This window comes from Kordia antarctica (assembly GCF_009901525.1).
Lineage (GTDB): Bacteria > Bacteroidota > Bacteroidia > Flavobacteriales > Flavobacteriaceae > Kordia > Kordia antarctica.
Genome location: NZ_CP019288.1, coordinates 1038085 through 1268770 on the forward strand (window position 1 = coordinate 1038085; position 230686 = coordinate 1268770).

Annotated in this window: 206 protein-coding genes and 1 tRNA gene (2 of these 207 running past the window's edge); 92 read left to right on the forward strand and 115 right to left on the reverse strand. The window is 33.3% G+C overall.

Annotated elements, in window-relative coordinates; translation table 11 throughout:
• The 20 genes from IMCC3317_RS04020 to IMCC3317_RS04115 form a co-directional block, all read right to left on the reverse strand.
• Positions 1-284 carry the 5' end (the start) of a phage tail protein gene (locus IMCC3317_RS04020; protein ID WP_160128222.1) on the reverse strand. 3616 nt of this gene lie to the left of the window's left edge, so only the first 284 of its 3900 coding nucleotides appear in the window; it begins with the start codon at positions 282-284; its stop codon lies beyond the left edge, outside the window.
• A 30-nt stretch (positions 285-314) separates the two neighbouring features.
• On the reverse strand, positions 315-2009 hold the full coding sequence (locus IMCC3317_RS04025) for a contractile injection system tape measure protein (RefSeq protein ID WP_160128223.1): 1695 nt from the start codon (positions 2007-2009) through the stop codon (positions 315-317).
• 7 nt (positions 2010-2016) lie between these two features.
• On the reverse strand, positions 2017-7797 hold the full coding sequence (locus IMCC3317_RS04030; RefSeq protein ID WP_160128224.1) for a hypothetical protein: 5781 nt from the start codon (positions 7795-7797) through the stop codon (positions 2017-2019).
• A gap of 417 nt (positions 7798-8214) precedes the next feature.
• A complete protein-coding gene (locus tag IMCC3317_RS04035) occupies positions 8215-11049 on the reverse strand; it encodes a hypothetical protein (protein WP_160128225.1) in 2835 nt (944 codons plus the stop codon).
• Complete coding sequence (locus IMCC3317_RS04040; RefSeq protein ID WP_160128226.1) at positions 11037-14129, reverse strand: baseplate J/gp47 family protein; 3093 nt, start codon at positions 14127-14129, stop codon at positions 11037-11039. Before IMCC3317_RS04040 ends, IMCC3317_RS04035 begins: the two co-directional genes overlap by 13 nt.
• Positions 14130-14131: 2 nt before the next feature.
• The gene (locus tag IMCC3317_RS04045; RefSeq protein WP_160128227.1) at positions 14132-14545 is read right to left on the reverse strand and encodes a GPW/gp25 family protein; all 414 of its coding nucleotides are present in this window, start codon (positions 14543-14545) and stop codon (positions 14132-14134) included.
• 3 nt (positions 14546-14548) lie between these two features.
• A complete protein-coding gene (locus IMCC3317_RS04050) occupies positions 14549-14839 on the reverse strand; it encodes a PAAR domain-containing protein (protein ID WP_160128228.1) in 291 nt (96 codons plus the stop codon).
• Positions 14840-14860: 21 nt separating this feature from the next.
• Positions 14861-16603: a type VI secretion system tip protein VgrG gene (gene vgrG, locus IMCC3317_RS04055; protein ID WP_160128229.1), complete on the reverse strand. Its 1743-nt coding sequence runs from the start codon at positions 16601-16603 to the stop codon at positions 14861-14863.
• Positions 16600-17361, reverse strand: a complete 762-nt coding sequence (locus IMCC3317_RS04060; RefSeq protein WP_160128230.1) for a CIS tube protein — start codon at positions 17359-17361, stop codon at positions 16600-16602. The genes vgrG and IMCC3317_RS04060 overlap by 4 nt, the downstream gene beginning before the upstream one ends.
• A gap of 2 nt (positions 17362-17363) precedes the next feature.
• A complete protein-coding gene (locus IMCC3317_RS04065) occupies positions 17364-17519 on the reverse strand; it encodes a hypothetical protein (protein ID WP_160128231.1) in 156 nt (51 codons plus the stop codon).
• Positions 17519-17992, reverse strand: coding sequence for a phage tail protein (locus IMCC3317_RS04070; protein ID WP_160128232.1), 474 nt, complete (start codon positions 17990-17992; stop codon positions 17519-17521). The genes IMCC3317_RS04065 and IMCC3317_RS04070 overlap by 1 nt, the downstream gene beginning before the upstream one ends.
• A 5-nt stretch (positions 17993-17997) precedes the next feature.
• Positions 17998-18435: a phage tail protein gene (locus tag IMCC3317_RS04075; protein ID WP_160128233.1), complete on the reverse strand. Its 438-nt coding sequence runs from the start codon at positions 18433-18435 to the stop codon at positions 17998-18000.
• Between the two features lie 85 nt (positions 18436-18520).
• The gene (locus IMCC3317_RS04080) at positions 18521-20443 is read right to left on the reverse strand and encodes a phage tail sheath C-terminal domain-containing protein (RefSeq protein WP_160128234.1); all 1923 of its coding nucleotides are present in this window, start codon (positions 20441-20443) and stop codon (positions 18521-18523) included.
• 32 nt (positions 20444-20475) lie between these two features.
• Positions 20476-21021, reverse strand: a complete 546-nt coding sequence (locus IMCC3317_RS04085) for a hypothetical protein (RefSeq protein ID WP_160128235.1) — start codon at positions 21019-21021, stop codon at positions 20476-20478.
• The gene (locus IMCC3317_RS04090) at positions 21014-21580 is read right to left on the reverse strand and encodes a DUF4255 domain-containing protein (protein ID WP_160128236.1); all 567 of its coding nucleotides are present in this window, start codon (positions 21578-21580) and stop codon (positions 21014-21016) included. Before IMCC3317_RS04090 ends, IMCC3317_RS04085 begins: the two co-directional genes overlap by 8 nt.
• A gap of 271 nt (positions 21581-21851) precedes the next feature.
• A complete protein-coding gene (tmk, locus tag IMCC3317_RS04095) occupies positions 21852-22481 on the reverse strand; it encodes a dTMP kinase (protein WP_160128237.1) in 630 nt (209 codons plus the stop codon).
• Between the two features lie 743 nt (positions 22482-23224).
• Positions 23225-23905 (reverse strand): response regulator transcription factor, encoded by a 681-nt coding sequence (locus tag IMCC3317_RS04100; RefSeq protein WP_160128238.1) that lies wholly within the window; start codon positions 23903-23905, stop codon positions 23225-23227.
• Between the two features lie 12 nt (positions 23906-23917).
• Positions 23918-24712, reverse strand: coding sequence for a sensor histidine kinase (locus IMCC3317_RS04105; RefSeq protein WP_160128239.1), 795 nt, complete (start codon positions 24710-24712; stop codon positions 23918-23920).
• The gene (locus IMCC3317_RS04110; protein ID WP_160128240.1) at positions 24712-25377 is read right to left on the reverse strand and encodes a hypothetical protein; all 666 of its coding nucleotides are present in this window, start codon (positions 25375-25377) and stop codon (positions 24712-24714) included. Before IMCC3317_RS04110 ends, IMCC3317_RS04105 begins: the two co-directional genes overlap by 1 nt.
• Positions 25378-25394: 17 nt before the next feature.
• Positions 25395-25769, reverse strand: a complete 375-nt coding sequence (locus IMCC3317_RS04115) for a hypothetical protein (RefSeq protein ID WP_160128241.1) — start codon at positions 25767-25769, stop codon at positions 25395-25397.
• 234 nt (positions 25770-26003) lie between these two features.
• Here IMCC3317_RS04115 and IMCC3317_RS04120 point away from each other — a divergent pair, with 234 nt between their 5' ends.
• The 3 genes from IMCC3317_RS04120 to IMCC3317_RS04130 all read left to right on the forward strand — a co-directional run bounded on the left by IMCC3317_RS04120 (position 26004) and on the right by IMCC3317_RS04130 (position 28178).
• Positions 26004-26525 (forward strand): phage tail protein, encoded by a 522-nt coding sequence (locus tag IMCC3317_RS04120; RefSeq protein ID WP_160128242.1) that lies wholly within the window; start codon positions 26004-26006, stop codon positions 26523-26525.
• A 52-nt stretch (positions 26526-26577) separates the two neighbouring features.
• Entirely contained in the window at positions 26578-27099 is a 522-nt protein-coding gene (locus IMCC3317_RS04125) for a phage tail protein (protein ID WP_160128243.1), read from the forward strand.
• Between the two features lie 140 nt (positions 27100-27239).
• A complete protein-coding gene (locus tag IMCC3317_RS04130) occupies positions 27240-28178 on the forward strand; it encodes a T9SS type A sorting domain-containing protein (protein WP_160128244.1) in 939 nt (312 codons plus the stop codon).
• Positions 28179-28868: 690 nt separating this feature from the next.
• On the opposite strand, the gene IMCC3317_RS04135 is transcribed toward IMCC3317_RS04130, so the two are convergent.
• The 3 genes from IMCC3317_RS04135 to tilS are packed head-to-tail and all read right to left on the reverse strand — an operon-like array spanning position 28869 to position 34449.
• Positions 28869-30701, reverse strand: coding sequence for a DUF885 domain-containing protein (locus tag IMCC3317_RS04135; RefSeq protein WP_160128245.1), 1833 nt, complete (start codon positions 30699-30701; stop codon positions 28869-28871).
• 14 nt (positions 30702-30715) lie between these two features.
• Positions 30716-33139 carry a protein-disulfide reductase DsbD family protein gene (locus tag IMCC3317_RS04140; protein WP_160128246.1) on the reverse strand — a complete coding sequence of 808 codons (2424 nt, stop codon included), beginning with the start codon at positions 33137-33139 and terminating at the stop codon, positions 30716-30718.
• On the reverse strand, positions 33136-34449 hold the full coding sequence (tilS, locus tag IMCC3317_RS04145; RefSeq protein ID WP_160128247.1) for a tRNA lysidine(34) synthetase TilS: 1314 nt from the start codon (positions 34447-34449) through the stop codon (positions 33136-33138). Before tilS ends, IMCC3317_RS04140 begins: the two co-directional genes overlap by 4 nt.
• Positions 34450-34826: 377 nt before the next feature.
• Here tilS and IMCC3317_RS04150 point away from each other — a divergent pair, with 377 nt between their 5' ends.
• From IMCC3317_RS04150 to IMCC3317_RS04180, 7 genes are all read left to right on the forward strand, one after another.
• Positions 34827-35894, forward strand: a complete 1068-nt coding sequence (locus tag IMCC3317_RS04150) for a hypothetical protein (protein WP_160128248.1) — start codon at positions 34827-34829, stop codon at positions 35892-35894.
• Between the two features lie 157 nt (positions 35895-36051).
• On the forward strand, positions 36052-36597 hold the full coding sequence (locus tag IMCC3317_RS04155) for a DUF1697 domain-containing protein (protein ID WP_160128249.1): 546 nt from the start codon (positions 36052-36054) through the stop codon (positions 36595-36597).
• A gap of 1 nt (position 36598) precedes the next feature.
• Positions 36599-37021, forward strand: a complete 423-nt coding sequence (locus IMCC3317_RS04160) for an SRPBCC family protein (protein ID WP_160128250.1) — start codon at positions 36599-36601, stop codon at positions 37019-37021.
• Between the two features lie 170 nt (positions 37022-37191).
• Complete coding sequence (locus IMCC3317_RS04165) at positions 37192-37716, forward strand: DUF6584 family protein (RefSeq protein ID WP_160128251.1); 525 nt, start codon at positions 37192-37194, stop codon at positions 37714-37716.
• 190 nt (positions 37717-37906) lie between these two features.
• Positions 37907-38386: a hypothetical protein gene (locus IMCC3317_RS04170; protein WP_160128252.1), complete on the forward strand. Its 480-nt coding sequence runs from the start codon at positions 37907-37909 to the stop codon at positions 38384-38386.
• Positions 38387-38455: 69 nt separating this feature from the next.
• Positions 38456-40018, forward strand: a complete 1563-nt coding sequence (locus IMCC3317_RS04175) for an IS1182 family transposase (RefSeq protein WP_160128253.1) — start codon at positions 38456-38458, stop codon at positions 40016-40018.
• A gap of 100 nt (positions 40019-40118) precedes the next feature.
• Positions 40119-40775, forward strand: a complete 657-nt coding sequence (locus tag IMCC3317_RS04180) for a hypothetical protein (RefSeq protein WP_160128254.1) — start codon at positions 40119-40121, stop codon at positions 40773-40775.
• 43 nt (positions 40776-40818) lie between these two features.
• On the opposite strand, the gene IMCC3317_RS04185 is transcribed toward IMCC3317_RS04180, so the two are convergent.
• Positions 40819-42384 (reverse strand): IS1182 family transposase, encoded by a 1566-nt coding sequence (locus tag IMCC3317_RS04185; protein ID WP_160128255.1) that lies wholly within the window; start codon positions 42382-42384, stop codon positions 40819-40821.
• 202 nt (positions 42385-42586) lie between these two features.
• On the opposite strand from IMCC3317_RS04185, the gene IMCC3317_RS04195 reads away from it, so the two are divergent.
• The 5 genes from IMCC3317_RS04195 (at position 42587) to IMCC3317_RS04215 (ending at position 46822) form a co-directional block, all read left to right on the forward strand.
• Positions 42587-43144: a tetratricopeptide repeat protein gene (locus tag IMCC3317_RS04195; RefSeq protein ID WP_160128257.1), complete on the forward strand. Its 558-nt coding sequence runs from the start codon at positions 42587-42589 to the stop codon at positions 43142-43144.
• A 330-nt stretch (positions 43145-43474) separates the two neighbouring features.
• On the forward strand, positions 43475-44257 hold the full coding sequence (locus IMCC3317_RS04200) for a hypothetical protein (protein ID WP_160128258.1): 783 nt from the start codon (positions 43475-43477) through the stop codon (positions 44255-44257).
• A gap of 158 nt (positions 44258-44415) precedes the next feature.
• The gene (locus IMCC3317_RS04205) at positions 44416-45069 is read left to right on the forward strand and encodes a hypothetical protein (protein WP_160128259.1); all 654 of its coding nucleotides are present in this window, start codon (positions 44416-44418) and stop codon (positions 45067-45069) included.
• A 71-nt stretch (positions 45070-45140) separates the two neighbouring features.
• Positions 45141-46277 (forward strand): sterol desaturase family protein, encoded by a 1137-nt coding sequence (locus tag IMCC3317_RS04210; protein ID WP_160128260.1) that lies wholly within the window; start codon positions 45141-45143, stop codon positions 46275-46277.
• Between the two features lie 317 nt (positions 46278-46594).
• The gene (locus IMCC3317_RS04215) at positions 46595-46822 is read left to right on the forward strand and encodes a hypothetical protein (protein WP_160128261.1); all 228 of its coding nucleotides are present in this window, start codon (positions 46595-46597) and stop codon (positions 46820-46822) included.
• Positions 46823-46870: 48 nt separating this feature from the next.
• Here IMCC3317_RS04215 and IMCC3317_RS04220 read toward each other — a convergent pair whose 3' ends face one another.
• Positions 46871-47230: a dihydroorotase gene (locus IMCC3317_RS04220; RefSeq protein WP_160128262.1), complete on the reverse strand. Its 360-nt coding sequence runs from the start codon at positions 47228-47230 to the stop codon at positions 46871-46873.
• Positions 47231-47301: 71 nt separating this feature from the next.
• A complete protein-coding gene (gene pabB / locus IMCC3317_RS04225) occupies positions 47302-48609 on the reverse strand; it encodes an aminodeoxychorismate synthase component I (RefSeq protein WP_160128263.1) in 1308 nt (435 codons plus the stop codon).
• A 522-nt stretch (positions 48610-49131) separates the two neighbouring features.
• Between pabB and IMCC3317_RS04230 the strand changes: the two genes are divergently transcribed.
• Entirely contained in the window at positions 49132-49680 is a 549-nt protein-coding gene (locus IMCC3317_RS04230) for a hypothetical protein (RefSeq protein WP_160128264.1), read from the forward strand.
• 125 nt (positions 49681-49805) lie between these two features.
• On the opposite strand, the gene IMCC3317_RS04235 is transcribed toward IMCC3317_RS04230, so the two are convergent.
• The 5 genes from IMCC3317_RS04235 to IMCC3317_RS04255 all read right to left on the reverse strand — a co-directional run bounded on the left by IMCC3317_RS04235 (position 49806) and on the right by IMCC3317_RS04255 (position 57561).
• Positions 49806-52079: an aconitate hydratase gene (locus IMCC3317_RS04235; protein ID WP_160128265.1), complete on the reverse strand. Its 2274-nt coding sequence runs from the start codon at positions 52077-52079 to the stop codon at positions 49806-49808.
• A gap of 275 nt (positions 52080-52354) precedes the next feature.
• Positions 52355-53308, reverse strand: a complete 954-nt coding sequence (locus IMCC3317_RS04240; RefSeq protein ID WP_160128266.1) for an AAA family ATPase — start codon at positions 53306-53308, stop codon at positions 52355-52357.
• A gap of 7 nt (positions 53309-53315) precedes the next feature.
• Positions 53316-54737, reverse strand: coding sequence for a peptidylprolyl isomerase (locus IMCC3317_RS04245; protein WP_228054949.1), 1422 nt, complete (start codon positions 54735-54737; stop codon positions 53316-53318).
• Between the two features lie 4 nt (positions 54738-54741).
• Positions 54742-55590, reverse strand: coding sequence for a peptidyl-prolyl cis-trans isomerase (locus tag IMCC3317_RS04250; protein ID WP_160128268.1), 849 nt, complete (start codon positions 55588-55590; stop codon positions 54742-54744).
• Between the two features lie 6 nt (positions 55591-55596).
• The gene (locus IMCC3317_RS04255) at positions 55597-57561 is read right to left on the reverse strand and encodes a peptidylprolyl isomerase (protein WP_160128269.1); all 1965 of its coding nucleotides are present in this window, start codon (positions 57559-57561) and stop codon (positions 55597-55599) included.
• Positions 57562-57746: 185 nt separating this feature from the next.
• Here IMCC3317_RS04255 and IMCC3317_RS04260 point away from each other — a divergent pair, with 185 nt between their 5' ends.
• The 4 genes from IMCC3317_RS04260 (at position 57747) to IMCC3317_RS04275 (ending at position 59797) form a co-directional block, all read left to right on the forward strand.
• On the forward strand, positions 57747-58487 hold the full coding sequence (locus tag IMCC3317_RS04260) for a T9SS type A sorting domain-containing protein (protein WP_160128270.1): 741 nt from the start codon (positions 57747-57749) through the stop codon (positions 58485-58487).
• Positions 58488-58597: 110 nt separating this feature from the next.
• Positions 58598-58831 (forward strand): hypothetical protein, encoded by a 234-nt coding sequence (locus IMCC3317_RS04265; RefSeq protein ID WP_228054951.1) that lies wholly within the window; start codon positions 58598-58600, stop codon positions 58829-58831.
• A 93-nt stretch (positions 58832-58924) separates the two neighbouring features.
• A complete protein-coding gene (locus IMCC3317_RS04270; protein WP_160128271.1) occupies positions 58925-59437 on the forward strand; it encodes an OmpH family outer membrane protein in 513 nt (170 codons plus the stop codon).
• Positions 59438-59620: 183 nt separating this feature from the next.
• Positions 59621-59797 carry a class I lanthipeptide gene (locus IMCC3317_RS04275; RefSeq protein WP_160128272.1) on the forward strand — a complete coding sequence of 59 codons (177 nt, stop codon included), beginning with the start codon at positions 59621-59623 and terminating at the stop codon, positions 59795-59797.
• 81 nt (positions 59798-59878) lie between these two features.
• Here the strand turns inward: IMCC3317_RS04275 and guaB are convergent, their stop codons facing one another.
• The 3 genes from guaB to IMCC3317_RS04290 all read right to left on the reverse strand — a co-directional run bounded on the left by guaB (position 59879) and on the right by IMCC3317_RS04290 (position 63707).
• Positions 59879-61354, reverse strand: a complete 1476-nt coding sequence (gene guaB, locus IMCC3317_RS04280; protein WP_160131862.1) for an IMP dehydrogenase — start codon at positions 61352-61354, stop codon at positions 59879-59881.
• Positions 61355-61692: 338 nt separating this feature from the next.
• Positions 61693-62556 (reverse strand): hydroxymethylglutaryl-CoA lyase, encoded by an 864-nt coding sequence (locus IMCC3317_RS04285; RefSeq protein ID WP_160128273.1) that lies wholly within the window; start codon positions 62554-62556, stop codon positions 61693-61695.
• A 530-nt stretch (positions 62557-63086) separates the two neighbouring features.
• Positions 63087-63707 carry a LysE family translocator gene (locus IMCC3317_RS04290; RefSeq protein ID WP_160128274.1) on the reverse strand — a complete coding sequence of 207 codons (621 nt, stop codon included), beginning with the start codon at positions 63705-63707 and terminating at the stop codon, positions 63087-63089.
• 76 nt (positions 63708-63783) lie between these two features.
• On the opposite strand from IMCC3317_RS04290, the gene IMCC3317_RS04295 reads away from it, so the two are divergent.
• On the forward strand, positions 63784-63990 hold the full coding sequence (locus IMCC3317_RS04295; RefSeq protein WP_160128275.1) for a hypothetical protein: 207 nt from the start codon (positions 63784-63786) through the stop codon (positions 63988-63990).
• A 47-nt stretch (positions 63991-64037) separates the two neighbouring features.
• Here the strand turns inward: IMCC3317_RS04295 and IMCC3317_RS04300 are convergent, their stop codons facing one another.
• From IMCC3317_RS04300 to IMCC3317_RS04315, 4 genes are all read right to left on the reverse strand, one after another.
• Positions 64038-64484 carry a hypothetical protein gene (locus IMCC3317_RS04300; protein WP_160128276.1) on the reverse strand — a complete coding sequence of 149 codons (447 nt, stop codon included), beginning with the start codon at positions 64482-64484 and terminating at the stop codon, positions 64038-64040.
• Between the two features lie 119 nt (positions 64485-64603).
• Complete coding sequence (locus IMCC3317_RS04305; protein ID WP_160128277.1) at positions 64604-65086, reverse strand: hypothetical protein; 483 nt, start codon at positions 65084-65086, stop codon at positions 64604-64606.
• Between the two features lie 24 nt (positions 65087-65110).
• Positions 65111-66130, reverse strand: coding sequence for a quinone-dependent dihydroorotate dehydrogenase (locus IMCC3317_RS04310; protein ID WP_160128278.1), 1020 nt, complete (start codon positions 66128-66130; stop codon positions 65111-65113).
• Positions 66131-66616: 486 nt separating this feature from the next.
• Positions 66617-69466 carry a TonB-dependent receptor gene (locus IMCC3317_RS04315; protein ID WP_160128279.1) on the reverse strand — a complete coding sequence of 950 codons (2850 nt, stop codon included), beginning with the start codon at positions 69464-69466 and terminating at the stop codon, positions 66617-66619.
• Positions 69467-69654: 188 nt separating this feature from the next.
• On the opposite strand from IMCC3317_RS04315, the gene pepT reads away from it, so the two are divergent.
• Together pepT and IMCC3317_RS04325 are read left to right on the forward strand one after the other, a co-directional pair.
• Complete coding sequence (gene pepT / locus IMCC3317_RS04320) at positions 69655-70890, forward strand: peptidase T (RefSeq protein ID WP_160128280.1); 1236 nt, start codon at positions 69655-69657, stop codon at positions 70888-70890.
• A gap of 5 nt (positions 70891-70895) precedes the next feature.
• Positions 70896-71489, forward strand: a complete 594-nt coding sequence (locus tag IMCC3317_RS04325) for a YdeI/OmpD-associated family protein (protein ID WP_160128281.1) — start codon at positions 70896-70898, stop codon at positions 71487-71489.
• Between the two features lie 74 nt (positions 71490-71563).
• On the opposite strand, the gene yajC is transcribed toward IMCC3317_RS04325, so the two are convergent.
• The 4 genes from yajC to IMCC3317_RS04345 all read right to left on the reverse strand — a co-directional run bounded on the left by yajC (position 71564) and on the right by IMCC3317_RS04345 (position 74644).
• A complete protein-coding gene (gene yajC, locus IMCC3317_RS04330; protein ID WP_160128282.1) occupies positions 71564-71854 on the reverse strand; it encodes a preprotein translocase subunit YajC in 291 nt (96 codons plus the stop codon).
• Positions 71855-71860: 6 nt separating this feature from the next.
• On the reverse strand, positions 71861-72466 hold the full coding sequence (locus IMCC3317_RS04335) for a DUF1573 domain-containing protein (protein WP_160128283.1): 606 nt from the start codon (positions 72464-72466) through the stop codon (positions 71861-71863).
• A 42-nt stretch (positions 72467-72508) separates the two neighbouring features.
• Positions 72509-73450, reverse strand: a complete 942-nt coding sequence (nusB, locus tag IMCC3317_RS04340; protein ID WP_228054952.1) for a transcription antitermination factor NusB — start codon at positions 73448-73450, stop codon at positions 72509-72511.
• A gap of 90 nt (positions 73451-73540) precedes the next feature.
• Positions 73541-74644 carry a Glu/Leu/Phe/Val family dehydrogenase gene (locus tag IMCC3317_RS04345; RefSeq protein ID WP_160128284.1) on the reverse strand — a complete coding sequence of 368 codons (1104 nt, stop codon included), beginning with the start codon at positions 74642-74644 and terminating at the stop codon, positions 73541-73543.
• 139 nt (positions 74645-74783) lie between these two features.
• On the opposite strand from IMCC3317_RS04345, the gene IMCC3317_RS04350 reads away from it, so the two are divergent.
• On the forward strand, positions 74784-76538 hold the full coding sequence (locus tag IMCC3317_RS04350; RefSeq protein ID WP_160128285.1) for an ABC transporter ATP-binding protein: 1755 nt from the start codon (positions 74784-74786) through the stop codon (positions 76536-76538).
• 79 nt (positions 76539-76617) lie between these two features.
• On the forward strand, positions 76618-77007 hold the full coding sequence (locus IMCC3317_RS04355) for a PUR family DNA/RNA-binding protein (protein WP_160128286.1): 390 nt from the start codon (positions 76618-76620) through the stop codon (positions 77005-77007).
• A 947-nt stretch (positions 77008-77954) separates the two neighbouring features.
• Here the strand turns inward: IMCC3317_RS04355 and IMCC3317_RS04360 are convergent.
• Complete coding sequence (locus IMCC3317_RS04360; protein ID WP_160128287.1) at positions 77955-78308, reverse strand: 4Fe-4S dicluster domain-containing protein; 354 nt, start codon at positions 78306-78308, stop codon at positions 77955-77957.
• 139 nt (positions 78309-78447) lie between these two features.
• Here IMCC3317_RS04360 and IMCC3317_RS04365 point away from each other — a divergent pair, with 139 nt between their 5' ends.
• From IMCC3317_RS04365 to IMCC3317_RS04390, 7 genes are all read left to right on the forward strand, one after another.
• Positions 78448-79512 (forward strand): acyl-CoA reductase, encoded by a 1065-nt coding sequence (locus IMCC3317_RS04365; RefSeq protein ID WP_160128288.1) that lies wholly within the window; start codon positions 78448-78450, stop codon positions 79510-79512.
• A gap of 75 nt (positions 79513-79587) precedes the next feature.
• On the forward strand, positions 79588-80238 hold the full coding sequence (locus IMCC3317_RS04370) for a DUF1801 domain-containing protein (RefSeq protein ID WP_160128289.1): 651 nt from the start codon (positions 79588-79590) through the stop codon (positions 80236-80238).
• A gap of 103 nt (positions 80239-80341) precedes the next feature.
• Complete coding sequence (gene serC, locus IMCC3317_RS04375; protein WP_160128290.1) at positions 80342-81409, forward strand: 3-phosphoserine/phosphohydroxythreonine transaminase; 1068 nt, start codon at positions 80342-80344, stop codon at positions 81407-81409.
• Positions 81410-81446: 37 nt separating this feature from the next.
• On the forward strand, positions 81447-82406 hold the full coding sequence (locus IMCC3317_RS04380; RefSeq protein WP_160128291.1) for a D-2-hydroxyacid dehydrogenase: 960 nt from the start codon (positions 81447-81449) through the stop codon (positions 82404-82406).
• A gap of 331 nt (positions 82407-82737) precedes the next feature.
• On the forward strand, positions 82738-83412 hold the full coding sequence (locus IMCC3317_RS04385; protein WP_160128292.1) for a DUF937 domain-containing protein: 675 nt from the start codon (positions 82738-82740) through the stop codon (positions 83410-83412).
• 99 nt (positions 83413-83511) lie between these two features.
• The gene (locus IMCC3317_RS23770; protein ID WP_262887079.1) at positions 83512-83643 is read left to right on the forward strand and encodes a hypothetical protein; all 132 of its coding nucleotides are present in this window, start codon (positions 83512-83514) and stop codon (positions 83641-83643) included.
• A 102-nt stretch (positions 83644-83745) separates the two neighbouring features.
• Positions 83746-83925, forward strand: a complete 180-nt coding sequence (locus tag IMCC3317_RS04390) for a class I lanthipeptide (protein ID WP_160128293.1) — start codon at positions 83746-83748, stop codon at positions 83923-83925.
• 78 nt (positions 83926-84003) lie between these two features.
• Here IMCC3317_RS04390 and IMCC3317_RS04395 read toward each other — a convergent pair whose 3' ends face one another.
• On the reverse strand, positions 84004-84249 hold the full coding sequence (locus tag IMCC3317_RS04395; protein ID WP_160128294.1) for a hypothetical protein: 246 nt from the start codon (positions 84247-84249) through the stop codon (positions 84004-84006).
• A gap of 214 nt (positions 84250-84463) precedes the next feature.
• Between IMCC3317_RS04395 and IMCC3317_RS04400 the strand changes: the two genes are divergently transcribed.
• The 4 genes from IMCC3317_RS04400 to IMCC3317_RS04415 all read left to right on the forward strand — a co-directional run bounded on the left by IMCC3317_RS04400 (position 84464) and on the right by IMCC3317_RS04415 (position 88127).
• A complete protein-coding gene (locus IMCC3317_RS04400) occupies positions 84464-84898 on the forward strand; it encodes a DUF6146 family protein (protein WP_228054954.1) in 435 nt (144 codons plus the stop codon).
• Between the two features lie 39 nt (positions 84899-84937).
• Positions 84938-85465, forward strand: a complete 528-nt coding sequence (locus IMCC3317_RS04405) for a DUF6787 family protein (RefSeq protein ID WP_160128295.1) — start codon at positions 84938-84940, stop codon at positions 85463-85465.
• A 2-nt stretch (positions 85466-85467) separates the two neighbouring features.
• Complete coding sequence (locus IMCC3317_RS04410; RefSeq protein ID WP_160128296.1) at positions 85468-85797, forward strand: hypothetical protein; 330 nt, start codon at positions 85468-85470, stop codon at positions 85795-85797.
• An 89-nt stretch (positions 85798-85886) separates the two neighbouring features.
• Entirely contained in the window at positions 85887-88127 is a 2241-nt protein-coding gene (locus IMCC3317_RS04415; RefSeq protein ID WP_160128297.1) for a TonB-dependent receptor, read from the forward strand.
• Between the two features lie 352 nt (positions 88128-88479).
• On the opposite strand, the gene IMCC3317_RS04420 is transcribed toward IMCC3317_RS04415, so the two are convergent.
• On the reverse strand, positions 88480-88800 hold the full coding sequence (locus IMCC3317_RS04420; protein ID WP_160128298.1) for a hypothetical protein: 321 nt from the start codon (positions 88798-88800) through the stop codon (positions 88480-88482).
• Between the two features lie 106 nt (positions 88801-88906).
• Between IMCC3317_RS04420 and IMCC3317_RS04425 the strand changes: the two genes are divergently transcribed.
• Positions 88907-90043 carry a DUF6438 domain-containing protein gene (locus IMCC3317_RS04425; protein WP_160128299.1) on the forward strand — a complete coding sequence of 379 codons (1137 nt, stop codon included), beginning with the start codon at positions 88907-88909 and terminating at the stop codon, positions 90041-90043.
• 178 nt (positions 90044-90221) lie between these two features.
• Here the strand turns inward: IMCC3317_RS04425 and IMCC3317_RS04430 are convergent, their stop codons facing one another.
• Positions 90222-92306 (reverse strand): BNR-4 repeat-containing protein, encoded by a 2085-nt coding sequence (locus tag IMCC3317_RS04430; RefSeq protein WP_160128300.1) that lies wholly within the window; start codon positions 92304-92306, stop codon positions 90222-90224.
• A 192-nt stretch (positions 92307-92498) separates the two neighbouring features.
• Here IMCC3317_RS04430 and IMCC3317_RS04435 point away from each other — a divergent pair, with 192 nt between their 5' ends.
• On the forward strand, positions 92499-92843 hold the full coding sequence (locus IMCC3317_RS04435) for a hypothetical protein (protein ID WP_160128301.1): 345 nt from the start codon (positions 92499-92501) through the stop codon (positions 92841-92843).
• A 169-nt stretch (positions 92844-93012) separates the two neighbouring features.
• Here IMCC3317_RS04435 and IMCC3317_RS04440 read toward each other — a convergent pair whose 3' ends face one another.
• Together IMCC3317_RS04440 and folE are read right to left on the reverse strand one after the other, a co-directional pair.
• Positions 93013-94326: a DUF885 family protein gene (locus tag IMCC3317_RS04440; protein WP_160128302.1), complete on the reverse strand. Its 1314-nt coding sequence runs from the start codon at positions 94324-94326 to the stop codon at positions 93013-93015.
• Between the two features lie 15 nt (positions 94327-94341).
• Complete coding sequence (gene folE, locus IMCC3317_RS04445) at positions 94342-94938, reverse strand: GTP cyclohydrolase I FolE (RefSeq protein ID WP_160128303.1); 597 nt, start codon at positions 94936-94938, stop codon at positions 94342-94344.
• Between the two features lie 211 nt (positions 94939-95149).
• On the opposite strand from folE, the gene IMCC3317_RS04450 reads away from it, so the two are divergent.
• The 3 genes from IMCC3317_RS04450 to IMCC3317_RS04460 all read left to right on the forward strand — a co-directional run bounded on the left by IMCC3317_RS04450 (position 95150) and on the right by IMCC3317_RS04460 (position 99295).
• Positions 95150-97597: a DUF5916 domain-containing protein gene (locus tag IMCC3317_RS04450; RefSeq protein ID WP_160128304.1), complete on the forward strand. Its 2448-nt coding sequence runs from the start codon at positions 95150-95152 to the stop codon at positions 97595-97597.
• 49 nt (positions 97598-97646) lie between these two features.
• Positions 97647-98309 carry an ABC transporter ATP-binding protein gene (locus IMCC3317_RS04455; RefSeq protein ID WP_160128305.1) on the forward strand — a complete coding sequence of 221 codons (663 nt, stop codon included), beginning with the start codon at positions 97647-97649 and terminating at the stop codon, positions 98307-98309.
• A gap of 224 nt (positions 98310-98533) precedes the next feature.
• Complete coding sequence (locus IMCC3317_RS04460; RefSeq protein WP_160128306.1) at positions 98534-99295, forward strand: TIGR02757 family protein; 762 nt, start codon at positions 98534-98536, stop codon at positions 99293-99295.
• Positions 99296-99487: 192 nt separating this feature from the next.
• On the opposite strand, the gene IMCC3317_RS04465 is transcribed toward IMCC3317_RS04460, so the two are convergent.
• Together IMCC3317_RS04465 and IMCC3317_RS04470 are read right to left on the reverse strand one after the other, a co-directional pair.
• Positions 99488-99913: a hypothetical protein gene (locus tag IMCC3317_RS04465; RefSeq protein ID WP_160128307.1), complete on the reverse strand. Its 426-nt coding sequence runs from the start codon at positions 99911-99913 to the stop codon at positions 99488-99490.
• Between the two features lie 141 nt (positions 99914-100054).
• Positions 100055-101611 (reverse strand): NAD(P)/FAD-dependent oxidoreductase, encoded by a 1557-nt coding sequence (locus IMCC3317_RS04470; protein ID WP_160128308.1) that lies wholly within the window; start codon positions 101609-101611, stop codon positions 100055-100057.
• Positions 101612-101836: 225 nt separating this feature from the next.
• Between IMCC3317_RS04470 and IMCC3317_RS04475 the strand changes: the two genes are divergently transcribed.
• The gene (locus tag IMCC3317_RS04475; RefSeq protein ID WP_160128309.1) at positions 101837-102301 is read left to right on the forward strand and encodes a hypothetical protein; all 465 of its coding nucleotides are present in this window, start codon (positions 101837-101839) and stop codon (positions 102299-102301) included.
• A gap of 163 nt (positions 102302-102464) precedes the next feature.
• Here IMCC3317_RS04475 and IMCC3317_RS04480 read toward each other — a convergent pair whose 3' ends face one another.
• The 3 genes from IMCC3317_RS04480 to IMCC3317_RS04495 form a co-directional block, all read right to left on the reverse strand.
• Positions 102465-103541 (reverse strand): NAD(P)/FAD-dependent oxidoreductase, encoded by a 1077-nt coding sequence (locus IMCC3317_RS04480; protein ID WP_160128310.1) that lies wholly within the window; start codon positions 103539-103541, stop codon positions 102465-102467.
• Between the two features lie 181 nt (positions 103542-103722).
• The gene (locus IMCC3317_RS04485) at positions 103723-105828 is read right to left on the reverse strand and encodes a LodA/GoxA family CTQ-dependent oxidase (protein ID WP_160128311.1); all 2106 of its coding nucleotides are present in this window, start codon (positions 105826-105828) and stop codon (positions 103723-103725) included.
• Between the two features lie 552 nt (positions 105829-106380).
• The gene (locus IMCC3317_RS04495) at positions 106381-107448 is read right to left on the reverse strand and encodes a methyltransferase (protein WP_160128313.1); all 1068 of its coding nucleotides are present in this window, start codon (positions 107446-107448) and stop codon (positions 106381-106383) included.
• A 174-nt stretch (positions 107449-107622) separates the two neighbouring features.
• On the opposite strand from IMCC3317_RS04495, the gene IMCC3317_RS04500 reads away from it, so the two are divergent.
• The 7 genes from IMCC3317_RS04500 (at position 107623) to IMCC3317_RS04530 (ending at position 113613) form a co-directional block, all read left to right on the forward strand.
• Positions 107623-108195 carry an NUDIX domain-containing protein gene (locus IMCC3317_RS04500; RefSeq protein WP_160128314.1) on the forward strand — a complete coding sequence of 191 codons (573 nt, stop codon included), beginning with the start codon at positions 107623-107625 and terminating at the stop codon, positions 108193-108195.
• Positions 108196-108610: 415 nt separating this feature from the next.
• Positions 108611-108844, forward strand: a complete 234-nt coding sequence (locus IMCC3317_RS04505; protein ID WP_160128315.1) for a hypothetical protein — start codon at positions 108611-108613, stop codon at positions 108842-108844.
• A 10-nt stretch (positions 108845-108854) separates the two neighbouring features.
• The gene (locus tag IMCC3317_RS04510; RefSeq protein ID WP_160128316.1) at positions 108855-109175 is read left to right on the forward strand and encodes a hypothetical protein; all 321 of its coding nucleotides are present in this window, start codon (positions 108855-108857) and stop codon (positions 109173-109175) included.
• A 261-nt stretch (positions 109176-109436) separates the two neighbouring features.
• Positions 109437-111362, forward strand: a complete 1926-nt coding sequence (locus tag IMCC3317_RS04515) for a vWA domain-containing protein (RefSeq protein ID WP_160128317.1) — start codon at positions 109437-109439, stop codon at positions 111360-111362.
• Entirely contained in the window at positions 111359-112609 is a 1251-nt protein-coding gene (locus tag IMCC3317_RS04520) for a dihydroorotase (RefSeq protein WP_160128318.1), read from the forward strand. Before IMCC3317_RS04515 ends, IMCC3317_RS04520 begins: the two co-directional genes overlap by 4 nt.
• 2 nt (positions 112610-112611) lie before the next feature.
• The gene (locus IMCC3317_RS04525; RefSeq protein ID WP_160128319.1) at positions 112612-112938 is read left to right on the forward strand and encodes a DUF4870 domain-containing protein; all 327 of its coding nucleotides are present in this window, start codon (positions 112612-112614) and stop codon (positions 112936-112938) included.
• Between the two features lie 21 nt (positions 112939-112959).
• Positions 112960-113613 carry an alpha/beta hydrolase gene (locus tag IMCC3317_RS04530; RefSeq protein ID WP_160128320.1) on the forward strand — a complete coding sequence of 218 codons (654 nt, stop codon included), beginning with the start codon at positions 112960-112962 and terminating at the stop codon, positions 113611-113613.
• 103 nt (positions 113614-113716) lie between these two features.
• On the opposite strand, the gene IMCC3317_RS04535 is transcribed toward IMCC3317_RS04530, so the two are convergent.
• From IMCC3317_RS04535 to IMCC3317_RS04545, 3 genes are all read right to left on the reverse strand, one after another.
• The gene (locus IMCC3317_RS04535; protein ID WP_160128321.1) at positions 113717-114340 is read right to left on the reverse strand and encodes a hypothetical protein; all 624 of its coding nucleotides are present in this window, start codon (positions 114338-114340) and stop codon (positions 113717-113719) included.
• Positions 114341-114486: 146 nt separating this feature from the next.
• A complete protein-coding gene (locus IMCC3317_RS04540) occupies positions 114487-115011 on the reverse strand; it encodes a hydrolase (RefSeq protein ID WP_160128322.1) in 525 nt (174 codons plus the stop codon).
• A gap of 223 nt (positions 115012-115234) precedes the next feature.
• The gene (locus IMCC3317_RS04545; protein ID WP_160128323.1) at positions 115235-115999 is read right to left on the reverse strand and encodes an MBL fold metallo-hydrolase; all 765 of its coding nucleotides are present in this window, start codon (positions 115997-115999) and stop codon (positions 115235-115237) included.
• 166 nt (positions 116000-116165) lie between these two features.
• Between IMCC3317_RS04545 and IMCC3317_RS04550 the strand changes: the two genes are divergently transcribed.
• Positions 116166-117623: a TonB-dependent receptor gene (locus IMCC3317_RS04550; protein WP_160128324.1), complete on the forward strand. Its 1458-nt coding sequence runs from the start codon at positions 116166-116168 to the stop codon at positions 117621-117623.
• 129 nt (positions 117624-117752) lie between these two features.
• On the opposite strand, the gene IMCC3317_RS04555 is transcribed toward IMCC3317_RS04550, so the two are convergent.
• Positions 117753-119258, reverse strand: a complete 1506-nt coding sequence (locus tag IMCC3317_RS04555) for a T9SS type A sorting domain-containing protein (protein ID WP_160128325.1) — start codon at positions 119256-119258, stop codon at positions 117753-117755.
• Between the two features lie 283 nt (positions 119259-119541).
• Between IMCC3317_RS04555 and IMCC3317_RS04560 the strand changes: the two genes are divergently transcribed.
• Positions 119542-120030: a CIA30 family protein gene (locus tag IMCC3317_RS04560; protein WP_170293838.1), complete on the forward strand. Its 489-nt coding sequence runs from the start codon at positions 119542-119544 to the stop codon at positions 120028-120030.
• Between the two features lie 188 nt (positions 120031-120218).
• On the opposite strand, the gene bcp is transcribed toward IMCC3317_RS04560, so the two are convergent.
• On the reverse strand, positions 120219-120680 hold the full coding sequence (gene bcp, locus IMCC3317_RS04565) for a thioredoxin-dependent thiol peroxidase (protein ID WP_160128326.1): 462 nt from the start codon (positions 120678-120680) through the stop codon (positions 120219-120221).
• Between the two features lie 55 nt (positions 120681-120735).
• On the opposite strand from bcp, the gene nth reads away from it, so the two are divergent.
• Positions 120736-121401, forward strand: a complete 666-nt coding sequence (gene nth, locus IMCC3317_RS04570) for an endonuclease III (protein ID WP_160128327.1) — start codon at positions 120736-120738, stop codon at positions 121399-121401.
• Between the two features lie 212 nt (positions 121402-121613).
• Here the strand turns inward: nth and IMCC3317_RS04575 are convergent, their stop codons facing one another.
• The gene (locus tag IMCC3317_RS04575; RefSeq protein WP_160128328.1) at positions 121614-122195 is read right to left on the reverse strand and encodes an RNA polymerase sigma factor; all 582 of its coding nucleotides are present in this window, start codon (positions 122193-122195) and stop codon (positions 121614-121616) included.
• Positions 122196-122503: 308 nt separating this feature from the next.
• Between IMCC3317_RS04575 and uvrA the strand changes: the two genes are divergently transcribed.
• Complete coding sequence (gene uvrA, locus IMCC3317_RS04580; protein ID WP_160128329.1) at positions 122504-125284, forward strand: excinuclease ABC subunit UvrA; 2781 nt, start codon at positions 122504-122506, stop codon at positions 125282-125284.
• 97 nt (positions 125285-125381) lie between these two features.
• On the opposite strand, the gene IMCC3317_RS04585 is transcribed toward uvrA, so the two are convergent.
• Together IMCC3317_RS04585 and IMCC3317_RS04590 are read right to left on the reverse strand one after the other, a co-directional pair.
• Positions 125382-126104, reverse strand: coding sequence for a hypothetical protein (locus IMCC3317_RS04585; RefSeq protein WP_160128330.1), 723 nt, complete (start codon positions 126102-126104; stop codon positions 125382-125384).
• 230 nt (positions 126105-126334) lie between these two features.
• The gene (locus IMCC3317_RS04590; RefSeq protein ID WP_160128331.1) at positions 126335-127432 is read right to left on the reverse strand and encodes a DUF3667 domain-containing protein; all 1098 of its coding nucleotides are present in this window, start codon (positions 127430-127432) and stop codon (positions 126335-126337) included.
• A gap of 295 nt (positions 127433-127727) precedes the next feature.
• On the opposite strand from IMCC3317_RS04590, the gene IMCC3317_RS04595 reads away from it, so the two are divergent.
• Both IMCC3317_RS04595 and IMCC3317_RS04600 read left to right on the forward strand, forming a co-directional pair.
• Entirely contained in the window at positions 127728-128408 is a 681-nt protein-coding gene (locus tag IMCC3317_RS04595; RefSeq protein ID WP_160128332.1) for a hypothetical protein, read from the forward strand.
• A 381-nt stretch (positions 128409-128789) separates the two neighbouring features.
• Entirely contained in the window at positions 128790-130061 is a 1272-nt protein-coding gene (locus tag IMCC3317_RS04600) for a hypothetical protein (RefSeq protein WP_160128333.1), read from the forward strand.
• Between the two features lie 192 nt (positions 130062-130253).
• On the opposite strand, the gene IMCC3317_RS04605 is transcribed toward IMCC3317_RS04600, so the two are convergent.
• The 5 genes from IMCC3317_RS04605 to IMCC3317_RS04625 form a co-directional block, all read right to left on the reverse strand.
• Positions 130254-130445, reverse strand: coding sequence for a hypothetical protein (locus tag IMCC3317_RS04605; RefSeq protein ID WP_160128334.1), 192 nt, complete (start codon positions 130443-130445; stop codon positions 130254-130256).
• Positions 130423-130566 carry a hypothetical protein gene (locus tag IMCC3317_RS04610; RefSeq protein WP_160128335.1) on the reverse strand — a complete coding sequence of 48 codons (144 nt, stop codon included), beginning with the start codon at positions 130564-130566 and terminating at the stop codon, positions 130423-130425. Before IMCC3317_RS04610 ends, IMCC3317_RS04605 begins: the two co-directional genes overlap by 23 nt.
• A gap of 106 nt (positions 130567-130672) precedes the next feature.
• The gene (locus IMCC3317_RS04615) at positions 130673-131959 is read right to left on the reverse strand and encodes a glycosyltransferase family 4 protein (protein ID WP_160128336.1); all 1287 of its coding nucleotides are present in this window, start codon (positions 131957-131959) and stop codon (positions 130673-130675) included.
• A 175-nt stretch (positions 131960-132134) separates the two neighbouring features.
• Positions 132135-134624 (reverse strand): YfhO family protein, encoded by a 2490-nt coding sequence (locus tag IMCC3317_RS04620; RefSeq protein WP_160128337.1) that lies wholly within the window; start codon positions 134622-134624, stop codon positions 132135-132137.
• A 78-nt stretch (positions 134625-134702) separates the two neighbouring features.
• Positions 134703-134954 carry a DUF4834 family protein gene (locus IMCC3317_RS04625; protein WP_160128338.1) on the reverse strand — a complete coding sequence of 84 codons (252 nt, stop codon included), beginning with the start codon at positions 134952-134954 and terminating at the stop codon, positions 134703-134705.
• A 205-nt stretch (positions 134955-135159) separates the two neighbouring features.
• Between IMCC3317_RS04625 and IMCC3317_RS04630 the strand changes: the two genes are divergently transcribed.
• Complete coding sequence (locus tag IMCC3317_RS04630; RefSeq protein WP_160128339.1) at positions 135160-136140, forward strand: transporter; 981 nt, start codon at positions 135160-135162, stop codon at positions 136138-136140.
• A 30-nt stretch (positions 136141-136170) separates the two neighbouring features.
• Positions 136171-137289 (forward strand): GTP cyclohydrolase, encoded by a 1119-nt coding sequence (locus IMCC3317_RS04635; protein WP_160128340.1) that lies wholly within the window; start codon positions 136171-136173, stop codon positions 137287-137289.
• A 309-nt stretch (positions 137290-137598) separates the two neighbouring features.
• Here IMCC3317_RS04635 and hisS read toward each other — a convergent pair whose 3' ends face one another.
• Positions 137599-138966, reverse strand: coding sequence for a histidine--tRNA ligase (hisS, locus tag IMCC3317_RS04640; protein WP_160128341.1), 1368 nt, complete (start codon positions 138964-138966; stop codon positions 137599-137601).
• Positions 138967-139205: 239 nt separating this feature from the next.
• Between hisS and IMCC3317_RS04645 the strand changes: the two genes are divergently transcribed.
• A complete protein-coding gene (locus IMCC3317_RS04645; RefSeq protein WP_160128342.1) occupies positions 139206-141518 on the forward strand; it encodes a DUF2853 family protein in 2313 nt (770 codons plus the stop codon).
• 51 nt (positions 141519-141569) lie between these two features.
• Here the strand turns inward: IMCC3317_RS04645 and IMCC3317_RS04650 are convergent, their stop codons facing one another.
• The 8 genes from IMCC3317_RS04650 to rpsF form a co-directional block, all read right to left on the reverse strand.
• Entirely contained in the window at positions 141570-142583 is a 1014-nt protein-coding gene (locus IMCC3317_RS04650; protein WP_160128343.1) for an alginate O-acetyltransferase AlgX-related protein, read from the reverse strand.
• A gap of 10 nt (positions 142584-142593) precedes the next feature.
• Positions 142594-144210, reverse strand: coding sequence for an alginate O-acetyltransferase AlgX-related protein (locus IMCC3317_RS04655; protein WP_160128344.1), 1617 nt, complete (start codon positions 144208-144210; stop codon positions 142594-142596).
• Positions 144211-144221: 11 nt separating this feature from the next.
• The gene (locus tag IMCC3317_RS04660; RefSeq protein WP_160128345.1) at positions 144222-145679 is read right to left on the reverse strand and encodes an MBOAT family O-acyltransferase; all 1458 of its coding nucleotides are present in this window, start codon (positions 145677-145679) and stop codon (positions 144222-144224) included.
• Between the two features lie 8 nt (positions 145680-145687).
• On the reverse strand, positions 145688-147598 hold the full coding sequence (locus tag IMCC3317_RS04665) for a hypothetical protein (protein ID WP_160128346.1): 1911 nt from the start codon (positions 147596-147598) through the stop codon (positions 145688-145690).
• Positions 147599-147779: 181 nt separating this feature from the next.
• Positions 147780-148250, reverse strand: a complete 471-nt coding sequence (locus tag IMCC3317_RS04670; RefSeq protein ID WP_160128347.1) for a DUF6495 family protein — start codon at positions 148248-148250, stop codon at positions 147780-147782.
• 126 nt (positions 148251-148376) lie between these two features.
• Positions 148377-148832 carry a 50S ribosomal protein L9 gene (rplI, locus tag IMCC3317_RS04675; protein ID WP_160128348.1) on the reverse strand — a complete coding sequence of 152 codons (456 nt, stop codon included), beginning with the start codon at positions 148830-148832 and terminating at the stop codon, positions 148377-148379.
• A gap of 15 nt (positions 148833-148847) precedes the next feature.
• Positions 148848-149147 carry a 30S ribosomal protein S18 gene (gene rpsR / locus IMCC3317_RS04680; protein WP_174805963.1) on the reverse strand — a complete coding sequence of 100 codons (300 nt, stop codon included), beginning with the start codon at positions 149145-149147 and terminating at the stop codon, positions 148848-148850.
• Between the two features lie 2 nt (positions 149148-149149).
• Positions 149150-149488, reverse strand: coding sequence for a 30S ribosomal protein S6 (rpsF, locus tag IMCC3317_RS04685; RefSeq protein ID WP_160128350.1), 339 nt, complete (start codon positions 149486-149488; stop codon positions 149150-149152).
• A gap of 209 nt (positions 149489-149697) precedes the next feature.
• On the opposite strand from rpsF, the gene IMCC3317_RS04690 reads away from it, so the two are divergent.
• The gene (locus tag IMCC3317_RS04690; protein WP_160128351.1) at positions 149698-150390 is read left to right on the forward strand and encodes a LytR/AlgR family response regulator transcription factor; all 693 of its coding nucleotides are present in this window, start codon (positions 149698-149700) and stop codon (positions 150388-150390) included.
• A gap of 313 nt (positions 150391-150703) precedes the next feature.
• Here the strand turns inward: IMCC3317_RS04690 and priA are convergent, their stop codons facing one another.
• From priA to IMCC3317_RS04790, 20 genes are all read right to left on the reverse strand, one after another.
• Positions 150704-153157: a replication restart helicase PriA gene (priA, locus tag IMCC3317_RS04695; RefSeq protein WP_160128352.1), complete on the reverse strand. Its 2454-nt coding sequence runs from the start codon at positions 153155-153157 to the stop codon at positions 150704-150706.
• A gap of 72 nt (positions 153158-153229) precedes the next feature.
• A complete protein-coding gene (locus IMCC3317_RS04700) occupies positions 153230-153667 on the reverse strand; it encodes a DUF2147 domain-containing protein (RefSeq protein WP_160128353.1) in 438 nt (145 codons plus the stop codon).
• Positions 153668-153677: 10 nt separating this feature from the next.
• Positions 153678-154244, reverse strand: a complete 567-nt coding sequence (locus IMCC3317_RS04705) for a chalcone isomerase family protein (protein WP_160128354.1) — start codon at positions 154242-154244, stop codon at positions 153678-153680.
• Between the two features lie 67 nt (positions 154245-154311).
• Positions 154312-155259 carry a YihY/virulence factor BrkB family protein gene (locus IMCC3317_RS04710; RefSeq protein WP_160128355.1) on the reverse strand — a complete coding sequence of 316 codons (948 nt, stop codon included), beginning with the start codon at positions 155257-155259 and terminating at the stop codon, positions 154312-154314.
• The gene (gene nadC, locus IMCC3317_RS04715) at positions 155259-156119 is read right to left on the reverse strand and encodes a carboxylating nicotinate-nucleotide diphosphorylase (protein ID WP_160128356.1); all 861 of its coding nucleotides are present in this window, start codon (positions 156117-156119) and stop codon (positions 155259-155261) included. Before nadC ends, IMCC3317_RS04710 begins: the two co-directional genes overlap by 1 nt.
• A gap of 205 nt (positions 156120-156324) precedes the next feature.
• Positions 156325-156765, reverse strand: a complete 441-nt coding sequence (locus tag IMCC3317_RS04720; protein WP_160128357.1) for a nucleoside deaminase — start codon at positions 156763-156765, stop codon at positions 156325-156327.
• Positions 156766-156800: 35 nt separating this feature from the next.
• Entirely contained in the window at positions 156801-158579 is a 1779-nt protein-coding gene (locus IMCC3317_RS04725; RefSeq protein WP_160128358.1) for an efflux RND transporter periplasmic adaptor subunit, read from the reverse strand.
• Entirely contained in the window at positions 158569-159051 is a 483-nt protein-coding gene (locus IMCC3317_RS04730; RefSeq protein WP_160128359.1) for a DUF305 domain-containing protein, read from the reverse strand. The genes IMCC3317_RS04725 and IMCC3317_RS04730 overlap by 11 nt, the downstream gene beginning before the upstream one ends.
• 4 nt (positions 159052-159055) lie before the next feature.
• Complete coding sequence (locus tag IMCC3317_RS04735; protein ID WP_160128360.1) at positions 159056-159766, reverse strand: PepSY domain-containing protein; 711 nt, start codon at positions 159764-159766, stop codon at positions 159056-159058.
• A 1-nt stretch (position 159767) separates the two neighbouring features.
• Positions 159768-160352, reverse strand: a complete 585-nt coding sequence (locus IMCC3317_RS04740; RefSeq protein WP_160128361.1) for a DUF2911 domain-containing protein — start codon at positions 160350-160352, stop codon at positions 159768-159770.
• A gap of 13 nt (positions 160353-160365) precedes the next feature.
• Positions 160366-162870 carry a heavy metal translocating P-type ATPase gene (locus IMCC3317_RS04745; RefSeq protein ID WP_160128362.1) on the reverse strand — a complete coding sequence of 835 codons (2505 nt, stop codon included), beginning with the start codon at positions 162868-162870 and terminating at the stop codon, positions 160366-160368.
• A gap of 25 nt (positions 162871-162895) precedes the next feature.
• A complete protein-coding gene (locus tag IMCC3317_RS04750; protein ID WP_160128363.1) occupies positions 162896-163453 on the reverse strand; it encodes a DUF3347 domain-containing protein in 558 nt (185 codons plus the stop codon).
• A 125-nt stretch (positions 163454-163578) separates the two neighbouring features.
• Positions 163579-164304: an acetolactate decarboxylase gene (locus tag IMCC3317_RS04755; RefSeq protein WP_160128364.1), complete on the reverse strand. Its 726-nt coding sequence runs from the start codon at positions 164302-164304 to the stop codon at positions 163579-163581.
• A 3-nt stretch (positions 164305-164307) separates the two neighbouring features.
• Entirely contained in the window at positions 164308-165495 is a 1188-nt protein-coding gene (locus IMCC3317_RS04760) for a TolC family protein (RefSeq protein WP_160128365.1), read from the reverse strand.
• Between the two features lie 169 nt (positions 165496-165664).
• A complete protein-coding gene (locus IMCC3317_RS04765; RefSeq protein WP_160128366.1) occupies positions 165665-166015 on the reverse strand; it encodes a four helix bundle protein in 351 nt (116 codons plus the stop codon).
• Positions 166016-166122: 107 nt separating this feature from the next.
• Positions 166123-169932, reverse strand: a complete 3810-nt coding sequence (locus IMCC3317_RS04770; protein ID WP_160128367.1) for an efflux RND transporter permease subunit — start codon at positions 169930-169932, stop codon at positions 166123-166125.
• Between the two features lie 110 nt (positions 169933-170042).
• Positions 170043-170456: an HYC_CC_PP family protein gene (locus IMCC3317_RS04775; protein ID WP_160128368.1), complete on the reverse strand. Its 414-nt coding sequence runs from the start codon at positions 170454-170456 to the stop codon at positions 170043-170045.
• A gap of 59 nt (positions 170457-170515) precedes the next feature.
• On the reverse strand, positions 170516-170971 hold the full coding sequence (locus IMCC3317_RS04780; protein ID WP_160128369.1) for a pyridoxamine 5'-phosphate oxidase family protein: 456 nt from the start codon (positions 170969-170971) through the stop codon (positions 170516-170518).
• A gap of 238 nt (positions 170972-171209) precedes the next feature.
• Complete coding sequence (locus IMCC3317_RS04785) at positions 171210-173177, reverse strand: heavy metal translocating P-type ATPase (protein WP_160128370.1); 1968 nt, start codon at positions 173175-173177, stop codon at positions 171210-171212.
• Positions 173178-173197: 20 nt separating this feature from the next.
• Complete coding sequence (locus tag IMCC3317_RS04790) at positions 173198-173602, reverse strand: hypothetical protein (RefSeq protein WP_160128371.1); 405 nt, start codon at positions 173600-173602, stop codon at positions 173198-173200.
• A 137-nt stretch (positions 173603-173739) separates the two neighbouring features.
• Between IMCC3317_RS04790 and IMCC3317_RS04795 the strand changes: the two genes are divergently transcribed.
• The 13 genes from IMCC3317_RS04795 (at position 173740) to IMCC3317_RS04855 (ending at position 185657) form a co-directional block, all read left to right on the forward strand.
• Complete coding sequence (locus IMCC3317_RS04795; protein WP_160128372.1) at positions 173740-174963, forward strand: PAS domain-containing sensor histidine kinase; 1224 nt, start codon at positions 173740-173742, stop codon at positions 174961-174963.
• The gene (locus tag IMCC3317_RS04800) at positions 174960-176015 is read left to right on the forward strand and encodes a response regulator (RefSeq protein WP_160128373.1); all 1056 of its coding nucleotides are present in this window, start codon (positions 174960-174962) and stop codon (positions 176013-176015) included. The genes IMCC3317_RS04795 and IMCC3317_RS04800 overlap by 4 nt, the downstream gene beginning before the upstream one ends.
• Positions 176016-176073: 58 nt before the next feature.
• Positions 176074-176556 carry a hypothetical protein gene (locus tag IMCC3317_RS04805; RefSeq protein ID WP_160128374.1) on the forward strand — a complete coding sequence of 161 codons (483 nt, stop codon included), beginning with the start codon at positions 176074-176076 and terminating at the stop codon, positions 176554-176556.
• 181 nt (positions 176557-176737) lie between these two features.
• The gene (locus IMCC3317_RS04810) at positions 176738-177580 is read left to right on the forward strand and encodes a universal stress protein (protein ID WP_160128375.1); all 843 of its coding nucleotides are present in this window, start codon (positions 176738-176740) and stop codon (positions 177578-177580) included.
• Positions 177581-178187: 607 nt separating this feature from the next.
• On the forward strand, positions 178188-179036 hold the full coding sequence (locus IMCC3317_RS04815) for a universal stress protein (protein WP_160128376.1): 849 nt from the start codon (positions 178188-178190) through the stop codon (positions 179034-179036).
• Positions 179037-179060: 24 nt separating this feature from the next.
• Positions 179061-179903: a universal stress protein gene (locus tag IMCC3317_RS04820; RefSeq protein WP_160128377.1), complete on the forward strand. Its 843-nt coding sequence runs from the start codon at positions 179061-179063 to the stop codon at positions 179901-179903.
• Between the two features lie 67 nt (positions 179904-179970).
• Positions 179971-180798 (forward strand): universal stress protein, encoded by an 828-nt coding sequence (locus tag IMCC3317_RS04825; RefSeq protein WP_160128378.1) that lies wholly within the window; start codon positions 179971-179973, stop codon positions 180796-180798.
• Between the two features lie 73 nt (positions 180799-180871).
• Complete coding sequence (locus tag IMCC3317_RS04830) at positions 180872-181720, forward strand: universal stress protein (RefSeq protein ID WP_160128379.1); 849 nt, start codon at positions 180872-180874, stop codon at positions 181718-181720.
• Between the two features lie 12 nt (positions 181721-181732).
• A complete protein-coding gene (locus IMCC3317_RS04835) occupies positions 181733-182140 on the forward strand; it encodes a hypothetical protein (RefSeq protein WP_160128380.1) in 408 nt (135 codons plus the stop codon).
• A 38-nt stretch (positions 182141-182178) separates the two neighbouring features.
• On the forward strand, positions 182179-183027 hold the full coding sequence (locus tag IMCC3317_RS04840) for an ATP cone domain-containing protein (protein ID WP_160128381.1): 849 nt from the start codon (positions 182179-182181) through the stop codon (positions 183025-183027).
• Between the two features lies 1 nt (position 183028).
• Positions 183029-184402: an MBL fold metallo-hydrolase RNA specificity domain-containing protein gene (locus IMCC3317_RS04845; protein ID WP_160128382.1), complete on the forward strand. Its 1374-nt coding sequence runs from the start codon at positions 183029-183031 to the stop codon at positions 184400-184402.
• A gap of 113 nt (positions 184403-184515) precedes the next feature.
• The gene (locus tag IMCC3317_RS04850) at positions 184516-184968 is read left to right on the forward strand and encodes a hypothetical protein (protein WP_160128383.1); all 453 of its coding nucleotides are present in this window, start codon (positions 184516-184518) and stop codon (positions 184966-184968) included.
• 11 nt (positions 184969-184979) lie between these two features.
• The gene (locus tag IMCC3317_RS04855) at positions 184980-185657 is read left to right on the forward strand and encodes a hypothetical protein (RefSeq protein ID WP_160128384.1); all 678 of its coding nucleotides are present in this window, start codon (positions 184980-184982) and stop codon (positions 185655-185657) included.
• Positions 185658-186244: 587 nt separating this feature from the next.
• Here the strand turns inward: IMCC3317_RS04855 and IMCC3317_RS04860 are convergent.
• The 10 genes from IMCC3317_RS04860 to IMCC3317_RS04905 all read right to left on the reverse strand — a co-directional run bounded on the left by IMCC3317_RS04860 (position 186245) and on the right by IMCC3317_RS04905 (position 199546).
• Entirely contained in the window at positions 186245-187006 is a 762-nt protein-coding gene (locus IMCC3317_RS04860; RefSeq protein ID WP_160128385.1) for an SDR family NAD(P)-dependent oxidoreductase, read from the reverse strand.
• Between the two features lie 40 nt (positions 187007-187046).
• The gene (locus tag IMCC3317_RS04865) at positions 187047-188348 is read right to left on the reverse strand and encodes an MFS transporter (protein WP_160128386.1); all 1302 of its coding nucleotides are present in this window, start codon (positions 188346-188348) and stop codon (positions 187047-187049) included.
• 208 nt (positions 188349-188556) lie between these two features.
• Positions 188557-189258 carry a FadR/GntR family transcriptional regulator gene (locus IMCC3317_RS04870; RefSeq protein ID WP_160128387.1) on the reverse strand — a complete coding sequence of 234 codons (702 nt, stop codon included), beginning with the start codon at positions 189256-189258 and terminating at the stop codon, positions 188557-188559.
• 168 nt (positions 189259-189426) lie between these two features.
• Entirely contained in the window at positions 189427-190323 is an 897-nt protein-coding gene (locus IMCC3317_RS04875; RefSeq protein ID WP_160128388.1) for a polysaccharide lyase family 7 protein, read from the reverse strand.
• A gap of 5 nt (positions 190324-190328) precedes the next feature.
• Positions 190329-191330, reverse strand: a complete 1002-nt coding sequence (locus IMCC3317_RS04880; RefSeq protein ID WP_160128389.1) for a PKD domain-containing protein — start codon at positions 191328-191330, stop codon at positions 190329-190331.
• 13 nt (positions 191331-191343) lie between these two features.
• Positions 191344-192768, reverse strand: coding sequence for a RagB/SusD family nutrient uptake outer membrane protein (locus tag IMCC3317_RS04885; RefSeq protein WP_170293839.1), 1425 nt, complete (start codon positions 192766-192768; stop codon positions 191344-191346).
• Positions 192769-192797: 29 nt separating this feature from the next.
• Positions 192798-195875, reverse strand: coding sequence for a SusC/RagA family TonB-linked outer membrane protein (locus IMCC3317_RS04890; protein WP_160128391.1), 3078 nt, complete (start codon positions 195873-195875; stop codon positions 192798-192800).
• Positions 195876-196484: 609 nt separating this feature from the next.
• Positions 196485-198053, reverse strand: coding sequence for a T9SS type A sorting domain-containing protein (locus IMCC3317_RS04895; RefSeq protein WP_160128392.1), 1569 nt, complete (start codon positions 198051-198053; stop codon positions 196485-196487).
• A gap of 252 nt (positions 198054-198305) precedes the next feature.
• Complete coding sequence (locus IMCC3317_RS04900) at positions 198306-199025, reverse strand: tetratricopeptide repeat protein (RefSeq protein ID WP_160128393.1); 720 nt, start codon at positions 199023-199025, stop codon at positions 198306-198308.
• The gene (locus IMCC3317_RS04905; RefSeq protein WP_160128394.1) at positions 199025-199546 is read right to left on the reverse strand and encodes an RNA polymerase sigma factor; all 522 of its coding nucleotides are present in this window, start codon (positions 199544-199546) and stop codon (positions 199025-199027) included. Before IMCC3317_RS04905 ends, IMCC3317_RS04900 begins: the two co-directional genes overlap by 1 nt.
• A 131-nt stretch (positions 199547-199677) precedes the next feature.
• Between IMCC3317_RS04905 and IMCC3317_RS04910 the strand changes: the two genes are divergently transcribed.
• The 6 genes from IMCC3317_RS04910 to IMCC3317_RS04935 all read left to right on the forward strand — a co-directional run bounded on the left by IMCC3317_RS04910 (position 199678) and on the right by IMCC3317_RS04935 (position 206230).
• Positions 199678-200565 carry a DUF4412 domain-containing protein gene (locus tag IMCC3317_RS04910; RefSeq protein ID WP_160128395.1) on the forward strand — a complete coding sequence of 296 codons (888 nt, stop codon included), beginning with the start codon at positions 199678-199680 and terminating at the stop codon, positions 200563-200565.
• 1 nt (position 200566) lies between these two features.
• Positions 200567-201145 (forward strand): hypothetical protein, encoded by a 579-nt coding sequence (locus IMCC3317_RS04915; RefSeq protein WP_160128396.1) that lies wholly within the window; start codon positions 200567-200569, stop codon positions 201143-201145.
• Positions 201146-201147: 2 nt separating this feature from the next.
• Positions 201148-202257, forward strand: a complete 1110-nt coding sequence (locus IMCC3317_RS04920) for a T9SS type A sorting domain-containing protein (RefSeq protein WP_160128397.1) — start codon at positions 201148-201150, stop codon at positions 202255-202257.
• Positions 202257-202715: a hypothetical protein gene (locus IMCC3317_RS04925; protein ID WP_160128398.1), complete on the forward strand. Its 459-nt coding sequence runs from the start codon at positions 202257-202259 to the stop codon at positions 202713-202715. Before IMCC3317_RS04920 ends, IMCC3317_RS04925 begins: the two co-directional genes overlap by 1 nt.
• A 12-nt stretch (positions 202716-202727) precedes the next feature.
• The gene (locus tag IMCC3317_RS04930; RefSeq protein WP_160128399.1) at positions 202728-203372 is read left to right on the forward strand and encodes a hypothetical protein; all 645 of its coding nucleotides are present in this window, start codon (positions 202728-202730) and stop codon (positions 203370-203372) included.
• 71 nt (positions 203373-203443) lie between these two features.
• Complete coding sequence (locus tag IMCC3317_RS04935) at positions 203444-206230, forward strand: CHAT domain-containing protein (protein WP_160128400.1); 2787 nt, start codon at positions 203444-203446, stop codon at positions 206228-206230.
• Positions 206231-206532: 302 nt separating this feature from the next.
• On the opposite strand, the gene IMCC3317_RS04940 is transcribed toward IMCC3317_RS04935, so the two are convergent.
• From IMCC3317_RS04940 to IMCC3317_RS04965, 6 genes are all read right to left on the reverse strand, one after another.
• A tRNA-His gene (locus IMCC3317_RS04940) sits at positions 206533-206608 on the reverse strand.
• Positions 206609-206987: 379 nt separating this feature from the next.
• Positions 206988-207251 (reverse strand): hypothetical protein, encoded by a 264-nt coding sequence (locus tag IMCC3317_RS04945; RefSeq protein WP_160128401.1) that lies wholly within the window; start codon positions 207249-207251, stop codon positions 206988-206990.
• Between the two features lie 5 nt (positions 207252-207256).
• Positions 207257-207973: a bacillithiol biosynthesis deacetylase BshB1 gene (gene bshB1, locus IMCC3317_RS04950; RefSeq protein WP_160128402.1), complete on the reverse strand. Its 717-nt coding sequence runs from the start codon at positions 207971-207973 to the stop codon at positions 207257-207259.
• Positions 207974-208063: 90 nt separating this feature from the next.
• Complete coding sequence (locus IMCC3317_RS04955; RefSeq protein WP_160128403.1) at positions 208064-210292, reverse strand: S41 family peptidase; 2229 nt, start codon at positions 210290-210292, stop codon at positions 208064-208066.
• Positions 210293-210459: 167 nt separating this feature from the next.
• Positions 210460-211617 carry a trans-sulfuration enzyme family protein gene (locus IMCC3317_RS04960; protein ID WP_160128404.1) on the reverse strand — a complete coding sequence of 386 codons (1158 nt, stop codon included), beginning with the start codon at positions 211615-211617 and terminating at the stop codon, positions 210460-210462.
• Positions 211618-211635: 18 nt separating this feature from the next.
• Entirely contained in the window at positions 211636-212250 is a 615-nt protein-coding gene (locus IMCC3317_RS04965) for a glutathione peroxidase (protein WP_160128405.1), read from the reverse strand.
• 123 nt (positions 212251-212373) lie between these two features.
• Here IMCC3317_RS04965 and IMCC3317_RS04970 point away from each other — a divergent pair, with 123 nt between their 5' ends.
• The 4 genes from IMCC3317_RS04970 (at position 212374) to IMCC3317_RS04985 (ending at position 214605) form a co-directional block, all read left to right on the forward strand.
• Positions 212374-212961 carry a CHAP domain-containing protein gene (locus IMCC3317_RS04970; protein ID WP_160128406.1) on the forward strand — a complete coding sequence of 196 codons (588 nt, stop codon included), beginning with the start codon at positions 212374-212376 and terminating at the stop codon, positions 212959-212961.
• 40 nt (positions 212962-213001) lie between these two features.
• Positions 213002-213385, forward strand: coding sequence for a hypothetical protein (locus tag IMCC3317_RS04975; protein ID WP_160128407.1), 384 nt, complete (start codon positions 213002-213004; stop codon positions 213383-213385).
• A gap of 201 nt (positions 213386-213586) precedes the next feature.
• On the forward strand, positions 213587-214177 hold the full coding sequence (locus IMCC3317_RS04980; protein WP_160128408.1) for a phospholipid scramblase-related protein: 591 nt from the start codon (positions 213587-213589) through the stop codon (positions 214175-214177).
• Between the two features lie 26 nt (positions 214178-214203).
• Complete coding sequence (locus IMCC3317_RS04985; protein WP_160128409.1) at positions 214204-214605, forward strand: biotin/lipoyl-containing protein; 402 nt, start codon at positions 214204-214206, stop codon at positions 214603-214605.
• 7 nt (positions 214606-214612) lie between these two features.
• Here IMCC3317_RS04985 and IMCC3317_RS04990 read toward each other — a convergent pair whose 3' ends face one another.
• A complete protein-coding gene (locus IMCC3317_RS04990; protein ID WP_160128410.1) occupies positions 214613-215449 on the reverse strand; it encodes a hypothetical protein in 837 nt (278 codons plus the stop codon).
• Between the two features lie 119 nt (positions 215450-215568).
• On the opposite strand from IMCC3317_RS04990, the gene IMCC3317_RS04995 reads away from it, so the two are divergent.
• From IMCC3317_RS04995 to IMCC3317_RS05005, 3 genes are all read left to right on the forward strand, one after another.
• Positions 215569-217938, forward strand: a complete 2370-nt coding sequence (locus tag IMCC3317_RS04995) for an outer membrane beta-barrel protein (protein ID WP_160128411.1) — start codon at positions 215569-215571, stop codon at positions 217936-217938.
• Between the two features lie 284 nt (positions 217939-218222).
• The gene (locus IMCC3317_RS05000; RefSeq protein WP_160128412.1) at positions 218223-219236 is read left to right on the forward strand and encodes a sensor histidine kinase; all 1014 of its coding nucleotides are present in this window, start codon (positions 218223-218225) and stop codon (positions 219234-219236) included.
• An 11-nt stretch (positions 219237-219247) separates the two neighbouring features.
• Positions 219248-220009 carry a LytR/AlgR family response regulator transcription factor gene (locus tag IMCC3317_RS05005; RefSeq protein ID WP_160128413.1) on the forward strand — a complete coding sequence of 254 codons (762 nt, stop codon included), beginning with the start codon at positions 219248-219250 and terminating at the stop codon, positions 220007-220009.
• Positions 220010-220677: 668 nt separating this feature from the next.
• Here the strand turns inward: IMCC3317_RS05005 and ccsA are convergent.
• From ccsA to IMCC3317_RS05020, 3 genes are all read right to left on the reverse strand, one after another.
• Positions 220678-223992: a cytochrome c biogenesis protein gene (gene ccsA / locus IMCC3317_RS05010; RefSeq protein WP_170293840.1), complete on the reverse strand. Its 3315-nt coding sequence runs from the start codon at positions 223990-223992 to the stop codon at positions 220678-220680.
• A 117-nt stretch (positions 223993-224109) separates the two neighbouring features.
• Positions 224110-224499, reverse strand: a complete 390-nt coding sequence (locus tag IMCC3317_RS05015) for a group III truncated hemoglobin (RefSeq protein ID WP_160128414.1) — start codon at positions 224497-224499, stop codon at positions 224110-224112.
• 846 nt (positions 224500-225345) lie between these two features.
• The gene (locus IMCC3317_RS05020; RefSeq protein ID WP_160128415.1) at positions 225346-225630 is read right to left on the reverse strand and encodes a hypothetical protein; all 285 of its coding nucleotides are present in this window, start codon (positions 225628-225630) and stop codon (positions 225346-225348) included.
• Between the two features lie 76 nt (positions 225631-225706).
• Here IMCC3317_RS05020 and IMCC3317_RS05025 point away from each other — a divergent pair, with 76 nt between their 5' ends.
• The 7 genes from IMCC3317_RS05025 to IMCC3317_RS05055 form a co-directional block, all read left to right on the forward strand.
• A complete protein-coding gene (locus IMCC3317_RS05025; RefSeq protein WP_160128416.1) occupies positions 225707-226294 on the forward strand; it encodes a Crp/Fnr family transcriptional regulator in 588 nt (195 codons plus the stop codon).
• Positions 226295-226331: 37 nt separating this feature from the next.
• On the forward strand, positions 226332-227096 hold the full coding sequence (locus IMCC3317_RS05030) for a Rossmann-like and DUF2520 domain-containing protein (protein WP_160128417.1): 765 nt from the start codon (positions 226332-226334) through the stop codon (positions 227094-227096).
• Positions 227077-227607 (forward strand): KdsC family phosphatase, encoded by a 531-nt coding sequence (locus IMCC3317_RS05035; RefSeq protein WP_160128418.1) that lies wholly within the window; start codon positions 227077-227079, stop codon positions 227605-227607. Before IMCC3317_RS05030 ends, IMCC3317_RS05035 begins: the two co-directional genes overlap by 20 nt.
• An 11-nt stretch (positions 227608-227618) precedes the next feature.
• Positions 227619-228557, forward strand: coding sequence for a geranylgeranylglycerol-phosphate geranylgeranyltransferase (locus IMCC3317_RS05040; RefSeq protein WP_160128419.1), 939 nt, complete (start codon positions 227619-227621; stop codon positions 228555-228557).
• A gap of 3 nt (positions 228558-228560) precedes the next feature.
• Entirely contained in the window at positions 228561-229154 is a 594-nt protein-coding gene (locus tag IMCC3317_RS05045) for a Maf family nucleotide pyrophosphatase (RefSeq protein WP_160128420.1), read from the forward strand.
• Between the two features lie 393 nt (positions 229155-229547).
• Positions 229548-229991: a hypothetical protein gene (locus tag IMCC3317_RS05050; RefSeq protein WP_160128421.1), complete on the forward strand. Its 444-nt coding sequence runs from the start codon at positions 229548-229550 to the stop codon at positions 229989-229991.
• A gap of 89 nt (positions 229992-230080) precedes the next feature.
• Positions 230081-230686, forward strand: the 5' portion of a protein-coding gene (locus tag IMCC3317_RS05055) for a septum formation inhibitor Maf (protein ID WP_160128422.1). The gene runs 336 nt beyond the window's last position; the window shows 606 of its 942 coding nt (coding positions 1-606); it begins with the start codon at positions 230081-230083; the stop codon falls past the right edge of the window.

Consider the following 230686-nt stretch of genomic DNA (forward strand, 5'->3'; position numbering starts at 1 on the left):
GCATTTGTATTTTTTGGTGTTGCAACGGCACTATTTGTTGCTGGTTTTTTCACTTGAATAGCTGCACCTGAAGATTTTTTTCCTTTAGAATTTTTAACTTCTTTGGTTTTGCTAGGTGCCGCATTGCTTTCCGTTTTTGGAACTACAAATAACTCCGCTTTTTTATCGTCGGTAGCTTTTTTACCCTTTTTTTTAGCTTTTTTTGGCGCAATAAATAGATTTGACCGAGAGGAATTTCCTTTCGATGCATCTGTTCTTTTTTTTTGAGCGCGCGCTGTATTCATGCAATATCTATGTTAATCTAATTTTTTAATTTACCATTCGATGTGTACCATTTTCTCCATCCATTTTAAACGGAATAAGCTAATATTCCACGGAACTTTCTCTAGCAAAATGTCTTGCGCCATGTGTTCTATTTTTAGCTTTATGCTTTCTTCTGTAATCGTAATATATCCGTCACGCTTTATAAACATATCGCGCAAGGTGTTTATGGTGCTTTTTTTCAATACAACCCAATGCGTTAAAACGGCGTTCAACAATTCGTCACAAAGTGCTTTGTCTTCGGTTGTCAAAGGCGTTTGATAGTCAATAATTGTTTCCAACGGAATTCCGAGCATTATTTTTTCTAAGGTCAATTCTACATCTGTAACTTCTTCATTTTCTGTTGCCAAATAGTGCAATAACATACACGCTTTGTCAATGTCTTTGATTTCATTATTTTCTGTGACTAAATCAGCGCCTTTTAAAAAGGTTGTTAAGAAAGGATGTAACAGAATTAAGCCTGATTTCTCCGTGGTTAACGCAACGTCTTTTAGTGTTTTTGGTGTTTTCGCTTTCGCGAGAAATGACTCTGTATCATTCGCCGTTGTATTTTCTAAATCAGCAGCAGTTTTTTCGTGTACATTTCTATTTTCAGTAATTGCTTTTTCACTTTCTTTTTTAATAGTATCAGAAACTTTTTCGTTGGTTTGATGCTTCTCTGTTTTATCTTTTTCTGTTTGAAGGTTTTCAATTTCAGCTTCATCCTCAATTTCATCAACTAATTGATTGTCAGACGTTGCATCTATTAAATCTTTCGTTGATTGTTGTGAATCTTTTTTCTGAGTCAACACATCTTTTGTGGTGTCTCGCTGATTTTTAGAAGTTTCGTTTACGACAGTTCCAATTTTTGAGACACTAATAGTTATATTTTTTCCTGCTTCATGTTGTACAATTGCCTGTAAAAGTGCAATTGAAATGTAGCGTTCATTACTTTTTGTAATCCGTTTTCCTTCCGATTGTACTTTTGGTTGTAATAGTTGCAGAAACGTTTTTGAAAATTGTGTTATGGAACTACTTACGCCAAGTGTTTTGTGCCAAATACTCGCTACGGAATTATCATAGTACAGCTGAAAACCTTCGAATATTGCTTTGATAAATTGTTTAAAGAAAGTAGTTTCTAGCGTTATGTGTTGCGTTGTAAATTGCTGTTTGGTTTCTATAAGTGCTGAAAACGCTGTATGATCATTCCGCAGCAGCGATAACATACGTTCAATAGCATCCGATGATTGTATAAATAACGTTTTGAGCTTTGTTTTTTCAGTACTTGTAAATTCAGACGTATTCAACCATTCTTTGAATGATTTTACAGGAATGTACGCTTCTAATATTCCATCAGAAAGATATCTTAATAGCGCATCAAACGGAGACGCTTCTGGTGTAATTCTTGCGATAATTTTTCCATCACTAGAAGTTCCATCCGACTGAATGTTAATTAATTGCTGACTTATTTGATGAATGATTTCTTTCTGTAAGGTTTCTAAATTCAAATCATCAACCTCAACATTTATATCAATGGAATCAATTGCACATTTTGTGTTTGGGTATTTTTTGTCCCAATTATCGCAAATACTTTCCACACGTGGCAACAATCTATTTTGAAAAAAATCAACATAATATTGTTCCCACGAAACAAGTCCGTCATTATGATTTACATCAACTTCAAACGCTATGTTATGAATTGTATGCATCAATTAGTTATCTAGTTCTCGTTGAAAAAGTGGTACTTAATTCGTTTACAAGCACTTGATCTTTACCATTGAAAGTGGCTAAATATTCATCTGTTATTTTTATTCTTGATCCTCCATCTCCATAATCAATAGTACGATCATCTGATGTCGTTTTAATACTTGTCATCAGTGAAGCTGCAGTATCGTTCTCAACACAACGTAACAGTTCTAAAGACATTAATTCTAGTACTTCATCTACATTTAGAAATAATTTTTTATCTTCATTATTAATGTTGGTATTGTTCAAGAAATTATTTTGTAGTTCAGTTCTAGTTGAATTGATCTGACCGATTAATTCCAAGCCATCAGTGTTAAGATTTTTTGATCTACTTATTGCAAGTACAGTATCTCGTAAAGGAGTCAACACATTCGTTTTTATATTGCCTTCATACGGTTTTCCTCCAAATTTCTCATTTAGTCTATTTAATTCATCATTTACTCCTAAAATTTCGAGTCTGTCAGTATATGAAGTTGTACACACCAAACGTCCTAGAGGACTTGTTGGATCTGTTGGGTTCGCTGGTCCGGATGGGTTATCACGAGTTGATGAAATTGTAACTTGATTTTCACTTGTACAACTAACACCATTTACAGCAAGTGTAACAAGTGTTCTTTGTCCAACAGTTGTACTTGCATCTAGCATATATCTGTGTGGATTTGTAGAGCTTGGGTCTAATTGTGCTCCGTCTGGTAATAGTAGTACACCGTAGTCAAAATAATTTTTATCACTATATGTATGCTTATATCTAAATATATATCCGGCGGCGCCAGGAATCCAGTTAGAATTATCCACATCATGCGTAATATCATCATCAGCAGGAAATTTGTATACACGTGTTGTTCCAACAATATCATTGCCTATTTGAAATTGAATTTCATTCCCAACTTCTCCAAATGGCACTAAAGATGGATTGAACACATAATTTTCGCCTTCTACTTCAATAAATGCAGTTCCTTGCGGAGATGTAAGAACAGCATCTGCTGTTCTAATTGGTAGTAAAACTTTTAAAGGTTCTGTATCTTCTTTCCAGCAATAGCTTTCGTTCAAATTGAGTTGTGCTGGTTCTGGACTATTTTCACGTATGGTAATATCTACAGGAGTTGTTTCACAAGGAGTAGTATCCATCAATTCAGGCTTTACAGAAACTGTTGCTGAATATGTTCTATCTACACTTCCATCGATTGATTGAATAATATGTCCTGTGAGCTCATTAATTAAAGCTCCGCTTTCGTCCAACCATTTTACTTCTAAATAATTTTCTGGATTGTTTACACCTATTATGTTATAATTTGCTACTAAATCTACAATTAAATTATCTCCTTCCCAACGCTCATTTTGGTATGTAGCTTCTACACTTTCTGGAGTTTGGTATACAAATGTATGTGCTACTTCTATGTTACCAATCTCGAAGCCTATTCGTTGTCCTATTAAATTAAATTGGAATTGTGATAGTTGAAATATATATTCATCTCCATTTGGTTGAATGAATCCACCACCTTGTGGTGATGTAAGGACAACTTCTGCTGGCGAAACTGGTATTATAATATCAGCTGCCATTATTGAACCGCCATAACAATACCCTCTTTCTAGTATAAAAGTTGGACGTGTTCTATTTATGGACACTTCAATAGCGACTGTTTCACAAGGATCAACATCTATTAGACTAGCTCTGACAGCTATAATAACACTGTATGTTATTGCTACTGTTCCTCCATCCGAAGGAATTCTATGTTGTGTAATATCTCCTTCAATCAAAACATTGTTGTTATCAAACCATTTTACTTCTAAATAATTTTGTGGATTGCTTACACCAGGTACTGTATAATTAGCTATTAAATTAACAATGACATCTTCACCGTCCCAACCTACAAGTTCATCATTAGCATTTATGTTATCAATACCTGGAACTTTGTACACTGTTGTTGATGCAACAGGTGAACCATCTATATGAATATTAATTTGTTGTCCTACAAGGTTATTTGGAACAAGTCCTGATTCAAATTTTGTAATACCCGAAATAGTTTCTATAAAGTTACCTTGCGGAGAAGTAATATTTGCTTCAGGATCAACATCAAGGACTATGGAGTCTCCAAAACAAATTCCTGTCGGTATGTCTAACATAGGTCTTGGTATTGTAAAACCTATTTCAAAAAATATTGAACAAGAATCTTCCAAACCAATGACACGCATTTCTACCATAAAGTTTCCGGAAGCTTCTCCTGTTCCTTGTACAGCTATGTTTGAAACATTCCTTGTGTCTCCAATTGAAATACCAGTGCTTCTTTCAGTCCATCTGTATTCAATGTACGTTTGTGATTGGTACGCATGTGTCGCTCTTAAGTTTACTATGACACCATTTTCATTCCATTCAACAACATCATACGCTTGCAATTGATTACCTTGACCGTCCATGTTTATAACTGAAGGCAATCTACCAATACGTGTAAATTTGTCTGGTACAGGATTTCCATTAACTTCGAATGTGATGTCCGTACCAAGTAATGCATCTGGCACGTTTACTGGATTTATAAAATAATCTCCTGCTCCATCTTGTTCTATAAAGTTTGGCGCATCAATTGGTGTTTGTGGTGATGTTAGTATTGCTCCATCTGGTGTTACTATAATTGGAGTCAATGCCACTGTTGTCATTTGTACGTTGTGACATATGATTTCAGGAACTACGACGCTGATTTCTACTTCTCGTGTTTCATCAACAGGAACTTCATAACTTTCAGTACATCCATTTTGGTATCCTTCTACTCCAATGATTAATTTGAATGTTTCTACAAACGACTCTTCTGGGTTAGCGAAGAATTCTGCTAATACATCTTTTTCAGTTCCTATTTCTGATCCGTCTTCACGAGTCCATGAATAGGTAAAGTATGAAAGTGTATCTAATTCATGACTTACGTTTAAATCTAAATTTATTCCTGCTTCATTCCATGATAAGAAATTGTACGTAGGCGTAACATCCAGAGGAAATTTGAAAACACATATTTCAACAGGAACCGTTGGTGTATTTCCATCTACTAAGAACGTTAAAGTTTGTCCTAGTAATTCATCAGTTACTCCAGATGGATCAAATGCATAGCCTGCATCCGTTTGTACAATGAATGCCGTTCCTTCCGGAGAAGTTACCACGCCATCACCTGATGATTGAATTACAAAATCTACTAAACCATCATCTGAAGGCAAGCAGTATTTTGTTTTTGCTATAGATAAGGTAGTTTCTATTTCTACAGTGTTGTATACAATTGTTTCTGGCGGACAGTCTGAACAACACATGTATGGCAATGCAAAGTCAAATTGTATGAGTCCGTTAAATTGGCGTTCTACGATATTGGAATCATCTAGTATTGATTCGGTTCCTCCAATGTAAACCATTAGAAACGTTCCACCTTTTGGCACACCAGCCATGTGTTCTGCTCCTGGATGTTCAACTATGAGTTTTGATAAGATGAGTTCTCTATATAAGTTGTTTCTGATGTCATCTACTTGATCTTTTAGCCAATTAAATTTTTCTGTTAAACAACATAATTTTGAGAGTTCATAGATAAAATATTCATACATTTTATCATGTGTTTTACTTCCAAAAACGGTGTCCGCGCTTAAGTTAGATAACGCAAATAGTGCTTGTTTTACGTCTGTACATAATTGTTCAATTGCCGCTTTAAATGCAGTCCATTTTTCGGTGTTGAATAATTCGTTTAGTGACTGTAAGAAGAGTCTTTTAATCTCCGCCAAATTGGTAATTATTTTTACAGGAATTTCTGTGTAAAAGAAATAATCATCATTTTTAACAACTGTTCCTAAAATTTGAGCTATAATGTCTAAAGTTATTGTAGAAACATATCCTGCTGCAACGTTTTGATTTCCTATATGAATATAGGCTTGGTCAATTGCATATTGGAGAGAATCTTCGTATATGGCAGCATTTACAGTTACTCCATCTACACTTACTGCATCTGTATTTGTGTTGATGGTGCTTTCAGCATTTGTATTGATGGTACTTTCGGCAATTTTTCCAAGCTCAGCACTTGCTGCTTTTTTCTTTTTCAATAATTGTAATTGTTGTGCTGATTGTACAGATGCAACCGAATATACAGTAGTTACTGTGTCATTATCTCCTGGCGATGTGTATTGATATTTGTTGAAGAATTCTGTTGCGCTTTCTGCGGTACAGCAAAATTCTTTTTCCCAAGTTTTTAGAAGAATTGCATAATCTTTTGTATCACATTTATCATCGTCAAGCGTAATTTTCTTTACGGGAAATCCGATACTAATCGTTTTTACATCAAATGCTAAGTTGTATTTAGCTTTTAAGGTATTTACTCTTTTGAGCGCCAAGCGGAAATCTTTTCCAACGTGTCCTTCTATTCGATAGAAATCTTTGTCTAAATGACTGAATTTTAACGGTTCTTGAATGCAAGGAATATTTTTCAGGTTGGAAACATGATATCCTAATTGATTTTTTGGCTTTCGCTGTTGAATCGAGATCGGGTTCCAATTGGTAACCAACGAATTTTTCGTTTCATAGTAATATGGAATGGAACGTTCGCTGAGTTTGAATTCGTATCCTTTAGATGGTGTAATTTTAATTGCTGTCGTGGGTACGTTTGGTATTCTATATTCTTTTAGTTGATTGAAAAATTTAATACACAATGCTCTGATAGAAAGTAAGTTTTCATCATTTTCAGAAACCGTTGGTGACGGATAGAAACTGTGACGTGTTTGTAAACGCGTTTGTTCTTCTAAGGTTCCTAAAAGCAAATGTTTTGGAAATGCATTTATATTTGCAACACACTCAAAACGTGTATATAAAATGAGTTCGCGAATTTCACGATAGGTATCTATTAAATCTTTTAATAAATCATATTTGTATTGAATAAATTGCTCTTCTTGTACAGTAAAAATAGCGTCAAAATAAGCCGTAATTTGTGGAACATTCACGCCATATCTCGCAAAGTTAATGCGGTGACTAAAACGATTTATAATAGTTGTAATTCCAGTATGTAATTCCGTTTTTAAGAAGAGGCTATTTTTGAATTGATCGTGAATAGAAATTCCAGAAGTTGTATTATTTTTTGTCAATAATAAACGTGGCATACACAATTCTGGCAGCGTATCATAATACTTAAGTACATCATGACTTTTGTAAATGGTATCTCCAGAAATTAGTGCTGCATAATTGTTTTTGTGTATAAGTAAGAATTTAAGATTGCTGTATACTTTGTTTCCAGTTTCATCACAACCAGAACCGCCGCACAATCCTTCATCTTCTGTATAATTTTCTACATACGCTATAAGAATATAATCTTTGAGCGCACCAGGTTCGTTAGTGTTAAAAGAGGTGAGCGGGTGCTCGTCCAAAAGACGTCCCGCCCCCTCTTGTTCGTAAATCTCATATACCTGTCTCCCATTAAATAAAGCGTAATCCGCTCTATCTGTCAGTTCACCATAATATTGAAATTCACGTGTTATTGTATTTATAATGTCGCCATCGGTGGTAATTCCTGCACCTTGAGCTATAATAATTTTACCTCCTGAATATGAAACAATATTCATTCCGCATCCAATTCCAACACCAATTAAGTATATGCGACTTAACCGATCTTGATCTTCGAAGTAATTTACAACTTTATTTAGGTTTTTGTGTGTTAAAACCTGATCTGGCAAAAATTCTTCATAAATATTGCCTTGTGTGTTTAAAATATGTAAATACGGTTCTTTCTTTTCTATTGTTTCCATCGGTATTTATTTTTTAGCTGATTTTAGATCGCTTCGCTTTTAGGCTTTTATGTAAGTTATTCACTTACTTTATTTGCTCGGTTCTCTCTAATCTTTCATTTTCGCATTTAATTTTCAAAGTACTTTTCGATACTAATTTGTTATTCGTTGATTCCTTATTCGTTGATTTCTTATTGTTAATTTTCAACTTCAATTTTTCACTTTCAACTTTTCACTTTTCACTTTTCACTTTCAACTTTCAACTTTTCACTTTCAACTTTCAACTTTTCACTTTCAACTTTCAACTTTCAACTTTCAACTTTTCACTTTTCACTTTTCACTTTCAACTTTCAACTTTTCACTTTTCACTTTCAACTTTTCACTTTCAACTTTTCACTTTCAACTTTTAACTTTCAACTTTTAACTTTTAACTTTTAATTAGAGCGAACCAAGCGCACTTCGGTTTAGTATGATTCTATTTTTATTTTCTCCTTCGTCATCATCACAATCGTGTAATGTTCCTGTTGCATAAATTGTATTCATTCTATTAATAGCACATACTAATTTTTTGGTTGCATTGTGTGTTGCCATATAACCGCCAGCTTTTCTACTTTTTGATTTTAGAAATGCTTTCCAGTTTTTTTGAATGTGTTTCATATCGTAATCTTCATCGTATTCATTGATTGTATACGTAAAATTGTCATCGTATACATCTTCACCTACTCTAAATACCGACGTTGCTTTGCTAGCTTTCCGTTTCTTTTCCGAAACTACTGGTTTCGAAATTACCATATTGGATATGCCACTATTAGGATTTACTATAATTGGCGTTTTTTCTACGCGTGTCAATGCGCCATCAATATGTCCAACCCAACAAATTCGTGGTTGAATGTGCGCCGGTAATTCTCTTCGGATTAAATCTTCCATAAATATTCGGAAGTCAATATTTGAGAATCGTGACGTATATCCTGGAAATATAATCGTGACTTGATACGAAAACGGATCAATTTCTGCACACGTTCCGCATTCATTAATACATAATGGCAAACATTCATTTAATTCTCCAATATCTCCAGTATGATACGGTAATGTGAGTATGTTTTCTATCAAATAAAAACCTTCATCAAAGAGTAAATCATCTATGAATTTTATGGTTGCAATTCTTTTTTCTTCTGCTTTTTCTTTGGTTGCATAGTAATGATTGTATTGGCGTCCAATGACTTTTCCTTTTTCATTTACCAACGCAATGTAATACCGTTTGGAAGCCGTTTTTGTTCGGCGCAACACATAGTTATTTTGATTGGTTGCCAACTTCAATACTTCTAGTAATTCAGTGATTGCCAATTGTTTTGATTTGAAATCTTTTCGTGATGATAAATATACTTTGTCGTCACTTTTTATTTGCCAACGATATTCAATGTGAACACCATCAGCTATGGTAAACCGTTTTAGTGTTTGTATAGTAATGTTATCGTTGAATAAGTCACGTCGCGAATAATCGTCTAAACCAGATAATAGTGCAATTCGTTTTTGAAAACCTGATACATTGTTTGTGTTCCATTGTGAAGGTCTTCTGTAATTGAAAGCCAATCCGCGTTCAGAACTGATAATGTCATATTCTTTGATGAACTTGTTTTTGGTATTGATGATATTTCTTTCCACACTATCTTTTGACGTTCCAAAGAGTTTGTGCATGGTATTGGTATAATCTTCAAATACTTCTGCAAAACGTGCTATTAAGTGATCTAAAAGTTCATTTCTTCGTTCATTAAAATCTTCTAGTTTGTCAATGATATTTTCTACATTTTCTTGGTAGCTTGGAAAGTCTGCTAATAAGTTTTCTATTCCGTTAATACCTTCTACCGCTTTGAAAAAGTACGTTTGTTGCAAAGTTTCGTCTGCTGATAGTAATGTTTTTGTATGTTCTAAATGTGAGAAATACGTTCCTAATACTTGATCGAAGAATAGTAAATACGCCTGTAATTGCTTTGCTTTTACTTTTCGTTCGTCAGAAACAGTATTGGATAATCCATATTTGGAAATTCCGTAGTTTTCTGGCAAGTGATGTTGTACGGTATTGTACTTTATTTTGCTATACGTTCCTAAAGGCATTGGCAAATCGTCAAAAGATTTTTCTTGACTTGCTTTATCTTCAGCTTCTAGTTCTTCTGTGTATTCATCTACCTTTTCTTGGTTTAAACCAACTGGCAAAAAGCCTTTTTTGTATTTGAATGTACTTTGGTCACATAGTATTGGTAAGTGATTTTCTTCGATACAAATAATCCAAGCATCACTGTTTGCGGTTATGTTTTGATTGCAATCAGAATCTCCATCATTTTTTGGCGGACAGTTATCAATACTAATATCTTCTATGAGTTTTACACCATCAATTTGCATGATGATATTCATAATGTCTGACAAACGTACTTCTTTTCGCAACTCTGATTTTTCTAATGCTTCTGGTGTTAAGAAACCGTTTTCTAAAATTGGTCCTTCAAATATTTTATCTGACGAAAGTTCTTTATCCAACATTTCCGTAAGTGAATTTGCGCGTAAACTTGGCGATAAGTACTGTCCAACTTCAAACTGAATAGTTGCATGCACTTTTTCTTCATCAGCGGCATTTTCCAATTGCACTTGCGTACAAACACGAATGCATTGTTTTGGCACTTTTAGTACCTCAACTAAGTCTTCACAAAGGTTTCTATTTTGATGATATTTGGTGAATATCGCCGCAATGATATCAGCTTCTATGTATACTTCATCTTCATCAAAATCGACTAATATTGTATATAATCCTTTTACATTGAACGATTCCGTACTGTATTCTGAACCTGTAAATGGTTGAAAACTTACTTTCGGATCTGCTATGTTACATTCTGTATGTAATGGTAATTGATGAATTGCCAACCAACAGTTTTTGACACCTTTGATGTCTATGAATAGTTTTCTGTAATCTATTGCGGTTACAGGTTTGCATGTCAATATATTTTTTGCCGATTTGAACTGTTCGTGCATTCTCTCAAAGTTGTTTTCAGGAGAAGACACTAAGTTTTCAATTGGCTGATCTATGCGCAATCCTAAATCTGTAATGGCATAGCACAACAATTCCATAATCGTAATACCTGGATCATGAATATTGTAATCTGTCCAGATTTTTCGACTGAGTTCTTCAATGTATTGCTGTCCTGCGTCTCTTAGATATTCAAAATCCAGATCGTCCTTGAAGCTTACATTGCTCGGTATGGTGATATGTTCATCTAAGATTGGCATAGTGTGTTTATTATTGCGGTTACAGCATGCGTTTCTGGCAATACTGAGGTTAAAATACTTTTTTGGTCTGTTGGAATGATTTCATCCTTTTCATCTCCATCGTGCAACATTTTGAAATCTTTTATATAATCTACATAGTCTAATTTTTCGATGTAAAAGATAACTTCACTCGCGTACATTGCATTTCCAAAAGGTATCGGTTGATTTTTGTCAAATGCCCAAGGCGATAAATATTGTGCAATGTCTTGTTGCAATTGTTTTTCGTAATAGTTTGCGTCTAATCCTTCGTAAAATTTAGCGCCTAACGTAATTAATACTGGTTCGTACACTGGCGAAACTACTTCTGCATTTACATGTAATGTGTTGAGTTTGTTGATGTATGTTTTAATAGCACCCAATTTTGTTTGACTCAATTTTGGCTTGTAAATGTCAAATACATTCTGATCAATGATATTTGGAATCGCAACTAATAATACTTCCCCTGGAGCCTTGAAACTTGTGCTAGTGCTGTGATTTAAACATTTGATTTTGTGCAAATAATTAAATTCTTGCAACACCAAATGTTCATAATCCCATAGTGTAATGGCTCTATTTTTATGACGCAATCGTTCGCTAACTCTTCTGTAAAAATCCAAATCACTTTCTTTCGGAGAACCATCAAAAGAAGCATATGGTTGTGTTACTGTTTTTACGGTTGCCAAACGATCTTCTAACTTCGAAATGGTTTCTGCTGGCATTCCTTTTTCAAGATGTTCTAAAGTGTTTTCGTCATTTATAAATATTGCTTCAGCAGCTTGCGCATGAATGTTGGCAAATTTTGAAACCGTATCATATGTTTTCGAAATTGTTGCTCTAATCCATAAATAATCTTCTGTAAAAATTGTATTGTCTCCAAAATCACGTGGAACCGTAAAGGCAACCAATCCTGCTTTTAAAAAGTCGTCGGTTTGGTCTTTTAGTAAATATGTTGGTTTTAGATTATTCCATGTATTGTTATGTAAATATTGCCACGTTACAGTTGCCAATCCAAAATCTTCAATTGCATCAGGATTTTCAGAACCTTCTTCTATTTGACATAGTAATTGAATGTTTTGATCTGCAATAGCGTCTTCGATTCCAATGTATAATTGTCCGCCATCTTCAGGAGTTGGCATCAGCGATAAATTGGAACGTTGCACCTTTTTTATTCCAAAAGGTAATTCGTGATACAATTTAATTTGATTGCCATCTGCTCCAATAGTTTCTTGACTTGTAACAGTAACTTTTAAATTTTCTGCAAATGGTGCGTACGGATTGTTTGGTAGCGATACTTCTTCTAACGCATGATACGTATAAATTTTTGCGAAAGCGTCATGCAAGAAATTATTTTGTAGCGACAATTGAATAAAGTATTCGTCCGTTACTTTAGGAACATAGCTTATTTGCGGTGGTAAGAAATTTTTGAATATAACACCTGCTTTCCCCAAAAACATTTCTTGAATCTTTGAAGTACTTTCATCTGTTGTGCTTTCTTGTGGTGCGCTTTCTGTAGTTGCTGCATCAGTAGTGTCTTCATTATATTCTTCATACATTGCATCAGACTCTTCTTCTGTAGTCACATTGTTTTGAGCTGTACTTTTTTTAGATCGATTTTTGAAATCTACTATATAACTTGAAATTACTTTGAAACGATTTGTACCGTTTGCATCAGTGACTAACTGTGTATTGTTTGTTCTGTCATATACTGTTTTGAACTTGACTGATGGCGCAATGTTTAGATATTGAACCAAGTAATGTTGATAATGTGTTTGAAAATTATCTGGATAATCTTTCCAATCTAAGGAAACTTCCACATTACTAATATTTTTACCAATCCATTCTTCTGATGAAATTTTTAATTTTGCTCGTTTTTTGGCTAATGGTCCAAATGGATAAAAAGGATTGTCAGTTTTTATTTTCCCAAGATCATTCTTTACTGTCAAACCAGTAGTATATTCTCCTATTGTGGTAATGTCAATTTTTTTTAATTCCGCATTCGCGATGAGTAAATATGTATTGTATGAACTTGCTTCTCTGTCTTCAGGCGTAAAAAGCACACGCACTATTGGATGTTCAGTATCGTATTTCCCTTCATGAATTTCAGCATCGTAGTTGACAACTTTGTCATCGTCTTCGCTAAGTTCAATTTTGAGCGTAAGTAAATCTTCTGCTACAGCAACTTTTTTAATTGACGTATTTTCAAGAGTCACCCAACCTTTTTCGCCTGTATGTTCTATAGTGATGAGTGATTTTAAATCTCCATCAATGGTTAATGATGTGTACAAAGCCGCTATTGTGATCGTACGTCCGCCTTCTGTTAAGAGTAATGATGGCGCACTTACCGAGAATCCTTTTTTGGCAAGATTGCGTTCCATATCGCCGAAAGGCAACCAAGAAGTTCCGCCGTTTTCAGCTTCTGCTCCTTCTCCATCACCAGAGTTTGCAATGCTTGAAGCATGCCAGTTAGAAACAGCAGGATATGAATACGTGTTTCGCAATGCTGCAACTTTTGCTTTGTTGATTACGATTTCTTCTTCAAGTTGATAATGAATGGTATTTCCTTCGCTATCTTTTCCTGCTTTTACAAGCGTTTCATCACTTAAAAATTGTTGATTCGCGTTTTTAGCTAATTCAAATATAATATACGCGTGATCTGCTTTTTCGTCATTTTTATCAAGTTGTAATACTTCTTTGTAATAGAAATCAAGATGACGTTTAGTAATGTTGTTGAATCGTTCTTTACTTTTGTTTAATAGTTTTAAGAACGCTATAAATAGTGCCAATTGTGGCGTAACATCTCCTTCTGTATAGGTTTCAATAACTTCTTTTATTTCTTTTGAAGCATTATGAAATGGTTCCCATGTGCCACTTGGATTGTTGTGGTCTTTGTTACTGAATAATTGTACGTGCTTCGAAAATTCTTCTGCAAAGTTCATCCAATCCTTTACTTCAAATCCCATGAGTTCTACATTCTCAGGATCGAGCAAAGCATGATAACGCGCTTGCTGTGTAGTGCCTTCGCGTAACTTTATTAGTGAATTTTCTGTACAATCGTTTTGCATTGTTATATGTCTGTTGCTTCTGTTATGTAATAAGGAAATACGATGTTTCTTCTTGTATTTGTTGCCCTTATCATGTATTCTACTTTGATTAGAAATTTACCTTCTAAAAAATTTTGTGTGTCTAATGCTATTTTAATGATTTCAATTCGCGGTTCATATAAAACAATGGCTTCCTTGATTCGGTTTTTCATTATGGTGGTTTGCGTAGCTGTCAGATTTTCAAATATTTGATCTGTAAGATCGCACCCAAATTTTGGACGCATTAAACGTTCTCCGCGTCTGGTAGTAATAATTGTGTGCAAACTTTTTTCAATATCTTCTATATCAGATATGATTTTTACTTCGCCTTGCTTTTCTAGAAATGTTGGCGGAAAATCCCAGCCTTTTCCTAAGTATGTTGCTATTGATGATTCCATATATTATCCTCCTATCATTACAGTTGGTTCTCCTAATACTATACTTCCACCATGCGCTGTGGAATCGCCCATGCGCGCGGCTGGCATTCCTTCAATCATGACAGTTCCTGAACCTGCTACAATGCTATCTGGCGGACCAGTACATACACACATGTCTCCAACTTTCGCTGCTGGCAATCCACCAATAAGTACTGTTGGTGCGCCTGGCGGCAATATTGGTCCGCCTACATGTGGTACAGGACCTGTAGACATTGGGCAAACATGCATGTCAGTAATTCTAGCTGCTAATGGCATTGTATTGTTATTTTTTAGTGTTTAATTGATTTGTACTATTCCTCCTTTGATTGTTGTCGTTGCCGAACCTTCTACTGTAGCCGTTGCGCCTTCTGCTTTTAATTCTGCGGAAGCGACAACTTCAACGTTAATTCCTTCCATTTTTATATCTCCAGTAGCTTTCATAATGATATCCTTTCCTGATTCTATCGTAATGCCATCTGGATCCATCGTAATAAAATTGTTATTTTCGTCTTTGAGTGTAATGACACCTTCGTCATCGTCAATAGTGATTATTTTTTCACCTGGTGTTTCTAGTGTGATACTCTTCAATTCATCATTCATTGTGATTTTGATTTCACTTTTTGTCATGATTACTTTTTCGAAGTTATCATCTGAGTATTCCACAGGAGAAACATTTGTGTTGCTAAATAAGGAACCTAATACAATTGCTTGATTCGGATCGTCATTTAAGAAACCTACCAATACTTCATTTCCTATTTCTGGCAGAAAGTGTACGCCGTATTCTTCTCCTGCATGCAGGCTTAGTACGCGCGCCCAAACTCCGTCTTCTTCGGCACTTATGATGGGCAATTTTACTTGTATTCTGTGTTCTTCTTTTGGATCGCCTTCTAAGGCAGAAACAACTCCTATTTGCAATCCGCCAATGGCTGGCAACATACCCGAAGCTGGCAATTGACTTACTTCATAGGTTTCTGCAAACCATTCAGGATTTAATCCAAATTGTATTGTTGTAATCCAGTTTCCGTTGGTAATGGTATGATGTACTGCGCTAACAAATACATCGCCGTTAAAGCGATCGCTCATACCTGCTAGCGTAATCATTGTGCCTGGCAAAACCAATTCGTTTCCTTGAATTTTGACGTTTCCACATATTTTTGCTAGTTGCTGATACATGCTTTTGGATTCAGCCCAAGTTGTCAATATTTCGTCAGGAATGTCTCCTGTGTGTGTAAGCGTAATGCTATTTTTTCCTGCGGCTTCCGCTAATGCTGAAGCGTCAAGGTTTCCTGCGGTGTTTAGATTTTTGTTTTCCGCTGTTTTTGTAACAACTTCTTGATTTGAATAGTTCCACGCAGACGCTTCAAAAGCATCATATTGACTACGTGCATCTATTTCTGCATCAAATGTGAATATATTGTCTCCAAATGTTGCTGTGAGTACGCTTGCGCCAAATTCTGGTGCTTTGATACTTATTTCGCCATTTTCTATAAAACACAGCATGTTGTTTATTTGTGCTCGGCATTGTATGAAATCCCAATCGGTTGCTTGGTATTGTACGAGTTCATGATGCGTATGTGATGTTTCTGTCATGGAACCACTAAGTCCGTTTTCTTTGAGAATGTCTCCTACGGCATCACTTTCCGTTACTTCATAGAAAATTTTATTTTTTCGTGCTTGTGTTAGCTTGAAAGCTTCGTCTTTGCATTCAATGAGTAAATAGTTCGTTTTGTTTGATGATCTGATGGCGTGTTTTGTAATAATTCCTTTGAAGAGTGTTTTGTCATCAAAGTCATAACCACCTTTTATATGAATTTTTTCGCCTGGCGCAAATGATGCCGCATTGCTCGCTTCAAATTCTTGCGTAACGCTGTCACCGTCTACAATAACTAAGGTTGCTGTTGAGATTCGGTTGCACGTACGTTCTACAGTAATTGTTTTTACTCCGTAGATTGCACTTACTTCTTCCTCAGCATCACCAATTAGCACTGAAAAGGTTACTAAGTTTTGTTGTTGTGTCGATATGTCTCCAACTAAACTCATGCGCTTTGCGTTTTATTTAATGGAGGAAATAATAATTCCGTTCCAGGTTCAAGATTTCTAAAGTTGAGTAGATTGTTTACTCTGGCAACTTCCAAATAGTATTTGGAATCGCCATATATTCTGTATGACATTAATGGTAATGTATCGCCTTCTTTTACGCGTCTTATGTGTGTTAAATCAGGTGATTGCTTGTTAACTTCTGCCTCACGTACTTCATCCGCTTTGCTATCTTTACACGTAAGTGTCGCTACTGCTCGAATAGGATATCCTTTGGAATTGAATAGTTTGTAATCAATATCGAGTTTGGTTAAGTAACATTTTAGATTTAGTGATCCCCATGCAACTTCTAATTCATACGGCTTGTGCATATCACCTTTGTAAGTGACAAACTCTTTGATTTTATCAATTTCGGCAACTACATTACTTTCATCAGCTTCATCATCTTTGAAAGGATTGAATCCTGCAATATCAGCTGCAATACTGGCAAGCGTATCCGTAAGATTGAGATCGACAATATCAAAGATTCCTGTTGCATCAAATAGTAGTTTAAAGGTAAAATCGCCTGGTTTTACTTTTACAAATTTTGGCGTTTTTCCACTAGAGTTTGCTTCTTGATCTGTGTTATATTCTACAGAAAATGTTTCTTTGTATCCTTCTGGATTGACTGCTACTTCTAGTGTTGGATCTGTACCTTCTCTTTCACCTTCGGCATTGAGTTTAAAGATTTGCATCTTTTCTAGTTTTCCCAGTATAGACATAATTAGCGTTCTTTGTTGTTAGTGATCATTTTTGAGACAGCCGTCATTATTTCATGAGAAGTCCAATTGGTTCGCTCTTCATTAACTAAAGACACTTCTTCTTTTTTTTGAGCATTTACGTTTACTTTGATACGCAAGTTTTTTATTTCTATTCCCATTATATAAGATCTCCTATTGATAAAAGTTTAAAATAATCATACTTGAGCTCCAACGTTTCAATGAGTATACTTTGTGTTTCTGCATTGAATTCACCTAATTCGTATTTGATAGGATATGCGCCTACTATATTCCATGTTTTGATAGGAATATGATTTTCGCTAAGTAGCACAACAATTAGATTTAATCGCTTGAAAGTGAAATTTTCATACGCATCTTCAGCCCATTTTGCAACAGATGAAGGCGCACTTTTTAGTCCTCTTTTTAGCGTAAGCGTACTGAATTTTAACCCTTTTGGTATATCATGAACAAATCTATTTTCTCCACCTTCAGCGTAGGGTTCTGTTTCTACGGTAACACTTAACCCAGATACGGATTGAAAACTCATATCTACTGGGTTTGGTAGTAGTCCATTGAAGTACACTACAAAGTGAAAGCCTGAAACTGGATATTTAAAATTGTCAAAAAGCGCCATGTTGATTATCCTTCATTTACAACGGTTAAACCTTCGTGTGCTAGCGTGATAGACTCCACAGCTACTTCACTTGCTTCCGCTTTTAAATCCGTTGATTGAATTTTTAAAGCCCAAGCATTTAAGACTTTCCATACGATTACTGGTGCATGGTTTTCGTCCAATAGACTGATAGTGATATCACGACGTTCTGCTTTATTGAGTTGATTTGTTTTCATCCAATCGAAGAATTCGTTGTCTCCTTTGAATACACCTCTTTTTAGTACAATGTCTGTGTACTTTACCATTCCTGGCATGTTAATTTTGCTGTATTGTGGACTCGATCCTTCTCGATATTCCAACTTTTCGAATTCCATATCTAATCCTGTAACTTCTTGAAAACCTATTTTAGTTCCTCCCCATTCTACTTGGAAGTGAAACTTTGGTAATGGATATACTGCTGCCATAATTTTATGTTTTAAATGTTTTGTTTATGCGTTTTTTTTATGAAAGCCCATAATGGGCAATTGGCAAGCCTTAGCTAAAACCTATTTATGATTCTTGCATTTTATGAGAGAACTTCAACACAATAAATTCTGCCGGACGTACTACTGCCATCCCAATTTCTATGTTCATGATTCCGTTCAGAATATCATCTGCGGTCATTGTTTGGTTGAGTCCTACTTTTACATAGTATGCATCATCCGTAGTAGCTCCTGCTAACGCACCTGCTTTCCATTGATTGGTTAGAAAGTTTTCGATCATTGATCGGATACGAACCCATGTGTTAGCGTCATTTGCTTCAAATACAAACTGGTCACTTGCTTTTTTCACAGATTCTTCCACCATGTTAAAGAAGCGTCGTACAGATACATAACGCCATTCGTTATCATTTCCTGCAAGCGTTCTTGCTCCCCAAACCATAACACCTTTTCCAGTGAATGAACGGATTGCATTGATCGATTTTCCTGCATTTACATCTACGTTTAACCCATCTTGAATATCGTTTGTTACTCGCACAGTTGGTTTTACTACATAGTTTAGTGATACATTTGCTGGAGCTTTCCATACGCCTCGCGTACTATCTACTCTAGCGTAAATTCCAGCAATGGCGCTACTTGGCGGCAATTCCATTGGTAAGTTATTAATTTCTGTTTTTATTTTGTTGTATGTAGCATTGTCTGAAGTTTCAAGAGATGCTAATGATACTGTTGAAGAAGATGATCCTGCTACAGCAGGAAGTGCATCAATCATAAGTTTTAATTCTCCACTAGCAATAAGTGTATCAATTTTAGCTTTTAAAGCATCAAGAGGCCCATTGTCTGTGTGAATTCCTAAAACATCATGTACTCCTGGTTTATTGACTTGGATTTCATTAGAAACTTGAGCTTTTGTAGTATCATCATTCAATCTATCTAAACTTTTATTTAAATCTAGTATTGCTTGTTCTAAATTATCGGTAATCCATGTGTCTAGATCGTTCGCTTCCGTTGTAACGCTTCCTTCATCATGTGCAATTTGTAATGCATTGTTTAGACTACTTTGCAATGAATTGATATATGCAATAATATCATTTATATTTTCTTTTAAATTAGGGATAAACGCTACTGCTGCTGCATCACCTGCGGCTCCATCAACATCTGATGTAATATCGGCTAAATCTGTAGCGATTAATGTATTTAATTCTGATGTATCTATTAAATCAGAGATATTTTGTACTTTTAGTTGAGGATCATCTGGTGCTAAATCTTCTAAAGTTACATCGAGACTATCTTCGTCAATTTTATAATTCAGAATCGTTTCTAAGTTTGGATAGTATACAGCTCCATATTTTGCAAAGTCTTTATCTGAGCTGATTTTATCTCTAAGTTCTGCAATATTAGGATCCGTTGGTAAAGATGTATCGTTTGCTAACATGTCAATGATTGTAAATCGATCTTGTAATTTGTTACATTGTGTTAACGCTTCGTTATATATAGCATAAAATGCAGTTGCTTGAATTCCATCAGCTCTCGTTGCATCTGGAAAAAGAAGTAATGTTGGTTCATCAACTTTACCGACTTCAATTAAACCCTCTAGTAGAACTGTATCTACGACTAATCCGCTGTAATCTCCAACAGAAGTAATATAGCATGGTCCGCCACCATTTGCAAAATATAATTGTAATGAATAATACATTATAAATGGCTCTTTACTTGTTGGTTTCGTTACAACAATTGTACGGTTACTTGCAGAATCGTCCGTTACCGTTACTTCAATGGTTGTTTCTGCTTTTGCTCCTCCAAAGAATCTTTCATATTCTAATAATGAAGTAATTCGTGTAGGAGTCATACTCAGATCTCCGTCAATTTTGTTCGTAGCTTTCTCTGTATATCCGATAAATGCAGGAATAGCCGTTTCAACTTGGGCTACGGAAGGCGGAAATTTTACAATTTCCTCTATGTAAACTCCAGGTGTTTTTAATGTACTAGCCATAATGTTTATGATTTAAAAGTTTTGTTAGTATTTTATTTTATTTGAAAAGTTAAAGTGGTTGGTGTTGTTATGTTTGCTTCTACAATGTTGAGTTGCAGAATTGCATCTGGTTTTATCCGCTCGTTTATGTTGTTGTTAGTTGTTTTTGTTCCTTTTACATCAGCAGCGCTGTATATGATAAAGTCATTGAGTGCTAAATTGTCCCAATTGGTTCCATTTCTGTATTCTTGATCTGCTATTGCATAGAATTCTAATTCAATTTCAACAACTTCGGGAAGCCAATTGGAAAATGTACGATTGGGCGTTGTTGATGCATATCCTACAATTCGTTTGTCTATGACTTCTTCTCCATCTATAATTAAAACCTCATCAACTGTTTCTGCTACAAATTTTTCTTGCTTTTTGTAGATTACTACTAATCCTTCCGGAATTATTTTTATTACAAGTTTGTATTTTGCTATGAGCGCCGCAGTTTCCTTACTTGGATATATTTTTACATGTTTTAGGGTTTCCAACTCAATTTTGCGCTGTAATTTTATGGTTGCCAAAGGCGCGTATATGTAATTGTACCTACTCATTGTGCTTTCCTTCTGCTCCGATTGATGTGATTACTGATGTTAATTTTTCTATGTCTCTTTCTATTGCCGAAACTCTGGCTTTGTATATGACATTTGGAATTTGTTTTCCTCCAAGCATTCCCCAAATGTTATTGAGTTGTTCAAAACTTGGTGAACAGAGTTCCATGTTTAGTTCGATATCGTCTTCATCTGCTGTAAATGCAAATTTTCTTTGATGTTGAAAGAATTTTATCGTTTTGTATATGACCGCCACAGCTTTGTCATATTGTAATGTACAAGAGAATAGTAAGTAATAGTTAAGGTGTATTTTCGGAAAACGCTTGTCTAGTTTGTATGCGCCTCCAGTTTCTACTAAACGTTGATTCGGAAAGTTTTTTAGTGTGCTTTCTTCTTCTATACGTACAATAGTCACTAACAGATTGTCTCCGTCGAAATTATTATCGTCGGATTGAGTTTCTGCAACATTCTGCGCTCCTAATTTTACACTTATTCCTTGTAATGTATTGATATAGGTAGCGAGTCCGTCAGTGTTAAGTTTTTCTACGAATTTGTTGATCATTTTTGCTTACTTGACTGCTATGCATTGATTGGAAACAAAGCTATCACTAGTAATGTCCATTTTATAGAGTCTATTAGCTAATTCAATACAGGAAAAACACTATTTTATTTAGGGAGAAAAAACATATTCTTTTAGGGAAAACACGCTTTGTTTGTATTTTTTAGAGGTTTAAATAATAATAGATTATTGATTTTTAGCTATTTGAAACTGTATTTAAACAAAAAAATCTCTTCAGTTGAAGAGATTTTTTTAAACGATATAAGTGTTTTACTTAGTTATTTTGTATTTCTTTCTGCAAGATTTCCCAAAGTGCTTCTGAAACTTTCTCGGGTGTTTCATCGCCATTTACAGCAACGATATGTTCGCTTTCTTTGAGTTTTTCAAAAGCTAGTACGTATTGCGCTTGAACCGCTTTTAGGTTGTCTAATGTTTCGTAGATTTCAATTGTTTCACGATTCGCATTGATGCGTTTCATAGCAACTTCAGGAGAAACATCAACAAATATGTTTATATCTGGTTTTAGAATATCGGCCGCCATTTTGTTAGATTGAATTACCCAATCCATGTCCATATGCGCGCCGTGATATGCATATGATGAAAAGTAATATCGATCCGTAATTACTGTAAATCCATCTGCTAGTTTTTTGAGAATTCCGTTTGTTTCATGCAAAATATGATCCAATCTGTCAGCAACAAATAATGCAGCAATTACTTTTTCATCCGCTTTTTCTTTCCCGCCAAGAATGGTACGTATCATTTTACCAATCCGCATGTCCGTTGGTTCAAATGTGAGATATACTTTGTGACCTTCGGCTTCTAATCGTTTTGCTATATTTTTTGCTTGCGTACTTTTTCCACTTCCATCAATTCCTTCAATTGCAATGAATTTGTTTTTCTTCATGAACTTTTTCTTCTATCCGCCAAAAATAAACATTAAATCGTATGAAAGTATCATCTTAAATAAATTTACTTTTAAGATGATTTTGATTCGTATATGATAAAAAATAATTTTTGATTAAAAACCTTGTAAATCATTTATTGTTATTACCTCATAACGTGAGTTCGACATAAGTTTACTCAAATAAAATTTTGAACAGATTCTTAAAAGAAGTGCTAAGTATTTAATTTTCATTTTATTATTTTCGTTTTCTTTGCTCGCACAAAGAATACTGAATCAAGTTCAGCACAGGCGTCAACAAAAGAAAGTGCGCTTTTAGTTCGTATGATTTCTATTTTATATTTTGGAACTCATGAATCTTTGATTTCCAGAGGTATTTTTAGTTTTTCTTTTATTGAAAAACTAAAACCGCATGAATTTTTCTAAATCTTTTAGTTCACGGCTTTCTATTTTAAATCAAGGAGTTCATGAATCTTCGATTTCCAAGGATTCGAAAATTCTTAACGAAAAATCCCTGCTATACTGCGGAAAAGACAAAAAACACTCTGAAATTTTATATCGAACTCAGGTTCATAGGTTTTGGGAATGTTATAGGGTTTTGCGTTAGGGATTGAAACGGCATCCTTTTTGCTTTTTGGCAAAAAGATATAGTGGAAAGCCCGTTAAAACGCCCAAATGATAATTTTACTTTTTTGTCATGTGTTTAGATTATATGTTGAAGAGTTGTTGCCTGAAATACTTTATGATTAAAAATCTGGAGAAAGTTCTATGAGCTTTTTTTGAATTCCATAAATGACTAAACCTGCTACATTTTTTGATTCCGTTTTGAGTAGTAGATTGTTTCTGTGTCCTTCAACCGTGCGCGGACTTATGAATAGTTTGTCTGCAATTTCGTTGGTTGTGTATTGATTACAGATTAATTCTAAGATTTCTTTTTCACGTTTTGTGAGCAGATTGTTATCTAAATCACTTTTGATACGCTTACTTTTCGCAGATAGTAAGTTTTCGTGAATTATTTTTAGGACGCGTTCGTCATAGTAAAATCCTTTGACAAATACTTCATTAATGGTATGTACCACAACTTTTGGTGATGTATTTTTGAGTAAGTATGAAGAAGCTCCAACGTCAATCATGTTGGTAATAAACGATTTACCATCATAACTTGTGACAGCGATTACTTTGATTTCAGGATATTCTTTTTGCAGAATTTTGGTGCTTTCAACGCCATTAAGAAGCGGCATTTTTAAGTCCATTAATACAACATCTGGTAGCGAGGAAGCAGTTTTCAATTTCTCAAGTAAATCAGCACCATTTTCAGCTTCAAAAACAATTTCAAAGTTTTTTATTCTGGTTAGTATAAATGATATTCCTGCTCTGAATAAAGCTTCGTCATCGGCAATGGCGATTTTTATAATTGGTGTATCCATGATGTTGTGTGTTTATATGGTAATTTTGACTTCAACTCCTTTTAATTTTTCACTTTTAAAAGTAATTTTTCCATTTAGTAATGAAACTCTACTTTCTATATTTCGCAATCCTAGTCCTTTTTGTAGATCAATGGTAGTTGTATTAAACCCTAATCCATCATCTTTGTAATATAGGAATATCTTTTCTATTTCAGATTTAAAATTTAATTCGATTTCTTTCGATTTCCCATGTCGCATGGAATTATTCATGAGTTCTTGTACAATTCTAAACACGTGCAATTCGTCATCTGCGGGTAATCTGCCTATTTTATACTTTATTTTAGAAGTCACATTTACTTTTTTGCTGTTGCTAAATTCGTCACATAATTCTTCTAACGCAGCTCCTAAACCAAATTTTTCAAGTATTGGTGGTAATAAGTTGTGTGCAATTTTCCGAGAACTTTCAATCGTTTTATTGGTGACTCGAAGAATGTGATTGATAATTTCTTCAGTTTCTTGAGGTGTGACATTGTCTTCTTCTAATAAAAAATTAGCACTGAGTGAAACTACATTTAATTTAGCACTAATGGCATCATGTAAGTCTTGTGCAATTCGATAACGTTCTGCTTCTTGCGCAACAATTGTAGCCTTTAGGATTCCTTTTTGATGATCTAATTCTAAGGTTTTCTTTTCGAGTTCTTTTTGAATAATTTTTCTTCGTGAAAAATAGAAAAACAATATTAATGTCAGCGCCATGACTAACATTAATATTGCTCCTAAAATAACAAATGCTATGATTTTATTGTCTCCTGAAAAAAGTTCGTTCATTATTTTATAGATGTATCAATTTTTGGAATTTTTTTCTTTCTAAAATTAAAATACCATTCCATAGTAATCAATAATTGATATACAAGATATAAAATAGCATTCATGAACCAAAGTAGCGTCCTAAATTCTGTAGTAATTTCATTAACTATATTACCAGAACAAAAAATTAACGTACTTGTCAATAAGTATATGAATATTCCTGAATTGATATATGTGAAATTTTTTGTTCCACTTAATGAATTATAAAATTGAATCACACTAAAAAATACTAATGGTAATAAGGTTACTAAAATTTCAACTAAGTTGAATTTGTATAGCAATTCAGGCATTATATAGGATTGTACTATCAATATTATTATTACAAGTACTAAAATAGTAATAACTAATCGTTTTTGAGTTTTATTTTTAAAAAGAGAATGATAAAATAAACTTAATAAGATAAATTGTGTAGTTAGGTAATAATGCGATACATGCAAATTATTAGCTCCTTTTGTCCATAGATAATAAGTAAAAGCTTGAATTATAGTTATTGAAACTAAGTATATTGTAAAAAATTTGTAGGCTTTTTTATTTCTAAAAAAACCTACAAGCAATAAAAGTGTATTAATTCCTAATACAATTTTTCCAATATTTGAAATTACGATCTGATAATCTACAATGTTCATCTATTTTTTTAGATAAATTAACCTTTCTGTGGTCCATATAAGGGACTTGTAGTATCACATGTATTTGGGCATGGATCTGAAAAATCATATAATCCAGTATTTACTGTCCCATCTTCATCATCACAACCTTCTCCTGCTGCTGCATATATAATATCTTCTCCAGCTTCATTTATACCAACAATAATTAAATGTGGTGCATTATCGTTCGCTACGTCAATACCTATGTATGCTCTTACATTAACAACATTTGGTTCTGCTAAAACCTCTTGAAGGTCTTCATGCGGAATCATAAATGCTTTTAAGTCTTTGTGATCTTTAAAAGAACCGTCTTGTGCTCTCCATGCCGTTGTCCAAGCAACTGCTGTATCTAAACAAATAGTGTTTACTGCCATAATAATTTAAAATTTTGTAGTTAGTTTGGTTAAAAATAGTAAATTATATGATGCTATTTTCTACATTTCTTACTTAAAAAAATAATTTCTATTTATAATTACGTACTTCTACCTGTTTTTCATTTAGCGTGATTTAACCAATAGAACTTTCAATAGATAGCTATACTTTTGGTTACTAGTATTTGACATAAAAATGCTATCTTTATTCTTTTAACCTTATAAACTATATTATTTATGGATCCATTTATCGGAGAAATCGTTATGTTCGGAGGAAACTTTGCACCAAGATCTTGGTCATTCTGCAACGGACAATTATTAGCTATCTCGCAAAACACTGCGTTATTTTCTATTTTAGGAACAACGTATGGCGGAGACGGAAGAACTACGTTTGCTTTACCTGACTTACGAGGAAGAGCTGCTATTCACCCAGGAACAGGACCAGGACTTTCAACTATTAAATTAGGACAAAGAGGTGGTTCTGAATATCATACATTAAATGTTTTAGAAATGCCAAGTCACACACACAGTGGAGCTATAAAAGTTTCTAGTGTAGCTGCGGATGATGACGTACCTGGAACAGGTGCATCTATTGGTGCATCAGAAATCTTTGTAGAAGGTGCTCCTAATACAGCACTAGCTAATGGAAGTGTTACTGCATTACCAACAGGTGGACAGCAACAATTTTATATGAGAAACCCATTTGAAGGAATCAACTATATCATTTGCTTATTTGGAGTTTTTCCATCAAGAAACTAATCGTTTTAGTTTTTTTATAAATCGAAATTAATTAATTTAAAAAATATATATTATGAATCCATTTTTAGCGGAAATTGTAATGTTTGGAGGAAATTTTGCACCAAGAGGTTGGGCATTTTGCGACGGACAATTGCTATCCATAAATGCATATCAAGCATTGTTTTCTCTTTTAGGAACTACCTACGGTGGTGACGGAAGAACTTCGTTTGCTTTACCTGATTTAAGAGGTAGAACTCCACTTAGTCAAGGACGTGGCCCAGGACTTTCTGATATTAAATTAGGTCAAAGAGGCGGTTTAGAAACTATAACTCTAAATGTTACAAACTTACCAAACCATACGCACTCTGGATCAATTAGTGTTTCTAATGTAGCTGCAGATGATGATGTTCCTGGAACTGGTGCTTCGATTGGAAAATCAGAAATTTTTGTAGAAGGTGCTCCCAATACAAATTTAGCTGCAGGAAGTGTAACGCTCAGTAATACAGGAGGTCAACAACCTTTTAACAGTAGAAATCCTTTCTTAGGAATTAATTATATTATTGCTTTACAAGGTACTTTCCCTTCTAGAAACTAATATAAATTCATATATTTTCCGAGTTAAAGTCTATATTACTTATACTTAACTCGGAAAATAATTTCTAAATACATTTTTTGAGAATTTCCCAAAAATAAAAAAATATACTTACCTTAGTGGTAAAATTAAACTACAAAACTATGAAAAAAAATTACGTTACTAAAGTACTCCTATTATCATTTATGATGATTTCAAGTGCTTTTGTTCATTCTCAAGTAGTATTATATACTCAAGACTTTGAAGGTCCTGATTTTGATACTTATCAATTGTACAATTCAGGTAATACTGCTGTTGGCTTTGCAGTTAATGGTAGTGACTATATCACAAGAGCAACTATTGCAAGCTTAAGTGCAGGTTTAGGAAACACGGTTACAGGATTTACGGGCAATGTTATTGCTTTTGAAGATCATGATGGTGCAGGTTTTTTTGGTCAACACCATATTGATACTGATGCAATAAACATTACTGGTGCAAGTGGCATCACTCTCAAAATACGTCTTTCTGCAGCTAGAGGTAGTGATGGAGTTAGATATGAAAGCGGTGATTTTTTACAAGTACAAGTATCTATTGACGGTTCTGGCTATACAACGGTTATAAATACTGGAGGTTCGTCAGCTACTAATAATTACTATGAAGATGTAGGAATGGATGGTATCAATGTAGATGCAAATGATGTTATACTTGATCAGACTTCAAGAGAGATAACTAGGACTATAGCTGGTAGTGGTTCTTCTATGATTGTACGTGTACTTTTTGACTCTCAAGGTCCACAAGAAGAAATGTTGTTTGACGATATTGTTGTAGAAGCTGCAATGGTTTTAAGTGTTGAAGAAACTAACTTAGAAAACAGTGTAGAACTTTATCCAAACCCAACAAGCGGAAATGTGACTATCAAAAATTCTGGTATTGCGTTACAACAAGCTATTATTACAGACATTAATGGTCGTACAGTAGGAACTCATTCACTAAGTGGAGTTTCTCAAGATAAAGAACTTAGTTTGAATCTTAGAGCTGGAGTTTATTTCGTAAAATTAATTTCTGATACAGCTTCAACTACAAAGAAACTAGTTGTTAGATAATTTTTTTATTTAACTTTTATAATATATCAAAAGCGGATACACTTGTTATCCGCTTTTTTTATGTCTTTTTTTGAGATTATATAGTGTGTTTTCTACTGAATAAAGCTTCTCTCCTTCCTCTATTAGTCTTTTTTGCTGAGTAGCTTCAAACCGTATTCTATTGGAAAGAATTGTGATTGAAAATCTATAAGTTTGTATTGTATCACAAACTGTAAATCGCAACGAGAACCTTCTCACGGAAGTGGGAAAAGAGGTTTTGGGATTAGGGATTAGGGATTAGGGATTAGGGATTAGGGATTAGGGAAAATTAAACATAAAAAAAACGAGCACTTTTCAATACTCGTTTTTTCTATTTTTACCTGAGTTCGATATAAAATTCAGAGTGGTTTTTTGTCTTTTCCGCAGTATAGCAGGAATTTTTCGTTAAGAATTTTCGAATTCTTGGAGAAAATTTAGAAAAATTCATGCGGTTTTAGTTTTTCCTTAAAAGAAAAACTAAAAATACCTCTGGAAAAGCGCACTTTCTTTTGTTGACGCCTGTGCTGAACTTGATTCAGTATTCTTTGTGCGAACAAAGAAAACGAAAATAACAAAATGAAAATCAAATACTTAGCACTTCTTTTAAGAATATGTTCAAAATTTTACTTACGCAAACTTTTGTCAAACTCACGTTATTTTATAAAATATAACTTACTTTTTACTAGCAATCCATTCGTCAACTAAATCGCTTAAAACGTTTAGCGGAACTGCTCCGTTGCTTAATACAACTTCATGAAATTCACGAATGTCAAACTTTTCCCCTAATTTTTCTTTGGCGTTTTTTCTGAGTTCAATGATTTTGTTCATTCCAACTTTATACGCCGTTGCCTGACTTGGCATTACAATGTGACGTTCTACCATTTTTACAGCGTCCGATTTTGCATTTGGCGTATTTGCCACGTAATAATCAATTCCTTCTTGTCGTGTCCATTTGCGTGTGTGAATTCCCGTGTCAACGACCAAACGACATGCGCGCCAAAGTTCCATTGCCAAACGTCCGAAGTCTGAATATGGATCGCTGTAAAAGCCCATTTCTTTCGGAATGAACTCAGAATACAATCCCCAACCTTCAATATACGCTGTGTAACCACCTAATTTTCTGAACATTGGTACATTTTCTAATTCTTGCGCAATGGCAATTTGCATGTGATGTCCCGGAATTCCTTCGTGATACGCCAACGCTTCCATTTGATAACTTGGCATTGCTTCCATTGTGTACATGTTTGCGTAGTACGTTCCTGGGCGCGAACCATCTAACGAAGGTCGTTGGTAGAATGCTTTTCCAGCAGATTTTTCACGGAAAGCTTCCACGGCTTTTACCTGAATATCTGCTTTTGGCTTTGTGATAAATAATTCGTCCAAGCGTGATTTCATCGTGCTAATGAGTTCCGTAGCTTTGTCCATGTATGCTATTTTTCCTTCCGCTGTAGCTGGATAATAGAATTGTTTGTCATTTTTCATGAACACGAAAAATTCCTGTAATGAACCTTTGAAACCAACTTTATTTTTGATGACTTTCATTTCATCGTGAATCCGAGCAACTTCTGCCAAACCAAGTTCGTGAATTTCATCAGACGTCATGTCAGTTGTTGTAGTTCGCGCCAAAGCAATGTTGTAAAATTCCGTTCCGTTCGGAAATTTCCATGCGCCATCTTCATCTGTGGCACTTTGTTTTTGTTCTTTTAGTAATACAATTAAAGAACTATATGCAGGTTTTACAGAGTTTAACAATGCTTTTTTTGCTGATTCTTCTAACTCTTTTCGATCTTTATCTTCTAAGTCTAAATCCGCAATTTTAGTTTTAAAATCATCCCAAAGCGTACTGTTTTTTTTACTATTGTCAAATGGTTTTCCTTTGATGATGTTTTTCGAATCGCTAATAACATGGTCAAACACGAATTTGGGCGGCATAATGCCTGCATTTTGAAGTTCTTTCAAGTTTCCTTCCAACTGTGTGAATAATTTGTTTAAACCGTTTAAACGTGAGATGTACGCTTCTGCGTCACTTTTATCTTTGATTTGATGCATGTTGACCAAAAACGCAGGAATTTCAGCTTGCATTCCGTGCATTTGATTCAACGGATAATTGTGCAAACGGTATTTGTAATCACTGATTTGATTGTCTACTTGTTGTTTGTAGAGTTTGAAACTCAACGCTGTAGATTCGTCCAACATTGCTTCTTCAACATTTTCATTGAGCCATTTTGATCGATCTTTTGCTTTTTGAAGTGCTGTTTCGTCCGCGGTAGCCGAAATATCGTCCCATTTTCCATAATCGGTTTTATCGCCGATACGTGTTTGCATTTGCGGAGAATCTTTTAAGTCAAGCTTAAATTGTTCCTGAAACCAATCATTCAGTTGTTTAGAATGTTCTGTGACTTCCGCTTCTGTGTGTGTTTTTTCAGTTGCTGTTTTTTCTTCTTCACAAGCTGTAAAGCTTACAAAAAGTGCAATTATAGTTACATATTTTAGCATGTTTTTCATAAATATTGGTTGGTTTATTTACTTTTATTTTTAAAATTCTCAATTCCAATTTGCAACCAATCTGCATATTCTTCCGCATCTGGTGTGTACCCAACTGGTTTTTGTAACATTTCCATATTTGGAGATATTAATACGTAATATGGCTGTGAATTGTTATTGAAATTCAACGTTTGTAATGTTGCCATTTTATCTCCGTAGGTTTTGATTTTTTTAATGTTTCCATTTCCTTTATCAAATCGGAACTTTTTATCTTCAGGCAATGGTTTACGATCATCTACATAGAGAGAAATTAAGATATATTCTTCTTGTAAAATATTGAATACTTCTGGCTGACTCCATACTTGCTCTTCCATTTTTCTGCAATTCACACAAGCCCAACCTGTAAAGTCTAACATAATTGGTTTATTTTCTGCTTTGGCGACAGCAATTCCTTCTTCTAAGTCTTTGTAACATGGTAATCCAAGCGGACAATCGCCATGTTCTTGATCGTAAAGACTATAGAATAATGGTGGCGGAAAACCACTTAGTAGTTTCAAATTAGCATATTTTGTATTTGTCAATCCAGGAATCAGATAAATTACAAATGCAAAGATTAAGATTCCTAAAGAAATTCTACTAAAGCTTAGTTTTTTGATTGGACTATCATGCGGAAATTTTAGCTTTCCAAATAAATATAATGTCAAACCAATTCCTAAAAGTACCCAAATTCCAATAAAAACTTCTCTTTTTAACAATCCCCAATGTGAAACTAAATCTGCGTTTGACAAGAATTTTAACGCCAATCCAAGTTCTAAAAATCCTAAAACAACTTTTACTGAGTTTAACCAACCGCCTGATTTTGGCAATGAGTTTAACCATTTTGGAAACATTGCAAATAGTGTAAATGGTAAGGCTAATGCCAAACCAAATCCACTCATTCCCATTGTTAATTTCATTGCGGGATCGCCTGCGGCAAGTGTTGTACTTCCTAATAAAGCTCCTAAAATTGGGCCTGTACACGAGAAAGAAACAATTACTAATACCATTGCCATTAAAAATATTCCGACAATTCCTCCAATATTGTTTGCTTTTGAATCTAATGAGTTACTCCAAGAAGCTGGAAGTGTGAGTTCAAAATATCCAAAGAATGAAAATGCAAATACTACAAATACGATAAAGAATATGACGTTCAATGTGGCATTTGTAGAGACATTATTTAGTATTTCTGGATCAAGTGAATCCAATACGTGGAATGGTAAACTTAATAAGAAATATACTAAGAATATAAAGAAACCGTACAACATAGAGTTGAACAATCCTTTTTGTGAGTTTGCACCACTTTTTGTAAAGAATGAAACCGTTAGTGGAATCATTGGAAATACACAAGGTGTTAACAATGCGATTAATCCTCCTAAAAATCCTAAAAAGAAAATAGCGAAATTACTTTTTTCTGAAATTTCTGTATCATCTTTAAACTCTTCTTTTCCAGTGATTCCTAAATCTAATTCTTTCGATAATAATATATCTTTTTCGGTTAATTCAGCACTTTTTGTCGGAACAATTGTTGAATTATCTAATGCAATTACAAAATCAACACCAGTTGGCGGCAAACACTTTTCGTCATCGCAAACCATGTATACGACTTCTGCATTGATGATTTTTGTTTTTTTATCTTTAAGCTTTATTTTTTGTGTAAATGTGGCTTCTTTTTCATAGAAAGAAATGTCCATTTGAAAGACTTTATCAAACACATCTTTCGTAGGTGATTCTTTTACTTTACCAACTAAATCATACGTTTTTCCAGCATTTGGAAAGGTAAATTCTGTTGGATATGGTCCTAAATCTCCATAACTACGTTGCGAATATAGATGCCATGTATCTTCAATACTGGCTTTCATAACAATTTCATATTCGTCGTCTGAAAGTTTATTTACAGAAGCTTTCCACTTTACTGGCTCTAATATTTGTGATTGTCCACCAAAAGGGCTTTCAGTAGTAGCGTTTCCAGGAATCTCAAACGTAAATTCTTCTTCACCCAAAACACATTTTTCATCATCACAACTTTGATAAATAACGTCGGAAGTGATAGAAGTTACATCAGTATTTGTAATTTCAATTTTTTGTGTAAATGTGGCTGTTCCTTCAAAATACGTAAGTTCGGCTTGAAATACTTTGTCAAACTTCGTAATTCCTTCACTTTCTGTATTTTTTCCAACCAATTTGAAATCATTAATTTGCTGAATGGAATCGTACATAAATTCCGTTGGAAATCCACTATTCTCCGTTAAATACTGAGAATACAAATGCCATTTGTCGGCAATTTCTGCTTTGTAAATTAGATTGAATTCTGTGTCTGAAACTTTTTCAATTTCCGAAGTCCATGTAACAGGCTCGTCCATTTGTGCATGTACAGCAAAACTGGACACACATAAGAGTAATAGCGTAATTAGTTTTTTCATTGCAATGTAAACTTAATAATTGTGTTCGTTTGTTGGGTTAATTTGTATCGATTATCAGAACGTTTTCCAATAATCCATATGATATTTTCTTCGCTGCAAAGCAACCATTGATTTTCTTTATCTAGCAACGAATACTTTTCATCTTTGAAGTATTTGCTTAGTTTTTTCTTCCCTTTCATTCCAACGGGATAAAAATAGTCACCATTTTGCCATTTTCGTACGATTAAAGGAAACTTTAACAACTCTTTATCAACATAAAGAACATTCTTCTCTCTATCAGTTACGTGTGTTACTTCTTCAATGTGCAACCGAATTGGTGTTTGTATGCTTGCTTCCGAATCGTTTATTTGTATAACTTCGCCATTTTTTTTGGTATTATTGCGATTTTGCAATAATAAATGATCTCTATCTTTAATCAATCTGTAGGTTGTTGAAAACAATTGCTTTCCACTTTGTCCAGCTAACAAAGATACAATATCATTCCACTCGGTAAAGCCGTATTTTCGAAACAATTCGTATACATATGCTTTTGAATTTGCATGTTTTTGTAGCTTCTTGATTTCAATCTTATAACTTCCGTCAGCAACTTTCTCAACAACCTTTTTACGCAGTTTTTTTATACTTTTATTGATGATGATTTTGCTTTCGCGTAAATGTTCTTGCGTTAATTGAAAGTTCTCGGTAAAAGTTGGATGCAATTCTCGTAACAACGGCATAATATCGTGTCGAATCTTATTTCGTAAATATTTAGTAGAAGCGTTACTGCTATCTTCTCGCCAGAGTAAATTATTCGTTTCTGCGTGTTGTTTAATTTCACTTCGCGTGAAAGGCAACAGCGGACGAACTATGTTTCCGTTTCGCTCAGGAATTCCTGTTAAACCATCAATTCCTGTGCCTCGTGACAGATTTATTAAGAACGTTTCCAATGCATCATCGGTATGATGTGCTGTTAGAATATAATCATATACATTTGCTTTTGCAATGGTTTGAAACCACTCGTATCGCAACGAACGCGCTGCCATTTGAATAGATTTTTTTTGTGCGTTTGCGTAGGTTTCTGTGTTGAATTTCTTTGTGTAAATTTCAACGTTGAGTTTCTTCGCGAAAGCTTTTACAAAAACTTCATCTTCCTCACTTTCTTCGCCGCGCAATTGAAAATTACAATGTGCAAACGCTATGGAGAAATCAAGTTTGTGAAACAAATTTGCCAACACAACGCTGTCCAATCCGCCACTAATAGCGATTAGTAGTTTCGTGTCTTTTAGAAACGGTAGATTCTCAGCAATATGTTTTTCTATATTTCCTAGCAAACGAATAGATTAAACAGAGTAAAACCCTTATAATTTATAGTGTTCCCAAAGATACTTAAATACGTGAATTATCAATATAAACTGCTTAGAAATATTGAAGTTTACACAGTGCATCAATGTCCTAAAGTACTGATGTTTGAATAATAAGTTTAAAAAACTATTATTGATTTTCACTTTACGTAGGATTTTTATAGTTTTAGCAGTAGCTTAATTTTTAAGACTAATTGTACGATTACAAAAATAAAAGAATCGGGAAATAGTAACTCAAAAGTTCTGTTATCCCGTAATAGTAACTGAAAAACAAGTATATTTGTTTTGATATAACTAGTTGTGGTGCATTAGAGAAAAACCACTTCAAATTGAAAATTTAAGAATTTATGAATAAAGGTTTGATAAAAATAATTGCATTAATATTTGGACTTTTTTCGACCTTTTGTTTTTCACAAGATTATTTAGTGACAAACGAAAACGATACTATATATGGAAAAGTTGAATGGAAAACCAACATAACAGTTTATGTTAAGACCAAAGACGGAAAAAAGAAATTTAAAGCAAATCAAGCTAAGTTCTTTAAGCGAGGTGATTTTAAGTTCTCTTCAATCAAAACAAGTATTCCAGAATTTCTTTTAGAAGTAAAAAAAGGCAAAGTATCATATTATAAAGAATCTCATTTAAAATCGAGATTTACTTTGAATTATGTAAGACAAGTTTTTCTAGAATACAATGACAAAATTTATCCTATTAATGTTGATACGAACATTAAAGGAAGTGGATTCATAAGCAATATATTTGGAAACATACAAGGTGCTGGTCAATTGGGATTTTATTCTTCAAATTTCAAATGGAGTTTTTATCAGATCTTGGGAAAAGAAAACACTCTGTATCAACTCATTAAAAATAACAATTATACATTTGAGGACATAGAGTTACTTGTTGATTTAGCGAATATCTCAATCGAAAATAAATCTGACTTTGAAAAACGTATAGATACAACATTAAAAAGCGGATATGCTAAAGGTTATGTAATTAAGAAAGAAAAAGATACAATTTTTGGTTCAATAAAAATGAACAGAAGATTTGTTTTGAGTGACAAAGTCAATTTCATTTCAAAAAGTGGAACAGAATCAAGTTATGAACCTAAAGAATTAATTGAGTTTAAAATTAATGATAGAACATATAAAAATGTTCAAATTAAAAACAAGATAAAACACCTTGTTCAAATAATTGAGGGGGAAATTTCAATGTATCGTGATTTAAAAAAAAGACAGAGTTACTTAACTAAAGACTTCAAGGAATTTATAGCAGTTGACAAAAAAGAAAAATATCTGAAATTATTTAAAGACAAGCCTAAAATTTATAAAAGAATTATCGATAACGAATACAAATATTTCGAATTTAGAAGTGTTGTAAAATTATATAATAACGCACCACAACACCGTATATAATTTATTGCTTGGTCATTGCCTACTTACGAAAATCCTCGCGGATTTTCTATTCGGTTTTTATTTGCTAAATTACGTGCTAAACCACGCAACAAACCATATACAAACACGTTAGCCGTCATTGCAAAACGACACTCTACAAATAATTGACAGACGAAAAATGAAGACATACATTTCAATATTAAGGGGAATAAATGTGAGCGGACACCGAAGGATAAAAATGGACGCTTTACGACAATTGTATTCAGACCTTGGCTTTGAAAATGTAAAGACTTATATCCAAAGTGGAAACGTAGTATTTCAATTTAAGCAAGTAGACAACAAAAAACTTGCTGACAGAATTGAAATGGAAATTACCAAAAGATTTGAATTCCAAGTTCCTGTTTTAGTGAAAGAAATAAACGAATTGAAAGAAATCGTAAATCAAAACCCATTTCTCAAAGACACTTCAAAAGATATTTCATTTTTACACGTTACTTTCTTATCGGACATACCAACAAAAGAAAATTTAGATAAAATAATAAGTGGTCAATATCAACAAGACGAATTTCAAATTTTTGAAAAATCAGTTTATCTTTATTGCCCAAACAGTTACAGTAATTCAAAACTGACAAATAGTTTTTTTGAAAGTAAATTAAAAGTTACTGCAACAACAAGAAATTGGAAAACAACTAACGAATTAATCAACATTTCAGACAAACTATAATATGGCAACTAATATTTCAAAAATCACAATTAACGCAACAGTCCAAAAAGTTTGGGACGTTCTGACAAAACCTGAATTCGTAAAACTTTGGCAATTTGGTAGCGAATTACAAACAACTTGGAAAGTTAATAGTGACATAAAATTTATTACCGAATGGGAAGGACAAACATTTAAGCAATGGGGAAAGGTTTTAGAAATGCGACAAAACGAATTGATAAAATATAGTTTGTTCGCACCAAGACCAGACCTTGAAGACAAACCCGAAAATTATTTTGTGATGAACTATGTTTTGACCAACAACAATGGAAAAACTAAACTTGAAATTATTCAAGAAGACAATAGACCAAATGCAATACAAGAAGAAGAACAAGGCGAAGAAAATCCAATTTTGAAATCACTAAAAGAAATTGCGGAAACGAACTGACAAAAAACAACGAACGGCTAACAATGTATATAAAAAATAGGCGAAACAGTAATAATATCAAGGCTTGTGGCTCGTATCAAGTTTTGTGCTTTACCGAAAGTTTCGTGCTTCGAAATCGCCTACTTTTCATATACTAACCGTTGTGGTACATTTAAAACAGAGTTCTTGATTTGAAAGAAAAATTAGTAAAAATACAATCAGATATTGACAAAGGGTTAAAATTTAAATCTTCTGATAGACTACGAAATCTTATTAATGAAAACCCAAATGAAACTGAATTGTGGAATCAACTCGCTGAATTGTATTATGAAAGTGGATTTTTAGATGCTGCAGGAAAATATTGGATTTTGACTGAACCTACTAATGACCGAATTAAAAAAAGTGTGGAAATCTATGAAAAATCTGTAAATTATTCGGGTTGTCAAATTTTACAAGAAATCAAATTTCGCGGAGATAAAACTAAACTCTCTGAATTTGCCAAAAAAAAGTTATCTGAATTAGAATCTGACAGTAAAAAGAAAACGAATCGTATTCCTAATTTCTTACCAAGAACTAACAATTTCAAAAGCAAGGATAAGGACTACAAGAAGACTTTTAATGAAAAATTATTTGGTTTTCTGTTTTTTGGAATTTTAGCTGGAATCGGAATTTTAATAATAATCGGAATAGCAACTGTATTCGATTGGATATTCTAAAAAAACGATACCACAACAACGTGTATAAAAAATTGCTACATTAGTACTTAATTAATGGTCGTTGCACTTTTGTTACGTCTGATTTTCCTTCGGAAAATCCTCGCGCACAAAAACGCAACTTTCCATACACAAACCCGTTGTGCGTAATGCGAGAAGCATTGTGCAAATTGAAAAATTAAAAGATAAAATTATGAGCATAGAAAAATTTTTAAGTGACTTTGACGAAAACAATAAAAGAAAGTCAGATGCAAAAACGCGAGAAGCATTAGCGAAAGAAAAACAAAAAGCAGATGATGAAAATTATCTTGCTGAATTCAAAGAGTATTATGAAAATGTTGTAATTCCGGAATTAAAAGCAATTGACAAAAAACTCGGAGATAGGTTTCATCTGAATTACTCTGATTCACCTGAAATGTTGCAAGCAAATAGTTATTTTTCAAAAATTCAAATAGTTCCAAATTTTGAACATTTCATAACTGAAATAAACGTACAAATTAGTGCTGAAGGAGGAAGAAGACTTATTACACTTTCTGGAACACCGAGTTCGAAAAATGGACGAAGTTCAACTGACGGAACTTTAAGTTTCCAAGATGTAATGGAAGCATTTAAGAGAATTAATCTTGAAGAGGAAATATCTAAAATTTTAGAAAAATCTTTCGTGAAAGGATAAAAGCACTACGCACAACACCGGTGCCTGTTGCACAAGCCTAAGGTATTGATAAATTTCGTATCTTGATATATGCAAGGCAAAAAAATCTATCAAGAAAAACTATTCAACAATTTTCAACTAAGTGATCGGATTCCAAAAGAAAATTTTTATCGTCGTTTATCTTCTGAGTTAGATTTAACGTATTTGTATGAACTAACAAAAATCTATTACGGAAGTAGCGGACAAAAAAGCATTGATCCTGTTGTGTTCTTCAAACTATGTTTGGTTGGTTATTTAGAAAATATTATTAGTGATCGTAAGTTGATTCAGCATTGTAGTTTACGCTTGGATATTTTGTATTTTCTGGGGTATGATATTGATGAAGAACTTCCATGGCATAGTACGATAAGTAGAACGCGACAATTATTCCCTGAATCAATATTTGAAGAAGTTTTTACACGAGTTTTCATGCTTTGTGTAGACAAAGGAATGGTAAGCGGTCACACACAAGCAATCGATTCTGCACCAATAAAAGCGAATGCTTCGATGGATAGCTTGGAGTTAAAAGTTCCTGAAGAAGAATTGGACGCACATTTATCCAAAGTTCGGGTTCAGAGTTACCGAGATCGTCAAGTTCAAAACAAGGCAAGTAAAGAACAACAGGTTATTACTGCTAACGATCAGGAACTCAAAGCTATCACATCAAGGAACAAGAAATGGGCAAAGGATCAAGATAGGCGACCAGGCGCAGGCAATAAAGGAAGTCGGTATACCAGTAACAAAACGCATTACAGTCCCACAGATCCTGATGCTCGCATTAGTGTAAAACCTGGCAAAGCAAGAAAGCTCAATTACATGAGTCAACTCAGTGTAGACACCGCACATCATGTGATTAGCGATATTAAGGCATATCATGCTGATAAGAGAGACAATCAGTATTTGCAAGATATAACTATTAGAACTCAAAGACGTTTGCGAAAAGGAGGATTATTATGGGAAAATCTAGTGGCAGATACTGGGTATAGTAGCGGCGAGAACTATGCCTTTTTAGAATCTCAAGGTTTAAAAAGTTACATTCCACCGCATGGTACTTACAAAGGTGGTCCAGATGATTTTATATATGACAAAGAATCGGATCATTATGTGTGTCCACAAGGAAAGATTATTCCTTTTAAAAAGGTATTTTATGAAGGAGTAAATAACAATAAAAAGAAAGAATATCGTGCCTCAAAAAAAGTATGCATCGGTTGTCCACTAAGAAGCACTTGTTTAAAGAAGAGTCAAGAAAAGCGTATTACGATAACCTATTATGTGGAAGAATATGAACGAAACATTGCTAGAGTCCATAGCAATCAAGGACGTTATATGAAGAGGAAACGTCAAAGCACAGTAGAACCAGTATTTGGTACACTAAAGGAATATATGGGACTCAGAAAGATCAATACTTTAGGAATAAAGCAAGCAAATAAAGTAATGCATATGGCTGCTATTGCTTATAATCTGAAGAAATACCTAAAGTTCGTTACAAAAATGGCAAAAAGTGCAGCCAAAATAGGCAATGCTATTTTTTCAGAACTAAAAGCAACTCAAAACTTCATAGCAACTATTTTAAGCCATGTAAATTATTCAAATGTACACTTACTAAAAACCTAAAAAAGCCCTTAAAAGGGCTTTTTTTATATTAATTTTGTTGTTTTTATAGGCTTGTGCAACGGTTACACCGTATAAAAATAATGCGCTACGATGTTAGGTTATGAAAAGTGACTTCTTTTTCTTGGCGCACTATTCTTATACCAAGTCGTTGGCAACAATAATGAAAAATCCGAACTTCGAAAATATAAATCTGTTTGAATTTCTAAAATCGGAATTCAAAACACGTAGAAAAAGGAAAGGAATTTTCGGAACAATCTCCTCATTTTTTCAACTGTTCGTTTTTGGAACATTTAATTATCAAACAAAAAAATCGTGGAATGAAATTCACAAATCGATAGAGAATAAACTATTGAATTTCTATCCTGAACTGAATTGCAAGTTCAATGGAAAAAGACCAACTTTTATCGAATTATTAAAAAATTACGGAACTGAACGAATTGAATTCAAATTTAATAAAGCGCACGTAGCTGTTACGAACGATTCTCTTTACGTTTTCCCATTCGATTCGGCTGAATTGAAAGACCAAGGAGCTTATTATGATATGCTTGAGGAACCATTTCGGATAGTTTATAATACAACAGAGAAAAATGATAAATATTCCGTAATAAGTACTATTTCGGAATTTATATCAATGAAATCTGAAAACGGAAAAACGAATATTGAATTTAAAACAACAGAATTGAATGCTAGAACGGAATTAATATTTGACCGAGAAATTACAGTTGCCAACACCGGTAACCGTTGCACAAGCCTATAAAAACAACAAAATTAATATAAAAAAAGCCCTTTTAAGGGCTTTTTTAGGTTTTTAGTAAGTATACATTTGAATAATTTACATGGCTTAAAATAGTTGCTATGAAGTTTTGAGTTGCTTTTAGTTCTGAAAAAATAGCATTGCCTATTTTGGCTGCACTTTTTGCCATTTTTGTAACGAACTTTAGGTATTTCTTCAGATTATAAGCAATCGCTGACATATGCATCACTTTATTTGCTTGCTTTATTCCTAAAGTATTGATCTTTCTGAGTCCCATATATTCCTTTAGTGTACCAAATACTGGTTCTACTGTGCTTTGACGTTTTCTCTTCATATAACGTCCTTGATTGCTGTTCACTCTTTCTATATTTCGTTCATATTCGTCTCTGTAATACGTAACCGAAAATTTCTTTTCTTTAGCTGTTTTACCTAAACATTGCGAAGCTATTGGACAACCTTTACATATTTTGGAGGAACCACGATATTCTTTTTTTTTGGTCTTTGTTCGATAATCTAAAAATACCTTTTTAAAAGGAATAATCTTTCCTTGTGGACACACATAGTGATCCGATTCTTTGTCATATATAAAATCATCTGGACCACCTTTGTAAGTACCATGCGGTGGAATGTAACTTTTTAAACCTTGAGATTCTAAAAAGGCATAGTTCTCGCCACTACTATACCCAGTATCTGCCACTAGGTTTTCCCATAATAACCCTGTTTTTCGCAAACGTCTTTGAGTTCTAATAGTTATATCTTGTAAATACTGATTGTCTCTCTTATCAGCATGATATGCCTTAATATCGCTAATCACATGATGTGCGGTGTCTACACTGAGTTGACTCATATAATTGAGTTTTCTTGCTTTGCCAGGTTTTACACTAATGCGAGCATCAGGATCTGTGGGACTGTAATGCGTTTTGTTACTGGTATACCGACTTCCTTTATTGCCAGCACCTGGTCGCCTATCTTGATCCTTTGCCCATTTCTTGTTCCTTGATGTGATAGCTTTAAGTTCCTGATCATTTGCAGTAATAACCTGTTGTTCTTTACTTGCCTTGTTTTGAACTTGACGATCTCGGTAACTCTGAACCCGAACTTTGGATAAATGTGAGTCCAATTCTTCTTCAGGAACTTTTAACTCCAAGCTATCCATCGAAGCATTCGCTTTTATTGGTGCAGAATCGATTGCCTGTGTGTGACCGCTTACCATTCCTTTGTCTACACAAAGCATGAAAACTCGTGTAAAAACTTCTTCAAATATTGATTCAGGGAATAACTGTCGGGTTCTACTTATCGTACTATGCCATGGAAGTTCTTCATCAATATCATACCCCAGAAAATACAAAATATCCAAGCGTAGACTACAATGCTGAATCAACTTACGATCACTAATAATATTTTCTAAATAACCAACCAAACATAGTTTGAAGAACACAACAGGATCAATGCTTTTTTGTCCGCTACTTCCGTAATAGACTTTGGTAAGTTCATACAAATAATCTAAATCTAACTCAGAAGATAAACGACGATAAAAATTTTCTTTTGGAATCCGATCACTTAGTTGAAAATTGTTGAATAGTTTTTCTTGATAGATTTTTTTGCCTTGCATATATCAAGATACGAAATTTATCAATACCTTAGGCTTGTGCAACAGGCACACCGTGTATAATTTATTGCTGGTTCTCGCCTACTTACGAAAATCCTCGCGGATTTTCTTGGTTTGTGTTTTATTTAGTAACTTTATTGCTTGGAAACACGCAACTTTCCTTACACAACAACGTTAGCAAATATTTGAACTCACTCACTAAAATATGAATAGACTTTTGACAATTTTATTTTTAACTTCTTTCTTATCCAGTTGTAATGAAAGTAAAGAATTATTCGATAATTTCAAACTTATTAAAGGGAGCGAACTATATGGAGAGGGAAAATATGAGGAAGCCAAAAGAATATACTTGAACGTAATAAATTCTAATGCAAAAATTGATAGTACAACTTTGAGTAATATATATACACTTATTGGAAATGTATATGAAAAACAAGATAGTCTTAAAATGGCTGAAAAGTATTATTTAAAATCAAAAAAAATGGATGATACTTATTGGGAAATATGGTTTCATTTAGCAGTATATTATGACAAAACTAATGATTTAGAACGGGCGAAAACAAATTATAATCAAGCGGTTAAACTTAATCCCAAAAACAATTCTCTTTTAAATAACAGTGCTCTTTTTTATTTTGAAAGAGGCAATAATAGTCAAGCATTGGATTTGATTAATCAAAGTTTTGAAATTGACAGTTTGAATGAAACAAGCATTTGGCTAAAATCCAAAATTTTGAATAAAATAAAAACTGAAACTAAAAACTAAAAACGTTGGGTAATATTGGTGACAGTTGCACAGCTATCTTTTTTAATAATATTTCAAAATTTTGAACAAAACACAAAATAATTAATACTGATAATCAGTTAACTGCATTATATTGAAAAACAAAAATATAAGATTTAAAGAATTTTTTGACTTGTGCAACAATCACAACGCGTATAATTAATTGCTTGTTTATAGTCTACTTACGAAAATCCCATTTCCATAAACTCAGTAACATCTAAATTTTCTATTCCGTTTTTATTTGCTAAATTAGGTGCTTAACCACGCAACTAATCATACATAAAAACGTTGGCAACAATATAAACAAACATAATGCGAAGAAAAATAATCATACTTTTATTAATAGCAATATTCACAACTTTTGGATATGCTCAATCGGAAAAAATTAATATTAAAACAGACCAGTTGAAAGAAGTAAATTACCTGAAAATGGATGATTTTTATTTGACCCATTATTTATATATCGATCTGTTTTTAAGAGAAAACCTGTTTCCTGAAGCCAATCCAGAAGATGTTTCGTCAATTATCAACGCTCTTAAAAAATATGTTTCTGTAGAGAACAAATTAGAAATTGAAATTGAAAAACCTGGAAAAAGAAATTACTTAATCCGATTCGCAATTTTAAAGAAAGACGACGGAACTGAACTTTTAATTGCTTTCACAAATTGGACTGTAAAGAAAAAGGAATTTGAAAAAGAAATTAAGCTAGAAAATGATTCCTACACTAGATGGTATTTTCTTAATGGAAACAAAATGACTTATAGAAAAGATATGTCCAATGAAAATGATTATTCAAGTATGAATAAATCTGACTTGGCTAATGCTTATCTATTTGATGAATTAACAGATAATGATTCAGAGATTAAAAAAACAATAGAGGAATATTTAAAGCAAAGCGATTTAAGTATTTCAGATGAAATAATGGCGAATTTAATTCTTTTAAAATATCAAATTTTTAAAAAAGAGAATAACAATGTGGCGAAGCAAACTGAATATTTAGATGAATTATTTGAAATAAATAAGTCTGAATCTAATTTGAGAGGTTTACAAATGGCTTTTAATGCTACAAAATTTCAAATAGAATTAGCGAAATAAATACTGTGTACAACAAACATCGTATATAATTAATTACTAGCACTCACCTACTTACGAAAATTCTTGCGGACTTTCTATTCGGTATTTATTTGCTAAATTAGTTGCTTAACTATATAACTAATCATACAAAACACGTTTAATACAATAAAAAATTCCGAATGATCTCAAAAAATCTTATTGCAATTTTATTTTTAATCACACTATTTTCTTGCGGAACAACAAAAAATAGTACGAATACAACTGATGAATATTTTAACATCAAAATCTCTCAAGATGGAAAAATAGTAAAAGAAAAAAATGGCATCGTTGAACTCAGTAAGAAACCATTTAAAATTCATGTAGACCTCGTAAAAACTGATCACGTTTATGTGTCATCATCTTGGGGGAAATATTATTACGATTACCCAATTGAACAGAATATTTTTGAATGTAACGATAAAAGCTTTTTTAAAGACTGTCGATTTGTCGCAATAAAAACTGGAAATGAAGACAAATTCAATGTAAACAAAGATATTTATGTTGGAGATGGAAGTTATCAAAATGTTTGGTTTTATGAAGAAGATACAGAATGGCATCGATTTGACAAAGACATAAAAGTCGAAAACGGAATCACATATGCAACTGTGACTGTTGAAAATATCTACGATATGGACAAACGAGATGAAAGAAAATATCCTGAAAGTGAATACAATTATCCGATTGAAAAGATTAACTCTGATATTTATTTCGTGTTTGCAACAGATCATTATGAAAAAGGAATGGAACATCCTAAAGAACTACAACGAAAGAAAATACTACTGAAATTCAAATAGTTATGCTAAATAGTATGTGTAATTTTGAAAATAACGCGTAAACCATTACAAATCAAAACCAACGAAACAATATGACCCAAAACAAACGACTTAAAATTGGAGAAGGCACAATTAGCGGTTACATTTCCATCTTTTTGGCAATTGTATGCTTAGGAACAACTATTTGCGCTTATTTTCCAGAGTATTTAACGACTGCCGATTTTCGAGAACTTTACAAACCTGGTTATATAAAGTGGGCGTTTTTAATTGTGCTGATGGTATCTTTCGGGTTTGCCTTAGTGAGTTTCATTCTAAGCAAAAAAACAAAACTAGGGTTCTATGCAATACTAATTATCGCGGCTTCCATTTTCTTGGCTTCAGGATTGCCTGAATATCAAGAAATAGACTCAAAACCGTTCACATTAGGAATGGATTGGCTCCTACTCGATATTCTAATTTCTGCCGTTATATTTATTCCGATGGAATTGTTTTTACCAAAAAGGTTGGAACAAACAAAATTTCATGCGGAATGGAGAACCGATTTAGTGTATTTTATCATCAGTCACTTACTAATTCAAATTATTGGAATCCTTGTGCAATTGCCCGCAGTAACGATATTTGCTAACTTTGGATTAAGCGGATTTCAAGAATGGGTTCAAGGTATTTGGTTTATTCCACAACTATTTCTTGCATTGTTTGTGTCTGACTTATTTCAGTGGACAGCACATTATTTTTTTCACAAAACTCCGTATTTATGGCGTTTTCATTCCGTTCATCACTCCACAAAAGACATTGATTGGTTGGCAGGTTCAAGAACGCATTTTGTTGATTTAGTCGCTGTACGCGCCATCTCTTTTTTGCCTTTATATGTATTCGGATTTAGCACAGCAGTTTTTACTACATATGTAATTATAGTTTCATTTCAGGCAGTATTAGCGCATGCAAACACACGTATTAATTTTGGGTTTCTTCGCTATGTATTTGTAACTCCGCAATATCATCATTGGCATCATTCTGACGATCCAAAAGCGTATGATAAAAATTTTGCCATTCACTTTCCATTCATTGACATGCTATTTGGCACATATTATCCAATGGGAAAAACGTGGCCTGAAAATACAGGTCTTGGAGAAGTAAAATTTCCTAAAGGATTTTTGAGGCAGTTTGTCTTTCCATTCAGAAAAAACCCTGCAAATGATAATGAAATTGAGAATCCTAGTGAACGTTGATAATATTTAAATAACGTGAGTTCGATACAAAATTTCAGAATGCTTTTTTTGTCTTTTCCGCAGTATAGCAGGGATTTTTCGTTAAGAATTTTCGAATCCTTGGAGAAAATTTAGAAAAATTCATGCGGTTTTAGTTTTTTTCAAAAAGAAAAACTAAAAATGCCTCTGGAAAAGCGCACTTTCTTTTGTTTCTTTTCTTTGTGCGAGCAAAGAAAACGAAAATAATAAAATGAAAATCAAACACTTAGCACTTATTTCGAAAATATGTTCGAAATTTTATTTGAGTAAACTTATATCGAACTCACGTTAAATACAATATGAGCAGATCCAAAAATAAAACAAAGATTTACGGAAATACAACTGCATCATCTGAAAAGGAAAATAAACGAGATGCAAATAGAAAATTTCGGAGAGTTGTAAAGCAAAAAGTTAAATCAGAAGAAATGGAGTTGCCCGAATTACGTGAAGTTTCAAATGTTTGGTGTTTTAACAAAGACGGAAAACGATATAATCCTGAAATGACTGAAAAAGAGTTACGGAAATAAAAACTGTTCGAAACTATCGAAAATAGCTGAAATACAAACAACTAAAAATCAAATCTTCATCAATTCTTTATTGCGAATTGCTTCATTTATAACTACAGTCACGTATTTATGACTATTAAAAAATTGTCTTTTAGAAGTTAATTGTATTGTTGCCACCAAACTTCCATCTTTCTTTTCTTCAATTGATGTCACTTCCACTTTTTCGCCTTTGATATTGCTGTAACTCGCAATTCCACCTTTTTTAATAATAAAGTTCGCATTCGGAAAATTAATATGCTTGTAATTATCATTATAAGCTTCCCCAATTGTAAAAGTATCTCCAACTTGAATAGTTGAATTAGAATTTTGAGAATAGATACTACTTGAAAAGAAGATCAATAAAATAGTCGCTAAAACTGTATTTTTCATGGTAAAAAATTTAGAGTTATCATATCATAAAAATACTCATAAAAAAAGAAAATATCAATAGTAACAATAATTTACTCCAAAACCTCACGCATCGCTTTTGCCTTTATCAAACACTCTTCGTATTCTTTCTCAGGAATGGACTTTGCAGTAATTGCGCCACCAACGGAATAAGAAACGTACTTTTTTGTGCTGTTGTATAAAATAGAGCGAATAACGACATTGAAATCGAAATCATTTTCTGGTGTAAAATAACCAATGGCGCCCGAATAAATGCCGCGTTTGGTTTCTTCTAAATCTTCAATAATTTGCATTGCCGAAATTTTTGGCGCGCCAGTCATACTTCCCATTGGGAAAGTTGTTCGTAGAATTTCCACAGGATTTTGCGTTTCCGATACTTCCGAAGTTACCGTAGAAATTAATTGATGTACTTGATTGAAGGTGTAAATTTTGCACAACTCTTCCACTTGTACGCTTCCTTTTGTAGCAGTTTTTGCCAGATCATTTCTGACTAAATCGACAATCATAATGTTTTCTGCACGCTCTTTTTCGTCTTTCTGCAACGCAATTGCGATTGCTGCATCTTCCGTTGGATCTTCCAAACGTTTGGCAGTTCCTTTGATTGGTTGCGAAGTAATTTTAATGCCTTTTTTCTTGATATAACGTTCTGGCGAAGCCGAAAGAATGTATTTGTCACTCAATCTCATATAGGTCGCAAAAGGTGGCTTTGAGATTGAATTTAGATGTGTATAGGTTGATAACGGATCAATTTCTGCATTTTCTGCATAAAATTCTTGACAGAAGTTTGCTTCGTAAATGTCGCCACGATGAATATGTGAAAGCAATTTGGTTACCTTTTCGTGGTATTCATCTTTGTGAATGCGGAGTTTTATTTTAGGGCGATGTTCCTTATTAGAATCTTCATGTGTGAAAATTTCTTGATCGATTTTTGTGTTTAGAATTGCTTGAATATCTTCTTCCAATTCATCATCAACCATTTTCAAATACTGAACTTCTAGCGTATTTCCTTTCAATAGAAATATTTTTTTAGGTTGAAAGAAATACAACTCTGGAAAGTCCAAACCGTCATGGTTTTGGGAAACTAAATTTTCTACAGCATTCTTTAAATCGTATGAAAGATAGCCAAAAATCCAATCGTTGGTTGTTTTTTGATATTCGTCTAATTTCTGAAAAGCATTTACATGATCGGTTTGCAAAAGTGTCAACGCTTCAACCGCCAAAATAGCGTCAAAATCTCTGCTATGCGACTGATAATCATTTGAATCGAGCCAACTAACTTCATGATATTGTTGACTCCATACTAACAATTGTTGCTTTATGATAGCAGGATTTTCTAAGGCAATTTTTAACGTGACTCTCAAGAATTCAAGTTTAAGTTGCTAATTTCCTAATTAAAGATCGTTCTGCCAAATGTTTACTCAGGTTTTGGGGTTTTGGGTATTAGGTTTTGGGTTTTTGTCGCTTTGCTCATTGTTGGTTTATTTGTGTATTCGTTACTCACTTTTAACTTTTCCCTTTTCCCTTTTAACTTTTAACTTTTCACTTTTCTCTATATTCCATGTTCAAAGTTCAACATTCAGTATTCCTTATTCGATATTCGATATTCAAAGTTCTATTCTCTATATTCTTTGCTCAAGTTCAAGTTCAACTTCAAGTTCAAGTTCAACTTCAACTTCAAGTTCAAGTTCAAGTTCACAAAAAATATTCTGAACACCTGTATTTTACGACATACAAAATGATATATTAGTTAACTCTTAGTATGACTCGTATGAAAATAATTGCTCATAATTATAAATTACATATCTTTACTATGCACCCAAATCTGAATTTGAAGAATTTTATTCATTAATTTAATAGATAACATAAACTTTAAAATGAAAATTATGAAAGTACAAAATTGGATGAGTTGGGAAGGTGGCGTAGATTTAGTTGCCTTATCAAACGACAAAACGGAAATGCCAAATGTAATAGTCCATTTAGCAAGAATGGTGCATACACCAGTTGGATCTGCACCTTCCGGAATGTTATTATTGCCAAACGAAGATGGAACACCAAAAGTTATGGGCTTCATTTCTACCAATAAAATAGTAGGCGATTATTTTGCGAACAATGTGTTTGCAGGAACTCCTTTTGAACAAGCTCCAACCATTGTCGGTGCAATAACTGTACATACCGATATGCCAAATTTTGCAGAAGTAACGGTTAAAATTGATGGTTTTGATGTGCATTTAAAACTCTCAAATTTTGGAGATTTGACAAGAGTAAATAGACAATCACCTAATTTACCTTTTCATGATGACTCTTTAGAAGCCGAAGCAAAAACAGTAGCACTCACTATAAATGGTGTTTTAACGCCCGTAATTGTTCCACCAATGGGAATGAGTGGCGGACCAGCAGCAGTGTATTCTGCAACAGGATTTTATTCTAGGTAATTATTTTTATCAAATAATCTGAAAACTTTTAAATTTTACAATTTTCCTGTACAAAGCTGTATAAAAACGAAAAAAGCCCCAAACTTTCGTTTAAGGCTTTGTATATAATCAGAAGTTGCTTTTAATTAAACAGCTCCGTTTTCTTTTTTAATCAAGTTTAAGGCAGAACCTTCATTGTACCATTCTATCTGACTTTGGTTGTACGTATGGTTTGCAACAATGATATCCTTGCTTCCATCTGCATGAACTGCTTCAATAGTTAATGGTTTTCCTGGTGCAAATTCGTTTAAGTCTAAGAAGTTGAAAGTATCATCTTCTAGAATTAAATTGTAATCCGTTTCAGTTGCAAATGTTAATCCTAACATTCCTTGTTTTTTAAGGTTTGTTTCGTGAATCCGTGCAAACGATTTTACAAGTACCGCCGCAACACCTAGATGTCTTGGTTCCATTGCTGCGTGTTCTCTAGAAGAACCTTCTCCGTAGTTATGATCTCCAACTACAATTGTATAAATTCCTGCTGCTTTGTATGCACGTGCTGTTTTTGGAACTGCATCGTACTCACCATCTAACTGACTTTTTACAAAGTTCGTTTTCATGTTGTATGCATTTACGGCACCAATTAAACAGTTATTAGAAATATTATCTAAATGTCCACGGAAACGTAACCAAGGTCCAGCCATAGAAATATGATCCGTTGTACACTTACCAAATGCTTTTATTAATAGTTTTGCGCCATTAATTTCATTTCCTATTGGCGTAAATGGAGTTAATAATTCCAAACGCTCAGAATCAGGATTTACAGTAATTTGAACATGAGAACCATCTTCTTCAGGTGCTAAAAATCCATTATCTTTTACTTCAAAACCTTTTGGTGGTAATTCCCATCCTGTTGGCTCGTCGAACATTACTTCTTCTCCATTTTCATTGATAAGTTTATCAGTGATTGGATTGAAGTCTAAACGACCTGAAATCGCAATGGCTGCAGTAATTTCTGGTGAAGCAACAAAAGCATGTGTATTTGGATTTCCATCTGCTCGCTTCGCAAAGTTTCTATTGAACGAATGTACAATACTGTTTTTTGGAGCGTTTTTAGGATCTGAATATCGTGCCCATTGTCCAATACATGGTCCACAAGCATTTGTAAATATTTTAGCGTCTAGTTTTTCGAAAACTTGCAAGATTCCATCACGTTCAGCTGTATAGCGTACTTGTTCTGATCCTGGATTGATTCCTAATTCAGACTTCATTTTCAGCCCTTTGTCCAATGCTTGTTGTGCAATAGAAGAAGCTCTTGATAAATCTTCGTAAGATGAATTCGTACAAGAACCAATTAATCCCCATTCTACTTGCATTGGCCAATCATTCTCCTGTGCTTTTTTGGTCATTGCTGAACCAACAGTTGTCGATAAATCTGGCGTAAATGGTCCGTTTAATAATGGAGTAAGTTCTGACAAGTTAATTTCAATAACTTGATCAAAATATTGTTCAGGGTTTGCATATACTGCTGCATCTCCCGTAAGGTATTCTTTTACTTCGTTAGCTGCATCTGCAACATCGCTTCTATCCGTTGCACGTAAATAACGTTCCATAGATTCATCGTAACCAAATGTAGAAGTTGTGGCACCTATTTCTGCTCCCATGTTACAGATAGTTCCTTTACCTGTACAAGATAATCCGATTGCGCCTGGTCCAAAATATTCAACAATTGCGCCAGTTCCTCCTTTTGCAGAAACAATGCCAGCTACTTTAAGAATGACATCTTTTGGTGCTGTCCAACCAGAAATTTTCCCAGTTAATTTAACACCTATAAGTTTTGGAAATTTTAATTCCCAAGGCATTCCAGCCATTACATCTACTGCATCAGCTCCACCAACTCCAATGGCAACCATTCCTAATCCACCAGCATTTACGGTGTGTGAATCGGTTCCGATCATCATTCCACCAGGAAAAGCATAATTTTCTAATACTACTTGGTGAATAATTCCTGCGCCTGGTTTCCAAAACCCAATTCCGTATTTGTTTGATACTGATTCTAAGAAATTGAACACTTCGCTACTATTATTCATGGCAGCTTGTAAATCACTCGTTGCACCAACTTTTGCTTGGATAAGGTGATCACAATGAACTGTTGTAGGAACTGCTACTTTAGTTTTTCCAGCTTGCATAAATTGCAGTAAAGCCATTTGTGCAGTTGCATCTTGACACGCAATACGATCTGGAGCAAAATCTACATAGTCTTTACCTCTAACGAAAGCTTTCGTTGCCGTTCCATCCCATAAATGTGAGTATAGTATTTTTTCTGAAAGTGTTAATGGTTTACCCGTAATTTCACGCGCTTTATCTACACGTTCCACTATTGTTGCGTAAACCTTTTTTATCATATCAATATCAAAGGCCATATATTTCGTTTTTTAGTGTTTTTAGAAAGTCATGCGAAATTACGAAATTATCTTGATTTTTAAAAATCGACAGTATAACTTTCTTTTTGATTCATTATTTTTATTAAATCTTCTTTTTTGTTGAATTTAATTTAAAATTAACCAAAAAAAACATCTCCAATTACGAATTTCATAATTTGAGATGCTTTTTTTGATGATACTATTTTTTTTGTTTTGCTTGAAGGGTTAAAGAAGCTATTATTGAATCCTTTAATCATTAAATCTTTCAATTCAGTTTAAAACAAACTCTTAATAATTTTTTCAATCGTAATTCCTTCCGCTTCCGCTTTGTAGTTTCGGATGACTCTGTGTGATAGAATTCCAATTGTAACTGCTTGCACGTCTTCAATGTCAGGAGAAAATTTCCCTTGAATTGCCGCATGTGCTTTTGCTGCTAAGATTAAGTTTTGAGACGCTCTTGGTCCTGCTCCCCAATCTACATATTGTTTTACCAAATCGGTAGCAGTTGCTTCTTTCGGACGTGTTTTAGAAACTAAACGAACTGCATATTCTACTACGTTATCTGCTACAGGAATTTTACGAACTAATTGTTGAATCGCAATGATTTCTTGTGCGTTAAATAATGGTTTTACGGTGTTTTCAACATTTGTAGTGGTCGATTTTACCACTTGTACTTCTTCCTCAAACGTTGGATATGTTAAGTGAATGGCAAACATAAAACGATCCAATTGCGCTTCTGGTAACGGATATGTTCCTTCTTGCTCAATTGGGTTTTGTGTTGCTAATACGAAGTAAGGTAAATCTAACTTGTAATGATGTCCTGCAACTGTAACGGCGCGTTCTTGCATTGCTTCTAGTAAAGCTGCTTGCGTTTTTGGCGGCGTTCGGTTGATTTCATCTGCCAAGATAATATTGGCAAAAATTGGTCCTTTTATGAATTTAAAGTTGCGAGATTCGTCTAAGATTTCACTTCCTAGAATATCACTCGGCATTAAATCTGGTGTAAACTGAATACGTTTAAAGTTAAGTCCTAATGTAGTGGCAATTGTGTTTACCATTAGTGTTTTTGCCAATCCTGGAACACCTATTAATAAGGCATGTCCGCCAGAAAATATAGAGAGTAGTATTTGATCTATTACACTTTCTTGACCAACAATTATGTTAGCGATTTCGTTCTTGAGTTCCTTGTGTTTTTTTACAAGGTTTTCAATAGCAGCAACATCTGACATAGGGAAATTATTTTTTTAACCAGTTATTTTGAAATTCACAATCGCGATTACCTTGATTTACATTGATATATGTATCCTCAATTTTTTGTTTAATCCACTTTTCTACTTCTTTTAACTGCTTTTCTTTGAGCGCTAAACTTTTAATTTTGATGTAATCTTTAGAATAATCAGCTACGTGCTCATTGTAACGATTGGTTACTTTTAGTAGTTTGAATCGTTTTTGACCTGTTCTAGTTTCGTCAATTAATGGAATTGATATTTCGTTTCCTTTTAATGGTTCTATTTGCGAATATTGCTCAGGATCCATTTTTGTCAATTCAAAATGTGTATCATAAGTTGCAGGATTGATTAATTTCCCACCATTATTTCGTGTTTCTTTATCATCAGAGAATGAACGTGCAGCTTCATCAAACGTAAGTTCTTCTGCCATAATTCGTTGACGTAAAGTATCAATTTCTTTACGCGCTTCTTCAAGCTTTTCGTTTGTAATTTCTGGAATTAATAAAATGTGACGTACATCTCTTTCTTGTCCACGAACTTTATCAATCATCACAATATGCCATCCAAAATCTGTTTCAAACGGATCAGAGATTTCTCCTTGTTGTAAAGAAAAGGCAATATCTTTAAATTCTTTTGCTAAAGACATTCTTTTACTAATAGCCATTAATCCACCTTGACGACCTGATGCTCTATCTTTAGAATATAGAATTGCTTTGGTTCCAAAACTTGAACCTGCTTCTACTTCTGCTTTTATTCCTTTAAGTTTGTTAATTACTTTATCAACCGCTTCTTGTGATGCTTCTGGTGCAATAAGAATTTGAGAAACTTCCAACTCAACTCCAATTACAGGACGTTGATCTACTGGAATTTTCTCAAAAAACTGACGTACTTCTTCTGGCGTAATTTCTACATCACGCACCACTTTGCTTTGCATACGTTGTGTTAAGAATTGTATTTTAACAATCTCCATTAAACGCTGACGCAACGAAGCTTCATCTTCCATCGCATAGAATTTTAATAATTCTGCCATTCCGCCTGTTTGCTTACTAAAGTATTCAATGTTTTGATTAACACGATCTCTAATTTCACCTGGAGCAACGGTAATACTATCTTGTACCGCTTGGTGTGCATACAATTTGTCTTCCATCAGTTTTCCTAACAATTTACATCTTGTCAATCCTTCTAATGAAATTCCTTGTTGTTTAAAGTCTAAAAGTGTTTTATCAACATCAGATTCTAAAATAATATAGTCACCAACAACTGCCGAAACTCCATCAATTTTGATACGATTTGGCGTTGGTTTTGTGGAGTCTATTGTTTGTATTTTTGCTTCCTTCACGGTTTCAGAAACCATTGTTGCATCTTCCTTTTCTTGCGCTTGCATTCCTAATGCTACAAGCAGCACAAGTACATATATACTTTGCTTCATTGTGTTAATTGTAAGTTTCAAACTGTTTTTGCTTAACTGCATCTTTTGTGATGTCTTTTTCTAATTTTCTGATAAATTCAAGCTTGCGCTTATTAAGGATGATTTGTCGTACTGTAGGACGCACATACGCAAGTGGCGCAATGTCGTTTCTGCCGAGCTTATCCTCAATTCGCACCAAATATACTTCTAATGAATCTTCTATTTGATAAAATTGTGATTTTTTTAAGTATTTCTCTTTATTTTCAGCAGTGATTACAGGAATTTTATTGAACACCTGCGTTTCTTTTACCCATATAGAATCGTTGAGCGAATAATTGTTAAATTGAATTGCTAATGAATCTAATATTGTTTTATCTTCCGCTTCAAAACGCTTAAAACGTTCCGTGATTTCTTCAATATTAGAATTGTCTTTCCCAATATTTATGTAGCGCAGTTTTAGCAACTCTACATTCAATTTAAAGTTTTCTTTGTTTGAATCGTAATATGCAGCTTCATCAAAAGCCGTTACGGTTGTATCAATCGTTTTCTTTACAATGGCTTCTTTGTACGCTTCTATGTATAAATCGCGTCGATATTCAGCAATTAATGCTTCAAACGCATCTTGCTTTTCTTGCGACAAATTGATTTTTGAACGCAGAATGAATAATTCTTGTGTTGCCCATCTATTTATATAATTATTGACAATAATTGTGCTGTCATCCGAAGTCATGTTTTCAGAAAGTAATGGCGCTAAGTCACTTTTATATAAATAGTTTTCACCAACTCTGGCAACAGGTTCGCCTTCATACGACGATTGAAAGTATTCGCACGAAACACATAAAAAGACAGGAATTAAAAAGATTAATTTTCTCAATAGGTTTTATTTAACGAATTTTTCTAGTTTGCGATATACTTTTCTGTTGATCTTAACTTTGTAGTTTTTCTTTAAGCTTTTAACCCAATTTTTTTCAAGATATACTTGATAATCGCTGATTGCTTTTCCTTTGATTTCAGATAATTCCTTGTAACTCTCAGGAACAATTTCGTTTACCTTTACAATAGTGAAATCTGTTTTTCCATCTTCAAATATTTCAGAAACACCTTTTTCAAATTTGAATCCTTTCGGAAGATTTCTGTGTCCTTCTTCATAAACACCCGGCGAAAAAATCACATTTACTTTGCTGTCCTTATTAATAGCTGCCTTGATTTCATCTAACGATTTTCCTTCTTTTAGCAAATGTTGCACCTGTTTTGCCGCATTTTCTTGCGTACAAGAAGCAACAACAGCTTCTACACGTTTTTCCCATTTGTAGTTTTCTTTGTTCTCATTGAAGAATTTTTCCAAGCCCAACGTATCAATTTTTGCTTTTTCCCAAATTTCAGTTTCCATTAAATCAAATAGCAACAATCCATCGCGATATTCTGCGTGAATAGCAGCAAAATCTTCGTTTACATTTTCTAAATCACTTTCGTAGAATGCCAACAATTGCGCATCCATAAATTGTGTATATTGATGATTGATGAAACTTTCTGGAGTAGGTTTTTTGTTTGCAAACCGCGTACTTACTTTCAATAAATACGTAGCAAACTCATCATACGTTATTTTTGTATCTTTTACTTGAAATAGTGTTTTATTTAAGAAGATACTATCTGTTGGTTTCTTCCAGTTTCGACTGAAAAAAGTAGCATCTGCCAACGCATAGAAATCTTTTCTTCCGTTTTCACTTTCCGTAATTGTGTATCGCTTTTTTATTTTTTTAATAACAGACGTATTAATGACACTTGCTCTTTTGTCGTTTTTTATTTTACGCTCCAACACCGATTTTTCATCTTCAAAGCTTTTCATTTCATGCGATAAGATCAATTTTACAATGTGCCAACCAAACTCAGATTTGAATGGTTTTGAAAATTGATTTGCTTCTTTTAAACCGAATGCAGCATCTTCAAATATCTTTGAGCGCAAACGTCCGCGTCCAAATTTCGGCAATTTACCGTCATTTACAGCGGAACTTCTATCTTCAGAAAAACGTTTTGCCAACGCTCCAAAATCACTGCCAGCTTGTAGTTGCGTGTAGATATCATTTATTTTTTCTTCAGGATTCTCTTTATTTTCGTCCTCTTTTTTATCAGACAATAAAATATGTGCAACTGTAATTTCTCCAACATTTTCACGAACGTCTTCTACTTTAATAATATGATATCCAAATTGTGTACGAACTGGCATTGACGTTTCTCCGATTTTAGTAGTAAAAGCAGCTGACTCAAAAGGATATACCATTCTAAATGCAGAGAAATAACCAAGATTACCTTTATTAGATTTTGCCGAAGGATCTCCAGAATTTTGCATGGCAACTTCTCCAAAATCTGCTCCATCAACTATAGATTGACGCAAATTCATGATTTTCTCATACGCAACCAATGTATCTTTTGGTGCAGCATCTAAAGAAACATTTATTAATATATGACTTGCTTTTACTTCTTTTTGTAAACGCTCATAGGCTTCTCTAACCAATTTTTCTGTTGCGTTCGTATCTGTCATATAACTTCTAGCTAATTGCTTACGATATCCTGCCAATTCCTTTATATATGCATCTTTTTCGTTAAGATTAAGGTTTCTGGCTTCCTTCAGCTTCAACTTATATTCAAGAAAAAGCTGAAAATATTCCTCAATTTCTTTTTGATCCTTTTCATCAATAATATCAAGGTTCTTTTTATAAACTCTTACAAATTCAGAAACGTATGTTGGTTCACCTTCAATAGAAAATAAAACTTTATCTTTTTTGGACTGTGCAAAACTTGTTAGCGATACCAAAAGAATAAGAAGTAATTGAATGCTCTTTTTCATTATATTTTTTTTTGAGAAAGACAAAAATAACAATTCATCAATAGTACACAACATATTAGCATGTGTATTATTGTGCTATTTTTTACTTTTTGGCTTAATTTTTGGTATTTTATTATAAAAAGATAGGTTTTCTATTTTGAAATCAATCTTTTTTAAACTATACTTGTAATGATTAAAATTGCTTTATGAAAAAAATCTACTTTTTTACTTTTTTTATGCTAGTTTCTACATTAGCATTTTCACAGGAACTGTTCAACTTTACTGGCTATAATGGCGCGGGAAGTACGGAAACAGCATCTGTTGCAACTATCAACGATCAAATCACGGTTCGATTTGAAGATGCTGATATTATCAATAATTTTTACACAGAAAATCAAACGTTTATCCACATGTATTTAGGATTGCGTACAAATAATGGTAGCTTTCAAGCAGTTCCTGCAGATTTTAATGATTTAAGTTGGCAACCTGTTTTAAATTTAACAGATGGCGACGCAAGTGTTGCATCAAATACTTATGAAATTACATTTACGCCCGGACGCTTGTTTCCTTCTTTAGTGAATGAAACTATTTTAGGAATCGACTTTTTATTCCAAAATCAATTTGGCGGCGGCGGAAACAATCAATCAGCTAATATGTATATCGATTTGGTGGATGCGACTTTAAATAGCTCTACACTAAATAGTAATGATCGTGATCGTACGAAAGTGAACACGAGCTACAGCGGTGGAAAATTGAGCATTTCAGGAATTAATACAACTGCTACTATTGCAATCTATAATTTATTAGGTCGTAAAGTAGTTGATTTAAAAAATATTGCGATCAACGGAAGTTTTAGTAAGTATTTAGATTTACCGAAAAATAATATTTATATCGTAAAAATTTCTTCTGCAGAATTTTCAAAGACATTCAAAATTGTAGCTAAATAACGTAGCTTCTCAAAATATATAGTAAAAGGCGAATGGTTTTCATTCGCTTTTTTTATGCTTTTAAAGTTTATTTGGTATGATAAGTTTAATTTTGTAGAAATTATTAAAACATGGACAAAGTAAAACTGATTTGGGACTTTAGAGGTCCAACAGCAAAGCGCACTGCGGAACATCATTGCATTCACTTAAATGATTTCATTCGTATGGAAAATATTGAAAGTGAATCAGTTACAGTAGAAGAATTTTCAGAAATGCACGTTTGCGCTACTATGATTATCAATCAGAATGATGTTCCCTTTATGCGTGAAAAATTGAAGCCGCACAGAGGTCAATTAGTAAATTAATCCCATAAAAAAACGTTAATTTTATGAGTTATCGTTTTTTTGGTATGATGTTTTCATTACATTAGCCAACTTTGAAAAACAAAATTTAATTAGATGAGAATTAAACATTTACTTTGCACAGTAGCAATCGTATTTTTTTCGTTTGCAGCTTCTGCTCAAACAAAAGTAGGAACAGTTAATATTAATATTATTGTTTCTAAACTACCTGAAATTGCTCAGGTGAAAGCTGGAATTCAAGCGTATGAAAAGCAATTACAAAGCGATTTGAAAATAAAGCTTGATGCATACGGAAAAGAAGTTGAGGAAGCTAACAAAGCATTCGCAACCATGACAGAAGAAGCCAAAAAGAAAAAGCAACAAGAGATTTTTGAGCTTGAATCTGACATTCAAAAGTTTAGACAAAACGCTGCACAGTTAGCGCAATTGAAGCAAGAAGAGTTAATGCGTCCGTTGTACAAAAAAGTAGGTAATGCTGTTGCAACTATTGCTAAAGAAGAAAAGTTTACGCAAGTTTTTACACTTGATGGGAACGAATTAGCATACGTTGATCCGTTGTTTGACATCACACTGAAAACAGCCAAGAAACTTGGATTGAAAGTTGACTAAAAAATAACGTATTTTTTAATATAATATAAAAAGCCTTGTATTTCATTGAAATACAAGGCTTTTTATATGTTTTAAATTGAACTCAAATTCGTTAATTTGAGGCAATGTCTGAATTTTCTTTACTATATTTTTTCTTTAAAAGAGATGATTTTATATCTTAGTATCAAATCAAAAACCATAATTATGAAAAAAAGAACATTAAACAAAGAGTTATTTTTAAAAAAGGTAACTGTTTCTTCGCTTACTGAAGAAGAAATTAAAGGAGGAACTTTCGGAACATATTTTGTAGATTTATGCTACGGAGCACAAACAAGTTTTTTTGGTATTTGCGCTGCTAAATGTGCACCTCCTGGACACTAAAAAAAATACAGTTTAATAAATAAAGGCTATCACTTTTTAAGTTGATAGCCTTTATTATATTTATTTTCTAGTAGTAAAAAACTATCTTCTTGAATAGTTTGGTGATTCTTTGGTAATTACTACATCATGCGGATGACTTTCATTGATTCCACTTGCCGTAATTCGTACAAATTGTCCAGTTTCTTTCAAAGTTTCTATGTCTTTAGCACCACAATATCCCATTCCTGCGCGCAATCCGCCAATAAATTGATGAATGCTTTCGTCTAAGTTTCCTTTATATGGAACACGTCCAACAATTCCTTCTGGAACTAATTTTTTGATATCAGCTTCTACATCTTGAAAATACCGATCTTTTGAACCTTCTTTCATTGCTTCTACGGAACCCATTCCACGATATGATTTGAATTTTCTTCCTTCGTAAATAATAGTTTCTCCTGGAGATTCCATTGTTCCAGCTAATAATGAACCTAACATAACAGAATCTGCGCCAGCCGCTATTGCTTTTGGAATGTCTCCAGTATATCTAATTCCTCCATCTGCAATAACTGGAACGCCACTACCTTTAATTGCCGCAGCAACTTCCAATACTGCTGAAAATTGAGGAAAACCAACTCCTGCAACAATTCTCGTTGTACAGATTGATCCTGGACCAATTCCAACTTTTACTGCATCTGCGCCAGCTTTTACTAAATACCGAGCGGCATCACCTGTGGCAATATTTCCAACAATGACATCTAAGTCCGGAAACTTCGCTTTTACGGCTTTTAAAACGTCTACAACGCCTTTAGTGTGTCCGTGCGCGGTATCAATCACAACGGCATCAACTCCAGCTTTTACTAACGCTGCTGCTCTTTCCACAGCATCTGAAGTAACACCTAAAGCTGCCGCAACTCGCAAACGTCCAAAAGTATCTTTGTTTGCAATTGGCTTTTGCGTTACTTTGGTAATATCTCTGAATGTGATTAATCCTTTTAGTTTGTATGTATCATCTACAATTAAAAGTTTTTCTATTTTATGTTTTTGAAGAATTGCTTCTGCATCTTTTAATGAAGTTCCTTCGGAAGAAGTGATCAAGTTTTTACTTGTCATTACCTCAACAATTGGACGCTCATTGTCGTGCTCAAAACGTAAATCTCTGTTCGTTACTATTCCTTTTAGGATTCCGTTTTCGTCCACAATTGGAATTCCGCCAATGCTGTGTTCTTTCATGTTTGCATTTGCATCCGCAACAGTTGCTGTTAGTGGTAACGTTACTGGATCGATAATCATTCCGCTTTCGGCACGTTTTACCTTTCTAACTTTTTGTGCTTGCCGTTCAATGGACATGTTTTTGTGTAACACACCAATTCCACCTTCACGCGCCATTGCAATTGCCATTGCCGATTCGGTAACTGTATCCATCGCTGCCGAAATGATAGGAACGTTGATCGTTATGTTTCTTGTAAATTTTGTTTGAATGTTGACTTCTCTTGGAAGTACTTCGGAGAAAGCGGGAACTAATAAAACATCGTCATATGTGAGTCCTTCGCCTAAAATTTTGTCGTTGTGTGCTGTCATGTCGCAATTATGATATAATTGCATGCGAATATACTACATTTTATATAATATATACTATTGTTATAATAGATAACAATTTGTTAATGTGGTTTTAGTAGTTAGGTATTAGTAGTGAGTATGGAGTTTAGGAGTTTAGGAGTTTAGGAGTTTAGGAGTTTAGGAGTTTAGGAGTAAAATTAATTTTTTAATCGATCATAGAAACTTTTTAATTTAAAATTCAGCATTTAACATTTATAATTATTATTTGTTTTTTTGTAGTTATTCTTATGAGAAGTTGTTAGTTACTTGTGACTGAGAACTAATAACCGATAACTGAATACTGACAACTGATAAATTTCCTAATGATATTGATTGAAAATCTTAGAAGCTTCATTGTAAGATGATTCAAAACTCATGGCATGCACACCTGAGTTTGCTTTTGCTGCCGTGAAATACGAAACCATTTTCTCGGTTGGCATGTTTCCTGTAAGTTCATCTTTTGCCATCGGGCAACCGCCGAAACCTTGAATTGCGCCATCAAAACGTCTACAGCCTGCTTTGTAAGCCGCATCAATTTTTTCGTGCCACGAAGTTGGTGTGGTGTGTAAATGCGCGCCAAATTCGATTTCTGGATAGTTAGGAATCAAGTTTGCATATAAATACTCAATCACTTCTGGTGTGGAAGAACCAATTGTATCTGATAATGACAAGATTTTTACGCCCATATTGGAAAGTTTTTCTGTCCACTCGCCTACTATTTCCACATTCCAAGGATCGCCGTACGGATTTCCAAATCCCATCGAAAGATATGCAACAACTTCTTTGTCTGTTTTGTCAGCTATGTTTAAAATTTCTTGTAATGTTTCTATCGATTCTGCAATGGTTTTGTGAGTATTCCGCATTTGAAAATTCTCAGAAATGGAAAACGGATAGCCTAAGTATTGAATTTCTGGATGTGTACTTGCGTCAGATGCGCCACGAATATTGGCAACAATTGCTAAGAGCTTGCTTTTGGTTGTAGATAAGTCTAATTTGGATAAAACCTCAGCAGTATCAACCATTTGTGGAATGGCTTTCGGAGAAACAAAGCTTCCAAAATCGATCGTATCAAAACCAACACGAAGCAATGATTGAATGTATTGTACTTTTTTTTCCGTAGGAATAAACATTTTGATGCCTTGCATAGCATCTCGTGGGCATTCTATTATTTTAATGTTTTCCATAGATTGTCAAAGATAGGCAACGAAAACGTTTTAGGAAATATTTTTTTAGCCTGAGCGTATTTTTTTAACAAAAAGATGATTCTTTTGAAATCATCAGACTATGATCAATTATCTTAATTAACGTGAGTTCGACATAAGTTTACTCAAATAAAATTTTGATCATATTTTAAAATAAGTGCTAAGTATTTTATTTTTATTTTTATTTTCGTTTTCTTTGCTCGCACAAAGAATACTGAATCAAGTTCAGCACAGGCTTCACAAAAGAAAGTGCGCTTTTAGTTCGTGTGATTTCTATTTTATATTTTGGAACTCATGAATCTTCGATTTCCAGAGGTATTTTTAGTTTTTCTTTTTGAAAAAAACTAAAACCGCATGAATTTTTCTAAATTTTAGTTCACTGGTTTCTATTTTCAACAATGGAGTTCATGAATCTTCGATTTCTCCAAGGATTCGAAAATTCTTAACGAAAAATCCCTGCTATACTGCGGAAAAGACAAAAACACACTCTGAAATTTTATATCGAACTCACGTTAATTAATCATAATAAATACTGCAATTCCAATAAACACAATTATTTGCGTCCATTTTAGATAGATTCCGATGTTTTTATGCTTTTTAATCGTGTCCGAAATGATTCCCGCTAAGACGGCAATTCCACTAAAGATAATAAACGATACTAACATAAAAAGCAATCCTAATATGTAAAACTGAATTACTTCGTTCATCGTTTCACTAAATAGAAACCCTGGAAATAACGCCAGAAAAAATAGTGTAACTTTCGGATTTAATACATTCATAATAAATCCTTGTTTGAATAATTGCCAAACGCTTTTTTTAGGAATTGCGTCGCTTCCCAATTCAATATTGCCCGAACTTGCATAAACTTTATACGCAAGATATACCAAATATAATGCCCCAAATAGTTTGATAATAAAGAACAACCTAGGATTTTGTTTGAGAATGGTTGAAGCGCCAAATGCAACCACCGAAGTGTGAATGATACAACCTGTCATGAGTCCTAAAACGGTTGCTATTCCATATTTTCGTCCGTTTACAATACTTTGCATTAATACATAGATATTGTCTGGTCCTGGCGTAATGGCAAGTAACGAAGTGGCAATACAAAAAGATATGAGAATTTCAAACTGCATAAGAAAGCAATATTAAGGAAAACTCAAATTATTACAATCTTTTTTATATATTTATTTCCTAACTAACAATTAACATATGAAAACCATTGGTATGTACTTAGCCATTTTTGGGATTGGCTCCATTATTTTATCTTTTATGAATATGCAATTTACACTTTTGATGTGGATTGATAATTGGGGAGAAACCACAGGATGGGCAATTAGAATTGGTATGACCTTTGTAGGCGCAATTTTGTTTTTTATCGGTTTGAGTCAACAAGAAGCAGATCATCATGAACGATAAGTATTTATTAAAAAGTCCAATGAACTTCGTTGTTTATTGGGCTTTTTTTATGTGTTATAGCAGTTATTCTTCACCTTTTCCAATGCTTTCGGAAATGTAGTTGTCATAAAGTTAAGATGTTCATCAAGGACATCTATTTCAACAGTAAGTGTGTTGCTTTCTGTTCCTTCAGTAAGTGTATAAGTTTCCGTGGCTCCGGACCATTTTTTTGTTTCATCATCAATAGGTTGTTCCTTTCCATTTAACACATTTCCGATATGCTTAAACATCATAATTTTATTTGGAATATGTGTTTCGATGCTACTGTAAATACCACTTTGATCTGGAGCAAGGAATACTACTTTACTGCCTTCTTCCCAATTTTCGGTAATTGCATAAGAGCCTTCAAAGAATACGCTGACCCAGTCGCGATAGGAACGCTCGTTCCAGAGTGCTTTCCATATCTTGGTTTTCTCTGCCTTAATATCTATTGAAAATTGTAATCTATTAATCATTGAAATGTGTTTGTTGTTTATTTCACCAGCAATTTATATGCGATTTATAAATTAAAGCCAACGATGTGTATGGAAAGTTACGAGTTTAATATTTGGCAGTAGCGCAAAAGTGATACGTTTTATAAATGATTATGAGTATATTTTAATGTTCTGTTGGTAGTGTTTATATAAGCGTCACAAAAATCTGACCAAGTAAAAAAGTCTATGTATTTGTAATTAACTTTATCTTTTATCCAAGTTCCACTTCTTGCTTCGGCAGTTAAGGAATCAAGTATTATTTTGTGTTCTTTGCTGATTTTATCATTGGGAAACGGTTTAGATTTACCATCAAATCTCCTTAACTCATTGAAAAATGGTGAACTTTCAATTTGATCAATAAGTTCTTCAAATTCTTCTTTTTCAAATTTTAATGTAACAATTTGGGTATAATCACTTTCAAACCCATTATGCGAAATATCATCATCTTGGATTACTTCAATATTTACAGGTAGCTTAATAAACAATTCTTTTTCAATTGATTTCAATCTAGCTTCTTGATTACTGCAACCAAACAGAAAGAATCCTATAATCATGAATGTTGATATATGTAGTACTCTAATCATTGTTTATAATGCATATATCTTAAACTACAATTCTTGTAAAATTCGCTTGTTAATCTCTTTAATCAATTTTGGACCTTCATAAATAAATCCTGTGTAGAGTTGAACTAAATCTGCACCAGCTTCTAGTTTTTCTAATGCATCTTCTGCTGAGTGAATTCCTCCAACGCCAATGATTGGAAACGCTTTGTTGCTTTTTTCTGCTAGAAATCGAATCACTTCCGTAGAACGATTTGTGAGTGGTTTTCCACTTAATCCGCCCATTTCACCTTTGGCTTCCGATTGCAAACCTTCACGCGAAATTGTTGTGTTTGTAGCAATTACGCCAGCAATTTTAGTTTCCGCAATAATTTCTATGATATCTTCCAGTTGTTCGTTGGTTAAATCGGGTGCAATTTTTAGTAGAATTGGCTTCGGAGCATCTTTCGCATTGTTCATCGTTTGCAAGGTTGTCAGTAACTTTGTCAACGGTTCTTTGTCTTGCAACGCACGTAAATTTGGAGTATTGGGCGAACTTACATTTACTACAAAGTAATCTACATGCGGAAATAACGCTTCAAAACAAATTTTGTAATCTTCAACAGCACTTTCGTTTGGCGTGGTTTTATTCTTCCCGATGTTTCCACCAATTAATACACCTTTGTTTTTCTTTAAACGTGTCACAGCTTCATGAACGCCACCATTGTTGAATCCCATTCGGTTTATAATTGCTTCATCTTGCTTTAAGCGAAACAACCGTTTTTTAGGGTTTCCAATTTGTGGTTTTGGCGTCAACGTTCCTATTTCAATAAAACCAAAACCAAAGTTTGAGAGCTCATTGTAGAGTTTGGCATCTTTATCAAATCCGGCAGCTAAACCCACAGGATTTTTAAAGGTTAATCCAAAAACAGTTCGTTCTAAACGTTTGTCATTCACAACATACATTCCTCTGAAAAGACTTCTCATGAAAGGAATTTTAGAAAGTGTTCTAATTAATGAAAAGGTAAAGTGATGTACTTTTTCAGGATCAAAAAGAAACAGTATAGGTTTTACGAGGAATTGGTACATGTTGTATTGTTTGTGCAAAAATAATGTAATTTATAGAAGTGAAATCTTTTCAAGTATTATTTTATTTTAGTTTTGTCCGATAAAAGATATAAGACCGCTACGCTTCTAGAGTCTAGAACAAAGACTTTGTGCTAACTATTTGATTTTTATTTTCGTTTTCTTTGCTCGCACAAAGAAAAGAAACAAAAGAAAGTGCGCTTTTCCAGAGGTATTTTTAGTTTTTCTTTTTGAAAAAAACTAAAACCGCATGAATTTTTCTAAATTTTCTCCAAGGATTCGAAAATTCTTAACGAAAAATCCCTGCTATACTGCGGAAAAGACAAAAAAACACTCTGAAACTTTATATCAAACTCAGGTTAAATAATTTTATTTAAAACATGTTCTTTTTCAAATCGCCAACAAATTCTTGATATTTCTATTTTAAAAAAAACAAAAAAAGACTCCAAATTATGGAGCCTTTTTAATAATTTTAAAGTGTATTGTATTTTATAAAGATAAACTTAATCTTGCAAAAACGTGTCTTCCGTTTGTTCCAAATTGTGTAGAACGTCTAGAATACAAGAATCTTCCGCTTGATTGAAAAGCTGGATCAGATTGATCTGGATATACATCTAATAAGTTGTTTGCTCCCAACGTTAGTTTTAGGCTTTCGCTTACGCTGTATCCAAAACTTAAGTCTGTAACAATTTTACCAGCATAGATTCTTTCTACAGTAGGATCCGTATTGTTTGTAGCTTCTTCTACTTCACCGAAGTAACTGTTTCTTAAAAAGATGTTCCACTTATCTCCTATTTTAAGGTTGTGCGATAAGTTTCCTTTCGTTCTTGGAACTGCTGCTTCTAAATACAATCTGCTTGTGTTATCAAAATATGTATCCGATAATCCTGCATTTGATATTGCAGTCGGAACTTTTACTTCTTCAACAGTCGTTTTTGATAATGTAAATGATAATGTGTTTGTCAGTTTTAAATTGTCTGACAACGTTGCTTTATGATCTACAACAATATCAATACCTTTTGTTTGTGTATCCACAGAGTTTGCAAAGAATGCCGCTTGACTTGCATTTGCTTGCGCGAATAAACTTGCTAGTTCTGCATTTCCATTCGCGTCAAACTGACCTGTTAAGATAGCTCTGTCATCAATGTTTATTAGATAACCATCTATTGTTAACTTTAAATTTGCGTTTGGAATTTTAGCAGTAAATCCTAACGTAAATCCAGTAGAAGTTTCTTCTTTTAATTCCTCAATTCCTAATAATCGTGCAACACGAGATGTGTTTGAGAAAATTCCAACTTCATTAGGAACTCCGTTTACGAATAATGTAGACGTTGAGTTGTAATGAATTTGGTGTAATGAAGGTGCTCTAAATCCTGTTTGAAATCCTGCTCTAATATTTATATTGTCAGTTGCTTTCAATCTAGTAGCTAATTTGAAATTTACTGTACTTCCAAAATCTGAAAAGTCTTCAAAACGAATTGCTGCTGCAACCATAAAAGATTCCGTAAAATCTGCTTCTACATCAATGTATCCAGCAATAGAGTTTCTGAATGCATTTACTTCATTTTCTGGCTTGAATCCAGGAAATACTTGAATTCCTCCTGGTCTACTACTACCAAAGAAATCTGTTGGCACTACTGAGTTTGGATCTGTAGGATCATGAATGTTTCCTAATGTATTGTATTGTGCATATGAGTTTTCTTCTCCAGCGACAATTGCGTAGTTTTCTACTCTGTATTCTGCTCCAAAAGCGACGTTGAATCCAGCGAAAATGTCTTCATAATATTTATTAAGATCCACATTACTTGTGTTTTCACTGTAATTGAATCCTCCTGCATCTGCTTCAAATGGTGTTGAGTTTGCTAAAGATGCATTGTTAGAGTTACTAATTCTGTATAAGAATGAATTCTTTCCAAAGTTATTGCTAAAATCTACATTCCAGTCTCCTAATTTTCCTCTAATTCCAACTGCAATTGCTTTGTCAGTTATGTTTGAATTAATTTCTGGTAAGAAACCATTTATATAAGCTGGCGTGTACGCTCTACTTTGATATGGCAATCTGTAGAATCCTGCCGCATTTCCATTTTTGTATCCAATACCTCCAAAAGCATAGAAGTCTAAATCTTCTCCTAAAGGAATTTCCATGTTTCCAAAAAACTGTGCGCCTCTAAGTTCAGATTGTCCAACTCTCATATTATAATCACTACGTTGTTGTCCTCTAGCAGCTAATTCACTGTCTGTTACATCAGCACCTAATATGGTTCTAAGTTCTGCTTGTGTTTCCGATCCTGTTAAGGTAATTCCGGCAGCACCCGCAAAGTTAAAAATATCAGTAAAGTCATTATCTAATAATAAAGAAGTATCATAACCTGCAGCATCAGCAACTCTTTCAATAGAGTTATACGCATTGAATATTTGTCCTTGCCATTCTTGCATTCTATTCGTTGCACCTCTAAAATTGAAGTTTCCAGTAAAGTTAATAAATCCACCTTCGTCTCCAATTGGAAGCCCATAGTTTACACCAACATTCACTTTTTCTCCATCAATATTCTCATCTGGTCCGCTTTCGCTTGTAAAATTAGCTCCAGCAGTTAAACTTAATTGAAGTTTGTTAGTGTCTTTCTTTAAAACGATATTGATCACTCCTGCAATGGCATCAGAACCATATTGTGCAGCAGCTCCATCTCTTAAAATTTCAATTCTATCAATTGCATTAGATGGTATTGAGGATAAATCGGTACCAACACTACCTCTACCAAATGTACCATTTACATTTACTAAAGCCGTTTTGTGTCTTCTTTTTCCATTGATTAAAACCAATACTTGGTCTGGTCCTAAACCTCTTAATGATGCAGGCGCAATGTGGTCTGTTCCATCAGAAATAGATTGTGGATTCGATGAAAAAGAAGGTGCCGCATAGTTTAGAATTTCTGTAACAGTAATTTGTGGCGATCTTTCTTTTAATTCATTAACATCCAATATATCTACTGGTACAGCTGTGTCAGTCGCTGTTCTGTTAGCATTACGAGATCCAATAAGTACAACTTCATCAAGACCAAGTCCTGATACCATTGTTACATTAACTGTGTTTCCGTTTACGGTTACTTCCTGAGTTTCATAACCAACATAGGAGAATACTAAAATAGCTCCTTGTTTAGCGTCAATTTTGTAATTTCCATCAAAATCAGAAATTGCACCTTTGGTAGTTCCTTTGACTACAATAGAAACTCCTAGCAACGGAGTTGAAGTGTCATCTGTCACTGTTCCAGCGACTTGAGCATAAGAAAATGTTGAAAACAAGAGTGTTGTCAACATCAAAATGAAGTAATTTTTTATCATATTATTGGTTTTTATAGTTCTGGGAATTTAACTTATTTTTTCTTAACAAAGACAAAAAATGAAATTTTATCTTAAACTATTGTTAAATTGATATCAATTTCGCCTATTTCGTTCATTATAATAAAAATAATAGCCCAACACTTTATGAATATTGAGAAATCAATTACTTTTGAAGAAAAAGAGCACATATGCAACATATTATAGATAGATTTATTAGTTATGTAACGATTGACACAGAATCTGATGAAACTTCAGAAACGACACCAAGTACAGCAAAACAATGGGATTTAGCGAATTTATTAGTAGATGAATTAAATAAAATTGGACTCTCCGAAGTAACTATTGACGATAACGCTTACATTATGGCAACCTTGCCTAGTAATGTAGCGCATGAAGTTCCTACGATTGGTTTTGTGTCACATATTGATACTTCTCCAGATTTTACTGGCGCAAATGTAAAACCGCAAATTGTGCATAATTATGACGGAAAAGATATCGTTTTAAATGCTGAACAGAATATTGTGCTTTCGCCTGATTATTTTGAAGATTTATTATTATATAAAGGACAAACCTTAATTACTACTGACGGAACAACGTTGCTTGGCGCAGATGATAAAGCTGGAGTTTGCGAAATTGTTTCTGCAATGGAATACCTCATCAATCATCCAGAAATAAAACATGGAAAAATTCGTATTGGCTTTACGCCAGATGAAGAAATTGGTCGTGGCGCACACAAGTTTGATGTAGCAAAGTTTGGTGCAGATTGGGCGTATACAATGGACGGAAGCGAAATTGGCGAGTTGGAATATGAAAATTTTAATGCAGCAAGCGCAAAAATTGCTATTAAAGGTAAAATCGTTCATCCAGGATATGCCAAAGGAAAAATGATCAATTCTATTTTAATTGCGAATGAAATTATGAATGCATTGCCGCCACATGATGTTCCGCAAGAAACTTCGGGTCGTGAAGGATTTTATCATTTGCATACTATAAAAGGTAGTGTGGAAGAAGCTTCGTTGGAATATATTGTGAGAGATCATGACAAAGATAAGTTTGAAGCACGAAAAGAGTTAATTGGCAAGATTGCCGAAGATATTAACAGTCGGTATACATACGATCCTGTAACATTGGTTATGAAAGATCAATATTACAATATGAAAGAAAAGGTTGAACCTGTTTTTCACATTGTAGATATTGCTGAAGAAGCTATGAAAGCAGTAGGAATTACACCAATTATCAAACCAATTCGTGGAGGAACTGACGGTTCGCAGTTATCATTTATGGGTTTACCGTGTCCAAATATTTTTGCTGGCGGACATAATTTTCACGGACGTTATGAATATGTTCCGGTAGAAAGTATATTAAGTGCTATTGAAGTGATTGTGAAAATTACGGAATTGACTGCTGAGAAGTATAAAAAGTAATTTTCATGAAAAAATACGCTTCCGCAGAAGAATACATTGCTAGTTTCCCTGAATGGGCAGCTAAACTGCATGTATTGCGAAATATTGTGCTGAAAAATTCTGCTGTTAAAGAAACGATCAAATGGAATATTCCTGTGTTTACAGTTGATGGAAAGAATATTTTAGGTTTGAGTGCTTTTAAATCGCATGTTGGATTATGGTTTTACCAAGGTGCTTTATTGAAAGATGAAGCAAACCTTTTGGTAAATGCGCAAGAAGGAAAAACACAAGCCATGCGACATTGGAAATTTACAGTAGCTGATATAATTCCAGAAGATTTAGTGAAAGTTTATATTGACGAAGCTGTACAATATCAAATAGATGGAAAAACAGTTGTCATGAAAAAAGATACTTCGATTGTGATTTCTAACGAATTGAAAGTTGCTTTTGAAGCGGACAAAAAGTTAGAAACTGCTTTTGAAAAATTATCAAATTACAAACAAAAAGAATACGCTGAATATATAAGTACTGCAAAAAGAGTTGCGACTAAAGAAAGTAGACTCAAAAAAATAATTCCTATGATTTTGGAGGGTAAAGGTTTGAATGATTCATATCGATAATTGACTTTTAAAATTTTATAAAAACAAAAAAGCATCGTTTTCACGATGCTTTTTTTATGCTATAAAAGCTTGTATTATTTTTTTGCAGGAAGCGTATTGATTTTTACGGATGCTTCCGCAGAAAGTGCAGCGCGTTCAAATTTAATTTTCCCTGCTAAAGTTTCAATAATGCAAGTGTTGTCTTTATCATTAAGCTCAACAATTTTTCCATGTATTCCACTTTTGGTAATCACACGATCACCTTTTTTGATGGATACCATGAAATTCTTTTCTTTTTTTTGTCGTTTAATGCTTGGTGCTAGTATAAAAAAGTATACTACAACAACCATTAATAATAACGGTATAAATTGACTTAACTCTCCCATTAATATTTATTGATGATTGTGTCCTTCGTGCCCTGCTTGAGTTGAACCCGTTTTTACTTCAGTTCCATTTTTTGCACCAGCAGCTTTTTGAGCTTCTTGTTGTGCTTTCATTCTAGCATCTCTTTCTACTTTTGCTTTTGCTCTTTTAGCTTCTAACTCTGGGCTAGGCGTTGCAAATGCTTTGATATTAACACGTGCTGAACCTGTTTCAGTGTTAGCCGTTACCGTAACAGTATTTGTTTTAAGGTTTGGCTTGTTTGTAGAGTTGTACTTTACTGTAAACTGTCCTTCAGCTCCTGGTGCGATAGGTTGTTTTGGCCAATCGTTAGGAACAGTACATCCACAACTTCCTTTAATTCCTGAAATTAATAAAGGTGCAGTTCCAGTGTTTGTAAACTTAAAAGTAGTTTCCACTTGGTCACCTTCATTGATAGTTCCAAAGTCATGCTCTGTTTTTTCAAATGTCATTGCTGCAAAGTTTTTTGCTACTGCATCTCTTTGTGCTGCTTGTGCAACATTTTCGCTATTTACTTTTTTTGTTGCATCGTCTTTACATGATGTGAATAAGACAAGCGACATAGCTCCTAATAATAAAAATCCTTTTCTGATCATAGTACTTAAAATTTTGAATGGTAAATTTAATAATTGTTTTCGTTACATCAAACCGCGACCGATTTTATTTAACTTATTTTCTTTTTTATACTCTTTAATTAATTTGTCTAAAATTCCGTTTACAAACATACTACTTTTCGACGTAGAATATTCTTTTGCGAGCTCAATATATTCATTTATCGTGACTTTTGCAGGGATTGAAGGAAATTTTAAGAATTCGCAAATCGCCATTTTAAGCAAAATTAAATCTAAATTGGCAATTCTATCTTTATCCCAATTAGGTGTTTTTCCTTGAATTTCAGTCGTTAACATATCATCATTTAAGACTGTTTTCGTAAATAAATCCTTCACAAACTCCCTATCTTCATCATCTTTATACAATTCAGGAAGAAAAATTCGCTCTTTTCCGGGCTTGCATTGTTTGATCGATTTCAAAATCAAAGTGTTGACAACTGGCAAATCATCAAGCCATGTTAATTTTTGATCTTCAAAATATTCGTATAATTTTTCATTTGGCGCAATTACCTCTGAGAACAATTTAGCTAAAAACGCACGATCATCGGCATATGTAGTTTCTTCAGAAGCCATATATTCTTTATATACGTCGCTCGCTAACATTGCATCAAATATTACACGGATATATTCGCCGTTCAATTCCCAATCGTTTAATTTACGATTCTGAATAGCAGTTTTTAAATTTACATTGTGAACTAAATGTTGAATAATAGCGTTTTGAATAAACTTCTTATTTGGATTTTTTTCCGCAGAAGTTGCTAAATATTTCTTTTGAGAAAGCGCCAATTGTTTTTGTGCCAACTCATTTAGTTTAACAAATAAGTCTAGTGTCAGCATATGTAAATCATGCATATTCGCTATACTCATATTGATAAACTTCAATTCTTTATCAACTTGGTCACTCTGTGACTGTGATAATGCATAAATGGATTGCATTACTTTAACTCGAATATGTCTTCTTGTTAGCATCTAAATAAGAACTTTAATTTTTGAAAATGAAAGGCAAAAAGATCAACTCCTTTCGCCCCGCAAAAATATAATTATTTTAAAAGAATGCTACTATTTATTCGCTTCTTTTTTTCTAGTTTCAATTCTATCCAATGCAATGCTCAAAGCAGCGTTGTGTGTGGTGGAATTATTTTCTTCTGAATGTTTAAATATTTCCAAAGTAGTATTGTAAATATTTTCTGTTTTACGCATGATTTCCGCCTTGCCATATCCTTCCAATTCAGCGTAAACATTGATAATTCCGCCAGCGTTGATTAAGAAATCTGGTGCGTATGCAATTCCTCTATCTTTTAATAGTGCTCCGTGTTTTACTTCGTCTTGCAACTGATTGTTTGCAGCTCCGGCAATTACGTGTGCTTTCAATTTATAAATACTACTATCATTTATAGTAGCTCCTAAAGCACATGGTGCATACACATCCATTTCTTCCGCATAAATATCTTTACCTCTGTAAATTTTTGCTCCGTAGGTTTTGCTTACGGCTTGCAAACGTTCTTCATTAATGTCAGCGATAATTACTTTTGCGCCTTCATTTGATAAATGGGCAACCAATGCTTCTCCAACATGTCCAATTCCTTGTACATATACTACTTTATCTTCTAAAACATCGGAACCAAATTTATATTTCGCAGCAGCTTTCATTCCCATAAAAACGCCGTATGCTGTAATTGGTGATGGATTTCCTGCGCCACCTTTAGATTCTGAAATTCCAGTTACGTATGGTGTTACTTCTCTTACGATGTCCATATCAGCGGTTTCCATTCCAACATCTTCAGCTGTGATATAGCGTCCGCTTAATGAATTTACAAACTCACCAAACTTTCGCATTAATGCGGGTGTTTTTTGTGTTTTTGCATTTCCAATAATTACGGCTTTTCCTCCACCAAGATTCAATCCAGTAATGGCGGCTTTAAAAGTCATTCCGCGTGATAAGCGAAGCGCATCATTTAAAGCTTCCCATTCATTATTATATTGCCACATTCTAGTTCCGCCTAAAGCAGGTCCTAAAACTGTGTTGTGGATTCCTATAATTGCTTTTAATCCTGTATCTTTGTCGTTACAAAAAACAACTTGTTCGTGGTTATCAAAAGACAGTTGCCCAAAGACTGGATCTACCTTATGTAATTCGTTAGTATTTATGATGTCTGAAACCATATGTGTTGTGTTAATTTTTATAGTATATACAAAATAGTAACTGTAAAAATAGTAATAATTCAAAATTATGCAACAAACTTGTTGTTAAAATGAAGATTATTCAATAAAAATTTTAAAAAACGTTTGCGAATTTTAGCTGATGAAAGAATTAAAGTATTTAAATAAATATTTCCAAAAATACAAAGGAAAACTACTTTTAGGAATATTAATTACCGTGATAGCGCAGGTTTTTTCTTTGTTTGCGCCAAAACTTATCGGAAATTCGTTAACGACTGTTCAACAATACATTGATAGTGAAATTACGGATTTAACTATCGTGAAAGATGCACTTTTTACAAACATCTTAATTATAGTTGGAGCTTCTATCCTAGCCGCTTTTTTCACATTTTTAATGCGTCAGACGATTATCAATATTTCTAGATATGTGGAATATGACTTAAAAAATGAAGTCTATCAGCAATATCAAAATCTATCTACAAATTTCTATAAAAAGAATCGTACGGGCGATTTAATGAATCGTATTAGTGAAGATGTTGGAAAAGTACGAATGTATGCTGGACCTGCAATTATGTACAGTATTCGTACGATTACGTTATTTGCATGTTTGATTCCTTTAATGTTTATCACAGCGCCAAAAGTGGCAATTTATACGCTAGTTCCATTACCAATTTTAGCATTTTTAATTTACAAACTAAGTCGCGCCATTCAAAAACGAAGTGCCGTTGTACAACAGTTTTTATCAAAATTATCAACCTTTACACAAGAATCATTTTCTGGCGTTTCAGTCATTAAAGCATACGGAATTGAGCCACAAATAAAACATACATTTGATGCAATGGTTATTGAAGGAAAACAAAAAAATATGGCGTTGGTTAAAGTGCAAGCTTGGTTTTTTCCGATGATGATTTTATTAATTGGTGCCAGTAATATTCTGGTAATTTATATTGGTGGACAACAATATATTAATGGAGAAATAAAATTTGGTGTCTTGGCTGAATTTATTATGTATGTAAATATGCTAACGTGGCCAGTTGCAACGATTGGTTGGGTAACTTCTATTGTACAACAAGCGGAAGTTTCGCAAGGACGTATTAATGAATTCTTGAAAGTGGCTCCAGAAATTCAGAATCAAATCGCGAAAGCGACACCAATTAAAGGAAATATTGAATTTAAAGATGTTTCATTTACGTATGATGATACAAATATTACTGCATTAAAAAATGTTTCATTCACGCTAAATTCTGGCGAAACGTTGGCAATTGTTGGAAAAACAGGTTCTGGGAAAACAACAATTCTAGATTTAATCAGTAGAATGTACGATATAGAAAAAGGTGTCATCGAAATTGATAAAATCCCTATTAAAGAACTCAACCTCAACAGTTTGCGAAACGCTACCAGTATTGTTCCGCAAGATGCGTTCTTGTTTTCAGAAACCATTAAAGACAACATTAAATTTGGAAAAGAAGATGCAACTGAAGCAGAAGTGATTGAAGCGGCAAAATTTGCGTCAGTTCATGAAAATATTATTGGTTTCAAAAAAGGATATGATACTATTCTTGGCGAACGCGGAATTACGCTAAGTGGCGGACAGAAGCAACGTGTTTCCATTGCGCGTGCTATTATTAAAGATCCAAATATTCTATTATTGGACGATTGTTTGTCAGCCGTAGATACAGAAACCGAAGAGGAAATCCTCAATAATATTCAACGAATTACCAAAAATAAGACGACAATTATTGTAAGTCACCGTATTTCTTCTGCCAAAAATGCTGATAAAATTATTGTTTTAGATGACGGACGCATTATTCAAAATGGCAGTTATGACGATCTTATTGAGCAAGATGGTTACTTCAAGCAGCTCTATTTAAAACAACTTTCCGAAAAAGATTTATAGTATTTAGTTGTTCAGTTAAATTATTTTTTACATTTTTGAGGGAGATTAACAAACAACTAAACTTTAGAAAAAGGGGATTATGAGTGAAAAAGAATTATTAGAGAAGGAAGAAATTTTCTCTAAAGTATTGAGAGCAGGAAGGAGAACTTATTTCTTTGACGTCAGAGCAACCAAGGCTGGCGACTATTACCTAACCGTTACTGAGAGCAAAAAGTTTACCAACGACGATGGAACTTTCCATTACAAAAAGCACAAAATTTATTTATACAAAGAAGATTTCACTGCATTTTCAGAAATTTTAGGCGAAATGACTTCTTATATTGTAGATGAAAAAGGCGAAGAAGTAATATCGGAACGTCACCAAAAAGATTTCAAAAGAGAATATCCTACGGATGAAACGGAATCGCAAAGTGCAGATGAAACTACGGATACTGGAAGTTTTACAGATGTAAACTTTGAAGATATATAACTAATATCAACCAACTCAAAAGCCACTATGTATTATCATATGTGGCTTTTTTTAGTTTTCAATGTTCAATGTTCAATGTTCAATGTTCAATGTTCAATGTTCAATGTTCAATGTTCAATAAGTAAAATTAAAAATTTATAATTCAATACTTTTCCAGTTTCGAATAAAAAACTTCTACATTAAATATTCTCTATTTGCTATTTTTAAGATTCAAAATCTTAAACCAAAAAGCCACTCATGATACTTCATAAGTGACTTTCCCCCTATTTTAAGTGTTTAGTATTCAGTCTGACTTTTCACTTTCAACTTTTCACTTTCAACATTTTATATTCAATTACTTTTCCATCCAAAAGCAACGACCTGTTATACTACAAGAACCTCCACACGTTCGTAAACATTCTAAATAACTATTACCACCAAGAATAGATTGTTGTTTCTTCTTAGAAATTGTTTGTACTCCTTTTAAAGTTTTTAAGTTTTTTAACATAATTATAAAGTTCTTTATAGATTAATAATGATGCCAATTTAAGCCCCAAATAAGCACATATACAACTAGAGTAACCTTAAATCATCTAATTTAAGTAAGCGAAAATCAATAAAGTCATAAACCAAAAAAGCCACTGTGATAAATCACAGTGGCTTTTTTCAGTTTTCAGTTTTCATTTCGACTTCGCTCAATGCGGCGCAGTTTTCAGTTTTCAGTTTTCAGTTTTCAGTTTTCAGTTTTCAGTTTTCAGTTTTCAGTTTTCAGTTTTCAAAATTAAAAAAATCATACACAAAAAAAGCCACTCATGAGATATCATAAATGGCTTCTTTTTATTTTTTAGTCTCAGTCTCGGTTTTCAGTTTTTCACTTTTCACTTTTCACTTTTCACTTTCAACTTTTCACTTTTCACTTTTCACTTTCAACTTTTCACTTTCAACTTTTCACTTTCAACTTTTAACTTTTAACTTTTCGGATGCATAAAACGTTGCTTTCCAAGTAATTCTTCTTCCGTTTCTACGATATCTTCATCGGGCACACAACAATCAACAGGACAAACTGCCGCACATTGTGGCTCTTCATGAAATCCTTTACATTCGGTACACTTATCTGGAGATATATAATAAAGTTCGTCTGAAATTGGTTCTTGCGTTTCATCAGCATTCACTTCTTTTCCTCCTGGAAGAACAACAGTTCCTTTCAAAGAAGTTCCATCTGAATAACGCCAATCATCAGCTCCTTCGTAAATTGCTGTATTTGGGCACTCTGGCTCGCAAGCACCACAGTTAATACATTCGTCAGTTATAATTATTGCCATTATTTTTCGTATTCGTTTACAATCTTTTTATGAACTACCGCTAATGCGGTAAAAGTTTTATAAATTCGCCAAAAATAAATAGTGGCGACCTTATTCAGATTGCAAAAATAACGCCAAAACTATTCATAAACAAATTCAGATGGATTTAGCAGAAAGAATTAACGCTTTTGTAAAACTCGGCGCTTTTTTAGAACAATTCGCAAAAGAAGACGCTACACCTACTAATTCTATTCCTTTTAATGATATTTTCTTTGATGGAATGAAGCATCAATTGAAATTATCAGAAGAAAATAATCGCTGGTTTACTAAAGAACAGCTACGTTTTGCCTTGAAAAATTGGGCAGAAGCATTACAGAAAGAATCGCTAGAAGGTTGGACTTCAACATACAATTTTAACAATAGTTCGTCGAAAAAAGTGGCGATCATTATGGCGGGAAACATTCCATTGGTAGGTTTTCACGATTTCTTATCGGTTTTAATTTCTGGACATGAAGTACGCGTAAAGCAATCTTCTAATGATAAACATTTGTTGCCATATTTAGCAAAATACTTAGAATATGTGGAACCAAATTTTAAAGGTAAAATTATCTTTACAGAAGAAAAACTAACTGATTTTGAAGCTGTTATTGCCACAGGAAGTAATAATACAGCGCGCTATTTTGAATATTATTTTAAAAACAAGCCAAATATTATTCGTAAAAACAGAAATTCGGTTGCCATTTTGACAGGAAACGAATCCGAAGAGCAATTAATCGCGCTAAGCGACGATATTTTTACTTATTTCGGATTAGGTTGCAGAAGTGTTTCTAAATTATTTGTTCCGAAAGGATATGATTTTCAAGCTTTTTTCAAAGGAATGTACTCAAAAAGCGATGTCATGAACAGCGCAAAATACGCCAATAACTATGATTATAACAAAGCTGTGTATTTGATGAGTTTGTTTGATATCTTAGAAAATGGTTTCCTAATGATTAAAGAAGACCAACAATATGCTTCTCCAATTGCGACGATTTTTTATGAATATTATGATGATTTGGCTTCACTGAAAGAAAAATTAAGCGAAGACGCAGAAAAAATACAATGTATTGTCACAACTATGAACTTTGAAAATCAAGTAGATTTTGGACAAACACAATATCCGAAATTACACGATTATGCTGATGGAATTGATACATTAGCGTTTCTAACAAATTTAAAAAATTAGATAAAAAGAGGTTGCTACTACCCTATTTTCCTCAGCTGAGAAGTTGTATATTATTAAAAGAAAAATTATCAAATCATGCAAAAAGAAGTTGATATTTACTTGGAAAATCTTAAAAAATGGCAAGAAGAATTAACGGAACTTCGCAATATACTTCTCAACTGTGAATTGACTGAAGATTTTAAATGGAAGCATCCTTGTTATACATATAATGGAAAAAATGTTGTGTTGCTTCATGAGTTCAAAAACTATTGTGCAATCCTATTTCACAAAGGTGTTTTGCTAAAAGATGAAGCTACTATTTTAATTCAACAAACAGAAAATGTACAATCTGCAAGACAAATTCGATTTACGAAATTATCAGAAATTGAAGAACTCAAACCAATCTTAAAAAAGTACATTAAAGAAGCAATTGAGGTAGAAAAATCGGGATTAGAAGTCAAATTAAAAAAAACTACGGAAGTTGAAACGCCACAGGAATTAACCCAGATATTTAAAGAGCGTTCTAAATTTAAAAAAGCATTTCAAAACTTAACTCCTGGAAGGCAAAAAGGATATCTTTATCACTTTAGTAAACCAAAACAATCCAAAACTAAAATAGCAAGAATTGAGAAAAATATAGAACGAATTTTAGACGGATATGGTTTAAATGATTGCACTTGCGGATTATCTAAACGAAAACCAACTTGTGATGGTTCTCATAAACAGTTAGAAAATCAGGATTCGTAAAATGGAAACGCTTTCAAAATTATTTAGCATTTTCATAACAACAATTCGTTCATAATTTAAGAACTTTGCATTTATAATAACAACACACAACAAACACAAACTAATGAAAAAACACAACTTTAGCGCTGGACCATGTATTTTACCGCAAGAAGTATTGCAAAAAGCTTCGGAAGCGGTTCTAAATTTTAACAATGACAATCTTTCATTACTTGAAATTTCACACAGAAGCAAACCATTTGTGAATGTGATGGAAAACGCACGCAGTTTAGCCATTGAATTATTAGGATTGGAAGGAAAAGGATACAAAGCTCTCTTTTTACAAGGTGGCGCAAGTATGCAATTCCTAATGTGTGCTTATAACTTATTAGACAAAAAAGCGGCGTACTTAAATACAGGAACTTGGAGCGATAAAGCAATCAAGGAAGCCAAACTTTTAGGTGAAGTTGTGGAAGTTGGTTCGTCTAAAGACCAAGGTTTTACATACATTCCTAAAGGTTATGAAATTCCTTCGGATGTAAATTATTTTCATTGCACAAGTAACAATACGATCTTTGGTACACAAATGAAAAGTTTTCCAGAAACTGATGTTCCAATGATTTGCGATATGAGTTCTGATATCTTTTCGCGTCAATTAGACTTTTCTAAGTTTGACTTGATTTATGCTGGAGCGCAGAAAAATATGGGACCTGCCGGAACGACCTTAATTGTTATAAAAGAAGATGTATTAGGAAAAGTAAACAGAGCAATTCCTTCTATGTTAGATTATAAAGTTCATCTTTCAAAAGATAGTATGTTCAATACGCCAGCCGTTTTTCCTATCTATGTTTCGATGTTAACGCTAGAATGGTTGAAAAATTTAGGCGGCATTCCTGCGATTGAAAAAATCAATGAACAAAAAGCTGCTTTATTATATACTGAAATTGACAGAAATCCATTGTTTAAAGGTTTTGTTGCCACAGAAGATAGAAGCAATATGAATGCTACATTTGCATTGACAAACGAAAGTTTGAAAGAAACTTTTGAATCAATGTTAACGGAAGCTGGAATTAACGGACTTAACGGTCACAGAAGTGTTGGCGGTTACCGAGCTTCTATGTACAATGCATTGCCATTGGAAAGTGTGCAAGTGCTTGTAAATGTTATGCAATCACTAGAAAAGAAAGCATACTAATTTAATCATTAAATTTTCAATCATTTAATCAAATAAAATGAAAATATTAGCAAACGACGGAATCTCTCAAAGCGGAATTGATGCTTTGGTAAACGACGGATTCGAAGTTATTACAACGACAGTTGCACAAGAACAATTGATTAATTATATCAATGAAAATAAAGTAAATGCATTATTGGTAAGAAGTGCAACCAAAGTTCGTAAAGATATTATTGACGCATGCAAAAGCTTAAAAATCATTGGTCGCGGCGGTGTTGGAATGGACAATATTGATGTTGAATATGCGCGATCTAAAGGAATTCATGTCATCAATACGCCTGCAGCTTCTTCAAGTTCGGTAGCGGAATTGGTATTTGCACATTTATTCAATGGAGTTCGATTCTTGCATGATTCCAACAGAAACATGCCGCTAGATGGCGATTCTCGCTTTAAAGATTTAAAAAAATCCTATTCAAACGGAACTGAATTACGTGGAAAAACTTTAGGAATTATTGGTTTTGGTCGAATTGGTCGTGAAGTCGCAAAAATTGCACTTGGTTTAGGAATGAAAGTCATTGCTTCTGATAAGCTTGTTGGAAAAGCAATGATCAAAGTAGACTTTTACAACGGACAATTTATCAATGTAGAAATTGAAACAGAACCAACGGAAGACATTTTGCAACATTCTGACTTTATCTCGTTGCATGTTCCTGCTCAAAAAGGATATATTATTGGCAAAAAGGAATTTGATTTAATGAAAGATGGCGCAGGAATCATAAATGCGGCACGTGGTGGAATTATTGACGAAGTTGCTTTAATTGATGCTTTAGATTCTAAAAAATTAAGCTTTGCAGGTTTAGATGTATTTGAAAACGAACCAACGCCAGCAATCAAAGTATTAATGAATCCGTATATATCATTAACACCACATATTGGAGCAGCAACTAATGAAGCTCAAGATAGAATTGGTCTAGAATTGGCTTCTCAGATTAGTTCTATTATGAAAACTGAAAAATAAAATAAGTTTTATATAATCATCAAAAAGCACTCAAATTGAGTGCTTTTCGTGTTTTTAAGCGTCATTCTGAACTTGATTCAGAATCTCATTATCTTGATTTTCAATGATTATGGGAAACCGAATCAAGCCTGTCTTGAGCGACAGACTAAAGGTTCGGTTTGACGTAAATTATACTTTTCAGACAGCTTCTTCGTGTTTTTGAGCGATATTAAAAACCATTCATCCAATATTTCTGCATTTCATACCAATCAACTAAAAAAAGCAAGTGCATATAAAAACTCTTACAGAATATCCCTATCTTGTTTTCATATTAACAATAAATATTTTTTAAATGTCTGGAATTTTAGATTTATTAAATAGTGATTTGGGAAAACAAATCATTGGTGGAGTGAGTAATGAAGTTGGAGAAGATCAAGGAAAAACAGCTGGTGTTTTGAGCATGGCTTTACCTGTATTAATGAGTGCAATGAAAAGGAACGCAAGTACTCCTCAAGGCGCAGAAGGGTTGAATAAAGCATTAGAAAACAAACACGATGGAAGTATTCTAGACAACCTAGGAAGTCTATTTGGCGGCGGTGTAAACCAAGAAGTTAAAAATGATGGAGACGGGATTTTACGTCACGTTTTGGGAGACAAAAGACAAAATGTAGAAAAAGCTATTGGAAGACAGTCTGGAATGGATGCTTCCTCTATTGCAAATATTTTAAAAGTTGCGGCACCAATATTAATGGGTGTTTTAGGAAAACAAAAACGTCAACAAAATGTACAAAGTTCTGGAGGAATTGGAGATTTATTGGGCGGATTGTTAGGTGGCGGATCATCAAACCAACCGCAACCAGCCGCAGAACAAAGTTTTCTTGAATCAATCTTAGATGCTGACAATGACGGAAGTGTTATGGATGATATAGCTGGAATGCTTTTCAACAGTGGAAACAACGATAAAAAAGAAGGAAATAGCGGTGGCGGACTTGGCGGATTGCTAGGTGGACTTTTCGGAGGAAAATAGTAATATCGCTCACAAAACATACTAGTAAAAGCATTGACGAAAGTTGATGCTTTTTTTTAGATAGTAGACCACATCTATAAAGAACAAAACGATTGGTGTATGCTGCAAGGAATGAGTTTTACACCAGTTTTATTAGTTAACAATCATACACTTCCAGAAATGTATGAAGCATATAATCTAGAATTTTTTATAAATGACTTAAAAGAAGATCCCTTTTTCAAAGAAGTATAATTCTTTTTATTTATAAAATTTAAAACACTTATTTGTTCTATGGAAAAACCGTAATAAACTCCTATTAATAAGCTTTAAATTAGTAATCTAAAATCACATATCATGAAAAAAAAGAATCTAAACAGTTTACAATTATCAAAAGCAACGGTATCTAACCTGCATAAAAATGAAATTTCAGGTGGGCTTCGTCGTACAGACTATCGTGTATGCAATGATACTTACAACTCAAGAGAGCGTTGTAAAACCAATGAAGTGGATTTCCAAACACGTCCAATTTGCTAAAAAATTAATTTACGAATTGAAAGAGCGAACTGTACTAGTTCGCTTTTTTTATGTCAAGACTTTGCTAGACACTCTAATTTACTCTTTATCAGATTTCGCTCTGTGAATTTCAATCCAAACGATAGACAAAAGACTAGCTATACAAATTAAGCTAAACCCAATTATTACAGCCTTATGTTTTTCCAGTATTGCAGTAGATGAAATACCATTATTGTAAGAACTAGGAAGTTGTGTTGAAAAATGATAAAAACTACTAAAAGTTATCACTACTGTAACAACCAATAAAATCTCCAAAATATCTAATCGTGAAAGTTTTTTAAGCATGTCAAAAAATGTTTTTAATTAAAAAATAAAAATTTACTTAAGTGTTTCTTTAAAGATAACTTTTAAAGTTTAACTAAAATTTTAGCACAGCAAAAAAACCACGAAAATATTTGAATCACTGAAAAGTATCAATCACTAATTCATATACACAGTTCACTCCTTACGACTACAAAAAACCTAAAAAAATCGTATCTTTAATCAAACTGAATTTTTTATGAAAAAAGTATTATTATTAATTGCTTGCGCAGGAATCATCGTCTATTCGTGCGCCGGACAAGAAAAAGCAATGACAAAGAAAACAGACGATACTACAAAAGTGTCCGACACAATTCGGATTTCTAGCGACGACGAAGAATATGACATTGTCATTTTTGAGGCAGGTTTTAGCGCATGGATGACAAGTACTGCGCGTCCGCGTAATTACTATTCGCAACAATTTTTAGAAGCGAGAAATCAAGTCTATGTAACGCAATGGAATATCCGTGTGCAACAACCTTCACGCTACAACAGTATGTGGTACGAGCAGGAAATTAATTATCGCTCCACTGTTGATTATGGCTACGAAGTCAATTACCAATTGTACTATTACTTTGTGTATTTTCAACAAAAGTACAATCAGAAGTTAGCTGCGTTTCCAGTTCGGATATAATGCAGAAGTTGTGTATATTTGCAATCGCAAAAATCACACATGAACGCATTTAAAGAACGTTGGGAAATTCAAAACAACTGGCAACTATTCTTTCCCTTTTTAGGAATCGTAGGATTAGTATATTCAGCGTATGCAATTGCTAGAAAAATTCTCAGTGCTTTCATAAACAATTCAGACAACAACCTTTTATATTACATACTCCTTGCCGTTGGTATAGGAGTATTCTTTTTTATAATGCTTCGTTTTTTTCTTTGGTGTTTTAAGAAACTAGAAAACAAATGGGTGACAAATTATCGTTGGGAAATTATTACAATCTTTATTGTGTTTGCCTTAACGGGAACAAGCTCATTGAGAATTGCTAGACCTTTTTTGGAATGGTTTGGCTTTACTAGAACACTTTTCGCAGATGGTTTTTTTGGTGGTTTTTTCTATTGGATTGTTAGAATTATCATCATATTACCGCTCTATCAAATTCTATTAATTATCTTTGGAACACTCTTGGGGCAATTCAAATTTTTCTGGGAATTTGAAAAGAAAATGCTCAAACGCATGAAAATTATCAAGTAAGAATGAAAACAACGTTGAAAAATAGTTTTGTTGCAATCGCTATCTTAAGTTTAGCGATGTTACTGCTATTGCCGACAGCAACGAAATTTTTACACTTATTTGCCAATCATGAACACAAAGTATGTACTGACAATAGCACACATATTCATGAGCAAATTATAGATTGTGAGTATCTTTCATATCATTTGACGCCACAAATAGAATTTACACCACATCAACATACACTTATCGTAATCAAAAAGATTCGTACGCAAAACTTCAATTACTACGCGTATTTAAGTGAATATCAAGAACTCAGTTTTGCACTTCGTGGTCCGCCACAAAATTCATAATTCTCGTTTACATATCAATTTTAACCGAACTATACATTTTCATGTGTAGCTTCTGTTTATTACAATCAAATTTATTTAATACGACTTTTATGAATAAATACTTATTTTTAGTATTCGCATTTATATGTGGAAATTACGCAACATATGCACAAAACACACTTTCTGGAATCATTACAGATGCAGAAAACAATACGCCCATATTTGGCGCAAACGTATACTTTCCGAAGCTTGAAAAAGGAACAATTACTGACTTAGAGGGAAATTACACCTTAAAAAATCTTCCGAAAGGAACCTATAAAATCATTATATCAACTTTAGGATATAGTACATTTTCAAAAGAAATCAAAATAGAAACTGGCGATCAAACGTTATCATTTACACTTTCGCCTTCTGCTATTGAAATGGAGGAAATTATCATTTCTACACCTTTTCACAAATTGCAACGTGAAAATGTAATGAAAGTAGAACGTGCCAATGTGGGCGATTTAAAAGCGCGCGGCGCAACAACACTTTCGGAGGGAATTACAAATATTGCTGGTGTAGAAAGTGTGACTACTGGACTCGGAATTGGAAAACCTGTCATTCGCGGACTTAGCAGCAACAGAGTTTTAGTCTACACACAAGGAATCCGATTGGAAAATCAGCAATTTGGTGGCGAACACGGACTTGGCGTAAGCGACGCAGGAATTGAAAGTATCGAAGTTATAAAAGGTCCTGCTTCTCTACTCTACGGTTCGGACGCAATTGGTGGCGTTTTATACTTGAATCCGGAGCGTTTTACCGCTTCAAATACGTCTGAAGGAAACTTTAACCTCAACTATTTTAGCAATACGCAAGGAATTAATGGAAATGCTGGATTTAAAATGTCTGGCGAAAAATTCAAGTTCTTAATTCGTGGTGGTTATGCAACACATTCTGATTATAATACGCCAGATTTTAGAGTAACCAACACACGATTTAACGAAAAAGATTTAAAAACGGGCGTTGGTTTCCAAAGTGAACGCGTAAAAACAGAAATTCGCTACAATTACAATTCGGCTGAATTAGGAATTCCTGAAGAATTAGGCGTGCAAAATACGTCAAAAACTCCGTTGGAACCTTTTCAAGAAATTGATACACATGTTTTGAGTTCTAAAACGAATATCTTTTTGGAAAATTCAAGTTTGTCAATTACGCTTGGTTATACGCACAACAGTCGTAAAGAGTTTGAAGAACACGAAGATGAAGACGAACATGAAGAAGCAGAAGGCGCGTCTTTGGACATGAAATTAGAAACTATCAATTATGATGTAAAATACAATTTACCTCGAATTGGGCGTTTTGAAACGATTGTTGGCGTACAAGGAATGCATCAAACGAATGACAATTTTGGCGAAGAATTATTAATTCCTGATGCAACTACGAATGATATTGGCGTGTTGGCAACTTCGCACATTCACTTTGAAAAGAGTGATATTCAATTAGGAATTCGCTATGATCGCAGACAAATTGAAACGGAAGCGTTTGGAATGTTTGGTGATGAAATTTTCTTTACAGCGATTGATCGTAATTTTAATAGTTTCAATGGTGCGTTAGGTTTAAGAACTGATTTGTCGAAGAATTTAATTGCGCGAATCAACCTTGCAACAGGTTTTAGAGCACCAAATTTGGCTGAATTGAGTTCGAATGGAGTGCATCATGGAAGCAATAGATATGAAGTTGGAAACAGCAATTTAGATAACGAACAAAATTTTCAAGTAGATTTGGCATTGGAATACAATTCAGAACATTTAGAAATTTTTGCAAATGGTTTTTATAACAATATCAACAATTATATATTTTTATCGCCAAATGGAACTTCAATTGAAGAAAACCCTGTGTTTAACTATATTCAAGATGATGCGCGTTTGTATGGTGGCGAATTTGGATTGCACTTACATCCGCATCCGCTAGATTGGTTGCACATTGAAAGTAGCTACGAAACGGTTCGCGGAAAACGCGAAGATGGAAACAATTTACCTTTAATTCCTGCAAATACATTGACAAATACGGTTCGGCTGGAATTACTAAATAACACCAATTGGTTTCATGAAACTAACGCTTTTGTAACCTTACGAACTGTTTTAGATCAAGACAATACAAGTCAGTTTGAAACTCGCACTGGCGGTTATAGTTTACTAAACTTGGGAATTGGCGGAAAAACGAAATTATTCAAACAAGAAGTGAATTTCAATGTTGCTATCAATAATGCATTAAACAAGAAATACATTGCACACTTGTCACGATTAAAAGTAGATAATTTACCAAACATTGGAAGAAATATTAGTGTTGGAATATCTGTTACTTTGTAAATGTTGAATGTTGAATGTTGAATTATATATTTTAAATTTTTTGAAGCGTCATTACGAAGCTGTTGAATGAAAATTGAAAGATTGAAAAGATTAAATAATTCAAAATTATACTTTTGAAACGTCATTACGAGGAGTTTGCGACGAAGTAATCTGTTGAATTGGAATTAAAAGATTGAAAGATTAAATAATTCAAAATTACACTAAGCGTCGTTTCGAGTAAAATCTTGAAAAGATTTTGTATCGAGAAACCTTTGATTTCAATACCATTAATACCTCGATTGGTACATTCAAAATTATACTTTTGAAAAAATGAAAAATCCCTTAGCGAAAATTTGTTAAGGGATTTTTTTAATTATTGCATATCAGTAATATCAATAACGTTTTTATCTTCTTTTTTATTTGGATTAATAACATATGTATACAACCACATCAATGTAAATGTTGGTATAATATCGGTAAATGGAATAGCTTCTTCAATGAATGAAATTACGGCGCCAACTTTACCAGAAGTTCCTTTGTACATTTTTGTCATTATCCACGCAGAAACTGGCGCCCAAATAATATCTGTAGCTTCTGCAAATCCAGGAAGAATATACGAAATGCAACCAACTAAATCGAAAATAATGCTTAGTAGTAATTTTAAAAATTTGTTTTCTTTTTTGTGTATTGTCATGTAAAGTTTTAGTTATGTCACTTAGTTAAAGCAATAAAAATGCCAAGAATTTTTTATGTCATTTATGAATTTGAATGTATATTTAACTTGATTAAGTAAACTACTCATGAAAAATATAATTTATAGCGTTTTACTCTTTCTTTTAATGTGTAATTGTACAAATAATACAAAAAAAGAAACCCTAAAAGATCGCATACAAGGTTCTTGGGTTGACAGCAACGCAGAAAAAGTGAGAAATGATAACTACGTTGTGCCTTTCAAAATACCTTTTGGGCTCAATTTTCAAAAAGACAGTGTTGATTTCTTTAGACAATTTGCTAAATATGAGCGAGATACGAGTACGCATAAGATGAATTTTAACGCTTTCGCGGGATTTATTCCGTTTCAATTAAAAGCTGATAGTTTATTCATCTTAAATCCTATAGAAAACCATCTTGAATTTAAGTACACAATTGATGCTTCTCTGAAAGACACCTTGTTTCTGAAAAGAAATGATACATTATTACGTACGCTTAAACGTTTGCAAAAACAAGAAAAAGACACGACTTCCTTTGATCAAATTGTACTTTCTCGTTCTGGTTGTTACGGAATTTGTCCTGTAATAAATATTTCAGTTCGTAGAAATGGAAACGTTTTATTTTATGGAGAACGCAACACAGATAAACTCGGATTATACAAAGCACAACTTTCGGAGCAATTTACAAACTATCTATTTCAGAAATTTGAAGATATCAATATTTCAAAAGTAGCTGACAATTATAGTGTTGGACATACTGATGACGAAACTGTCTCTACAACATTTTTTCAAAATGGTAAAATTATAAAAACCATTCAAGATTATGGAAAAGCTGGTACAAAAGAATTATTATGGACATATCAAGCCATTGAAAATTTACACAAACAACTTGAGCTCACTTCTATATCTATTGACTCAATAAAACCAGCATTTAACGATTACTATTTTGAGAAAGAATCAAAACGGTTATCTCTTAAACAGTCGGAAAGTTTCTTACTTTGGTATGCGTTACAGAATGCAAAAGTCACAACTATAAATTTCGATAATATTTATAATTTTGGAGGCGTCTATATTTATAGAAATAAATATCTAAAGATTGAATCTGACGGGCGTTTTTTTAAGTATTTCATCAAAAAGGGACAAACAATAACCTATGATATTGGCTATAATTTTATCGAAAGAAACTTCAAAGAAGCTGATTTTAAAGACAAAAAAACGTCATATTAAACTTTTACACTGAGCGAAGTCGAAGTGCGATTCAATATCACACAAAAAGCTAAACATCATAATTTGTTTTCAAAGTACTTCTCGATACAATTTTTCTCTATTTCTTTACAAAAAATCACTCAAAGTGACGCTTTTGGTTCTGATAAATTCGTGCATTCGTGGCAAAACACTTTTACATTTATAATTTGCCATTTATAATTTCAAAAACCTCTTTTCCAGCAATCAAAATTGCGCCACTTGTAGCAACATCTAAGGAAGTAATTACGCCTTTTTTCAGTACTTGTAGTTGTAGTTTTTTCCAAGCATCTAAAACAGTTTCTTGATGTTTTTTATCAATCAATCCATTTCGAATTCCTGCGGCAAAACTGTAGATTAGGAGTGCTTTTCTTCTTAGATTTAATTCCGTAAAAGGTTCAAAATTAAATTCTTGAATCATTAAATTTACACTAGTCTTATATATTTTTTTAAACTCATCAATCGCAACAATTGTTTGTTCAAATTTTTCAATAGCTCGAATCACAGAAGCAATTGGCAAATCTGATTCCATTTCTGAAAAATCTTCAACAGTCAACGTTTCTATTTTCTGAAGATATTCTCGATTGTTTTGCGCCGAATATGACCAAATTATGTTCTCAATAGCAATTTCATCTTCGTCTTCATCTTCTTCCGTTTGATATTGTTGTATGTTTTGCAATTCATTCGCATAGCGTGCTTCTTTGGTAATTTCAGCAAACGCTTCAACACCTGCAAATCCAAGTCCGTAACGCCAATAAGTATATGTTAATTTTCTCGAAGGATTTTCCAATTGATGTTCTACAACTTCGCGCAAAAAACGAATTAGGTTTTCTTTTGTCAATTCCGCCTTCAATGTTGGTTTCAGCAAATTCATCTTCACGGAAGTGTGAAAACGATCTCTAAAATTGAGCGGATCTGTTTTATCACGTGTATTATTAGCATAATAAATATACTTGGTATTTTGCAACCAAAGCACTTGCACCGGATTTCCTTTTTTAGCACCACGAACTGCAAAAGGTCGTACATTATTTTTAGTAGAGTTTTCCGTGATTTTGGTCGCTTTCCACAATTTTCCTTTATTTTTCGTTGTCCATTCTTCAATCTCAAAAACGCCTTTTCGCATTACCGAAACATATACTGTATTTGGGTTTTCATGATCTATGACAATTCCACCAGAATAATGTGGCGCTGCTTCTTTGGTTCCAAGGCGTGTATCTGGAAACCATTTGCCGGCGTAAATCAAGTCATAACTTTTCCATTGATTGTTATTAAAAGTCGCATACGAATACATATGTGAATCATCTTTTAGAAACTTCGCATACGTAACAATTGGATCTCCGTTTTCGTCTTGCGCAATGTCCCAATTCCATGATTTTATCGTGTCAGATTCAAAAATTACATCTAGTTCATCTTGTAGCATTGGCAACTGATTCGCATCTTTTATTTTCTTGCCGTTTGCTTTATAAAAACTTCCGTTCTCATAATACATATAATACAATCCGTTCTTTTTTTCTTTCGTTGGATGTCCGTCTGTAAAGACAAAATGTATTTTAGAAACTCCATCAGAATATACTTTTGTATACGGCACTTTTATATGATTTTCTTCCGTTGGAAGAAACAAAATTTCACCTTTTGACCACGTTTTTCCATTATCCGTAGAAACCGAATACGAAGGTTTCATGTCAACGCCTCGCCAGAAAATATAAAGTTTTCCTTCTTCTTTGGACAATCGAACAGGATTTGTATACGTATGTTGACGGATTTCCGCGTTGGAATATCTTAATTCATCATTCAAAAACAATTCTTTAATTGGCGACCAATCGCTGATATCTTCTGGATTTGTGGACGTTCGCATGAATAACGGACGTTCATTTTGTGAATGTGTGTTGAAAAAGACTAACAATCGACCTGAATCATCGAAAAGAATGGAAGGATTATCGTGATCGTCAATTTCTAAATTATCATAAATAACATGCGATTGAATTTCTTCCGTTTCATGATCGTAAAAACCAATATGAACATCGCCGTAATTATCAATCCAACCTGCGTACGTTCGTTTGTGTTTTCCTTCAAAATAAACAGCTCTCGGATCGGAAAACCAACTCCAAACACCATTAAACGTCATTGATTGATAGTTCTCAGAAGAAACCGCTTTTGATTTTGCAAAAATATAAGTTGCATGGTTTTGCGCAACAGAAACTGTGCTTATCAACAATAGTATACATAATATGTGATGAATAAATTTCATGAATACAAACCTAGTGAATATTAATTCAACTGTTTTTATATTTTGATTTTAGCTTGGATTCTTTTAGATTTAGCATATTGAAAAAACCCAAAGTCTAACTGTAAGATGAGTATCCGATTCATAGTATCTTTTGTATTTTTATCGCTCATTTCTTGTGATTCAACTACAATAAAAAGTGTAGAGTTTCACTATATGCAACCAGGAATATCAACGCATTATCGGTATTTTTGCAGTACTTATATGTTCATTGAATTAGGAAATAAACGTTATAAAAAAATAACCAACACTTCTTATTTGAGTGATTTTGAAGAGCATCTAAATAGATTAGAGAAATCACCAAATGAATCTGTAAACGCTAGAGTTTTAACACTTATTCATTATGCTAATGGCAATATTGATACACTTTGTATTGGAGAATATAGAGGAATATGTTTGAATGGAGATTTGCTATTGCACGATGAAGATTTTCATAATCTTATCATGGATGAAATTGATTTTTATGACAAGAAATTATATGAGAAGTTACGGAAAAAGTAATTTGAATAGATTTCGTCATTACGAGGAGGAATCGACGAAGTAATCTGTTTATCAAGGAACAGATTGCCACTCGTTTTTTCAAAACGCTCGCAAAGACGTTTCATAGAAAAATTCCAACAATCCAAAAGCAAAGCGCGTCCAAGAGATTCTCGACTACGCGGGAACGAGTCTAATCAAAAATAACTTTATCCATCACACTAAACGGCAACGCTCCATTTTCCAAAATCTTCGTATGAAACCACAACCACGGAAATTCTTTTCCTTGTGGTAAACTTGCCGCTTTGTGTGCTTTCCATTTTAGTATCTTATCAGCACCATATTTATAAGTAATTACTTGCGCTGGCCAACGTTTCATTCGTGTGATTTCTCGTTGTGCAATATCATCTTGTCCTTTGATATGTTCTTGCCAGAATTGCAATGCTTTTTCATCGCTCCAATCGTAGTAATTCAAACCAACATCCATGGAAACTCGCACGGAACGAATAATATCCCATTCCCACTTTCCGAGTTCGTCATATTTTGTGGTGTATGTGCCAAATTCATGAATCAATTCTTCCACATACGCTGCCCAACCTTCACGATAGCCATTATATTCAAACAATTGCTTGATTTTAGATTTTTCTAATTGCTCTTCAAATTTAATTTGATAATGATGTCCCGGAATTGCTTCATGAAAGTAAATCCACGCGATTTGCCTTTTATTAAAAGGTTTATCAAAAAAATTATAATAAAACGTACTTCTCTGTTCTGCATAATACGCAGGAACTTGCGCATAGGCTTCATTTTTTCCGCGTTCGATAAATACATCTGGAAGTTGGTCAACTTTTGGAAAAGCGCCAATTAAATTAGGTAATAGTTCTTTCTTAAAGATTTCGAAATTGTTTTGAATTGCTTCTTCACTGTTGTGAAAAAAGATTGGTCTGTTTAGATACTTTTGATATTCCAAACTATCCAAACCAGAAGCTTCTTCAATTGCATTCATTGCTTTTTTGGCACGATCTATTTCAGACAATCCAAATTGAAACATTCCGTCTGGCGTAACTTCAGCATCAACCCATTTTTTTAAGAAATACACATACCATTCTTTTCCCATTGGAATACTTTGTAAACCTTCTGTAGAAACTCTTTTGGGTTTTATAAGCAACCACTTTTTTTCAAGTTGAATACGTTCTAAATGCAAATTGATTTCATATATAACAACTTCATAATCAATCTTTTGATCTTTTGTCAAGCTTTCGCGATCTAAATTTGCAATAGCTTTTTTATACTTCAGAAATAGCTGTTCTTGCTTCGCTATATTTCTTTCGCTTTGAATCAGTTCTAAATTATCTACATAATAAATCTGTAAATCATTAATGTGTAAACGTTCAAAATCTTTTACAAAAGCCGTTTCAAACGCATTCCAATTTGCAAAGGATTGTTGTCCGTAGCTTTTGAAGCTGAATAAAAATATACCGAAAAGTATGTAGTTGAGTAGTTTCAATAGGATAAAATTATATTAGGAAAGACTAGAACTGATCAGTTTTAAAAATTCCGATCGAGTTTCTATTTTTTCAAAAGCGCCTCTAAACCCTGAAGTTGTAGTAACTGAGTTTTGTTTTTGTACGCCGCGCATCATCATACACATATGAGAAGCTTCAATCACAACGGCAACACCTTTTGGCTTTAGTGTATTATTTATACATTCCAAAATATCATGCGTCAAACGTTCTTGCACTTGCAATCTTCTCGCAAAAACATCAACAATTCGTGGTATTTTACTCAATCCAACAATATGTCCATTTGGAATATACGCAATGTGTGCTTTTCCAAAAAATGGCAAAATATGGTGTTCACACAACGAATACAATTCAATATCCTTTACAATCACCATTTCGTTGTAATCTTCTGCAAACATGGCTCCTTTTAAAATTTCGGCAGCATCCATGTCATAACCTTGCGTTAAAAATTGCATGGCTTTTGCGGCGCGTTCTGGTGTTTTCACCAAACCTTCACGCTCCGTATTTTCACCAAGTTCCTCAATAATAGTCTTATAACGATCTTTTACTTCGTTGGTCACTTCAATATTATATTCTTCTAGTTGTCTATATGGCATTGTTTTCTTTTTTCATTTTCTTGGTTGCTAAAGATACTCAAAAAAAGTAAGTGCAAATAGTTAAAAACTTTGGTTGCGATTAAAAATTTTAAGTAATATTTAACTTTTTTTTAGGAAAAAATATACAATAGCATCCTAGTTTTGCTCGTATTACTGTAACAGTTTCATTTTTATTGAATCTATTCTAGTAAACATCATCAAAAAACGACACATGCGAATTAAACTAACTTTCAGTTTTATATTGCTATTGAGCTTCATCACTCATGCGCAAAATAAAAAACAATTAGCCATTGCACGAACTACGGAAGCGCCCAAAATAGACGGGATTTTAGACGATGCCGTCTGGAAAACTGCCAAAGAAGCAACCGGATTTACCCAATTTAGACCAAATGTAGGTGTTCCCGACACCGAAGAAAATAAAACCGTCGTTAAAATGACGTACGACGATACTGCCATTTACATTGCTGCGTATCTATATGACGATCCTGAAAAGATAATGCGCCAATTTACAAGTAGAGATAATTTTGGGCAATCAGATTTTTTCGGATTGATTTTAAACCCAAATAATGATGCACAGAATGATACAGAATTTTTCGTATTCAGTTCTGGAACACAAGCCGATGCCGTAGCAAACCCGAGTAATGGAGAAGATTTTGGTTGGAATGCCGTTTGGGATAGCGCTGTAAAAATAAATGATGATGGTTGGTCTGTGGAAATGAAAATTCCGTACAGAGCACTTCGTTTTTCGAACAGAGAAGTACAAACTTGGGGAATTCAATTTCACAGACATTTTAGAAGAGATCGTTCACAATATACATGGAATCCTCTTGATATTAGCAAAGGGAATGTTGGTTTGTATCATGGTGAGTTGACAGGACTTAAAAATATAGAGCCGCCAACACGTTTGAGTTTTTATCCGTTTATGTCTGGACTTACAAGTTCTTTTGACGGACAAACAGAAAGCGATTTTAATGTTGGATTGGATGTTAAGTATGGAATTACGGAAAATTTCACGCTCGATATGACGTTAATTCCTGATTTCAGTCAAGCTGGATTCGACAATCTAGTATTGAATTTAGGACCTTTTGAACAAACATTCTCGGAGCAACGACAGTTTTTTACCGAAGGCGTAGATTTATTCAACAAAGGAAATTTATTCTTTTCACGAAGAGTTGGTAGCAGACCAAGTGGCAATATTGAACTTTCCGATACGGAAGAAATTATAAAACGCCCAAAAACGGTCAAAGTAATTAATGCCGCAAAAGTTTCTGGCCGTACGAAAAAAGGACTCGGAATTGGTGTTTTTAATGCTGTTACCGAAAAAACAAATGCTTCAATTCGTGATACAGAAACGGGCGAATTCAGAGATCAAGTTGTAGAACCGTTGGCGAATTATAATATTATTGTGTTAGATCAACAATTTAATGGAAACTCATCTGTGAGTTTAATAAACACGAACGTAACGCGTGAAGGTTCTTTTAGAGACGCAAATGTTACTGGTGTTTTGGCAGATCTTACAAATAAAAGAAATACGTACAATGTTGAAGGTCAAATTAAGATGAGTAATGTGAATGATTTAGACGGCACAACTACTGGATTTAGTTCATTTTTCGTGGCAAGAAAAGTACACGGAAATTATAGATATAGTTTTGATCACAGTTATGCTGACGATAAATACAACATTAACGATTTAGGGTTACAGTTTAGAAACAACTTTAACAATTTCGGAATTGATGCATCGTATAGAATCTTCAAACCAACAGAAAAATTAAATAATTATTACATCGGAACCTACGTAAATTATAGACGTTTGGCAAATCCGAATACGTATACAGGCGGAAATGGCGGAATCAATTTTGATGCACAAACAAAAACATTGCACAATTTTGGAGCAAACGTAAATTATCAATTTGGAAAGCAATTTGATTACTTTGAACCGCGACAAGATGGTCGTTTTTTCATTTATGAAGATAGAATAAATGCCAATGTTCGGGTTTCTACTAATTACAATAATACGTTTGCGATTGATGCAAATATTGGCGGTGCTACATTCTTTGAAAAAGGAAGAGATTCCAATGATTTTTGGTTTAATATTGGTCCAAGAATTCAGGTAAACGATAAGTTTATTATTTCATATTCGTTTAGTGGCGATATGTCATACAAAAATCGCGGATATGCAACTACGGTTGGCAATGACATTATTTTTGGTCAGCGTGATCGCAAAACATTGATCAATCGCATGAATGTGAATTATAACTTTAATCCTTTCCATTCACTTGGTTTGACTTTTAGAAATTATTGGTCAACGGTAACGTATGAAAACGATTTATTTACCTTGAAAGAAAACGGACGTTTAGATCGATCTACAGGTTATGAAGTTGGCGATTTAGAGAACAATCCAAATATCAACTTTAGCACGTGGAATTTAGATTTGAGTTATTCTTGGCAATTTGCGCCGGGAAGTTTCTTGACAGCTTTGTATCGCAATCAATTATTTAATTCGGATAATGCTTCAGAGCAAGAATATTTTTCTGCATTAAGTACTTTATTGGAACAACCAATTCAACATACATTCTCATTGCGATTGCAGTATTTTATTGATTATAATGATGTAAAACAGTTGTTGAGAAATAAAAAGAAAAACAATATCAATTCATAATTGTGCGTCACAGCTTTATGTAGTAAATTCGACTTTTTATAGATATTCCATGATTATAGCGAAAAACATTCATAAATATTACGGCGATTTAGAAGTGCTAAAAGGCATTAATTTAGAGATCAAAAAAGGAGAGATTGTTTCTATTATTGGTGCTTCTGGCGCGGGAAAAACAACCTTACTTCAAATATTAGGTACGTTAGATCAAATGTCGCCAAAAACAGATAGTTCACTCATAATCAATACTATAAAAACCGAAACGCTTTCTGAAAAAGAATTAGCTAAGTTTCGAAACCAACATATCGGATTCATCTTTCAGTTTCATCAATTACTTCCAGAATTTAACGCAATTGAAAATGTATGCATTCCGGCATTAATCAACAATACTAGCAAAGTAGAAGCAGAAAAAAGAGCCAAAGAATTGTTGGATTTCTTGGGATTATCGAGTCGGTACAATCACAAACCCAACGAACTTTCTGGTGGCGAACAACAACGTGTTGCCGTTGCAAGAGCATTGATGAACAAACCTGCCATTATTTTTGCTGATGAACCAAGTGGAAATTTAGATTCGGAATCGGCAGATAATTTACATAATTTGTTTTTTAAACTTCGGGAAGAATTTGGACAAACCTTCGTCATCGTTACACACAATAAAGAACTTGCCGATATGGCAGATCGGAAGATTGAAATGCGCGATGGGAATATTGTTTCTTAAAGGAATTGAAGAATTGAAAATTAAAAGATTGAAAACTCTCAAAACGTCAGTTCGAGTAAAATTCGATAGAATTTTGTATTGGGAACTACTCTGAAACTCCAGATTTCATTTAAAAATAAAGTACGCTCAACTTTTCGAAGTGTTAGAAGTAGCTTGAGACACTCGAAGGCTACGATAACTAAACACTAAAATAATAATTATTTTGCGAAAGACTTCCACATGCTATGAAATTAACTGAACTAAAAGCCTTTCTTGACGAAAAAGTGATTGAGTACAATCAACCAAAATTTGTAGAAAGCGATCCGATTCAAATTCCGTATCAATTTCAACAAAAAGAAGACATTGAAATTGCTGCTTTTTTAACGGCTACGATTGCTTGGGGAAATCGGACGATGATTAATAGAAATGCAAAACGAATGATGAAATTGTTAGGAAATACGCCGTACGATTTTGTCATGAATCACACAGAAGAAGATTTAGAATCGTTGGAATCATTTGTGCATCGAACGTTTAACGGTACTGATTTTAAATTCTTCATAAAAGCTTTAAAGAATATTTACGAAAATCATGGCGGATTGGAAGCTGTTTTTACAACAACCAACGAAGCACGTATGCAAAACACGATTTCACAATTTAAAGAAATTTTTTTTAGCATTCCGCATCCTGAAAGAACCCGTAAACATGTGTCTGATCCAAACAAAGGAAGTGCTGCCAAACGTATTAATATGTTTCTTCGTTGGATGGTTCGCAACGACAATACAGGTGTAGATTTTGGTATTTGGAAAACACTTTCTCCATCACAACTATCATGTCCGCTAGATGTGCATTCTGGAAATGTAGCACGAAAATTAGGCATTTTAAAACGCAAACAAAACGATGGAAAAGCATTGTTAGAGCTTGATACTGCTTTGCGAAAACTAGATCCGAATGATCCTGTAAAGTATGATTTTGCACTCTTTGGATTGGGCGTTTTTGAGAAATTTTAAGCTAGACTTCTTAGATTGTTGGGTGTTTGGATTGTTTAAAATTCTTTGAAACGTCATTGCGAAGGAAGTATGACTGAAGCAATCTGTTTATCGATAAACAAAATTGCCACAATAAAACTCCAGCTTCATTAAATATCAAAAAAAATCCTCATCAATTGACGAGGATTTCACATATATAATTTAATATTTTGTCTATTTCATACGATTAAACACAATCGCATCATTCGAGAAATCAGTGGGTCTTCCGGCTCCGCCACCAAATGAAATCGCCATTTCCATTTCATTACTGGTTTTCATATTAATGATACCTTTTAAACGACCCAATTCAGTATCTTCTTCTAAATCAAGAATAATAAAATCAATAGATGTTGGCGACGTTCCATCATTTACAGTATACTTCATCGCGGCTTTTGTTCCTTGGTGATCGTACGACTTTCCTCCCATGGTTTGTCCATTGAATTCAAACGTAGCATATCCATCACTACTTAAGGTTAAAAAACCAATATCGCCTTTGTCTTTTCCTTTCCATTTACCAACGTGTTCTCCGTCGGGAGCTGTAAAAGAAAATAATAGCATCAAGGTTAGAAGGGCAAATGATAGTTTTTTTAGAATTTTCATAATCGGGATTTTAATAAGTTTAACGTCAACAATATAATTCAATATTTTAAAATAGACTAATTATTTTTTTATGGATTAATTATTGATGATTTTGTGAAAAATGTTTTATGTATGTTTTAAATACTATTGATGCTACTCAAATTACATGCCAACAATTGCCGCTTCCGCACAACGTTCGCCGTCCATTGCAGCAGAAACGATTCCGCCAGCATAACCGCCGCCTTCTCCACACGGAAATAATCCTTCCACTTCTGGATGCTCTAAATTTTCTTTTCTAGGAATGTTTACAGGCGAAGATGTACGCGATTCCACACCAATAACATTTGCCTGATCGGTGTAATAACCATTCATTTTCTGACCAAATGCGGCAAATCCTTTTCGCAAACGTCCACCAATTGATTTTGGCAAAAGTGAATGCAAAGGAGCCGAATTTAATCCAGGTTGATACGACGTAGCATTCAAATCCGTAGATAATTTTCCTTCTACAAAATCTGTTAAACGCTGTGCTGGTGCTACCTGACTTCTTCCGCCAGCCGTAAATGCCAAACGTTCCAAATCTTTTTGAAACTCCAATCCTTTTAAAACGCCGAATTTTTCATATTTATATAAATCGACATCTGCGTTGATTTCCACTACAATTCCAGAGTTTGCAAATTTATTATTTCGCTTTGATGGCGACATTCCATTGACGACAATTTCGCCATTTGCGGTTGCGGCTGGCACAATAAATCCGCCAGGACACATGCAAAACGAATATACGCCTCTATCGCCTACTTGATGCACCAAACTATACGCCGCCGCTGGCAATAATTCGTTGCGCTCGCCCGTACAATGGTATTGAATATTATCTATTATTTCTTGTGGATGTTCAACACGAACGCCCATTGCAAACGATTTTGCTTTGAGTGCAATTTCGTGTTTGTGTAATAATTCGTAAATATCTCTGGCAGAATGTCCTGTGGCAAGAATGACACGATTTGCAGTTAGTTCACGACCATCTTTCAATTGAATCGCTTGTATTTTATTTTCTTTGATGATGAAATCCGTGACGCGCGTTTCAAAGTGAATTTCTCCACCGAATTTTAGAATGGTTTCCCGAATATTTTTTACAACTTGAGGTAGTTTATTCGTTCCAATATGTGGATGTGCATCGACTAATATTTGATCGGTTGCGCCATGATAGACTAAGTTTTCGAAGATTCTACGGACATCGCCACGTTTTAGGCTTCGCGTATAGAGTTTTCCATCAGAATAGGTTCCTGCGCCGCCTTCGCCAAAGCAATAATTAGAATCTTCATTGACAAAATGTTCTTGATTGATCGCTCGCAAATCACGCCGACGTTCTTTTACGTCTTTTCCGCGTTCGAGTACAATTGGCTTGAAACCCAATTCTACACAACGCAATGCTGCATACATTCCCGCAGGACCAAAACCTATGATATGAATTTCTTTTGCGTTGGAAACATCTTTGTATTCAAACTGATATTCGCTCGCTTCTGGAAGTGATTCATTGATATAAACAGCTACTTTATAATTGAAGATAATTAACGGTTTACGTGCATCAATAGACTTTCGTAAGACTTTGATTCCGCTGATTTCTTCTTTAGAAACCTGCAATTGTTTCATTGCTTTTTGCAATACAATATCGTCTTGCGTTTCCTCATCAATCGCAACGCGTAGCTGAATTTCTTTAATCATGCTGCGAAGTTATTCAATTTTTGTGAAATGTGGTTTGTTTGTCTGTTGGTTTGTTTGTTTGTTCATTTGTTTGTTTGTTGATTCGTTTGTTTGTTTATTCACTTCGACTTTGCTAACTGTGAATGATTAAGTGTTTATGCAAAATTATTTTTTTTGTCAGAATGTGGAAAACCGTAAGGTAAAAGTTTTAGTATAATTTATCTTTAAAGAAATTAAAACACAGAAATGAATAAAACAATAATTGCAATATACGGAACAAGCGGTAAAGGTAAATCTGACACCATAAAAAGAACTGCTCAATTATTAATTGATCAAAACCCAAATGCCAAAGTTCATATTCAACATGATTTCACAAACGATATTCTTTTGACCATACAAATCGGAACTATCAGAATTGGATTTGAAAGTCAAGGTGATCCAAAGAGTAGAATTTTCAAGTATAATACACTAGGACAATTAGCTGATGAAAAATTAAATCCAAAGTTGGGAAATTGTGATATAATTATTTGTGCCTCTAGAACTAGAGATACGACAGTCTGGAAAGTAGATGAAATTGCGGACGAATATGATTTCCACACAGTATGGATTAGCAGTTTTGTGAGTCCAAACCTAAATCATCAAGTTTTAAATAATCTAGCTGCAAATAATATTATTAACATAATCAATCAACTTATCAATGAACAATTATAATTAACCTCAAAATATAAAATTATGGAAAATTCAATAGAAAAAGGTCCGCACAAAGACATAGAACGTACAATTACATGCCCAACATGTGATAATGATTTAGAAAGTAGAAAAAACTGTGGTCGCTGTAAAGGTCAGGGATTTATTAAGGATAGAAGATAATTGATTAAAAAAACCGCTCCCAAAACTCCACATCTTTCCAACGAATCTCCTGTTGATACAACCGATTTTTAGATTGTAAATACTGTTGAAAGATAATTTTCATAGTGGAATCATATTCGGGAAATGCTTCTACATCTGCAAAATTTAATTTCTTCTCAATCGCTTCTAAGGCTTTCGCCGAAGTGTACATTGCATTGGTAATTCCGTGGGAAGATAATGGATCAAAAGACATTGCGGCATCGCCAAGTGCAAGCCAATTAGTACCTGCAAGTTGATTTGCTACAGAGGAATTTGCATTTCCACCTTTTATTTTAGCTTCTGTGTTTTCTGTTAAGAAATCTTTTAAATAAACCGTTTCAGCCAATGTTGATTTCCATTGCGAAATATCTTTAAGTTTGGCTAAAATTTCATTTCCTTTATTGGTGAAAATCGTGCAAATATTTTCAGTTTCGCTCAACGCAGAAACAATTCCCCAACCATCTTTAAAACTTTCTACATAGACTTCATGCGTGAGTTTTGGATGTTTTATTTTTGGAATATGACAACTTACTGCAACCAATTCGTCATGAATTACACTTTCAATTTTCAACTTTTGCAAAACTGCTCTGTTTCTTCCTGTGGCATCAATTAGAATTTTTCCTTGAATAATTTTAACACCTTCATTTTTTGCCAAAACCACCGTATTTCCGTGTTCCTCATGAATGATTTCAAAACCTTTACGATAGGAAACCATGTTATCTTTTATAGTTTCACGTAATTTTTCTAAGGTTTGATGCTTATTAATTTTCAAACCATTTTTATACGGATTTTGATGATAAAAGTTCATATCTGTCACTCGCGAACTTCCCCACATAGAATGATATCCGTAGGTTTTTCGATACGCATTTTCTTCAAACAAAGACAATAATTCCAATTCATTCAATAAAGACATTGCTGATGGCGGAAGCGTTTCGCCCAACGCAAAAGGCAGTTTTTCTTCTTCCCGATATAATAAAACAAACGGAATATTTTTACGTTGTAAAAGCACTGCAAGCGTTACGCCTGCAATGCCATTTCCAATAATGATTACTTCTTTTTTCACATTTTTTCAGTTTTCAGTTGCCCGTTTTCAGTTTTCAGTTATATGAAACCATCTATGCATATTGAATACTTCTCGATACAGAATTCTTTCAGAATTCCACTCGAAGTGACGTTTGGTATTTCAACGAAAACCCATAACCGACAACTCATAACTCATAACTCATAACTCATAACTAAAAAAACTAATTATCCTTCGCATCATACGCCACATAAACGATATTTGGAATTCCATCAATATCCAAATCTAATTTTCTTCCCGTGACAACGCCAATATCTTTCCATTGATACACCATATTTATCAATCCATTCATATAACCACCTTCTGCATGATAGCCAATAAATCCAGTACTTGCAGTGTGTAACCAATCCATTCGGTTGGCGTAAATATTTCGTTTTGTATCGTCTAAAATTGTTGGATCTAACAATTTTTTATAACTATCCATAGGCAACACATGTACAGGTAAATTTGCTGCCCACCACGACGGAATTGGATATTGTTTTTCCACATAAACTGCTTGGCAACTTCCTGCATCTGATTGCCACGGAATTCCCATCCATTTCGTTAAATCGCCCGGCGTAGCTTTCCATAACCAACTTTCTTTACTTCGTCCGTCCATTGATTTTCGAACATCTTCTGCATTCATGGAAAATCCGAAATCATTATAAAAGATATCTTCTTGTTCTTCTTTTGTTGCTAAATTCAATCGAACTTCTCGTAATCCGTACGCGCCAATTCTATATTTTTGATTGTCTACAATATATTTAAAGGTTTCTGAGTTTTCTGAATACATTTCATCATGTCGCATTGGCCAAGTCAATTCTACACCTGGATGAAATCCACCGCCGTATAAAGTTTCTAACACAGCACGCGTCATCAATAATGGTTTCCGAGCTTCATCTTTCGCAGAAACTAAAAATTGTTCCTGATAAAACTCGCCCATTTCATCAATGTTTTTAAAGTTGAAACTTTCTGGTGTGAAAAAATCACCATCACGCCATTTTTTTAATTGATCGTAAATCATCGGTGGAATCGCAAACCATTGTGCTGGACTTCCTGGATAATCAATCGCATCACCTGGATAATATGGTAATTTTAATTCGTCTGTTCCGCTTCCGCGATTCACTAAATCCGTAGTGTTTTTACTCGGAATAATTGGTTCGTTCGCCATATTATATGCTGGATCACGAAACATGTTGAAAATTTTCTCCCGAACTGCATCTGCTTCTGCTTTTGGTTCTTTTGTGTACATGTATTTGAACTTGTCCGCCGCAATTAATTCGTCAATAGTTTCTTTAAAAGATGGTGCTAAGAAATCACCCAAATTCACCCATTGCATTCTGTATAAACGATACATCATTGGAAAAACGGTTGCCAATTCTGAAGCATGATGTTCGTTTGCCGCTCCAGTAATTAAATCGAACATCGTTGAAAGTGGCTGAATTTGTGGCGCATAATCTGGCGGAGCTGAAGCAACCCAAGCCGCAGAAGTTGCGTCATTTAATTCATATTTTTCTCCAGAAGATTTTTTGCGGATGCTAGCCGTAACTCTTCCGTCACAAATATCATCATACCAATTGGAGTTGTCAGCAAAATCTGTATTTAAGTCTGAAGGATTCAACGCAGCAGAAATTCCGTCTGCTCCGTAAAATATAAGTGTTCCGTCATCATCGTATTCCACCGTTCCTAAATTGACTTGTTTCGAATCGACATTCATGCGTTTTGCCAACATACTAAAATTACTTTTAGACATTCTAGAAGAAGGAAATTCTCCTTTAATTTCTTTTCGTTTGGAAGCTTCATCTACACTTACAATTCCGGGATGATTTACCAAATCTTTTCGATAATCATAACCATCTTCCACGCGTAATCCTTGATTTAATACGTTTGGATTTCTGCGTTCTGCATTAATGCCTGGCGCGAGTTTATCTTTCACGAAATTTGGCGATAAGTTTTGATTGTCTGCCATGACAGATAAGTCTAAACTATTATTGAAATCATACCAAAACGGTTTCTTATTCGCAACTTCTACTGACCATTCTATGTCAAAATCAGACGTATTTATTTGTTTTGTTGGATTTCCGTTGTCGTCACATTCATAAATGTAAAAACGTTGTGCTTGCTTTTTTAAACGTCCATCTTTCGTTAAATATTCTTGATCTGTTTTATACAGGTTTTCCCAAGGAATTTCGGGACTGAATATCACTTGATCTTTTTCTGCAGGACCATTTCCGAGTCGCGCAATTCCGATAGATGGATAGATTCTAAATTTTGGAGTTGTGTTTGCCATGAGGTTGATTTTTTTGATTGCTTAAAGATATGATTCGTGACCGTTTTATACTAGCGTGGTTTTACGTGGTTTTTTGGTGAGTTTATTAGTTGATGAGTTTAAAAGTTTATTTGTTTGTTTGTTTAAGTTTAAAAAATCAACTTCATGGTGAGAATCTTATTTTACTACATCATAACTACAATTTATATTTGGTAAATCAAATATTAATGCTATTTTGTGATTTGACAATTTATAAAATAACGCTAAAAAGATAATATTATGGCTAAAAGTAAGGACGCACAGAAGAGTACAAAAAAAGAACCGTTAAAAACGGCGAAAGAGAAAAAGCAAGAAAAGAGAGAGAAGAAAGCTAAAAGATAAGCTGCTTTCTAATAATTTTTATAAAAAAAGGCTGTCTGAAAAGCAGTCATTGCGAATGAAATGTTTTACATTCAGTTGAATCGAAATGAAGCAATCTGTCAAATTTAAGTTATTGACTTACAGATTACTTCGAAATGAAAAATTTCTCGTAATGACGTTGTTTTTACCTTTTCATACAGTCTTTTTTTTAGTTTATAGATGTGTCAAAACCCAAAGTTCAACAGCTTCTTCAGAACGCCAATGTTGATCGCGTTTTGTGTTTTTTGAAGCTGCTTTGACAGATTTTTTGAAACAGCGTTCCAATTGAAATCGTCCACCTTCGGCAAGTTCTATTTCTATTGGATGTTCATTTTTTGAATTTATAAGCTGTCCTAAATTTGAAAATAGCACTACTAATTTTCCATCAGGCAAGAGTCTTTTTTTTGCTTCTTTAAAGAAATCTGGAAACAAGGTTTTAGGATAATAGATGGCTTCATCAAGTCGATTCATTTCCTGTGTTATTGGCAACCACGGCGGATTGAACACAATGAGTTCTGACGGTTTAGTCCATTTTCCAAAAAGATGTCCAAAATCAAGTTCAATTTTTCGAGAAAGTTTGGTTTCTCCCATAAATTCTTTCAAACCAATAATCGCATTCGGATTCGTGTCCGTTCCAAATACTTTTTGAAAACCATGTTTTACGAGTTGAAATGCAAGAATTCCGCTTCCAATTCCAACATCAATTGCGGTTTTTTTGTCGCCTTTGTAACGTTTCAACCAATTGTCAAAAAGTTCTAAATGTTCAAATCGCGTTGGAAAATATACGCCATAATACGGATGTAATTTGTTTCGCAATACAGGAATTACAATTCCTTTTTTGTACCATTGCCAAGCACTATTCAATCCTTGAATTTGTGAAAATGATAAAAAGAAATGTTCATTTTCTGGATATAACTTTTCCAACCAACCAATTTCGGGCGACTTTTTAACTTCCAACTTATGATCTACAATTTCTAGTAAAATTAAGTTTGAAAGTTTATGATAGGTATCTCTATACTTTCGTTGTTCTAAAAACGTTTTGTTCGGTAATTTTTTTTGTAGATATGAATGGATTTCTTTCAATAATTCGAGTCCGTTTGAATAGAATTCAGTTACCAAAACATACTTTCCAGCTTCCAAAACTTTAATCGTCTGTTTTATATCAATTCCACGATAATACAACGCTATTTCTTTTTCAGGAACAACTGGTGTTGGTTTATTTGGCTCGATTGTAACATTCATAGCAACGTTGATTTCGTGCAAAAATAGGTAATACTTTTTTGAATTATGGCTTATTTGGGTTTATGAGTTTATGTGTTTAAAAGTTTATAAGCCGATTACGGGAAATCGTATTGTTTGCAACGAATGTTTGAGTACTTTTATGAAGTATATTATTTTCACTAAAAATTGTTTCCGATGAATTATAAAATACTAGAAGAAAAAACCGTTTTTGATGACTTTTTCAAGATTAAGAAAGGAAAAATAACGTATGATGCTTTTAATGGAAATTCTCTTACTGCGGATCGTTTGTGTTTTGAAAGAGGAAATTCCGTTGCGATTTTAGTCTATGAAAAAGATACAGATTCTTTCCTGTTTACAAAGCAATTCAGATATCCAACGATTCAAAGTACAGATGGTTGGCTGCTTGAAATTCCCGCAGGTTCCATGAAAGAAAATGATGATCCTGAATTCAGAGTTCGAGAAGAAGTGAAAGAAGAAATCGGCTATGAATTGGATTCGGTGACGTTAATTAGTTCGTCGTATGTGTCGCCTGGCGGTTGCTCGGAAAAAACATTTTTATACTTTGCTGAAGTCAATTCCACACATAAAACTGAAAAAGGCGGCGGATTGGAAAGCGAACAAGAAGATATTCAGCTTGTAAAACTCACTACAAAACAAGTAATAGCAATGTACAAAGCAAACGAATTTGAAGATGCAAAGACAATTATGGCGATTCAGTGGTTTTTACTTAGGGAATTCAAAGATTGAAGAATTGAAAAATTAATGATTGTGCGTGTTTTTTTGGGTTGATGTTTTTATTGGTTTAAAGGTTTTTTCTATTGGATTACGGGAAACCTCATTGTGCGTGTGTATGTATATCTTATATTTAGACAAAATAATAGAATCTTTTGAATAATAGTTCTGTATATATGTACGTTATGGGCAATTGGACGAACACTCGGTTCTATTCAAGAATTTAAAGATAAAACTATGAGTTGTAAAACAAAATGTGTTAAGTGTAAATATGAAGACCAGAACAATAGATTAAGTCACGATAATCCAAATAATCCTGAACGTTATGAAGGTCGTGCGATTTGGTGTAAAAAATTAAAAGAATATATCGGTCCTAATAGGTCGCAAAATGAATATTGTCCACATTTTGTTCAATATTAAAAATTAAGTTATGTATTATACAAAAGTAATAGTTCAATATAGTAGCGGCTCAAAAGCACAAGGTGTAAAAGTAGCATTAAGTATTGGTGGAATAATGTCAGGAGGTGTAACACAGAATGTTTATACGGATAGACACGGAGTTGCAATAATCTCTCACGAAAGTCGTGGAAGTGCAAAGGTAATGGTAAAAGGAACAACAAGAGCGAAAGTTCAAGTGCCTTGTGAAACAGTAGTATTTATTTAAAAAAATAATTATGGGGTTTTTCGAAGATTACGAAAGAAGACGAGATGAAAGAAATCGTAAAGGAGCAGAGATGTTAGTTAAAGAATTTAGTGGCTGTTTGTCTGGTCCAATAGGATGTTTAGGTTCTTTAATAAATGGTTTGGGAGGATTTGTTATGAATATTATTTGGAAAACACCTGTTATTTTATTTATTTTACTTGTTTCTATAATAATTTTATTGCCAATTAAATTAGTTTTTTATGTTATTTCATTTGGACGTTGGAATGGTTTTGAAAATAGATTTATTGAACGAATAAGTGATGTTTATGATTCAAAAGGAATGTATCTTTAAAGAAGTAAAAGCCCAACGCTAGCACAAAGTTCCAAAACTTATACCAACAACCAAACTAAAAATTAGTGAATTCGTGGCAAAATCTAAATTTCAAACTCAGTAACGGCACGAGTTGCAAAACTCGCGCTAGCATTTGTAGACTCAAAAACTCATCAACCCATAAACTCATAAACTCTTTCAAACTTATAAACTTCTTTTTCCACACAACTATATGGTAAAACAGAATTAAACTTTTATATTTGACAAACGTTAATTTTAGGAATGCAATTCAAATACCCAGAAGTACTTTACGCGCTATTATTACTACTCATTCCTATTATTGTTCACTTATTTCAATTACGTAGGTTTGAAAAAATACCGTTTACAAACGTAAAGTTTCTGAAAAACGTAATTCTCCAGACACGAAAAAGCTCGCAATTAAAAAAATGGTTGATTCTTTGCACGCGATTGTTAGCACTTGCCGCGCTCGTTTTTGCCTTTGCGCAACCGTATTTTGCGAATCGTGATATTGTAAAAACCGAGAAAGAAACCGTCATTTATTTAGACAATTCGTTTAGCATGCAAACGAAAGGTGAAAAAGGTGATTTACTAAAACGTGCAGTACAAGAATTGCTAAATACAGTTCCCGAAGATGAGCAAGTTTCTATCTTCACAAATACCGAAACGTATAAAAATACAACGATTAAAAGCATTCGAAATGAATTGTTGCAACTCGAATATTCACATCAACAAGAAGCAATTCCGTCCGTAATTTTAAAAGGAAGAAAGTTATTTTCAAAACAACAAAATTCGGTTAAAAACTTAATTTTAATCTCCGATTTTCAACAAAACGAACAACTGTCAATTCAAAACGATAGTACATTTACGACAAATTATATTCAGCTAAAGCCTGCAAATGCTAATAATATTGCGTTGGACAGTTTATATATTTATGAACAAGATGCAAATTCGGTTACGATTGCAGTTGTGCTGAAAAATTCTGGAGTTCCTGTGCAAGATTTGCCTGTTTCCTTATATGATGGCGGAAGTTTAATTGCGAAATCGTCTGTGAATGTAGATACACAAAACAAAGCTGAAGTGACATTTTCAATTCCTTCCAACAAAGTGATTCAAGGAAGTATTCAGATTGAAGATACTTCGTTGCAATTTGATAACAATTTGTTTTTCAATATCAATGCACCACAAAAAATAAACGTGTTAGCGATTAACGAAGCGGATGATGAATTTTTAAAGAAATTGTATACAGATGACGAATTCAATTTGGTTTCTTCAAACGTAAATCAACTGAATTACAACGCAATTTCTACGCAACAATTAATTGTGCTGAATGAACTCAAAACCATTCCGAATCCGTTGTTGACAGCACTGAGAAGTTTCAAACAAAACGGCGGTTCATTGGTGATTATTCCTGCAAAGGAAAGTAATTTAGCAAGTTATAACGAATTGCTTCAAGCAAATAATTTTGGTCGTTTCAAAGAAGTTTCAAATGTAACCGAAAAGAAAATTACCAATATCAATTTTTCGCATCCGCTTTTCACGAATGTATTCGAAAAAAAAGTAACCAATTTTCAATATCCGAAAGTAAATCATTATTTCGAAATCAACGGAAGTGCGGCAATTTTAAAATTAGAAAATAACCTGCCATTTTTACTCGAAAAGAACGAAACGTATGTATTTACAGGAGCGATTAACAACAAAAATTCAAACTTTAAAAACACGCCATTAATTGTTCCAATTTTATACAATATTGGTAAAAATAGTCTGCGATTAACGAATTTATATTACACGCTCGGAAAAGAAAATACCTTTGATGTGCAAACGTCGCTTGGGCAAGATGCTGTGTTAACGATCGTGAAAGCAGATGAAGAATTTATTCCGTTGCAACAAACGGCAAATAATAAAGTTCGGTTAACGACAGACGAGTTTCCGAATACCGCAGGAATTTATTCTATCAAAAATCAAACTGCTGAATTACAGCAAATTAGCTATAATTTTGATCGAACAGAAAGTTCTTTGCAATATCATGATATGGCATTGTCATATCCAAATAATACGCACACAGCGGTTTCACAATTCTTTGAAGATTTAAAAAAAGAACAGTCCGTTGCTTCGCTTTGGAAATGGTTTGTTATTTTTGCACTATTATTTTTATGTATTGAAATTTTGATTCTAAAATTCGTCAAATGAACCTCATCATAAAATCCGCTACTATTATTGATGTTACGAGCAAATTTCATGGCTCTACAAACGATATTTTGATAGAAAACGGAGTTATTACACAGATTGCCACTTCCGTAGATAATCCACACAAATACGACATTATTTCGCTCGAAAACCTGCACGTTTCACAAGGTTGGTTTGACAGCAGCGTAAGTTTGGGCGAACCTGGATTTGAAGAACGTGAAACGATTGAAAACGGTTTGAAAACGGCTGCAAAGAGTGGATTTACCGCAATTGCCGTGAATCCGAACGCAAATCCAATTGCAGACACGAAAGCTGATATTGCATTTTTAAAAAGTAACGCGCTCGGAAATGCGGTTGACCTCTACCCGATTGGCGCATTGACTACGAAAAGTGAAAGTGTCGATTTAGCCGAAATGTTTGATATGAAAAATGCTGGCGCAATTGCGTTTGGCGATTATCAGAAAGCAATTAAAAATCCAAATTTGTTAAAGATTGCCTTATTATACGCCGATAATTTTGACGGTTTGGTGTTATCATTTCCACAAGAAGAAAAAATTTCTGGAAAAGGAATTGTCAATGAAGAACACAATAGTACGCGTTTGGGCTTGAAAGGAATTCCCGCTTTGGCGGAAGAATTACAGGTTGCAAGAGATTTGTTTTTGTTGGAATATACAAACGGAAAATTACACATTCCAACCATTTCTACAGCGAAATCTGTACAGTTAATTCGCGAAGCAAAACAAAAAGGATTGAACGTAAGTTGTTCGGTTGCCATTCATAATTTAATATTGACGGATGACGAATTAGCAGAGTTTGACACCAATTATAAAGTATTACCGCCATTACGAACGCAGAAAGATTGCAAAGCGTTGTTGGAAGGTTTAAAAGACGGAACAATTGATTTGGTAACCAGCGATCATAATCCGATTGATGTAGAGAATAAGAACATTGAGTTTGACAACGCAATGTACGGAACTATTGGTCTGGAAACCGCTTTTGGTGCCTTGCAAACGGTTTTTGATACAGAAAAAACAGTTGAATTGTTAACTTCAGGAAAAGAACGATTTGGTATTGAAACTTCTAAAATTTCGGAAGGAGAAACAGCAAATCTGACACTTTTTAATCCTGATGGAAACTATACTTTTACTGAAAAAAACATTCATAGTACATCAAAAAACAGTGCTTTTTTAGGAAAAAAACTAAAAGGAACTGTGTACGGAATTATTCATAAACATCAAAAAATAGCGTAGTTATGAATTTCAAAACTATCGAAGAAGGAAAACAAATGGCAATTATTTCATATATCACATTGATTGGACTCGTGATTGCGTTTTCAATGAATGTAGATAAAAAGAATGAATTTGCACGCTTTCACATTCGCCAAGCTTTAGGATTAAATATTTTATTTTATATGATTTCATTTTTCATTGGCTATTTTAATAGTTGGATGATTTCGGGATCATTTTACGTATTTTTCATTGTACTTTGGGTTTTCGGACTCACAAACGCCATTCAAGGCGAACACAAACCAATTCCTTTATTGGGCGATTATTTTCAAGATTGGTTCAAATCAGTTTAATTTATTACCTTATTATATATCATGCAAACAAAAAAACTTTCACTTCATCATATTATTAAAACACCAAAAGTTGCAACTGAAAAAGCACCATTAATCATTTTATTTCATGGGTATGGAAGTAATGAAGAGGATTTATTTTCGTTTGCAGCAGAATTACCAGAGAATTTATTTATTGTTGCCGCACGTGCGCCAAGAGATTTAGCACCTTACGGATATTCTTGGTACGATATTGAATATACGTCAACTGATAAAGTGAGCGACGATGCACAAGCTATAGAATCGAGAGATATTATTGGAAATTTTATTGATGAAGTTGTCGAAAATTATCCTGTGGATGGAAAAAATGTAACGTTATTAGGATTTAGTCAAGGTACCATTTTGAGTTACGCAGTTGCATTTACGTATCCAGAAAAAGTGAAAAATGTAGTTGCCTTAAGTGGTTATTTGAATGAGGGAATCTTCGAAATTAGTGATGATAAAGAATATACGCATCTCGATTTTTATTGTTCTCATGGAAATGTAGATCAAGTTATTCCGATAGTCGCAGCTCGCCAGATTACGCCATTTATGGAAGCGCACAATTTGAAACATGTGTATGAAGAATTTCCTGTGGGACATGGTGTTGCGCCGCAAAATTTCTATTCAATGAAAGCTTGGTTGGAGAAACGGATTTGATTGTTTGATTTGAAGATGTGTCGATTTGATGATTTGATGATTTGAAAATGTGTTAATTTGATAATTGGAAAAGTATGCTGAAATATTGACAAATTCTTAATCTTTACTCCAAATGCTGTCTGTTACTACTTTTGTAGAATAAATCGGTGAAATATGGGAAGTTGTTGGAAACAAATAATTTAATGCGTCCACTTTCTTTGCACTCTTCTAAAGTTCCGCATGGCAAGCTGTCTTTACTTAAAATAGTTTCTACTTTATAATTTTCATCTTTGAAACGATACGTTACATTAACTCGAACAGCTCCTGGATATGTAGGATTGATGCTTTCTATATTGCCATAGATTTTAGTATAACTTTTAAAAGCTACATCGCGTGTAATTGGACGATTTGTAATTAATATTTTAGATAATGATAAATCGTTCGGATCATATTTTACCGAATAATACGCGCCAATAATAGGTTTTCCGTTTCTGACTTCTCCAACTGTTGCTTCTAAAGGACCAGAATTTTCAATCCAATCGCCTTTGTAGTAATACTTGTATTCTATTTTGTACGATGTCGAAGTTCTGACACCTCCAGATACTCTAAAAATCTTGCTAACTTTTCCAACAGTATATACTGCATTTTCGGTTAACTGATCATTTCTTACATTTCTATAATATGAGATTGCTAGAAGCAACAAAATAAAACTACCAATAATCAGCACTATTTTCGTTTGTCTTGCCATTTTTGTCATACAAAACTGCTATTCGTTCAAAGCTTGGTTGTAAAGAATAATCTGAAAATTCAGTGTGTTTTCAAATTGATAAATTTTCAAATTAACACATCTTCAAATCATCAAATTAATACATTTTCAAATCAAAAAAATCAATCTTAATATTTAGCATATAAAACTTCGCTTAATGTTTCAAACGTTAGTTTTTTGTCTTTGTCAAACTCATATCGCAACATCACTTCTCCCCAAAAATCACCATCAGTGAAACTACACAAAACCCACTTATGATTGATGACTTTTACTTTATCGACAGACATAAATTTTCCGCCTGTTCCATCAAAAGGAACTAACGGATTGTTCGCAGAAGCGGAATTTTTATCATAAATAGCATCAATAATTACTTGCGATAAATTGTTTACGTCTTCAAAGTTGTATTCATCAAAATAAGCCAATGCTTCACCGTTACTTTTCAGCGAGAAATAACTCAAATCTAGATTTTCATTAATTAGCGAATTTGTTGAATCTTTAAAGACATCTATATCATTCTCTAAAGTTCCTATTTGACTACGTAAATTTTCAATTTTTGTCGATTGTTGCTCGTACATTTTATTCATACTTACATATTGATACATCGCCAATAATGCCATAAAAATAAGTGCGTATATTAGAATTTTCTTTGTCATTGTACTGTTGTTTTTAATCTTAATTTTTTATTGAAAACAAAATCTAAAATTCATATTCCGAACTTTAAAGTTTATTTAGTGTTCTTTTCTTTGCTTGCCCAAAGAAAATGAACCAAAAGAAAAGGCACTTTTATGAGGAGTTTTTAGTTCTTTTTTAATGAAAGAACTAAAAACTCTGCATAAAAGGCAAACCACGAAACTCTAATCATATTTTTAATATGTCTTAAATCGTAATCGTTAATGTATCGTACGCCAAAAATACGTTTTTTGGTAGCTTTTTTGAAACTTCTGCATGAAAACCTAATAAATGACTAATATGTGTTAAATAGGCTTTTTCAGGTTGAATTTCTTCAATAAATTCCAATGCTTCCGCTAATGAGAAATGTGAGATATGTTCTTTAATTCGCAACGCATTGATCACTAAAACTTTTACTCCTTTCAACTTGTCTTTTTCTGCTTTTGCGATCGTTTTAACATCTGTTAAATAGACAAAATCATCAAATCGATAGCCAAAAACCTGTAAATTATAATGCAACGCTTCAATTGGAGTTACGTTTACGCCATCCAATTCAAATGGCTGATTGTTGCGTACTTCATTCAGTATAACGCCAGGCGCGCCAGGATATTTGTTTTCCGTAGCAAAAATATAATCAAAACGCTTTTTAAATTCTCCAAACACACGTTTGTGCGCATAGAAAGGAATATTGCCTTGACGGAAATAAAAAGGGCGAATATCGTCCAATCCTGCGGTATGATCGGCATGTTCGTGAGTGAAAAGAATTCCGTCAATCTGTGTACACTTAGCGCGCAACATTTGCTGACGAAAATCGGGACCGCAATCTATTACATACGTAGCATTTTCCCAAGAAATCAGAATAGAAACACGCAGTCGTTTATCGCGTGAATCTTCACTCAAACACACAGGATGATCGCTTCCAATTATAGGAATTCCTTGTGAAGTACCTGTTCCTAAAAAAGTTACTTTCATGACTTTTGTTGGTAATTTGTTAAGAATTAGATAGTTTTCAATACAGATGTATGCATTTCATCCATCAATATTCAAATTTAACTTATAATTTAACAAAAAACCTCAAATATATAGTTCAAAAAAATTACGAATGTTTATTTTTGTGACAAACAAATTCAAATCACGCATGGCTATTGTCTATAAAGGTGATAAGGTTATTGAAAATGTACCTTCCATCAAAGCGAAAGCATTACGAATTAACTTGAACAGTCAAATTTACGGTACGTTTGCTGAAATTGGTGCAGGACAAGAGACTTCTCGTCACTTCTTTAGATCTGGTGGCGCTTCGGGTACAATTGCAAAAGCAATGAGCGCGTATGACAAAGATTTTAGTGATGCTATTTATGGTATTGAAAACGATCATCGATACGTAACGGAAGCACGTTTGAAGAAGATGCTTACGCACGAAATGCAATTGCTAAATGCTCGAATTTCGCGTGAAAAACATCCTGATAAAATGTTTTTCTGCTTTGCAAATACAGTCGCAACGATTGATTTTGCAAAGAAATACAAAGGTCACGGTTGGATGGGAATTAAATACCAAACAGATCCAACGCAAGAATATAACGAGATTATTCTACACGTTCGTTTTCACGAAAATGACGCAAAATTACAGCAAGAAACACTTGGAACTATGGGTGTAAACCTTATTCATGGTGCTTTTTATAAATACAACAATCCGAAACATTTATTAAAATATCTTTACGATCATATTGATAAGGATAAGATTGAGATTGACACAATTAATTTTTCTGGACCACAATTTGAAACTGTTGATAACCGATTGATGAGTTTACAACTCTTGAAAAACGGAATGACAGAAGCCGTAATTTTTGGACCAGATGGAAACAATATTCTTCCAGCTCGATTATTGTATAAAAAGAATATTTTGGCACTTCGCGGAAGTTTCCGTCCTGTGACCAAAGTGAATATGGATATGTATCAAAAATCATATGATATTTTTATTCGTGAAAATAAAGTAGAGGTCGATAGAACCGTTGTTTTGTTTGAAATTACACTGTCAAATCTTCGTGCAGAAGGTGAAATTGATGAACAAGATTTCATGGACAGAGCGCAATTACTTGGTTCACTTGGTCAAACCGTGATGATTTCCAACTTTAAAGAATACTACCGATTGGTAGAGTATTTCTCTAACTATTCTACTGAACGAATGGCATTAACAATGGGCGTAAATAACCTAGTTGATATCTTTGACGAAAAATACTATCGTCATGTTAGTGGAGGGATTTTGGAAGCATTTGGGAAACTGTTTTATAGAGATTTAAAAGTGTACTTGTACCCAATGAAACGCAAGGAAACTGGCGAATTGGTCAATAGTAACAACCTAAAAGTACATCCACGAATGAAAGAATTGTATAAATTCTTTAAATACAACGGGAAGTTGGTTGATATTTTTGACTTTGATAATGATATTTTGCAGATTTTCTCAAGAAAAGTATTGAGTATGATTGCAAGTAATGAAGAAGGTTGGGAAAGCATGTTGCCCGATGGTGTTCCGGAAATTATAAAAGAGAAAAACCTATTTGGCTATTTACCACAAAACGAATTAATCGAAAATAAATAATAGACTCAACATATTGAAAAGCTCCTTTTTTAGGAGCTTTTTTTATGCATGAAAGTTAACTAAAATCTAAAGTTCAATTTTTGATTTTAACATCATTATATTATTGCAATAGTATAATCAATTAAAGTTTTACTGTTTGATTAATTTTTTTGTGATTAAACCTTTGGCTGTTTTGATTTTTAGAATGTAAGTTCCGTTGGCAAGATTAGAAATATCCAAAAATGCATCTCTTTGCATATTTTGAGTTACTAATTGTTTTCCGTCCAAACTATACAAGATTACTTCTTCTAAGTGAATTTCTTCATTAAAAAAGATACTGTGTTTTGAAGGATTTGGATAAAAAACTACATCATCACTATTTAATGAAATATCCTCCACACCTAATGTAGGTTTAAATTCATATACACGTACATGACCTGAATTTGAACCATTTCCATCATTATTTAATGCTGAGATAGCGACAAAAATAGCATCGCCACTCAAGCTTATGGAATAACCCGAATTATCACCTGCGGTTTCTCCATGAATATTAGTCCCTATTTGCGTCCAAGTGTTATTTTCATTTTTATATATTTGGACAAAACCAGAATTAGAACCATTTCCGTCATTATTTATTCCTGATACTGCTAAAATTGTACCATCGGTATTTAAACTTGTTGAGTATCCAAATAAATCCCCTGTAACTTCTCCATAAATATCAGCTCCAAATTGCGTCCAAATACCGTTTATATTTCTAAATACTCTCACTTGCCCGGATCTATCTCCATTTCCATCATTAAAAGGTGCTCCAATTGCCAATGTACTACCATCGGCACTCAAACTTACAGACCAACCAGAATTATCATCCATTGCACTTCCATCAATATCATCACCAACCTTTGTCCAAATACCATTCAGATTTTCATAAACGCGTACATGACCAGAATTTCTACCATTTCCATCATTAAATGGCGCTCCAATGGCAACTATGCTTCCATCACTACTCATACTCAATCTTCTACCAGAATAATCAAATTCGTCTTCTCCTTCAATACTATTTCCAATTTGTGTCCATGTACCATTCAAATTTTCAAACACGCGTACGTGACCTGCAGAATCATTTCCATTATTATCATGATAACTACCTCCAATAGCGACAATGTTTCCATCTCCACTTAAACCTATTGCACCACCAAATTGATTTCCAAATGCTTCACCAAAAATATCATCACCAATTTGTGACCAAGTACCATTTAGGTTTTTAAATATTTTTGCTTGTCCAGAATTGAGACCAATTACATTATTCCCTGATGCTCCAATTGCAATAACACTTCCATCAGTACTGATAGCTACTGCGCCTCCTAGAAAATTAGAAGCTGCATCGCCATCGATATCGTCTCCAATTTGTGTCCAAACATTTGCTATTTTCTCATATACCCGAACGTGTCCAGATTGATCTCCGTTTCCATCATTTCTAATGGATCCGATGATAACGGTACTTCCATCTGCGCTTAATGCAATAGACCAACCCGATTTATCATCAACTGCTTCGCCATCAATATCATTTCCCAATTGGTAGAAGTCAAAATCTTGAGCATTCGTTACAAATAACGTTGCTAATAAGAATAAGCTTAAGAAGAATATCTTTTTTTTCATATCTAATATTTACCATCACATACACATAGTATTGTGAATTAATTATTTACGTAATACTTTGGGGGTTTCGAAATAGGTTCTTTTAATTCTATGGGAAAGTAATAAAAATTTTTTAATTTAATAATAACGTATTGGAAATTTATCACAAAAAAATAATAAATATCATCTTTAAGTACTAAGAAGTTTCTCAAGGAGAGTTTTCTTTATTTTATTTGTATTTTTACGATAAGAGTCAGCTATGACTCGATTTTTAATTTTAACTTCATTACTAACTACAACGCTCATGATTATAACACTCATCAATTTTACTAAAACAAGTAATCTTTCCAATTGGTACGTTATTGATGATGGTGTTATGGGCGGAATGTCACAAGGAAATTTCAAACTAAACGAAGAAGGAAATGCGGTTTTTAGCGGAACTGTAAAACTTGAAAATAATGGTGGCTTCTCTTCTATTCGTTACGAAATTGGAAATACAGCTATTTCAGGTAAAACGACTGTTTTGATTCGTTTGAAAGGTGATGGAAAAAAATATCAATTTCGCGTGAAGCAAAACGAAAATGATAAACATTCTTTTATTACACAATTTGAAACTTCGGGCGATTGGGAAATTATTGAAATTCCTCTGAATACTCTATATCCAAGTTATCGTGGACGAAAATTAGCTGTCGGAAATTTCTCTGCGAATTATTTGGAAGAACTTGGTTTTTTAATTGGTAATAAAAAGAAAGAAGCGTTTCAATTGGAATTGGAATCTGTGAAGTTGAAGTGAAATTAGTTGTAGTTATAATTGTTCTCGATACAATTTTTTGTCTATTTCGCTTTCGCGATTACACATAAAATTACTCGAACTGACGTTTTTATTACTAACGTCACTTCGAGTAAAATTTTGAAGAAATTTTGTATCGAGAAGTATTCCTATTTCAAATCTTCAAATTAGAACATTTTCAAATTGACACATTATTGAATCAACTCCAAAATCTGTGCTGCATGCGCTTTGGTTTTTACTTTATCAATTACATGTTCTACAACACCTTTTTCATTGACTAAGAAGGTTTTACGGTGAATTCCGTCATACGTTCTTCCCATAAATTTCTTTTCGCCCCAAACGCCAAAAGCTTCAATTACTTCTTTGTTTTCATCTGCTAATAGCGGAAAAGGAAATTCGTATTTATTCTTAAAATTTGTTTGTCTTTTTTCGGAATCAGCACTTACGCCTAAAAGTTCAAAACCTTTGCTTTGTAATTCGGCATAATTGTCTCTCAAATTGCAAGCTTCTGCTGTACAACCTGGTGTACTTGCTTTTGGATAAAAGAAAACCACGAGTTTTTTTCCACTGAAATCTGACAAAGAAACTGCATTTCCATCTTGATCATTTACGGTAAAATCGGGTACTTTATCTCCTATTTTTAATGTGTTCATAGCGTGTAGTTATAATTGTTCTTTATTGTTTATTTTTGTGTAAAAATACTGAAAAATGACCAAACAAGAAAAGGTTCAGTTTGTTATTGATACGCTTCAAAGAATATATCCTGAGATTCCTGTTCCGCTCGATCATAAAGATCCGTATACGTTATTAATTGCCGTTTTAATGTCTGCGCAAAGTACAGATGTGCGCGTGAATAAGATTACACCTTTGTTGTTTGCAAAAGCGGATAATCCGTATGATATGATTAAACTTTCAGTAGAAGAAATCAGAGAAATCATAAAACCAGTAGGTTTATCGCCTATGAAAGCGAAAGGGATTTACGGTTTGTCACACATTCTTATTGACAAGCATGATGGAAAAGTTCCTCAAAATTTAGAAGATTTGGAAGAATTGCCAGCTGTCGGACATAAAACGGCAAGTGTTGTGATAAGTCAAGCATTTGGAATTCCTGCGTTTCCTGTTGATACGCACATTCATAGATTGATGTATCGTTGGAATTTGACCAATGGAAAAAATGTAGTTCAGACAGAAAAAGACGCAAAACGACTGTTTCCAGAGGAAATATGGAACGATTTACATTTGCAAATTATATGGTACGGAAGAGAATATTGCCAAGCACGCGGTTGGAATTTGGACAACGATATTATTACCAAAACTATTGGTAGAAAATCGGTGCTTGATACGTATTATAAAAATAAAAAGACTCGCAGCTAACGAGTCTTTTCCAAAGTTTAGTTGAGAAGCGTTTCAAACTTCATCCTTTTGTAATTAATAACACTTAAAGCCTTTGAGTAGTTCAATAAGAAATTAATTGTTTCCGTTTTAGGGAACAATATTTTCATTTCAGATGAACTCGTAGTGTAATTTTTCGCCATGCGTTGGTTTTATATTTAAAAGTACAACGTAGTGAATTACAATTTATTGTGTTAGTTTGTTAAAACTATGTTGTGTTTCTCGATTACTTTTCTCAAATTGATCAATGCATAACGCATTCTTCCCAAAGCAGTATTGATGCTAACGCCAGTTTTCTCTGAGATTTCTTTGAAACTCAATTCTTGATACATACGCATTAACAATACTTCTTTTTGATCGTTTGGCAATTCGTCAACCAAGCGACGAACATCAGTTTCCACCTGCGTTTTTATAATTCTATTTTCGGCATTCAAATCAGTATCACTCAACACAGAGAAAATATTAAAATCACCTTTATTATCATACTTAGGCATTCTATTATTCTTTCTAAAGTGGTCAATAACAAGGTTATGCGAAATACGCATTACCCAAGGTAAAAACTTTCCTTCTTCATTATAGTTTCCTTTCTTTAAAGTCTTAATGACCTTAATAAAAGTGTCTTGGAAAATGTCTTCTGTGAGGTCTCTATCTAATATTTTGGAATATATAAAGCTATATATTCGTTGTTTGTGACGTTCGATTAGCGTTCCTAATGCGCATTCGTCGCCTTTAATGTAATTAGATACCAATACTGAATCTTGCAGGATCTGTTTCATAGCAATACTTTTTTTTCGTGAGAATTATCGAGGATGATAATATGTCTTAAATTTTTAAAAAAGTATTTTTATACTATAAGCAGTTGTGTTTTGTAGATTTATTAATAAAGCCAAATATAACAACATTAGTTAAAGAAATGCAAATAAAATCCAATATTTTAACATTTAGACTGAATTTATTGGGCAAAATCGTAGTCATAAAGGAAAACATCTTACCAAAACACAAAAAATGCTTAAAACACTCTTTACATCCAATTCATTTTATTTCGAATAGTAAAAGCAGTATCTTTGCAATTATTTTTTTCCCAATGACACAAGATCTTTCAACTGTAAATCCAAAAGAAAATATAATCATTAAAGGTGCAAAACTGCACAACCTCAAAAATATTGATGTGGTAATTCCGCGGAATAAATTGGTTGTGATTACAGGACTTTCGGGTTCTGGAAAATCAAGTTTAGCATTTGATACCTTATATGCCGAAGGGCAACGTAGATATGTAGAAAGTTTATCATCGTATGCGCGACAGTTTTTGGGACGTTTGCACAAACCAAAAGTAGATTATATCAAAGGAATTGCGCCTGCAATTGCCATTGAACAAAAAGTAAACTCCACCAATCCGCGCTCATCGGTTGGAACAACGACGGAGATTTATGATTATTTGAAACTGCTTTTTGCACGAATTGGAAAAACCATCTCTCCTATTTCTGGGAAAGAAGTTAAAAAACATACAGTTTCTGATGTTATCAATTATATAAAAACATTTGACGAACGTAGCAAATTGTTATTATTAGCGCCTGTTACAGTTCCGAATGAACGGAGCGCATTTCACACCATAAAAGTATTGGCGCAACAAGGATATGCGCGAATTAAAAAGAATAATGAGGTTTTACGTATTGATGAAATTAATGAAGATTTTACAGAAGATTTCTCGTTAGTTATTGATCGTATTGTGGTTTCGCATGATGAAGATTTTTACAATCGATTGGCAGATGCTATACAAACCGCTTTTTTTGAAGGAAAAGGCGAATGTTATATTGAAACCGTAAGCGATCAAAAAAGTACGCATTTTAGTAATAATTTTGAGTTGGACGGAATGAAATTCCTCGAACCAAATGTACATTTATTCAGTTTCAACAATCCATATGGCGCGTGTCCAAAATGTGAAGGTTACGGCGATGTTATCGGAATTGACGCTGATTTAGTCGTTCCAAATACTGGACTTTCGGTATATGAAAACGCTATTTTCCCTTGGCGCGGCGAAAGTATGAGTTATTACAGAAATGAATTGGTAAACAATGCATATCATTTTGACTTTCCAATTCATAAGCCTTGGTTTGAATTAACGGAAGCGCAAAAGAAACTCGTTTGGGACGGAAATAAATACTTTGAAGGATTGCATCAATTCTTTTCATTTTTAGAAGAGAAAAGTTATAAAATACAAAATCGTGTCATGTTATCGCGGTACCGCGGAAAAACTAAATGTGCAAACTGCGAAGGAAAACGACTCCGTGAAGAAGCAAATTATGTGAAAATTGGCGGAAAAACGATCACAGATTTAGTGATATTGCCATTGGATGAATTAATTGTTTTCTTTGATAAATTAAAACTTGGTGAAAATGATCAAAATATCGCAAAGCGTTTATTAAAAGAAATTAAAAATCGTTTGGCATATTTAACGAATGTTGGGTTAAACTATTTAACGTTGAATCGGAAGTCGAATTCACTTTCTGGTGGAGAATCGCAACGAATCAACTTAGCAACTTCGCTTGGAAGTAGTTTAGTCGGTTCTATGTACATTTTAGATGAACCAAGTATTGGATTGCACCCAAAAGATAGCGAACGTTTAATAGAAGTATTACTATCACTGCGCGATTTAGGAAATACCGTAATTGTTGTTGAACACGATGAAGATATTATGCGCGCTGCGGATGAAATTATTGATATTGGACCAGAAGCTGGAACGCATGGCGGACATGTAGTTGCACATGGCGATTATGAAACGATTTTAAAAGCAAATTCGCTCACCGCAAAATACCTCAACCAAAGTATAAAAATAGAAGTTCCTGAGAAACGTAGAACTTCCACTCAATTTATAAAAGTTGTTGGCGCACGCGAGAACAATCTTCAAAATATAGATGTTACCTTTCCATTAAACATGTTAACCGTAGTTACTGGCGTTTCTGGAAGCGGAAAAAGTTCGTTGGTGAAAAAGATTTTGTATCCTTCTATGTTGAAAGAAACTGGCGGATATGGCGAAAAAGCAGGTCAATTTACCAAATTAGATGGAAAATATAGTGACGTAAAACATATTGAATTTGTAGATCAGAATCCTATTGGACGTTCTTCGAGATCAAATCCTGTAACATATATCAAAGCCTATGACGATATTAGAGCGTTGTATGCAAGTCAGAAATTATCAGGCATTAGAGGTTATAAAACAAAGCATTTTTCTTTTAATGTTGATGGCGGACGATGTGAAACTTGTAAAGGTGAAGGACAAGTGACGATTGAAATGCAATTTATGGCAGATGTGCATTTGGAATGTGAAACTTGTGGCGGAAAACGTTTCAAAAAAGAAGTGTTGGAAGTTGCCTTTGAAGGAAAAAATATTGATGATATTTTAACGATGACAATTGATGACGCAATGGATTTCTTCACAAAACACGATCAAAAGAAGATTCGCAGAAAATTAAAACCGTTGCAAGATGTTGGTTTGGGTTATGTTACCTTAGGACAAAGTTCGTCTACACTTTCTGGTGGAGAAGCGCAACGTATAAAACTTGCCTCTTTCTTGGTAAAAGGAACAACGAAAGAGAAAGCGTTGTTTATTTTTGATGAACCAACAACAGGTTTACACTTTCATGATATTAAAAAATTATTAAAATCGTTTGATGCTTTAATTGAAAAAGGACATTCTATTATTGTGGTAGAACACAATATTGAATTGATTAAATGTGCCGATTATATTATTGATTTAGGTCCTGGTGGTGGAAAAAATGGTGGAATGTTAGTCGCTTCAGGAACTCCAGAAGAAGTTGTGAAAAACAAGAAGTCATTTACTGGAAAGTATTTAAAAGAGAAATTGTAAAAAAGATCTTGAATAGTTCCTTTTTACAATTTCTACCTAGTTTCCAAACTTAAGATCGTACTTATTTTTTTAAATTTTAAATACAATCTAGAAGTTATTATCCTCCAATTGGAGCAATTGATAATTTTGAACCTGGTTCAAGTATATTGTTACTTACGGTTCCCGTTGCATTATCTACAGGAACTAACGGAGTCTGATTCATCATTGTAACAGTTGATTTAGTTCCGTCTTCTTTTGTAAAGCTAAATACTGTTGATTCCACTGCAATCATTGTTGGAGAAGGTACTAAAAGTTGTCCTGTTACTTCTACTTTTGCAGTAACCAATACTTTAGAAGTATTTTTTACCATGATATCAGCAACTGAATTTGCTACGGTAAGATCATCTGAAGAATCACCAGAAACGTATTTGTTAATTTGATCCGTCATGTTACTAGAAGTGTTGGAATAGCTATTTCCCTTTTTACCGATTAACCATCCAAAAAACCCAGAACTAGAACTTGCGCCGGAAGAATATGTAGACGTATCCACTTGTCTTTTGAAGTCTTCATTTTTCTTGTAGCTGTTACTTTTCTTTACTTCCTTTTTGATTTCGTTAAATGTTTCCTGTGTAATAGAATCAACTTCTATTTTAATGTAAGCAGTTACTGTTGCTCCAAAACCAGGACTCACAGAAACTGTGGTCGCAGTTCCATATCCGTTTTGGATTTTAGCTTCTTGAAATGTTTGATTTTGCTCTGTAGATCTTGATACTAAAGCAGAATCAGTAGCACTCGCTACATTAAGTACTGGCAGATTTAATAATGATACTTGAATTCCCATAATATTTGATTTTAAGTTGATTAATAATTGTATCAAAACAAATATCAAGTTGATTAATAGCTACTTAATTAAATATCATTTTGATACGTTTTTGATATTTCAAAGATGGAAACTTATAGGTCGTTTTAGAGAAAAATTGTAATGAAGCGCTAATTGTTGGGTATAAGAATTGAAAAATTCAGAACGAGTGAAAAGTTTGTTTTCTAAAAAAAAGTATGTCTCTGTTTTTTTTAATACAAGAAAAAAGAAACAATCCACAATATTACAAACGTTACTGGAATTACAAAAATTAAGTACACAAACGAAAGTATACAGGTTTTGAAGAAAGTTTTAATATATCCTTGCTCGTAGAATCTTTTCAAACTAATAACCAAGTAAAAGAAAGTGGAAAGTATTAGTAAAGCATCAATCCAATTAGGAATATCTACAATATAATTTGCAATAATAATGATGCTTGAAATCAAAAACATAAAGGCAAAATAGTAGAAACTAAATACCATATGATGTGCAAAACGTCCGCGTTTTCGGTAGAGCATTTTTAATAAAAGTGCAAAAATTGGAATTAAGAAAAACATCGAAATCGGTATGGTATCAAAGAATGCTTTCAAAATTCCAGCACCTTTGTTCGCTCTAAATTTGATAATTTGTTTCCCTACAAATTTTGAAAACCAACTATCTGTTTCTTTATAACCTAAAACTTTCAATTTTTCATCAATGGTGGCATCTGAAGCTTCGAGCGAATCTAATAATTTTGTATCAAAATTAAACCCGAATATACTTGCCTGAATATTTTTCCCTTTTTGAAGAGAATCATTTTTTACATCGGTACCTAATACGTTTTTTACTTTCGCAACTGCCAAACTATCACTTCCTTGCATGCTTGCCGTTTGTGCTTCTAATGCATTGTCAATGGAATCTTTTACACGAGTTGCTTCTCCCAAAATAGCATTTTCTCTCCCAAATGTTTTTTTAATTGAATCATCAAAGTCACGTAGTGTAGATCGTGTTGCCACAGAAGACAAAAAGAAGAATACAATAGAAGCAAATAAATAAAACTGTGCAGGATGCAAATACATCAAGCGTTTTCCACTTACGTATTGTTTTGCTAAAAATCCAGGTTTGGTTAGTAATGGGATTAAACTTTTGAAAAATCTCCCATCTACCGAAAAGTAATTCGCAATTGTATTATGAAATAGTACACGCATGTTCAACTTATCATCTACTTTTTGTCCGCAATTTGGGCAAAAACTGTGATAAGGTGTCAATTGATATTTACAATTGGAACATTCCTTTTTTTTGGTTGCTATTGGTTGTGTTGACTTATTCATTCACGCAAAGATGCTAAATTCTATTTACAATTTACAAGTACAGGATCGATAAATACTAAAACATCTAACGATAATTTTTATTATACACGTATTAATATTTGTTTAAAAATACATCTAAATGTTACATTTTAAGAACTGTAATTTCAAATTAATTTAAAAACACACCATTTCAAACACCGTTTAAAATACTGAATATCATTTTGTTACATTTTTGGCACGCAAATTGAAAACAATACTAGCAAATAGCGCACGCCGAAAAGCTTTAAGAGTAGGCATAACCCTAAAAGTATACAATATGAAAAATTATTACCTTTTATTCGTAGGATTGTTACTTACTGTAACAACTACACAGGCAAATGAAATGAGCAACCAAATAGATGGAAGCGAAAACGGGTTAACCAATCGCTATCGTTATGCACAACCAATTAAGTTTGCAGAACGAGGTGTAGAGTTCTTTATTTTCCAAAATGGGGAATTCGATTTTAACACACATCCAGTCGTTTATAATAGAACTCGAAGAGGTTCTGTAAATACTACTTATGGTGCTCCAAGAGTTCAAACCAGAACAACTCGTTACAATACTAGAAATAGTGGCGTTCGTGTAGAACACGATTATAATGGAAGAGTTCGAAGCATTGGAAATTTATTTATCAGTTACGATCAACTTGGAAGAGTAAAAAGAATCGGATCTATATATATGCGTTACGACAACAGAAATGGAAAGATTAAACAAGTTGGTGGTTTGCATTTAAAGTATAACCGTTGGGGAAGATTGATCAGACAAGTTGGAAATGTAAAACCAATTATAAACTGTACTTTTTGTGGAATTAACAATTGTGGAATTGATCATGGAAATGTTCATATAGATGATACTTATGATGACGGACATGATTTGCCAGCAAACGACGACGATCTATATTATTATAGACAAGATGGAAAAGGCAAAAAACAAAAGAAAGTTAAAAAAAGAAAATAAATTACTCGTTGAACAGTAACATAAAACCTCGTGAATCTCTATATGAGTTCACGAGGTTTATTTATAGTATAAAGAAAACGCTCCAACTATTTCTTTGCCGTTTTCGTAGTATTTAAAAGCAATAAGAGTCAACTAAACTACAAAATTTATGTCATATCAAACGATTCTAACTATTTTTTCTTGTGCAATTAAAATACGTCCACAGCACTACTATATCGATGGCTAAAGTAATTAATTGCAATTACTTTCAAGTATGGCAAAACCATACTTTGTTTCGGTTATTTAGCTTATTTTCAATTTATTATTAGGTATGTATAAATAGTTTGTCAAGTTTTTGGCACGTTGTTTGGTTAGTATATAATAACATTTAAACCATACATTATGAAAAAATTAATATTTGCACTCACAGGAATCTTTTTCTTGACAGCTAGTACTGTCGAAGCAAAAAGTTTTGACACTACAACAGTAACTTCTAATAGTTTCAACGAACATATTTCGTTCGTCGAAGAAGGAATTACATTTTCAGTATATAATGATGGAGAATTCGATTTCTTTATCAACAGTCTACATCGCGGAATTAGCGGAAATATTAATGCAGCAGGCGTTAGTATCACATTCAATTCCGGATATGATTACAATCCATATATTCAGTATGACGATTATGGAGCAATTGTTCAAATTGAAAATACTGCTGTTTATTACGATTATTATGGAAGAGTTTACAGAATTGGGAATGTATTAATGAATTACGACGGACTTGGAAACTTAGTTCAAGTTGGCGGATTGTATGTTTATTATGATAGCTCATTACGATTCACTCATTCAAGAGGTTATATCAACGCATTTAACAGAAATTCATACCGAACTGCATTTTACAACAATATATTTTATCGTCCACAAATCGGCTTATGTTTAGTGAACTTAAATCCTTACAGAAGATATTACACACCAATTCGCTACTCATATTGCAGTCCATACAGAAACAATTACAGATACAGATATGCTAGAGCTACAATAGGACATCAATATCGCAGTGCTGCCAGAGCAAACACAAACAGAAGAAATGTTTATAGAAACGATCGTCGTGTAACACAAAGAAACGATGCTGCTGTTTACAATACAAGAAGAACGGTAACACGTACAAACACAAATACTAGAAACACACGTACAGAAATTGCAACTCGTAACAATACAAGAAGTCAAAATACACGTTCTACTTCAACGCGTAACAATAACGTAAGAAGCACAAGAAATAACGATACAAGATTGAGTGGCGTTCGTACTAATAACACTAACAATACTAGAATTGAAAGAGGAAACTCAAGCACGCAACGTAACAATAATGTGCGAGCTACTAACAATACAAGAACAAACACAAGTTCAACTCGTAACGCTTCTACAAGAAATGTAAAGCCTGCAAGAACTACAAGAAGTAACAACGTTAGAGCTACTAACAATACAAGAACAAATACAAGATCGACACGTAGCGCTTCCACAAGAAATGTAAAGCCTGCAAGAACTACAAGAAGTAATTCTTCTAAAGCGACAAGATCAACACGTTCTACGCAACGAAAAGCTACAACACAACGTTCAAGCCGTTCGCAAAAGAAAGCAACTAGCGGACGAACAAGAAGTACAAGAACTAGAAGTTAACATTTATATAATTAGCTATATAAAAATAACCTTACCTAATCATAATAGATTGAGTAAGGTTTTTTCTTTTAATAATTTTTATAGAAATCAATTATTTGTTAGTGCGTTTTATTGCAAATTATAACAGACACAACTGATTTTCATATTTGTAGATATTCAACTTTTAAAGGCTGATAATTTATATAGTATTAATTACTTTAATTCTAACTCTACTACTGATTTTGCACTATAAACATCACTATCAGCATCAGTTGCTTTTAATAATAGTGTAAATGTTCTTCCTACATATGAATTAGCATCTTCGCCAAATTTCATAAACAATTTACTTTCTTCATCTTCTATTGTAATGGCTTTATCTTCACTATCTGTGAAAAAATGCTCCACCTTCATTTCCATCAAAGACAACATTATACGTAATGACATCATCATTTAACGGTTCTAAAGTATCGCCAATTGGATTGGTTGCTAATACTATTAAACTAAAAAGTGTTATAAAAAGTTTCATGATTATCTAGCTGTTTGATTATTCAATACAAAGAAACGCCAACAATCAAAATTATTCGTTACACATTTATTTATTATTGTTATAGAATTTCAATAAATGCTACTAATCAAGTAAGTTTATAAAGTACTTCTGCTAATTTTTCTGTTAACGCTTTGCGCGAATATTTTTGCAGTCCAATTGCGGAAGTGTGCAATTGTTTCGTTTGATACGCTTCATAATACGCCAGAATTTGCGATTTAAGTTTCGCCTTTTCACTATATAAAAAATAAGTTCCTGTATTGGTTTGTTGAATAATCTTAGCAACATCTGCATCTTTTGGACCGATTCCTAAAATTGGACGTTCTGCCGCCATATACTCAAACAATTTCCCTGCAATAATTCCTTTTGTCTTTTCGGCATCAATCTCTATTAACAACAAAACTTGCGAAGCGCGTTGTAATTGCAATGCTTTTTGATGCGAAACGTAACCAAAATAGGTTGTATAATTGCTCAATCCGACTTCTTGGATTTTACGTTGAATCCGCTCACTAACAACGCCTGCAAACTGTAATTGAAAATCAGTAGCAAAATTTGTTTCTGTTTGAAGCAACTCAGACAAAACTTCCCACAATATCTCAGGATTTCGCTCAGAAAGCAACGAACCAATATGTGAAATCGTAAACTTTTCGTCCAATGAAGTTGGCGCATGTTTTTCTACATCATATCCGTTGGTAATAACTTCTATTGGCTTTTTAGTAAGTTGCAAAAACTCTTCTCGTGTGGTAAAACTTGTCGTTACAATCTGATCTGCTGTTTGTAAAACGTCAGCCTCTAATTGGTAATGTTTTTCTTTAGACCTTTTTGTCAATTTCAATTGCTCATGATACCCAATTGTTGTCCAAGGATCTCTAAAATCGGCAAGCCATTTAATATCTAATTCCTTTCGTAAATTAAGTCCGATCAAATGTAAACTATGTGGCGGGCCAGTTGTTATAATAGTTTTAATATCATTTTCAACCAAATACTTTTTCAGAAACTTAACCGAAGGTTTTACCCAATATTTTCGCGCATCAGGAATAAAAAAGTTTCCTCTAATATAAAGCAACAACTTTTCAACAAATGTCTGTTTCTCCTTTGCTATAATTCCTCTGCTAATTTTTTTTGTGTTTTTCTTAGAGAATAATCTCGCGATAGAATACGGTTCAAAAATTGACTGTTTTAAAATCGTTATATCTTTCGGAATTTCGTCTGAAAAAGTTTCGTCAATAATCGGATAACTCGGATTCTTTGGAACATACAAAATTGGTTCAATATCAAAATCGCGCAAATACTTCACGAATTTCAACCAACGTTGTACGCCAGGTCCACCAGCAGGCGGCCAATAATACGAGATAATTACTACTTTTTTAGCCATAATTTAGGGGAATTATACCAAATGAATTTTAAAATGATTGCTACAAAATTTAAATTATATTTTTTTTAGATCAAATAGAAAATATAAGCATAGCCTTCGTTACGGTTCTATTTTATATTAAAATATAAAGGAAATAAAAATGAATTTAATCAGTCATTTTGAAGTTTATTTGGTATTACGCCTTTACTTCTCTCCTACGCTTAAATTCAAAATACAAAGCTCCAATAATTAAAAACACTAAAATTAAAGTACTTGTTAAAGAAACTGCAATTCCTGTGGAAACAATTGTTGGTTCAAATTTGAAATCAATTGCATGTTTTCCTGAAGGAACTTCTAACGCTCGCAACACATAATTCACACGATAATGTGGCACTAATTTTCCATCAATATATGCGTTCCAACCATATGGATAATGAATTTCAGAGAATACTGCAAAACCAGCTTCATTGTTTTCTGCTTCGTATTTGAGTTCGTTAGGTTTGTATGAAATCAGTTTTATCGTTGCTAATGAATCTTTTCCGTAAGATTCTTTTAAATTTTCTGCGGCTTCTTGCCCTTTTCTAAGCACAACTTCATCTTTTGTATTCAAATCAAGAATAGACAACATTTCTTCATCAGCGGTAGCTACAAAATTCAACTTATCTACAAACCAAGCATTTCCATTCGGATACGGATTTGTCAATACAATTGCGCCTGCGCCTCGTTGATCTTGTTCTCCTTCTTGATCTTTAATAATATATTTAACATTCAACATATTAATCGCGTTGATGTTACGCTGTGTGACTTCAAATTTTTCATTTCCATGATCCAAATAGAAATCGTACAGTTCTTGAAACTGTCGTGGTTTTGCCGCATGATAACCGCCAAGTGTATTGTGAAAATATGCTGTACGCGAATTTGCCATTCGCAATCTTGGTTCAAACACGCGGTAATGTCCTTTATCTTTTAAAATTTGTTTGTCTACGTCTAAGGTTCTATATGGACTTTCAAATTGTGCTTTTGATACAAATCCTTCCGTAGAAACGTAATGTCTGGCAATACTGACCAAGTCAAATAATAACAATCCGACTAAAAGAAGGATCACGATATTTTCTTTCAATTTTTCTTGGATGAACGCAAACAAAACGCCTGCTGTTGCTAGAATTAACAGTAATGAACGAATTGCATCTTGTGTAAATATTAAGGATCGATCTTCACGAATAATCTCCATGAAATCTGGACCAAAAACAGCTTGTTCATAATAGGCATCATTCAAACCAACAAAATCAAACAATGACGATTTAAACACAATAAAGAATAAAATAATTCCACTAATAATTCCTGTAGTTATAAATAGTGCCTTTTTCTTTTCCTTAATATTACTTTTTACTTCTTTTTTGAATAAACTCGCAAGTGCCAACACACCTAAAATCGGAATGCATAATTCTAAAATTACTTGTATGGAGGAAACTGCTCTAAATTTGCTATACAACGGAAAATAATCAAGCATAAAGTCGGTTAAGAAACTTAAATTTTTTCCCCAAGACAATAGTAATGACATTATAATTCCGCCAACAAGCCACCATTTTGCACGACTTCTTACCAGAAATAATCCTAATAACGCTAAGAAAATAATCACGGCTCCAACATACGCCGGCGCTGCCACAATTGGTTGATCGCCCCAATATGTTGGAATGTTACTAACAATATCTTTTGCTTGCGCTGCTGGAACGTTTCGTTGTAATAAAAATTTATAAGATTTAGAACTTGTTCCTAAATCTTCAGAACCTGCACCGCCCATAAATCTCGGAATCAGCAAGTTGAAGGTTTCCATTTTCCCGTAACTGTATTCTGTAATGTATTCTTTGGAAAGTCCTTTGCGCTCTTTTTGAGAACCATCAGGATTGATAGATAATTCACTTTGTCCACGCATACTCCAATCGGCGTATTGCTTGGTTGCTAACAAACTTGTTCCGTTAACACCAATTCCCAAAACTACTGCTACTGATAATAATCCTACGGTTTTGTAAAAATGTGGTAATTCTTTTTCTTGATATGATTTAATAAAATATACGATTCCTAAAACAATCACTAATAACATTAAATAATAGGTCATTTGCGGATGCGCAGTCATGATTTCCAATGACATAGCGACTGCTGTGAGTAAAAATCCCCAAATATATTTCCGCTGAAACGTTAACAAAATTCCTGCCAACACTAACGGAAAGTACGCAATTGCATGTGCTTTGGCGTTGTGACCAACGCCGATAATTATGATGAAATAGGTGGAAAATCCAAAGGCAATGGCGCCGAGAAAGGCTAGTTTATAATTGACTTTCATCACAAGTAACAACACATAAATCCCTAGAAAATAGAGAAATAGATAATCTGCCGGACGCGGTAAAAAACGCAATGTACGATCAAGGGTTTTTACATACGTATGCGGATAACGTGCTCCAAGTAAATACGTAGGCATTCCGCCAAAAGCGTTATCTGTCCAATACAATTCTTCTCCAGTTACTTTGCGAAAATCATTTTGCTTTTTTGCCATTCCAGCATACTGAACAATATCTGTTTGCTGAATTTTTTTTCCTTGTAATACTGGATAGAAATATGCCAAAGACATCACTACAAATAGCAATAAAGCTACTGCGTGAGGAATTATTTTTTTGAAATCTATAGTCACTTGATGTAGTTTTTTAGCGTGTAAAGAATGAAAGCAAGATACTCAAAGCATTTGAAAGGTTTCTAAAATAGGCAATCGTTAATCAACTTCTTCAAAATCAATATAATCTCCTACATCTTTAGAAGGCTTTGTTTTTGGTGCTTTGTCAATTACTGTTTCGCCTTCTTTGGAACGTTCTTGACTTTCTGCATGTCGTCTAAATTGATCTGAAAATTTCTTTTCGGCTTTCTTTGCTACGTATCGTATCATTAATGGTGCAAATAATCTAGCCAAAACTCGTAACGCGTATATGACGAGAATTATTATTGCTATTGTTCTAAGTACTCCCATAATATTCTATAACCTAATATTTTTTCAAAAATACAATTTATAGAGATTTAATATCGTTTTTAGTAGATAAAAAACTATAATTTTATGTAGTTTTGAATTTAACACATTAAAAATTGAAGAAACATCTATGCTTGCTTTTTATGCACAAAGCTGCATACCAATACAGATGTTTCTTGTGACGCATACATAAAACAACAATAGACACATGAAAACAAAATCCTTCTTTGCAGTTCTTGGTTTTTTATTTTTATCCACTGCTGCTTTTGCGCAGTATACAGATGTTATTAATTCTAACCGTCCTGGCGCTTCTATTAGTGCTTTTGCTGTTGGAAAAAATGTAATTCAGTTTGAAGGTGGAATTTTTGTAGAACAACAAGATCACAAAAAATTGAATACAGAAGTACGCGCTTTTGGGCTTAATTTCGCGTTGCGTTATGGTTTATTTAAAGAACAATTGGAAATCAGTTGGGAAGGCGCATATCAGTTTGACACCTTTACAAATGGTGCAACAAATCCAGCATTAGAATTTAACAGAAATGGTTTTTTAACACATACTATTGGCGCAAAATATATGTTGTATGATCCATATCTTAAATCATCTCTAGAAAAGCCAAATTTATTAAGTTGGAGAGCAAATAATTCATTTCGTTGGAAAGATTTAATTCCTGCAATTGGTATCTATGCAGGTGCAAATTTTATATTTACGGACAATCCATACTTCGCTGCTACAGAACCTGCTGTAAGTCCTAAAGTTACATTGGCAACACAAAGTCACTTTGCAGGTCGCTGGGTTTTTGTTTCAAACATTACCTATGACCGGATTACTTCTGACACAAAAGAATTAAGCTATATCCTAACGCTTACACATGCGTTTGACAATCCAAAATGGTCTGCATTTTTTGAGCATCAAGGAATTGACAGTGATCGCTATGCAGATGCTTTATTTAGAGCTGGTGGCGCATATTTATTAGGTGACGACTTTCAGGTAGATGGACATATTGGCGCAAGTATAAAAAATACGCCAACACGTTTATTTGCCGCTATTGGAGTTTCGTATCGATTTGACGATTGGCATGTTGACCAATTGATTCCTATTGATGAACAAGATCCAAAAGGCGAAGATCCAAAGAAGAAAGAGTTAGAGAAGTTTGAAGATGATGGCGATGATGATGACAACGATAATTAAATCCTTTTTCACTAACCAAATTAATGATTGATGATTGACGTACGAGAAGTAGCGAATAAAAGGGAATTAAAAGCGTTTGTAAAATTTCCTTTTGGTCTATATAAGGATTCTAAATATTGGGTTCCGCCTATTATTAAAGATGAATTAGAAACGTTTAATAAAGATAAAAATCCTGCGTTTTTAGATGCAGATGCTACGTTTTTCTTGGCATATAAAGATGGAAAAATTGTAGGTCGCATTGCTGCAATTGTCAATTGGATTGAAGTAAAAGAACAAAAACTTTCCAAAATGCGTTTTGGTTGGTTTGATATGATTGACGATTTAGAAGTTTCAGGCGCATTGCTTGAAAAAGTCGCCGAAATTGGAAAATCGCACAAATTGGAATATATGGAAGGTCCTGTTGGATTTTCAAATTTAGATAAAGTTGGCGTGCTGACGGAAGGATTTGATCATATTGGAACGATGATTACTTGGTACAATCATCCGTATTATGAGAAACATTATATTCATCACGGACTCGTAAAAGAGAAAGAATATTTAGAGAATAAGTTTCCGTTTGAAAATGTAAAACCTGAGTTTTTTGAGCGCGTTCAAGGTTTAATCAAAAAACGATATCAACTTCGCGAACTCAATTTTACCAAGACGAAAGATATTATGCCATATGTAGATCAAATGTTTGATTTATTTAATGAATCGTATGCTTCGTTGTCTTCTTTTGTGCCGATTAATGACATTCAGAAAGCCTATTTTAAAGAACGCTATTTGAATTTTATCAATCCTGAGTTTATAAAATTTGTAATTGATAAAGATAACAAATTAGTCGCTTTTGCAATTGTAATGCCATCGTTTTCAGAAGCTTTACAGAAAATGAATGGGAAATTATTTCCTTTCGGGATTTTCCATTTATTGAAAGCACGAAAAAAACCAAAAAATATCACCTTCTACTTAATTGGCGTACATCCTGAATATCAAAACAAAGGATTAACGGCTATTATTTTCATGGAATATTACTTAACATTTACTGAAAAGAATATTCAAAATTGCATCCGAACTCCTGAATTGATTGAAAATACCGCGATTCATCAAATTTGGAAACATTTTAAACCTGTAACGCATAAACGACGGAAAACTTATAAAAAAAATCTTTAGATTTTTTTTGATATTAGACCGCTGCGCTGTTAGATATTAGATCGCTTTGCTTTTAGACTTTCTTACTGTTGCGTTTTTGGCTCTTGGTATTTGTCACATTGAGCGCAGTCGAAATGTTGGTATGTGAATTATTTACTCGATGCAATAAACTTATAAACCTTTCAACTTTTAAACTGGAATTTTGTTTTGCTTTACTGTTGGGTCTTTGGTCTTTGGTCTTTGGTCTTTGGTCTTTGGTCTTTGGTCTTTGGTCTTAAAGAAACACTTTTACATTTAAAACTCAACATTTATAATCTATAATTTATAATTTCAAAAAGCTGTCAACACTTCATCAAAAGGAACTTCTTTCTGAGTTCCGTCAATCATGTTTTTTACGATACACGTATTATTTTCGAGTTCGTCTTCTCCGATAAGAATTACAAATGGAATCTCGCGTTTATTAGCATAATTCATTTGCTTTTTCATCTTTGCATTGTCAGGATATAGTTCGGCACTTTTACCTGCTTCACGCAATGTTTTGATCAATTTTAGTGAAGCAAGCGCTTCTTTTTCTCCAAAATTAATACACAATACATCTACTTTATCCGAAACCGTTTCTGGAAACAAACCAAGTTCTTCTAACACTAAGTAAATTCGATCTAAGCCAAACGAAATTCCAACACCGCTGACATCTTTCAATCCAAAAATTCCAGTTAAATCATCGTAACGTCCGCCGCCGCCAATAGAACCCATTTTCACACCTTCTGGCGCCGAAACTTCAAAGATTGCTCCTGTATAATAGTTCAATCCTCTAGCGAGTGTAATATCTAAATCGAGTGTTGCAGTTTCCAATCCTAAGGTCTGAATTGCTTCAAATACAAATTCCAACTCTGAAATTCCTTCCATTCCTTGTTTAGAGGTAGAAAGCAATCCTTTTAATTGATTTAATTTTTCTTCTAAGTTTCCAGAAAAACCGAATAATGGTTGTACTTTTTCAATCGCTTCCGCAGAAATGCCTTTGTTCAACATTTCATCTTTTACGCCTTGTTCACCAATTTTATCTAGTTTGTCTAACGCAACTGTGAAATCGATTAATTTGTCCTTCGCTCCTATTACTTCCGCAATTCCAGAAAGGATTTTACGATTATTTATTTTGATCGTTACGCCTTCTAAACCTAATTCTGAAAAGACTTTGTCATACAATTGTACAAATTCTACTTCTTGCCAAAGTGACGTTGAACCTACAACATCTGCATCACATTGAAAAAATTCTTGAAATCTTCCATGTTGTGGTCTGTCAGCGCGCCAAACTGGCTGAATTTGATAACGCTTAAACGGAAATGTAATATCATTTTGGTGTTGCACAACATACCTTGCAAACGGAACTGTTAAATCATAACGCAATGCTTTTTCAGAAAGTGAATTTGAAAAACGTGCTAGATTTCCATCTTCCAATGCTTTCAAATCGGCTTTTCGCACCTTTTCTCCAGAATTTAAAATTTTAAAGATCAATCGGTCACCTTCTTCTCCATATTTACCCAACAAAGTTTCAGATTTTTCAAAAGATGGAGTTTCAATCGGTTGAAATCCAAAACTTTGAAAAGCCTTTTTTATAATGTCAAAAATATAATTACGCTTGGTAACTTCAATCGGAGAAAAATCTCGTGTTCCTTTTGGTATGCTAGGTTTTTGTGCCATGATTCTGTATTGTGGCGCAAATATAAGTTTATTTTTTTGGGATTAAAAGATTGAAGAATTGAATGATTGATGAAAATTAAATAATTAAAAGATTAAAGGATTAAACAATTCAAAAATCTGAAATCGTTAATTTCAAAATGGATAGAAGATTTTAAAGTTTGCTTATTAATTTTGATCTCGTAAGTAAAAATAGTAGTTTAATAGCAGTTTTTATTAACACACCAAAAAACTCATCATTTATGAACCATCAATCTATTCCTCCATTACGAGTAAAGAGTCAAGAATTATCTTTATGGCAATCTGTAGTTGCTGCGTATGCAATTAAAGAAACTGAAAAATTAAAAAACATAAAAGGAAAGCTAAATTTGACGCATGTTCAAGAGCATCCTATGGTTTCTGGAACTAATCATTTAGCTGCTACATGTGAGAAAAAAAATTCTATAGAATCACATTTATTTATTGAAGAACCGCATGAAGCATCAACAGATGATGAGATTATTGCTCATTTTTCATCAGAATTTTTTCAAGCAGCTAAGAGTTCTAATGGCATTAGCGAAGAAGCATTGGAAACTTTGAACAAAGATTGGCAGACGTATGATCGTAAGTTCAGCAATAAAGATTATAGTGGTTGGGCATATTGTTATGAACAATATAGAAAGTATGGAGCTTTACATAATTATAAAAACAAGTACAATGACTGGAAAGATAATGGAAGTTTAGATTTCGGCGTTATCTATTATAAACTGCCAAATGATGCCAAAGTTGCTATTATTGGTGATTGGGGAACAGGAATGGATGATGCCAAACATTTACTAAAAGTAATTTTTGAAAATCATAAGCCAGATGCTATCATTCATCTTGGAGATATTTATTATGCAGCTACACCTGCTGAATGTGAAGCAAATTTTGCCGCAATTTTTGAAGAATTTTTCAAGCGTTACCCCAGAATTCCAATATTTACCATTCCTGGTAATCACGATTATTATTGCTATGGTTACGGATATTATAAAATGGTTGCAAATTTGAATCGACATTTTTCTATAGATGCAACTCAATTTGCAAGTTATTTTTGCTTGCGAACGGAAGATAACGGTTGGCAATTTTTGGGCATGGATACTGGTTATAACGATAATGATCCAAAAAATGCTTTCAATCCAGTTAATGACGGTCCAGAATTGCATAGTAACGAACCATCTTGGCACATAGATAAGCTCAATAAATTTTCTGGAGCTACTATTATGCTATCACATCATCAATTATTTTCAGGAAATGCAAAAATTAATGGTAGTGACGGAACTTATGGTTCTTTTCCGTATTTGAATAAGAATTTATTAGATCTGTTTCGGCCGTATTTTGGCAATAAAATAACAAGTTGGCTTTGGGGACACGAACACAATCAAGTAAAGTACGATAATAATTTGTTCGGATTACCTATTGGTCGACTTATTGGTGCAAGCGCATATGAAGAAGCAAAAAGTGATAATCCATATAAACAAACATTTCCTGAAGTTCCTATTTCATCAAATCTAAGAGCTCAATTAGGAATGCATGACAATTATTATAATCACGGATTTGCCATTGCCGATTTTTCACAAAGAGTAACCCCAAAGGATCCTGTTGTTATGGAATATTTTCAATATCCATCTTGGGGAGATACAACGCCATCTCCAATTCCCACAAAAGCGTTACCTATGTGGAGAGAATTATTTAAGTTGCAATCAACTACTAAAGAACCAGTCATTTCATATGGACAAGTAATTCATCTGAATTTAGAACTAGGAAATGCATTTATTGGACAAGAAGTTGAACATTTTGATGAGTATCGGCCAACAATTCAAACTACAGCTGTAAGATTAAAAATTTCTGATGCTACAAATAGTAGTAATCCAATTAAAGATGGCGAGACTATATTTCTAACAACTGAAGAAACCACTGTTGGAAATTATAGTCATTTAGGCGCATGGGATACCGGCGTATATTACAGCACTTACAAGAGTGATGATAAACATCTACAATGGATGATTAAAAAAGTAATTTCTACGCCAAGTGATCTTAACATCCGAGAAAACGAAGCTGTGTATTTGTTCAACCAAGAATTTCCAAAAATGTATTTAAGCCCAAATTTACCAATAGTAAATTCTGTGAGGTCAACATACACATATCTTACAACTGATAAAAACGTAAATGCCAATTGGTTTATTCAACTTCCAAAGAGTAGTAAAGTTGAAACGTTAAAAAAGATAGTTTCATCGTTAAATCTTGACTTCGACATTGAATTGTTCGAAAATATTACAAAACATTTAGGAGGTTCTTTAAAAAACAAAGATGCTGCTTTAGTTGCTTGTTCTGACGAAAAAGAATTGAAGCTCGTAAAGACTAACTTCTTAATTAAAAAACTAGGTCTTTCTGACAGTCCAAAACTTGATGAAACAATGCAAAAAGTTTGTGAGTTAATGGGGAAATCTAATCGACAGAAACACAGAGAATCGTTTTATTATTTACTCACTGCTTTATTAGAAAAAGAAGCTATTTTTAAAGCTTCCAACGAATAATTTTCTTTAATAAAGAATGTAATCAATCTTGAATCCGATTTTCAAGATTGGTTACTTTTTTACAGGAACTTTTCGCCAACCATTTTCAGATTCAGAGAAATCTCTTGCGGCAAAACACCAAATGATGACTTTCTTTTTGTTGAGCCATTCCGCATTCTTTGCTTTTCGGTATAAGTCAATTCTAACGGAAGTTGTTCCAGAACCTTTTACGCCAATTAAATCAACATTCAAACCTAATTTAGCTGCTACATTATCTGAAAGTCCTGCGTTTTCCGCGAACATATCGCCGCCAGCATGAAATATTAATGTGTGACTATCGCCCATAATTAATACAGGAGAATCTTTGTCTATTGCTGATGATTTAGGAAACGTATTTAGAATGATTTTTTCTTTGGAAAGATTTGTAGTTCCTGTTCCTGCGCTTAAATCTCCTTTTATTTGAATCGTTTTCTTAACAGCGTTTTCCTTGGTTTTAGTTCCTGAATATGCTTTGTACCATTGCTCTTTTTTGATTTTGTTAGCAATCAGACTACTAGCAATTTCAATACCTTTCGGATTCCAATGTGAATCTTGTTTGCAATAGGTTTCAGTTCCTGTGGCTGTAGATTTTGTAAATTCAGGAAAAAGGTCGATTACTTCCACACCTTCATCAGCCAATTTTTTATATAAATTTTTATAGTGAATATTCAAGTCTTGATTCACTTTTACAGAAGCATCCAATTTGTTTGCATTTATAATCGCTTTTGGCGGAACTGGCATTAAATACAATTTTATATTCAATTTTTTAAGCTGATTGTTAAAATCGACAATTGCTGGAATTGGATCTTTCCGATCTGAATTTGTAGCAACAGAAGTTTGAGTAGCTTCCGAACCGTAAAATTTCCCTTTTGAGATATGAGCTAATTCATTCGATAAAAACAACCAACCATTTTCGCCAACTATTGTACTATTTGAAGCATTCGCGATTTTTTCCTTGCATATTTTTTCAAAAGCTGTTTGCGCAATTGTATTTACTGAGAACAGTAAAACTGCAACTATTCCAACGAGTTTGTATGTGTTTTTCATTGTATTGTACTTATTTTTTAATCAAAATTCCCCAACATGGATCTTCTAACGATAAATCATCATCTTGCAATTCGGAACGATTTATAGAACCAAATTTGTCTGCATATTCATGCCAATTATAGAGTTTTAGTGTAATTTCTTGTCCGTTTCGTAATTTTGCGGCGTCTGTCCAATTATTATTTTCCATACTTGATACATATACAACCGATTCGCCTAATTCATTTCCTGTGCTATCTTTCAAATCCGTAATATGAATTGAAAAAACATGATCTTTATACGGAACTGTATTTGGCAACGGAACTTTACTTGTTTCTCGCACAATTCCTGTTACAGTAACTGAAGTTTCTTCTTTTGGAACGAAAAATTCTGATTCATAATCTTCATTTAGTTTCATGTCCAAAATTTTCCAATCGCCAACAGACAATTCGCGCGCAGCAAATTCCAAAATTAAAACTTTTTTTCCTGCTAATCGATCTCTGCCACGTTTCAAATCATTCGAAAGTGATAATCGTGTTGCATATGCGCCTGCATCATTCATTAAAATTCTATCTACAGGTTTGTTCATATTATGACTTATGTGTTCAGAAAGTCCCGCGGAACTTCCCCAATTCATTCCTTCAAAAGAGTATATGTTTGCATAACTATCGCCCAAAAATAGAATATCTGATTCCGCAGAAGGTTTAAACAAATAATTACCACCTAAAACCTGTTCTATTTCTATGGATTGCGTTTTGAAATGAGCATTTTTATTTTCAATATTGAGCATATCAACAATGTCTCCATAGTTTTCAATTGTTGCTTTTTTAGTATTATAATTTGTGTTTCCTTTCGGGATTGATAAACTGTCCAGCAACTTACTGACTTCGTTTGCGACTATTTTCATTGCTTCTGGCGACCAATGTGTATCATATTTTAGATAGCCAGAATTTTCGAGGTTTTGTTTTTCCAACAATGAAAACACATCACAAACTACAATTCCTTCGTTTTGCAACTGTTTTACAAATGTTGCGTATGATTTGTTATTTATCGCTTTCGCTGAATTTTTTAGTACGAATGAAGCTTTTGGCGGCGCAGGAATAATAATGAGTTGTATATTTCTTTTGGCTAATTTTTCTTTGAAATCGAGAATTGCCTTAACAGGATTTGGTTGTACTTCTTCGTTTTCTTCTCTTTTGTTTAATTGTTTAGTGTCTAAAAAACCAGCTTGCGTTAAGTATTGATTAGAAAATTTATAATAAAAATTATCTTTTGAAAGCCACGCATTTTCGTTTCCTGTATTAAAAATTTGCACTAAACCAGTTTGCGTTATCGGAATGATTGTTTTTCTAAAAACAGAATTATCTTCTAAATCAGTTTCAAATTGTTTGATATTGCTCAACAAGTTAGTATTGAAATTGGTCATGTTTTTAAAAAATCCAGCTGACGCATCAACTATTTGATCATTTTTCATAGTTAAACTAGAAGTTTCCGCTGCTCGACTGATGTTACTTATCAATTGAATTACAGCAGCTGACATGATGAAAATCAAAAAGAATGCCAAGAGTATCTTTTGATTTCTTTTTGAAATATCAGTCTTCCTAATTTCAGCAGTTGCTATTTCTTCTCGCGACATTTTTTTATGTTCCATAGCCATCGTTTTTAAAAAATAAAGTATATGAACGGGTTAAAATCTTGCGTTACCAAAGCCATCACAGAAATTAGCATCAAAAACATAATCCAGATTGATTTCGTTAGCGTGATTTTTTTTGTGAAATCCCACGTTTGTGGAAATTTCCAAACGACAATTCCCGCAAGGAAAAAACTAAAAAGATAATACGGATTCCTGATTAACACATTGTTTACTAAATCTGTTTGCGACATTGAAGTTCCGCCAAACATGGCTTGAATATAGGTTATCGCACTTGGTAAATCGGCTGCTCTAAAAAATACCCACGCAAACACTACAATGATAAACGTAATCATTATTCCTGCTATTTTTGGTAGTTTTTGATAAAACGCTTTTTTATTGGCGAGTCTTTCCAATGCTAAAAATAGTCCATGAATAGCTCCCCAAATTATAAAATTCCATGACGATCCGTGCCATAATCCTCCGATCAACATCACAATCATTAGGTTTACGTAGGTTCTGTTGTTTCCTTTTTTATTTCCGCCTAGCGGAATGTATAAATAATCTCTTAACCATGTTGATAATGAAATGTGCCAACGTCGCCAAAATTCCGTAATACTTCTGGCTAAATACGGCGAATCGAAGTTTTTAGGAAATACAAATCCTAACATTAATCCTAACCCAATTGCCATATCAGAATATCCGCTAAAGTCAAAATATATTTGAAAAGCGTACGATGTGGCGCCGTACCAAGAATTTAGAAAACCAACATCGACAGATTCAAAACAGATGTCTGCAATTTTTCCACACGGATTTGCAAGCAATACTTTTTTTGCCATTCCTAAGCAGAAAAAAGCGATTCCTCTCGAAAATTTTTCAAGCGTGTGTGTTCTGTGTTGTAATTGATTTGAGACTTCTTGAAATTTTATAATCGGACCAGCTACCAATTGTGGAAACATGGAAACGTAACAAGCAAAATCAATAAAGTTTCGAATTGCTTTTGCATTACCACGATAAATATCAATGGAATAACTCATACTTTGAAACGTGTAAAAGCTGATTCCAAGCGGTAAAACAATGTGCATAATACTACTTGATTCAATTCCTTGAAATCCAAAAGACTGCAAAAGTGAATTGTAATTTTCTACTGCGAAATTGAAGTATTTGAAAAACACTAATAACGACAGGTTTGAGATGACAGAAACTGTAACCGCAATTCGTTGTTTTCGAGTTCTTGCAGCATCTTTTGATACTATTTTAATGGGGTTTTTCCAATTTTCGCCCAATTGTTCGGCTATGAAAAGTCCGCATATATAATCGATCAATGTACTTCCCATCATTAGAAGTGCAAAAAAAGGATTTGCCCATCCATAAAACACATAACTTATGATAGTTAGCGTAAGGTGTCTTATTTTTTTTGGAGAGATATAGTACAATATTAGTACTAATGGTAGAAAATAAAAGATAAAAAAGTAGGAACTAAATACCATTTATAATTCTATTTGAATGTAAGTAAACTTACTTTTATTTTTTTGATTTTCTGTTTTCTTTTTATATTTTGAAATGCTATTTCAAAGTTCCTGTTTTTAGTTTTTTTCGTTAGTTTAAAATAGACATTTTCGTAATAATTATCTTTTACATTTTTCGATCTTAGAAAGCTTTTTTCTTGTCCATCGAAATAAACAGTTACTTCAGAATATCCAACAGAAGTGTATTGAAAATGTATTTTTAAAACATCATTCGCATTTAGCTCTAAAGTATCTGGCAGCGTTACTTTTAAAGTGCCGCCATCTGTACTAATTCCTTTTTGTCCTATGGCAGCTATATATCCTTCTTTTGTAATATTGAAAGTATCGCCTGCCGCTAATTTTGGAGTAAACACTACATGTTCACTCCAATTATTTATGTCGAGTGTTATAATCTCTTTTTCATCATAATTATCAATATTCATACTTGCTGCTAAAGGTATAACGGGAACGTTGCCTTGAAAAGATTCTGGTAGCGCAACGTATACAATTGCTCTTCTATTTTCAAGGTATGACTTTCCTTTTTTATAAATTAATCTCCCAAGCCCTATTCCGCCGCTTCTATAATATACATCTGGTTTAAAACCGCTTTCGTACATAAAATAATGTGGGATACTTCCGCCTCGTGCTATGGAAGGAAACCCTAAAAAGGAATTTCCAATGAGTAAAAAAGGAGATGTATTTTTGTCGTATTCTATTCGTATTATGTTTTCTAAACTATCAACAACAGTTTTGAAAGTAATATTTTTTTTAGGAGAATATAATTCATTCCCTTTTGGCCATTTATACTGTTTTCCGTTGCCAATACCAATCGTATCTTTTATGTAAGTTGTTATTTTGGGAATCGTTTTATACTCAGGATATCGTTTTAATAACTTTTTTAGTTCTTTTGCAACTACCCATGAAACAGTCTCCGCTGGATGCTTTTCGTCAAAATCATTGTACCAAAATACTAAAGGATGTTTGGTGCGTTCTTCAATGAGTTTTGGAAGAATATCTAGTACTTCGATATCATTTTTCAATAAATCAGAAGTCACTTTCATCGCATACGGATTCACAACATGATCAGAGAGTTTATCTGAAAATAAAGATCCTGAAACTTCTCCTTTAAAAGGTATTCTAATGATAATTAAATCAATATTAAATTGTTTTAAATACTCATTAAAATCGGTCATTGCATCCACAAAATTTCCTTCATTTGCATCTGCATACGCTTTTCCTGCTGAAAAAAACGAGTTTCCAATCCATTTTGATTCTTTTGCTGCATTTGCTTTAGCATATTCACTTTTGAAGGCGGAAATATCTTTTTCCCATTGTTCCCAAGTGCCGCCATGAGATTTTAATAGTTTCTGAATTCTTCTAATTTCTGATTTTATGGCTTTTTGTCTTTTTCGATTCGCCTTTTTATCAATTGGCAGTGTTCCTACTGATGTTACTTTTTGTTTTTTTGAGACAACATCTTTTGAGTGTATGCTTTTGGAAAATTTTTTAATTTTTGTGGTTTTTATCGCGTAATAAACTTCCATATCAAAGTCATCAACGTGATCGATCAATTGTGTTTGACGAATTTTGGGATTAGCATTATCAAATGGAATCAACGTAACTCTAATCTTATCTCCTACTTTATAATTTGCAGTAGCTACACGTTTTTTATTTACAATACCTTTGAATACAATACTTATTTTAGTGTTTTTTGAATCTGTATTTACGTTGAATATTGTTGAATAATTGCAATCAGGATAATTTATTTCTTCGGGATTTGGCAATTTAGAAATGAATTCAATTTCTCCTTCCAAAATGAGCTTTGAAGAATTTTCACGTTGCCCATACATATTTGTGAATAGCAATATAAGGCAGACAATCAACAAATATTTTTTCATCATCTAGTTCATTTCGGGTTTTATTTGTATTTAACACTTTCTGTGTTTGTTTCAGAAAGACTACAATTATACGGACCAACGTCTTAGGCTGTTTTTGCCTTATTTGCTTCCAATATACAACAAAAAAAGAATTCTTATATATTCCAAAATGATTTCCAATAAAGTTCGATGTAACTACGAAAAACTACGACATCGTAGCTTGAAACCACTGAAATAATTGTCCTTTAGTAATGTTTGAACCTTGTTGTATGAGCGCAAATTTGTCTGCGTTTCTGTCATCTGAATATGCTTTGTTTGCAGTTAGAATTTCCACTTCATCAGAACTATAATTTTCACGCAACCAAGCGAAACCTTCTTTGGTTGTAATGTCTATGTTTTCTGTTAGAATCTTGACAGCAATTAACTTCATTTCGTTTTCACCTAAGTGAAATAAATATAAGTGTTGCGCCGAAATATTTTCTAAGTATGTAGCTTGCGTTAATACACCTTCCCAAACCAAATCGCTAAATACATCTATTTCTTCTTCAGCTACTTGCGGGTTTTCAGTTTTCAGCGTTTCCCATTCTTTAGCAGTGATGGATTGTGTTGCTAAAAAGTTGATGAATTCTTTGTGCAATTCATCTAATTGTTCTTTGGTAAGTCTTGTATACTTCATGCTATTCTACACTAAAAATGCGTGCTTTTTTTATAAATAAGCGTGCAAATTTACAATTATTAAGATGTTTTCCATAAAAAAAGCCACTCAAATTTGAGTGGCTTTTATATAAATAAACGCTAGGCGTTATTTTTTTGCTTCTGCAATAACATCGAATGGTAAGTCAACAACTACACTTCTGTGCAATCTAACTTTCGCTTCATATCTACCAGTTCGTTTTACACTTCCTCCAATCACTTTGATGAATTTCTTCTCAATAGTGTGACCTTCTTTTTTAAGTGCTTCTACGATATCCATATTGTTTACAGATCCGAAAAGTTTAGTTCCCGTTCCTGTTTTTGCAGTAATCTTAATCTCTAAGTCTAATAATGCTTTCGCAATTTCATTAGCCTCATTAACTAATTTTTCTTCTTTGTATGCTTTTTGTTTCAAATTCTCTGCTAAAACTTTTTTAGCTGAACTTGTTGCTAATGTTGCAAATCCATGAGGAATTAAAAAGTTTCTTCCGTAACCATTTTTTACAGTTACTAAATCGTCTTTAAATCCTAGATTTTCAACGTCTTGTCTTAAAATAAGTTCCATATCTGTGTCTCTATTTTATTTTAACATATCGCCAACATATGGCATTAATGCTAAGTGACGCGCTCTTTTTACAGCTACAGACACTTTTCGTTGAAATTTTAATGAAGTTCCAGTTAAACGACGTGGTAGTAATTTACCTTGCTCGTTTACAAATTTGATTAAGAAATCTGGATCTTTATAATCGATATACTTGATACCTGACTTCTTGAAACGACAATATTTTTTTGCCTTTGTTGTTTCGATGTTTAAAGGAGTTAAATATCTAATTTCTCCTTCTTTCTTTCCTTTTGCTTGTTGTTCTATTGAAGACATAATTCTTAGGATTTAGCGGTTTTTCTACTTCTTCTTCTTTCTGCCCACGAGATTGCATGTTTGTCTAACCTTACAGTCAAATAACGCATGATACGCTCGTCGCGTCTGAATTCTAACTCATAAGGAGTAATTACTTCTCCTGGTGATTGGAATTCGAATAAGTGATAGAAACCACTCTTTTTGTGCTGAATTGGATATGCTAATTTTTTTAGCCCCCAATTTTCTTTTGAAATCATTTTGCCACCTCTAGAAACAACGAAATCTTCAAACTTCTCTACTGTTTCCTTTATCTGAGTTTCAGACAAAACGGGATTTAAAATGAAAACAGTTTCATAATGATTCATAAATACTATTTTTTAGTTAATTTGGGCGCAAATATAGTGTTTATTTATTATTATGCTAATAATTAATGTTCTTTTCTTTCAAGTAAAGCCAGTAATTAATCTTTTTTTATTCCGAGTAAATGTATAATAAATCCGATAAATTGTTGTGTCTTAAATTTATTTTTTATAACATTGCATTGACCCAAATTTTATAAAATCGCTTTTCACATATGAAGCTTAACTGTATTATTGTAGATGATTCTTCTATACAGCGGATGGCTGTTGCCAAGTTGACGCTCAATCACCCTTCTTTAAACCTAATTGCTGAGTATAGCAATGCTATAGAAGCAAAGAATGGATTGAAGACAAATAATGTCGATTTAATATTTTTGGATATTGAAATGCCTGTTTTAAATGGATTTGACTTGCTTGAGTCATTAAAGAATCCGCCGCAAGTTATTATGGTTACTGGAAAAACAGAGTATGCTTTTAAAGCGTTTAACTACGATGTAACCGATTTTTTACACAAACCATTATCTAAAGATCGTTTTGACAAAGCAATTGCACGCGCACTTGACAAATCAAATTATGGTGCGAAAAGTACCGAAGATGACGATCATATTTTTGTAAAAAGTAACTTGAAGAAACGTAAAGTTATCTTAAATAGCATTAAATGGATTGAAGCTTTAGGCGATTACGTAAAGTTAGTTACTGACGAAAGTAATATTGTAGTTTTATCTACCATGAAAGCATTCGAAAAGCAATTGCCTGAGAATAAATTCTTGAGAATTCACAAATCCTACATCGTGAATTTGGACAAAGTGGACCGTTTTAATAGTAAAAATGTTGAAATTTCTGGTCAATTGATTCCTTTGAGCAGGAATAAGAAAGTGGAGCTTTCGGAAGCACTTTCGAATATCTAAATCGCTTTGCTCAATTTAAAGATTGAAGTATTGAATGATTTAAAAATTCATGTACTTCTCGATACAATTTTCTCTGAAAATCACTCGAAGTGACGTTTTGTTTTATATTGAAAGATTAAATAATTAAAAGATTGAAAAACCTAGTGTTGAATTCTCAATACTAACATCTTATTTCTCAAAACTGTTTCAAAATACTTCTCGATACAATTTTCTCTGAAAATCACTCGAACTGAAGTTTTGCAGTTTTTAACTGAAAGGTTAAATGATTCATGTACTTCTCTCAATACTAAATACTCAAATCTCAATACTACTTTTACACTGTATCAACATCAATTATAATTCGCACACTTCTATACGTCGAAATAGACAAGAAACTCGCTTGTACGCGTGAAATCATGTCTTTTGTTTTTCCTAACGATTGATTTTTAGGAATTTTTAATAAGATATTCTTCAGATATAAGTTTCGAATTCTCGCTATTGGCGGAAATTCTGGGCCAAGCACGTTATCGCCAAAACTATTGCGAAGCGATTTTGCAAACCAAGCCGCACTTTCATTGACACGATTGTATTCTTTATGTTTGAGTGTAATTTTGATCAATCTATAAAATGGCGGATACTGAAATTGTCGTCGATCGTTGAGTTGATCTGTAAACATTGCTTCATAATTTCCAACCGAAACTTGCTGTAATATTTGATGATATGGATTGTACGTTTGCACAATGACTTTTCCTTGTTTTTTAGTTCTTCCGGCGCGACCGGCAACTTGCTGAATCAATTGAAAACTGCGTTCGTGCGCTCTAAAATCTGGAAAATTAAGCATGCTATCTGCATTCATGATTCCGACTAAATTCACGTTTCTAAAATCCAATCCTTTGGTTAACATTTGTGTTCCAACTAAGATTTGAATTTCCTGTTGTTCAAAAGCTGAAATAATTTTCTGATAGCTGTATTTTCCACGCGTTGTGTCCAAATCCATGCGTCCAACTTTTACTTTGGGAAATAATTCGAGTAACTCCTGCTCTATTTGTTGTGTACCAAAACCTTTGGAATCCAATTCGTGACTTCCGCACGCAAAACATTGTTGCTGCATTGCAATGTGATGACTGCAATAGTGACAACGCAATTGATTTTTGTATTGATGAAACGTTAAACTTACATCACAGTTTGGACATTGTGGTGAATTTCCACACGTTTTACATTCAATAATTGGTGCAAAACCGCGTCTATTTTGAAATAAGATGATTTGTTCACCATTATCCAACGTTTCTTGAATTTCTTCTAACAAACGATCAGAAAAATGACCTTTCATGCGCTTTTTACGATGCTTTTCTTTGATATCGACTAATTCCATTTCTGGCAACAGAACATCGCCGTAACGTCTTGTGATTGTTGCTAACGCGTATTTACCAATCTTTGTATTGTAATAACTTTCTACGCTTGGCGTTGCCGAACCTAGTATTATTTTTCCTTGATGTATTTTTGAAAGCACAATTGCTGCATCGCGTGCGTGATATCGTGGCGCAGGATCAAATTGTTTGAACGAAGTTTCATGTTCTTCATCTGCAACGATTAATCCTAAGTTTGAAAATGGTAAGAATAGTGAAGATCGTGCGCCTAATACAATTTGTGCTTTTGGCTTGTTTTCCAATACATTGTTCCAAACCTCAACGCGTTCATGAATGGAATATTTGGAATGATAGATCGCTACTTTTTCGCCAAAATATTGTTGTAAACGTGTTATTAATTGTGTCGTGAGTGCAATCTCTGGTAACAGATATAATACTTGTTTTCCTGTCGCGATAATTTCTTCAATAAGCTTTACATATACTTCCGTTTTCCCAGAAGACGTAATTCCGTAGAGTAAACAAACATCTTTCGTTTTAAAAGCCGTTTTGATGGTTTCATACGCTTCTAGCTGATATTGATTGAGTTGTTTAGAATCTTCTGTTTCTCCGCCGTTATAGGTTATTCGATCTCTTTGAATGTAATATTCTTCAAGAATTTCTTTATCTATTAATGCTTTTATGATTGCCGAACTCGCTTTGCTTTGTGTAGCGAGTTCTTTGACTTTGATTGGTTTTTTAGCTGTCGCTGAAATTGAAAATAATGTGAGAATGACTTCGCGCTGTTTTTTGGCTCTGTTTAATGTTTCCAATAATTCCTGCAAGCTTTTTTCACTTTCGTACTTCGCGTGAAGCTTTACATACCGAACTAATTTTGGTTTGTATTGCTCATAAATTTCTTCGTATACTTGAATGACTTTTTTATCAATTAATCGTGTTAAGACTGGCAATACATTTTTCTTATCAAGAATTTTACTGATTTCTTGAATCTTCAGTAATGATTGATGTTGTAATGCTTCAAAGATTAGAAATTCGTCATCTTTTAATGAATTTTCATCAACATCACAATTTTCGTGTTTTGAAATGATGGTTTCACTTTCCAGTAGAAATGCACTTGGAACTGCCGAACGAAATACTTCGCCCAAACTTGCCATGTAATAACTAGAAATCCATTCCCAATGTTTTAATTGTTGTGGTGAGATTATTGGTTCTTCATCAAGAATTTGCTGAATTTCCTTTGCTTCGTATGTTTCTGGTGCTTCTTGATGAATTTTGTAGACTAATGCCGTATATACCTTGCTCTTTCCAAACGGAACAGCGACACGCATTCCTTGTTGGAGAAAGTTTGCTTCGGTTTCTGTTATGCTATATGTAAATAGTCGCTGAAGCGGAATTGGTAATATGACATCGATGAAATAAGCCATGATTCAAAGGTAGGTACTTTGCATAAAAAAACCACTCTTTTTAGGAATGGTTTTTATCTTCGTATGTTGCAGTTAATTCACTCGATACCAATTTTGTGTTCGGTAAAAAAATGCGATATATCCACGTACATATAGTTTGTTTTTATCGTCTTCGTCGAGCCATATTTTGCATTTGTATTCTTTTCCTTTTTCAGGATCTAGAATTTTTCCGCCTTTGTATTCATCATCGTCTTTTTCAAGTCCGTCAATGATTTTCATTCCTAATACTGGCTTATCTTTTCGATGATCGTTGCATTTTTCACAAACACCAGCACGTTTTTCTGGATTTAAAATGTCTACTACTTTACCATAAATTTTACCGTTTTCCTCGTAAATTTCTACAATTGATTTTGCTTCTCCTGCTTCGTCGTCAATGGTTTTCCATTTTCCGATTACATCTTGCGCAAAGCCTATTTGAAGACTTAGTACTAATAGTGTAAAATATACGTATGTTGTTTTTTTTATGCTCATTTTTAACACGTTAGTTTCCTAACATTCCGCTTTTAAGCTTTTTATCTGCTGGTTTTTCTGATAACCAAATTCCAAATAGTGCTTTTTTGAAGTCTAATCCTGCAATTGTACCTTTTTTTGTTCCGTTTTTGTATACAACTACGCCAGTTCCTTTGATATATGCAATATCGAAGATGTCTCCATCATTAATTTCATCACTGAAAAATCCTTTAAATTTTTCTATTTCTGTAGCAATCGGCGCTGTTTTTCCGTCTGTTGCATTTTCAAAACCATCATTTACGGCATTGATCATTTTACTACTTGAAATCATTCTTGATGTAATGTGTAATTTTATCGCCATTGATTCGTCGGCTGCCATAATATCTTTTGCATCACTTGACTTTTTCGTTAAGTATAATCCACCAGAATAGAGCTTGAACCAAGCTTTTTTACGTACGCCTGCGCCATTGTATATGAGTTTTTGACTTTCAAAAGTAACCGTTTCTGGAAGTGTTGCAGCTCCTATTTCAATTTGCGCATGTGTTGCACTCATACCTACGATTAGAAAAGCGATGAACGCATAAATTGTCTTTTTCATTTGTTATTGGGTTTGTTTATAATTTTCGTTTGTAATATACTACTTTTTATTATGCTAACATAATACTTTATTTTGTCTCCCTTCTGAGTTTTAACATGTCTAAGGAAGCGTTTAATTCAAATCCTAGTAGTAATATATTTGCATTCAACCAGATATACATCATTAGGATTAATAATGCTCCAATGGAGCCGTATAGTTCGTTGTATTGAGAAAAGTTAGCAATGTATATTCCAAATAGATACGATGTTAAAACGATTAATATCGTTGTGAGTAATACGCCTGACGAAAAGAATTTTGCTCTTCTTCCTTGATACGTTCCAAAGTAATATAAGATTGCTGTTCCTATGTAAACCATGCTGACTAAGAACGTGAATTTTGCAATAGTGATTCCTAATTCATTCCCACGTATTACATCAAAACCTGTGGTTCTTCCTGCAAAGTTACTTAGATATGGAATGTACAATTCTACATATCCCAATACAACAATGGTAAAAATCAATAATAATGCCAAAAGCAAACCGACACTTAATGCGTATAGATATTGCTTGAAGAAGTTTCTCTTTTTTTGAATGTAGTATGAGTTTTCAAACCCAGCAAAGATGGCACTTACGCCATTTGTCATTAGAAATATAGAAAGTAAGAATGTCGTTGAAAGTAATCCTCCGCGTTTGTTTTTTACAATATCTACAATAATTTCATTTAAGAAATTCCCTGATTCATTCGGTAAAAATGAAGTGATTGTTTCTATAAAACTTACTTGAAAACCTTCAATAGGAACAAATGGCAATAGGTTTAAGAAAAATAGTAACGTTGGAAATATTGCCATAAAGAAACTAAATGCAACCGCGCCAGCACGTGAAGTGAACGCGCCATTGATAATTCCTAAAATGTACATTTCTAATAAGTCATAGATAGATAAGCCTTCTAGTCCTGGAAGTTTTATTTTCTTGAGTAAAACTACTAAGATGCCTAGTAGTGGAATTTTGGCTAATTTATCTTCGATTTCTTTAGACATTATTTTACGGCTTTCAAACTCAAATCTAAGTTGTATACAGAATGTGTTAATGCGCCAGACGAAATGTAATTTACGCCGCAAAGTGCGTAATCGCGAATGGTTTTTTCATTGATTCCGCCAGAAGATTCTGTTAGACATTGATCGCCAATAAGTTGAACAGCTTTTCGTGTGTCTTCATAGTTGAAATTATCAATTAAGATTCTGTACACGCCTTTTGTTTGTAATATTTCTTCTATTTCTTTTAAATTACGAGCTTCGACAATGATTTTTAAATCAAGATTATTTTCTTTGAGATATGTTTTTGTTTGTGTAATTGCTTGCGTAATTCCTCCACAAAAATCAATATGATTGTCTTTTAGCATGATCATATCATATAACGCAAACCGATGATTTACGCCACCGCCAATTTTTACTGCCCATTTTTCTAGCGCTCTGATTCCTGGTGTTGTTTTACGCGTATCGAGAATTTTAGTTTCGGTGCCTTCAAGCAATTGTACAAACATGTTTGTTTTGGTAGCAATCGCGCTCATACGTTGCATTGCATTTAGAACTAAACGTTCTGATTTTAGGATAGATTGTGATTTTCCAGTTACATAAAACGCGATATCACCATATTTTACCTTGCTTCCATCTTGAATGAGTGTTTCTACTTTCATTTCAGGATCGACATAGGAAAAGACCATTTTTGCAAATTCAATTCCTGCAATAATTCCTTCATCTTTGACTAATAGCTTGGCTTTTCCCATTGCGGTATTTGGAATACAGGCAAGTGAACTGTGATCGCCGTCACCAACATCTTCACGGATTGCATTTGAAATTATTAATTCTAATTCTTTTTGAAATTGCGTTTCTGAAATCATATTTTGGTATAAAAATAGTATATATACCATTCAAACAACAAATGGTATTTATACCAAAATTGCAACGTTTAAATTGCATATCAAAATTGTAACGCATAATTATTGGAAAATAAAAAGACTTCTTGTAGAAAATGAGAAGCTTCTATTTTAAAAATTAGGGTTGAATTGTATTTAAAAGTTTGAGTTTTTACATCAAAATAACGGATTAAAAACCAATATCTTCATTCCAAAGTTCTGGACGTTTTTCAATAAAGTCTGTCATCATCGCAATACATTCTTCATCATTTAATACAACTACTTCTACTCCATTAGCGCGCAAGTGTTCTTCTGCGCCTAAAAATGTTTTGTTTTCGCCAATGACAACTTTAGGAATCCCGTATAATAAAATAGCTCCTGTACACATTGGACACGGAGAAAGCGTTGTGTAGATTACTGAGTTTTTGTAAACCGAAGCTGGTTGTCTGCCTGCATTTTCAAGCGCGTCCATTTCTCCATGTAATACTACACTTCCATCTTGCACTCTTTTGTTGTGACCTTTGCCAAGTATTTTTCCATTATGAATAAGCACACTTCCTATAGGAATTCCGCCTTCATGCAATCCTTTTTTTGCTTCGTTGATTGCTATTTTTAGAAATTTATCTTGCATTGTTTATTTATTTTGATGTATCAAACTTACAATATTCAATTTAAAACTTGCTTCACTTCACCACAAGTTAACATTGCGTCACCATAATATGGATTCAATACTTTTTCTTCTTTGCTCAACCAATACGCGCCATTATTGCTATTTGCCATTGGACAAAATTCTACAAAGACTTTTTCGTTCACGCCAAATACCTGAACCGCTTTGATTAAATTTGATGATAATTGCATGAAATTATTTCTTTGCGATGTAATATCTGAAGCATTTGAAATTGAATTTGTTGCTGCTTTTATATTTTTTTCTAGTGACATCCAATGATTATGAGCCTTTGTGTCTTTTAAAAGTTTCATGTCAACTTTAGACAAATTATCCACTAGACTTTTTGAAGCTATTCCTGCGCTTTTAGAATCGTCTTTGACTAATGCATCTTTCAATTTGATATAATCATCAAAAACTACTTTTAATTGATTTTGAAAGTCCTTAGACACTTTGATTCGTTCGTTCATATCTGACTGTTTATCAGCATCTTTCGAAATCGTATTTTCCATTCCAAGATGTCCTTCGTGACCAGTCATTGTTTTGCCGCCTTCTCTATTCATCATTGACTTTTTGCCTTGTAATTGTGCAGCGGCATCAACAGTAAATGTTCCGTTTGTAACAATTTCATCGCCAGTATTCAAACCTTCTGAAACTTCATAAGTAGCTCCGATTTGATTCCCTAAAACAACTTCTCGCATTTCAAATACTGGCGAATTTGGATCAGATTTTATATACACAACCGACCGTTTTCCTGTCCATAAAATTGCAGAAGATGGAATCATTACTACTTGTTCTTTACTAGAAGTTATTCCTTTAATTTTTCCTTCCACAAACATTCCTGGCTTAAATACATTGTCTTTATTGGTAAGTACCGCTCTTAATTTCACAGTTCGTGTGTTTGTGTTTAAAACTGGATCTATGAAATCGACAGTAGCTTTGAATTCTTTATTTGCAAATGCCGTAGTTGTGATGGAAATCTCTTGCCCTTTTTTGAACAAATCAATTTGGTTTTCATACACATCGAAGTTTGCCCAAACCGTACTGAGATTTGCAATTTTCAGCAACGGTTGTCCTTGTTTTACAGATTCGCCTTGAGATACTAACTTCTCTGAAACAGTACCTGAAACTGTTGCATACACAGGAAAGTTCTCTTTTACTTTTCCAGAGGTTTCAATTTGACTAATTTGACTTTCAGACAGTTTCCAAAGTTTCAATTTATTACGAACAGCTTTGTACAATGCAGGTTGCGATTGTTTTAAAGATGCAGCAGTAATCAATTCTTGTTGTGCAGCATATAATTCTGGCGAATAAATAGTTGCTAATAGTTGACCTTTCCGAACTTCTTCTCCAGTAAAACTGACGTTAAGACGTTCTATCCTTCCGGAGAAATAACTCACTTGGATTACATTTCCTTCCTCGTTTTCTACAATTTTCCCAGAAAGTTTGATCGCGTTGTTTTCATTTTTACTATCATTCACAACCGACGTTTGAATATTTGCCAACGCTAGTGCGTTTTCAGTTAGCTTAAATTGATCTGCCAACAAACCATCTGCACTGCTTTCGGCAGGAATCAAATCCATTCCACAAATAGGACAATCGCCAAATTCTGGCAACATAATTTGTGGATGCATTGAACATGTCCATAGTTGATTCGTTTCCGCTACTTTGTCTTGATTGTGTTCTGTTTCTGTATTGGAAGATCCACCAAAAAGAAACCATCCTAAAAGCAGTCCTACAGCTAATATTCCGATATATATGAGTATATTTTTATTTTTCATTTTGTAATCTGTTTATCATTACCTTCATTTCTTCAATTTCTTTTCTCTGTGCTTCTACAATATCTTCTGCCAATTTTTTAACTTCAGGGTCTTGAATGTCTGCTCTTTCACTAGTTAATATTGCTATGGAATGGTGCGGAATCATTGCTTTCAACCATAACACATCGCCTACAATTGGGCTTTGCGCTCGTACCAAACCTAATGCGCCAACAAACAATATAAAGCTTCCAATAAGAATTGCCATGTTTTTCTTTTTGTTTGTATACATTTTCAACATAAATAATAACATAATAACTGCCATTGTTGAAATTCCTAAACAAACCATGTAGAAACGTGTTAAGCTAAAATATACGTGATCTATTGCGTAGGTATTCAAATACATGGTGATATACATTGCAATAAATGACAATCCTAACATTAAAAAGAATGTTTTGTAATTTCCTTTGTTTGAATGTTCAGTTGAATTTTCCATAGTTTTATTTTTTGATTTTTTTAATTAATTTTCTAATTCTTGGCGAACTTGTAAACCATAATAAAAAGCCGCTTAATACCGTAATTAATCCCAAGAGGGAAAATGCTCTTAAAACTATCGTATTAAAATTGTCTCTACCGTCATAATCCATTGTGTGCGTCATCCATAAAAAATCGAACCAACGCCAACTCCGATGTCTAACGGTTTGAAACTTCCCGTCTTTTATGGAAACATATGCTTTTAAAGCTTCATCTGTGTCATACGAAATCACATATGCTGGTAATAATTTTTTCCGATATTCATGATGTTTTCCTGCTTCTTCAATTCGAGCAATTGTTGTTACTTTCAAATCATCTTTCATATGAATTTTGGCAACATATAATGCTTCTTTTTCTGTGATTCCGTTTTTAAGTTTTCCGTCAATAGCATTGATTAATTGAGAATTATTAACCCAATAATAAGGCGTTGAATTTAAATCTCGCATTTCAATCGTTTTGATACCATCTTGAATATTTAATTGTGACGGACTTAGTAAGTTGTGAAACGCTTTCGGCTGAAATGCTACATTTTTGAATTGATCGCCGTGTATATCATCAATATTTGTCCAACTAAAATAAAGACCACTAATAGTCCACATGAGAAACTGAATTCCCATAAACAAGCCTAAATAGCGATGTGTTTTTCTAATTTTTAGTGCTGTATGTCTATTGACCATTTTATTGATTTACTTGAAAATTGAATTTGACTGCGACTTTTTCCCAAGCCAAAGAAATGGAACCTTCCGTATCATTAATTTTAGTCACTTTGTATTCCAAATGCTCTGTGATTTCTTCTGAAATAGTTGGTTTTACTTTGAATCGCAATACATCATCCTTCGCATCATATTCATCTTTCCCATGTTGATCCCAATTTGAATTAAAAATAAGTGTCCATTCATCTTTCGAAGGAATCGTAAAAAAACCATATTTTCCTACTGGTAAAATTTTTCCATCAATCGTTAACGCTTTATTAGTTTCAAACCAAGTTGCGTTGTGCGCGCCTGCTTGCCAAACCATATCATACGCTAACAAACCGCCAAATATTATTCTGCTTCTAACGCCTGGCGAAGAATAATCTATATGAATATGAGCATCGCCAATCATTGCCATTGCTGAAGTATGTGGACTTAAAACTTTCTTTTTAGTTGGCACAACTTCTTCTTTAGGATGTTCTGAATGCTCTTGATTTTTTTTGTTCGATTTTTCATTTTCACAGCTTATAAATACTAAAGCTGTTACTAGAATTGTTACTATTGTTCTCATTGGTTTATAGGTTTTAAATTTTTACGGTTCTTAATCTTAATGCATTTACAATTACTGAAACGGAACTAAAACTCATTGCCAATGCAGCAATCATTGGTGATAGTAAAATTCCAAAAAACGGAAATAATACACCCGCAGCTATCGGAACACCTAATGTGTTGTAAATGAGTGCAAAAAATAAATTTTGCTTTATGTTTCTCATTACAGCGTGACTTAAGTTTTTTGCTTTCACAATTCCGTGCAAATCTCCTTTTACCAAAGTTATCATGGCACTTTCTATCGCGACATCAGTTCCTGTTCCCATCGCAATACCAACATCACTTTTTGCCAAAGCTGGCGCATCATTAATTCCATCGCCTGCCATTGCAACTACTTTGCCTTGTGTTTGAAGTTTCTCAACTTCTTTCAACTTATCTTCTGGTAACATACTTGCTTTAAAATCTGCCAGATTCAGCTCAGAAGCTACTGCTTGTGCTGTGTCATGATTATCTCCTGTAAGCATAATTACTGCAATACCTTTGTCTTGTAATTCCTTAATCGCTTTTGCACTAGTTTGCTTGATTTTGTCGCCAATTACCACATAACCAACTACTGTTTTATCAATTGACAAATAAGACACAGTTTTTCCTTGTTGTTGATAGGTTTTTGCTTCTTCCTCCATTTTCGAAGTGATTTCTGCAGTTGCATATTCCATCATTTTAGGATTTCCTAAGGCAACTTCTTTACTGTTAATTGTAGCTTCTACGCCTTTTCCCGTAACTGCACTAAATGCATCTGATTTTAAAATTTCCGCATCTTGTTCTTTCCCATACTTTACAGTTGCTTCAGCTAATGGATGTTCACTATTACTGTTTAAAGAAACAATATATTGAAGTATTTCGCTTTCGCTGAATTTGCCACTGAAAGAACCAATTTTTTCTACGGTTGGTTTTCCTTCGGTAATCGTTCCTGTTTTGTCAATGATTAAGGTATCAACTTTGTCTAGTTTTTCGAGTGCTTCTGCATTCTTGATTAATACGCCATTTTGAGCACCTTTCCCAACGCCAACCATTACAGACATTGGAGTTGCTAATCCTAATGCGCACGGACACGCAATGATTAATACAGCAATTGCATTCACAAACGCATATACATACACAGGTTGTGGTCCCCAAATTGCCCAAACAGCAAAAGTTAACAATGATATTAAAACAACTACTGGTACAAAATAACCCGAAACTCTATCTGCTAAGTTTTGAATTGGCGCACGACTTCTGCTTGCATCGTTTACCATATGAATTATTTGAGATAACAATGTATCGCTGCCAACTTTTTCCGCTTTCATCAAAAAGGTTTGATTGCCATTTATGGTTCCGCTACTTACTTTATCGTCTTTCGATTTGTTTACAGGAATAGGCTCTCCCGTAATCATAGATTCGTCAATCGTGGTATCGCCTTCAGTGATGACGCCATCTACAGGAATTTTATCGCCTGGTTTTACTTTTAGAATATCATTTAATGCAATTTTATCAATGCTAACTTCAACAGCTTCGCCATTGACTATTTTTGTAGCTTTATTTGGTGCTAGTTTTAATAATTCTTTTACTGCCGAATTGGTTTTGCTATGCGCTCGCGCTTCTAAGAGTTGCCCTAAAAGCACCAATGTTAGAATCACCGTTGCTGCTTCAAAATACACGTGAACTGCACCAGATTCCGCTTTGAATTGTGCAGGAAAAATATCTGGAAAAAACATCCCAAATACACTAAATAACCAAGCTACACCTGCGCCAATTCCAATGAGCGTAAACATGTTTAGATTCCACGTTTTTATACTTCTATACGCACGTTCAAAAAACATCCAAGTTGCATAGAAAACCACAGGAATTGATAATGCAAACTGAATCCAATTCCAACTTTTTTGTTCCATAATGTCGTATAATGGATTGTTGGAAATCATTTCGCTCATCGCGATTAAGAATATTGGCAACGTAAATGCTGTTGCTATCCAAAACTTTTTTGATAGCTTTTTATAGCTTTTTTCTTCCGCTGAACTATCTGCTTGCATTGGCACTAAATCCATTCCGCAAATAGGACACGCTCCAGATTCATCTTCTACAATTTCTGGATGCATTGGACATGTCCATTGTTCTGAATTAGTCGTTGATAGGTTTTGTTCTTCAACTAAGTCCATTCCGCAAACTGGACAATCGCCTGGTTTGTCATAGGTTTTATCGCCTTCGCAGTGCATTGGGCAATAAAAAGTGCCTGTTCCTTTCCCAGAGTCCATTCTCACGGAAGTGAAAACCTCATCATTTTTAGGATGTTCTCCTGGCAAATGAATACTGTATTTATCGCCATCATTTTTTAGTGCTTCTTGAAACTTTTCTATCGGAATATGTGATTCCATTTCAATAGTAGCTTCTTTTTTGCCTAAATCAACACTAGCTTTTGAAACACCTTTCACTTTTGAAAGTGTTTCTTCAACGTGACCGCGACAACCGTTGCAAGTCATTCCGTGTATGTGATATGTGTGTTTCATAGATTATTTTTTTGTAGGTTTTGATTTAATTGATTTCTCGCTGCACTTTACCACACTTCAACATTTGACTCCCATAATATGGATTACGCACTTCCTCTTTTGTACTTAACCAAGCAGTTCCGCCATCGTACATTGGGCAATATTGCTCGTATAAAGTGTTTGAAGTACCTGTAATTGCAACCATTTCTGTAATGTCTTTACTTAATGTTTTAAAATGTTCACGTTGGTGTTTGATATCACTTTCAGAAATATGTTCTGCATGTTTTGCAGCATCTTTAATGATTTCTTTTAATTGTGTTTTTTGCGATTCAGAATATTTTGAAATATCAAGATTGCCTAAACTTTTTGCAAGCGTAGCACCAAATTCCTTTGCTTTTGCATTGTCATCAGCTACTAAAACATCTTTTAGGTTGAAATAATCTGCAAGAATTGCTTCTGCTTTTCCATCTTGATCAGTATTCATTGCCATTTCTTGTTTCTCGCCTTCTGTATTGGCTTGCACTTTCTTTTCGTCTTTACAAGACATTGCTGTTAGACTCGTAAAAGCCACTGCTAAAATTGTAATTGTTTTTAAGTATTTCATTTTTTTATTATTTAAATATTATTATTAATTTGTGTGTGTGTTCTTTAATTTGAAAATTATCTACATTTACCTCCGTTGATTGTGAAAAAATGGTTGATTTATAATTAGTATAACTTTTAAATGCTTCATTGTTTTGGTAATTTTAATGTTATCCTGTTGTTTAGTGATACATCGTCAACATGACCTGCAACAGCATTATCTGCCGTTTTAAAATGCATGTGCATATTCGTTGTATGATGCGTAAAAACTGCTTTGTGTTTTGTGGAATAAAATCCTATTATTTCAACATCTTTATTTTTTAATGTGCCGTTTAAACCAGCTTCTTTATGCTTTTTATGATTGTGAATTTTATCTCCATCTTTCCAATTAATTACATGCCAATCTAAAGATGCAACGTTGCCTTCTATTAAAAAAGGAAATGGTTTATCTGTATTGATTCCGCTGTTTTTAGCGATTTCAAAAATCTGTTCTTCCAAATCATTTTTTGTTTTGCTATTTTCTATTTGAAAAGAATCCCATTCTTCAACTTCAGCGTACACTAATAAAGATGCTTTGAGATTGTATGAATCATTAATTTGCAAACTACTATCTGACACAAAACTGTTACTTGGTTCGCTATCGAATATTTGAATTTCACCTTTTAAATTTTCTACAGCGCCAAGTGCATATAAGTGTTTTTTATTTGATAGACTGTCTAAATTAATCACAGATTCAATGTTACCAGACATAATTGTTCTTAACGCGCCTGAATGTTTAACTTCTGTAATTTTGACTTTTTCAGCTTTCGATTGACAAGAAATAACCACAATTCCCATTACTGCAAATACTATTGTATATATTACTTTTTTCATTGTTTAATTCGTTAAGTAATTAATAATTGTTGTTTGCAAATAGTAACTTTTAACCGATTCTATTTGATTCATTTGAAATTTTAATTGCAATTCTTGAATATCTAAAACATCATTAAAATCAATCGTTCCAGTTTCGTAGTTTTTAACTAAAATTTCTTCTGCATTTTTAGCTTGTTTTAAGTTTTTCGCTTGCGTTGCATAACTTATTCTCGCAGAAATTCTATCGGTTGTTGCTTTTTCTAAAAGAGTTTCTAATGCGTTTAAACGTTCTTCTTTTTGTGCCACAATTTCTAGTTGTTGCAATTCGTTTTGCTTGGTTTGAGATTTGTAGCTGTTGTTAAATAATGGAATAGAAACCGAAACCATTGGCATAATAATGTCTTTCCCGTTATCACTGAAACTCATATTTGGTCGTTTTTCAACATTTATATAATCCAATCCAAAACCAATCATCGGTTTGCTTTCTTTTTGATTCAACAATTCTGATTGTTCTATAGATTGATACAACTTATCATATTTCAACAATTCAGGATGCAATGCTAAGTTTTCAGTATTAATTTCAAAATCTTCCGAAGGAATATTCAATTCATTTACGACATTGATTGAAATATCTTTGTTTCGATTTAAAAGCTTGTTAAAATTAGTTTGTTCTGCTAGATATTGTTGACTCAAAACGTCTGATAATTGTTGCATTTCATTTTGACGCATTTGCAATCGCAACACATCTACCGCTGATGCTTTTCCAACTTCGACGGAAGTCAACGCCAATGTTTCATAGGTTTCAAGTAGTTTTATATTCTCTGTCAATATCGCTTGCTTTGCCTTATTCGCATACAAATTGTAATACGATTGCGAAACCGAAGCCATTAGTTTTCTTTTTGCAATCACAATATCTTCATATTTAGCATCTGCTAACGAACTCACATAATTTTCCCGTGCTGTAATATTCCCAAACCAAGGAAGCATTTGCTTTGCAGACACTCTAAAACGTTGCGCTCCAGTTCGTGTTTCTGGTTCGCTCACAAAATACCCAACACCAAATTCCGTGTTTGGAAGCGTATTGACTTCGTTCACTTTTTCGGAAGCAATGTTGTATTGAATTTCGAATTTTTGAATAGTACTATTATTTACAAGTGCCTCATTAATAAGTGTTTCCAATTGTTGACTTTGAACAGAAAGAACAAAGAACATAGAACATAGAACATAGACGCTTTTTGAGTGAAAAGTTCTCTTTGAGTGAAAAGTGAAAAGTGAAAAGTGAAAAGTTAGCTTGTTTGCTTTCTTAAAAGTAGAAAGTGAAAAATTCTCTTTAAGTTGAAAGCGTTGCTTTATAATCGATATGTATGATGAAATTTTCATATTATTTTCCTTTTGAAGTTTTTATTGAGCTAACCAACATTGCGACTAATTCCTTGCAATTACCGTGAAGCAAATTGAATGTTTCTACATCGATCAACTCACTATCTTTTAATAATTCGAGCCAGTATAATGTTTCGTTGCCTTCTTTTAGGGAAATACTCATTTTGTGAATAAAATCAGCTTTACTTTGAGCAAATTCCGCTTCTCTTATGAGTGCGCCAACTGCTGTACCATTTCGAAGCAATTGTTTGCTTAAGACATATTCTCTCTTTTCAGAAACCAAAGCCCGAGATAGCTTTACAATTTTTAAAGCAAAATCATAACTTTTATCTCTCAATATACTCTTCCCCATAATTTTAAATTTTAAACTTCCACAAACAAACTAACTTTTAGCTTTTAACTTTTAGTTTTTCACTTTCAACTATTCACTTTTCACTTTCAACTTATCACTTTTAACTTTTAGTTTTTCACTTTTAACTTAACCCTTCTAACTTTAAACTCTTTCCTCCAACTATACAACACTGGAACAATAAAATAAGAAGTAATATCTATAATCATTCCTCCAAATATTGGAATGGACATCGGAATCATAATATCGCTTCCTTTTCCTGTGGAAGTCAATACTGGCAATAATGCTAGGATTGTTGTCACTGTTGTCATCAAACAAGGTCTGATTCGTTTTGAAGCCGCTTCTAACGTTGATTTCCGAATTTCAGCTATATCTGTCGGATCGTTTTTGTCAAAAGTTTGCGTTAAGTATGTTGCCATTACAACGCCGTCATCTGTTGCAATACCAAACAGCGCAATAAAACCTACCCAAACGGCGACACTTAAATTGACCGTTTTTATGTTGAATAGGTCGCGCATATTTTCTCCAAAGAAATTGAAATTCAAAAACCAATCTTGTCCGTATAACCAAATCATGACAAATCCGCCAGCAAAAGCCACCGTAATTCCTGAGAAAACCATTAAGGTTGTTGCAACCGAACGAAATTGAAAATACAGAATTAAAAAGATGAAAAACAACGCCAAAGGCACAATGATAGAAAGTGTTTTTTCAGCTCGCAATTGATTTTCATACGTTCCCGTAAATTTGTAATTGATGCCTTTTGGGACAATTAATTCGCCCGATTTTATTTTCTGTTGAATAAGTGCTTGTGCATTTTCAACGACAGTTACTTCTGCGAATCCATCTAGTTTATCGAATAATACATAACCGACTAAAAACGTGTCTTCACTTTTAATAACTTGTGGTCCTTGTTCATACTTAATAGTTGCGAGCTCACTCAGCGGAACAGGATTTCCTTTAGAAACAGGAATGTATATTTGTTTCAAATCGGCTGGATTTGCGCGTAATTCTCTTGGATACCGAACACGAATTCCATAGCGTTCTCTACCTTCCACAGTTTTTGTTAATACCATTCCGCCAACGGCAACTTTTAAAACATTTTGAACGTCTTCTATTGAGATTCCATAACGTGCAATTTTTTCTCTGTCAATATCAATTAACAAATAGGGTTTTCCAACAATACGATCTGCAAAAACAGCTTCTTGTTTCACACCTTCAGCTTCTTTTAAAATAGTTTCTAATTGAACTCCAAACGCTTCTATTTGCTTTAAATCTTGTCCTTTTACTTTGATTCCCATGGGCGCGCGCATTCCAGTTTGAAGCATTACCAATCGGGTTTCTATAGGTTGTAATTTTGGTGCAGAAGTCACTCCTGGTAATTTGGTGACTTTTACAATTTCATTCCAAATGTCGTTTGGTGATTGTATTTCTGGTCGCCAATTGCGGTAGAATTCTCCATCATTATCTTCAATTAATTGTTGTTTTGCATTGACAGATTGCCACGCTTCACGCTGTTTCGCTCGCAATGACGTTCCGTTTTTTAACACATATGCGCCATCTTCATTTACTTTGTAGCGTTGTCGTTTTCCATGTTCGTTCAGCATATATTCAGGTTTGTACTGAATCATGTTTTCGTACATAGATAATGGCGCAGGATCTAGCGCAGATTCCGTTCGTCCAGCTTTCCCAACTACTGTTTCAATTTCTGGAATACTGGCAACTGCCATATCTAATTGCTGTAAAACACGCTTGTTTTCTTCCACGCCCGAATGTGGCATTGAGGTTGGCATTAATAAGAACGAACCTTCATTTAGCGATGGCATAAATTCTTTACCTGTGTTTTTGAAGATCAGAAAACCGCAAACTAATAGCGTTACAGGTATTGTTAAGAATAGTAATCTATTTGCCAAAGCCCATTTTAAAATTTTTGTATAATATATTTTGAAGATTGAAAATGTTCCTAACAATCCAAAACAGATGATACTTACAAAAATGAGGTTCAGAAAGATGCTTTTGTCAACTCCTAGCGGACGCCAATATTCAGCCAATAGAAATATAATTGCAAGTGCTGAAATGATAATATTGATGAGGTTTCTAGAAAGTGAAAAATGAAAAGTGAAAAGTGAAAAGTGAACCTCCGATTTCTCAAGATACATACTTACTATTGATACTATTCCAAAAGCAATCACAATGAATCCTAACCAAAAACCGTAGATTATTGCCGTAATTCCGATTAAGATTAATAAGATGTTAATTAAATATCTGAATGATTTCTTAATATTATTCTTTCTAAATAAATACGCTGCAAATGGCGGAATTAGAAACAACGCAACAATTAAAGAAGCCGTTAATGCAAAGGTTTTTGTAAAAGCTAATGGTCTAAATAGTTTTCCTTCGGCACCAATCATCGTAAAAACGGGAATAAAACTAATAATCGTTGTCATTACTGCGGTTACAATTGCACCTGAAACTTCTGCCGTAGCGTTGTAAACAATCTGGTTAATTGATAGTTTCTCACTTTCAACTAACTTTTCACTTTTAACTTTTAACTTTTCACTTAAAGAAAGCTTTTCACTTTCAACTTCCTCATCCAAATGTCGAATAATATTTTCCGAAAGTATGACGCCAACATCGACCATTGTTCCAATTGCAATTGCAATTCCTGATAAAGCGACAATGTTTGCATCTACGCCAAAGAGTTTCATTGCGACAAATACCATTAATACGGCAACTGGCAATAATCCTGAGATTAATAACGAAGCTCGAAGATTAAATACCATGAGAATAATTACGAGAATAGTTATTAAAATCTCAAGTGTTAATGCTTCATTTAGTGTGCTTAATGTTTCTTCTATGAGTTCTGTTCTGTCGTAAAAAGGAACAATGGTTACTTGTGAAGTTCGTCCGTCGGATAAAACTTTGGAAGGCAATCCTGGGCTTAATTCACTAATTTTTTCTTTTACATTGTTGATGACTTCCATCGGATTTGCGCCATATCTTGCCACTACAACTGCGCCAACTACTTCTGCGCCTTCTTTGTCTAATATGCCTCTGCGTGTTGCTGGACCTAACGAAACTTTTCCTATATCTTTGATTTTGATTGCTGTGAAATCTTCGGAAGTAACGACTGCATTTTCAATGTCAGTAATCGATTTTACATATCCCAAACCACGCACTAAATATTCCGCTTGATTGATTTCCAATGTTTGTGCGCCAATATCTTTATTGCTTTCCTTTACTGCTTTTACAACTTGGTCTAAACCAATATTGTATTGTCGCATTAATTCTGGATTGACATCAACTTGATATTCCTGAACATATCCACCAATGGAAGCAACTTCCGAAACGCCACTTGCAGATGATAACGCATATTTTACGTAATAGTCTTGAATACTCCGTAATTCCTGTAAATCCCAACCGCCAGTAACGTTTCCGTTTTCATCTCGACCTTCCAACGTGTACCAAAATATTTGTCCTAATCCTGTAGCATCTGGTCCTAATGTTGGGTTTACATCTTCTGGAAGTAAACCACTTGGCAATGAGTTTAGTTTTTCGAGAATTCTACTTCTACTCCAGTAAAATTCTATGTCTTCTTCAAATATGATATAGATGCTTGAAAACCCAAACATAGATGAACTACGAATCGTTTTTACGCCCGGAATTCCAAGTAAAGAAGTCGTTAAAGGATACGTAATTTGGTCTTCAATATCTTGCGGAGAACGTCCATCCCATTTTGTGAATATGATTTGTTGATTTTCTCCAATATCAGGAATTGCATCTACGGCAACAGGATTGCTTGGTAAAAATCCCGTGTTCCAATTAAAAGGTGCGTTTGTAATTCCCCATCCTACAAAAAAGACAAGTATTAAGACTGCTACGAGTTTATTTTCTATTAAAAATTTGATGCTTTTATTTAGCATTAGCGTTGAATATTTAAAACAATTAGACATTCGTGTTATGAAAATACTGAATACAGAAAATTATCCTAGTGGAAAATATCCATAGGAAATTGGTTCTATTGTTTTAAAAATCAAATTAAATACATCTCGTCAATCTTGTAGATTTGCCTGACGACGACTGGCGGTTTGTATTGTTGGTAAGAAGTTGTGTTTTCGTTTAAACTTTCAAAAAGATTGATATAAGAATATACGAATGAAGTTATAAATATGTGTTGATCAAAAGAAATTTTGTCTACGGAAAGTTGCAATTCATTTTGAGCATCTTTTACTATTTGCTCATCATTACAGCAATCTTTTTGAGTCATGCTACATCCTTCTGTTGATGGATTTTGCATTTCCATTCCGCAAGTTTTCACATTCTGAAATATTGCAGTATCTACTAAAACATCTCCACAATAATGCATGTTAACAACAAACGACATTGTAGCGAATAACACTACAAAAGCCATTGAAATTGACATTATTTTATGGAATAGTTGTTTCATAATTGCGACAAAGATACGAAAACTTTATCAATCACGTTTTTGAAATGTAATTTTAGGAATTAATTGCTGCGCATTCTTCCTGTAATTTCTTCTATTTTGATTAAAAATACTATTGGAACATCATCTTTCGCTATTTTACTTGAAAATTGATTGATGAAGTCTAACTTTTTATGTTCTTTAGTAATGATTAAATCTTTCACACCTAATGAAAAATCGTGAAGATACGCTTTGGCTTCGCTTCCTTGAAGTTCTTGATACGTTCCATGAACTAGAATTGTGTTCCAATCATTTACAGAATTAATTTTGGCAACTTCCAACGCCACTTCATTCATTTTGCGCATGGCAGTTATTTTGTGACCTTCGGCAGAATAACCAATAATTATATTTCGCTGTTTGTCAAAGTAATACGTAATTGGCGCAATAAATGGTCGGTTTTTGTATATGTAAGCCAAATGCCCAATATAATTCATTTCTAGAAGCTTATAACTTTCTGTTTCGTTGAGTGTCTTAATCATAGTATGAGTTTATAAGTTTAAGCTAAATTATTTATAACTAGACTTTGAAACTATGATTTTTGTCAGTTCTATTAGATATAAGATCGCTACGCTTTTAGAATCAAGAAACAAGACTTAATTCTAACTATCTGATAATTTGAGTATTAAATAAACACTCAAACTTCAATTGTAAATTGACGTTGAGGCATTTTGAATATTATTAATCGAACACTAATGATTATATTTAATCATTCTAACTCTACTCCATATCATACCGAAGTAATCGCAATGCGTTTAGAACTACAACAATTGTTGATCCTTCGTGAAGTGCCACGGCAAATCCGATATTGGTAAGTCCTAAAATTGTAATCGGAACTAATAAGAAAACCATTCCCAAGCTGATAAAAATATTTTGTTTTATAATTCGCTTCGATGCTTTACTAAGTCCAAAAACAAACGGTAGATTTTCAAGTTTGTCAGACATCAATGCAACATCGGCAACTTCTAAAGCAACATCGCTTCCTGCTGCGCCCATTGCTACACTTACCGTGCTTAAAGCCATTGCTGGCGCATCGTTAACGCCATCGCCAACCATTGCAATTTTTTTATCACGCAGTAATAATGCTTTTACTTCGGTCACTTTATCTTCGGGCAATAGGTTTCCTTTGGCTTCTGTGAGTCCTATTTGCTTTGCAATCGCGTCACCCACATTTTGATGATCGCCAGTAAGCATAATCATGTGTTTGATGCCAATTTCGCGCAAGCGTTTTAAGGTATCTTTTGCCGTTTTTCGAGGAACATCCATTACGCTTATAAAACCTATAATTTTATCTACATAGGCAACTAACATTACCGTTTCTCCATTTTGTAACAGGTTTTCCATTTTGGAGATAATAATTTCATCAATATGAATTCCTTCATCTTTCATGAGTTTTACATTTCCGATAAAAACTTTCTTTTCGTTATAAAAGGCTGTAATTCCTTTTCCTTGAATTGCTTTTACACCAGAAGCTTCATTCTTAGCTTCAATGTTGTATTGTTTTTTTATAGCTGACGCGATGGCTTTAGCAAGCGGATGATTGCTCAAGCTTTCAACTTCAAGCACTAATTGTAAAAATGTAGCTTCGTCAAAATTTTCAACAGGAATGATGTTTGTCAATGTTGGTTTTCCTTCGGTAAGCGTTCCTGTTTTGTCAAACGCTATGGTTGTAATTGCGCCTAAATCTTCTAACGCTTTTCCACCTTTTATTAATACTCCTTTTTGTGCTGCTCGTGCTATTCCGCTTAATACCGCGCTTGGTGTCGAAATTGCCAAAGCACATGGACTTGCAGCGACTAATACTGTAATTGCTCTGTATAAACTTTCATTGAAACTTTCATCAATAATAACATATGCAAAACACAATAAAACAACAACTATTAAAACGATCGGAACATACCATTTTTCAAACTTTTTGGTGAGTCTTTGCGTTGGCGATTTTTGCGTTTCTACTTCACTTACCATTTTGATCAATCGGGCAACTGTAGAATCTTTACTGAGTTTCAAGACTAATACCTCTATACTATTATCGCCATTTATAGTTCCAGCAAATACCGTATGTTTTTTATCAATTTCATGAAATTCAAGTAGATTCTCCATCGTGGAAATACTCGTTTTATCAACTGGAATACTTTCTCCTGTGATTGGTGCTTGATTGATCGTACTATTTCCTTTAATTACAACACCATCGGCAGCAATTTTAGTATTTGGTTTTACAACAATTACATCGTTTATTTTTAAATCTATAATAGGAATTTCTTCAAATTTTCCGTTTCTTTTTATTAGTGCAGTTTTTGGCGATAAGTTTCCTAAGGCTTCAATTGATTTTTTGGCTTTGTCCATTGCATAATGTTCCAAAGCATGTCCTAAACTAAACAGGAATAATAGCAAACATCCTTCTGCCCAACTTCCAATATATGCGGCTCCAATTGCAGCGGCGATCATTAAGAAATCTATTTCAAATTCGCCTTTGCTTACTTTTTTAAAAGCCTCAATGCTAATGAAATATCCTCCAAAACCGTATGAAATAATATAAAGGATTAGCGGAATAACGCTTGCTGTAGCTGTTAATTTTTCAATTAAATATCCCGATACTAAAAAAACACCACATAATATGGAGAAATACAACTCTGTATTTTTACCTAAAATTAAATGATGTGTGTGATTTTCTTCTGATTTATTTGACATAATTGTGCGAAGATATCAAATTATTTTTTTAATTCGATACTTAGTTTTGCAAGCATCATCAATTCAGATTTATTGATGTTGGAGAAACCTGACGCGATTTTACCTGCGATTTTTAGAATAGTGTTTTTCAATGATGCTGTGAATAAAGATTCGTACGTTCTTTTAAAAGTAACAAAATCGTTAAAACATGTTTGTGCGTCTGTTTCTTCAAAATAAAGCATATTAAACGTTGACGTTATTTGATGTTCAATATTAATTTTGATATCTATTGCGATTAAATTTTCTTCCATATTCAACAAAGAAATATGCTTTTTCATCACTTCAAATTCTACCTTTTTTATTTTTTTATCTGCCAAAGCAATTGCATAAAATAGCTTTCCAAGATGTTGATAAAACGAAATCGCCAAATGTTGCTTAGAATCCATAAGTATCTGTATAAGTAACAAATCTAAAATGTTTGTAGTTTTTTATCTATGATATAAATCAGTAATCCGTTTAATGCTTATTTTTTTCGTAGTTTTATGCTTGATAAATTTACACCAAATAAACTTAACCAACTTCCATGTTTCAACAAGATAAAGATATATTTAACATCCTTTTAGGAGCTGTTTCTGAAGGAGTTATCGTCGTTGATGAAGATCAGAATATTGTGGAAGCAAATAGTGCAACTGAAAAAATGTTTGGCTATCCTGAAGGAGCACTTTTAAAACAACCGCTTACTATTTTAATTCCACAAAATTATCATTCTGGACATGATGCTCATTTTAAAGGCTTTATGAAACACAAAGAGCGTCGTCAAATGGGACAAGGACGCGATATTTTTGGGGTTCGAAAAGATGGTAGTACATTTCCAATGGAAGCAGGTTTGAATCCGTTTTCTGTGTATGGTAACAATTATGTCATGGCATTGGTTATTGATATTTCTGTTCGAAAAGCACATGAACAAAAAATACGGAAGCTTAATAGAGAATTAGAAGAGAAAGTATTGCGGAGAACTCAAGAGTTAAGTGAAACCATACAAAAGCTAGAAGTTGAGAACGCCAAACGTGTTGAAGCTGAAGAAGATGCAAAATCTGCACTGAAAAAAGAGCAAGAGTTAAACGAGTTGAAAACTAAATTTTTATCATTGGTTTCTCATGAGTTTAAAACGCCTTTGAGCGGAATTTTGACTTCCTCCATTTTATTGAGTAAATATAAACTCACCGAGCAACAAGAGAAGCGCGACAAGCATATTAAGACAATTACGGATAAAGTTCATTATTTGAATAATATTTTGAATGATTTTTTATCGATAGAAAAGTTACAAAACGGAAAGATCAATTATAAGTTTTCAAGTTTCAAAGTTAGTAAAGTTGTAAATGAAGTTGTGTACAACGCAAATATGCTATTGAAAGATGGACAACATATTAATTATCCTGAAAATATTGATAGTTTTTCTTTGTATCAGGATGAAAAAATTATAGAATTGGCATTGTCAAATGTAGTTCATAATGCTATTAAATATTCTTCGGAAAATACGATTATCGATATTAATATCTCGCAAGATGAATACATCACCACTTTTACCGTGAAAGATAATGGATTTGGAATTCCCGAAGATGATCAGAAAAATATATTCAATCGGTATTTTAGAGCAGAAAACGCGTTGCTTACGCAAGGAACAGGAATTGGGTTGAACATTGTGAAAGATCATTTGGAAAACTTAAACGGTTCTATTGCATTTGAAAGTATAGAAAATGAAGGAAGTATTTTTATACTTACAATTCCAAATACATCAATAGTATGAAAAAAGTATTACTTATAGAAGATGATGTTGTTTTAAGAGAAAACACCGCTGAATTGTTAGAACTTTCTGAGTATGAAGTAACGACCGCACAGAATGGAAAAATCGGGATTGATAAACTGAAAAGTTTTGTGCCCGATATTATTGTCTGTGATATTATGATGCCCGAATTGGACGGTTATGGCGTACTCGAAAAATTGTCGCAAGATGAAGTTACGCGACATATTCCTTTTATCTTTTTATCTGCAAAAACGGAGCGACAAGACGTTCGGAAAGGAATGGATTTAGGTGCCGATGATTATATTACAAAACCATTTACGGAAGACGAACTTATAAGCGCTATTGAAAGTCGCATTGCGAAAGCGTTGATTTTAAAGGAAGATCGTGAAAAGTATCTAAACAGCAACCAAAATGAAGGTTCTGATGAGCTAAGAACCTTAAATGATTTGAAGAATTTTTTTGATGATAACGGAACGATTTTCAAGTATAAAAAAGATGAAATCATTTATAAGGAAAGACAAAATTCTAACTTTATTTACCTTATTTTAAAAGGTGTTGTAAAGTGTCATAAATTGGATGAAAAAGGCAAAGAATTAACGACTGCTTTACATAAAGAAGATGATCTTTTCGGATATACTTCTTTTACACAAAACATCGCTTACCAAGAAACTGCAACCGCTATTAAAGCTGTGAATGTTGTTGGTTTGTCTAAAAATGAATTGAAAAATGTGCTGAATAAAAATCATAAAGTTACCTTAGAACTTATTCAGCTTTTAACCGATGATCTTTCCACAGTTAAAGATCAATTATTGCAAATGGCATACAGTTCTGTATCTAAAAAAACTGCTATGACCATTCTTAAATTTGCTGAAAAACTGAATCAGAAACCCAAGGAGCCAATTCGGATTTCTCGGAGCGATTTGGCGAGTGTTGCTGGTATTGCCACTGAAACGCTCATCCGAACGATGTCAAGTTTCAAAAAGCAAGGATTGATTGAGATTGAAGGTCGAAATATTAAAATTATTGATCTTGAAAAACTACAACATATTTGTTGATTTTCTGTTGATAAAAATTTTATTCCAAACTAAAATACATTAATCTAAAATATCATCTATGATGCGAATACTTATAGTATTAATAATCGGGACTTTTATAATTTCCTGTAAAACAGTTGATAAAAATGTTCAAAAAACAGTAGATACTCAAGAAAAGTTAAAAGTTGAAGATCCAGAAGTTATCGAAATAAAAAGGACGCTTTATGAATACCAAGAAGCAGTTGCTAAAGCTGATACGGAAGCACTAAATACAATTGTAGGTCAAGGATTTTCTATAATAAATATTCATCAAAGTAGAAGAAACAAAGGAAACGTTATAGTTCGTCCAACATATAAAGATATTTTTTATAATGAACTAAGCTATGGCGGACAAGAAATGAATTTAGATATCGAAAACGCTGATATCACAATTCACAATATATCTGTAACAGCTTGGGTTCCTCATAAAGTTGAAAATTCTGAAACTAAAAAAAGCTATGTATTGTTTTTTATGTACAAGGCTGGTACATATTATTATATCAAAACAATTACTTATCCGTAGGCAACATGTTTGTAACACTATGCGTAATTGTTGGCTTTGCAAAGTCCGCATCTGTATACTAAATTAGTTGATTGACCATTACATAAATCATACAAAGCACGTGAGCGAAAGTCAAATATGACTAATATCATATGTTATTATAGTTCTTCCATATAGATTTGCTATCAAAGTGTGATCTAGCATGAAAAATATATTAATACCAACAGACTTTTCTGAAAATTCATGGAATGCTATTGCATATGGACTTCAATTTTTGAAAGACTATAACTGTAACTTTTATGTATTGTATGTGAGTAAAATTAGCAATCTTCTTGAAGAAGAAATTCAGTATACACCAAATTTAGATACTATTGAAAATGTGTATCTAAAGCCTGCAAAGAAAGAATTGAAACGTGTTTTAAAGCGTATTTCAGAAGTATGTAAACCCAATGAAAAGCATCATTTTTATACGCTTGTCGATACTGATTTTTTTGTTGAATCGATTCGAAAACAAGTCAAGGAAAAGAAAATTGACATGATTATTATGGGCACAAAAGGTGCTTCTGGCATAAAAAAACATATTGTTGGCAGTAATACAGGTGATGTAATTACGAAAGTGAAATGTAAAACATTGGTTATTCCTGAGAATGCGCGTTACAAAAAGATACACGAAGTTGCGTTTCCAACAGATTTTATAATGTCGTACGCCATACAAACCTTAGCTCCTATTTTAGAAATTTTAGCTACTACAAAAGCTTCATTACACATCACACATATTACGAAAAATAACGAACAACTTAACGCAAATCAGAAAGCAAGTAAAGACTTCTTAGAAGATTTTTTTGATAGTTACCAACATCATTTTCACTTTTTAACAAATACGAATGTAGAAGACGCTGTGCAATGTTTTACCGAAAGTAGAAATATTGATTTGATAGTTATGGTGGCTAAGAATCTGAATTACTTTCAACAAATACTATTTCATTCTAAAGTAGAAAAAATTAGTTATCACACACATATTCCGTTCTTGGTTTTGCATGAGTAATGCCTACAACTAAACAAGTAAATTATAAACCTGTTGTGCATTTTGATAAAATTCGTCAATTCGAGTCAATTTTACGATTGAAAATGAGTAAAATTTGTATCGAGAATAGAATTTTGAATATATTTTTAAAATAAGTGCTAAGTAGTTGATTTTCATTTTATTATTTTCGTTTTCTTTGCTCGCACAAAGAATACTGAATCAAGTTCAGCACAGGCTTCAACAAAAGAAAGTGCGCTTTTAGTTCGTGTGATTTCTATTTTATATTTTGGAACTCATGAATCTTCGATTTCCAGAGGTATTTTTAGTTTTTCTTTTAGGGAAAAACTAAAACCGCATGAATTTTTCTAAATTTTTTAGTTCACGGCTTTCTATTTTAAATTAAGGAGTTCATGAATCTTCGATTTCCAAGGATTCGAAAATTCTTAACGAAAAATCCCTGCTATACTGCGGAAAAGACAAAAAATACTCTGAAATTTTATATCGAACTCACATTATTGAATTCAAAATATTCAATTACAAGTTCACTTACAGTTTTCCATCTGATATATATCATAGTTTTTTTTTAATCCTGATTGTACCTTTCGTACATCAATTAAAAGATACTGCGATGAGAAAAATATTAATTCCTACCGATTTTTCAGCAAATGCAATGAATGCATTGAAATATGCTTTGGAGTTGTTCAAATATGACAAAAGTGAGTTTTTTATCATGCATGCATATCAAGATGAAATTCATGCAAATACAACATTGTTAAAAAAAGAAGGTTTAGACAAAATCACCAAAATTATAAGTGAAAAATCTCAACTAGCGTTGGACGCAATCCTTAAAAAACTCCGTGAGATTTCGCCAAATCCAAGACATAGATATGCTGTAATTTCTGCAAATAATTTGCTGGTTGCTGAAGCTGATAAAATTGTAGAAAAAGAAAGTATTGACATCATTGTAATGGGAACGCGTGGACATACGAATGATACAGAATTGGCTTTTGGAAGCAACACGTTAAAAGTGCTTACGTATGTGCAATCGCCTGTGTTGGCAATTCCTGAAAATTATACGTATAAAGAACCAAAACATATATTGTTTCCGACAAATTATATGATTCCGTATAAACGTAGAGAACTCAAACTAGTTTGTGAAATGGCTTCAAAACATTGTACTGAAATTACACTATTATACATTTCAAAAAGCGGTAAACTATCTGTACGACAGGAAGATAACCAAACCTTTTTAAAAGGCGAATTGCAAAAAGTAAATAGCAATTTTCATACGGTAAACGATGCAAATATTAACAATGCAATTTATACGTACATCAAAAAAAATGCGATTGATATGTTAATTATGGTCAATACGGAACGCTCTTTTTTGGAAAATATGTTGCTTCAATCTACCATACAACAAATGAGTTTATATATAGATATTCCTTTTTTAACGCTCCAAAATGTAGAACGTGATTGATTAATAACCTCAAAATTAACAGCAATGAAAAAAATACTTTTGCCAACCGATTTTTCAGATAATTCATTGAATGCAATCAAATATGCCGTTCAGTTATTTAAAGACCAAACCTGTGATTTTATTTTACTAAACACCTTTACACCTGCAATTGCTAGTGTAGAATATATGGAAGTAGCTTCCGCTCAATTTGGATTGTTAGACGCGATGAAAGAAGCTTCAAATACTGGATTGGATACGATTCGTAAAAAGATTGAATCCGAATTCAAAAACTCCAAACATACATTCTCTCAAATATCATCTTTCAATATGCTGAGTACAGAAATTGACGATTTATACGAAGGAAATGTAATGGATATGATTGTAATGGGAACGCAAGGTGCTTCTGGCTTGAAAGAAGTTTTATTTGGTTCTAATACAATCCATGTACTCAAAAATGCAAAATGTCCTTTATTGGCTATTCCAAATAATTTTTCATTTGAAGAACCACACGAAATCTTATTTCCATCAGATTACGAAGTTAATTTTCAAGAAAAGCATGTGCAATTCGTCAAAAAAATTGCCAAATTATATCATTCAAGAGTTAATATTTTGCACGTATCTTATTCAAAAAAATTAACAGATACACAAGAAAAGAATAGACAAAAACTGGCAACTTATTTTAAAGATACCGCACACTTATTTCACATGGTACACAATGAAAACATTGTAGATTCTATTGCGGAGTTTCAATTAAAATCTCGCATAAATTTATTGACAATGCTGAATAATAAACATTCATTTTTTGAAAACTTATTCTTTGGCTCAAATATTAAAAAAATAGGTGCGCATTTGAATATTCCATTTTTAGTAATTCCATCAAAAATATAACTGATGTATATCATTGTGAGCGATCTATTTCTATACTAAATTGATATAAATTTTTAAGATACATATTATGACAAAAATACTTTTACCAACCGATTTTTCAGACAATGCTTGGAGCGCAATTGTGTATGCTTTAAAGTTGTACGCCAATGTAGAGTGTACATTTTACCTATTAAATTCTATAAAATTAGAAGCTTCAAGAATTTCCAGTTTCTCTAATAAATTATTATCCACAATGCGTGAAGATGCTAAAAAAGATTTAGTAGCATTAAAAGCGAAATTAGAGCATGCAGACGCAACTAAAAATCACACGTTTGAAGTTATTTTAAGTATCAAAAATTTAGATGATGCTATCGAAACTGCCATTGAAAAACATGCAATAGATAGTATTGTGATGGGAACAAAAGGTGCTACTGGCGCTAAAGAAATTTTCTTTGGTAGCAATGCAACAAAGATTGTCAAAAAAATCAAAAATTGCCCAGTTTTATTAGTGCCTGAAAATTATGAATTTGTAGTGCCAAAACAAATTGCGTTCCCAACCGATTTCAATCGCTATTGCGATGCAAAAGAACTGCAGTATCTAAAAAATATGGCAGGTTTATATAATTCAAAAATTAGAGTTGTACATATTAATGTTGAAGAAAAATTAAACGAAAATCAAGAAAATAATTTTACAACATTAAAGCAGTATTTAAGCAAGTATGAACATAGTTTTCACTGGATTCCAGCTTATGCAAGTAAAGCGTCAAGTATTACCGATTTCATTGAAGAGTTAGAAATAGATATGCTGGCAATGGTTCAGTATTCACACAGTTTTTTGGAAAGAATCACACGAGAACCGGTCATCAAAAAAATAGGATTTCGTCCAACAATTCCTTTTCTGGTGATTCCTGAGTAGACTGATATTTGTCATAGTAATTGCTGTTGAAGTGGTTTATATTCAATATGTAAACAAACAAAAATTAAACATCATGAGAAGAAAGATATTAATACCTACTGATTTTTCAAAAAACGCATGGCACGCCGTCAAATATGCAACACGATTGTATGAAACTGACGCCTGCGATTTCTATCTATTACATGTATTCTCTCCGCCTAAAAACGTAGTAGATAGTTTGTTTAACATGGTGGAAGGAAGCGAATCGTATGAAACTGCAAAATCTGAATCTGATAAAGAATTAAACAATATAGTGGAACTGCTAAAACTTAGCAATGATGAAAATTCAGATCATCAATTTAAAACAATTTCTGACTTTAACGATGTCATTAAAGCAATTAAAAATGTCGTTGAGAAAAAAGATATCGAGATTGTAATTATGGGAACAAAAGGTGCAACAAATAACAATGATGCTGTTTTTGGAAGTGTTGCTGTAAATGCTATGGAAAAAGTGCGCAATTGTCCTGTACTTGTGATTCCAGAAAATGCGACACATTCACTTCCGAAAGAAATTGTATTTCCCACAAGTTATAAAACGCATTATAAAAGACGCGAATTACAGTATGTAACTGATATCGCAAAAAAATGCAATGCTACGGTGGCTATTTTGCATGTTTCTGATAAAGAATTGAATAAAGAACAAAAAGAAAATCAGAAAATGTTGGAAGAAATTTTTGCAGAAATCACGTATTCATTTCACAGTCTGTCATCACATTCTGTAACGGACGCAGTTAACATTTTTATAGAAAGTAGAAATAGTGATATGGTAACATTTATTAATAAAAAGCATTCTTTTTTTGGAAGTGTTTTAACAAATCCGATGGTGAAAGAAATTACGTTTTCCAAAGTGCCGATATTAGTATTGCATGATTTAAGAAACTAAAAAAAAACAGATATGAAAAAGACAGGAATTTGGTTAGATAAGAACAAAGCACTTATTGTAACGTTACAAAACGAGAAAGAAATACTCAACACAATTACTTCAAATATAGAACATTTTCGTCCGCACGGAGGTTCAGGATCACGCCAAAAAGGCGGTCCGCAAGATGTAGTTCAAGACGGTAAATATTTAGAACGTGAAAAGCATCAATTAAAAGAATATTTTAAAGAAATTATTTCAGAAATAAAAGATACGGAAGCGTTGGTCATTTTTGGTCCTGCTGGCACGAATGAGAAATTGGGGAAAGAATTGCAACATAATCATAGCGATTTAAGCACGAAAATAAAAGGAATTCGAAAAGCAGATAGTATGACTTCAAATCAAGTAAAAGCTTTGGTGAAAGACTTTTTTACATCAAACTAAATCATTCAAGAAATAGTAATTAATTAACGTAAACTATCATGAATAACGATTTAATTATTACGAAAGCATCTGGAGAAAAAGTAAAATTCTCAATAGACAAATTACGTTCTTCTTTGAAGAGAACTGGCGCAGATGACATTATAGTTCAACACATTATTGATAAGGTTCGTGACGAATTGTATCAAGGAATTTCTACTAAAGAAATCTACAACAGAGCTTTTGCTTTATTAAAACGAAAAAAAAGTTATTTAGCTTCCAAATACAAGCTCAAAAAAGCTATTTATGAGTTAGGCCCGACAGGTTTTCCGTTTGAACGTTTTGTGAGCGCAATCTTAAAATATGCTGGTTATTCAACGGAAGTTGGGAAAATTCTACAAGGAAAATGTGTCACGCACGAAATTGATGTCATTGCAACTAAAAATGATAAAACGACCATTATAGAATGTAAATTTCATAGCGAACCAGGCATTACGTGCAATGTAAAAGTTCCGCTGTATATAAATTCTCGGTATGAAGATGTAAAGAAACATTGGAATGCAAATCCTAAAAATAAAACATCGCTCACCGAAGGTTGGGTTGTGACCAATACACGGTTTACGGGAGATGCATTGACCTACGGAGACTGTTGTGGCTTGTATTTATTGAGTTGGGATTATCCAAAAAATGAAGGTTTAAAAGACCGAATAGATCAATTAGGATTGTATCCAATTACAGTATCTACATTGCTAACCAATAGAGAAAAACAATTTTTATTAAGTCGAGATATTGTCCTTTGCAGGGAATTATTACAAGATAAATTCTTTTTAGATCACTTAAATGTTTCTGAAATTCGACAAGAAAAAATTCTAACTGAAATTTCACAATTATGTACCCTAAACACTCAATAACATGGAAAAATTTGTCAAGATTAACTTTTTAGGCGCTGCTGGAGTTGTCACTGGATCCAAGTATCTGATTGAGACTTCGGAACAGCATATTTTAATTGATTGTGGAATGTTTCAAGGACTCAAAGAACTTCGAGAACTCAATTGGTGCGATCTTCCCGTAGAAGTTGCCAATATTGACGTTGTATTGCTTACACATGGACATTTAGATCATGTTGGGTATTTGCCACGACTTGTAAAACAAGGTTTTAAAGGAAAAATTATTGGCACGGCTCCGACATTGGCTATTGCCGAAATTATTCTGAAAGATAGTGGTAAAATTCATGAAGAAGATGCAAAAAGAGCGAACAAAGAAAAGTATACAAAACATGAGCCTGCGTTGCCTTTTTATACGATTGAAGATGCGGAAGAAACCATCAAACAATTTCAAGTTGAGATGGAAGATACGTGGATTAAATTATCGGAACATATTTCCTATCGATTTCAATACAACGGACATATTATTGGAGCTACATTCATAGAATTGGACATCAATGCAAAACGGTTTGTATTTTCGGGAGATATTGGACGCCAAAATGATTTTTTGCTAAATGATCCGAAAACACCCGAATGGGCAGATTATTTATTTATAGAAAGTACGTATGGAAATAAACTGCATCCGGAAGAAGATGTTGAAGAAATTTTGACAGCAATTATCAAAGAAACTATTCACAAAAAAGGAAATTTAATCATTCCAAGTTTTGCTGTGGAACGTTTGCAAACACTGATGTACATTCTGTGGAAACTTTATAAAAAGAACAAAATTCCAAACATTCCCATATTTGTAGACAGTCCGATGGGCGCAAATGTATTAGAAGTTTTCAGACGTTTTCCTAAGTGGCATAAATTGCCAATAGACGAATACAATGCGATGTGCAATCATATGAATATTGTAGCATCGTACCGAGAAACTTGGGAAACTATTGATGATAAAAGGTCTAAAATTATTATCGCTGGTAGCGGAATGGTGACTGGCGGAAGAGTGCTTACGTATTTACAACAACTCATAGACGAACCTTCAACCACCGTTTTATTAGTTGGTTATCAGGCAGAAGGAACTCGTGGCAGACAATTGCAAGAAGGCGCGCATGAAATTCGTTTTTTCGGGAAGTATTATCCTGTAAAAGCAACCATTAAAAACATAGATAGTTTATCAGCGCATGCGGATCAAAAAGATTTACTAGACTGGATGCGAAACATTAAAAATATACCTGAAAAAGTATTCTTAATTCACGGTGAACCAACTGCTTTAGATGCATTCAGAGTAAAAATAAAAGATGTATATAATTGGAATGTCAGTATTCCAAAATTGATTGATGTTGAGAAAGTTATGGTTTGATTCAGTGTCTTTATTCTTCATCAAAAACTTCAAAAATAAAAAATGCGAACTGATATATATCATTTCAAAACGGTCGTTTCATTCGTAGTTTTATAGTATCAAATAAATATCTTATGAAAACTACACAATCGCTTGTAAAATATATTAAATGGCTAAGCGCAGAGGAAATGCATGCAGACTCAGTAAACTGGCTTTCTGAATTGAATTTCACAAAAGATGAACACCTCTTTTTTGAGCATTTGATTACATCATTCACAATGGAACTTTTAGAATTAAAATACTTTGCGAGTGATAAAGAAATTGTAGACGCAATTAACAGGTCGGAAAAGCAAAATGACTTGTTGTTGGCTTCTGTAACAGCTCATGAACAGCAACTTAAAATTATGGTTGATGAAATAGATGAGTTAAAAGAAGAAGAAACTTACAAAGAAACACATCGAAAATTAACTATTGAAATACATCAATTCTTAGAAGATTATCGCATGCTAAAAGCGCAACTATTTGATATTATAAAAGGTATTAAAAAGGAACAAAAACAACGCTATTTATTAGATAAGAATCATTAAAAAACATATTTATGAAACGTTCACTTTTTTTAGCATTAACCGCTTTCTTATTATTCGCAAGTTGCACAACTACGCAATTAATAGACAATTGGAAAAATCCTGATATTGATCGATATGAACCACAAAAAGTATTGATTGTTGGTTTGACATCAAATATAGAAGCTCGAAAAAAATATGAAAATCAGCTCAAGGCTGAATTTGAATTGCGCGGCGCTGAAGCTGTTGTTAGTTTGTCACTATTTGATCCTTCTTTTAGAACCGAAAAAATGACCGAAGAAGAGTTGAAAACACTTGAAAACAAACTCATTGAAGATGGTTTTGATACGGTATTATTGACAAAAATTATTGGTGTAGAAGATAAAATTGCATTTAAAGAAAAGTATCAAGGATATAATGAAACGCATCAAACATTTACAGACGACTATTTAATGCATCAAGATATTTTTTACAATCCTGAATATTATGATGAATACACTATTTATCATTCAGAAACTTCCATGTATTGCATTTGTCCAACGAAAGATAGAGAATTAATTTGGAAAGGATATATCGATATTGTAGATCCGAAATCAATTAATGAATCTGTAGATGATTATATAAAATTGACCATTGCTGTGTTGGAAGAACAACAACTGATAAACCAAAAAAGTATTATAAACAAAGAAGAAAAGGAAGATTTAATTGACTAAAAAAATCACTGATTCATCTTATGACATAAAAGCAAAAGAAGCAGTCTGAAAAGGCTTAAACAACGTCATTACGAGAAATTTTTCATTTCGAAGTAATCTGTAAATCAATAACTTAAATTTGACAGATTGCTTCATTTCATTCGCAATGACGACTTTTCAGACAACCTCTTTTGTATGTTGATATTTTAAATAAACTCAAAAAAATTTAGATCAACTATTTAATTCGATTTAGTAATTTACTAAAACCAAAAATACATTCCTTTTTAAGTGCTTCATCTTGAAGTTCGTCTGAAATTTGAATGCACTGAATTGGTAACTGATTTGCGCTACCAAAAGTTTCGTTTTTTAAACAATGAAACTGCATAATTGTTAGGAACATGCTCATGTTTCAATGCAATTTTCTGAATTTCTTTTCGCGTACTTAAACTGATATCAAATTTGTTATTCCCGCTTTTGAAACCGTAGAAATTGAAAAACCTGAGAGTTACCATAATTCCTTTAACGACTCTTCTAAAAAAAAGTAAGCGTTACTGTTTAAAAAACAATAACGCTTATTTCATAATAAATACTAAACTCTTAGTAATACTTTATATTCCTAATGCTTGTCCGCCACCAATTTGGATCGTTTCCGCCGTGATGAATGATGCATCTTTACTTGCTAAGAAAGAGATAACGCCGGCTACATCTTCTGGCTGACCTAATCTACCTAACATAATATTGTTTGCCCACGAAGCAAAAACTTCTGGCTTCGTTGCCTTAATTTGTGCATGAAATGGCGTATCAATTGTTCCTGGAGATACTGCATTTACTCGAATACCGTATTCAGCTAAATCTTTTGCTAAGGCTCTCGTTATTGCATGCACACCCGCTTTTGATGTTCCGTAAATTCCTGCTCCTGGTCCACCAGCAGTCCATCCTGCATTTGATGTATAGTTTATGATTGAAGGATGTTCTCCTTTTTTAAGGTATGGAATTGCTGCTCTTGAAGCAAAGAATACAGAATCCAAGTTGAGTGCCATTACACCTCTGTAAAATTCAGTAGTCATTTCTTCAAATCGAGATCTTCCACCTAAACCTCCAGCATTGTTTACTAGCACATCTATTTTACCGTATTTGTCACCAATTTTCTTAATGTTTGTGGTTACTGCATCTTCTTTTGTAACATCGAATCCTAGATATTCAGCAGTGATTCCTGCGTCAGTAAGTTCTTTAACTCGTTCTGCTCCTGCTTTGTCGTCAATACCGTTTAAAACTACTGTATATCCGTCATTCCCTAATCTTTTTGCTACTTCAAATCCAATTCCTCCTGTAGCTCCTGTAACTACAGCTATTTTTCCTTTATTGCTCATATTAATTTTTTTTGATTTTTATTTTCAATAGATATTTTACTTAATTTTTTGATTTTAAAGGTTCAATTTTAGGAATCAAAATCCAAACGCTCGCTATTACTATAAATGCTAATACTGCTCCAATTATAAAAGCAGGTGCATAATTACCGCCAACTGTTAACATTGGTACTAAAGCTACTAAACCTGCACCAGATAATTTTGCTGCTGTACCTGCAAAACCAGAAAGCGTACCTACTGTTTTCTTTCCATATAAATCACTTGGTAATGTTTGTACATTTCCAATGGCTGTTTGAAAACCAAATAGAACGACAGCCATTATTAATACTGCCGCAATAGGTGAACCTGGGCTTGACAAGGCTAATAAAGCTGGAAGCATAATAACACACCCAAGCGTTATCACTACTTTACGAGTTTTATTGACATTCCATCCAGCTTTTAGTCTGTTTTGAGCATATAAACCTCCAAACCAAGCACCTAACATAGCTCCAACATAAGGAACCCAACCGTAAATACCAATTGCTTTTACGTCCATACCATATACTTCTGATAAGTATATTGGAATCCAAAATACGAATAACCACCATATTGGATCTATTGCTGCAGAAGCAATAATAACTCCCCAACTTTGTTTGCGTGAAAGTAATTCTCCAGCAGAAGGATTGTATTCTTCTAATTTTTTAGTATCTACTACCTCTTCTTTTAATTTTTGACCACCAAGAATATGTGCTTTTTCAGCTGCTGTTAACCAAGGATGATCTTTTGGCGGTGCTTTTACTAATATTAACCAAGGAATTAACCAGAGTAAACCAATGAGACCTACGATGACAAATATCATTTGCCAACTAAAATAAACGGTTAAAAAAGCAATGGTTGGTATCGCTATAATACCTCCTATTGCGGCACCAGAGTTGAACAATCCTTGTGCAAAAGCTCTTTCGTTTGAAGGAAACCATTCTGCATTTCCTTTTGCTGCTCCTGGCCAGTTTCCTGCCTCAGATATTCCTAGTATTGATCTAAAGAAAGCAAAGCTTAATACACCATTAGCTAAGGCATGAAGTGCGGTAGATATTGACCAAAACCCAATGGATAAAACAAAACCTATTCTTGTTCCAACCTTATCGAATATTTTTCCAAAAATAGATTGTCCAAATGCATATGAAAACATAAAGACTACCGAAATTAGCGCATAAATTTCTTTTCTTTCCGTTGTAGATTTATCTGGATATAAATCTTCTGCAATACTTGGCCATAAAACTACCAAAGCTTGCCTATCGATATAGTTAATAACAGTTGCTAAAGCTATTAGCCCTATAACCCACCATCTTAATCCTTTTAATTTCATAATTTTTGTGCATCAGTGATACAGATCCTTGTGAGAACAAGCATTGTACGATGATTTTTGAGCAAATTCGCTCCTGTGTATTTTGTGTGTAATTTGTATGTTGAAGAAATGTGTGTTACGTTTCTATCTATAAAATTACTTCCCTTCGTATATTTTGTATTGCAATGTTGAAGCCGTGCATCTTCAAAATTGGATATTTTGTTTTCATTTAAGTATTATAACAGTATTGGTATAATATTTTAAAATGTTCTTTCATTTTTTGTTTTGCTAATTGCGGATCTTGCTTTTTTATTGCATCAAAAATACTTTGATGTTCTACAATTCCTAATTCCGCTAAACTTTTATCACACACATGATATTTTTCAAAGTTTGTAATGATTTCTGGTGTAATGATAAGCATGAATGTGTTCATCGTACTATTACCAGAAGCTTTTGCAATGGCTAAGTGAAATAGTAAATCTTCTTGAACAGCATCTTCGCCATTGTTTACTTTTTCAGAATACGCATCTAAAGCTTCTTTCATTTTTACAAGATCTTCATCTGTTCTTCTCAATGCTGCTAATCGAGCTGTTTTGAGTTCTAGTAATATTCTAGTTTCTACTAACGATTTGAAACTTGGTTGTTCTAATCGAAGAATGTCTTCAATCATACCATTTAATGCGGTTACTCCAATATTTGCTACAAATGTTCCACTTTGCGGAATTGATTTTAGTAATCCATAAAATTCAAGTTTTTGAATAGCTTCTCTAACATTACTTCGCGTGACCTCAAACTTTTCAGATAACATACGTTCCGATGGAAGTTTGTCGCCAGGTTCTAAGTTTTTTGCATTGATTAAATCTCTTATTTTAGAAATAATCATTTTTTGAAGGTCGAATGTTTCTGTCTTTGCAAGTATATCTAATTTCATACGTTGAATTCTCTAATTGGTTTACCAAATTATGTATATCAAATTTATAGTATTATAGATGAATGCACTCTTAAAACTCGAAAAAAAATTATTGAACCTTACTGATCTAAATTAGACCAGTAAAACTCAACAAAAAGCATCTATTCAAATTAATTAACTTATTAAATATTAATGTGTTACTTCTAAATTGTAATACCGAACTTTTGCAAATGAACCTTCATCACGTGATTGAAAATAGTTTCCTGCTTTGAAATAGTTTTCAAAGATTCCCCATTTTTTCATGTGAATGTTCTCATACGTTTTGAATTCGTTCTTGTTTAGAACTATTGTCATTTTTCCTTCACTAACGCGCACTTCGAGTCTAAATTTTTTAAAACCTACTTCTTGTTTGAATGTAAATCCTTCATCATCTCCCCAAGCATCTTCATGAAGCATTTCGGTTTCTGTGGCATTTAAGTTTTTTAAGACTTTAGTTTTGACACGAATTTTGCCTTCTTTCCAATATATTTTCAACATTGGTGGCGCATTGTTATCTTTTTGTCCAATAAGATCACGCTGTTTATTGGTTAAACGACCATGAATTTGCATGATAATTATTCTGTGATGCTTACCATCTTTATCACGAGAAACCTCATCAATTGCCAATTTACCTTTCATGATTCCACCTTGCTTAAATGTCCAATTGACATTGTTTTCACCAGGCTTCATTTGCTCTCGTAATTCCGATCGCGAATATTTGGTATTTGCCGTGGTAGCTTTACTTGGATATGCATAAAAAACTATGGCACCACGTACAGAATCGTTGTACATATATGGCATTAAATCTTTATTGGTTGCGTAATCAAGTATTGCTGGTGGTTCAACTTCCTGCGGTTTTTTTCCATTTCCCGCAGGCGTTGTTACTTTCCAATGTGCTAAATCAATTTTAGATAATTTGAACTTTTTCTTCTTTTTTCTCTTTCTTTCCTTTTTAACAGTATCATCTTGGGTATTGTCGTTAGATTGAGCAAAACCAATATTTAGGCTAAAAGCAAAGAATAAAATAAATAGCGTTCTAAAGTTCATATGAATTAATTTATTGCTGTAATTGTTACAGAGTCCGCTCGTATTTCTTCATCTCCACTAGTATATCCATAATTACCAGCAGTACTATCTCCACCTAAACCTCTTATGAAGAGCGCAACACTATCATTAGCTCCTGCATTAAATGTATATGTTTTAGTAAAATAATCGTCATCATTTGGATTCGCTATTGTCTCTATTAAAAGATTATTTGCAGCAGTTTCTACTTGCGCAACAGTTGTGTACCCATACCCTGAATTAGGGAAATCTGGAGCAGCTGTATAATACGTTGGTGTGTAACCAGCTATGTAACCAGAACCTTTTAAAACTCTTATTTCAAGCATACTACCAGGGTAACTACCTGGAGAACTAGCGATTGTTTTATGAGATGTAACTATCGATATTGAATAATCCGCGTTTGGCGTAACTGCAAATTCTTGATATACATGATCTGGCTCATTGTTGTCAAATTTAACAACATTATCAGAACCTCCGTTACCAGAACTTGATTCTCCTTGCTCACCAATATCATCATTATCCCATCCTGAACAAGAACAAAGATTTGACGAACCTAGTTTTGCAAGTTTATCAAAATCAGCATTGATCAAAATAGGGTCTGGAACTGCAGGTGCAGCTGGTTCTACTATTTCAATGGTTTGTGAAAATGTACTTGTAACTCCTAATGCATCTGAAGCAGTTAAGCTTACAGTGAATGTTCCTTCACCGGCATATGTGTTTGCTCCGTCAACTTCTGTTGAAGTATTTCCATCGCCATAATCCCAAGCGTACATCGTTGCACTTGATGATAGATTGGCAAATGTGTAATCTCTCCATTCTTGACCTGGTCCTGCGCCTTGCGTAAACGAAAAGTCTGCTTCTGGCGGTGTTACATCGGCAATAGAACCTGCTTCTGGAAGTTCATATTTGTCTAATTCATCACAAGACTGGAATGTGAAAGCCAATACAAGTGCTGCAGTAAACCCAACTATTTTTTTGATTTGTTTTTTCATTATCTTTAGTTTATTAGTAACCTGGGTTTTGTGTTAAAAGACCGTTACTTAAGTTGATTTCTCTTTGTGGAATAGGCAACAATAAATCTGTTGCTGTATAGTTGTATCCGTTTACTGTTGAGAACGTAGAAAGTACGTTTTGTGCTTCATTGAAACGAATTAAATCGAATAAACGATGATTTTCAAACGCTAATTCAACACGTCTTTCGTCTAATAATTCTTGTTTAGTAATTGCATCTGGAGCATTTACTAGTGGCATATTAGCTCTAGCTCTTACTTCATTAAAAGAATCTCTTGCTGCTTGCACAGACGTCTCATTTCCGCCAGCCATAATAGCTTCAACATGCATTAATAAAACATCTGAATAACGTAATACAATCCAGTCGTTTCCAGCTTTTGTTGGATCACTTGATGTTGGATTTATTCCTAAAGAAACATCTCCGTCTGGCAAGTATTTTACAACTTGAAATTGTGTTGGTTGCTCTGTATCAACTCTGTATGAAAACATTGTTCTGTCTCCACCAATAGCATCTAATGCAGTACGCACATCCGCCGTTGTATAGTTTACACCACTTGTTCTTCCAACCGCATTTAACCATTCTGCTGAAAAGTTTTGACTGTCTGCTGTATCAGGGAAATATCCGATACCAAAGATGATTTCATTGTTTAATTCGTCGTAAAAAACATCTTTAAAGTTAGGTTCTAAGGCAAATCCGCTATTCATAACGGCTTCACATAAGGTTTGTGCTTCTAGATAGTTTGTACCTTGCGTCAAGTATACTTTTGCTAATAATCCTTGTGCGGCAGCTTTGGAAGCTCTTGTTTTGTACGTATTGTCCAATCCTGCAACAGCAGTTTGCAAATCCGCTACAATTAAAGCATAGATATCATTTGTAGCGACTCTTGTAAAAGAAATATCTGTATCATTGATTCCAATAACTCTGTCCACTAATGGAATATCTCCATATAAACGTACCAAATTGAAATATGCATACGCTCTTACAAATTTTGCTTCTGCTTCAAATTTTGGTCTGTTTGCTTCTGATACAACAGCTATGTTATCCAACACAATGTTTGCTCTGAAAATTACATTGTAAAAACTTCTGTAGTAATCTGCTACAATTCCATTGGTTGTTGTAATGTTATAGCTTTCAAATTGAGCAGCTTCTCCTTCGCTACTTTTTGTTCGTGTGTTATCACTTCGCATTTCTGTGAGATAAAATTCCACTTGTAAGGAGTGATAATCATTTGAAGATGTTGAGTTTACACCTTGAATACCATCATACATGTTTATTAAAGCAGTTTCTAGCTGAGCTTCATTTGCATAATAGGTTTCGGCATTGACTAATGATTCTAATTCTGGTGATAAGTAGTCTTTTTCACAAGAAAACACAGTAACCAGCAATACTAATAATGCTACAATTTTTGTTTGTTTCATACTATTTTTCATTTTAGGTATGTGTTAGATTAAAATTCAACGTTTAAACCAAACGTTATTGTTCTATTTATTGGCGATCCTGCTCTTTGATATCCGTACGTTGTTGGTGATGTATTGTTTACAGATTCTGGATTGAATCCTGTGTAATCACTTGCCGTAAAGTAAAGTAAGTTTTGACCAGTTGCATATATTCTAGCTTTCGTTAAATATATTTTTGAAAGTAACTCTTTTGGAAGGTTATATCCAATATTTACATTTCGTAACGCTATGTAAGATGCATCTTGAATGATATCATCTGTAAAGATTTTTTCTTTAATGAATTCTTGATCTGGTGTTGATGCAATGAAATCTTGAGAACTATTAAAATGGTTAAATATGTACTGATCTCCCATGTTTCTAATTTCTGCACCATGACTTCCTTGAAACATAAAACTTGCATCAAAGCTTCCAATTCTGAAATCGTTTGTGATACTCCAAACGAAGTCTGGATACGGATTTCCTAAAATTGTTTTATCATCATCATCAATAACTCCATCACCATTTAAATCTTTTACATACACATCTTGCGCTTCTCCACCAACTGGATGATATGGATTTGAGATAAATTCTAAAGGAATATCACGATCTACAACCCAACCGTAAAAAGACGAGATCGGATTTCCAACTAAGTTGATCCATTCTGCAGCTCTTTTACTATCTACATTTTGAATTTGTCCGTTAGAAGCAGCAAAATCTACCAATTCATTTTTGTTTCTAGATCCTAATAGTGTTGTAGACCATCTGAAATTTTCTTTGGTAATGTTACGTGTACGTATTTCTATTTCAAAACCTGAGTTTTCTACTTCTCCAATGTTTACCAATGCACTATTAAATCCTGTTGTTACTGAGATTGGATTGTCAATTAATAATTGATCACTTGTTCTTTTATAGTATTCAAAAGAACCTGTAACCACATTGTTGAATAATCCGAAGTCAATTCCTGGATTGATTTCAACAGAACGTTCCCACTTTAAGTTTGGATTTGCTAAGTTAATCGGATTAAATCCTGCGTTCACATCTCCATCAAATACTGCCGTAGAAGGTTCTAATAATGATAAGTATGGAAATTTGTCTACTAATACGTTTCCTGTGTTAAAGAATGGATTTCCTGAAACACCATAACTCATACGTAGTTTTAATTTTGAAACAACTTCGCTTTCGCTTAAAAAGTCTTCATTACTTACAATCCAACCAACAGAAGCTGCTGGGAAGTTTCCGTATTTGTTCTCTTCTCCAAAGGCAGAATAACCATCACGTCTAATACTTAAAGAAACTAAGTATTTATCGTCATATGCATAGTTAACCCTTCCTAAATAAGAAAGTAAGCGTTCTGGATACTTATAAGAATCACCAACAACTGTCGTTGGATCTGCTCCTGCAATAGTTTGTACTAAATCTGAATCATATCCAGCTCCAGAAACACTTTCAAAAGTTGTGTCCCACTTTTCAGCAGAAAAACCTACAATAGCACTTATTTCGTGTTTGTCGAATGTTTTGTTGTATGATAAGATATTATCTGTTACAACGTGAATTCTGTTTTGAGTAGATATAGCAAGACTTGTTGCTGACGCTCCATTTCTACTAGATTGGATACCTTGCCAACGATCTCTACGTGTATTTTGATAATCTCCAGAAAGTGTAGTTCTGAATGACAAAGCGTCTGTAATTTCATAGTTTCCGTAGAAGCTACCTGCAACTTTGAATTTGTAATCGTTACGATCACGTTCCAATACTTTTGCAGCCGGATTCGTGTTAGATGTATTACTAATATCTGTTCCACCAGAAGCAACAGGCGTCATAGTGTTTAAGTCATAATCATCAAACATACGTTGTACAGCATAATCTCCTACTTGCACATTTGCATATTTTCCGCTATCACGTAATCTGTTTACAAATTGAATATTGTGTTCGTCAATATATAATGGCAACCAAGGTGTTTGGCGTAAAATATCATGTGTAGAACCATCAAAACGTCTTCTGTTTGTATACGATGGCGTTAAGCTAGCTCCAATCTTTAATTTGTCGCTTACTTTTGAATCGACTTTTAAACGCATTGAATACCTTTTGTAATCATCTGTTAACAAAACACCTTCATCATGCACATATCCTAAAGAAGCACTAAATTTTGTTTCTTTGTTTCCACCACGTGCATTGAATGAATGACTTGTAATAGTTCCTCCGTCAAAAATTACATCTTGCCAGCTTCTATCTGTTCCAATTAATTGCTTGTAACGAGTTCTGTCTGAAAGTGTTCCTGTAGCCGCCATTTCTGCTGCTGCAGTTTCTGCAACAGTGAAGTTATAAGAATCACTTTGTATAGCTTCTTTAAATCCAGTAAATGTATTATAAGAGAATTTAGTTTTTCCTTCTTTTCCTTGTTTAGTTGTAATTAAGATTACACCATTTGCACCTCTTGATCCGTAGATCGAAGCAGAAGCAGCATCTTTTAATACTTCAAATGATTCGATATCATTCATATCAAATGAACCTAGGAAATCATTGTCAACAACCAATCCATCAACCACAATTGCAGGATCAGAACTACCTGAAATAGAACCTGTTCCACGAATACGAATAGTTGGTGCTGAACCAGCTTCACCTTCCGTAGCCTGAATGTTTACCCCAGAAACTTGTCCTACTAAGGCTTCATCCACACGTGGCACTGCGATTTGATCTAAATCTTCATTTTTCACTTTAGAAATTGCTCCTGTTAAGTGACTTTTCTTTTGTGTTCCGTATCCAATTACGACAACTTCATCTAGTGCAGCTGCATCATCATCTAACGCAATATCAAGTGTTTTTTGATCTCCAATGATTACCGTTCTTGTTACAAACCCTACATACGAGAATTGTAAAACATCACCTTTAGTTACAACAATTTCATAAAGTCCATCAAAGTTGGTTGCAGCACCTTTAGATGTTTTTACATTAAGCACGTTTACACCAGGTACAGGTTGGTTGTCCGTTTTGGCAACGACTTTCCCCTTTAAGGTAAAAGATTCCTGCGCATACATTGTGATGCAAAAGAGCAACATTGCAATGCAGGTCAGCTTAGTTTTTAAATTCATAATAGGTTATTTAAATTAATTAATATTGAACTAATCACTTAAAGCCCTTTTCTACCGTAATTTTTTGTGTGTTTTTTTGCGGTATGCAGGTTGCGTTAAGTAATTATGTATAATTTCACTTCCCTTCCAAAGAAGTAATATTCCAAAAGGATAGGCGTGCACTTATCCTTTCTTTATGGTTAAAAAATTGGTTAACCAGATTGGTTTACCAAATATAGTTATATTTCTGAATGCTGCAAATTTTTACTTATAAATTATGTTAAAAAAGAGGGTTTAAATGAAAATATAGCCGTTTTGAAGCTTATTTATAGACAATTTCGCATTATAAACTTGATTTATTACTAATAAAATTAGTTGTGTCAAAGTTATACTCTGCGGTCGCCAAAGTGCAATTTTTTAATTTTCAACACCTTAACTACTTGTATTCTTAATGTATAGATTAGAAGAGTATCTTTTTTCAAAAATTTGGTAATTTGAAAAATGTATAAAAAAATAAACTTCTCAAAATGAGAAGTTTATAAAAGAGTAAAAGACCTCGTGAATACGTGACTGAAAGTAACGTGCCACAATAATTGTATTTTTTAGATGTTGTTAGTGGTTGGTCAACTATTATTTCCGTATAATTTTAGTTACATACTTTCCCTTTGTCGTCTGAAGTGTGAGAAAATAAACGCCAGCGTGATGTTCCGATACGTCAATTTCATAACTAAATGTTCCTGTTGTTGTTTTTCCTTTAGCTATTGTTTTTACAAGTCGTCCATTAATATCAAAGAGCAACAAAGCAATAGTGTCCGTTTCTAAAATGTTAAAAGTGAGATTGATAACGTTGCTCGTTGGATTTGGATACAGAACTATATCTAAATTAAGTTTGTTGTTTTCTATGCTTAAAGTTGATGAATCAAATTCATAAGCTCCCATATCTACAGTAGTGTTAAATATTCTATTGTTAGAAAGTATGTCTGTTAGAGAAACTCCTGTGTTATCACCAACATCAATACATGGTGAGGAATTTTGCAGTTGTAACCCATCATCAGCAGTCATCCAATTTCCATCTACACCAACGCCAGATGCACTATTTAAAAACAAAGGATCTGTATCAATATTTCCTGTTCCCATTCCTGAAATTACATGTGGAGAACTTTGACCAGTCATATCTATATTTGAATACGTAGCCACCACTTCTGCGCCAGTACCACGAACATAAAATTGTGAACCAGCTCCTGTTGCTGTATTATTCCAAACAATACAGTTTTGCAGAGTAACAGTGCATGAGCCAGATGAAGTCCCGCCGCTTTGGTCTAAATTATCTGCTATAAAAGCGCCGCCATATCCATTTAAAGCACTATTGTTTACAAATGCGCAATTGATTAATAGTGGGTGGGAATTTCCGCCGCCGCCGCCCCAAGCATACATTGCTCCAACATTTTGATCAGAAGTATTTTCATAAAAAATAGAGTTAATAATTGTTGGACTTGCAGTTCCACCAACGCCATAACTGTCCATTCCTCCAGCCGCAATTAAGGCGTGATTCTGAGAAAATACACAATCAATAAAAGTCGGCAACGTGTTACCGCCATTGTATCCGTTATTGAAAGCTCCACCACCAAACGAAGCCGTATTTTGCCTGAATAAACAATTTCGAATAATCGGATGACAATAGCCGCCAGCGTTATATCCATGATTGTAAATTCCGCCACCTAATCCATTTCCCGTATTAGACGGATTTCTATTGTCATTTCCAGCTTCAACTATAAAACCATCAATAATAGCCGTATTATCTAGCTGTTGATTGTAAATAACTTTATAGCTATTATCGGTTATTCCTGCTGCTGCAATTTCGCCACTTAATATGCTCGTTAAACCGTTTGTCAATGATCTTTCTGATAGTAGCGTTTCTGTGCCAATGAAACTTCCGTAAATTGCTACATCATTCTTCATGCTAAATGAAATAGACCGATTCGTCGTTGTTGTTGTGTAGTACGTTCCTGCTGCAACCCAAACCTCATCATTCACATTTGATGCATCAATAGCAACTTGAAGTGAAGTGCCTGAAAAAGCATTTGCCCAACTTGTACCATCTAAAGCGCCAGCACCTGATGGAGTTACAAACCGAGTTGTTCCTTGTGCTTCAACAGCAAAAACGAGTAAGAATATTGATAAGAGAATGTGGTTTTTCATGAGAATTGTTATTTTGAATTAATAACAATACAAACCTAGTGTTAACAATGATTTCGGATGTCCTGTATTATTGAAACTAAAAGAATCAGGACTCGATATAGGTGTTTTTCCCGAAAAAATTATAAAAGTTGCTTTAAAAATTATGATCTAAGAAATAGAGCATTCTATTCAATCTTAAATTGCAGATTCTTACCAAGCTAGACTTGTTAAAATTAAAAGTGTTCATCTGCAAGTTCTTATTTATCAAATCAACTATTCTAAAACCTTTAATAAGGCTAAACTTTCCTTCATTTTATACCCAGATTTTAGGTTTTCTAAAGAATCTAATTGTATACGTACTTGATCTTTTTCACCTTTTTTAAGCGCTATTAATGCGCTATACCAATATAATTGCGGTGTAAATAAAGTAGTTTCTTTTTTTAACACTTGTAAATTTTTATGAGCAGTTTCAATGTCTCCCAAATTCAATAAACTCATCGTATAATAAAACTGAATATCTGCATCATAATTGCTATTTAGCATGTTTTGAAACCCTTTTTTGGCAGTTATATAATCGCCAATTTCATACGCCGCAAATAGTTGTGCCTTTTCTCCTTTATTTTGTCCGCGAGTAATTGGATATAGTGCGTTTGGATACGGCTCAAAGTACGTTGCATATAATTCATTTGTATCCTTATCAAGGCTAAATTGATAATAAGTAACACTAATTAGCATCAAGAATATTGCTGCAATAGCCAACCATTTTTTATTGAAAATAGGGTTTGATTTTTTAGTATTTTTACTTTCTAAAGATTGTAAATATGTTTTTAATTCTTCGCGTTCCGTTGCCTGAATTGCTTTTTGGATATTTGTATGTTCCGCTACTTTTTCAGCAAAATCAACATCGTTTTCTAGAAGTTCCGTAAAGCTCAAATTTTCTTCTTTTGAGAGTGTACCAGACAAATATTTTTGTATTAATATATCTTGCTCCATTAGTTTTCGTGTATGAATGTCGTAAGTTTCTTAAGACATCTTGATTTATGACTTTTCACTGTATTTTCATCTTTATAATGTGTGTGAAAAACAATGTCTTTTATACTAAATCCTCTGTAATAAAATAGCTTTAAAATTTCTTTACAGCTTTCTCCAAGTTTTTCAAAATTCAACGCTAATAATTGCTGTCTTTCCGTTGGCGCTGTATCTTCTATATTTATTTCTGTGATTTCATTTGAAGATGCATCTGTGATTGCAAACATTTTTTTATTCGCTTTTAAATAATCATAAATTTTATGCTTGCCAATTCCAAAAAGATATGTTTTTACGGTACTATTCTGAAGTACCGTTTGCTTTATGACAAAATTTTGATGCATTGCAATAATAGCTTCCTGATATATATCTAAAATAGTATCGTTGTCTATATTATATCTTATTGCATAATTTACAAAAGCCACTTTATAGGACAGATATACTTCTCCTAGTGCTTTTTTGTCATCGTTTCGTAATCGCTGTTGCAAACTAGTCTTCTGTTTTTAGGTTTAGTAGTCTAAGCTTATTAAAAGTTAACACGTTAAAGAAAAAATATTTTTTTTAGTGAAAATTGTTAACCTTTTCATTTCTAATAATACTCAAGGGTAAATATAAAGAAATGAAAACACTTATTAAGGTATGTATTATTATAGGATTCCTTTTTACAGGAACTGATGCAAATGCTCAACTTTGGAAACGAGTTAAACAGAAGGTGAAAAATAAAGTAGAGAAAAAGGTTGAAGAGAAAGTTGAAAAGAAAACAGATCAAGTTTTAGATAGTCTTCTTGATGCTCCTAAAGACAAGAAACGCACAAAGAAATCTTCTAAGAAAGAATCTTCCAAGAAAAATTCGATGGGAAATTTGGATGCGAATAGTATGATGGACATGCTAAACAGTTCTAAAAACGCCACGTACGATTCGGAATATACATTTCCAATTACTGCAACAATGGTTGTCACTAGCGGAAACTCTAAACCGCAACATATGACACAGAGTTATGGAGAGAAAGCAATACTTTCCAAAGTGAAAAATACACCAGGTATTATACTTACTGATTTTGTGAACGAGACACTTATTATGCTAAATGTAGAAGAAAAATCGGCACAAGTGATGTCGATGAAAATGATGAATATGTTTGGTATGGGAAGTGATGAAGCGGAATCTAGTGAAACAACTCAGCAGAAAGCTGTCAAAACTGGAAAAACCAAAACCATGAATGGCTATTTGTGTCATGAATATATGATTACCGCTGAAGATGCAAAAATCAATGCGTGGTTTGCTCCAGAAGTCAATTTCAATTATCAAGATTATTTAAGTGGTTTTTCAAAAATGTTTGGTGGCAATACATCAGCAAATCCAATGACGCTTCTTAGCAACGGAAACGGTTATGTCATGGAAATGACTGCTATTGATGTAAAAGGAGAAAGCTCCACAATGAAGGTTACGAACATTTCAGAAGTCACCATAAAAATAAATATGAGTTCTTATAAAGTTCAAAAACTATAAAATGAGTCCTGATAAATTCTTCATCCAATTTCTGTTTGTATTACTGATTGTAAGTTCTGCCACAGCACAACAAAAAAATGTAGCACAGCTGTACAAGGTTACTTTATATAAAATTTACCTCTCAGAAGCTTCAAAAAATGTCAGCGCATTGTATGGAAGTATTGGAATACAAATACAGGTAAAACGCGATGGGAATTTAGAAACACTGCCAAATGAACAACTTACCACAACTCGGTTTTGGAGTGTTCGTAAAGAGGAAGCTAAAAAATTATCAAGCGGAACTTCTGGCAGTATTGTAGATCCTACAGGAATTCGGTTTCATTATAACGGCAGTTTGGAAGTATCGGAATGGCGTTCATTTTACATTTCAGAATCTGAATATACTAACAATGCAAAAATAAACATTCAAGCAAATCTTGGTAGCGTAAATACATTAAACACACAAACATTTCCTTGGAAACAACGGAATCTATTCATAAAAGATATGCAATTAGGAACCGCATATTTATTCATTCAAAAAGCAACAGAAAATAGCAACAATAAAATTGCTATTACATTTAAAATTGAAAAAATTAATTAATTATGAAAAAATTACTACTCTTAACAGCCTTATTATTTGCGATAACTATTCAAGCGCAAGCAGATTATTTTACCGATTGCACACGTCCTGCAGGAATGGTTTTGGACGGTAACATATTATATTTTGCAGATTCAGGAGACGGTTCTAATAACGGAAAAATTTCTAAAATAGATATTTCTCAAGTCACACCTACTAGGGTTGATATTGTTACTGGTTTAGAATATCCGAGAGCTTTAGCATTGCAAGGAACAGATCTGTATTTATTGACTCTTTCAGGAGCACTTTATACAATAGATTTAACGCAAACCAATCCAACACCCGTTTTTTTACAAAATGTAACCGCAAATAGTACAATAAATACCAGAACTACGTATATGACTTTACATAATGGTTTTTTGTACACAGCTTTACTTGATGGAGGCAAAGTTATAAGAATACCGCTTACAAATCCTACAACTTCTGAAGATATGGTTACAGGCTTGCAATTTCCACACGCGACTGCTCATATTGGTGATGATTTATATTTCACAGATTTTATATCAGGTAATGGTACTCGGTTATTTAAAATAAATATTACAGATACTAATCCGACACCAGTAATCGTAGAAAACACACTGGCTTTTGGGAATGATATTTTTGCAGTAGGCACTGATATTTATACTATACATGGAGGTTCTGCGCAACGAATTACAAAAACTGATACTACCGCAAGTTTGCCCACATTTGAAGAAACGGTGTATACAGGAATTGATGCTAATAGTGTAAACTTCCTCATTACAGGAAACGATTTTTATATTTCTACATTTCAAACCCCTGGCGGAAGAATTCAAAAATACACGACAACTGTATTAGGTGTTTCTGATGATAAACTAACAACTGGTATAGCGGTTTATCCAAATCCTGTGACAACAGAAGTGACCGTTTCTTTAGAAAATGATGAACTCATTAAAGAAGTGAGTGTTTTTAATGCTTTAGGAATGAAAGTGAAAGAAATTCAAGTAAATACTACTTCTAAAGCAACGGTAGATGTTTCTAATTTATCAAAGGGAATTTACTTTTTGAATGTAAAATCTGAAAGTAAAACGTTTACTAAAAAAATTATGAAACACTAATGAAACAGATATGCTATTTATTTTTTATCCTAATTTCTATTTCGGCGAAAGCACAATTGGTATATAACACCGATTTTAATGAAGATGTTTTACATGCGGCTAGTGAAAGTAATCAAGCATTGTTTGAACGGCTACAACATGGAAAACTAGGAAGCATTTTACTTAGCAAGCATGCAGTTTCGTATGCCATTAAAAAAAATGGATTGCATGCTACAATTGTTGGTATTATAACAAATGAAAAAGGAACAATTGTGTACGAAAGTAATCGTAGTGAAGGTGTTCTTTTTCCGGGCGATATGTTATTTCCGGGCGACATCATTTTTCCAAACGATATTTTAGACACACTAGCGCACGGAACGTATATTATAGATTTTAAAGTAATCTTAAATCGTAATCAATATGAAAAAATTAAACTCAAAAAGAAATCAAAAACTCTATTACAATTTAACGTAAAGTAACACTAAACAACCATGAAAAACACACTATTCCTATTCTTATTACTTTGTTTTATCTCTTGCGGAAATAATACTGAAGAACAAAAAGCAGTAAAAGAAAACGTAGAACAAGCGCTCGAAATTGTAAAGGAATTACCAGCCCTACAAAAAGAAGAGGATGCTTTTGAAGAAGCACTATCACAACAAAAAGTAACTGGAAGTTTTGAAGCAACTATGGACAACAAAGCTTTGAATATTAATAGTTGGAGTGGCAAAAAAAGCAGCGTTCACTTCTTAAATCGCAAGGCAATTTTTAGGCTTTATACGAGAGATGATCGCAATGAATATGTTTCTGTAACTATTGAAAAAAAAGACTTATTTAATCATTTAAACGAGAAAAAATTTGCACCAACCATGCGCGTAGTCGATTTTTCAGATACCGAATTATTAAATCAAATAACTGAAGGATATATTCAATTAGCGTATTACAACAAAACGACCAACGAGGAGTATTTTTCTGCGTCAGGAAATATGAGTTTGGAAAAACTTTCTGATACTGAATTACAAATTACTTTTAAAGGACAAGCATTTAAAGGCGATTGGAAAGAGCGAAATTATGTTCCGTTTACTGCATCGATAAATTTGAATTATAATTTTTTAAAAGATAGTCGTTCAAAATAAAAACAAAGGCATTTTACATACAACTTCTTCTGATTGAAAAATAACTATCTTACATTTCTTAAAAATAAATTATGCGCATACTTTTCTTCATTTTCTTTCTATGTAGCTCTTTTCAATATATAGCTGGTCAAACAATACATAGAGATAGCATTTTAAATGTTTTGGGAGAATATGCATCAAATTACGATGCTGAAAACTTGCTGCGTCTGAGTAGAGAAGTTGAAAATTATAACATAGGAAACTCATTGGCTGACAGCTTATTTAGAGCAAACGTATTATTTTTTAAAGCAGAAGCCATTAGCTATTCAGGAAATTTATTAGCGACACGAAAAGCATACGAAGATGTAATTGAAATGTGTACAAATTCAGAAGAAGGCACGATATTAAAAATACTAACAATCAGAGAAAGTAACAGTATTGAATTATTGAAAGGCTTAAACATTATTGCTTATAAAAAATCAAAAAAAGCAAACTCATTATTAGATCAGGTTAAAAACATGCCGCCGCCAATATTGTTGGCTATTTACAATGATTTGGCTATACATTCCAAAAGTTTTGGAGAAAATACGATTGCCAGCTCATATAGAGAAAAATCGCAAAAGGTTTTTAATGAGAATGAACATCAATTAACTTATTTAACGAAAAATAATTATTATGGTTCCGTTTTAGATTTTTATAAAGATACGAACGTTGATGAAAGCGTACTAATTGAAGCTTTTAATAAACATAAAAAGCTATATGAAAGCGATTTAGCTAATTCAGAATCAGAAACACTTACGATTCCTTCCTATCTTTTATCGCAAACCAAAATGGGAGAATTTTATCTCTATCGATTAAAAAATGGGCAAAAAAACAGTGCAGAAAAAGCGCTTTCCTATTTGAATGCTGTATTGGCAAACGAGAAGCAAAACAATGTAATTGATCATTATAAAAAAATAGCTTGGTACTTAAAAAATGAAGTATTACTGATTCAAAATAAATTAAAAGAAGCATTAGATAGCAATAATAAACTTATCGATTTCTCTAGAGAAAAAGAAAGTAGAATGGGTTATAATAGAGCGCAACGGATTCATATATTACTTCGCCTAAACAAAGTTGAAGAAGCACGAAAAGAAGTCTTTAAAATGGGTTTAATATTTCATTCAGTAGACGAAAATCTAAAAAAAGACTTTTCTAATTTTTCTCCATTTCAAATACTAGAATATGTGTCGATTTTTCTAAACTTATCAGATGATTTTAAGAAATATGGAGATTCGAATGCGGAAACAAAAAAAGTGATTGCTCAGTTGAATAAACTCGCATTAATTCAATTCAAAAATTCCATTGATAACAAACTAACGACGCCTAAAATTAGGAAATTATTTGAACGTATAATTTCCAATTTCATAAAAATAAAAATAAAAGGATCTGGCACGGGTCATGGAATGACAACTCCTGAGCTTCTGGAAGCTATAGAAAACATAGAAAACACCTTAGATTGGCAAGAATTTTTACAAAACAGAGAAGTTTCAGAATTTGCTTTTGTTGACGATTATAATTATGAAGAAGCGACGCTTAGAAGTGAAATGGTAAAAGCTAGAAAGAAAAAACAAGATAGTACCATTTTAGGGCTCAAATTGAAATTAGAGCAACTAAAGGCGAATTTTAAAGAGCAATATCCGAATCATTCTAAATTAGCTTTATCAGATTTTAAGATTGCTGATTTTCAAGATAAATTGAAAATGAATGAAGTTGTCTTACGGTATGAAAATCTTCAAGATTCATTGTATGTTTTTGTAATTCATAAAAATGACGTTCAACTTTTATCACTTGGCGCTTCTGAAGCTATTTCAACACAAATAAATACATATGTTTCCAATATTTCAAACAGAAAAAATAGCGATGAAATTTCAAAAAAATTATATAAACAATTAATTCCTACATCAGCACTTTCGTTTGAACATCTAAATATTGTGCCAGATAATTACTTATTTAAACTTCCGTTTGAAACATTAAAAAATAGTACAAATGCCTATTTAATTGAAGATAAAACAATTATTTACACGCCATATCTTTCGCTATTACAACACAATACGATTGTAGATGTTGACACTGAAAATCAGCAGAATTCCAATCTTATGATTTTTACGCCTTCGTATGAAGAAATTTCAAATGAACCAATAGCCGAACTTGTAAGAGGAAATGAATATCGCTTGAATGGCGCCAAAAAAGAATCTGAATTACTTGCCGATTTATTTGAAAATGCTACGTTTTCCGATTATTCCGCCACGAAAAAAAATTTTAAAAAACATGCGCCAAATGCACAATTATTACATTTATCAATGCATGCAAGCGTAGATCTTGTAACGCCTGAACTCAGTTATCTTTTATTTACAGAAGGCAACTCCGACAATAAATTATATATCGAAGAATTGTATGGTATGAATTTAAAAGCCGATATGGCAGTTTTGAGCGCTTGCAGTACTGGAGATGGCGTTTTAGACGTAAAAAAAGGAATGATTTCGCTCCATCGAGCGTTTACACATGCTGGAGTTCCAACAACAGTTGCCAGCTTATGGGAAGCTCCTGATACTGCAACTCAGAAAATTATGGTTCAGTTTTACAAAGAATTAAAAGCAGGGAAAACAAAAGCAAAAGCGTTACAATTGGCAAAACTTCAATATTTAAAAACAACCGATGATGCCAACCTGAAAACTCCTTTTTATTGGGCTGGTTTTGTCATTAATGGAACTAATAATCCTATAACTTTCCTAAGTTCTGAAACCAACTATGTAGTATGGATTGTACTTGGAATCGGTATTGTTTTGCTGTTCCTAATTTGGTTTCGCAAAAGAAATAAAAAAGCAACAAAAAGGTAAGTGAGAAATTAAGAGACTTATAAGGAAGAAAAACGTTTAAAAATAAAAAAAGACGTCATTCACAACCTTGTGCTGAACTTGATTCAATATCTATTCAGAATCTCATTACGCTGATTTTTAATGATGATGAGAAACCGAATCAAGTTTGATTTGACGAAAATTTGACTTTTGTACAATCTCCATGAAAAGATAAAAACGAGATTCACTTCAATTACATTCAACAGAAACTTATCATCTTACATCTTTCTGTAATTTCGCTATAATCCAAAAAAAAAGCCTTCCGTTAGGAAGGCTTCATAAAAGGGTAAAAGACGGGATTCGAACCCGCGACCCTCGGTACCACAAACCGATGCTCTAACCAACTGAGCTACAATTACCATTTGTTTTGCGGGTGCAAATATAAACTATTTCGCATTCCATCCAAAGCATTTATAAAATTTATTTTACTTTGTTTTTTATGTCTATGATTTTGAAAAGATTAGCGTTTGAAAAAATTGCAATTATCCAATTTTACCACAACTCAAAAACAGTTTCTAGAAAAGACCATTGCATAAACCTCGATAAGGTGAAAAAGAAGAATCTAGAACGAAATGGTCCAACTTGAATGTCTCAGGGCTTATTTCATACAAAAGAATCATCAAAAAAATTAAAACCAATGCAATTGCCATAATTTTTGTTCGCACTGAAAACTTTCGCGTACTAGACGCATATTGAAATTGAAACGGATCGTGTATATGTTCTTGCTCCATAGTTTTACTTATTGTTTAATTTTACTTTTTCCTTGTGAATATTGTAAATTCATTGGTTTATATGTTTGAAAATAAGAACTTGCACATATTGGACCAGAACTATATTCTTGTACATAATTTACTTTGAAAGCATCTGAACTTATTTCATATAAAGGAATTGTTGCAAAAATAACAACCAATACAATTGCCACGACTTTTTCTTGCCATGAAAATTTCTGCTCTGTTGGTGCATTCTGAAGTTGAAATGGATCGTATGATGGTTCTCCTTGCATATATTTTAAATTAAATCTGAAATTGAATCTACGGCAACGTAACGTTCCACCGTGAAACCTTCAGCGTATTCTACGCCGATTAAACGACCTAAATCTCTTGCACGGTAGTTTATACTATCAATGAAGTTTTTGCTCGTTATAGGCGTTTCTACTTCGTTACTGTTCGGATCATAGAATTGTGAACTGTACGCCATCACAGCATCTTGCTTTTTATCTATAAATCCTGAAACATCAACTACGAAATCGGGTTCCAAGTTTTTCCATTGAATGTAATGATATACATGTTTTGGTCGCCACTTTCCTTGTGATTTTCCATCGAGTTTAGTTTCAATTTTTATCAATCCACTTAAAAAACAAGCATCACTTACGAGCTGACTTCCTTTTCCGTGATCAATATGGCGATCATCAATAGCATTACACAACACAATTTCTGGTTGATATTTGCGAATCATCTTAATGATTTCCAATTGATGTTCTTTATCATTTATGAAAAACCCATCAGCAAAAGCTACATTTTCTCTAACAGAAACACCTAAAATTTTCGCAGCATTTATCGCTTCAATATCACGTAAATCTGCGGAACCGCGCGAACCTAATTCGCCACGAGTCAAATCGAGAATACCTACTTTTTTTCCTTTGGAAATTTCTTTAGCAATCGTTGCGCCACAACCTAATTCTACATCATCAGGATGCGCGCCAATGGCTAATATGTCTAACTTCATGTTTTTTATTCCTTTTTACAAAAATACGTTATTTTGTTTACTGCAAAAACTAAGAATTTTTATCACGTAAACTGTCGTAATACTTTTATTCTATTCCTCTTTCCGAATAATTTCGATTGCTTTTTCTAATACTTCATCTTTTCCTTGTTGAATGCCTTTTATCGTTGGTTTTACTTCAACATCAGGTATAATTCCAATTCGCTGTGTTTCGCCACCATTTGGATAGTAAATACCAAGTCCAGAAATAGCCGTGCGCAATCCGCCTGGCAAATAAATAAAAGTCACATTTCCATCTGCGCCAGCAGTTGTACTTCCAACAATAGTTGTATTGTCTCCTGCTCTAAATGCCATTGCCGTATATTCTGATTGACTTTGCGATTGTTCATTAACTAAAACAACCAATTTCCCTGCATACGTTTCGGTTTCATTTGGAATTTTTGGACCTTCCAAGAAATTGAATTCCCCAGGATTTTGAACATTCATTTCTGTAAACTTCACAAAAGATGTTGGTTTTGAAACAAAATAACTTCCTAATTTAAACGGCACAAACGTAGATGGATAATTACGAATATCAATAATAATTCCTTTGGTGTTTTTAAACATTTTTTTAATCTCAGAAATGTCTTCATCCTTAATATTTTCAAGTGTAACGTAGCCAATATTTCCTGCTAACATTTTATAACATTTCGCTGTCGTATCAACTCCATAAAGCTTCAAACTTTTACGTTTATAAAGCGTAAGATTATGTTTTTTCGTTTTTCCATTGGAAATATAATCAATTGTAATTTCTGTTTTGGGCGAACGCAAAACTGTACTCGCAATACTTCTATCTTTTACGGTTTCGTTAGAAGCTGTATGATATTTATATACATCTTTTTTTAATGTTTCAACTGTTTTACCATCAATATGCGTAATAATGTCTCCTACTTTTAGTTTTGAAACTTCTTCGTATTCTGGATTGTAATATTTAATAACGACTAATTTGTTTTCAATAAACTTTGCTTTAAATGGTGCTTGGTTTTCACCAAACATTGCTTCCATTTTATCATCATTTCCCCATAAACCAGCATGTGTATCTTGTACATCACCAATAATTTGAACCGTTGCCAATTCATAATCAAGTTCACTTTTTGCATCGACAAATTTTGGAACATATTCTTTAAGTGTTGTATTCCAATCTTTGTCAGAAAGATATTTATACGGGAAGAAATAATGAATCATATTCCAATACCTGTACAATGCCAACAATCGGAAACCAGCATCAGGATATTCCATTTCTTTATACGCTTGCTCATTGATGAAATCTGGATTTCCAATGTTTTTAGCAGGTTTTATATAATAATGTTTCCCTTGAAATCTGTTTTTGTAGATGTACGTTAATTTTTCTTTTAGTATTGTGTTAAATCCAGCAGCATCAATCCAAGCCATATCGGGTTTTAGAAAAGCGTCTTCTTTAGTTGCATCACATGTTTTACAAATGTCAACTTTTCCTAGTTTTTCAATCCAACCGATCAGCACTTGATTTCTTTCAACAGCATTTTCAACCTTTAGATATGTTGGCAATACACGAAACAATTCATAATCCCAATTGTAATTTCCTTTTCCAACTTCTGGATGATAATACTTTAAAAATCCCCAAACTTTTCCTAAGAGTTCTAAATTGGTACTATTTTCTTTGTTTAATACTGGAAATTTAATGTTAGAACCTTTATCAAATATGGTGTCTAATCGTGCTTTAAAAACTTTCGGTTTTCTTTCTTTAAGTGTTTGAATATCTTTCCCATCAATGGTAACTACAAAATCATCAAACCATGCGGTTCCTTCTCCACTAACAAGTCCCGCTACATAAATGATTTCTGCTTCTTCGGGATATGCCAACGTAATTGAATATTTTTTCCAATCGTTTGTTCCTTGAATTTTCTGTTTAGCCATATTGTCAAAAACCAACGATTTTCCATTTCCGTCAACGCGTAATAACAATCCTGAATATCCTACAACATTTTCGGTTTTCATATACCCTTCAAGTCGAATTGATTTACCTTCATAATTCGCTGGAATTTTATATGCAATACTACTAAAAGCACCTTTTTCTGATCCAGAATTAACTTTTCCAGCAAATTTTCCAGCATGTGCAACGCTATCTTTTTTTACATCAAATTTTCCCCATTGAAGCCAATTATCTGGCAATGTTTCATTCAAGTCATTTTTCTCAAAATTAAGATTGAATTTTCCCGTTGCAGCAGCTTCTTGTGCATTTGCATTTTGTTTACAATTTATAAATAGTAGTAAAGCAAGTACACAAATTAGTAGTTTATTCATATTGATAATTGGTTGTTTTTTATTTTTTTTGGAGGGAAATACTAAGATACTAAAAATTGAAAGTATTCAACCGAAATTAACATTGCTTTATATTTTTTTAAGAATGATTCCTACTAAAAAACCTCAATCGTGATTGATTGAGGTTTTTAATTTTTATAGAAGTGAATTTACTTCTTCTTTGACTTTTTTATTGCTTGATTGATATCAGAAATAATATCTTTTTTATCTTCAATTCCAACCGAGAAACGAATTAAACCGTCTGCAATTCCTTGCTTTTCACGTTCTTCTGGCGTTAATAAAGCATGTGAAGTTTTTGTCGGACTCAACATCGTACTTTCCACTCCAGCCAAACTCATAGAAGGTTTGATCATTTTGAGCGATTTGAAAAATTTAGAAACATTATACTCAGGTTTTAACTCAAAAGATAGCATTCCGCCAAATCCCGACATTTGCGATTTTGCCAATTCGTAATCAGCATGCGATTTTAATCCTGGGTAATATACTTTTGCTACTGATTCATGCTTTTCAAGATAATTTGCGAGTTTCAATGCATTTTTATTTTGTTCTTTCACTCTAATTCCCAACGTTTTCATGCTTCTTTCCAACATCCAAACCGTAAAATCACTTAAGCTTCCTCCAAGGTTTTTTCCTAATTGGAATATCTGATTTATATGTTCTGCGGAAGCGGCAACTGCACCAGCCAATATATCACTATGTCCGCCAAAATATTTAGTCGCACTATGAATCATAATATCAATTCCCATTGTTCCAGGTAATTGATTTACAGGACTTGCAAACGTATTATCAATCATTGTGACAATGTTGTTTTTCTTAGCAAGCTTGGCAACTTTCCGAATGTCCGTAATTTTCAATAACGGATTCGAAGGCGTTTCTATATAAATTACTTTTGTATTCTTTTTGATCGCCTTTTTGAAGTCTTTCACATCCAAACTTTTCGTAAATGTGTATTCAATTCCGTATTTGTGAAATTCTTCCAACACCAAATTCATCGTGCCGCCATACAATGCATTTTGCAATACAATATGATCGCCTTTGTGCAAAAACGCTAATAAACTTGTGCTTACCGCAGCCATTCCGCTTCCAAAAATAATGGCAGCTTCCGTATGTTCCAAAGCGGCTACTTTTTTGCTTAATGCTTCTTGGTTTGGCGTATTAAAATATCGCGGATAACGCTTTACTTCAACATCATCAAACGCATATGAACTGCTCATATAAAGTGGCGAAACTGCACCTTTAAACTGTTCATCTTTCACTTCGCCAATATGCGTACAAACTGTATTTAATCCTATATTATTTTTTTTCATCTGTGTATTTATGTGAAATTATTTTGCATCAATCCAACTAAGAACACTTTCGTCATTTGGCAATGTTTGTGGAGAAATTACTTTTTCCAATTCGCCTTTTTCGTTCAATAAATACTTTTGAAAGTTCCAAGCAACGTCAGAATCTTGCAATCCATTTTTAGATTTTTGCGTTAAGAATTGATACACTTTATGCATATCATCTCCTTTTACAGAAATTTTACTCATCATCGGAAACGTAACTCCATAATTTGCTTTACAAAATTTTGCAATTTCTTGATCGCTTCCAGGTTCTTGCGCGCCAAAGTTGTTTGCTGGAAAACCAACAATCGTAAAGTTTTTATTTTTATACGTTTCGTATACTTCTTGCAATTGTTCGTATTGTGGCGTCAATCCGCATTCGGAAGCTGTGTTAACGATCATTACTTTTTTTCCTTTTAAATCGGCAAATTTATAATCATTTCCTGAAATATCTTTGACTGTAAACTGATGAATTGATCCTTTTTCCATAACTTTTTTAGATGTATTTTTTGTCGTGTTGCTTTGATTTGAAGCAGTTTCTCCTGCGTTTTCTTTGGAAGGTTTTGTTGTGCAACTTACCGCACACAACACAAATAGTAGTATAAAAACTCTCATTGGTTCGTTGTTTTTTGTAAAAATACGAAACTATTCGATTAGAAGTAGAACGCTTCTAACACTTTTGTGGCTAATATTGTGATATTTAATTTTTAAATTGTGTAGCTTTTTTTATTTTTTCTTATGAAACGAAAACTAATTATAATAATTATTCTTTTAGGATTTTGTATTGGAATGTTGAAAGTATCACAACATGTAAATATCAATCCTTTTCGAACTGTCGGCGAAAAACTAGATTCATTTCATACTATTTCTGTTTATTATAATGGCGCTGTAAATCATGTGGAAAAACGAAATGTTTCCAAAGATGGTTATAATCTTGGATTAGAATTTCAATGTGTTGAATTTGTCAAACGATATTACTACGAACATTTAAACCATAAAATGCCAGATAGTTACGGACACGCGAAAGATTTCTTCAATCCAACTATAAAAGATGGAAAACGGAATACACAACGTAATTTGCTTCAATATAAAAACGGAAGTATTTCAAAACCAAAAACAAACGATATTTTAGTGTTTCAAAGTTCTTGGTATAATAGTTTCGGACATGTTGCCATTGTGACAAAAGTTACTGAAAATTCAGTTTCAATTATTCAACAAAATGCCGGTCCATTTAGCAAAACACGTGTTTCTTTTGATTTAATTTATGAAAATAATCGTTGGAAAATTCAAGATGAAAAAATTGTAGGTTGGTTGCGAAAAGAATAGTTTAGCATTTCGATTGTGTAAAACGTGACACTATAAATAAATGAAGTCCAAATATCTAGAAGAATTCAAACATAAAACAAAGTCCGAGCTGGTTTCTATAATTACCAATTCTGCTAAATATAATAGCCATGAACTGGAAGCCGCGCACGAATTGTTACGAAAGAAAACGACAACTTTTTCTGAATATCAAGAATTAACTGGCGGAAAAACTGCAACTGCAGAAATTTCTAGAAGTGACAGAAAGTTGTTGAATACCAATGATTCTGACAAAAGTTTTCTCGATATACTTTTAATTATCTTAAAATGGATTGGCATTATAATTTTCTTTCCAATGTCATTGGTTGTTATTGGCTATTACAAGAATAAAAAAGCAAAGAAAGAATATTACGCAAATAATCGTCCGCATAGTAAACGAACAGATTAATTTTGGTTATAAACAAGATTCGTATAGTTTTTACAATAGCTGAATTTTAATGATCTTGTTAAAGTTTACTTAGAATAAAAAATCCTGTTACATATCGTTAATTCTATTACTTATAATAGTATTTTAGCACAAAGAGAAACTGACTAAAGTTTGATGTAGGAAACATTATTAATACCAATTAAAACTAAAACCAATATAAAGATGAGTTCAAATTTTTTTGATACAAACAGTTATTTTATTGACGAAAAAGTTAATTATTTCAAGTTTGAAAATTGCTACAAGGTATTTAATGATAAAGGAAATGAAATAGGTTCTGTGAATCAAAAAATCTCTACAGGTCAAAAATTACTTAGACTTATATTGAACAAAAAAATGTTGCCTTTTAAACTAGAAATAAAGGATTCTAATGACAATATACAAGCAACAATTTCTAGAGGTTGGACGTTTTTTATGTCTACAATTAAAATAGATGATTCTAGAGGACATACGATTGGTTCTATAAAACAAAAGTTCACATTAATTAAACCTACTTTTAAAATTAATGATAGTTCAGGACAACTTATTTCTGAAATTAATGGAGATTGGAAAGCTTGGAACTTTAAAATAAACGATTCCCGCAAAAAAGAGATTGGAACAATTAGTAAAAAATGGAATGGAGCAATGAAAGAAATTTTTACATCTGCTGATAAATACAATGTAAATATAAATTCTGATATTACTGATACTACCAAGAAAATGGCAATTTTATCTGGCGCAATTACAATTGATATGGTTTTGAAAGAAAGTAAATAGACACTTTGTTGCTAATATCTAAGATTATGAATAAAATAATTAAAACTATATTTAGTAGACTTTTCCCTTCTCAGGAGAAACGAGATCGTTTAAAAAATGATTTAAAAGTAAATTCCAATTTTCGTACTTCAGAAGAACTAGAGCAAAATAATTCAAAACCCCAATTGGAACACGATTCTAAACTAAAAACAGGACACGTGGAAACACTTACAACTCCTGACTTGGGGAATCAAAAAGGATTAGTATTAACCAAATGGTATTACAAAACTGGCGATATCGTAAAACATGGAGACATTCTTTGTAGAATTGAAAACGAAAACCTTGAAATGGAATATGAAAGCTTTTGTGAAGGAAAACTAATATGGTGCTGCGAAAATAATAAAAAACTCACTGTCGGAATGGAAATCTGTAAAATTGAAGGTATTTAAATACTTGCTACAACTGCAAATGAATATGATCGTCATGACGAACTGCATGACACCCGTGGAAACGTATTTTAGAACTCGTAAGTTTCATGCGTTTTTTTAAATGTGGCTCAATAAATATTTTCTTGATTTTTGATGAAGCTGTCAATTTTTCGATCAAGTATTTTGTTCGAACTCTATCAAAAACATAATTCCCTTTGTTGTGTTGCGGAACTATTTTTTCCAAGAAACTATATTGAAAATATCCTTTCTCCGCACAAAACTCAGGCATGTTCTCCTCTCCTATTTTGGGCGATTCGCAAACGCCGTAACCCAACCAAGATGGGCTTCCGTTTTTGTTTTGTTTCGTAGTCGCATCTGTATAATAAAAAGCCAAATCTATTTTTCGTCCGTCGTTATGACTCCAATGTGGCAACAAGGGAAAATTCGCGCCAAGCGGAAAACTTGCATCTAAATAATAGGTAGTCGTTTCTGGAAATTCTTCTTGCATAGTTGCTGTTTCTGAAAGCAAAACTGCGTATAAATCTTCATGTACATAATGCCGATTCATCAAATATGTATACATACGCAACGGTTTTAATGCTGTATTTGTAATAGGAAGTGCTTTTCTATTATAGATAGTTGAAGCCAATACTGGTAAAATTACAAAAGATAAAATACTGTATATTACTAGAAACATGCCAAAATTCATCACTTTTCGCTTCCAAGCCAAAATCGTATTGCGACGTTTCAATCCTAAATAGATTAAATATGCCAATCCGCCAACTTGTGTGAGTATCGTAAGCAGAATTACAAGTAAAATATGAAGTAAAACACGGAAAACACGCAAATAATTATTTTTTTTCATCTGTAAATTTAACGGTAAAATATTCCCAATTCAACCTTTTTTAATCCCAATTCGGCAGAAACCTCTTTTCTATATACTAATTCTGAAACATATTTGTATATCAAAAAAAACGAACAATTATGTTAAAAACTCTATTCACCACCATTTTATTGCTCACAAGCTTTTCCATGCTTGCGCAAAGTACGATTACAGGAAATATACTCGACGAAACGAAGCAACATTTATCTTTTGTCAATGTAGTTTTATACGAAAGTGAAAATGAAACTCCACTAAAAGCCGTAATTGTCGAAGATAACGGAACGTACATTTTCAAAAATGTCAAAAACGGAAGTTATATTGTAGAAGCTTCTTTGTTTGGTTACAAAACGCAACGTTCTATTGTTTTAAAAATTGATTCCACCAAAAATGTAACTTTCGATTTTATCATGAAAGAAGACATTCCTGAAAATTTAGGCGAAGTTGTCGTTGTTGCCAAAAAACCTGTGATTACACAAACCGCAGAAAAACTTGTGGTGAATTTAGAAAATTCAGAAATGGTGAATTCAAATGTGCGTGATGTGATTAAAAAAATTCCAGGAATGTTAGTCACTAATGGAAATTTGAGTTATGCCGGACAAAGTAATATTCGCATCCTAATTAACGGAAAACAAACCAATTATATGGATATGCAAACGCTGTTGCGCGAAATGCCTGCCGATAATATTGCAAAGATAGAATTGGTGCAACAACCTGGTGCAGAATACGATGCAGATGGTTCGGGCGCATTGATTAATATTATTTTAAAGAAAAATGTAAAACTCGGAACCTACGGAACATTGAAAAGTACAGTTGGTTATGTGGACGGTTTTACATTTAGAAAAAGTGCTTCGATTGCAAGTTTTAAAGATAAAATTAATTGGCAAGCAAGCGCGAGTTATTCACGCGGTTCTTGGCGAGAAGATTTACAAATTGTACGAAAAGTTGGCAATGAAACTTACGATCAATTTTCACGTTCGCCTTTTGATCCAAATACGTTGCGATTGAGTGCAGGAATAGATTATTACCTCCATAAAAAACATACGACAGGAATTAGCGTCCAACGCACGGGAAGTTCTTCCAACAGAATTACGGATAATGTGACGAATATTACGAGCAACGGAAACATGGAATCGTTGGAAACAGATAACAAATTTGAGCGCGATTGGACATTGTACGTCATCAATCCGTATTATGAATATGATGATGAAGTGAATAAGGTTACGCTCGATTTTAATTATGTAGATTACAATTCCACAAATGAAAACAATTTATTTCAGGTTGGACAAAGTTCGGTAGCGTATGACAATCAGCGGTATTTTCAAGATGCAGCGTATAAAATTTATACATATCAAGCAGATTACAAACGTCAGTTAGGTAAAAAAGCAACGCTGAGCGCAGGATTTAAGTTTTCAGATGTAGATTCGGATAGTGATTTAAAATCATTGGTGCAGAATTCAAGTGGCGAATATGTAAATAATAGCAACCAAACCAATCGTTTTTTGATTGATGAAAATATCATGGCAGCATACGCAAAACTGAATGTTTCCGTTGATAAATGGTCTTTTTCTGGTGGATTGCGTTGGGAACAAAGTGAAACCGTAGGAACTTCTGCAAATTTGAATACTTCGTTGGATAGAACGATTGCAAAATTTTTCCCAAGTTTGAGTATTTCTAGAAATATTACCGAAGAAATTGCTGCAAATGTTGCGTATAGTTATCGCATTCAAAGACCTTCGTATGAAACTTTAAATCCGTTTGTATATTATTACGATCCGTTTACGTTTGAAGAAGGAAATCCTACGCTAAAGCCTGCGTTGACGAATAGTTTTCGTTTTAACTTAACATATGAAAACCAGCCATTTTTCAGCGCAAGCTATAGTAAAACTGATGATATTTTGTTTCAAATTGTGTCACAAAATGATGTAACTTCTGAAACTTCTCGTTCTACAATTAACTTAGCAAATAATGAAAATTGGAGCTTTAGTTTGTTTGCGCCATTGAGTTTTATAAAAGGTTTGGAAGGTTATACTGGCGTTATTGCAAATCATAATAAATTTACTTCTGAAAATTTAACTCCTGTGTTAGATACGTCAAAATGGAGTCTGACTTGGTACACAAGCGCAGAATATAAGTTACCTTGGAATATTCAATCGGAAATCTCTGGATATTATACGTCTGGCGGATTGGAAGGACAAATTGAGTTTGATTGGATTGCTGGAATTGATATCGCGTTTAGCAAAAAATTCTTAGATGAAAAGTTAAAAGTAAGTGTAGAATTGGAAGAAATTATAGATCGTAAATTTTACGGAGCCATCAATTATGACAATGTAAATGCAAACTTTACAAGCGATTGGCCGCGTAGAAATGTATTTTTACAATTAAGTTATAGTTTTGGGAAGAAATACAACAAATCTAAAAACAGAAAAAATAGCGCTGACGACGAAGTTGATCGAATTAAAACGAAGCAATAAATTTAATTGACTGAATAGAACAATACGTGACATTTTTTTCCGCAGTGTAGTAATTATTTTTCGTTAAGAATTTTTGAAGCCTTGGAAAAAATTTAGAAAAATAATTGCGGTTCTAGTTTTTCAAAGAAAAAACTAGAAACACCTCTGGAAAAACGCACTTTCTTTTGTTTCTTTTCTTTGTGCGAACAAAGAAAAAGAAAATGAAAAAATGAAAAAAATCATTTGCAAAAGTTGTATTGAATTGTACAAAATAACAAAATTTACTCTATTTTTAACAACTCATTATGGATACAAAACTCAACAAATCCGATTACATGCTCTTCGTAATTTATTACGGTGTATCTGTGTTGATGACCATTTATGAATATGTAAAAAGAGAAAACAATTTTATAGAATATGTGTTGGATATTCCTGCCTTTGTCATTATTGATATTGGTATGATTTACATTCTTTTGTATTGGTTGATTCCTAATTTTATTATCAATAGTAGAAAGTATTTACAATTCACATGTTGGGCAGTTTTATTGATGATGATTGCTGGGTTTTTAGAAGATGCGGTTGGTCATTTCAGTAGTAAAAACGATTGGAGCCAATTTAAATATGGTATTCAACAAATTGTAAATTATATTTCCAATACGGCAGAAAGTATTGGCTTGCCTTTCGGATTGATTTTAGCAAAGAAATATTACGAAAATCAGATCCTTTTTACATCTGTAAAACAACAACAAAAAGAAAATGAGTTGAAATTATTACGTTCACAAATTAGTCCGCATTTTCTATTTAATAACCTCAACACGCTTGATGCATTGATTGATAGCGATACGGAAAAAGCGAAAGAATATGTGAATCGTTTGTCATCAATTTATCGCTATTTAATTCAAACAAAAGATGCTGAAGTCATGGAATTGACAAAAGAAATGAGTTTGGCTGAGAATTATATTTTCTTGTTAAAAACCAGATTTGGTGACGATTATGATTTTGAGATTGTGAAAAATGTGTCTTTAGAAAACAAATTTGTACCAACTGGCGCGATTCAAACTTTGTTGGAAAATATTGCGAAACACAATCGTTCACAACACGGAAAAGCTATTAAAGCACTATTGACAATTGATGAAGATTGGCTTACATTTTCAAATACAAAAAGTACGCTTAAAACCAATCAAGAATCCTTGGGAACAAGTTTGAAAAATTTAGAATATCGATATACATTATTATCAGATCAGAAGCCAATTATCAATGATACTGTTAGCGAATTTACCGTAAAAATTCCAGTGATTAAACTAAGTAAAGAATCTTAATGTACACTTCAATGCGCATATTAATTTTAGAAGATGAAATTCCAGCTTACGAAAAACTCGTGGCAAATTTAGAAACCTATTTTGAAGAATCTTTCTTGCACGATTGGGCGCGTTCCAATGAAAAAGCACGTGAATTTTTATCGCAACATACGTATGACTTTATTTTGTCGGATATTCAATTGTTAGATGGAATTTCGTTTGATATTTTTAATTCGGTTCAAATTGATTGTCCAATCATTTTCTGTTCGGCACATGACGAATATTTGTTTGAAGCGTTTCGCACGAATGGAATTGCATATATTTTAAAACCGTATACCAAAGAAGACATTACACAAGCATTAAATAAGTTTCAATCATTCTTTAAAACAGAGTCTTTTCAGCCAATTCACAATGACACAATTGATTTATTAAAATCTGCATTAAAGCAAGAAGAAATACATTATAAGAAGCGTTTTGTAATTAAAAAATCAAAAGGAATTCAATTGTTAAACGTAAGTGATATTAGTCTGATTGAAGCTTCTGGCGATTTTTGCATGGCAATTGATCATTTAGGCAAAAAATACCCGATTTCGCATAATCTCGGAACCATTCATGAAATGTTGAATCCGTTGAAGTTTTTCCGCATCAATCGGAGTCAAATCGCACATATTGAATACATTGAAAATATAGAAAGTCATTTTAAAAATCGGTTGTTGCTTCAACTCACAGGATTGAAAGAGAAAGTAATGACAAGTTCGTCCACGACTTCGGGCTTTCGAAAATGGCTTGAATGACTGTTGATTGTTGATTGTTGATTGTTGATTGTAAAATTGAATTTCTATACGTCACTTCGAGTAAAATTTTGCAAAATTTTGTATCGAGAAGTACTTTGAAATTCTAAATGTTAACGATAAATTTTAAATGTAAAAGTTATAAATATCAAATATCGAACAGTGAATATCGAACAGTGAATATCGAACAGTGAATATCGAAGTTTGAAGTTTTTCTAAATTGAACTAAACTTATAAACTAAATATAAAATTTTAAATGCTAAATTTTAAATGTAAAACAGTGGCTTGTGGAAATATAAAATATTGAACACTAAATATCAAAGTTTGAAGTATTTCCAAACTGAACTAAACTTATAAACTAAATGTAAAATTTTAAATGTAAAACAGTGGCTTGTGGAAATATAAAATATTGAACACTAAATATCAAAATTTGAAGTTTTTCCAAACTGAGCTAAACTTATAAACTAAATGTAAAATTTTAAATGCTAAATTTTAAATGTAAAAGTGGTTTGTGGAAATATAAAATATTGAACACTAAATATCAAAATTTGAAGTTTTTCCAAACTGAACTAAACTTATAAACCTTTAAACTAAAAAAGTCACTTCGAGGAAATATCAAGGTTTGAAGTTTCCCCAATCCGAAAACTGAAAACTGAAAACTGAGACTGAGACTAATTCACAGACTTATTCTTCTGATAATGAACCTGATAACGCCAATACGCCAAAGCTCCGTACGCTAACCAAATTGCAGTGGCAGTGTATACAAATGGTAATCCTAAAACAGCGTCTCCTGTTGCATACGAGTGCAATCCGCTAAGGACAAAGTTTACACCGAAATACGTAAATAAGATAGATCCGAATGCAGAAATAGACATCCAATTAAAGAACCAACGTCCGCGCAATCCTGGAACTAATCGCATGTGTAATATAAACGCATACACCATGATACTGATTAATGCCCACGTTTCTTTTGGATCCCAACCCCAATAACGTCCCCAACTTTCATTTGCCCACATTCCACCAAGGAAATTTCCAATAGTTAACATGACCAAACCAACTGTAATCGCCATTTCGTTGATAATGGTAATTTCTTTTAGGTTGAGTTCCATGCGTTTTTTGTTCTCTTTCGTGGTCAAAATTATTAGTAAAAGCGACACAATTCCAAGAATCATTGCTAGCGCAAATGGTCCGTAACTGGCAACAATTACGGCTACGTGAATTAACAGCCAATAACTGTCTAATACAGGTACTAAATTTGCAATATTAGGATCGAGCCAGTTCATGTGTGCGCCTAATAAAACAATAGACACTACAAATGTTGTTGCCGAAAGAGCTAAATCTGACTTTCGACCGAATAATATTCCAAATAACATCGTTGCAAAAGCAACATACAGCATAGATTCGTACGCATCACTCCAAGGTGCATGACCCGAAATATACCAGCGCGTAATTAATCCCAAAGTATGCAATACAAATAATGCAACTACAAGCCATTTAAAAACCGCAATACCTATTCTAATTCGTTTACCATCTTTAAAAATCTGAGTAATAATTAAGACAAACATTACAAAACCTATTAGTAAATAATAGATCATTAAACGTTCAAAAATGTTGATTTTATTGTACAAAATTTCTGTGTCAATCTTTCTCAGAGATGGCAATACTTCACTTCCAAATTCTTCCTGACGTTTACGGAAACTATCAAGCATATTGTCTGCTTCTTTATAATTACCTGATTTTTGTGCTTCATTCAGAATAATCACATATACTGGCATTGCATTTTTCACGTAACGCTCGTATAATGAATCTTTGGGTTGAAATCCTCGCTCTGGATTTAACCTATAATCTTCACCAGAAATCCATTTGTTATTTTCATCTTCCGGTAACGGAAATATTTTTAAGATTTCTCCAGAAGTAGCTCTATTAATCAATCCAAGCTTTAAATCGTATTCTTTAATTGCTTTTTCATATTGATTTGGCGTATTCGATTTGTAAGCATCTTGTAAATACGGTGCTAATTTGTAGTTTCCTTTTTCATCAAAAAAATCAAGTAACATTGCATGTGTATCACTTTTTTCAATTCCGATAATCGTACGTAAACTATCGTGTTTTCGACTCTTAATACTGATAATGTTAGCATTATACCACAATTTTGGATATTGAATCATAGACAACAATACCTGATTTGCAGACATGTTATCGTTGTATGTGTTTGACTTGCTCAGTTTGCGTACTAATTCTTGCGCAAATGTATTGGCAGGTTTCATACGTCCACCATCTTGAATTACCAAACGCCCAAATTTATCAGCATGTTCTTTGGGAACTAGATTTGCATAAATGATAGAATCTATTTGTTTGGCTGTAATTTGTTGTGTAACAATTTCATGCTCATGACCTTCACCTTCTGCATGATTGTGTCCTTCATGACTAATGCTATCTTTTTGTACAACTGTTTCTTGCTGTGTCGCTTTCGCTTGATTAACCACTTCTCCAGTATCTTGTGCAACTGCTCCAAAACTGAAAAATAACAATGCAATGACAGTTAGTTTTGATTTTTGCTTCTTGATTTTTTCCATTTGCTTCTTTAAACTACCAAAACGCGTATTTTTATCAAACAAAATTACCATTAATGCCAAATACAATAACATGTATCCTAAGTAGGTAATATTTGTTCCCCAATAATCGTGACTTACAGAAAGAATTGTTCCTTTTTCATCTTTATCAAATTGTGCTTGAAAGAATCGATATCCAGCATGATCTAATACATGATTCATATAGATATCATAATCAAATGCAGCTTCATCTTCTACTGTAACTCTACTTTTGAACGATTTATAACCGCCGCCTTCTTGTGTTCCAGGATAGCGTTCGGCAATGAAATCATTTAGTTTTATACCAAACGGAAGGTTTAATTTATCAGCTCCGTAAGTAAGCCAAAAGTCCAATCCGCCAACGGTAATTTTTATTGGCGCGTTTGTATATCCTTTTCCGCCCATAACGCGTACTTCTTCCGTTTCGCCATTGCTAGAAACTTCTAAAATGATAGCATTTGCCTGATCTTTTAGACGTTCCGGAGTTTCTACAACGCCAATTTTTCCTTTTGTGGCAGGTTCTGGAATTACAAATTGCAATCCTGCTAAGTTATATAATGAACGTAATTTAAACGGTTGTACGCTGTCTTTATATACACTGTCTTTTTTCTGAATTGCCATGATCATATACTCGCCATCAAACGGACTTTTGATAGTGTAATTTCCATCTGCGTCGCTCATTATATTGATTGCGCCTTCTGTTGGATTGTTGAAAGCAATAAGTATATTATGAAGATTATCAGCCGTTTGACCAGCTTTCAGAAAGTGATTGTGACGATTTCCGCCGCCAGCTTCTACAATTTTAAGGTATTCTTCGCCATTTTCATCGGGCACAATTCCTTCTTCTGCACCTTGAATAAAGCCTTTATAATCAATAGTAAATTCTTGTCCGTTAAAATCTTTCTTCCAAGGAAAACTTTCGGTAAACCAGTTTCCCGCAGAAATTCCTTCTGGAGAAATTAAATAATCACCTTTTAATGTTCTTCGTCTTGGTTGCCCGTTAATTTCGCCGTCAACTAATGATGTAATGTATGTTTTTTCGGAAAGAAATGTATTTTCAGTTGCACCTTCTCTAATTGGCATAACACCTTCATAACTAATATAACGTGTGACAAACGCACCAAAAATGATACATACAAACGATAAGTGAATTAGTAATGTTGCCCATTTTCCTCTGCGAAACAAGCGATATCGGAACATGTTTCCGAAGAAATTAATCATGAAGAAAATCAGGATAACTTCAAACCACCAAGCGTTGTAAACCCAAATTTTCGATGTTATTGTACTGTACTCGCTTTCAATAAAAGTTCCTATTCCCATGGCCAAAGCGAATGCAAAAAAAAGGACAGCCATTAATCGTGTAGAAAAGAGAATATTCTTGATGATATTACCCATTATGTAGCGTTATCGTTAAATCAAAATTTCGTTATGCAAAAATACGGTATTCTACATAATTTAATGTCAATTTAACATTCAATTTCGGCTTATTTAGGAAGATTCTAATGAAGGGAATTATTTTGCAGTTCGCGCTTCAAATAACTTGATATAAATGAAAGTTCCCATTTTACGCGCTCTGTTTTTGGCAATGTTTGCTTTTTCACCTTCAAATAATTCGTCTAAGGTTTGCATCCAATAGTTGAGCCAAACACCAAAGTGATGTTCGTTTATGGAATTTTTTGCAGCGGCATCAACTTCTACATGCTTTTCTAACGGATTTCCTTTGTATTTATTGACAAAGAATAAATTGCTTTCCCAGAAGTCCGTTAAATGTACCAAATGCGCATCCCAATGTTTAATTTGTCCATTGAAAATTGGACCTAATAATTCATCTTTTCTAATTTTCGCATAGAAAGTATTCACCAAAAGTTGTACATCTGCTCTGTTTTTAATGTCGGTTTTCATTTTTTTGTATTGGGTTTTGGGTCGCTCCGCTTTTGGGTTATGGGTTTTGGGTTTTAGTCGCTTTCATTTCGACTTGGCTTAATGTGGCAGCTTTTGTTTTTTTGTTGATTTGTGTATTCGTTAATTTGTTTTTCACTTTCACTTTTAACTTTTAACTTTCAACTTTTCACTTTTATTGACTTCAGTATTGTTATTCGTTTATTCGGTATTCGGTATTCGTCTTTTTGTTGATTCGTTATTTGTTTTCCACTTTTAACTTTCCACTTTTCACTTTTCACTTTCCACTTTTCACTTTTCACTTTTAACTTTTATTGACTTCAGTATTTATAATTCGTTTATTCGGTATTCGGTATTCGGTATTCGTCTTTTTGTTGATTCGTTATTTGTTTTTCACTTTTAACTTTTCACTTTTCACTTTTATTGACTTCAGTATTTGTTATTCGTTTATTCGGTATTCGTTAATTCGTCTTTTTGTTGATTCGGTAATTTGTTTTTCACTTTCAACTTTCCACTTTTCACTTTTCACTTTTATTGACTTCAGTATTGTTATTCGTTTATTCGGTATTCGGTATTCGTCTTTTTGTTGATTCGTTATTTGTTTTTCACTTTTAACTTTTCACTTTTATTGACTTCAGTATTTATAATTCGTTTATTCGGTATTCGTTAATTTGTGTGTTTGTTGATTCGTTAATTTGTTTTTCACTTTTAACTTTTCACTCTCAACTTTTATACTATTCGGTGAATACAAAATTAAACTTATAAACCATTAAACTTATAAACTTCTCTTTTTTTCACTTTTCACTTTCAACTTTTAACTTTTAACTCTTAACTCTTAACTCTTAACTCTTAAGAAGCATTTATAATGATAAACAAAACATTAAAAAATAAACTTAAAATTAACATATTAAATACAATTTTTCCTTTTAATTGTGCCAAAATCGCAGCGTTGTAAAACATGGAAAGTACAACACATAAAAATAATTGTACCAAAGAAAAAATGGTGTCTAATCCATTCATTAAAATGAACATTGCCGCTATTGAACCAATACAACTTTGCAGGAAGATGGTTAACGGAATATACATTAAATATTTACTTTGAAACTCGTTGTAGTATTCTGTATATAAAGTCATTTTTGTATGTTTTTTTTATGCACTACAAAGTTCTATTAATTACTTTTGTTATTTTATGACCTTAATCATATAAAGGATGATTTCCAAAGAAAAATTACTCGATTTTGATGCGACTGTTGTCGAATTTGCTAAGAATGAACTTATTTTCAGTGTACAACAACAGGCACTTTTTTATTATCAAATTAAAGAAGGTGTTGTAAAAATATACAATACAACCGATGATGGAAAAGAATTTACGCAAGGTATTTTTGAAACGTCTCAAAGTTTTGGCGAACCACCATTATTTGGCAATTTCCCCTATCCCGCCAGTGCGATTGCCACAGAAAAAACAACTTTATATAGATTACCAAAAGCAGCTTTTTTTAAATTATTAGAAGCCAATTTTGATGTACACATAAAATTCACGCAAAATTTATGCAACCGATTGCGGTATAAATCGATGATTATGAAAGAGGTTTCCGTGCATAAACCCGAACATAGAATTTTAGCATTGTTGAAACATCTTAAAGCAGAATCTAAAGTAACTTCCGATTATTTGGTAAAATTAACACGCCAACAGATTGCCGATTTAACAGGTTTACGCGTGGAAACCGTGATTAGAGCTATTAAAAACCTCGAAGAAACTGACGATTTAAAACGAATAGCACGAAAAGTATATCTGTAAAGTTTCAAAAACCACAAAGTGTTGTTATTTTAGCAGCATGATAAAAATTGTCATTTTAGGTGCTGGAAATATTGCGCAACATTTATACAAGGTGTTTCAAACTACTGAAACGCTTCATGTTGTTCAAGTCTATAATCGTTCTGCGGAAGCGTTATCCTATTTTAAAAACACAGCTACAACCACCAATTTAAAAAATCTGGCGGAAGCCGATATCTATATAATTGCGGTTGCCGATGACGCCATTACAAGTATTGCCAATAAATTACCATTTACAAATCGTTTAGTAGTACACACTTCTGGAAACGTGAGTATGCACGAATTACACAAAAAAAATAGACGCGGCGTTTTTTATCCGTTGCAAACATTTACCAAAGATGTAACCGTCAATTTTTCACAAATACCAATCTGTTTAGAAACTGGCGAAAAATCAGATTTTAAAATATTGAAAACTATCGCAGACGCCATTGGAAGTACTTCGTATAAAATTAGTTCGGAACAACGACGCGCATTGCATGTTTCTGCCGTTTTTGTGAATAATTTTAGCAATCATTTGTATCGAATTGCGCATGAAATTTGTGAAACTAATAATGTTCCTTTTGAAATTTTAAGCCCATTAATTCAGGAAACTGCAAAGAAAATTACAACTTTAACGCCTTATATGGCGCAAACTGGACCTGCAAAACGTGGCGACCAACAAACTATTGAAAATCATTTAGAAAAACTAGACAAAGACATTCATAAAGAAATATATACCTTGCTTACGCAATCAATTGCAAAAACCTATGGAAGAGAAAAGCTATAAAGAAGATTTGAATCATATTACGACGTTTATTTTTGACGTAGATGGCGTTTTAACCGACGGAACTGTTACCGTTACTTCGTCTGGCGAAATGTTGCGTCGCATGAATATTAAAGATGGATATGCGCTGAAAAGTGCCGTAATGAAAGGCTATAATGTGTGTATTATTTCTGGCGGAACCAATGAAGGTGTTCGCAAGCGTTTACAAGGTTTGGGAATTACTGATATTTACTTAGGTGCGCATCAAAAAGTAGAACAATTAGACGAATATTTGGCTAAGAAAAACATCAAACTTGAACATGTTTTGTACATGGGCGATGATATTCCGGATGTTCCTGTGTTAAAACGTGTTGGATTGTCCTGTTGTCCACATGATGCTGCGTATGAAGTCTTGGAAATTTGCAACTATATTTCACATATCGATGGCGGAAAAGGTGCAGCAAGAGACGTAATTTCGCAAGTAATGAGAGTTCAGGGAACTTGGGACAAGAATTTTGACGCAAAGTACGATTAAACCTTAATTTCATGATAAAGTTTTTACAACTCATTCGGTTCCCAAACTTGGTCATGATTGCGTTGACGCAGTATTTGTTTAAGTATTTTTTGATTACTGCTTATGGTTATGACATTGCAACAAATGCATTCACATTTTTCTGTTTAGTTTTGGCAACTGTTTGTATTGCCGCAGGCGGAAATATTATCAATGATATATATGATATTGAAACAGATCGAATCAACAAACCAAATCGAGTGTTTATTGATTCTTTTATAGCTAAGAAAAATGCTTTTGGGCTTTATTTGGGAAGTACTACACTGGGAGTTTTAGTTGGTGGTTACGTTTCTTTTATGATTGAAAAACCTTTGAATTCGTTTATTTTCATTGGAATTTCGATTCTTTTATATTTCTATTCTTTCTACTTTAAAAAAATTGCAATCCTAGGAAATAGTATTGTATCACTTTTAGTGGCTTCAAGTATTTTAATTTTAGGATTATTTGATCTTACCAATTTTACAAAAGATAATTTCTTTGCAAATGGATTCATCATAGGTGTCCTAATTGCATATTCACTTTTTGCTTTTTGTATCAACTTGATTCGTGAACTTGTAAAAGATAGCGAAGATGTAAACGGCGATTATAACGCAAATATGAAAACGCTACCGATTATTTTAGGAAGAAATCGTGTGAATAAAATCATAGCAGTTTTGGCAGGATTGCTAATAATTTTTATCCTTTATATAATTAGTAGGTATATGGAAGGTAAAATCGTCACCACAATTTACGCACTAATTACACTACTTTTACCGCTTTTATATTTTATCATGAAAATATGGCAAGCCGAAACCAAACGTGAATATCGAATGCTTTCTTTATTGTTAAAACTAATTATGTTGTTTGGAATTCTCTCGGTTGTAATATTTTACTATTTTGATCCAATTTTTAAATCCTCTGTTTTAGTACCTTAAATTATGTTAGACAAACTTTCTTCAACGTATCATATTATTTTAGCTTCTGGTTCACCTAGAAGGCAACAATTTTTTAAAGATTTAGGATTGAAATTTGAAATCCGATTGAAATCTGTAGACGAAGTGTATCCTGAACAGTTGCAACATCATGAAATTTCAGATTATCTAGCCGTTTTGAAAGCGTCTGTTTTTACAAATGAATTGAAAGCTAATGAAGTTTTAGTGACTTCTGACACAGTTGTTTGGAATGAAGGCGTTTCGTTAGCAAAACCGCATGACGCACAAGAAGCGTTTGACATGATTGCCGCTATGAGCGGAAAAAGTCATGAAGTAATTACGTCCGTTTGTTTTACAACTGCAACTTCACAGAAAGTATTACATGAAATTACAAAAGTCTATTTTGAAAATATTTCTACGGAAGAAATCAACTATTACGTAGACAATTTTAAACCGTTTGATAAAGCTGGCGCATACGGAATTCAAGAATGGATTGGTAATACAAAAATTGCGCGTATTGAAGGTTCGTATTCAAATGTTGTTGGTTTGCCTACGCATTTGGTCTACAAAGTATTTTCTGAAATTGAAACGTTGTTTTAGTTAAAATATTAAAAGATTGAAAATTCAATGATTAAAAAATTACTCTTGCGAAGCTGAATCACTTTCAGATTGACAAAACGTATGTGAAATCCTTTTTTATCACAAATTCACGAATTGATTTTTAGTGCGTTTTAGTTTTATTCTTCTCGTCGATTATTATTCCATTAGCCTAAAAATCAATAAAAAATTTCTTTTTTAAAAATTTGCATGTCGGATTTTTAGGTTTCGAGTTGTTATCTATGTGGAAGGTTATGAATCAAACACATACAATACATGTACCATTCATATCCTTTTTTGTGCAATTCATACACTTTTAGTAGAATCTCACAGAATAATTTATTTTTTTAACATAACTTTATGTAAATTAGATAAGATTCCCTAAAAAACAACCAAGTGAAAAAATTTATACTCTGTATTATTATTTCATGTCTTTTTTCTTCGCAGCAATTTTTGCATGCGCAAGAAACTGTTCTATTTGGTCTAAAAACTACTGATCAATTATACAGCAATGAAGCTTCTTATAAAAACATTGATGTAACTTTATGGAATGCTTCAGATATAGCCATGCATAGAATTAACCATGATTTCTACAAAAGAGAAGCTTTAAATACAATTGCTTTTCGCAGTACAAAAAGAAATCATTTACCAACAGCTACTAATGATCGTTCTGAAAAGTCAATCAATTCGGCAAATTTTGTACCACCTAATAATTCTGAACTAATTGCATTACAAAAACCATGTGTTCCATTTATCATTGCCATATTTTCACTTTTAGTGATGGTGATTGCTTTTATTGTGGTGAGAAGAATTAAAACGAATACACTAAAACTTTTTTAACACATTATACCAGATAAACTTTAAAATTATTTGATATTGTTAAAGCATATTGCTGTATCGCCGTTTTTGAATATCTTTATAAAAAAACGATGAAATCGATCTCACGACATCTTATTTTGGCAGGAATTACAATAGTAGGAACTATTATTGCCTGTTCCAATGTTAAAAATGAAACTGCCAATTCTACTAAAAATAATTCTGTAACAGCAATTTCAAAACCAGCACAACCAACTTCAGAAGCTTTCAACAAATATTGGTATGCTGGATCTGCAGAAATTACCTCTTTTGAACTGGAACAAGCGCGCTATCGCGAAATTCATAAAGGAAAATCTGTGTTGATTTACGTTACAGAAGATTTTAATCCAACAAAACAAGTGAAAGCAGATGAGCAACGCGCAACTAATATTCCTGTTTTAAAGTTGAATGCTACTAAAAAATTCTACACAGGAATTTATCCGTATAGCACAATGACAAGTACATTTTATCCTGTATCAAATAATAAACATGCGATTAAAGTAACTGCTTCTATGCAAGAATGGTGCGGACATGTTTTTACACAATTAAATAATAAAGATCAATTTGAAGTGCAATCGTATTCGTATTTTGAAAGTGAATCTGATCAAAAATTTTCTACTGAAAAAGTAATCTTAGAAGATGAATTGTGGACGAAACTCAGAATCGATCCAGCACAATTA

Bases quoted from the DNA above. Each gene is read 5' to 3' on its own strand.
- IMCC3317_RS04880 (WP_160128389.1), bottom strand. From the start codon at position 191,330: ATGAAAAAACAAATCAAAAAAATAGTTGGGTTTACTGCAGCACTTGTA.
- IMCC3317_RS05020 (WP_160128415.1), bottom strand. From the start codon at position 225,630: ATGACTTTATATACAGAATACTACAACGAGTTTCAAAGTAAATATTTA.
- IMCC3317_RS05035 (WP_160128418.1), top strand. From the start codon at position 227,077: ATGGAAGAGAAAAGCTATAAAGAAGATTTGAATCATATTACGACGTTT.
- IMCC3317_RS04195 (WP_160128257.1), top strand. From the start codon at position 42,587: ATGAATAGACTTTTGACAATTTTATTTTTAACTTCTTTCTTATCCAGT.
- IMCC3317_RS04875 (WP_160128388.1), bottom strand. From the start codon at position 190,323: ATGAACTTTAGAACGCTATTTATTTTATTCTTTGCTTTTAGCCTAAAT.
- IMCC3317_RS04310 (WP_160128278.1), bottom strand. From the start codon at position 66,130: ATGTACCAATTCCTCGTAAAACCTATACTGTTTCTTTTTGATCCTGAA.
- bshB1 (WP_160128402.1), bottom strand. From the start codon at position 207,973: ATGAAGTTAGACATATTAGCCATTGGCGCGCATCCTGATGATGTAGAA.
- IMCC3317_RS04365 (WP_160128288.1), top strand. From the start codon at position 78,448: ATGGATTTAGCAGAAAGAATTAACGCTTTTGTAAAACTCGGCGCTTTT.
- IMCC3317_RS04760 (WP_160128365.1), bottom strand. From the start codon at position 165,495: ATGTTCTTTGTTCTTTCTGTTCAAAGTCAACAATTGGAAACACTTATT.
- IMCC3317_RS04175 (WP_160128253.1), top strand. From the start codon at position 38,456: ATGCAAGGCAAAAAAATCTATCAAGAAAAACTATTCAACAATTTTCAA.
- IMCC3317_RS04495 (WP_160128313.1), bottom strand. From the start codon at position 107,448: ATGAATGTTACAATCGAGCCAAATAAACCAACACCAGTTGTTCCTGAA.
- rpsF (WP_160128350.1), bottom strand. From the start codon at position 149,488: ATGAATCATTATGAAACTGTTTTCATTTTAAATCCCGTTTTGTCTGAA.
- IMCC3317_RS04305 (WP_160128277.1), bottom strand. From the start codon at position 65,086: ATGATTAGAGTACTACATATATCAACATTCATGATTATAGGATTCTTT.
- ccsA (WP_170293840.1), bottom strand. From the start codon at position 223,992: ATGGGTAATATCATCAAGAATATTCTCTTTTCTACACGATTAATGGCT.
- IMCC3317_RS04120 (WP_160128242.1), top strand. From the start codon at position 26,004: ATGGATCCATTTATCGGAGAAATCGTTATGTTCGGAGGAAACTTTGCA.
- IMCC3317_RS04025 (WP_160128223.1), bottom strand. From the start codon at position 2,009: ATGCATACAATTCATAACATAGCGTTTGAAGTTGATGTAAATCATAAT.
- IMCC3317_RS04460 (WP_160128306.1), top strand. From the start codon at position 98,534: ATGAAATTAACTGAACTAAAAGCCTTTCTTGACGAAAAAGTGATTGAG.
- IMCC3317_RS04300 (WP_160128276.1), bottom strand. From the start codon at position 64,484: ATGATTAATAGATTACAATTTTCAATAGATATTAAGGCAGAGAAAACC.
- IMCC3317_RS05025 (WP_160128416.1), top strand. From the start codon at position 225,707: ATGATTTCCAAAGAAAAATTACTCGATTTTGATGCGACTGTTGTCGAA.
- IMCC3317_RS04725 (WP_160128358.1), bottom strand. From the start codon at position 158,579: ATGAAAAATAAAAATATACTCATATATATCGGAATATTAGCTGTAGGA.
- IMCC3317_RS04765 (WP_160128366.1), bottom strand. From the start codon at position 166,015: ATGGGGAAGAGTATATTGAGAGATAAAAGTTATGATTTTGCTTTAAAA.
- IMCC3317_RS04975 (WP_160128407.1), top strand. From the start codon at position 213,002: ATGAAGTCCAAATATCTAGAAGAATTCAAACATAAAACAAAGTCCGAG.
- IMCC3317_RS04515 (WP_160128317.1), top strand. From the start codon at position 109,437: ATGCAATTCAAATACCCAGAAGTACTTTACGCGCTATTATTACTACTC.
- IMCC3317_RS04085 (WP_160128235.1), bottom strand. From the start codon at position 21,021: ATGAGTAGGTACAATTACATATACGCGCCTTTGGCAACCATAAAATTA.
- serC (WP_160128290.1), top strand. From the start codon at position 80,342: ATGAAAAAACACAACTTTAGCGCTGGACCATGTATTTTACCGCAAGAA.
- IMCC3317_RS04200 (WP_160128258.1), top strand. From the start codon at position 43,475: ATGCGAAGAAAAATAATCATACTTTTATTAATAGCAATATTCACAACT.
- IMCC3317_RS04735 (WP_160128360.1), bottom strand. From the start codon at position 159,766: ATGGTCAATAGACATACAGCACTAAAAATTAGAAAAACACATCGCTAT.
- IMCC3317_RS23770 (WP_262887079.1), top strand. From the start codon at position 83,512: ATGCTGCAAGGAATGAGTTTTACACCAGTTTTATTAGTTAACAATCAT.
- IMCC3317_RS04290 (WP_160128274.1), bottom strand. From the start codon at position 63,707: ATGCAGTTTGAAATTCTCATATCTTTTTGTATTGCCACTTCGTTACTT.
- vgrG (WP_160128229.1), bottom strand. From the start codon at position 16,603: ATGAGTTTAGTTGGAGACATATCGACACAACAACAAAACTTAGTAACC.
- IMCC3317_RS04820 (WP_160128377.1), top strand. From the start codon at position 179,061: ATGAAAAAAATACTTTTGCCAACCGATTTTTCAGATAATTCATTGAAT.
- IMCC3317_RS04900 (WP_160128393.1), bottom strand. From the start codon at position 199,025: ATGGAGCAAGATATATTAATACAAAAATATTTGTCTGGTACACTCTCA.
- IMCC3317_RS04475 (WP_160128309.1), top strand. From the start codon at position 101,837: ATGAATAAAACAATAATTGCAATATACGGAACAAGCGGTAAAGGTAAA.
- IMCC3317_RS04635 (WP_160128340.1), top strand. From the start codon at position 136,171: ATGATTGACGTACGAGAAGTAGCGAATAAAAGGGAATTAAAAGCGTTT.
- IMCC3317_RS04210 (WP_160128260.1), top strand. From the start codon at position 45,141: ATGACCCAAAACAAACGACTTAAAATTGGAGAAGGCACAATTAGCGGT.
- IMCC3317_RS04780 (WP_160128369.1), bottom strand. From the start codon at position 170,971: ATGATTAAGACACTCAACGAAACAGAAAGTTATAAGCTTCTAGAAATG.
- IMCC3317_RS04285 (WP_160128273.1), bottom strand. From the start codon at position 62,556: ATGGAAAACATTAAAATAATAGAATGCCCACGAGATGCTATGCAAGGC.
- IMCC3317_RS04555 (WP_160128325.1), bottom strand. From the start codon at position 119,258: ATGAAAAAAAAGATATTCTTCTTAAGCTTATTCTTATTAGCAACGTTA.
- IMCC3317_RS04115 (WP_160128241.1), bottom strand. From the start codon at position 25,769: ATGGCAGTAAACACTATTTGTTTAGATACAGCAGTTGCTTGGACAACG.
- IMCC3317_RS04595 (WP_160128332.1), top strand. From the start codon at position 127,728: ATGAAAAATTATTACCTTTTATTCGTAGGATTGTTACTTACTGTAACA.
- IMCC3317_RS04890 (WP_160128391.1), bottom strand. From the start codon at position 195,875: ATGAATTTAAAAACTAAGCTGACCTGCATTGCAATGTTGCTCTTTTGC.
- IMCC3317_RS04805 (WP_160128374.1), top strand. From the start codon at position 176,074: ATGATGCGAATACTTATAGTATTAATAATCGGGACTTTTATAATTTCC.
- IMCC3317_RS04130 (WP_160128244.1), top strand. From the start codon at position 27,240: ATGAAAAAAAATTACGTTACTAAAGTACTCCTATTATCATTTATGATG.
- IMCC3317_RS04670 (WP_160128347.1), bottom strand. From the start codon at position 148,250: ATGAAGTATACAAGACTTACCAAAGAACAATTAGATGAATTGCACAAA.
- hisS (WP_160128341.1), bottom strand. From the start codon at position 138,966: ATGGCACAAAAACCTAGCATACCAAAAGGAACACGAGATTTTTCTCCG.
- IMCC3317_RS04050 (WP_160128228.1), bottom strand. From the start codon at position 14,839: ATGCCATTAGCAGCTAGAATTACTGACATGCATGTTTGCCCAATGTCT.
- IMCC3317_RS04795 (WP_160128372.1), top strand. From the start codon at position 173,740: ATGTTTCAACAAGATAAAGATATATTTAACATCCTTTTAGGAGCTGTT.
- IMCC3317_RS04585 (WP_160128330.1), bottom strand. From the start codon at position 126,104: ATGGGAATTCAAGTATCATTATTAAATCTGCCAGTACTTAATGTAGCG.
- IMCC3317_RS04520 (WP_160128318.1), top strand. From the start codon at position 111,359: ATGAACCTCATCATAAAATCCGCTACTATTATTGATGTTACGAGCAAA.
- IMCC3317_RS04070 (WP_160128232.1), bottom strand. From the start codon at position 17,992: ATGGCGCTTTTTGACAATTTTAAATATCCAGTTTCAGGCTTTCACTTT.
- IMCC3317_RS04925 (WP_160128398.1), top strand. From the start codon at position 202,257: ATGAAACAGATATGCTATTTATTTTTTATCCTAATTTCTATTTCGGCG.
- IMCC3317_RS04645 (WP_160128342.1), top strand. From the start codon at position 139,206: ATGAACCATCAATCTATTCCTCCATTACGAGTAAAGAGTCAAGAATTA.
- uvrA (WP_160128329.1), top strand. From the start codon at position 122,504: ATGACACAAGATCTTTCAACTGTAAATCCAAAAGAAAATATAATCATT.
- IMCC3317_RS04930 (WP_160128399.1), top strand. From the start codon at position 202,728: ATGAAAAACACACTATTCCTATTCTTATTACTTTGTTTTATCTCTTGC.
- IMCC3317_RS04400 (WP_228054954.1), top strand. From the start codon at position 84,464: ATGAAAAAAGTATTATTATTAATTGCTTGCGCAGGAATCATCGTCTAT.
- IMCC3317_RS04650 (WP_160128343.1), bottom strand. From the start codon at position 142,583: ATGAAAAACACATACAAACTCGTTGGAATAGTTGCAGTTTTACTGTTC.
- IMCC3317_RS04220 (WP_160128262.1), bottom strand. From the start codon at position 47,230: ATGAAAAATACAGTTTTAGCGACTATTTTATTGATCTTCTTTTCAAGT.
- IMCC3317_RS05015 (WP_160128414.1), bottom strand. From the start codon at position 224,499: ATGAAAACCGACATTAAAAACAGAGCAGATGTACAACTTTTGGTGAAT.
- folE (WP_160128303.1), bottom strand. From the start codon at position 94,938: ATGCCATATAGACAACTAGAAGAATATAATATTGAAGTGACCAACGAA.
- IMCC3317_RS04655 (WP_160128344.1), bottom strand. From the start codon at position 144,210: ATGGAACATAAAAAAATGTCGCGAGAAGAAATAGCAACTGCTGAAATT.
- IMCC3317_RS04610 (WP_160128335.1), bottom strand. From the start codon at position 130,566: ATGAAACTTTTTATAACACTTTTTAGTTTAATAGTATTAGCAACCAAT.
- IMCC3317_RS04150 (WP_160128248.1), top strand. From the start codon at position 34,827: ATGAATAAAGGTTTGATAAAAATAATTGCATTAATATTTGGACTTTTT.
- IMCC3317_RS04525 (WP_160128319.1), top strand. From the start codon at position 112,612: ATGAATTTCAAAACTATCGAAGAAGGAAAACAAATGGCAATTATTTCA.
- IMCC3317_RS04075 (WP_160128233.1), bottom strand. From the start codon at position 18,435: ATGGCAGCAGTATATCCATTACCAAAGTTTCACTTCCAAGTAGAATGG.
- IMCC3317_RS04575 (WP_160128328.1), bottom strand. From the start codon at position 122,195: ATGAAACAGATCCTGCAAGATTCAGTATTGGTATCTAATTACATTAAA.
- IMCC3317_RS04720 (WP_160128357.1), bottom strand. From the start codon at position 156,765: ATGCAAGATAAATTTCTAAAAATAGCAATCAACGAAGCAAAAAAAGGA.
- IMCC3317_RS04270 (WP_160128271.1), top strand. From the start codon at position 58,925: ATGAGAATTAAACATTTACTTTGCACAGTAGCAATCGTATTTTTTTCG.
- IMCC3317_RS04750 (WP_160128363.1), bottom strand. From the start codon at position 163,453: ATGAAATACTTAAAAACAATTACAATTTTAGCAGTGGCTTTTACGAGT.
- IMCC3317_RS04455 (WP_160128305.1), top strand. From the start codon at position 97,647: ATGATTATAGCGAAAAACATTCATAAATATTACGGCGATTTAGAAGTG.
- IMCC3317_RS04470 (WP_160128308.1), bottom strand. From the start codon at position 101,611: ATGATTAAAGAAATTCAGCTACGCGTTGCGATTGATGAGGAAACGCAA.
- IMCC3317_RS04845 (WP_160128382.1), top strand. From the start codon at position 183,029: ATGGAAAAATTTGTCAAGATTAACTTTTTAGGCGCTGCTGGAGTTGTC.
- IMCC3317_RS04335 (WP_160128283.1), bottom strand. From the start codon at position 72,466: ATGATCAGAAAAGGATTTTTATTATTAGGAGCTATGTCGCTTGTCTTA.
- IMCC3317_RS04090 (WP_160128236.1), bottom strand. From the start codon at position 21,580: ATGATCAACAAATTCGTAGAAAAACTTAACACTGACGGACTCGCTACC.
- IMCC3317_RS04180 (WP_160128254.1), top strand. From the start codon at position 40,119: ATGAAAAGTGACTTCTTTTTCTTGGCGCACTATTCTTATACCAAGTCG.
- IMCC3317_RS04060 (WP_160128230.1), bottom strand. From the start codon at position 17,361: ATGTCTATACTGGGAAAACTAGAAAAGATGCAAATCTTTAAACTCAAT.
- IMCC3317_RS04030 (WP_160128224.1), bottom strand. From the start codon at position 7,797: ATGGAAACAATAGAAAAGAAAGAACCGTATTTACATATTTTAAACACA.
- IMCC3317_RS04740 (WP_160128361.1), bottom strand. From the start codon at position 160,352: ATGAGAACAATAGTAACAATTCTAGTAACAGCTTTAGTATTTATAAGC.
- IMCC3317_RS04545 (WP_160128323.1), bottom strand. From the start codon at position 115,999: ATGAAAGTAACTTTTTTAGGAACAGGTACTTCACAAGGAATTCCTATA.
- IMCC3317_RS04775 (WP_160128368.1), bottom strand. From the start codon at position 170,456: ATGAAACAACTATTCCATAAAATAATGTCAATTTCAATGGCTTTTGTA.
- IMCC3317_RS04910 (WP_160128395.1), top strand. From the start codon at position 199,678: ATGAAAACACTTATTAAGGTATGTATTATTATAGGATTCCTTTTTACA.
- IMCC3317_RS04550 (WP_160128324.1), top strand. From the start codon at position 116,166: ATGGCTATTGTCTATAAAGGTGATAAGGTTATTGAAAATGTACCTTCC.
- IMCC3317_RS04535 (WP_160128321.1), bottom strand. From the start codon at position 114,340: ATGGCAAGACAAACGAAAATAGTGCTGATTATTGGTAGTTTTATTTTG.
- IMCC3317_RS04410 (WP_160128296.1), top strand. From the start codon at position 85,468: ATGAAAACAACGTTGAAAAATAGTTTTGTTGCAATCGCTATCTTAAGT.
- IMCC3317_RS05030 (WP_160128417.1), top strand. From the start codon at position 226,332: ATGATAAAAATTGTCATTTTAGGTGCTGGAAATATTGCGCAACATTTA.
- IMCC3317_RS04245 (WP_228054949.1), bottom strand. From the start codon at position 54,737: ATGAAGCAAAGTATATATGTACTTGTGCTGCTTGTAGCATTAGGAATG.
- IMCC3317_RS04275 (WP_160128272.1), top strand. From the start codon at position 59,621: ATGAAAAAAAGAACATTAAACAAAGAGTTATTTTTAAAAAAGGTAACT.
- IMCC3317_RS04615 (WP_160128336.1), bottom strand. From the start codon at position 131,959: ATGGCTAAAAAAGTAGTAATTATCTCGTATTATTGGCCGCCTGCTGGT.
- IMCC3317_RS04705 (WP_160128354.1), bottom strand. From the start codon at position 154,244: ATGAAAAAGACAATTTATGCGTTCATCGCTTTTCTAATCGTAGGTATG.
- IMCC3317_RS04430 (WP_160128300.1), bottom strand. From the start codon at position 92,306: ATGAAATTTATTCATCACATATTATGTATACTATTGTTGATAAGCACA.
- IMCC3317_RS04915 (WP_160128396.1), top strand. From the start codon at position 200,567: ATGAGTCCTGATAAATTCTTCATCCAATTTCTGTTTGTATTACTGATT.
- nadC (WP_160128356.1), bottom strand. From the start codon at position 156,119: ATGATTTCAGAAACGCAATTTCAAAAAGAATTAGAATTAATAATTTCA.
- IMCC3317_RS05040 (WP_160128419.1), top strand. From the start codon at position 227,619: ATGATAAAGTTTTTACAACTCATTCGGTTCCCAAACTTGGTCATGATT.
- IMCC3317_RS04690 (WP_160128351.1), top strand. From the start codon at position 149,698: ATGAAGCTTAACTGTATTATTGTAGATGATTCTTCTATACAGCGGATG.
- IMCC3317_RS04345 (WP_160128284.1), bottom strand. From the start codon at position 74,644: ATGGTTTCAGACATCATAAATACTAACGAATTACATAAGGTAGATCCA.
- IMCC3317_RS04560 (WP_170293838.1), top strand. From the start codon at position 119,542: ATGATTATAACACTCATCAATTTTACTAAAACAAGTAATCTTTCCAAT.
- IMCC3317_RS04985 (WP_160128409.1), top strand. From the start codon at position 214,204: ATGAATAAAATAATTAAAACTATATTTAGTAGACTTTTCCCTTCTCAG.
- IMCC3317_RS04970 (WP_160128406.1), top strand. From the start codon at position 212,374: ATGAAACGAAAACTAATTATAATAATTATTCTTTTAGGATTTTGTATT.
- IMCC3317_RS04995 (WP_160128411.1), top strand. From the start codon at position 215,569: ATGTTAAAAACTCTATTCACCACCATTTTATTGCTCACAAGCTTTTCC.
- IMCC3317_RS04125 (WP_160128243.1), top strand. From the start codon at position 26,578: ATGAATCCATTTTTAGCGGAAATTGTAATGTTTGGAGGAAATTTTGCA.
- IMCC3317_RS04830 (WP_160128379.1), top strand. From the start codon at position 180,872: ATGAGAAGAAAGATATTAATACCTACTGATTTTTCAAAAAACGCATGG.
- IMCC3317_RS04825 (WP_160128378.1), top strand. From the start codon at position 179,971: ATGACAAAAATACTTTTACCAACCGATTTTTCAGACAATGCTTGGAGC.
- IMCC3317_RS04965 (WP_160128405.1), bottom strand. From the start codon at position 212,250: ATGAGAGTTTTTATACTACTATTTGTGTTGTGTGCGGTAAGTTGCACA.
- IMCC3317_RS04745 (WP_160128362.1), bottom strand. From the start codon at position 162,870: ATGAAACACACATATCACATACACGGAATGACTTGCAACGGTTGTCGC.
- IMCC3317_RS04800 (WP_160128373.1), top strand. From the start codon at position 174,960: ATGAAAAAAGTATTACTTATAGAAGATGATGTTGTTTTAAGAGAAAAC.
- IMCC3317_RS04265 (WP_228054951.1), top strand. From the start codon at position 58,598: ATGGACAAAGTAAAACTGATTTGGGACTTTAGAGGTCCAACAGCAAAG.
- IMCC3317_RS04935 (WP_160128400.1), top strand. From the start codon at position 203,444: ATGCGCATACTTTTCTTCATTTTCTTTCTATGTAGCTCTTTTCAATAT.
- nusB (WP_228054952.1), bottom strand. From the start codon at position 73,450: ATGCTAACAAGAAGACATATTCGAGTTAAAGTAATGCAATCCATTTAT.
- IMCC3317_RS04080 (WP_160128234.1), bottom strand. From the start codon at position 20,443: ATGGCTAGTACATTAAAAACACCTGGAGTTTACATAGAGGAAATTGTA.
- IMCC3317_RS04625 (WP_160128338.1), bottom strand. From the start codon at position 134,954: ATGGGAGTACTTAGAACAATAGCAATAATAATTCTCGTCATATACGCG.
- IMCC3317_RS04295 (WP_160128275.1), top strand. From the start codon at position 63,784: ATGAAAACCATTGGTATGTACTTAGCCATTTTTGGGATTGGCTCCATT.
- IMCC3317_RS04170 (WP_160128252.1), top strand. From the start codon at position 37,907: ATGAGCATAGAAAAATTTTTAAGTGACTTTGACGAAAACAATAAAAGA.
- guaB (WP_160131862.1), bottom strand. From the start codon at position 61,354: ATGACAGCACACAACGACAAAATTTTAGGCGAAGGACTCACATATGAC.
- rplI (WP_160128348.1), bottom strand. From the start codon at position 148,832: ATGGAACTTATTTTAAGACAAGACGTTGAAAATCTAGGATTTAAAGAC.
- IMCC3317_RS04960 (WP_160128404.1), bottom strand. From the start codon at position 211,617: ATGAAAAAAAATAATATAGGATTAAATACAGTTTGTACGCATATTGGC.
- IMCC3317_RS04355 (WP_160128286.1), top strand. From the start codon at position 76,618: ATGAGTGAAAAAGAATTATTAGAGAAGGAAGAAATTTTCTCTAAAGTA.
- yajC (WP_160128282.1), bottom strand. From the start codon at position 71,854: ATGGGAGAGTTAAGTCAATTTATACCGTTATTATTAATGGTTGTTGTA.
- IMCC3317_RS04385 (WP_160128292.1), top strand. From the start codon at position 82,738: ATGTCTGGAATTTTAGATTTATTAAATAGTGATTTGGGAAAACAAATC.
- IMCC3317_RS04840 (WP_160128381.1), top strand. From the start codon at position 182,179: ATGAATAACGATTTAATTATTACGAAAGCATCTGGAGAAAAAGTAAAA.
- pepT (WP_160128280.1), top strand. From the start codon at position 69,655: ATGCAACATATTATAGATAGATTTATTAGTTATGTAACGATTGACACA.
- IMCC3317_RS04630 (WP_160128339.1), top strand. From the start codon at position 135,160: ATGAAAACAAAATCCTTCTTTGCAGTTCTTGGTTTTTTATTTTTATCC.
- tmk (WP_160128237.1), bottom strand. From the start codon at position 22,481: ATGAAGAAAAACAAATTCATTGCAATTGAAGGAATTGATGGAAGTGGA.
- IMCC3317_RS04040 (WP_160128226.1), bottom strand. From the start codon at position 14,129: ATGCAAAACGATTGTACAGAAAATTCACTAATAAAGTTACGCGAAGGC.
- IMCC3317_RS04235 (WP_160128265.1), bottom strand. From the start codon at position 52,079: ATGGCCTTTGATATTGATATGATAAAAAAGGTTTACGCAACAATAGTG.
- IMCC3317_RS04045 (WP_160128227.1), bottom strand. From the start codon at position 14,545: ATGGAATCATCAATAGCAACATACTTAGGAAAAGGCTGGGATTTTCCG.
- IMCC3317_RS04360 (WP_160128287.1), bottom strand. From the start codon at position 78,308: ATGGCAATAATTATAACTGACGAATGTATTAACTGTGGTGCTTGCGAG.
- IMCC3317_RS04870 (WP_160128387.1), bottom strand. From the start codon at position 189,258: ATGAAATTAGATATACTTGCAAAGACAGAAACATTCGACCTTCAAAAA.
- IMCC3317_RS04450 (WP_160128304.1), top strand. From the start codon at position 95,150: ATGCGAATTAAACTAACTTTCAGTTTTATATTGCTATTGAGCTTCATC.
- IMCC3317_RS04255 (WP_160128269.1), bottom strand. From the start codon at position 57,561: ATGAAAAAGAGCATTCAATTACTTCTTATTCTTTTGGTATCGCTAACA.
- IMCC3317_RS04420 (WP_160128298.1), bottom strand. From the start codon at position 88,800: ATGACAATACACAAAAAAGAAAACAAATTTTTAAAATTACTACTAAGC.
- IMCC3317_RS04405 (WP_160128295.1), top strand. From the start codon at position 84,938: ATGAACGCATTTAAAGAACGTTGGGAAATTCAAAACAACTGGCAACTA.
- IMCC3317_RS04700 (WP_160128353.1), bottom strand. From the start codon at position 153,667: ATGAGCATAAAAAAAACAACATACGTATATTTTACACTATTAGTACTA.
- IMCC3317_RS04390 (WP_160128293.1), top strand. From the start codon at position 83,746: ATGAAAAAAAAGAATCTAAACAGTTTACAATTATCAAAAGCAACGGTA.
- IMCC3317_RS04770 (WP_160128367.1), bottom strand. From the start codon at position 169,932: ATGCTAAATAAAAGCATCAAATTTTTAATAGAAAATAAACTCGTAGCA.
- IMCC3317_RS04350 (WP_160128285.1), top strand. From the start codon at position 74,784: ATGAAAGAATTAAAGTATTTAAATAAATATTTCCAAAAATACAAAGGA.
- IMCC3317_RS04465 (WP_160128307.1), bottom strand. From the start codon at position 99,913: ATGAAAATTCTAAAAAAACTATCATTTGCCCTTCTAACCTTGATGCTA.
- IMCC3317_RS04315 (WP_160128279.1), bottom strand. From the start codon at position 69,466: ATGATAAAAAATTACTTCATTTTGATGTTGACAACACTCTTGTTTTCA.
- IMCC3317_RS04860 (WP_160128385.1), bottom strand. From the start codon at position 187,006: ATGAGCAATAAAGGAAAAATAGCTGTAGTTACAGGAGCTACAGGAGGA.
- IMCC3317_RS04395 (WP_160128294.1), bottom strand. From the start codon at position 84,249: ATGCTTAAAAAACTTTCACGATTAGATATTTTGGAGATTTTATTGGTT.
- IMCC3317_RS04590 (WP_160128331.1), bottom strand. From the start codon at position 127,432: ATGAATAAGTCAACACAACCAATAGCAACCAAAAAAAAGGAATGTTCC.
- IMCC3317_RS04260 (WP_160128270.1), top strand. From the start codon at position 57,747: ATGAAAAAAATCTACTTTTTTACTTTTTTTATGCTAGTTTCTACATTA.
- IMCC3317_RS04815 (WP_160128376.1), top strand. From the start codon at position 178,188: ATGAGAAAAATATTAATTCCTACCGATTTTTCAGCAAATGCAATGAAT.
- IMCC3317_RS04140 (WP_160128246.1), bottom strand. From the start codon at position 33,139: ATGAAAAAACTAATTACGCTATTACTCTTATGTGTGTCCAGTTTTGCT.
- IMCC3317_RS04500 (WP_160128314.1), top strand. From the start codon at position 107,623: ATGAATTATAAAATACTAGAAGAAAAAACCGTTTTTGATGACTTTTTC.
- IMCC3317_RS04105 (WP_160128239.1), bottom strand. From the start codon at position 24,712: ATGAACGAACTTTTTTCAGGAGACAATAAAATCATAGCATTTGTTATT.
- IMCC3317_RS04065 (WP_160128231.1), bottom strand. From the start codon at position 17,519: ATGGGAATAGAAATAAAAAACTTGCGTATCAAAGTAAACGTAAATGCT.
- IMCC3317_RS04885 (WP_170293839.1), bottom strand. From the start codon at position 192,768: ATGAAACAAACAAAAATTGTAGCATTATTAGTATTGCTGGTTACTGTG.
- IMCC3317_RS04835 (WP_160128380.1), top strand. From the start codon at position 181,733: ATGAAAAAGACAGGAATTTGGTTAGATAAGAACAAAGCACTTATTGTA.
- bcp (WP_160128326.1), bottom strand. From the start codon at position 120,680: ATGAACACATTAAAAATAGGAGATAAAGTACCCGATTTTACCGTAAAT.
- IMCC3317_RS04510 (WP_160128316.1), top strand. From the start codon at position 108,855: ATGGGGTTTTTCGAAGATTACGAAAGAAGACGAGATGAAAGAAATCGT.
- IMCC3317_RS04990 (WP_160128410.1), bottom strand. From the start codon at position 215,449: ATGAAAAAAAATAATTATTTGCGTGTTTTCCGTGTTTTACTTCATATT.
- IMCC3317_RS05045 (WP_160128420.1), top strand. From the start codon at position 228,561: ATGTTAGACAAACTTTCTTCAACGTATCATATTATTTTAGCTTCTGGT.
- IMCC3317_RS04530 (WP_160128320.1), top strand. From the start codon at position 112,960: ATGCAAACAAAAAAACTTTCACTTCATCATATTATTAAAACACCAAAA.
- IMCC3317_RS04710 (WP_160128355.1), bottom strand. From the start codon at position 155,259: ATGTCTAAAGAAATCGAAGATAAATTAGCCAAAATTCCACTACTAGGC.
- IMCC3317_RS04865 (WP_160128386.1), bottom strand. From the start codon at position 188,348: ATGAAATTAAAAGGATTAAGATGGTGGGTTATAGGGCTAATAGCTTTA.
- IMCC3317_RS04205 (WP_160128259.1), top strand. From the start codon at position 44,416: ATGATCTCAAAAAATCTTATTGCAATTTTATTTTTAATCACACTATTT.
- IMCC3317_RS04100 (WP_160128238.1), bottom strand. From the start codon at position 23,905: ATGGATACACCAATTATAAAAATCGCCATTGCCGATGACGAAGCTTTA.
- IMCC3317_RS04980 (WP_160128408.1), top strand. From the start codon at position 213,587: ATGAGTTCAAATTTTTTTGATACAAACAGTTATTTTATTGACGAAAAA.
- IMCC3317_RS04790 (WP_160128371.1), bottom strand. From the start codon at position 173,602: ATGGATTCTAAGCAACATTTGGCGATTTCGTTTTATCAACATCTTGGA.
- IMCC3317_RS04215 (WP_160128261.1), top strand. From the start codon at position 46,595: ATGAGCAGATCCAAAAATAAAACAAAGATTTACGGAAATACAACTGCA.
- IMCC3317_RS04160 (WP_160128250.1), top strand. From the start codon at position 36,599: ATGGCAACTAATATTTCAAAAATCACAATTAACGCAACAGTCCAAAAA.
- IMCC3317_RS04810 (WP_160128375.1), top strand. From the start codon at position 176,738: ATGAAAAATATATTAATACCAACAGACTTTTCTGAAAATTCATGGAAT.
- IMCC3317_RS04370 (WP_160128289.1), top strand. From the start codon at position 79,588: ATGCAAAAAGAAGTTGATATTTACTTGGAAAATCTTAAAAAATGGCAA.
- IMCC3317_RS04425 (WP_160128299.1), top strand. From the start codon at position 88,907: ATGAAAAATATAATTTATAGCGTTTTACTCTTTCTTTTAATGTGTAAT.
- nth (WP_160128327.1), top strand. From the start codon at position 120,736: ATGACCAAACAAGAAAAGGTTCAGTTTGTTATTGATACGCTTCAAAGA.
- IMCC3317_RS04135 (WP_160128245.1), bottom strand. From the start codon at position 30,701: ATGAAAAACATGCTAAAATATGTAACTATAATTGCACTTTTTGTAAGC.
- IMCC3317_RS04485 (WP_160128311.1), bottom strand. From the start codon at position 105,828: ATGGCAAACACAACTCCAAAATTTAGAATCTATCCATCTATCGGAATT.
- IMCC3317_RS04945 (WP_160128401.1), bottom strand. From the start codon at position 207,251: ATGCAAGGAGAACCATCATACGATCCATTTCAACTTCAGAATGCACCA.
- IMCC3317_RS04240 (WP_160128266.1), bottom strand. From the start codon at position 53,308: ATGTCAGATGTTGCTGCTATTGAAAACCTTGTAAAAAAACACAAGGAA.
- IMCC3317_RS04895 (WP_160128392.1), bottom strand. From the start codon at position 198,053: ATGAAAAACCACATTCTCTTATCAATATTCTTACTCGTTTTTGCTGTT.
- IMCC3317_RS04540 (WP_160128322.1), bottom strand. From the start codon at position 115,011: ATGACAAAGAAAATTCTAATATACGCACTTATTTTTATGGCATTATTG.
- IMCC3317_RS04855 (WP_160128384.1), top strand. From the start codon at position 184,980: ATGAAACGTTCACTTTTTTTAGCATTAACCGCTTTCTTATTATTCGCA.
- IMCC3317_RS04660 (WP_160128345.1), bottom strand. From the start codon at position 145,679: ATGGTATTTAGTTCCTACTTTTTTATCTTTTATTTTCTACCATTAGTA.
- IMCC3317_RS04755 (WP_160128364.1), bottom strand. From the start codon at position 164,304: ATGAAAAAAGTAATATATACAATAGTATTTGCAGTAATGGGAATTGTG.
- IMCC3317_RS04110 (WP_160128240.1), bottom strand. From the start codon at position 25,377: ATGAACATTGTAGATTATCAGATCGTAATTTCAAATATTGGAAAAATT.
- IMCC3317_RS04415 (WP_160128297.1), top strand. From the start codon at position 85,887: ATGAATAAATACTTATTTTTAGTATTCGCATTTATATGTGGAAATTAC.
- IMCC3317_RS04325 (WP_160128281.1), top strand. From the start codon at position 70,896: ATGAAAAAATACGCTTCCGCAGAAGAATACATTGCTAGTTTCCCTGAA.
- IMCC3317_RS04230 (WP_160128264.1), top strand. From the start codon at position 49,132: ATGAAAGTACAAAATTGGATGAGTTGGGAAGGTGGCGTAGATTTAGTT.
- IMCC3317_RS04380 (WP_160128291.1), top strand. From the start codon at position 81,447: ATGAAAATATTAGCAAACGACGGAATCTCTCAAAGCGGAATTGATGCT.
- IMCC3317_RS04850 (WP_160128383.1), top strand. From the start codon at position 184,516: ATGAAAACTACACAATCGCTTGTAAAATATATTAAATGGCTAAGCGCA.
- IMCC3317_RS04505 (WP_160128315.1), top strand. From the start codon at position 108,611: ATGTATTATACAAAAGTAATAGTTCAATATAGTAGCGGCTCAAAAGCA.
- IMCC3317_RS04035 (WP_160128225.1), bottom strand. From the start codon at position 11,049: ATGCCAATCTTAGATGAACATATCACCATACCGAGCAATGTAAGCTTC.
- IMCC3317_RS05000 (WP_160128412.1), top strand. From the start codon at position 218,223: ATGGATACAAAACTCAACAAATCCGATTACATGCTCTTCGTAATTTAT.
- IMCC3317_RS04435 (WP_160128301.1), top strand. From the start codon at position 92,499: ATGCAACCAGGAATATCAACGCATTATCGGTATTTTTGCAGTACTTAT.
- IMCC3317_RS05005 (WP_160128413.1), top strand. From the start codon at position 219,248: ATGCGCATATTAATTTTAGAAGATGAAATTCCAGCTTACGAAAAACTC.
- IMCC3317_RS04665 (WP_160128346.1), bottom strand. From the start codon at position 147,598: ATGATGAAAAAATATTTGTTGATTGTCTGCCTTATATTGCTATTCACA.
- IMCC3317_RS04730 (WP_160128359.1), bottom strand. From the start codon at position 159,051: ATGGAAAATTCAACTGAACATTCAAACAAAGGAAATTACAAAACATTC.
- IMCC3317_RS04185 (WP_160128255.1), bottom strand. From the start codon at position 42,384: ATGCAAGGCAAAAAAATCTATCAAGAAAAACTATTCAACAATTTTCAA.
- IMCC3317_RS04785 (WP_160128370.1), bottom strand. From the start codon at position 173,177: ATGTCAAATAAATCAGAAGAAAATCACACACATCATTTAATTTTAGGT.
- priA (WP_160128352.1), bottom strand. From the start codon at position 153,157: ATGGCTTATTTCATCGATGTCATATTACCAATTCCGCTTCAGCGACTA.
- IMCC3317_RS04955 (WP_160128403.1), bottom strand. From the start codon at position 210,292: ATGAATAAACTACTAATTTGTGTACTTGCTTTACTACTATTTATAAAT.
- IMCC3317_RS04920 (WP_160128397.1), top strand. From the start codon at position 201,148: ATGAAAAAATTACTACTCTTAACAGCCTTATTATTTGCGATAACTATT.
- IMCC3317_RS04155 (WP_160128249.1), top strand. From the start codon at position 36,052: ATGAAGACATACATTTCAATATTAAGGGGAATAAATGTGAGCGGACAC.
- IMCC3317_RS04600 (WP_160128333.1), top strand. From the start codon at position 128,790: ATGAAAAAATTAATATTTGCACTCACAGGAATCTTTTTCTTGACAGCT.